Annotated in this window: 191 protein-coding genes, 5 tRNA genes and 1 pseudogene; 110 read left to right on the top strand and 87 right to left on the bottom strand. The window is 71.7% G+C overall.

Features of this window, described 5'->3' with window-relative positions:
- Positions 1 to 117: 117 nt before the first annotated feature.
- Positions 118 to 285 carry a DUF5679 domain-containing protein gene (locus tag AB0J06_RS00985; RefSeq protein WP_357423169.1) on the bottom strand — a complete coding sequence of 56 codons (168 nt, stop codon included), beginning with the start codon at positions 283 to 285 and terminating at the stop codon, positions 118 to 120.
- Between the two features lie 470 nt (positions 286 to 755).
- Here AB0J06_RS00985 and AB0J06_RS00980 point away from each other — a divergent pair, with 470 nt between their 5' ends.
- Positions 756 to 1,286 carry a M48 family metallopeptidase gene (locus AB0J06_RS00980; RefSeq protein WP_357423167.1) on the top strand — a complete coding sequence of 177 codons (531 nt, stop codon included), beginning with the start codon at positions 756 to 758 and terminating at the stop codon, positions 1,284 to 1,286.
- 43 nt (positions 1,287 to 1,329) lie between these two features.
- A complete protein-coding gene (locus tag AB0J06_RS00975) occupies positions 1,330 to 1,929 on the top strand; it encodes a hypothetical protein (protein WP_357423165.1) in 600 nt (199 codons plus the stop codon).
- 83 nt (positions 1,930 to 2,012) lie between these two features.
- On the opposite strand, the gene AB0J06_RS00970 is transcribed toward AB0J06_RS00975, so the two are convergent.
- Positions 2,013 to 3,269, bottom strand: a complete 1,257-nt coding sequence (locus tag AB0J06_RS00970) for a zinc-dependent metalloprotease (protein WP_357423163.1) — start codon at positions 3,267 to 3,269, stop codon at positions 2,013 to 2,015.
- Between the two features lie 112 nt (positions 3,270 to 3,381).
- Between AB0J06_RS00970 and AB0J06_RS00965 the strand changes: the two genes are divergently transcribed.
- From AB0J06_RS00965 to AB0J06_RS00950, 4 genes are all read left to right on the top strand, one after another.
- Positions 3,382 to 4,407 (top strand): PDZ domain-containing protein, encoded by a 1,026-nt coding sequence (locus AB0J06_RS00965; protein ID WP_357423161.1) that lies wholly within the window; start codon positions 3,382 to 3,384, stop codon positions 4,405 to 4,407.
- Positions 4,408 to 4,510: 103 nt separating this feature from the next.
- Positions 4,511 to 7,474: a UPF0182 family protein gene (locus AB0J06_RS00960; protein ID WP_357423159.1), complete on the top strand. Its 2,964-nt coding sequence runs from the start codon at positions 4,511 to 4,513 to the stop codon at positions 7,472 to 7,474.
- Positions 7,475 to 7,682: 208 nt separating this feature from the next.
- Positions 7,683 to 7,759: transfer RNA gene (locus AB0J06_RS00955), tRNA-Met, on the top strand.
- A 202-nt stretch (positions 7,760 to 7,961) separates the two neighbouring features.
- Positions 7,962 to 8,038 (top strand) — tRNA-Met (locus AB0J06_RS00950).
- A gap of 109 nt (positions 8,039 to 8,147) precedes the next feature.
- Here AB0J06_RS00950 and AB0J06_RS00945 read toward each other — a convergent pair.
- Positions 8,148 to 8,585, bottom strand: coding sequence for a hypothetical protein (locus AB0J06_RS00945; protein WP_357423157.1), 438 nt, complete (start codon positions 8,583 to 8,585; stop codon positions 8,148 to 8,150).
- Positions 8,586 to 8,750: 165 nt separating this feature from the next.
- On the opposite strand from AB0J06_RS00945, the gene AB0J06_RS00940 reads away from it, so the two are divergent.
- Positions 8,751 to 8,993, top strand: a complete 243-nt coding sequence (locus AB0J06_RS00940; protein WP_357423155.1) for a hypothetical protein — start codon at positions 8,751 to 8,753, stop codon at positions 8,991 to 8,993.
- A gap of 6 nt (positions 8,994 to 8,999) precedes the next feature.
- On the opposite strand, the gene AB0J06_RS00935 is transcribed toward AB0J06_RS00940, so the two are convergent.
- The gene (locus AB0J06_RS00935) at positions 9,000 to 10,322 is read right to left on the bottom strand and encodes an extracellular solute-binding protein (protein WP_357423153.1); all 1,323 of its coding nucleotides are present in this window, start codon (positions 10,320 to 10,322) and stop codon (positions 9,000 to 9,002) included.
- Positions 10,323 to 10,461: 139 nt separating this feature from the next.
- Between AB0J06_RS00935 and AB0J06_RS00930 the strand changes: the two genes are divergently transcribed.
- Both AB0J06_RS00930 and AB0J06_RS00925 read left to right on the top strand, forming a co-directional pair.
- Positions 10,462 to 11,292 (top strand): phosphoribosylaminoimidazolesuccinocarboxamide synthase, encoded by an 831-nt coding sequence (locus AB0J06_RS00930; RefSeq protein ID WP_357423151.1) that lies wholly within the window; start codon positions 10,462 to 10,464, stop codon positions 11,290 to 11,292.
- Positions 11,293 to 11,339: 47 nt separating this feature from the next.
- Positions 11,340 to 12,314, top strand: coding sequence for an alpha/beta fold hydrolase (locus tag AB0J06_RS00925; RefSeq protein WP_357423149.1), 975 nt, complete (start codon positions 11,340 to 11,342; stop codon positions 12,312 to 12,314).
- A gap of 56 nt (positions 12,315 to 12,370) precedes the next feature.
- On the opposite strand, the gene AB0J06_RS00920 is transcribed toward AB0J06_RS00925, so the two are convergent.
- On the bottom strand, positions 12,371 to 13,609 hold the full coding sequence (locus tag AB0J06_RS00920; protein ID WP_357423147.1) for a family 16 glycosylhydrolase: 1,239 nt from the start codon (positions 13,607 to 13,609) through the stop codon (positions 12,371 to 12,373).
- Positions 13,610 to 13,739: 130 nt separating this feature from the next.
- On the opposite strand from AB0J06_RS00920, the gene AB0J06_RS00915 reads away from it, so the two are divergent.
- Positions 13,740 to 14,678, top strand: a complete 939-nt coding sequence (locus AB0J06_RS00915; protein ID WP_357423145.1) for a ribose-phosphate pyrophosphokinase — start codon at positions 13,740 to 13,742, stop codon at positions 14,676 to 14,678.
- A 12-nt stretch (positions 14,679 to 14,690) separates the two neighbouring features.
- Here AB0J06_RS00915 and AB0J06_RS00910 read toward each other — a convergent pair whose 3' ends face one another.
- Positions 14,691 to 15,158, bottom strand: a complete 468-nt coding sequence (locus AB0J06_RS00910; RefSeq protein ID WP_357423143.1) for an ATP-binding protein — start codon at positions 15,156 to 15,158, stop codon at positions 14,691 to 14,693.
- Positions 15,159 to 15,294: 136 nt separating this feature from the next.
- On the opposite strand from AB0J06_RS00910, the gene AB0J06_RS00905 reads away from it, so the two are divergent.
- A complete protein-coding gene (locus AB0J06_RS00905; protein ID WP_357423141.1) occupies positions 15,295 to 16,434 on the top strand; it encodes a DUF5931 domain-containing protein in 1,140 nt (379 codons plus the stop codon).
- Positions 16,431 to 17,084 (top strand): response regulator transcription factor, encoded by a 654-nt coding sequence (locus tag AB0J06_RS00900; protein WP_357423139.1) that lies wholly within the window; start codon positions 16,431 to 16,433, stop codon positions 17,082 to 17,084. The genes AB0J06_RS00905 and AB0J06_RS00900 overlap by 4 nt, the downstream gene beginning before the upstream one ends.
- Positions 17,085 to 17,106: 22 nt before the next feature.
- Here the strand turns inward: AB0J06_RS00900 and AB0J06_RS00895 are convergent, their stop codons facing one another.
- The 3 genes from AB0J06_RS00895 to AB0J06_RS00885 form a co-directional block, all read right to left on the bottom strand.
- Positions 17,107 to 17,682, bottom strand: a complete 576-nt coding sequence (locus AB0J06_RS00895; protein WP_357423137.1) for a DUF5709 domain-containing protein — start codon at positions 17,680 to 17,682, stop codon at positions 17,107 to 17,109.
- A gap of 163 nt (positions 17,683 to 17,845) precedes the next feature.
- Positions 17,846 to 18,511 (bottom strand): hypothetical protein, encoded by a 666-nt coding sequence (locus AB0J06_RS00890; protein ID WP_357423135.1) that lies wholly within the window; start codon positions 18,509 to 18,511, stop codon positions 17,846 to 17,848.
- An 86-nt stretch (positions 18,512 to 18,597) separates the two neighbouring features.
- Complete coding sequence (locus AB0J06_RS00885) at positions 18,598 to 19,335, bottom strand: ATP-binding protein (RefSeq protein WP_357423133.1); 738 nt, start codon at positions 19,333 to 19,335, stop codon at positions 18,598 to 18,600.
- Between the two features lie 385 nt (positions 19,336 to 19,720).
- On the opposite strand from AB0J06_RS00885, the gene AB0J06_RS00880 reads away from it, so the two are divergent.
- Complete coding sequence (locus tag AB0J06_RS00880; protein ID WP_357423131.1) at positions 19,721 to 20,926, top strand: glycosyltransferase; 1,206 nt, start codon at positions 19,721 to 19,723, stop codon at positions 20,924 to 20,926.
- A 13-nt stretch (positions 20,927 to 20,939) separates the two neighbouring features.
- Here AB0J06_RS00880 and AB0J06_RS00875 read toward each other — a convergent pair whose 3' ends face one another.
- The 4 genes from AB0J06_RS00875 to aroA form a co-directional block, all read right to left on the bottom strand.
- Positions 20,940 to 21,800: a hypothetical protein gene (locus tag AB0J06_RS00875; protein ID WP_357423468.1), complete on the bottom strand. Its 861-nt coding sequence runs from the start codon at positions 21,798 to 21,800 to the stop codon at positions 20,940 to 20,942.
- 100 nt (positions 21,801 to 21,900) lie between these two features.
- Positions 21,901 to 22,692, bottom strand: a complete 792-nt coding sequence (gene hisN, locus AB0J06_RS00870; RefSeq protein ID WP_357423129.1) for a histidinol-phosphatase — start codon at positions 22,690 to 22,692, stop codon at positions 21,901 to 21,903.
- Between the two features lie 35 nt (positions 22,693 to 22,727).
- Positions 22,728 to 23,807 carry a ribosome small subunit-dependent GTPase A gene (gene rsgA, locus AB0J06_RS00865; protein ID WP_357423466.1) on the bottom strand — a complete coding sequence of 360 codons (1,080 nt, stop codon included), beginning with the start codon at positions 23,805 to 23,807 and terminating at the stop codon, positions 22,728 to 22,730.
- 10 nt (positions 23,808 to 23,817) lie between these two features.
- Positions 23,818 to 25,116 carry a 3-phosphoshikimate 1-carboxyvinyltransferase gene (gene aroA, locus AB0J06_RS00860; RefSeq protein ID WP_357423127.1) on the bottom strand — a complete coding sequence of 433 codons (1,299 nt, stop codon included), beginning with the start codon at positions 25,114 to 25,116 and terminating at the stop codon, positions 23,818 to 23,820.
- 111 nt (positions 25,117 to 25,227) lie between these two features.
- On the opposite strand from aroA, the gene AB0J06_RS00855 reads away from it, so the two are divergent.
- The 7 genes from AB0J06_RS00855 (at position 25,228) to AB0J06_RS00825 (ending at position 29,664) form a co-directional block, all read left to right on the top strand.
- Entirely contained in the window at positions 25,228 to 25,950 is a 723-nt protein-coding gene (locus AB0J06_RS00855; protein WP_357423125.1) for an SOS response-associated peptidase, read from the top strand.
- 187 nt (positions 25,951 to 26,137) lie between these two features.
- The gene (locus AB0J06_RS00850) at positions 26,138 to 26,530 is read left to right on the top strand and encodes a WhiB family transcriptional regulator (RefSeq protein WP_357423123.1); all 393 of its coding nucleotides are present in this window, start codon (positions 26,138 to 26,140) and stop codon (positions 26,528 to 26,530) included.
- Positions 26,531 to 26,560: 30 nt separating this feature from the next.
- Complete coding sequence (locus AB0J06_RS00845) at positions 26,561 to 27,175, top strand: alpha/beta family hydrolase (RefSeq protein WP_357423121.1); 615 nt, start codon at positions 26,561 to 26,563, stop codon at positions 27,173 to 27,175.
- Between the two features lie 239 nt (positions 27,176 to 27,414).
- The gene (locus AB0J06_RS00840; RefSeq protein ID WP_357423119.1) at positions 27,415 to 28,227 is read left to right on the top strand and encodes a sigma-70 family RNA polymerase sigma factor; all 813 of its coding nucleotides are present in this window, start codon (positions 27,415 to 27,417) and stop codon (positions 28,225 to 28,227) included.
- 2 nt (positions 28,228 to 28,229) lie between these two features.
- Positions 28,230 to 28,529 carry a mycothiol system anti-sigma-R factor gene (gene rsrA, locus AB0J06_RS00835; RefSeq protein ID WP_357423117.1) on the top strand — a complete coding sequence of 100 codons (300 nt, stop codon included), beginning with the start codon at positions 28,230 to 28,232 and terminating at the stop codon, positions 28,527 to 28,529.
- 407 nt (positions 28,530 to 28,936) lie between these two features.
- Complete coding sequence (locus tag AB0J06_RS00830) at positions 28,937 to 29,152, top strand: biotin/lipoyl-binding carrier protein (RefSeq protein WP_357423115.1); 216 nt, start codon at positions 28,937 to 28,939, stop codon at positions 29,150 to 29,152.
- On the top strand, positions 29,149 to 29,664 hold the full coding sequence (locus AB0J06_RS00825; RefSeq protein ID WP_357423113.1) for a GNAT family N-acetyltransferase: 516 nt from the start codon (positions 29,149 to 29,151) through the stop codon (positions 29,662 to 29,664). Before AB0J06_RS00830 ends, AB0J06_RS00825 begins: the two co-directional genes overlap by 4 nt.
- Positions 29,665 to 29,730: 66 nt before the next feature.
- On the opposite strand, the gene AB0J06_RS00820 is transcribed toward AB0J06_RS00825, so the two are convergent.
- Complete coding sequence (locus tag AB0J06_RS00820; RefSeq protein WP_357423111.1) at positions 29,731 to 31,566, bottom strand: tetratricopeptide repeat protein; 1,836 nt, start codon at positions 31,564 to 31,566, stop codon at positions 29,731 to 29,733.
- Positions 31,567 to 31,759: 193 nt separating this feature from the next.
- Between AB0J06_RS00820 and AB0J06_RS00815 the strand changes: the two genes are divergently transcribed.
- Together AB0J06_RS00815 and AB0J06_RS00810 are read left to right on the top strand one after the other, a co-directional pair.
- Entirely contained in the window at positions 31,760 to 32,797 is a 1,038-nt protein-coding gene (locus tag AB0J06_RS00815; protein ID WP_357423464.1) for an SIS domain-containing protein, read from the top strand.
- Between the two features lie 23 nt (positions 32,798 to 32,820).
- The gene (locus tag AB0J06_RS00810; RefSeq protein ID WP_357423109.1) at positions 32,821 to 34,335 is read left to right on the top strand and encodes a histidine kinase N-terminal domain-containing protein; all 1,515 of its coding nucleotides are present in this window, start codon (positions 32,821 to 32,823) and stop codon (positions 34,333 to 34,335) included.
- Positions 34,336 to 34,360: 25 nt separating this feature from the next.
- Here the strand turns inward: AB0J06_RS00810 and AB0J06_RS00805 are convergent, their stop codons facing one another.
- Complete coding sequence (locus AB0J06_RS00805; RefSeq protein ID WP_357423107.1) at positions 34,361 to 35,890, bottom strand: glycosyltransferase family 39 protein; 1,530 nt, start codon at positions 35,888 to 35,890, stop codon at positions 34,361 to 34,363.
- A gap of 381 nt (positions 35,891 to 36,271) precedes the next feature.
- On the opposite strand from AB0J06_RS00805, the gene AB0J06_RS00800 reads away from it, so the two are divergent.
- From AB0J06_RS00800 to AB0J06_RS00785, 4 genes are all read left to right on the top strand, one after another.
- Positions 36,272 to 37,954 (top strand): nitrite/sulfite reductase, encoded by a 1,683-nt coding sequence (locus AB0J06_RS00800; protein WP_357423105.1) that lies wholly within the window; start codon positions 36,272 to 36,274, stop codon positions 37,952 to 37,954.
- A gap of 76 nt (positions 37,955 to 38,030) precedes the next feature.
- The gene (locus AB0J06_RS00795; RefSeq protein ID WP_357423103.1) at positions 38,031 to 38,192 is read left to right on the top strand and encodes a hypothetical protein; all 162 of its coding nucleotides are present in this window, start codon (positions 38,031 to 38,033) and stop codon (positions 38,190 to 38,192) included.
- Between the two features lie 79 nt (positions 38,193 to 38,271).
- Complete coding sequence (locus tag AB0J06_RS00790; RefSeq protein ID WP_357423101.1) at positions 38,272 to 39,033, top strand: phosphoadenylyl-sulfate reductase; 762 nt, start codon at positions 38,272 to 38,274, stop codon at positions 39,031 to 39,033.
- Positions 39,030 to 39,836 (top strand): CbiX/SirB N-terminal domain-containing protein, encoded by an 807-nt coding sequence (locus AB0J06_RS00785; protein ID WP_357423099.1) that lies wholly within the window; start codon positions 39,030 to 39,032, stop codon positions 39,834 to 39,836. The genes AB0J06_RS00790 and AB0J06_RS00785 overlap by 4 nt, the downstream gene beginning before the upstream one ends.
- Positions 39,837 to 40,004: 168 nt before the next feature.
- Here the strand turns inward: AB0J06_RS00785 and AB0J06_RS00780 are convergent, their stop codons facing one another.
- Together AB0J06_RS00780 and AB0J06_RS00775 are read right to left on the bottom strand one after the other, a co-directional pair.
- Positions 40,005 to 40,262 carry a WhiB family transcriptional regulator gene (locus tag AB0J06_RS00780; protein ID WP_357423097.1) on the bottom strand — a complete coding sequence of 86 codons (258 nt, stop codon included), beginning with the start codon at positions 40,260 to 40,262 and terminating at the stop codon, positions 40,005 to 40,007.
- A gap of 409 nt (positions 40,263 to 40,671) precedes the next feature.
- Positions 40,672 to 41,622, bottom strand: a complete 951-nt coding sequence (locus AB0J06_RS00775) for a diacylglycerol kinase family protein (protein ID WP_357423095.1) — start codon at positions 41,620 to 41,622, stop codon at positions 40,672 to 40,674.
- A gap of 41 nt (positions 41,623 to 41,663) precedes the next feature.
- Between AB0J06_RS00775 and AB0J06_RS00770 the strand changes: the two genes are divergently transcribed.
- A complete protein-coding gene (locus AB0J06_RS00770; protein ID WP_357423092.1) occupies positions 41,664 to 42,053 on the top strand; it encodes a hypothetical protein in 390 nt (129 codons plus the stop codon).
- Between the two features lie 76 nt (positions 42,054 to 42,129).
- Positions 42,130 to 42,831 carry an FCD domain-containing protein gene (locus AB0J06_RS00765; RefSeq protein ID WP_357423090.1) on the top strand — a complete coding sequence of 234 codons (702 nt, stop codon included), beginning with the start codon at positions 42,130 to 42,132 and terminating at the stop codon, positions 42,829 to 42,831.
- A gap of 38 nt (positions 42,832 to 42,869) precedes the next feature.
- Here AB0J06_RS00765 and AB0J06_RS00760 read toward each other — a convergent pair whose 3' ends face one another.
- The 3 genes from AB0J06_RS00760 to sodN are packed head-to-tail and all read right to left on the bottom strand — an operon-like array spanning position 42,870 to position 44,234.
- Positions 42,870 to 43,283 carry an anti-sigma regulatory factor gene (locus AB0J06_RS00760; RefSeq protein ID WP_357423088.1) on the bottom strand — a complete coding sequence of 138 codons (414 nt, stop codon included), beginning with the start codon at positions 43,281 to 43,283 and terminating at the stop codon, positions 42,870 to 42,872.
- A gap of 25 nt (positions 43,284 to 43,308) precedes the next feature.
- Complete coding sequence (locus tag AB0J06_RS00755; RefSeq protein ID WP_357423462.1) at positions 43,309 to 43,806, bottom strand: GNAT family N-acetyltransferase; 498 nt, start codon at positions 43,804 to 43,806, stop codon at positions 43,309 to 43,311.
- 20 nt (positions 43,807 to 43,826) lie between these two features.
- Positions 43,827 to 44,234 carry a superoxide dismutase, Ni gene (gene sodN, locus AB0J06_RS00750; protein ID WP_357423086.1) on the bottom strand — a complete coding sequence of 136 codons (408 nt, stop codon included), beginning with the start codon at positions 44,232 to 44,234 and terminating at the stop codon, positions 43,827 to 43,829.
- Between the two features lie 118 nt (positions 44,235 to 44,352).
- On the opposite strand from sodN, the gene AB0J06_RS00745 reads away from it, so the two are divergent.
- From AB0J06_RS00745 to AB0J06_RS00735, 3 genes are all read left to right on the top strand, one after another.
- Positions 44,353 to 44,670 (top strand): S24/S26 family peptidase, encoded by a 318-nt coding sequence (locus tag AB0J06_RS00745; protein WP_357423083.1) that lies wholly within the window; start codon positions 44,353 to 44,355, stop codon positions 44,668 to 44,670.
- 138 nt (positions 44,671 to 44,808) lie between these two features.
- Positions 44,809 to 45,987: an NADP-dependent malic enzyme gene (locus AB0J06_RS00740; protein WP_357423081.1), complete on the top strand. Its 1,179-nt coding sequence runs from the start codon at positions 44,809 to 44,811 to the stop codon at positions 45,985 to 45,987.
- Between the two features lie 92 nt (positions 45,988 to 46,079).
- Complete coding sequence (locus tag AB0J06_RS00735) at positions 46,080 to 47,042, top strand: zinc-binding dehydrogenase (RefSeq protein ID WP_357423079.1); 963 nt, start codon at positions 46,080 to 46,082, stop codon at positions 47,040 to 47,042.
- Between the two features lie 6 nt (positions 47,043 to 47,048).
- Here AB0J06_RS00735 and AB0J06_RS00730 read toward each other — a convergent pair whose 3' ends face one another.
- From AB0J06_RS00730 to AB0J06_RS00720, 3 genes are read right to left on the bottom strand one after another with little or no spacing between them, the layout of a single operon-like run.
- Positions 47,049 to 48,035, bottom strand: coding sequence for a chlorophyllase (locus AB0J06_RS00730; RefSeq protein WP_357423077.1), 987 nt, complete (start codon positions 48,033 to 48,035; stop codon positions 47,049 to 47,051).
- Between the two features lie 51 nt (positions 48,036 to 48,086).
- Positions 48,087 to 48,611, bottom strand: a complete 525-nt coding sequence (locus AB0J06_RS00725) for an aminoglycoside adenylyltransferase (RefSeq protein WP_357423075.1) — start codon at positions 48,609 to 48,611, stop codon at positions 48,087 to 48,089.
- A 49-nt stretch (positions 48,612 to 48,660) separates the two neighbouring features.
- Positions 48,661 to 49,575, bottom strand: coding sequence for an alpha/beta hydrolase (locus AB0J06_RS00720; protein ID WP_357423460.1), 915 nt, complete (start codon positions 49,573 to 49,575; stop codon positions 48,661 to 48,663).
- Positions 49,576 to 49,782: 207 nt separating this feature from the next.
- On the opposite strand from AB0J06_RS00720, the gene AB0J06_RS00715 reads away from it, so the two are divergent.
- Positions 49,783 to 49,956, top strand: coding sequence for a hypothetical protein (locus AB0J06_RS00715; protein WP_357423073.1), 174 nt, complete (start codon positions 49,783 to 49,785; stop codon positions 49,954 to 49,956).
- A gap of 75 nt (positions 49,957 to 50,031) precedes the next feature.
- On the opposite strand, the gene AB0J06_RS00710 is transcribed toward AB0J06_RS00715, so the two are convergent.
- The 5 genes from AB0J06_RS00710 to AB0J06_RS00690 form a co-directional block, all read right to left on the bottom strand.
- On the bottom strand, positions 50,032 to 50,208 hold the full coding sequence (locus AB0J06_RS00710; protein WP_357423071.1) for a DUF6104 family protein: 177 nt from the start codon (positions 50,206 to 50,208) through the stop codon (positions 50,032 to 50,034).
- A 100-nt stretch (positions 50,209 to 50,308) separates the two neighbouring features.
- Positions 50,309 to 54,064, bottom strand: a complete 3,756-nt coding sequence (locus AB0J06_RS00705; RefSeq protein WP_357423069.1) for a multifunctional oxoglutarate decarboxylase/oxoglutarate dehydrogenase thiamine pyrophosphate-binding subunit/dihydrolipoyllysine-residue succinyltransferase subunit — start codon at positions 54,062 to 54,064, stop codon at positions 50,309 to 50,311.
- A gap of 273 nt (positions 54,065 to 54,337) precedes the next feature.
- On the bottom strand, positions 54,338 to 55,165 hold the full coding sequence (locus tag AB0J06_RS00700) for an ABC transporter permease (protein WP_357423067.1): 828 nt from the start codon (positions 55,163 to 55,165) through the stop codon (positions 54,338 to 54,340).
- Positions 55,162 to 56,073, bottom strand: a complete 912-nt coding sequence (locus AB0J06_RS00695; RefSeq protein WP_357423065.1) for an ABC transporter ATP-binding protein — start codon at positions 56,071 to 56,073, stop codon at positions 55,162 to 55,164. The genes AB0J06_RS00700 and AB0J06_RS00695 overlap by 4 nt, the downstream gene beginning before the upstream one ends.
- Positions 56,074 to 56,239: 166 nt before the next feature.
- Complete coding sequence (locus AB0J06_RS00690; RefSeq protein ID WP_357423063.1) at positions 56,240 to 56,899, bottom strand: hypothetical protein; 660 nt, start codon at positions 56,897 to 56,899, stop codon at positions 56,240 to 56,242.
- A 197-nt stretch (positions 56,900 to 57,096) separates the two neighbouring features.
- Here AB0J06_RS00690 and AB0J06_RS00685 point away from each other — a divergent pair, with 197 nt between their 5' ends.
- The 7 genes from AB0J06_RS00685 (at position 57,097) to AB0J06_RS00655 (ending at position 64,561) form a co-directional block, all read left to right on the top strand.
- On the top strand, positions 57,097 to 57,930 hold the full coding sequence (locus AB0J06_RS00685; protein ID WP_357423060.1) for a DUF4097 family beta strand repeat-containing protein: 834 nt from the start codon (positions 57,097 to 57,099) through the stop codon (positions 57,928 to 57,930).
- Positions 57,927 to 58,565 carry a PadR family transcriptional regulator gene (locus AB0J06_RS00680; RefSeq protein ID WP_357423058.1) on the top strand — a complete coding sequence of 213 codons (639 nt, stop codon included), beginning with the start codon at positions 57,927 to 57,929 and terminating at the stop codon, positions 58,563 to 58,565. The genes AB0J06_RS00685 and AB0J06_RS00680 overlap by 4 nt, the downstream gene beginning before the upstream one ends.
- A gap of 83 nt (positions 58,566 to 58,648) precedes the next feature.
- Positions 58,649 to 59,350, top strand: coding sequence for a response regulator transcription factor (locus AB0J06_RS00675; protein ID WP_357423056.1), 702 nt, complete (start codon positions 58,649 to 58,651; stop codon positions 59,348 to 59,350).
- Positions 59,347 to 60,909, top strand: coding sequence for a HAMP domain-containing sensor histidine kinase (locus AB0J06_RS00670; RefSeq protein WP_357423054.1), 1,563 nt, complete (start codon positions 59,347 to 59,349; stop codon positions 60,907 to 60,909). Before AB0J06_RS00675 ends, AB0J06_RS00670 begins: the two co-directional genes overlap by 4 nt.
- 63 nt (positions 60,910 to 60,972) lie before the next feature.
- Complete coding sequence (locus AB0J06_RS00665) at positions 60,973 to 62,499, top strand: trypsin-like peptidase domain-containing protein (RefSeq protein WP_357423052.1); 1,527 nt, start codon at positions 60,973 to 60,975, stop codon at positions 62,497 to 62,499.
- Positions 62,500 to 62,663: 164 nt separating this feature from the next.
- Complete coding sequence (locus AB0J06_RS00660; protein WP_357423050.1) at positions 62,664 to 63,128, top strand: SRPBCC family protein; 465 nt, start codon at positions 62,664 to 62,666, stop codon at positions 63,126 to 63,128.
- A 107-nt stretch (positions 63,129 to 63,235) separates the two neighbouring features.
- The gene (locus AB0J06_RS00655) at positions 63,236 to 64,561 is read left to right on the top strand and encodes an ABC transporter ATP-binding protein (RefSeq protein WP_357423048.1); all 1,326 of its coding nucleotides are present in this window, start codon (positions 63,236 to 63,238) and stop codon (positions 64,559 to 64,561) included.
- A gap of 152 nt (positions 64,562 to 64,713) precedes the next feature.
- Here the strand turns inward: AB0J06_RS00655 and AB0J06_RS00650 are convergent, their stop codons facing one another.
- On the bottom strand, positions 64,714 to 66,051 hold the full coding sequence (locus AB0J06_RS00650; protein WP_357423046.1) for a serine/threonine-protein kinase: 1,338 nt from the start codon (positions 66,049 to 66,051) through the stop codon (positions 64,714 to 64,716).
- A 138-nt stretch (positions 66,052 to 66,189) separates the two neighbouring features.
- On the opposite strand from AB0J06_RS00650, the gene AB0J06_RS00645 reads away from it, so the two are divergent.
- From AB0J06_RS00645 to AB0J06_RS00630, 4 genes are read left to right on the top strand one after another with little or no spacing between them, the layout of a single operon-like run.
- Positions 66,190 to 67,023 (top strand): patatin-like phospholipase family protein, encoded by an 834-nt coding sequence (locus AB0J06_RS00645; RefSeq protein WP_357423044.1) that lies wholly within the window; start codon positions 66,190 to 66,192, stop codon positions 67,021 to 67,023.
- Positions 67,023 to 68,045 (top strand): 1-acyl-sn-glycerol-3-phosphate acyltransferase, encoded by a 1,023-nt coding sequence (locus AB0J06_RS00640; RefSeq protein WP_357423042.1) that lies wholly within the window; start codon positions 67,023 to 67,025, stop codon positions 68,043 to 68,045. The genes AB0J06_RS00645 and AB0J06_RS00640 overlap by 1 nt, the downstream gene beginning before the upstream one ends.
- A gap of 6 nt (positions 68,046 to 68,051) precedes the next feature.
- A complete protein-coding gene (gene cutA / locus AB0J06_RS00635; RefSeq protein WP_357423040.1) occupies positions 68,052 to 68,372 on the top strand; it encodes a divalent-cation tolerance protein CutA in 321 nt (106 codons plus the stop codon).
- Positions 68,373 to 68,427: 55 nt separating this feature from the next.
- On the top strand, positions 68,428 to 71,856 hold the full coding sequence (locus AB0J06_RS00630) for a hypothetical protein (RefSeq protein ID WP_357423038.1): 3,429 nt from the start codon (positions 68,428 to 68,430) through the stop codon (positions 71,854 to 71,856).
- A 112-nt stretch (positions 71,857 to 71,968) separates the two neighbouring features.
- Here the strand turns inward: AB0J06_RS00630 and AB0J06_RS00625 are convergent, their stop codons facing one another.
- Entirely contained in the window at positions 71,969 to 72,760 is a 792-nt protein-coding gene (locus AB0J06_RS00625; protein WP_357423036.1) for a hypothetical protein, read from the bottom strand.
- 208 nt (positions 72,761 to 72,968) lie between these two features.
- Between AB0J06_RS00625 and AB0J06_RS00620 the strand changes: the two genes are divergently transcribed.
- Positions 72,969 to 73,262, top strand: a complete 294-nt coding sequence (locus tag AB0J06_RS00620) for a 4a-hydroxytetrahydrobiopterin dehydratase (protein WP_357423034.1) — start codon at positions 72,969 to 72,971, stop codon at positions 73,260 to 73,262.
- Between the two features lie 12 nt (positions 73,263 to 73,274).
- Positions 73,275 to 74,390, top strand: a complete 1,116-nt coding sequence (locus AB0J06_RS00615; RefSeq protein ID WP_357423032.1) for an FHA domain-containing protein — start codon at positions 73,275 to 73,277, stop codon at positions 74,388 to 74,390.
- Positions 74,391 to 74,465: 75 nt separating this feature from the next.
- Here the strand turns inward: AB0J06_RS00615 and rocD are convergent, their stop codons facing one another.
- The 3 genes from rocD to AB0J06_RS00600 all read right to left on the bottom strand — a co-directional run bounded on the left by rocD (position 74,466) and on the right by AB0J06_RS00600 (position 77,562).
- Positions 74,466 to 75,680 (bottom strand): ornithine--oxo-acid transaminase, encoded by a 1,215-nt coding sequence (gene rocD / locus AB0J06_RS00610; protein WP_357423030.1) that lies wholly within the window; start codon positions 75,678 to 75,680, stop codon positions 74,466 to 74,468.
- A 49-nt stretch (positions 75,681 to 75,729) separates the two neighbouring features.
- A complete protein-coding gene (gene ddaH, locus AB0J06_RS00605; RefSeq protein WP_357423029.1) occupies positions 75,730 to 76,539 on the bottom strand; it encodes a dimethylargininase in 810 nt (269 codons plus the stop codon).
- A 300-nt stretch (positions 76,540 to 76,839) separates the two neighbouring features.
- On the bottom strand, positions 76,840 to 77,562 hold the full coding sequence (locus AB0J06_RS00600; RefSeq protein ID WP_357423027.1) for a hypothetical protein: 723 nt from the start codon (positions 77,560 to 77,562) through the stop codon (positions 76,840 to 76,842).
- Positions 77,563 to 77,688: 126 nt separating this feature from the next.
- Here AB0J06_RS00600 and AB0J06_RS00595 point away from each other — a divergent pair, with 126 nt between their 5' ends.
- A complete protein-coding gene (locus AB0J06_RS00595; RefSeq protein ID WP_357423025.1) occupies positions 77,689 to 78,495 on the top strand; it encodes a DNA-formamidopyrimidine glycosylase family protein in 807 nt (268 codons plus the stop codon).
- A 4-nt stretch (positions 78,496 to 78,499) separates the two neighbouring features.
- On the opposite strand, the gene AB0J06_RS00590 is transcribed toward AB0J06_RS00595, so the two are convergent.
- A complete protein-coding gene (locus AB0J06_RS00590; protein WP_357423023.1) occupies positions 78,500 to 79,081 on the bottom strand; it encodes a DUF1707 domain-containing protein in 582 nt (193 codons plus the stop codon).
- 163 nt (positions 79,082 to 79,244) lie between these two features.
- Between AB0J06_RS00590 and AB0J06_RS00585 the strand changes: the two genes are divergently transcribed.
- Positions 79,245 to 79,706 (top strand): PPOX class F420-dependent oxidoreductase, encoded by a 462-nt coding sequence (locus tag AB0J06_RS00585; RefSeq protein WP_357423021.1) that lies wholly within the window; start codon positions 79,245 to 79,247, stop codon positions 79,704 to 79,706.
- A 143-nt stretch (positions 79,707 to 79,849) separates the two neighbouring features.
- On the opposite strand, the gene AB0J06_RS00580 is transcribed toward AB0J06_RS00585, so the two are convergent.
- The 3 genes from AB0J06_RS00580 to AB0J06_RS00570 form a co-directional block, all read right to left on the bottom strand.
- Positions 79,850 to 81,259 (bottom strand): FAD-dependent oxidoreductase, encoded by a 1,410-nt coding sequence (locus AB0J06_RS00580; protein ID WP_357423019.1) that lies wholly within the window; start codon positions 81,257 to 81,259, stop codon positions 79,850 to 79,852.
- Positions 81,260 to 81,266: 7 nt separating this feature from the next.
- Positions 81,267 to 82,406, bottom strand: coding sequence for a glutamate--cysteine ligase (locus AB0J06_RS00575; protein WP_357423017.1), 1,140 nt, complete (start codon positions 82,404 to 82,406; stop codon positions 81,267 to 81,269).
- A 140-nt stretch (positions 82,407 to 82,546) separates the two neighbouring features.
- Entirely contained in the window at positions 82,547 to 83,335 is a 789-nt protein-coding gene (locus tag AB0J06_RS00570) for a hypothetical protein (RefSeq protein WP_357423016.1), read from the bottom strand.
- Positions 83,336 to 83,493: 158 nt separating this feature from the next.
- On the opposite strand from AB0J06_RS00570, the gene AB0J06_RS00565 reads away from it, so the two are divergent.
- From AB0J06_RS00565 to fabG, 7 genes are all read left to right on the top strand, one after another.
- A complete protein-coding gene (locus AB0J06_RS00565; protein WP_357423014.1) occupies positions 83,494 to 83,790 on the top strand; it encodes a DUF6412 domain-containing protein in 297 nt (98 codons plus the stop codon).
- A gap of 155 nt (positions 83,791 to 83,945) precedes the next feature.
- Positions 83,946 to 84,716 (top strand): membrane protein insertase YidC, encoded by a 771-nt coding sequence (gene yidC / locus AB0J06_RS00560; RefSeq protein ID WP_357423012.1) that lies wholly within the window; start codon positions 83,946 to 83,948, stop codon positions 84,714 to 84,716.
- 130 nt (positions 84,717 to 84,846) lie between these two features.
- A complete protein-coding gene (locus tag AB0J06_RS00555) occupies positions 84,847 to 86,259 on the top strand; it encodes a carbohydrate-binding protein (RefSeq protein WP_357423010.1) in 1,413 nt (470 codons plus the stop codon).
- 204 nt (positions 86,260 to 86,463) lie between these two features.
- Positions 86,464 to 87,852 carry a cellulose binding domain-containing protein gene (locus AB0J06_RS00550; RefSeq protein WP_357423007.1) on the top strand — a complete coding sequence of 463 codons (1,389 nt, stop codon included), beginning with the start codon at positions 86,464 to 86,466 and terminating at the stop codon, positions 87,850 to 87,852.
- A gap of 63 nt (positions 87,853 to 87,915) precedes the next feature.
- Entirely contained in the window at positions 87,916 to 89,478 is a 1,563-nt protein-coding gene (locus AB0J06_RS00545; protein WP_357423005.1) for a cellulose binding domain-containing protein, read from the top strand.
- A gap of 169 nt (positions 89,479 to 89,647) precedes the next feature.
- Complete coding sequence (locus AB0J06_RS00540) at positions 89,648 to 91,300, top strand: alpha-amylase family protein (RefSeq protein WP_357423003.1); 1,653 nt, start codon at positions 89,648 to 89,650, stop codon at positions 91,298 to 91,300.
- Positions 91,301 to 91,370: 70 nt separating this feature from the next.
- Positions 91,371 to 92,132 carry a 3-oxoacyl-ACP reductase FabG gene (gene fabG, locus AB0J06_RS00535; RefSeq protein ID WP_357423001.1) on the top strand — a complete coding sequence of 254 codons (762 nt, stop codon included), beginning with the start codon at positions 91,371 to 91,373 and terminating at the stop codon, positions 92,130 to 92,132.
- 27 nt (positions 92,133 to 92,159) lie between these two features.
- On the opposite strand, the gene AB0J06_RS00530 is transcribed toward fabG, so the two are convergent.
- Together AB0J06_RS00530 and AB0J06_RS00525 are read right to left on the bottom strand one after the other, a co-directional pair.
- Positions 92,160 to 92,576, bottom strand: a complete 417-nt coding sequence (locus AB0J06_RS00530; protein WP_357422999.1) for a hypothetical protein — start codon at positions 92,574 to 92,576, stop codon at positions 92,160 to 92,162.
- Positions 92,569 to 92,955, bottom strand: coding sequence for a hypothetical protein (locus AB0J06_RS00525; protein ID WP_357422997.1), 387 nt, complete (start codon positions 92,953 to 92,955; stop codon positions 92,569 to 92,571). Before AB0J06_RS00525 ends, AB0J06_RS00530 begins: the two co-directional genes overlap by 8 nt.
- A gap of 154 nt (positions 92,956 to 93,109) precedes the next feature.
- On the opposite strand from AB0J06_RS00525, the gene AB0J06_RS00520 reads away from it, so the two are divergent.
- The gene (locus AB0J06_RS00520) at positions 93,110 to 94,006 is read left to right on the top strand and encodes a Gfo/Idh/MocA family oxidoreductase (protein ID WP_357423458.1); all 897 of its coding nucleotides are present in this window, start codon (positions 93,110 to 93,112) and stop codon (positions 94,004 to 94,006) included.
- Between the two features lie 18 nt (positions 94,007 to 94,024).
- Here the strand turns inward: AB0J06_RS00520 and AB0J06_RS00515 are convergent, their stop codons facing one another.
- Positions 94,025 to 96,004 carry a hypothetical protein gene (locus AB0J06_RS00515; RefSeq protein WP_357422995.1) on the bottom strand — a complete coding sequence of 660 codons (1,980 nt, stop codon included), beginning with the start codon at positions 96,002 to 96,004 and terminating at the stop codon, positions 94,025 to 94,027.
- 383 nt (positions 96,005 to 96,387) lie between these two features.
- Here AB0J06_RS00515 and erm point away from each other — a divergent pair, with 383 nt between their 5' ends.
- Positions 96,388 to 97,206, top strand: coding sequence for an ErmE/ErmH/ErmO/ErmR family 23S rRNA (adenine(2058)-N(6))-methyltransferase (gene erm / locus AB0J06_RS00510; RefSeq protein ID WP_357422993.1), 819 nt, complete (start codon positions 96,388 to 96,390; stop codon positions 97,204 to 97,206).
- A gap of 70 nt (positions 97,207 to 97,276) precedes the next feature.
- Here erm and AB0J06_RS00505 read toward each other — a convergent pair whose 3' ends face one another.
- Together AB0J06_RS00505 and AB0J06_RS00500 are read right to left on the bottom strand one after the other, a co-directional pair.
- Positions 97,277 to 98,734, bottom strand: a complete 1,458-nt coding sequence (locus tag AB0J06_RS00505; protein ID WP_357422991.1) for an Hsp70 family protein — start codon at positions 98,732 to 98,734, stop codon at positions 97,277 to 97,279.
- Positions 98,727 to 100,808 carry an Hsp70 family protein gene (locus AB0J06_RS00500; RefSeq protein ID WP_357422988.1) on the bottom strand — a complete coding sequence of 694 codons (2,082 nt, stop codon included), beginning with the start codon at positions 100,806 to 100,808 and terminating at the stop codon, positions 98,727 to 98,729. Before AB0J06_RS00500 ends, AB0J06_RS00505 begins: the two co-directional genes overlap by 8 nt.
- Before the next feature lie 225 nt (positions 100,809 to 101,033).
- Between AB0J06_RS00500 and sigK the strand changes: the two genes are divergently transcribed.
- The 6 genes from sigK to fxsT all read left to right on the top strand — a co-directional run bounded on the left by sigK (position 101,034) and on the right by fxsT (position 110,336).
- Complete coding sequence (gene sigK / locus AB0J06_RS00495; protein ID WP_357422986.1) at positions 101,034 to 101,663, top strand: ECF RNA polymerase sigma factor SigK; 630 nt, start codon at positions 101,034 to 101,036, stop codon at positions 101,661 to 101,663.
- Positions 101,660 to 102,400, top strand: a complete 741-nt coding sequence (locus tag AB0J06_RS00490; protein WP_357422984.1) for an anti-sigma factor — start codon at positions 101,660 to 101,662, stop codon at positions 102,398 to 102,400. Before sigK ends, AB0J06_RS00490 begins: the two co-directional genes overlap by 4 nt.
- A 112-nt stretch (positions 102,401 to 102,512) precedes the next feature.
- Positions 102,513 to 103,145, top strand: coding sequence for a fasciclin domain-containing protein (locus AB0J06_RS00485; protein WP_357422982.1), 633 nt, complete (start codon positions 102,513 to 102,515; stop codon positions 103,143 to 103,145).
- 110 nt (positions 103,146 to 103,255) lie between these two features.
- A complete protein-coding gene (locus AB0J06_RS00480; RefSeq protein ID WP_357422980.1) occupies positions 103,256 to 104,815 on the top strand; it encodes a molybdopterin-dependent oxidoreductase in 1,560 nt (519 codons plus the stop codon).
- A 344-nt stretch (positions 104,816 to 105,159) separates the two neighbouring features.
- Positions 105,160 to 106,374 carry a TIR-like protein FxsC gene (locus tag AB0J06_RS00475; RefSeq protein ID WP_357422978.1) on the top strand — a complete coding sequence of 405 codons (1,215 nt, stop codon included), beginning with the start codon at positions 105,160 to 105,162 and terminating at the stop codon, positions 106,372 to 106,374.
- 23 nt (positions 106,375 to 106,397) lie between these two features.
- Complete coding sequence (gene fxsT, locus AB0J06_RS00470; RefSeq protein ID WP_357422976.1) at positions 106,398 to 110,336, top strand: FxSxx-COOH system tetratricopeptide repeat protein; 3,939 nt, start codon at positions 106,398 to 106,400, stop codon at positions 110,334 to 110,336.
- 123 nt (positions 110,337 to 110,459) lie between these two features.
- Here the strand turns inward: fxsT and AB0J06_RS00465 are convergent, their stop codons facing one another.
- Genes AB0J06_RS00465 through AB0J06_RS00450 form a run of 4 tightly spaced genes read right to left on the bottom strand, consistent with a single transcriptional unit; the run spans position 110,460 to position 114,560 of the window.
- Entirely contained in the window at positions 110,460 to 112,268 is a 1,809-nt protein-coding gene (locus AB0J06_RS00465; protein ID WP_357422974.1) for an HEXXH motif domain-containing protein, read from the bottom strand.
- Positions 112,265 to 113,497, bottom strand: a complete 1,233-nt coding sequence (locus tag AB0J06_RS00460) for an FxsB family cyclophane-forming radical SAM/SPASM peptide maturase (protein WP_357422972.1) — start codon at positions 113,495 to 113,497, stop codon at positions 112,265 to 112,267. The genes AB0J06_RS00465 and AB0J06_RS00460 overlap by 4 nt, the downstream gene beginning before the upstream one ends.
- Positions 113,498 to 113,501: 4 nt before the next feature.
- Positions 113,502 to 113,678 carry a hypothetical protein gene (locus tag AB0J06_RS00455; RefSeq protein WP_357422970.1) on the bottom strand — a complete coding sequence of 59 codons (177 nt, stop codon included), beginning with the start codon at positions 113,676 to 113,678 and terminating at the stop codon, positions 113,502 to 113,504.
- 42 nt (positions 113,679 to 113,720) lie between these two features.
- A complete protein-coding gene (locus tag AB0J06_RS00450) occupies positions 113,721 to 114,560 on the bottom strand; it encodes an AAC(3) family N-acetyltransferase (RefSeq protein ID WP_357423456.1) in 840 nt (279 codons plus the stop codon).
- A gap of 150 nt (positions 114,561 to 114,710) precedes the next feature.
- On the opposite strand from AB0J06_RS00450, the pseudogene AB0J06_RS00445 reads away from it, so the two are divergent.
- Positions 114,711 to 114,959, top strand: a pseudogene (locus tag AB0J06_RS00445) (ABC transporter ATP-binding protein); the annotation flags it as partial.
- 192 nt (positions 114,960 to 115,151) lie between these two features.
- Here the strand turns inward: AB0J06_RS00445 and AB0J06_RS00440 are convergent.
- The 3 genes from AB0J06_RS00440 to AB0J06_RS00430 form a co-directional block, all read right to left on the bottom strand.
- Positions 115,152 to 116,201 (bottom strand): ABC transporter ATP-binding protein, encoded by a 1,050-nt coding sequence (locus AB0J06_RS00440; RefSeq protein WP_357422968.1) that lies wholly within the window; start codon positions 116,199 to 116,201, stop codon positions 115,152 to 115,154.
- Positions 116,198 to 117,736 carry an iron ABC transporter permease gene (locus tag AB0J06_RS00435; protein ID WP_357423455.1) on the bottom strand — a complete coding sequence of 513 codons (1,539 nt, stop codon included), beginning with the start codon at positions 117,734 to 117,736 and terminating at the stop codon, positions 116,198 to 116,200. Before AB0J06_RS00435 ends, AB0J06_RS00440 begins: the two co-directional genes overlap by 4 nt.
- A 68-nt stretch (positions 117,737 to 117,804) precedes the next feature.
- On the bottom strand, positions 117,805 to 118,866 hold the full coding sequence (locus AB0J06_RS00430; RefSeq protein WP_357422966.1) for an iron ABC transporter substrate-binding protein: 1,062 nt from the start codon (positions 118,864 to 118,866) through the stop codon (positions 117,805 to 117,807).
- A gap of 372 nt (positions 118,867 to 119,238) precedes the next feature.
- Here AB0J06_RS00430 and AB0J06_RS00425 point away from each other — a divergent pair, with 372 nt between their 5' ends.
- On the top strand, positions 119,239 to 119,829 hold the full coding sequence (locus tag AB0J06_RS00425; RefSeq protein WP_357422964.1) for a TMEM165/GDT1 family protein: 591 nt from the start codon (positions 119,239 to 119,241) through the stop codon (positions 119,827 to 119,829).
- Between the two features lie 27 nt (positions 119,830 to 119,856).
- On the opposite strand, the gene AB0J06_RS00420 is transcribed toward AB0J06_RS00425, so the two are convergent.
- A complete protein-coding gene (locus AB0J06_RS00420; protein WP_357422962.1) occupies positions 119,857 to 120,561 on the bottom strand; it encodes a biliverdin-producing heme oxygenase in 705 nt (234 codons plus the stop codon).
- 197 nt (positions 120,562 to 120,758) lie between these two features.
- Here AB0J06_RS00420 and AB0J06_RS00415 point away from each other — a divergent pair, with 197 nt between their 5' ends.
- The 8 genes from AB0J06_RS00415 (at position 120,759) to AB0J06_RS00380 (ending at position 129,129) form a co-directional block, all read left to right on the top strand.
- Positions 120,759 to 121,121, top strand: a complete 363-nt coding sequence (locus tag AB0J06_RS00415) for a cupin domain-containing protein (RefSeq protein ID WP_357422960.1) — start codon at positions 120,759 to 120,761, stop codon at positions 121,119 to 121,121.
- Positions 121,118 to 121,762 (top strand): maleylpyruvate isomerase N-terminal domain-containing protein, encoded by a 645-nt coding sequence (locus tag AB0J06_RS00410; RefSeq protein WP_357422958.1) that lies wholly within the window; start codon positions 121,118 to 121,120, stop codon positions 121,760 to 121,762. The genes AB0J06_RS00415 and AB0J06_RS00410 overlap by 4 nt, the downstream gene beginning before the upstream one ends.
- 222 nt (positions 121,763 to 121,984) lie before the next feature.
- Positions 121,985 to 122,704: a cyclase family protein gene (locus tag AB0J06_RS00405; RefSeq protein WP_357422956.1), complete on the top strand. Its 720-nt coding sequence runs from the start codon at positions 121,985 to 121,987 to the stop codon at positions 122,702 to 122,704.
- On the top strand, positions 122,637 to 122,963 hold the full coding sequence (locus tag AB0J06_RS00400; protein WP_357422954.1) for a hypothetical protein: 327 nt from the start codon (positions 122,637 to 122,639) through the stop codon (positions 122,961 to 122,963). The genes AB0J06_RS00405 and AB0J06_RS00400 overlap by 68 nt, the downstream gene beginning before the upstream one ends.
- Positions 122,964 to 123,039: 76 nt before the next feature.
- Positions 123,040 to 123,432 carry a cupin domain-containing protein gene (locus AB0J06_RS00395; protein ID WP_357422952.1) on the top strand — a complete coding sequence of 131 codons (393 nt, stop codon included), beginning with the start codon at positions 123,040 to 123,042 and terminating at the stop codon, positions 123,430 to 123,432.
- A 111-nt stretch (positions 123,433 to 123,543) separates the two neighbouring features.
- Entirely contained in the window at positions 123,544 to 125,349 is a 1,806-nt protein-coding gene (gene ggt, locus AB0J06_RS00390) for a gamma-glutamyltransferase (RefSeq protein WP_357422950.1), read from the top strand.
- A 41-nt stretch (positions 125,350 to 125,390) separates the two neighbouring features.
- Positions 125,391 to 127,988: a M14 family zinc carboxypeptidase gene (locus tag AB0J06_RS00385; RefSeq protein ID WP_357422948.1), complete on the top strand. Its 2,598-nt coding sequence runs from the start codon at positions 125,391 to 125,393 to the stop codon at positions 127,986 to 127,988.
- 55 nt (positions 127,989 to 128,043) lie between these two features.
- Complete coding sequence (locus AB0J06_RS00380) at positions 128,044 to 129,129, top strand: FAD-dependent oxidoreductase (protein WP_357422946.1); 1,086 nt, start codon at positions 128,044 to 128,046, stop codon at positions 129,127 to 129,129.
- Positions 129,130 to 129,224: 95 nt separating this feature from the next.
- Here AB0J06_RS00380 and AB0J06_RS00375 read toward each other — a convergent pair whose 3' ends face one another.
- From AB0J06_RS00375 to AB0J06_RS00365, 3 genes are all read right to left on the bottom strand, one after another.
- Positions 129,225 to 130,025, bottom strand: a complete 801-nt coding sequence (locus AB0J06_RS00375) for an SDR family NAD(P)-dependent oxidoreductase (protein ID WP_357422944.1) — start codon at positions 130,023 to 130,025, stop codon at positions 129,225 to 129,227.
- A 45-nt stretch (positions 130,026 to 130,070) separates the two neighbouring features.
- Positions 130,071 to 130,829, bottom strand: coding sequence for a hypothetical protein (locus tag AB0J06_RS00370; RefSeq protein ID WP_357422942.1), 759 nt, complete (start codon positions 130,827 to 130,829; stop codon positions 130,071 to 130,073).
- A 97-nt stretch (positions 130,830 to 130,926) separates the two neighbouring features.
- The gene (locus tag AB0J06_RS00365) at positions 130,927 to 133,038 is read right to left on the bottom strand and encodes a catalase (RefSeq protein ID WP_357422940.1); all 2,112 of its coding nucleotides are present in this window, start codon (positions 133,036 to 133,038) and stop codon (positions 130,927 to 130,929) included.
- A gap of 207 nt (positions 133,039 to 133,245) precedes the next feature.
- Between AB0J06_RS00365 and AB0J06_RS00360 the strand changes: the two genes are divergently transcribed.
- Positions 133,246 to 135,360 carry a bifunctional UDP-sugar hydrolase/5'-nucleotidase gene (locus AB0J06_RS00360; RefSeq protein ID WP_357422938.1) on the top strand — a complete coding sequence of 705 codons (2,115 nt, stop codon included), beginning with the start codon at positions 133,246 to 133,248 and terminating at the stop codon, positions 135,358 to 135,360.
- Positions 135,361 to 135,439: 79 nt separating this feature from the next.
- Here AB0J06_RS00360 and AB0J06_RS00355 read toward each other — a convergent pair whose 3' ends face one another.
- The gene (locus AB0J06_RS00355) at positions 135,440 to 136,438 is read right to left on the bottom strand and encodes a DNA polymerase ligase N-terminal domain-containing protein (RefSeq protein WP_357422936.1); all 999 of its coding nucleotides are present in this window, start codon (positions 136,436 to 136,438) and stop codon (positions 135,440 to 135,442) included.
- A gap of 74 nt (positions 136,439 to 136,512) precedes the next feature.
- Between AB0J06_RS00355 and AB0J06_RS00350 the strand changes: the two genes are divergently transcribed.
- Positions 136,513 to 137,298, top strand: a complete 786-nt coding sequence (locus AB0J06_RS00350; RefSeq protein ID WP_357422934.1) for an aldo/keto reductase — start codon at positions 136,513 to 136,515, stop codon at positions 137,296 to 137,298.
- Between the two features lie 533 nt (positions 137,299 to 137,831).
- Positions 137,832 to 138,806, top strand: a complete 975-nt coding sequence (locus AB0J06_RS00345) for a hypothetical protein (RefSeq protein ID WP_357422932.1) — start codon at positions 137,832 to 137,834, stop codon at positions 138,804 to 138,806.
- Positions 138,807 to 139,242: 436 nt separating this feature from the next.
- Here the strand turns inward: AB0J06_RS00345 and AB0J06_RS00340 are convergent, their stop codons facing one another.
- Complete coding sequence (locus tag AB0J06_RS00340) at positions 139,243 to 140,646, bottom strand: cellulose binding domain-containing protein (RefSeq protein ID WP_357422930.1); 1,404 nt, start codon at positions 140,644 to 140,646, stop codon at positions 139,243 to 139,245.
- A gap of 284 nt (positions 140,647 to 140,930) precedes the next feature.
- Entirely contained in the window at positions 140,931 to 141,707 is a 777-nt protein-coding gene (locus AB0J06_RS00335; RefSeq protein ID WP_357422928.1) for an IclR family transcriptional regulator, read from the bottom strand.
- Positions 141,708 to 141,773: 66 nt separating this feature from the next.
- On the opposite strand from AB0J06_RS00335, the gene eda reads away from it, so the two are divergent.
- From eda to ctaD, 4 genes are all read left to right on the top strand, one after another.
- On the top strand, positions 141,774 to 142,439 hold the full coding sequence (eda, locus tag AB0J06_RS00330) for a bifunctional 4-hydroxy-2-oxoglutarate aldolase/2-dehydro-3-deoxy-phosphogluconate aldolase (protein WP_357422926.1): 666 nt from the start codon (positions 141,774 to 141,776) through the stop codon (positions 142,437 to 142,439).
- 2 nt (positions 142,440 to 142,441) lie between these two features.
- Complete coding sequence (locus AB0J06_RS00325; RefSeq protein ID WP_357422924.1) at positions 142,442 to 143,536, top strand: sugar kinase; 1,095 nt, start codon at positions 142,442 to 142,444, stop codon at positions 143,534 to 143,536.
- A 217-nt stretch (positions 143,537 to 143,753) separates the two neighbouring features.
- Positions 143,754 to 144,869: an FAD-dependent monooxygenase gene (locus AB0J06_RS00320; protein WP_357422922.1), complete on the top strand. Its 1,116-nt coding sequence runs from the start codon at positions 143,754 to 143,756 to the stop codon at positions 144,867 to 144,869.
- A gap of 128 nt (positions 144,870 to 144,997) precedes the next feature.
- A complete protein-coding gene (gene ctaD, locus AB0J06_RS00315; protein WP_357422920.1) occupies positions 144,998 to 146,758 on the top strand; it encodes a cytochrome c oxidase subunit I in 1,761 nt (586 codons plus the stop codon).
- 240 nt (positions 146,759 to 146,998) lie between these two features.
- On the opposite strand, the gene AB0J06_RS00310 is transcribed toward ctaD, so the two are convergent.
- The 4 genes from AB0J06_RS00310 to AB0J06_RS00295 are packed head-to-tail and all read right to left on the bottom strand — an operon-like array spanning position 146,999 to position 152,904.
- A complete protein-coding gene (locus AB0J06_RS00310; RefSeq protein WP_357423453.1) occupies positions 146,999 to 148,291 on the bottom strand; it encodes an MFS transporter in 1,293 nt (430 codons plus the stop codon).
- Between the two features lie 51 nt (positions 148,292 to 148,342).
- The gene (locus tag AB0J06_RS00305) at positions 148,343 to 148,921 is read right to left on the bottom strand and encodes an isochorismatase family protein (RefSeq protein ID WP_357422918.1); all 579 of its coding nucleotides are present in this window, start codon (positions 148,919 to 148,921) and stop codon (positions 148,343 to 148,345) included.
- Between the two features lie 33 nt (positions 148,922 to 148,954).
- Positions 148,955 to 150,244: a nicotinate phosphoribosyltransferase gene (locus AB0J06_RS00300; protein ID WP_357422915.1), complete on the bottom strand. Its 1,290-nt coding sequence runs from the start codon at positions 150,242 to 150,244 to the stop codon at positions 148,955 to 148,957.
- A gap of 20 nt (positions 150,245 to 150,264) precedes the next feature.
- On the bottom strand, positions 150,265 to 152,904 hold the full coding sequence (locus AB0J06_RS00295; protein ID WP_357422913.1) for a LuxR C-terminal-related transcriptional regulator: 2,640 nt from the start codon (positions 152,902 to 152,904) through the stop codon (positions 150,265 to 150,267).
- A 232-nt stretch (positions 152,905 to 153,136) separates the two neighbouring features.
- Here AB0J06_RS00295 and AB0J06_RS00290 point away from each other — a divergent pair, with 232 nt between their 5' ends.
- The 6 genes from AB0J06_RS00290 (at position 153,137) to AB0J06_RS00265 (ending at position 157,601) form a co-directional block, all read left to right on the top strand.
- Positions 153,137 to 154,591: a hypothetical protein gene (locus tag AB0J06_RS00290; RefSeq protein WP_357422911.1), complete on the top strand. Its 1,455-nt coding sequence runs from the start codon at positions 153,137 to 153,139 to the stop codon at positions 154,589 to 154,591.
- A 148-nt stretch (positions 154,592 to 154,739) separates the two neighbouring features.
- Positions 154,740 to 155,030 carry an ATP-dependent Clp protease adapter ClpS gene (gene clpS / locus AB0J06_RS00285; protein ID WP_357422909.1) on the top strand — a complete coding sequence of 97 codons (291 nt, stop codon included), beginning with the start codon at positions 154,740 to 154,742 and terminating at the stop codon, positions 155,028 to 155,030.
- 39 nt (positions 155,031 to 155,069) lie between these two features.
- Positions 155,070 to 155,564 (top strand): DUF2017 domain-containing protein, encoded by a 495-nt coding sequence (locus AB0J06_RS00280; RefSeq protein WP_357423451.1) that lies wholly within the window; start codon positions 155,070 to 155,072, stop codon positions 155,562 to 155,564.
- A gap of 157 nt (positions 155,565 to 155,721) precedes the next feature.
- On the top strand, positions 155,722 to 156,213 hold the full coding sequence (locus tag AB0J06_RS00275) for a M67 family metallopeptidase (protein ID WP_357422907.1): 492 nt from the start codon (positions 155,722 to 155,724) through the stop codon (positions 156,211 to 156,213).
- Between the two features lie 65 nt (positions 156,214 to 156,278).
- Positions 156,279 to 156,623, top strand: coding sequence for a MoaD/ThiS family protein (locus AB0J06_RS00270; protein WP_357422905.1), 345 nt, complete (start codon positions 156,279 to 156,281; stop codon positions 156,621 to 156,623).
- Positions 156,624 to 156,635: 12 nt separating this feature from the next.
- A complete protein-coding gene (locus AB0J06_RS00265; protein ID WP_357422903.1) occupies positions 156,636 to 157,601 on the top strand; it encodes a pyridoxal-phosphate dependent enzyme in 966 nt (321 codons plus the stop codon).
- Between the two features lie 68 nt (positions 157,602 to 157,669).
- Here the strand turns inward: AB0J06_RS00265 and AB0J06_RS00260 are convergent, their stop codons facing one another.
- The gene (locus AB0J06_RS00260; protein ID WP_357422901.1) at positions 157,670 to 158,410 is read right to left on the bottom strand and encodes a hypothetical protein; all 741 of its coding nucleotides are present in this window, start codon (positions 158,408 to 158,410) and stop codon (positions 157,670 to 157,672) included.
- A gap of 24 nt (positions 158,411 to 158,434) precedes the next feature.
- Between AB0J06_RS00260 and AB0J06_RS00255 the strand changes: the two genes are divergently transcribed.
- From AB0J06_RS00255 to rdgB, 4 genes are all read left to right on the top strand, one after another.
- Positions 158,435 to 158,995: a hypothetical protein gene (locus AB0J06_RS00255; protein WP_357422899.1), complete on the top strand. Its 561-nt coding sequence runs from the start codon at positions 158,435 to 158,437 to the stop codon at positions 158,993 to 158,995.
- Between the two features lie 299 nt (positions 158,996 to 159,294).
- The gene (locus AB0J06_RS00250) at positions 159,295 to 160,041 is read left to right on the top strand and encodes an MBL fold metallo-hydrolase (RefSeq protein ID WP_357422897.1); all 747 of its coding nucleotides are present in this window, start codon (positions 159,295 to 159,297) and stop codon (positions 160,039 to 160,041) included.
- Between the two features lie 95 nt (positions 160,042 to 160,136).
- Entirely contained in the window at positions 160,137 to 160,865 is a 729-nt protein-coding gene (gene rph, locus AB0J06_RS00245) for a ribonuclease PH (protein WP_357422895.1), read from the top strand.
- A gap of 32 nt (positions 160,866 to 160,897) precedes the next feature.
- Positions 160,898 to 161,524, top strand: coding sequence for an RdgB/HAM1 family non-canonical purine NTP pyrophosphatase (gene rdgB, locus AB0J06_RS00240; protein WP_357423448.1), 627 nt, complete (start codon positions 160,898 to 160,900; stop codon positions 161,522 to 161,524).
- A gap of 24 nt (positions 161,525 to 161,548) precedes the next feature.
- Here rdgB and hutH read toward each other — a convergent pair whose 3' ends face one another.
- The 6 genes from hutH to AB0J06_RS00210 all read right to left on the bottom strand — a co-directional run bounded on the left by hutH (position 161,549) and on the right by AB0J06_RS00210 (position 169,451).
- The gene (hutH, locus tag AB0J06_RS00235) at positions 161,549 to 163,087 is read right to left on the bottom strand and encodes a histidine ammonia-lyase (protein WP_357422893.1); all 1,539 of its coding nucleotides are present in this window, start codon (positions 163,085 to 163,087) and stop codon (positions 161,549 to 161,551) included.
- Positions 163,075 to 164,286, bottom strand: coding sequence for an imidazolonepropionase (gene hutI / locus AB0J06_RS00230; RefSeq protein WP_357422891.1), 1,212 nt, complete (start codon positions 164,284 to 164,286; stop codon positions 163,075 to 163,077). The genes hutH and hutI overlap by 13 nt, the downstream gene beginning before the upstream one ends.
- Positions 164,283 to 165,626: a formimidoylglutamate deiminase gene (locus tag AB0J06_RS00225; RefSeq protein ID WP_357422889.1), complete on the bottom strand. Its 1,344-nt coding sequence runs from the start codon at positions 165,624 to 165,626 to the stop codon at positions 164,283 to 164,285. Before AB0J06_RS00225 ends, hutI begins: the two co-directional genes overlap by 4 nt.
- Positions 165,627 to 165,690: 64 nt before the next feature.
- Positions 165,691 to 166,911 (bottom strand): allantoate amidohydrolase, encoded by a 1,221-nt coding sequence (locus AB0J06_RS00220; protein WP_357422887.1) that lies wholly within the window; start codon positions 166,909 to 166,911, stop codon positions 165,691 to 165,693.
- Positions 166,908 to 168,560 (bottom strand): urocanate hydratase, encoded by a 1,653-nt coding sequence (gene hutU / locus AB0J06_RS00215; protein ID WP_357422885.1) that lies wholly within the window; start codon positions 168,558 to 168,560, stop codon positions 166,908 to 166,910. The genes AB0J06_RS00220 and hutU overlap by 4 nt, the downstream gene beginning before the upstream one ends.
- A gap of 9 nt (positions 168,561 to 168,569) precedes the next feature.
- Positions 168,570 to 169,451: a MurR/RpiR family transcriptional regulator gene (locus AB0J06_RS00210; protein ID WP_357423446.1), complete on the bottom strand. Its 882-nt coding sequence runs from the start codon at positions 169,449 to 169,451 to the stop codon at positions 168,570 to 168,572.
- Positions 169,452 to 169,536: 85 nt separating this feature from the next.
- Here AB0J06_RS00210 and AB0J06_RS00205 point away from each other — a divergent pair, with 85 nt between their 5' ends.
- Positions 169,537 to 170,370, top strand: coding sequence for a class I SAM-dependent methyltransferase (locus AB0J06_RS00205; protein WP_357422883.1), 834 nt, complete (start codon positions 169,537 to 169,539; stop codon positions 170,368 to 170,370).
- Between the two features lie 65 nt (positions 170,371 to 170,435).
- Complete coding sequence (locus AB0J06_RS00200) at positions 170,436 to 171,251, top strand: MOSC N-terminal beta barrel domain-containing protein (RefSeq protein ID WP_357422881.1); 816 nt, start codon at positions 170,436 to 170,438, stop codon at positions 171,249 to 171,251.
- 18 nt (positions 171,252 to 171,269) lie between these two features.
- On the opposite strand, the gene AB0J06_RS00195 is transcribed toward AB0J06_RS00200, so the two are convergent.
- The 3 genes from AB0J06_RS00195 to bcp form a co-directional block, all read right to left on the bottom strand.
- Positions 171,270 to 171,788, bottom strand: coding sequence for a GNAT family N-acetyltransferase (locus tag AB0J06_RS00195; protein ID WP_357422879.1), 519 nt, complete (start codon positions 171,786 to 171,788; stop codon positions 171,270 to 171,272).
- 126 nt (positions 171,789 to 171,914) lie between these two features.
- A tRNA-Leu gene (locus AB0J06_RS00190) sits at positions 171,915 to 171,996 on the bottom strand.
- A 128-nt stretch (positions 171,997 to 172,124) separates the two neighbouring features.
- Positions 172,125 to 172,601 (bottom strand): thioredoxin-dependent thiol peroxidase, encoded by a 477-nt coding sequence (bcp, locus tag AB0J06_RS00185; RefSeq protein WP_357422877.1) that lies wholly within the window; start codon positions 172,599 to 172,601, stop codon positions 172,125 to 172,127.
- A gap of 140 nt (positions 172,602 to 172,741) precedes the next feature.
- Here bcp and AB0J06_RS00180 point away from each other — a divergent pair, with 140 nt between their 5' ends.
- The 4 genes from AB0J06_RS00180 to AB0J06_RS00165 are packed head-to-tail and all read left to right on the top strand — an operon-like array spanning position 172,742 to position 175,401.
- Positions 172,742 to 173,476 carry an energy-coupling factor ABC transporter permease gene (locus tag AB0J06_RS00180; protein ID WP_357422875.1) on the top strand — a complete coding sequence of 245 codons (735 nt, stop codon included), beginning with the start codon at positions 172,742 to 172,744 and terminating at the stop codon, positions 173,474 to 173,476.
- Positions 173,473 to 173,820 (top strand): PDGLE domain-containing protein, encoded by a 348-nt coding sequence (locus tag AB0J06_RS00175; RefSeq protein WP_357422873.1) that lies wholly within the window; start codon positions 173,473 to 173,475, stop codon positions 173,818 to 173,820. The genes AB0J06_RS00180 and AB0J06_RS00175 overlap by 4 nt, the downstream gene beginning before the upstream one ends.
- Positions 173,821 to 173,824: 4 nt before the next feature.
- Entirely contained in the window at positions 173,825 to 174,595 is a 771-nt protein-coding gene (cbiQ, locus tag AB0J06_RS00170) for a cobalt ECF transporter T component CbiQ (protein WP_357422871.1), read from the top strand.
- A gap of 14 nt (positions 174,596 to 174,609) precedes the next feature.
- Complete coding sequence (locus AB0J06_RS00165; RefSeq protein ID WP_357422869.1) at positions 174,610 to 175,401, top strand: ABC transporter ATP-binding protein; 792 nt, start codon at positions 174,610 to 174,612, stop codon at positions 175,399 to 175,401.
- Between the two features lie 39 nt (positions 175,402 to 175,440).
- Here AB0J06_RS00165 and AB0J06_RS00160 read toward each other — a convergent pair whose 3' ends face one another.
- The 4 genes from AB0J06_RS00160 to AB0J06_RS00145 all read right to left on the bottom strand — a co-directional run bounded on the left by AB0J06_RS00160 (position 175,441) and on the right by AB0J06_RS00145 (position 178,394).
- Complete coding sequence (locus tag AB0J06_RS00160; RefSeq protein WP_357422867.1) at positions 175,441 to 176,601, bottom strand: hypothetical protein; 1,161 nt, start codon at positions 176,599 to 176,601, stop codon at positions 175,441 to 175,443.
- Positions 176,598 to 177,308 (bottom strand): thioredoxin domain-containing protein, encoded by a 711-nt coding sequence (locus tag AB0J06_RS00155; RefSeq protein ID WP_357422865.1) that lies wholly within the window; start codon positions 177,306 to 177,308, stop codon positions 176,598 to 176,600. The genes AB0J06_RS00160 and AB0J06_RS00155 overlap by 4 nt, the downstream gene beginning before the upstream one ends.
- A 7-nt stretch (positions 177,309 to 177,315) precedes the next feature.
- Positions 177,316 to 177,804, bottom strand: coding sequence for a MauE/DoxX family redox-associated membrane protein (locus tag AB0J06_RS00150; RefSeq protein ID WP_357423444.1), 489 nt, complete (start codon positions 177,802 to 177,804; stop codon positions 177,316 to 177,318).
- Between the two features lie 62 nt (positions 177,805 to 177,866).
- Positions 177,867 to 178,394: a sigma-70 family RNA polymerase sigma factor gene (locus tag AB0J06_RS00145; protein ID WP_357423442.1), complete on the bottom strand. Its 528-nt coding sequence runs from the start codon at positions 178,392 to 178,394 to the stop codon at positions 177,867 to 177,869.
- Positions 178,395 to 178,569: 175 nt separating this feature from the next.
- Here AB0J06_RS00145 and AB0J06_RS00140 point away from each other — a divergent pair, with 175 nt between their 5' ends.
- The 4 genes from AB0J06_RS00140 (at position 178,570) to AB0J06_RS00125 (ending at position 183,606) form a co-directional block, all read left to right on the top strand.
- A complete protein-coding gene (locus AB0J06_RS00140) occupies positions 178,570 to 179,223 on the top strand; it encodes a zf-HC2 domain-containing protein (protein WP_357422863.1) in 654 nt (217 codons plus the stop codon).
- Between the two features lie 34 nt (positions 179,224 to 179,257).
- A complete protein-coding gene (locus tag AB0J06_RS00135; protein ID WP_357422861.1) occupies positions 179,258 to 180,922 on the top strand; it encodes a copper resistance protein CopC in 1,665 nt (554 codons plus the stop codon).
- Between the two features lie 15 nt (positions 180,923 to 180,937).
- On the top strand, positions 180,938 to 181,678 hold the full coding sequence (locus AB0J06_RS00130; protein WP_357422859.1) for a YcnI family protein: 741 nt from the start codon (positions 180,938 to 180,940) through the stop codon (positions 181,676 to 181,678).
- 146 nt (positions 181,679 to 181,824) lie between these two features.
- A complete protein-coding gene (locus AB0J06_RS00125) occupies positions 181,825 to 183,606 on the top strand; it encodes a hypothetical protein (RefSeq protein ID WP_357422857.1) in 1,782 nt (593 codons plus the stop codon).
- Between the two features lie 240 nt (positions 183,607 to 183,846).
- Here AB0J06_RS00125 and AB0J06_RS00120 read toward each other — a convergent pair whose 3' ends face one another.
- Positions 183,847 to 185,058 (bottom strand): glycosyltransferase 87 family protein, encoded by a 1,212-nt coding sequence (locus AB0J06_RS00120; RefSeq protein WP_357422855.1) that lies wholly within the window; start codon positions 185,056 to 185,058, stop codon positions 183,847 to 183,849.
- A 146-nt stretch (positions 185,059 to 185,204) separates the two neighbouring features.
- Here AB0J06_RS00120 and orn point away from each other — a divergent pair, with 146 nt between their 5' ends.
- On the top strand, positions 185,205 to 185,801 hold the full coding sequence (gene orn, locus AB0J06_RS00115) for an oligoribonuclease (protein WP_357422853.1): 597 nt from the start codon (positions 185,205 to 185,207) through the stop codon (positions 185,799 to 185,801).
- Positions 185,802 to 185,908: 107 nt separating this feature from the next.
- Positions 185,909 to 185,984 (top strand) — tRNA-His (locus AB0J06_RS00110).
- A gap of 172 nt (positions 185,985 to 186,156) precedes the next feature.
- Here the strand turns inward: AB0J06_RS00110 and AB0J06_RS00105 are convergent.
- Both AB0J06_RS00105 and AB0J06_RS00100 read right to left on the bottom strand, forming a co-directional pair.
- Positions 186,157 to 187,464 (bottom strand): Ig-like domain-containing protein, encoded by a 1,308-nt coding sequence (locus AB0J06_RS00105; RefSeq protein WP_357422851.1) that lies wholly within the window; start codon positions 187,462 to 187,464, stop codon positions 186,157 to 186,159.
- Between the two features lie 169 nt (positions 187,465 to 187,633).
- Entirely contained in the window at positions 187,634 to 188,902 is a 1,269-nt protein-coding gene (locus tag AB0J06_RS00100) for an Ig-like domain-containing protein (protein WP_357422849.1), read from the bottom strand.
- Positions 188,903 to 189,088: 186 nt separating this feature from the next.
- Between AB0J06_RS00100 and AB0J06_RS00095 the strand changes: the two genes are divergently transcribed.
- Positions 189,089 to 189,164: transfer RNA gene (locus tag AB0J06_RS00095), tRNA-Lys, on the top strand.
- A gap of 274 nt (positions 189,165 to 189,438) precedes the next feature.
- Here AB0J06_RS00095 and ftrA read toward each other — a convergent pair.
- On the bottom strand, positions 189,439 to 190,422 hold the full coding sequence (ftrA, locus tag AB0J06_RS00090; protein ID WP_357422847.1) for a transcriptional regulator FtrA: 984 nt from the start codon (positions 190,420 to 190,422) through the stop codon (positions 189,439 to 189,441).
- Positions 190,423 to 190,493: 71 nt separating this feature from the next.
- Between ftrA and AB0J06_RS00085 the strand changes: the two genes are divergently transcribed.
- Positions 190,494 to 190,952, top strand: coding sequence for a rhodanese-like domain-containing protein (locus AB0J06_RS00085; protein WP_357422846.1), 459 nt, complete (start codon positions 190,494 to 190,496; stop codon positions 190,950 to 190,952).
- Between the two features lie 225 nt (positions 190,953 to 191,177).
- On the opposite strand, the gene AB0J06_RS00080 is transcribed toward AB0J06_RS00085, so the two are convergent.
- The 3 genes from AB0J06_RS00080 to AB0J06_RS00070 form a co-directional block, all read right to left on the bottom strand.
- On the bottom strand, positions 191,178 to 191,450 hold the full coding sequence (locus AB0J06_RS00080) for a DUF2283 domain-containing protein (protein ID WP_357422844.1): 273 nt from the start codon (positions 191,448 to 191,450) through the stop codon (positions 191,178 to 191,180).
- 214 nt (positions 191,451 to 191,664) lie between these two features.
- The gene (locus tag AB0J06_RS00075; protein ID WP_357422842.1) at positions 191,665 to 191,997 is read right to left on the bottom strand and encodes a hypothetical protein; all 333 of its coding nucleotides are present in this window, start codon (positions 191,995 to 191,997) and stop codon (positions 191,665 to 191,667) included.
- A gap of 274 nt (positions 191,998 to 192,271) precedes the next feature.
- Positions 192,272 to 192,739, bottom strand: a complete 468-nt coding sequence (locus tag AB0J06_RS00070) for a hypothetical protein (RefSeq protein WP_357422840.1) — start codon at positions 192,737 to 192,739, stop codon at positions 192,272 to 192,274.
- A 594-nt stretch (positions 192,740 to 193,333) separates the two neighbouring features.
- Between AB0J06_RS00070 and AB0J06_RS00065 the strand changes: the two genes are divergently transcribed.
- From AB0J06_RS00065 to AB0J06_RS00055, 3 genes are all read left to right on the top strand, one after another.
- Positions 193,334 to 193,741 (top strand): DUF805 domain-containing protein, encoded by a 408-nt coding sequence (locus tag AB0J06_RS00065; RefSeq protein ID WP_357422838.1) that lies wholly within the window; start codon positions 193,334 to 193,336, stop codon positions 193,739 to 193,741.
- Between the two features lie 341 nt (positions 193,742 to 194,082).
- A complete protein-coding gene (locus AB0J06_RS00060) occupies positions 194,083 to 194,718 on the top strand; it encodes an NUDIX domain-containing protein (RefSeq protein ID WP_357422836.1) in 636 nt (211 codons plus the stop codon).
- 233 nt (positions 194,719 to 194,951) lie between these two features.
- Positions 194,952 to 195,401, top strand: coding sequence for a VOC family protein (locus AB0J06_RS00055; protein WP_357422834.1), 450 nt, complete (start codon positions 194,952 to 194,954; stop codon positions 195,399 to 195,401).
- A gap of 91 nt (positions 195,402 to 195,492) precedes the next feature.
- Here the strand turns inward: AB0J06_RS00055 and AB0J06_RS00050 are convergent, their stop codons facing one another.
- The 4 genes from AB0J06_RS00050 to AB0J06_RS00035 form a co-directional block, all read right to left on the bottom strand.
- The gene (locus AB0J06_RS00050) at positions 195,493 to 195,654 is read right to left on the bottom strand and encodes a hypothetical protein (RefSeq protein WP_357422832.1); all 162 of its coding nucleotides are present in this window, start codon (positions 195,652 to 195,654) and stop codon (positions 195,493 to 195,495) included.
- 56 nt (positions 195,655 to 195,710) lie between these two features.
- Complete coding sequence (locus tag AB0J06_RS00045) at positions 195,711 to 196,187, bottom strand: OsmC family protein (RefSeq protein ID WP_357422830.1); 477 nt, start codon at positions 196,185 to 196,187, stop codon at positions 195,711 to 195,713.
- A gap of 139 nt (positions 196,188 to 196,326) precedes the next feature.
- Positions 196,327 to 197,067 (bottom strand): GH25 family lysozyme, encoded by a 741-nt coding sequence (locus AB0J06_RS00040; protein ID WP_357422828.1) that lies wholly within the window; start codon positions 197,065 to 197,067, stop codon positions 196,327 to 196,329.
- Between the two features lie 127 nt (positions 197,068 to 197,194).
- A complete protein-coding gene (locus AB0J06_RS00035; RefSeq protein WP_357422826.1) occupies positions 197,195 to 197,854 on the bottom strand; it encodes a peptidoglycan recognition family protein in 660 nt (219 codons plus the stop codon).
- Between the two features lie 171 nt (positions 197,855 to 198,025).
- Between AB0J06_RS00035 and AB0J06_RS00030 the strand changes: the two genes are divergently transcribed.
- Together AB0J06_RS00030 and AB0J06_RS00025 are read left to right on the top strand one after the other, a co-directional pair.
- A complete protein-coding gene (locus AB0J06_RS00030) occupies positions 198,026 to 199,303 on the top strand; it encodes an SGNH/GDSL hydrolase family protein (RefSeq protein ID WP_357422824.1) in 1,278 nt (425 codons plus the stop codon).
- A 250-nt stretch (positions 199,304 to 199,553) separates the two neighbouring features.
- Positions 199,554 to 201,335 (top strand): glycoside hydrolase family 6 protein, encoded by a 1,782-nt coding sequence (locus AB0J06_RS00025; protein ID WP_357422822.1) that lies wholly within the window; start codon positions 199,554 to 199,556, stop codon positions 201,333 to 201,335.
- 157 nt (positions 201,336 to 201,492) lie between these two features.
- Here the strand turns inward: AB0J06_RS00025 and AB0J06_RS00020 are convergent, their stop codons facing one another.
- Both AB0J06_RS00020 and AB0J06_RS00015 read right to left on the bottom strand, forming a co-directional pair.
- Positions 201,493 to 201,816, bottom strand: a complete 324-nt coding sequence (locus AB0J06_RS00020) for a hypothetical protein (protein WP_357422820.1) — start codon at positions 201,814 to 201,816, stop codon at positions 201,493 to 201,495.
- A gap of 148 nt (positions 201,817 to 201,964) precedes the next feature.
- The gene (locus AB0J06_RS00015) at positions 201,965 to 202,423 is read right to left on the bottom strand and encodes a hypothetical protein (protein WP_357422818.1); all 459 of its coding nucleotides are present in this window, start codon (positions 202,421 to 202,423) and stop codon (positions 201,965 to 201,967) included.
- Positions 202,424 to 202,756: 333 nt separating this feature from the next.
- Between AB0J06_RS00015 and AB0J06_RS00010 the strand changes: the two genes are divergently transcribed.
- Both AB0J06_RS00010 and AB0J06_RS00005 read left to right on the top strand, forming a co-directional pair.
- A complete protein-coding gene (locus AB0J06_RS00010) occupies positions 202,757 to 204,238 on the top strand; it encodes a catalase (RefSeq protein WP_357422816.1) in 1,482 nt (493 codons plus the stop codon).
- Positions 204,239 to 204,562: 324 nt separating this feature from the next.
- Positions 204,563 to 206,778, top strand: a 2,216-nt coding sequence (locus AB0J06_RS00005) for a nitrate- and nitrite sensing domain-containing protein (RefSeq protein ID WP_357422814.1), incomplete at its 3' end; no start/stop codon positions are given.

Here is a 206,778-nt window from a genome sequence, read left to right as displayed (position 1 = left end):
TGGTAGCATCACCCACTCACCCGCCCCGCGCACGGGCCCGCCCCCCCCCCCCCCCCTTCCCGCTGTCGTCTACTGAACCGTGCTGGTCCGGCCCGTTCCTCCGGGCCGAAGGGCACGTCAGGCCTTGGCCTTGCCCAGGATCCGGTTGACGGTCGTGCCGCAGACCGGGCACTTGCCCTTGGCCATGTTCATGCCCGTCTTCGAGACCGTGACCTCGCCCTCGAAGTCCCGCTTCTCCTTGCACTTAACGCAGTACCCGTTGTAGGTCTGGGCCGTTTCGGCCACGGTGCCCCTCCTCGTCTCGTTTGTCGGGCGGTACGTCGCCCAACGCCAGCCTCGCGACGGACGCCCTGGTAGGCGCCGGCGCTGCGGCTTCTCCACGGTCAATGATTGACCGCTGGTCCGCGGACCCTACCCAGCTCTGGGCAGTTCCATGTCAGCGATGCGTCGACACTGTGAGGAAGCCGACGACGAGAGTGTGCATGTCGTAATGCACCGGATTAGTCAGATTCGCAAGGACACGCCGGGTGAAGAGGTCCACACATCCCGTTCACGGCTCCCCGCCGGGCGCCGCGGGCCGTGATCGCTTACGGTGGTAGCCACCGACTCGGCCGCGACGCGGAGAAATTTTCCGGACGACACGCCGTCAACCAGCATTTTTCTGGCATCTCTCGGCGCGTCAACTCTTGCGGTCACCTGGCCAGTACGGATTAGCGTGCCATCGTGAACCAAACCCGAGGCTGCGCGGGCCGGTAATGGCGGGGACGCGGAAGCCTGTCGTCGAAGTACGGCGCAGTCAGCGTCGGCGACGAACGGTGTCCGCGTATCGGGACGGCGAGCGCGTCGTCGTGCTCATCCCCGACCAGTTCTCCCGCGCCGAGGAAACGGAGTGGGTGGACCGGATGCTCGCCCGTCTCGCCGCCCGGGAGGAACGGGCCTGCCGCTCGGACGCCGAGCTACTCGGTCGGGCGCAGCGCCTGATCGACCGCTACCTGAGCGAACACGGGCAGACCGCCGTCCCGGCGAGCGTCCGCTGGGTGACCAACCAGAACGGGCGCTGGGGCTCGTGCACCCCGGCCGACCGGACCATCCGGATCTCCCACCGCATCCAGGAGATGCCGGACTGGGTGATCGACTACGTGCTGCTGCACGAGCTGGCCCACCTCGTGGTGCCCAGCCACAACGCGCGGTTCTGGGAGCTGGTCGGGCGCTATCCGAAGGCGGAACGGGCGCGGGGCTACCTGGAGGGTGTCGCCGCGAGCACGGGCCTCGTGCTCACCGACTGAGCGCGGTCGCCCGGGGCGCCGCGGCCCCGGTTAGGGTTTGCCCGTGGCTCGACGTGTGGTGGTGGTGCTGCTGGGCGCGGTCCGTTGGGCTCCGCCCGGGACCGACCTGCCGACCTGGCGCGCGGCACTGGCCGAGGACGTGGTCGACCTGATCGCCACCTTGAACCATGTCGAGCCGGCGATCGCCGCCACCCCGGCCGACCGTCCGCTGGCCGACGCGGTCGCCTGGCCGGGCATGCCCGTCTACGAGATCCCCGCGCCCACCGTCACCGCCGCGTTCGCCGCGGCCACGGGGGACGGGTACGACCAGGCGGCCGTCATCGCCGCCGACGCGCCCGACGTGCCCGGGCTGATCCTCGGCAAGCTGCTGCGCCCATTGACGAGCCGTCCCCTGGCGATCGCCGCGGCGGGCCCGGACGGGACGCCCGGCCTGCTCGGTGTGGCCGCGCGGCTGCCCGTGCCGGACTGGCTGCCCGACCTGGACCTTGACGCTGACGTCGCGGAGATCCGGGTCGCGGCGCCGCGCCCCGCCGACGTCGTGGTGACGCCGGCGTGGCGGCGACTGCGCGGACCGGCCGACCTGGCCACCCTCGATCCGAGGGTGGAGGGGTGGGACACGACCCGCGCGCTGCTCGGCGGCTGACCCGCCGGCCCATGATCGCGACGATCGTGTGCCCGGCTGATCCAGGCGGACCGATACCCGCCATGAGCCCACGATCGTGCGGATCACGCGGAGGGGTCGGTCGGCTTCTCCGGCGTGGCCGACCCGTCGCCGAAGTCGATGTCGCCGAGGTCGAAGTCGAGCTGCGCCCGGGCGAACGCCGCCGGATCCGCGAAGTCGTCCTCCGACGGAAGCAGGTCCGGGTGACCCCAGAGCGCGTCGCGCCCGGCGACGCCCCGGTGCTCGGAGAGCGCGCTCCACAACGCGGCGGCCTCACGCAGCCGGCGCGGGCGTAGCTCCAGCCCCACCAGCGCCGCGAACGTCTGCTCCGCCGGCCCGCCCGCGGCCCGGCGGCGGCGGAACGCCTCACCGAGCTTGGCCACGTTGGGCAGCCGGTCGCCGGCCGCGCTGTCAACCACGTGGCATACCCAGCCCTCCACCAGCGCCAGGGCGGTTTCCAGCCGGGCCAGGGACGCCTTCTGGGCCGGGGTGTCCTCGGGGGTGAAGATGCCTTCGAGCGCGATCGCCTGCATCGACTCCGGGTTCATCGGGTCGACCCGGCTCATCGCCTCCTCGATCGCCTCCCGGTTGACGGTGATGCCGGCGGCGTACATCTCGACTGCCGAGAGCATGTGTCCGCGCAGCCACGGCACGTGCTGGAAGAGCCGCTGGTGTGCGGCTTCGCGCAGGGCGACATAGAGCCGTACCTCGTCTTCGGGCAGCTCCAGGCCCTGGCCGTAGGCGGCGATATTGGCCGGGATGAGCGCGGCGGTCCCGGGCGGTCCGAGTGGCAGACCGATCTCGCCGGCCGAGAGCACCTCGCCGGCGAGCGAGCCGAGCGCCTGGCCGAGCTGTCCGCCGAAGAGCGCGCCGCCGAGCGCCGCCACCATCGACTGCATCGGACCGAGCTGGGCCCGCGCCTCCGGCGGCACCAGGTCGCTCATCGCGCCCACCATGCGGCCGGCGACCGGGTCGCAGAGCTTCTTCCAGACGTCGAGCGTCTTGTAGATCCACTCGTTGCGGTTCCACGCGACGGAGGTCTGGATGCCGGAGGGGAGCGCCGAGGCCGGCTCCAGCCACAGGTCGGCCAGGCGCAGCGCCTCTTCGACGGCGTTGCGCTCGTACGGGGTCACCGCCGGATCACCGGCCGCGGCGAGCTGACCGGCCGCGACCTGACGGGCCAGGTCCCAGTTGACCGGACCGCTGCCCGGGGCCGCCAGCATCTGCTGCAGCTGCGCCATGAACTGCTGCAACTGCTGCGGGTCGTTGGGGTCGGGCGGTTGACCACCCGGGAGCGAGAAGCCGAACGGAATATCAGGCACGACATCCACGGTACGCGCGGCTGACACGCGTCCACGCCCCCAGGTTTCAGCTCAGGGCGAAGTCCGGGTTCGCCATCAGGGGTGCGGCGAAGCGCTCGGTACGCTCTGGCGCATGAGACGTCGCGGTGTCACTGTCCTCCTCGGCGCGCTGATCACCATGCTGCTCGCCTACGGCGTGTTCGCCGCGCCCGTGCCGTACGTGGTGCTCGGCCCCGGTCCGACGGTCGACACGCTCGGCAAGGACAACGGCAAGGAGGTCATCCAGATCTCCGGGACGCCGACCTCCACGTCGAAGGGGCAGCTCCGGCTCACCACCGTCGGCGTGCAGCCCGACGTGCGGCTCCGTGACGTGATCATCGGTTGGTTCAGCAGCGAAGAGGCCGTCGTCCCGCGCGAGCTGATCTACCCGCCGGACCAGACGCAGAAGCAGGTCGAGGAGCGCAACGCCGAGGACTTCTCGGCGTCGCAGACGAGTGCGGAGACCGCGGCCCTGCGTGAGCTCGGCTATCCCGTGCAGGTGACGGTGAAGGGCGTGACGCCCGGCGGTCCGTCGGAGGGAGTGCTCCGGTCCGGCGACGTGATCACCTCCGTCGACGGGCAACCGGTCACCGCCACGCAGACGCTCACCCAACTGGTGCGCGCCAAACCGGCCGGCACCGTCGTGACCGTCGGCTATCTCCGCGACGGACGCCCGGCGACGGTGAAGATCACCACCAGGGCCGACAACGGGCAGCCGCCTCGCATCGGCGTCGAGGTGGAGCCGAAGCAGCCGCATCCGTTCAACCTGAAGATCGAGCTCGGCGAGATCGGTGGCCCCAGCGCCGGCCTCATGTTCACGCTCGGCATCATCGACAAGGTGAAGCCGGAGGACCTGACCGGCGGCCGGATCATCGCGGGTACGGGGACCATCGACGACGCCGGCAACGTCGGGCCGATCGGCGGCATCCCGCAGAAGCTCGTGGGGGCGAAGAGCGCGGGCGCCTCCTTCTTCCTGGTGCCCGCGGACAACTGCGCCGAGGCGGTCAAGAACGCGCTGCCCGGGCTGCCGCTGATCAAGGTCGGCAACCTCGACGACGCGCTCAACGCACTCGAGACACTCCGAGACGGAGGCCAGCCGACACGCTGTGCGGCGGGCTGAACACGGCGAACTCACCGTGACAGGGTCGTTCGTAGACAGACCCCGTACTCTGGGTGCCTGATCCGAGCAGATCACACTCAAGCGTGCGGAGCCAACGGTGGTCATGCGTAGCAGTCCCATGCCGAGAATGAGTCGACGCGGCCGCGCCACAGTCGGCGTACTCATCGCGGTTTTCCTGCTTTTCACCCTGCTGGGCTGGGGTGTGCAGGCCTGGACAGACTGGCTGTGGTTCGACGAGGTCGACTACACGCAGGTGTTCACGAGCGTGCTGACCACCCGCGCGCTGCTCTTCCTCGCGATCGGCCTCGCGATGGGTGTGGTGGTCGGCGGAAACCTCTGGCTGGCCTACCGGCTCCGGCCGCTGCTGCGGCCGCATTCGCCGGAGCAGGTCACGCTGGAGCGCTACCGGATGGTGCTGACCCCGCGGATCGGCGCCTGGATCGCGGTGCTCGCGGTGATCGTCGGGCTCTTCGCCGGCCTGTCGGCGCAGAGCCGGTGGAGCCAGTGGCTGCTCTTCCGTAACGCGCAGCCCTTCGGTGTCGTCGACCCCGAATTCGGCGTCGACGTCGGCTTCTACGTCTTCGAATACCCGTTCTGGCGTTACCTGCTGGGGGTCGGCTTCACCGCCGTCGTGCTCTCCGTGCTCGCGGCGCTCGCCGTCCACTACCTCTTCGGCGGCGTGCGGCTGCAGGGCGTCGGGGACCGGATGACCAACGCCGCCCGCGCCCACCTGACCACGCTGGTCGCCGTCTTCGTGATGCTCAAGGCCGTGGCGTACGTGCTGGACCGGCGGGCGATGCTGCTGCAGTACAACGACGGCGCGAAGCTCTACGGGGCCGGCTACGCCGACATCAACGCGTTGCTGCCGGCGAAGGAGATCCTCGCCTACATCTCCATCGTCGTGGCCATCGCGATCATCGTCTTCTCCAACGCGTTCATGCGGAACCTGGTCTGGCCGGGCGTCTCGCTCGCCCTGCTCGGGATCTCGGCGGTCGCGATCGGCGGCATCTACCCCTGGGCCGTGCAGACCTTCGAGGTCAAGCCGAGCGCGCGGGACAAGGAAGCGCCCTACATCGAACGCAGCATCACGGCGACCCGCGCGGCGTTCGGGCTGGCCGACGCGGAGCCGCGGCCGTACGCCGCGGCCAACCTGACCCCGCCGGCCAAGCTCGCCACCGACACGTCGGTGGTGCCCAACATCCGGTTGCTCGACCCGCAGCTCGTCTCCGAGACGTACACCTTGCAGCAGCAGGTCCGTAGCTTCTACAACTTCGGATCCAAGCTCGACGTCGACCGCTACAACGTCGGGGGCAAACTGCAGGACTACGTCGTCGGCCTGCGTGAGATCAACTATGGCGAGCTGACCGAGCAGCAGAGCAACTGGATCAACCGGCACACCGTCTACACCCACGGGTACGGGTTGGTCGCGGCACCGGGCAACCAGGTCGTCTGCGGCGGGCAGCCCTACTTCGTCTCCGGCTTCCTCGGGGACCAAGCGCTGGAGCAGTGCTCGTCGAAGTCCGAGCAGATCCCGGTCACCCAACCGCGGATCTACTACGGCGAGCAGATGGGCGGCGGCGACTACGCGATCGTGGGCGCGCCCGGCAAGGGGAAGCCGGCCGAGTTCGACCGGCCGACGAGCAGCACCGAGCAGTACTACACATACACCGGCAAGGGCGGGGTCCCGATCGGTTCGTTCGCCCGCAAACTGCTCTACTCGATCAAGGAGCAGGAGAGCAACTTCCTGCTCTCCGCCGCGGTGAACGACAACTCGAAGCTGCTCTACGTGCGCAACCCGCGGGACCGTGTGGAGAAGGTGGCGCCGTTCCTGACCCTGGACGGCGACCCCTACCCGTCCGTGATCAACGGTCGGGTCCAGTGGATCATCGATGGCTACACCACGGCGGCCACCTACCCGTACGCCGAACGGGTCAACCTGCAGTCGGAGACGGCCGACGAGCTGACCGGGCGGGGCACCTTCCAGCTCGCCCGGGAGAACGTCAACTACATCCGCAACTCGGTCAAGGCCACCGTCGACGCGTACGACGGCACGGTGAAGCTCTACGAGTTCGACGAGACCGATCCGGTGTTGAAGGCGTGGAACAAGGCCTTCGGCGGCAAGCTGATCACCCCGAAGGCGCAGATCCCCACCGAGTTGGCCGACCACTTCCGCTACCCCGCGGACCTGTTCAAGGTGCAGCGCAACCTGCTGGCCAGGTTCCACGTCACCAATCCGGGCGAGTTCTTCTCCGGCCAGGACTTCTGGGCGGTCCCGAACGTCCCCGACGCGCCGGACAACGGCGTGAAGCAGCCGCCGTACTACCTGCTCACCCAGTTCCCGGGGCAGGAGAGCCCGCGCTTCCAGCTCACCTCGGCGGTCACCCCGGCCGGCCGGCAAAACCTCGCCGCGTTGATTTCGGGTTCCTACGTGGACGGTCGATTGCGGCTGGATGTGCTGGAGCTACCCGACCAGACGGCCGTCTCCGGCCCGGTCCAGGTACATCAGCGGATGACCAACGACGCGACGATCCGCCAGCAGCTCAACCTGCTCCAGTCCAATCAGGCCCAGGTGCAGTACGGCAACCTGCTGTCGCTCCCGTTCGGCGACGGGATGCTCTACGTCGAGCCCGTCTACGTGAAGAGCAACCAGCAGAAGGCGTATCCGCTGCTGCAGAAGGTGTTGCTCTCCTACGGCGACGGTGGCTCCTACGTCGTTCTCGCCAACACGTTGCAGGACGGCATCAAGCAGCTCGTCGAGAAGGGAAGCCAGGCGGGGGCGCAGCCGGGCGCCCAGCCCCCACCGCAGAACAACCCGCCGCCACAGGCCGCGCCGCCGGCGGCGCTGACCCCCGAGCTGGCCGCGGCGGCCGCGCGGGTCCAGACGGCGATCAGCGAGGTCAAGGCCGCGCAGACGTCCGGTGACTTCGAGCGGTACGGCCGGGCACTGAAGGCGCTTGACGAAGCGATCAGCGCGTTCCAGGCCGCCCAGCAGGCGGGGCGCCCGGCCGCCACGCCGACACCCGGCGCGACGCCGTCCGCGGCGACACCTTCGCCAACCGGCGGCTGACCGCCCGTCCTCCGTCCCGTCGATCAAGGGCTTGTGCACACGGTTTGATCTCCAATCGTGCGCATAAGCCCTTGATCGTGAGGAACTCCCTGCTCGGTCGGTAGGGCGGCCGCGGTGCCGGGATTCGCAGGTCAGCAGGGATATCGAGGCCGGGCTCCGGCGTCGTTTTGCGGGTACGGGGCCGGGTGCGCTAGTGTTAACGAGCCGACGCGGGGTGGAGCAGCTCGGTAGCTCGCTGGGCTCATAACCCAGAGGTCGCAGGTTCAAATCCTGTCCCCGCTACCACCGGAAACGGGCCCTCAGAGATCACTCTGAGGGCCCGTTTCGTCGTCCTGCCCCGGCTCGGCCGCTCTCGCTTCCGCTGGCACGGTGCGTGCTTTTTTGGGCTGGCGAGGTTCTGTGCCAGCCAGACGAACGCTCGATGAGCCACGGTTATCGGGTGCGGTGAGATGTGCCGCAAGCGCGTGCGCTAGTGTTAACGAGCCGACGCGGGGTGGAGCAGCTCGGTAGCTCGCTGGGCTCATAACCCAGAGGTCGCAGGTTCAAATCCTGTCCCCGCTACCACCGGAAACGGGCCCTCAGAGATCACTCTGAGGGCCCGTTTCGTCGTGCGATGCCGTGGCGCTCGCGCAAACCGCTGCTACGCCGCGTCCACAACGAACAGCCGCGACCGCTACTTCTTGCGCTTGCCGTTCTTCTTCCGGCCGTTCTTGCCGTTCATCAGCAGGCTCAGGCCGATCCCCAGCAGCCACGCGTCCTTCGCGAGGCCCATGCCCTGTTCGGTCGGCCAGACGCTCCCGGGCTGCCGCATCCCGGGCAACCGGGCGTACATCCCCATCAGGGCGGCGGCGAACGCGGTGAGCTTCGCCCCGGCGAGCCGGCTCGGCACCAGCGGGATCAGCAGCGCGGCGCCGACGACGATCTCGGCCGTCGACAGCAGCCGGGCGAACTGCTTCGGTGGGACGTCACGCAGGAACGGGTAGGCCGCGACCGCCATGCCGTGCATTCCGGCCGCCTGCTCATCGCCGACGTCCCGCTTGCCCAGCCCGGAATGCAGGATGAATGCCCCGGAGATGATCCGCTCTGGGAGATGTGCGGGCTTCGTGAACATCGCGCGCCTCCTCGTCGCCGTGCACCCCGGCGTCCTGCCCTGATGTGATGGACCGTGCGGGCGTACCCGCTGGGTGGGGGCGGAAACGACGAGGGGCTGGATTTGTCCGGCGCTCGTTCGCCGCACTAGTCGGCGGAGGTTGCGGAGAGCCCGCAGGATGGAGCCATGGCTTCTCGTGGAACATGGTGGGCTCGGTTGGGTGCGGTGCTCGGCGCGGTCGGGCTGGCCGTCTTCGTACCGGTGGCGGCGTGGGCCTCGTCCGGCACCGGCCAAATCGTGGTTGAGGTGGCCCGGCGGCGCCGCGGCATCGGTGGAATCTTCACGGGGCTCTGCTGCCTCGTGGTCGTCGTGATCGTGGTGCTCCTGGTGTTCATTCTGATGCGCCGGCGGTCCGGTCCGCGGCGCTGAGGCGGGTCAGCCGGCGAGCGCCGCGTTGGCCTGGGCGATGAACTGGGCCGCCGCGTCCCGGGGCTTCGCGCGGCCGAACTGCACGTTCTCCGCGGACGTGATCAGCAGCGCACGTACCTTGGGGTGGCCTCGGGGCGGCGGCACCGGCGCCGGTCCGAACCGCTCGACCATCGCGGTCTCGAACGCCACCGCCGCCTTCATCTTCTCGTCGGTCAGTGACGCCTGGACCAGTTCCCGCACCTCGATGTTCGAGCTCAGGCCACGCTCGGTGCCGAGAACGCGGCCGGCCTCCGGGTCGTTGACGAGGAAATTGATCACGTCGACCACGAGGTCCGGGTGCCGGGTGCCGCGAAACGCCGCCCAGTACATGGACGCCCGGGCCCACTGACCTTTCGGGTCGCCCGGGTAGGAGACGACCCCCAGGTCGTCCGTGGTGTATTTCTGCAGTTCGGTGAGTTGGTTGGACCACATGAACGAGGTCGCCGCCTTGCGGGTGGCGACCAGTTGGCGGCTGACGTCGCCATTGTTGGCGACCTGGAGCGTCGCGGCGTCCGGGGTGGCCCGCGCGGCGTGGGCGCGCCGCCACAGCTCGAACCACCGCGTGAGGTCCTCCTCGGTGAAGCCGATCTGCCGTCCCCGGTAGAGGTCCTTGCCCTGCCCCCGCAGCCACAACCAGAGCGCCTTGTAGTCCGCCGAGGGGTCCATGGTGCCGGCGATCTTGCCGCCGCTGCGTGCGGTCACCTGGCTGGCCCAGGCGATCAACTCGTCGTACGTCATGCCGATGTGGGGCTCGGCGATGCGGAAGCTCTGCAACAACGTCTTGTTGTAGACCATCGCCGGCGTGTTGGCGGCGCCGGCGATCGCCATCGTCCGTCCGCCGACCTGCCCGTACTGCGCGAGGCTGCTCGGAAACTTGCTGAGATCGACCCGGTTGTTGGCGACGTACCCGCTGAGGTCGAGGATGATCTTGCGATCGGCGTACTCGCCGAGGTAGTTGTCGTCGAGCTGGAACAGGTCCGGCGCGTTGCCGCCGGCGGCCTGGGTGGCGAGCTTGTCGTAGTAGCCGGTGTTGCCCTGCCAGGTGACCTTGAACGTGACATGGGGGTGGCGCGACGAGTAGAGCCTGAGCGCCTGCTCGGTGAGCTCGGCCCGCTTCTCCCCGCCCCACCAGAAGATGGACAGCTCGACGCGCTTGTCCGCCGGGCCGACGTCGTCGGCGTCGCCGCACGCGGCGGCGCCCCCGGTGAGGAGCAGAATGGCAGCGAGCGCCGGCGCGAGGACGAGCCGACGTCGGGTCGGCGACGTCGGTGAGACGGCGGTAGGCGGCACGGACATCTCCTGACGTACACCGGGCCCGAACAATGACCGGGACCATTTACACAAGTGGGCGCGGCGGGTGTCAACGGCCGTCCGGCCCGGTTGGGCCGCACGACCGGTGGCCGGTACGCCTCGTGATGTACTAGCCCCCGTGGAGCTGCTGCATTCGGGCAAGGTCAGGGACGTCTACGCCGACGGCGACGATCTGATCCTGGTCGCCTCCGACCGCCTGTCGATCTACGACGTGGTGCTGCCGACGCCGATCCCGGACAAGGGCAAGCTGCTCACCCAGCTCTCCCTCTGGTGGTTCGAGCAGCTCGCGGACGTCGTGCCCAACCACGTCATCTCCGCCACCGACGTGCCGCCCGAGTTCGCCGGCCGGGCGATCCGCTGCCGCCGCCTCGAGATGGTGCCGGTCGAGTGCATCGCCCGTGGCTATCTGACCGGCCTGGGGCTCAAGGAGTACGAGAAGACGGGCGCGATCAGCGGGCTCGCCATGCCGGCGGGCTTGATGGAGGCGTCGAAGCTGCCAATTCCGATCTTCACCCCGACCACGAAGGCACCGCCCGGGCAGCACGACGAGTTCATGACGTTCGACGAAGTGGTCGCCGTGGTCGGCGCGGACACCGCCGACGAGCTGCGTGACATCACGGTGCGGGTCTACCACCGGGGCGCGGAGCTGGCGGCCGAGCGCGGGATCATCGTGGCCGACACCAAGATTGAGATCGGGTGGGCGCCCGACGGCACCCTCATCCTCGCCGACGAGGTGCTCACGTCGGACTCCTCGCGCTTCTGGCCGGCCGACTCCTACCAGCCCGGGCGACCACAGTTCTCGTTCGACAAGCAGTACGTGCGGGACTGGGCGGTTACCACCGGCTGGAACAAGCAGGCCCCTGCGCCGGAGGTGCCGGCGGAGATCGTGGACGCGACGCGGGCTCGGTACGTCGAGGTCTACGAGCGGATCACCGGCAGGGCCTGGTAGCCCGGCTCCGCCCCCAGACCGCGTCGTGGCGCTGATAGCGTGCGACCATGACGCTCTTCGATCTCCCGCTCGACGAGCTGTGGCGGCACCGGCCTCGGGTCTCACGCCCGGCCGACCTCGACAGCTTCTGGGAGGAGACGCTCGCCGACGCGCGCGCCGCCGCCGCGCCCGCGGTGGCCACCCGGGTCGACACCGCGCTGCGCGGGGTCGCGACCTATGACGTGAGCTTCACGGGATACGCGGGCCACCAGGTGAAGGCCTGGCTCAATCTTCCCGCGGCGGCGTCCGGGCCGCTGCCGGTCGTCGTCGAGTTCATCGGGTACGGCGGGGGACGCGGCCGGCCGCACGAATGGTTGCTCTGGTCGGCCGCCGGCTACGCCCACCTGGTGATGGACACCCGTGGCCAGGGAGCGTCCTGGCGCGGTGGCGACACCCCCGACCCCGGCCCGGACGGCGCCGGCCCCTCGGTGCCCGGGTTCATGACCCGTGGCGTGCTCGACCCCGCGACCTACTACTACCGCCGCCTCATCACCGATGCGGTGCGGGCCGTCGAGGTCGCCGCCGAGCTTCCCGGAGTCGACGCCACCCGGCTGGCCGTGGTCGGCGCCAGTCAGGGGGGAGGGCTCGCGTTGGCCGCCGCGTCGCTCGCCGCCGGTCGGGTCGCCGCCGTCGTGTCGCAGGTGCCGTTCCTCTGCCATATCCGGCGGGCGGTCACCATCACCGACGCCGACCCGTACGCCGAACTGGTCCGTTTCTGCCGCGTGCATCCGGACCGCGCGGCGGCCGTCCTGGCGACCGTCGATTACGTCGACATGGTGCATCTGGTGCCGCGGGCCAGCGCCCCGGCGCTGTTCAGCGCCGCGCTGATGGATCAGATCTGCCCGCCGTCGACCGTCTTCGCTGCCTACCACGCCTACGCGGGGCCGAAGGAGATGGAGGTCTACGAGTGGGACGGTCACGAGGGGGGCCGGGCGCACTTCGCCCAGCGCGGGATGGAGTTCCTCGCCTCGGCGCTGAAATAGCCGGCGCTGACGCCGGAAAGGGGCTCCCGGCACGCCGGGAGCCCCTTCGCTTCCGGTTACCGGCTCCACTTCTGGTTCGGGCCACCCGTGCAGTCCCAGATCTGCAGTCGCGTTCCGTTCGCCGAGCTCGCGCCGCTGGCGTCCAGACACTTGTTGGACTGCGGGTTGACGATGTCGCCGGCCCCGGAGAAGACCCACTTCTGCGCGCCGCTGCCGTTGCAGTCGTAGAGCTGCACCTGGGCCCCGTTCGCGGTCGAACCGGCGGCCACGTCCATGCACTTGCCGAGCGCGCGCACCGAGCCGTCCGCCGGCCAGGTCCAGTTCTGCGCGGCGCTGCCGTTGCAGTCCCAGAGCTGGATCGCCGTGCCGTTGGCCGTGCCGGCGCTGGCCACGTCGACGCACTTGCCGCCGTACCCGGTGATCCGGCCACCGCCGCCGCCACCGCCCCCGCCGTCGTGCGCGGAGACCCGGACGTAGTCGATGACCATCTGCTGGGGGAACGTGGTGCTGCCGTCGGGGGAGCCGGGCCAGTTACCGCCGACCGCGACGTTGAGGATCATGAAGAACGGGTGGTCGAAGACCCAACGGTTGCCGCGCAGGTCCGCGGGGGTCTTACGGGAGTACTGGATGCCGTCGAGGTACCAGGTGACCGAGTCCGGCGCCCAGTCGACCGCGTAGGTGTGGAATTCGTCGGCGAGGGCGCGCCCGCCGGGCAGGGTGTAGCTGGCGGTGACCGGGTTGCCGCCGGAGTAACCCGGTCCGTGCAGCGTGCCGTGCACAGTGGACGGCTCCTTGCCGACGTTCTCCATGATGTCGATCTCGCCGCTGTTGGGCCAGCCGACCGAGCCGATGTCGTTGCCGAGCATCCAGAACGCCGGCCAGATCCCCTGACCGCGCGGGATCTTGATGCGCGCTTCGAAGCGGCCATACGTCTGGGTGAACGTGGCGGCGGTGAGCAGGCGGGCCGAGGTGTACTGGCAGGAGCCGTACCAGCAGCCGTAGCCGGCCGGGTTCTCGCGGCGGGCGGTGATCACGAGGTTGCCGCTGCCGTCGAGGGCGGCATTGCTGGTGCTGGAGGTGTAGTACTGGAGTTCGTTGTTGCCCCAGCCGCTGCCGCCGACGTCCCGTCGCCACTTGGCGGGATCGGGTGGGGTGCCGGCGGCACCGTTGAACTCGTCGGACCAGGTGACGGGTCCGGGGGCGGCGCTGGCGGGGGCGCTCATCGGCGCGGTCAGCGTGGTCGCGAGACCGGCCGCGACGACGGCGAGCGCGAGCAAAGTCCGGGCTCTGGGCATGGGGGACCACCTTGGAGCGGAGGGTTTAATGAACCGGTAACAAAGCTTGCATATTGATGGACATCACGTCAAGAGAGCGCTCTCTATCCCGCCACGCCGCCGCCGTCGCGCCGTCGCATACGATGCCGACGTGCGAGACATCGCGGTTTTCAGTGGCAGTGCCCATCCCGAACTCGCTGCCGAGATCTGTGCGCACCTCAACGTGCCGTTGCACCCCGTACGGGTCTCCCGATTCGCCAACGACTGCCTCGAGGTGCAGTTGCAGGCCAACTGCCGGGAGCGCGACGTCTTCCTGATCCAACCGCTGGTCCCGCCGGTGCAGGAAAATCTGGTCGAGCTGCTGTTGATGCTCGACGCCGCCCGCGGCGCCTCCGCCGGCCGGATCACCGTGGTGCTGCCGCACTACGCGTACGCCCGGTCCGACAAGAAGGACGCGCCGCGGATCTCGATCGGCGCCCGCCTCGTCGCGGACCTGCTCGTCTCCGCCGGCGCCGACCGGGTGCTCGCGATGACCCTGCACTCGCCGCAGGTGCACGGCTTCTTCAGCGTCCCGGTCGACCACCTGCACGCGCTGCGCGAGCTCGCCGCGCACTTCAAGGGATACGACCTGAGCGACACCGTCGTGGTCTCGCCCGATCTGGGCAATGCCAAAGAGGCGGCCGCCTTCGCGCGGATGCTCGGCACGCCCGTCGCGGCCGGCGCGAAGCAGCGCTACAGCGATGACCGGGTGCAGATCAGCGCCGTCATCGGCGACGTGGTCGACCGGGACGTGATCGTTCTCGACGACGAGATCGCCAAGGGCAGCACGGTGATGGAGCTCATCGAGCACCTGCGCGAGCTCAAGGTGCGGTCCATCCGGGTCGCCTGCACCCACGGCCTCTTCTCGAGCGGCGCCCTGGACCGGCTCACCGCGCAGGAGGGCGTCCTCGAGGTCGTCTGCACCAACACCGTGCCGATCCCGGCCGAAAAGCGGGTGCCGAAGCTGGCGGTGCTCTCCGTGGCGCCGGCGCTCGCTGAGGCGGTGCGGCGCATCCACAACGGCGAGTCGGTCAGCGCGCTCTTCGGGTAGCGGGGAAAACCGTCACTCCACCCGCTCGACCGCGGCGGGTTCCGTCCGCGTGATCGCCGTGCTGATCCGCACCGTGGTGCCGGCCGGGCCGCTCTCCATGACCATGCTGTCAGTGACCTGGCCGGCCAGCCACAGTCCCCAGCCCCCGGCCGTGTTCGCCGCCGGTCGCTCGCGGTTCGTCAGCCGTTCGACACCCATGCCGTGACCGGTGTCGGAGACCTCGCAGACGACGGAGTCGGCCTCCCGCCACAGCCGTAGCCACCCCTGCCCTCCGCCATGCCGGACAGCATTGGTGATCAGCTCGTTGACCGCGAGCACGAAATCCTCGAGGCGCTGCCCGGTCACGCCCGCGGTGGTCGCCGCGGCGGCCACCATATGTCGCAGCTGTGTCACTTGGGGGCGCTCGAAGGTTTCGACGAGCAGCAGGCGAGCGTCAGAGGGCGCGACGATAGGCGGTAAGGGGAAATCTGCATCGGTCATGATCCGTCCCGCCAGTGGATCGTGAGAGGCTTTCGCGGCTTTCTCACCCTACGTCGCTCTCTGTGGAGATGCACCTCGGCCTACCGACGGTGCGTCGCATCCATGACATCACTGTGTGATGTGCAATCGTCGCAGCATGCCCGAGAGTCCGTCCGTTCCGGGCAGCCTCCAGGTCCCGCTGTGGCGCGCCCTCGCTGTCTTCCGGTTCGCCTCGCTCGCCTACATCCTCCTGCTCGCCCTCCGCAACGCGCGCGACTACGCGCACCCGATCGCCGCGGCGCTCGTGCTCGCCGTGATGGTCGCGTGGACGGTGTTCACCGCGTACGCGTACGCCCGGCCCGAGCGGCGGCGGTGGCCCCTGCTCGCGGCGGACCTGGTCATCACGATGGCGGTGGTCCTGATCAGCCCAGTCGTGATCGGCCGCCCGGCCCTGGCCGCCGGCGTGCCGACGTTCGCCGTGGCCTGGTCCGGCGCGCCGGTGCTGGCCTGGGCCGTCTCCGGCGGACGTCGGCGCGGGGCGACCGCCGCCGTGCTCCTGGGCGCGGCCGATCTGGCGGTACGCGAGTCACTGACCCAGTCCTCCGTCACCGGCGGCATCCTGATGCTGCTGGCCGGGGTCGCCGTCGGACACGTCACCCGGCTGGGCGCGATCGCCGAGGAGCGGCTGCAGCGGGCCGTCGAACTGGAAGCCGCGACCCGGGAACGGGAACGGCTCGCCCGGGGCATCCATGATTCCGTCCTCCAGGTGCTGGCCCTCGTCCAACGCCGCGGGGCCCATCTCGATGGCGAGGCGGGGGAGTTGGCCCGACTCGCCGGGGAGCAGGAGGCGGCGCTGCGCGCCCTGATCGCCACGCGAGCGCCGGTCCACGGGGACGGCGGCGAGGAGGTCGACCTGCGCACCATCATCGGCCGGTACGCCACCGCCACCGTTTCGGTCGCCGCCCCGGCCACCCCGGTGCCACTCCCGGCGAGTGCGGCCCGCGAGGTCGGCGCGGCGGTCGGGGCGGCGTTGGACAACGTCGCGCGCCACGGCGGAGGGCAGGCACGGGCCTGGGTGCTGCTCGAAGACGAGGGGCAGGCGGTGATCGTCTCGGTCCGCGACGACGGTCCGGGCATCCCGCCCGGTCGCCTGACGGAGGCCGCGGCGCAGGGGCGGCTCGGCGTCGCGCAGTCCATCCGGGGCCGCGTCACCGATGCCGGTGGCTCGGTGGAGATCACCTCGGCTCCCGGGCAGGGCACCGAGGTGGAGCTGCGGGTACCTAGGGTGACGTCATGAGCGAGATTCGGGTCATGGTGGTCGATGACCACCCCATGTGGCGGGAGGGGGTCGCCCGCGACCTCACCGAGGCCGGGTACGCGGTGGTGGCCACGACCGGCGAGGGGCGACAGGCGGTGCGGATCTGCGCCGCCGCCCGGCCCGACGTGGTCGTGCTCGACCTGCAACTGCCCGACATCTCCGGCGTCGAGGTGATCCACGGCCTGCTGGCCGAACTGCCCGAGGTGCGGGTGCTGATGCTGTCCGCCAGCGGTGAACAGCAGAGCGTGCTCGACGTGGTGAAGGCCGGGGCCACGGGCTATCTGGTGAAGTCGGCCGCTCCGCAGGAGTTCCTCGACGCGGTCCGGCGTACGGCCGCGGGCGAGACCGTCTTCACGCCAGGGCTCGCCGGCCTGGTGCTCGGCGAGTACCGCCGGCTCGCCACCGAGCCCACGCCCGTCGGCGACGACGGCGCACCCCGGCTCACCGAGCGCGAGACCGAGGTGCTGCGGCTGGTCGCCAAGGGGCTGTCGTACAAGCAGATCGCCGAGCGCCTCGGTCTCTCGCACCGCACGGTGCAGAACCATGTCCAGAACACGCTGGGCAAGCTGCAGCTGCACAACCGGGTGGAGCTCACCCGGTACGCGATCGAGCGGGGACTGGACGGTTGACCTCGGGCGCGCTCGGCGACGGTCAGTGCATTGGTGGCGGTTCGGTTTCGTGGATTGCCAACTCCTCCGCGCTGGGCCCGCCGCCGGCCGCCCCGGCGTCCGAGGCGATCGAGTCCCGCTCGTAGTCGGTGTGCGCGCCTTCGTCCGGCTCCACCAGTCGGCCCACGCCGCCGTCGCTCGCGCCGCCGAGCATCCCATGGTCGTAGAGGGACACCGGCGACTTCGGATCGGACGTCGGGCCGTCGTTCATCACATCGGCGTCGAGCTGCGCCTGACGCGCCGCGTCCTCGCTGTCGGCCTCGTCGCCCAGCGCGCGGTCAACCGTGCCGGCCAGCGCGTCGTTGACCAGGGTGTCCCCCTGCTCGCGTGCGATCTTGTAGTCGAGTGACTCGCCGTGTCGTTGCTCGTCGGCGGTGTTGCCGAACCGGTCCACCGCCTGCGGTTGCTCGGTCGGGAGACTCTGCGGATCGATGCCGTCCGCCCACCGGCCCGTCTCCACCTCGTCATTGGCCGAGGAGTCATCGTCGGCGGTACGGGGAAAGCCTTCGGCCTCGGGGTCGGAAACCGGTCTGGGGAACTCTGAGTCGGGTTGGCGCATAGCCCTCCCCTTACCCCGTACGCAGACGGTCACACCCCGACCGATCGATCAAGGAAGACCCCGTCGATCAAGGAAGTACTCACGTGATTGGAGATCCAGCCGGATGAATACGTCCTTGATCGGCGGAGGCAGGGCGCGGCGGGGACGGCGACGGGGCGGGGGGTCAGTGGCCGCGGTCGGGTTTTCTGCGCAGTGGTTCGGTGGGGTAGCCGGCCTCCCGGCCGGCCGGGATCACCGGCTCGTCGACCGGGTTGACGGGGGACGCGGTCGTCCGCCCCGGTGGCACCTCGTACGCGTTTGACGGGGTGGTTGCCGACGGGCTGCGTACGGTCTCGTCGCTGAAGCCCGCCTTCCCCGCGTCGCGGCGACCGCCCGGCGCACCCAGGCCGCCGGGCCCGGGACGCCCTGCCGATGGACCGGGCCGACCGAGGCCGCCCGGGCCGGGCCGGGCGCTGCGCGGCCCCGCCCTCTCCGCGCGGTCGCCCTCGCCCGTTCGATGAGCCGGAGTTCCGCCGCGATAGGTGCCCCGCTCCAGCGCGGTGCGGGCGATGTGGCCGAGCGTCGGAGTGCTCCGGGCCAGTCGGCCGAGCAGGAATCCGGCCGCCGCGACGATGAGCAGAGCGCCGGCCGTGGTGGCGAGCATCAGCGCGCGGGGTTTCCCGGTCGATTCCGGCACCCGCTCAGCCACCTGTCGTACGCCCGAGGCGACCTCGCGGGCCCGTGTGCCGACCGCGCCGGTGAAGTCCCGCGCCGGTCGCCACATCCTGGCGCCTGCCGCCGGCTGCTTCGCCCCGCCACGCCGCATGCCGTGCCCGTCGTGGTTGTACACGTGGCCCCCTCCGCTCGTGCCGCGTACGGCCGCGTACCCGCGTGCGGGCCGTTCACGCGTCGCGGCCTGCCGTGGAGCGCGGGTGGCTATTCGGCTGCTTCGTCCTCGGGGTGCAGCACCGCCCAGACCACCTTGCCGTCGCGCAGCGGGGTACTGCCCCAGCGGCGCGCCACCGTATCGATCAGGAGCAGTCCGCGTCCGCCGCACGTCTTCGGCGATACGCGTCCGTCGTAACTGGGCTGCTGGCGCGAGAAATCGCGCACGGCGACATGCAGGGCGCCGTTGCGCAGCGCCAGCCGCACGGTCATCGGCGTCTGCGCGTGCGCCACCGCGTTGTTGACCATCTCCGTTATCGCGATGCACGCCGATCCGGCGAGCTCCGGCAGCCCCCACCGCGTGCAGCCCTCGGTGACCAGTTCGCGGGCGCGGCGGGCGGAGCCGGCCACGGGCGTCAACTCGACGCTGAGCCGCGTCGCCGACGCGGGGTCGGTGAGCTGCGCCAGCGCGGCCTGCCGGGTCGGCGTGACGGCGACCTCGGCCTGGGCCCACACGGCGTCGGCGTCGCTGGGTGGAGCGCAGAGCATGAGCTGACCGATCGGCCACTGCGCGGTCTCGCGGACCACCGCTGTGAAGATCGACAATGCCGCCGTCTCCTGCACCAGCAGTTGCGACACATCGACGACGACCGCGTCCGGCTGATCGGCCAAGCAGGTGAGGAGCGCGGACCGGACCGACTCCGCGGCGGGTAGGTCGAGCACTCCGATGAGCCGCACGAGCGCGTACCGCTCGTCGCTCTCAACGAGGCAGCGCACGTCGGTAGGCATGATCGCTCCAATGTGCCGGCCGGGCGCGGATGGTCCGATCGGCGGGTGAGTCAGGGTTGAGGCCAGGGGCGGTGGGCGTCGGAGGCCGAGGGCCGGGTCGTGCCGCGCTCTGCCGTGCTGTCGTTTCACAGGCGCTCGCGACCGCCGATTCGCGGATGCTGCCGTTGCGTGCCATGTGGTGCCCGTACCCCGTCCTGCCGAGGTCATGCCGTTTCAGTACCGGTTACCGCCCCGGTGCCCGCCGCCGCGACGGCGAATCTCCGCCGACAGTGGGCGGGGTTGCTCGTTTCGGCCCACGGCGGGGAGGTAAGGGGCATCCTCTGAGCTTGGCCCATCTCGGGCTTATCGCCCTGATTCGACCTCGACCTCGACGGAGGTGAGCCCTATGCGCGTCGGCCTGGTCTACGCCCATGCCGGCCCGTCCGGTCGGCGACCCCATCCGGGCATCGGCACCCATCAACACGTCGCACGGATCGCGGCCGAGCTGTCCAATCTCGGACACGACGTACGGGTCTACGAGCGGCGCGACGATCCCGACCTGCCGGCGACCACGGAGATGGCCGGCTACCGGGTGGTGCGGGTCCCGGTCGGCCCCTCGGCCCGCACGGGTACCGGAGGCCTCGTCCGGCACGTGCCCGCCTTCGGCCGCTGGCTCGCCGAGCGGTGGTCGCGGGACTGGCGACCGGACGTCGTGCACAGCCACTTCTGGATCGGTGGACTCGCCGCGGCGAGCGCCGTCGGACGCACCACCATCCCGGTCGTGCAGACCTTCCACTCGCTCGGCGTGGAGCAGTTGCGCCACCTCGGCCCGGGCTACTCGGGCCCCGGCGAGCGGATACCGCTCGAACGCGCCCTGAGCCGCGCCGTCGACCTGGCCGTCGCCCAGTCGAGCGAGGAGGTCGACGACCTCACCCGGATGGGGCTGGACCGGACCGCCGTGGCCTTCGTCCCGGCCGGTGTCGACACCGAACGCTTCACCCCGGAAGGCGAGGCCGCTCCCCGCGAGCCCCGCCGGCGCCGCATCCTCTCGGTCGGCGGGCTGGGGCCCGGCCACGGCCAGGAAGACCTGATCCGGGCGATGCGGCTCGTCGGTGACGCCGAGTTGGTGATCGCCGGCGGCCCGCCCAGAGCGGCGCTGGACAACCACGCCGAGGCGCGGCGCCTGCGCGAGCTGGCCCAGCAGACCGGGGTGGCGGAGCAGGTACGGCTGGTGGGGGCGGTGCCGCACGACCAGATGGCGAGTTGGTACCGCTCCGCCGACGTCGTCGCCTGCACGCCCCGCTACGCCCCGGCCGGGATGGTGCCCTTGGAGGCGATGGCCTGCGGGGTGCCGGTGGTGGGCTATTCGCGGGGCGGCGTGGCCGACACGGTGGTGGACACCGTCACCGGACGTCTCGTCCCGGCCGGTGACGTGCGCGCGCTGGGCATGACCGTGCGCCGGCTCCTGGCCGACGAGGCGGAGCGGTTCGCGTACGGCCACGCGGCGGTGGACCGGGTTCGCTGCCGCTACACCTGGGACCGGACGGCGGGGGCGCTGGAACGGCTCTACGAGCGGGTGCAGCGGCGCCGTCGAGGGTCGCTGGAGAACTGACCCGGGCAGCGCCTCAGCGGCGGTCTGCCGGGGTGGGGGCGGGGCGTGCGCCCGCACGGCGCGCGGCGACGGCGTGGTGGTGCTGCGGTTCGGCGTAGCGGGTCATCCCGATCACGGACGCGAGGGTGATCAGGAAACCGACCGCGGCCAACCACTCCCGCCCCGGCCAGATCTTGTCGTTGAGCAGCAGCAGCCCCACGATCGCCGCCGGGACCGCACCCGCCGCGTCCATCGCGGCCACCGCGGCGGTCGTCGAGCCACGCTGCATGGCCAGGCCGAGCAGCAGCTGACCCACGATCGAATGGATGATCAGCAGGTAGAGCAGCGGGTCGCGGAAGAACTCGGCGGTGGAGTGCACCGAAGCCAGCGGTCGGGCGGCCACCGCCGCCGCCGAGAAGGCCATGCCGGCGAGCGAGCCCAGCGCCACCGAGCCGGGGGCGCCGTGCAGCCGTACGGCGAAGAAACCCAGCACCGCGATCACGCCGAGCGCCACGATCAGGCCTACCAGGCCGGCCGGACCCAGTGGGCGCGAGGGGGCCGGTTGAGCGGAGATCACCAGCGCGGCGATCCCGGCGAAGAGGAGCACCAGCAGCGCCAGTTCGGCAAGGGGGAGCCGCCACTTGAGCAGCAGCACGCCGAGTACGGCCGTCACACCCAGTCCGGCCGCCACACTCGCCTGGACCAGGAACAGAGGCAGGTCACGCCGGGCCATGAAGGCGAGCACAAAGCCGAGCACCTGGCACGCCACCCCGACCAGATAGGTGCGGTGGCCGGCCAGCCGCAGCAGCAGCCCCGGGTCGAACGTGTGGTGCACGGTCGTGCGGGCGGCGGCAACGGATTGCAGCAGGTTGGCGACGCCGTAGGCGACGATCATCGTCGCCAGGAAACACCACCCCGTGGACATCACTCGGCGAGGATAGAGGTTGCCGGTTGCCGGCCGCTCACGCCCCGACCCGGCGCGCCGGATGGCACGGTCAGCCGAGCCGGTCCAGCAGGTCCTCGTGCAGCCGGCCGTTGCTCGCGACCGCGCTGCCGTTGCCCGGTCCCGGCCGCCCCGACAGGTCGGTGAAGGTCCCGCCGGCCTCGGTCACGATGGGGATCAGCGCCGCCAGGTCCCACAGCGACAACTCCGGTTCCACCATCGCGTCGACCGCTCCCTCGGCGACCAGCATGTAGCCGTAGAAGTCGCCGTAGGCGCGGCTGCGCCAACTGTGCCGGATGATGTCCAGCATGCCGTCGAGGCGGCCGGTCTCCTCCCACCCGTGCAGCGAGGAGTAGCAGAAGCTGGCGTCCGCGAGGCGGTGTACCCCGGAGACCTTGATCGGCGTGGCGGTCGCCGTGTGCCGGCCGGCGTACGCCCCGTGCCCGGCCGCCGCCCACCAACGGCGCCCCAGCGCCGGCGCGGACACCAACCCGACGACCGGCTGGTCCCCCTCCATCAGCGCGATCAGGGTGGCCCAGATCGGCACGCCGCGGATGAAGTTCTTGGTCCCGTCGATCGGGTCGATCACCCATTGCCGGTTCCCCGGTCCGGCCGCCGCCGCCGACGCGCCATATTCCTCGCCGAGCACCCCGTCGCGCGGCCTGGCCCGCGCCAGGGTGGCCCGCAGCGCCTTCTCGACCGCGGTGTCCGCGTCGGAGACCGGGGTCAGGTCGGGTTTCGACTCGACATGCAGATCGAGGGCCCGGAACCGGGCCATGGAGAGCGAGTCGGCGGTGTCGGCGAGCATGTGGGCGAGGGAGAGGTCGTCGGCGTACCGGGCCATGGCGGGAAACGTAGCGGATCGCGACGAGCGACCCGTCAGGGCATCCCCAGCTCCCGGTCGCGCCGCACCTCCGGGGATTCGTCGCCGGACCGGGAGGCGAGCAGCCGGCGGTACGACGCGAGCCGCCGCTCGTCGGCGTTGCCCGCCGTCACCCAGGCGTCCAACGCACACTCCGCCTCGGCGGGGGTGTGCTCACAGTTGGGCGGGCACGCCAGGGTGCCCTCGACCAGGTCGGGGAAGCCGTGCAGCAGGCTGTCGGCGGAGACGTGCGCGAGCCCGAAGCTGCGCACCCCCGGGGTGTCGACGATCCAGCCCGGGTCGTCGCGGGTCCGCACCACGTGCGGCAGGCGCAGGGCCACGGCACTGGTGGAGGTGTGCCGGCCCCGGCCGATCGCGCTCACTACGCCGACCGCCCGCAGCGCCGCCGGCACGAGGCGGTTGACCAGCGTCGATTTCCCGACGCCGGAGTGCCCGACCAGCACCGAGACCCGCTGGGCGAGGGCGGCCCGCACCTCGGTCAGATCGCTGTCCGGCCGGCACAGCACGTGCCGCAGGTCGAGCTCGCGGTAGTAGTCCAGCACCGCGTCGGGGGGCGCCAGGTCGGCCTTGGTGAGGCAGAGCAGCGGCTCGATGCCGGCGTCGTACGCGGCGACGAGGCACCGGTCGATGAATCCGGTCCGGGGTGGCGGGTCGGCGAGCGCGCTCACGATCACCAACTGTTCGGCGTTCGCCACGACGACCCGCTCCAGGCGGCCTTCGGCCGTGGTCTCGTCGTCGTCGGCCGTGCGACGCAGCACCGACGTTCGCTCGGCGATCCGGACGATCCGGGCCAGCGCGCCCGGCGCTCCGGAGGTGTCGCCGACCAGGGAAACCCGATCGCCCACCACCACCGACTTGCGACCCAGCTCGCGGGCGCGCATCGCGGTGACGGCCTCGGGCTGCTCCTGCGGCGTGCCCACGTCGAGCACACAGGTGTAGCGGCCCCGGTCGACGGCGATCACGAAGCCTTCGACCGCGTCCTCGTGCAGAGGGCGTGTGCGCGTGCGGGGGCGCGAGGAACGGCCCGGGCGGACCCGTACGTCCTCTTCGTCGTACTCTCGCCGCCTGCCTGGCAGGGTCGCCCCCTCAGCTCGTCCCGGTCACCATCGCTGACCATAGTGCCGGAAACTCGGGCAGTGTCTTCGAGGTGCACGCCACGTCGGTGAGTTCGACGCCGGGCACGGCGAGGCCGATGACCGCGGCGGCGTGCGCCATCCGGTGGTCGTCGTAGGTCTCGAAGACGGCGCCGCGCAGCGGACGCGGCCGGATCTCCAGCCCGTCGGCGCTCTCGGTCACGTCGGCGCCGAGCCCGGAGAGCTCGCGGGCGAGCGCGGCCAGCCGATCGGTCTCGTGGCCGCGGATGTGCGCCACGCCGCGCAGCCGGGACGGCGAGTCGGCCAGCGCGGCCAGTGCCGCCAGCGCGGGGGTGAGCTCGCTGACGTCGGAGAGGTCGGCGTCGAGCCCGTGTACGACGCCGGTGCCGCGTACGGTCAGCCCTTCGGTCGTCACGGTCATCTCGCCGCCCATCTGCTGCAGCAGGGCGCGGAGCCGGTCGACGGGCTGCGCGCTGCGGTGCGGCCAGCCGACGAGCGTCACCTGCCCGCCGGTGACGAGCGCCGCGGCGAAGAAGGGGACCGCCCCGGAGAGGTCGGGCTCGATCTCCCAGCCGCGGCCGGAGAGGCGACCGGGCTCGACGGTCCACACGTCGGGGGTGGCGTCGTCGACGGCGGCTCCGGCGGCGCGCAGCATCTGCACGGTCATCCGCAGGTGCGGGGCGGACGGAACCGGTGGTCCGACGTGCCGCACCACGATGCCGCGTTCGAACTCGGGCGCGGCGAGCAGCAGGCCGGAGACGAGCTGACTGGAGGCGGAGGCGTCGATCACGACCTCCCCGCCGGCGACCTTGCCCGTGCCGTGCACGGTCAGCGGCAGCCCGTCGGTGGGGGAGTCGATGCGGACGCCGATCGCGCGCAGCGCCCCGAGCAGCGGGCCGAGCGGGCGGGTGCGGGCCCGTGGGTCGCCGTCGAAGGTGACCGGGCCGTCCGCGAGGCCGGCGACCGGCGGTACGAAACGCATCACTGTGCCGGCGAGTCCCACATCGACGTGGGCCGGTCCCGCCAGCGGACGCGGCCGCACGACCCAACGTCCCTCGTTGACGGTCGACACGTGCGGGCCCATGCCGCGCAGCCCGGCCGCCATGAGCTCGGTGTCGCGCGCGGCCAGGGGCCGCAGCAGCGTCGACGGCCCGGACGCGATCGCGCTGAGCACGAGGGCGCGCGCGGTCATCGACTTGGATCCGGGCAACTCCACGGTCCAGCCGACCGGGTCGGTCGCGGTCGGCGCCGTCCACGGCAGGGGCGCGCGGGTCGCGGTCAGGTTCGCCACCGGTACAGTCTGCCCGCCCGCGTGCGCGGGGCGTGATCGCGACCCCCATCTCCCGCTTCGCGGGACGGTCGGGCGGGTCGGGTCGGCGGGCCGGGCGCTAGCGTGGTGGGCATGTGCGGGCGGTATGCGACCACACGCAGCGCGGGGGACCTGTCGGCGCTGTTCGAGTCGCTGGACGAGACGGGCGCGCCGCTGCCCGCGGACTACAACGTCGCGCCGACCGATCCGGTCCCGATCGTGCGGCTCTCCCGGCGGGCCGAGGGCCGTGTGCTGTCGGTGGCGCGCTGGGGACTGGTGCCCCCGTGGGCGGGCGATCCGCGCGGCGCCGCGCGGATGATCAACGCCCGGGCGGAGACCGTGGCGACGAGCAGGGCGTACGGCCCGTCGTTCGCGCGTCGGCGCTGCCTCGTCCCGGCGGACGGCTGGTACGAGTGGGTGCGCGGAGCGGGAGCGGGGCGCCGGGGCTCACAGCCGTACTTCATGACGCCGCGAGACGGCGGGGTGCTCGCGTTCGCCGGGCTCTGGTCGGTCTGGGGCGGCGGTCCGCAACCGCTGCTGACCTGCAGCGTCGTGACCACCGCCGCGCTCGGTGAGCTGGCGCGGGTGCACGACCGGATGCCGCTGGCGCTGCCGCGCGAGCGGTGGGGCGACTGGCTCGCCGGTGGGGGCGAGGCGGCGGAGTTGCTGGCCGTCCCGGCCGAGGAGTTCCTCGCCGGGGTGGAAATCCGGCCGGTCGGGTCGGCGGTCGGCGACGTGCGCAACAACGGGCCACGGCTCGTCGAGGCGGTGGCGGTGGAGCCGCCTGAGGAGCCCGTCGAATTGACGCTCTTCTGATCCTCTGTGTCGTACGGGTTTGCCTGAGTTGAGCCCGAATCGTCTCGCCATCTTTTGTGCAGAATCGATGAAGGCACTTGTCTCCACTGGGGCATGTGCGATAGAACACAGCGCCGGCAGTGGGAATCGATCGCACCGGGCGAACGACGTCCATCGATCTTGTCGGTCCCACGGGGGAGGTGGGTAGATGACACGGGCGCGAATGCCACGCCCGCATGAGGTTGCCGCAGCACGTCGGGATCCGAGGTTGCTCCGGGCCCTGACCGAACGGCGCCTCGACGAAGCCTGGCGCACAAGAGGCGCCTGCCAGAGCGTGGATCCGGAGACGTTCTTCCCGGCGCCGAGCGAGCCGGCCGACTCGGCCGTGGCGCTCTGCCGGACCTGTGACGTCCAGGGGTCCTGTCTGGCATGGGCGCTCGAGGTGGGCGACTGCCATGGTGTGTGGGGCGGCACCACCCCCCGCGAACGCCGGGCGATGCTCGTCGCGTGGCGCGGTCAGGTGGAGCGTGATCCCGACGCGGTCGACGACGGCGGCCCGCCGGTGCGGGACCGGCTGCTGACGCTGGTGCCGTTGAGCTAGGGTCGGCCTGCGCACGAGCAGAATGGGCGGATGGCCCAGCAGCAGGAGATCGACACCCCGCGCGGCCCCGCCCGCGTCGACCTGGACGTCCCGTCCGGCCCGCCGACGAGCCTGCTCGTCCTCGGGCACGGCGCGGGGGGCGGGGTCGACGCGCCGGACCTGGTCGCGCTGCGGGACGCGGCGGTGACCGCCGGGGTCCTGGTCGCCCGGCTGACCCAGCCCTACCGGGTGGCGGGGCGTCGGGCGCCGGCACCCGCGGGTCAGCTCGACGAGGCCTGGTCGGGTGTCGTCACGGAGCTGCGTGGGCGGTATCCCGCGGTGCCCGCGCTCATCGTCGGCGGGCGCTCCAGCGGCGCCCGGGTGGCCTGCCGCACCGCTGCGGAGTTGGGGGCCGACGCGGTCGTCGCGCTCGCCTTCCCGCTGCATCCGCCGGGCCGCCCCGAGCGGTCCCGGGCCGGTGAACTTCCCGTCGGCGTGCCGACCCTCGTGGTCAACGGCGACCGGGATCCGTTCGGGGTTCCGCCGGGCGCCCCCGGCGTACGGGTCGAGGTCCGCGCCGGCGAGCGGCACGACCTCCGCCGCGACCCGGCGGGGGTCGCCAACGTCGTGGTCGAATGGCTGCGTGTGCATGGTTGGGCACGCTGAGTCGCGATCCGGCCGTTTCTCGTCGCCCGGCTCGTCGTTTCATCCGGTGGACGAGAGGCGTCAGCTTCTCGACCGATGAGCGGACCCCCGGTCCGTGATCGCCCTCCCAGGCCCTTTCGGTCCCGGCGGTGGTGTACGCCACCGCCGGGACCGAGGTGGATGTGCCGTCAGACGGAATGCCCCGTTGGTTATGCAGCGTTAGAACCGGCGGAAGCTACCTATGGCGAGGGGGTTGACCGGTGCCAACCGAGATACGGGGCCCGGAGCAGGACGTCCGCGAAACGCGGCGAATCCGTGAGCTCCTTGCGGCGCCCGAATGGCCGGCCGCGCAGCCGCAGCCCGCCCGGACCCGCGTGAGTGCGGGCACAGCAGACGGATCCGAATCTACGGGCCGCGCTTTCCGCGTATCCTCGGCGGGACAGTCGAGGGGGGACGAGCGGTTGACCCGACCGGAGAGTACGGACGAGCGGCGCGCGCGCTTCGAGCGTGACGCGATGCCCTTCGTTGACCAGTTGTTCGCGGCCGGCATGCGGATGACCCGCAACCCGGCCGATGCCGAAGACCTGGTCCAGGAGACCTACCTCAAGGCATATTCGGCGTTTCACCAGTTCGAAGAGGGCACCAACCTCAAGGCCTGGCTCTACCGGATCCTCACCAACACCTACATCAACTCGTACCGTCGCCGGCAGCGCCAGCCGGTGCAGGCGCCGACCGAGGAGATCACCGACTGGCAGTTGGCCGAGGCGGAGTCGCACACCTCCAGCGGGCTGCGCTCGGCCGAGACCGAGGCGCTGGACCGGCTGGCGGACAGCGACGTCAAGGACGCGCTGCAGCAGCTCCCCGAGGAGTTCCGGCTCGCCGTCTACCTGGCCGACGTCGAGGGCTTCGCGTACAAGGAGATCGCCGACATCATGGGCACGCCGATCGGCACCGTCATGTCGCGGCTGCACCGTGGTCGTCGCAACCTACGCGGGATGCTCGAGCGCTACGCTGCGGAACGGGGCTTCGCCCCGTCGAAGAGTGACGCCGCCGCAGCAAGCCGGGAGGTGTGACCGTGAGTTGCGGTAACCACCACGAGACCGATTGCCGGGAAGTCCTCGCCGAGGTCTACCTCTACCTCGACCTGGAGTGCGCCGAGGGCCGGCGTGACCTGATCAAGCACCACCTCGAGGAGTGCCGTCCCTGCTTCCGGGAGTACGGCATCGAGCAGGAGGTCAAGGCGCTCGTCGCCCGCTGCTGCGGGAGCGAACGGGCCCCCGTCGAGCTGCGTGAACGGCTGCGGGTGAAGCTCAGGGAGCTGGTTCTGGAAACCGACTCCCGTGAATATCAGACCGACGGGAACCCGACCGACTGAGCCCGGGTCCGTCCCGCGCCTCCGGGTCGGGGCGTCCCGGAGTGACCGCCATAGCCGCCAGCTGGGCCGGGGGTCACCGCCGTCGCTGAGCGCGATGAGCGGTGACCCCCGGACCCGTGCCGGAGCGCATCGGAGTCTCCTCCGGTCCGCGTCAGGAGTTGGGGCGCTTGCCGTGGTTGGCGGCGTTCTTCTTGCGGGCCTTCTTCTTGCGCGACTTCTTCGCCATGGTGACCTCCCGTTCGAGCGTAGCTCCCGGTCATCGGGAGTGACCCGATGATGTTAGTGCCTCGGCTGGCACGGGTTCCCGCGCGGCGGCGCGTCCATCCCGTACGCCTTTGCCACGCGAACGGCGTGACCATGATTGGATACCGTTCGCAGGCACACTGGGCTGACGAGGGAGGGCCGTGATGGCCGAGGAGATCCGCGCCGAGATGGTGGCGAACGTCTGGAAGGTCGTCGCCTCCGCCGGCGACCCCGTCTCCGAGGGCGACACGCTGGTGATCCTGGAGTCCATGAAGATGGAGATCCCGGTCATCGCCGAGTCCGACGGTGTCCTGCGGCAGCTCGCCGTGAACGAGGGCGACGTCGTCCAGGAGGGCGACCTGATCGCCGTCATCGAATGACCGGGGTGGTCGTGCGGCCGGCGCGGCCGCACGAGTACCCCTCGATCGCCCGGCTTACCGTCGCCGCGTACGAGGCCGACGGTCAGCTCACGGACGAGCGGAGCTACGCGCGGGTCCTCGCCGACGTGCCGGCCCGCGCCGCGGCGGGTGAGCTGCTGGCCGCCGTCGACGAGACGACCGGTGACGTGCTCGGTTCCGTGACCTTCGTGCTGCCCGGAACGCCCTACGCCGAGCTCTCCGCGCCCGGCCAGGGAGAGTTCCGGATGCTCGCGGTCGACCCCGCCTGTCAGGGTCGGGGCGCCGGCGAGGCGTTGGTGCGGAGCTGCGTCGCCCGGGCGACGGAGCTCGGCTGCCGGAGCATCATGATCTGCGCCCGCAGCTTTTCCGCGCCGGCGCACCGCCTCTACGCCCGGCTGGGGTTCGTCCGCGTCCCGGAGCGGGACTGGTCGCCCGCGCCGGGCATCGAGCTGGTCGCGCTCCGGCTGGACCTGCCGGTCGTCGCACCCGCCTGACCGGGCTCAGCTCTCGTCGACCGGTCGAGGCATCGTCAACCGGATACGGCGTGAGCCTTACGATCGTCAGCCGCGGGTGCGGCGGGCGAGCCAGCGGCGCAGGCGACCGGGGCGGCCAGCCCGGCTCCGTTGCGCCGCATGCCGTCCGTGGGCCGCGATGACCCGACGCGCCGCGACGGTCGCGGCCGGACTCAGCGCGGGCGTGACGAGCGCCAACTGGGCGAGGGACCAGGCGATCGAGATCGGCCGCCGCTGACCGACCTCGACCGCGTCCGTCAGCCGCTCGGCGACGACTTCCGCGACGTCGGCGCGTACCGACGGGTCCACCCAGGCCGCCGTCACCAGGGCGAACAACGCCGCCTCCGTGATCCAGTCCTCGACGCCCCAGACGAGCTCCACCAGCACCTGCCGCCGGGTCGAGTCCGCCCACGGCTCGTCCGTGCGGTGGTGCAGCAGCCCCAGACAGGCCCACACCTGCACGCTGCGCACCCAGAGCGCCGGGTCATGCTCGGCGAGCGTCCGACCGAGTTCGGTCGCCGGCGGCGCGGGCGGATGCACCAGCAGGCCGAGCAGGTCGTCCAGCTCCAGCGTGGCGAGTCCGACCGCGGCGTCGTACACGGCCGGTGGATGTGGCCAGGCGGGGTGGCCGAGCTGGCGGATCCGTTCGGCCGCCGTTGGCGACGGCTCGGCGACGGCGGGCACGGCGACGGTTCCCTCGTAACGCCAGAGCGCGCGTACGGCGGGGCGGCGCGGCATCCGCAGGTCGGGTTGCGGCACCGCGTCGACGGTGACGCTGATGCCGGGAAACGCCGTCGTCAGGACGCGCATCGCGCTGGGCGACTCCAGCGCGCTGACCCGTACGTTGTCGGGGTTCAGGCCGTCGGCGAGCGTCTGGCGGACGAGGTTGACCACCGATTCGCCGGCGGCCGGCAGTTGGCCGAGCCAGGGCTCCCCGTGACAGCACTCCGACAGGTCGCTGTGCTCGTGGGAGTCGTCCGGGTTGTCGCGCTGAAAGTCGGCGAGCGCCAGCAGATGCCGCAGCTCCCCGTCGCGCCGGTACCGGAGGCGATGGCCGGTGTGGACGGCGCAGTCGAAGGACGGGTCCTTGTCGAGCGCCCGGTCGACCCATTCCAGCGCCTCGTCGAGGCGGCCGTGGTCGGCGAGGGTGCCGGCGAGGTCGGCGTAGACCGACAGGTCGTCGGAGTCGTGGTCGATCGCGCGGCGTAGCGCGGCGATCGCGTCGGCGGCGCGGCCGGCGCTGCGGTAGGCGTACCCCAGCCACACCTCGGCCAGCTTCGATGGCTGTGCCTGCGCGCCGCGCGTCGCCCACCCGACGGCGAGGTCGACCTCACCGATTCGGCGGGCGAGCGCGGAGGCTGCGCCGAGGAGCAGGCCGTGGCGCGGGTACGCCGGTACGGCGTGCCGGGCCAGCGCCAGGTACGGCAGCAGCGGAGCCCGGTCGGACTCGGGCACCGGGTCGGGAATGCCCGCGCAGATCTGCATGAGGACCAGGGCCAGCTGGTCGGGGTCGACCCGGGTGGGCAGTTCGGGCTCGGCGACCCACGGCACCCCGGCCCAGTCGGCGGTCGGCGCGTGGCCGGTCGCGGCGGCGAGCAGTTCGAGGCCTTCGCCGGGGCGTCCCGCCGCGGCGAGCAGGTGGGCGCGCGCGACGACCACTCCGATGTATACGTGGTCGTCGAGGGGGAAGAGCTCGAGGCCGCCGTCGGTGCGGGCGGCGAGCCGGGCGAGGACCTCGTGCACCTCGGGCATCGTGGGGGCGTACGTGATGGCGGCGGCGACGTGGTCGGCGGCGTGCGGGTGGTCGCCTTCGTCCAGCGCCAGCCGGGCCAGCCCCAGTTCGCCCTCGGCGGACAGGCGCGAATCGTCGATTCCCTCGGACACGTCCCAGATCCTCGTTCCGTGATCGTTTCCCCTGGGTTGGGGAGCCTAAGGCACACCACGGAGGATGGTGATCCACTGCGTATTAGTGATCGAAGAATTGGCCTGGCGCTCGATAAAATGCAAGACTGAGCATGAAACGCGCGGCAATCGCGCACGACGGGGAGGTTCTGACGTGGCGCAACCCGGAGCCGGGATGGCAGCCGACATCGCCGAACAGCCCGCCGGGTTCGCGCGGATGCTCGAACCGGCGCACGCCGACGCGATCGCCGGCGTCGCGGCGGCGATCGCCCGGCGCCGCCCACGGCACGTCGTCTTCACCGCGCGCGGCACCTCCGATCACGCGGCCCTCTACGCCGCGTACCTGACCGAGATCCGGCTCGGACTCCCCGCCGGACTCGCCTCGCCCAGCGCGATCACCGTTTACGGCGCCCGACCCGACCTCTCCGACGCGCTCGTCGTCGGCGTGAGCCAGAGCGGCGGCTCACCGGACCTGGCCGAGGTGCTCCGGGTGGCGCGGACGTCGGGCGCCCTCACCGTCGCGGTGACCAACAACCCGGAGTCACCCCTCGCCGCCGCGGCCGAGCTGTCGGTCGACGTCGCCGCCGGCCACGAGCGGGCCGTCGCGGCCACCAAGACCTACACCGCCGAGCTGCTCGCCCTGCTGATGCTCGTCGAGGGCGTACGCGCGGGCGACGGCGCGCTCCCCGCCGAAGAGCTCACCGCGCTCCGCGCGCTGCCGCAGCTCGCCGCCCGTACCCTGGACGATCCGACCGCGCGGGAACTCGCGCCCCGCTACCGGTTCGCGGCCCGGATGGTCACGACCGGGCGCGGGTACGCCTACCCGACCGCGCGCGAGGCGGCGCTCAAACTGATGGAGACCTCCTACCTGCCGGCGCTGGCGTTCTCCGGCGCCGATCTGCTGCACGGACCGCTGGCCATGGCCGACCCCGACGTGCCGGTGCTCGCGCTCGTCGGCAACGGACCCGGCGGTGCGTCGATGCGCGAGGTGGTCACGAGGCTGGGGGACCGGCGGGCGGACGTGCTCGCCGTCGGCGCGGCCGCCGGCGACGTGCCGGCCGCCGCGCGCATCGCCGTCCCGGAGGTCGATGAGCGGTACGCCCCGCTGCTGGACATCCTGCCCCTGCAGCAGCTCGCCATGGCGCTGGCGTTGGCGCGCGGGGAGGACCCCGACGCGCCGCGCGGCCTGAGCAAGGTCACCAGCACGCTCTGACCGGGGCGTGGCAGGCTAGCGCTGTGTCCACGCTGCGCGATCTCGTCGAGGAGCACACCGGCCTCGGGCCGGTCGACATCGACCACCTGCACCGGCTCGCCGGTGACTGGCAACTTCTCTCCGACCTCTCCTTCGCCGACCTGCTGCTCTGGGTGCCCGTGGAGGGGGAGGAGTCGTTCCTCTGCGTGGCCCAGGTACGGCCGACGACCGCGCCGACCGCCTATCAGGACGACCAGGTCGGCCGGATCGTCGGCGGGCCCGAGGTCGGCCACCTGACGATCGCCTACAGCCAGGGGCGGATCTGGCGGGAGGGCGACCCCGTCTGGTACGGCGACACCCCCGCCCGGCACGAGGCGATCCCGGTGCGGCTGCGCGCCGCCGACGGGGAGTCCGGCGCGGTGATCGCGGTCGTCGGGCGCGACACCAACCTCTCCACCGCGCGCACCCCCAGCCAGCTCGAACTCAACTACCTCACCACCGCCGACGACCTGGCCCAGATGGTCGCCGACGGCACGTTCCCGCCACCGCGCCACCCCGGCGAGACCACCTCCGCGCCCCGCGTCGGCGACGGCCTGGTGCGGCTCGACGCCGGCGGCAAGGTCACGTACGCGAGTCCCAACGCCCAGTCGGCGTTCCGCCGGCTCGGCTTCGCCTCGCACCTGGTCGGCGAGGACCTCCCGGAGCTGACCCGGCGGCTCGCCGACGACCCGCTCGAAGGCACCGACGCAGCCAACCGGGTGCTCGCCGCGCTGCGCGGTGAGGCGCCGGCCCGCAAGGAGGTCGAGGCCCGCGGCGCGATCATGCTGGCCAGGGCGCTGCCGCTGATGCCCGCCGGCGTGCCCATCGGCGCGCTGGTCCTGGTCCGCGACATCACCGAGGTACGCCGTCGGGACCGGGCCCTGATCACCAAGGACGCCACCATCCGGGAGATCCACCACCGGGTCAAGAACAACCTGCAGACCGTTGCCGCGCTGCTGCGCCTGCAGGCCCGCCGGGTCGGCCAGCCCGCGGCGAAGGCCGCGCTCGAGGAGTCCGTACGCCGGGTCGCCTCGATCGCGTTGGTGCACGAGACCCTCTCGATGTCCAGCGACGAGGCGGTGGAGTTCGACGGAATCGTGGATCGCGTCGCGACCGCCGCCATGGAGGTGGCGACCACCGAGTCGACCGTGACGGTGCGCCGGCAGGGGACGTTCGGGGTACTGCCGGCCGAGATAGCGACTTCGCTGGTGATGGTCCTCAATGAGCTCCTGCTCAACGCGGTCGAGCACGGCTTCCCATCCCCCGGTGAACCGGACGGTGCGGGTGCGCCGGCCGAGGTCGTCGTCTCGGTGCACCGCTTCCGCAAGCAACTGCACGTCACGGTCGCCGACAACGGGCAGGGGCTGCCGCCGGAGTTCGACGCGGAGAGCAACGGACGGCTCGGGTTGCAGATCGTCCGCGCGCTGGCCACCGGTGAGCTGCGGGGCACGATCGAGCTGCGCAACCGGGCCGAGGGGGGCACCGAAGCGGTGCTCGTCGTGCCGCTCGGCAAGCGGTGAGTCCGGCGCCGCGGCGTCGGGAAAGCTAGCGGCGGGTCAGCAGGGCCACGGTGAGGCCCGGCACGGGCCAGACCCGGTCCACGGTGAACGCGTCCCGCAGGGCGGTGAGCTTGGGCCGCGCCATCCCCTGCAGTGGGTCCCTCCTGTCTCCCACGGTCAACACCCAGACCCGGTCGGCCCCGGCCAGACAGCGCGCCGGCTCGGCGCACTCGCTGGCCCAGAGGCTGGCCCGCTGCGTCTGGCTCCGCGTGGCGAGCACGTCGCGCGGGCGGTCGTCGCCGAGGTGGTAGGCGACAGCGGTGTCGAGGAAGGCCCAGCCGGTGCGGGACCCGTAGACGATGGTGTCGCCCGGCCGCTGGTGGGCGCCGATGATGCGCGCCGCCGCCGAATACTCGCGCGGCGCCGACCGCGGCCACTCGTGCGTGCGTCGGAGTCCGGCCTGGGCCGGGGCGCCGAACACGCAGACCGCGAGCACGATCAGCATGGCTGCCCGGAGTTGGATGGTGGCGAGCGCGGCGGCGGCCAACAGACAGATCATCGGCACGGTGAAGACCAGATAGCGCGGCACGAAGATCTGCATCGCCATTCCGGCGAGGAAGAGCAGCGCCGTGGGGAGCAGAGCCGACATCCCCAGCAGGTGCGCCCAGCGGTTCCGCAGGGCCCAGCCGAGCGCGGCCAGTCCCAGCACCATGCCGCCGACCGCCGCGGACTGGAAGATGCCGCCGGGCAGGTCCGGCAGGGCCGAGAGCCGCGACCGCGACACCCATTCCAACTGCTGCCCCTGCTGCGTCACACCGAGCACCAGCAGCGGCGTCAGCGCCAGACCGGCCGTGGTCACGGCGGGCACCCAGCGCAGCACCCGCCGGTCCGCGTTTCGCCGCCACACGAGCAGCACGGCCACCGCGTGACCGGCGACGAGGGTGACCGCGACCAGGTGGGCGAGGCCCAGCGCGGTGACCGCCGCCCCGTAACCCAGCCACCGCCGCCACGACGGCCGGTCGAGGGCGCGGACGAGCAGCAGCGTGGCGACCACGGCGAGCAGCGTCGCGAAGGCGTACGACCGGGCCTCCTGCGCGTACCGGGAGGTGGTCGGGAGCACCGCGAAGAGCAGCCCCGCGATCAGTGCGACGCGGTTGCCGAAGAGCCGCGCGCCGAGCCGGGCGGTGAGGGCCGCGGCCGCGGTCATGCACAGGATCCCGGGCGCCCGAAGGGCGACGATCGAGTCACCGAAGAGTGCGGTCCACCCGTGCATGAAGAGGTAGTACGGCGCGGAGACGGCGTCGATGTTTCCGACCAGCCGCAGCAGTTCGTCGGCGGGGCGGCTCGCCGCACTCCACGTCGCCAACTCGTCCCGCCACAGCTCGGCGTCGTCCGCCCGGAACGCGGTGACCAGGAGGGTCAGCAGCGCCGGCCAGAGCCACACCGTCCGGCCGAGTCGGCGCGCGAGGTGGGCAGCGGTCGACCGCCGGGGAGTCGGCGGGCGCGTCGGGGTGGCCGCGGCGGGCACCGTCCGCACCGCGCGTCGACGCAGATTGATGGTCGATTTCAATGTCATGGCAGGTACTCGTCCCCGAGGTCGCGGCGTTGTGGGACCTGTCCCGCCGGCGCGACGTCGCCACGTGAAGCACACCACACACAGACCGCCTGATGGGACGTCATTCACGCATCGCTGGCCGCTCCTGCGACGGTATGGCAACATGCTGTTCATGACCGCTGCCGTTGACCGCCGCTTCGTGGTTCGCCGCCACGTCGACTACGGCCGCGTCCGCAGCGCGATCTGTCCGGCCTGCTGACGGCCGCCCGCCGAGCTTCTCGTTCCGGGCGCGCAGCGCGCCGGCCTTCCTTGACACAGTCGTCGCTGGCCCCGTATCCGGGGTGGCCGTAGCGCTCGCGCGTCGCCCCCGCCGCACCCAGCAGACATACGGAGGACGCCGACATGGCGGTCAACAGCACGCCGGCCACACCGGTACGTCGTCGCCGAGGTGAAGGGCAATGGGCGCTCGGGCACCGTGAGCCGCTCAACCCGAACGAGCGCAACAAGAAGGACGACGATCCGCTCAACGTCCGGGCGCGCATCGAGAACATCTACGCCAAGGGCGGCTTCGCCTCGATCGACCCCGCCGACCTGCGGGGTCGGTTCCGCTGGTGGGGCCTCTACACCCAGCGCAAGGCGGGCATCGACGGCGGACGCACGGCCGTGCTCGAGCCACACGAGCTCGAAGACGAATACTTCATGCTCCGCGTCCGGGTCGACGGCGGCCAGCTCAGCCTCGAGCAGTTGCGCACGATCGCCGAGATCTCCCGCCGCTACGCCCGCGACACCGCCGACATCACCGACCGGCAGAACATCCAACTTCACTGGGTTCGGGTCGAGGACATGCCCGAGATCTGGCGGCAGCTCGAGGCGGTCGGGCTGCAGACCACCGAGGCGTGCGGCGACTGCCCCCGGGTCGTGCTCGGCAGTCCGGTCGCCGGCATCGCCGCCGACGAGAAGCTCGATCCGACGCCGGCGATCGACGAGATCATCAACCGCTATGTGGGGAACAAGGAGTTCTCCAACCTGCCCCGCAAGTTCAAGACCTCGGTCTCCTGGCTCGCCGACACCCCGTACGAGGTGAACGACATCTCGTTCCTCGGGGTGGACCACCCCGATCACGGACCGGGCTTCGACCTGTGGGTCGGCGGCGGCCTCTCCACCAACCCGATGCTCGCCAAGCGGCTCGGCGTCTGGGTGCCGCTCCAGGAGATCCCCGACGTCTGGGCGGGCGTCGTCGGCATCTTCCGCGACTACGGCTACCGCCGGCTGCGGCACCGCGCGCGGCTGAAGTTCCTGCTGGCGGACTGGGGCGTGGAGAGGTTCCGCGAGGTCCTGGAGAAGGACTACCTGGGCCGGGCGCTCCTCGACGGTCCCGCGCCGCAGCTGCCGGAGAAGCCGGTCGACCACATCGGCGTGCACGAGCAGCGCGACGGGCGGTTCTACGTCGGGGCCGCGCCGGTCGTCGGGCGGGTCTCGGGCACGCAGCTCGCTCAGCTCGCCGACACCGTCGCCGCGCACGGCAGCAACCGGATCAGCCTCACGCCCTACCAGAAACTGCTCGTCCTCGACGTCGCCGGCGACCGGGTCGAGTCGCTGGTCACCGCCCTTCGCGGCATCGGCCTGGAGGCCCGGCCCTCGACCTGGCGGCGGTCGACGATGGCCTGCACCGGCATCGAATACTGCAAGCTCGCCATCGTCGAGACGAAGAAGCGCGGCGAGGAGCTGGTCGCCCGGCTGGAGGAGCGACTGCGCGACTTCGACGCCGACCTCTCCATCCACATCAACGGCTGCCCCAACGCCTGTGCCCGCACCCAGGTCGCCGACATCGGCCTGAAGGGTCAGCTCGTGGTCGGACCGGACGGCCGCCAGGTCGAGGGCTTCCAGGTGCACCTCGGCGGCGGGCTCGGCATGGCCCAAGGGCAGACCGCCGGCTTCGGCCGCAAGGTGCGCGGCCTCAAGACCACTGCGCAAGAGCTTCCCGACTACGTGGAACGGGTGGCCCGCCACTACCTGGCCGGGCGCACGGAGGGCGAGACGTTCGCCCAGTGGGTCATCAGAGTCGACGAGGAGGAACTGCGATGAGCGAGCGTAGCGAGCGAATCGGCAGGCTCAGCGCCTTAGCGCCTCATGGCGGCCGCGAGCGGAGCGAGGGGGCGTCATGAGCAGCGAGAACCGAGCGGCTCCTCTGTACTGCCCCTACTGCGGGGAGGAAGACCTGCGGCCGAACGAGGAGTCGCACGGCGCCTGGGAGTGCCACGCGTGCGCCCGGGTCTTCGTCGTGAAGTTCACCGGCCTGCTCAACCGGGCGGTGGGTCGGTGAGCGCGAGGAGTGAGCTTGCGGCAGTCCCGCCGCTTCCGGCCGCTGAGGCATGGGCAGTCGCGAACGTGGGGAGGCACGGATGAGTCCCGTCTCGGCCGTCAACCTGGGCCTGGTGACCCTCGGCGGACCGGCAGCCACCGATCCCGCGCGGCGTGACCCGCAGGAGCTCAAGGCGCTGGCCGACGAGGCCGGGCGTGAGCTGGAGGGCGCCCCGGCCGAGGAGATCGCGCGATGGGGTGCGCAGACGTTCGGCGACCGCTTCTGCGTGACCAGTTCGATGGCGGATGCCGTCCTCGCCCACATCGTGTCGCGGGTGGCGCCCGGCGTCGACGTCGTCTTCCTCGACACCGGCCTGCACTTCCCGGAGACGCTGAGGGTCCGCGACACGGTCGCGCGCACGCTGACGGTCAACGTCCGGTCGATCCGGCCGCGGCTCACCGTCGGGCAGCAGGACGGCGAGTACGGCCCGCGGCTGTTCAACAAGGCGCCCGACGAGTGCTGCGCGCTGCGTAAGGTCGAGCCGTTGGAGCGGGCCCTCGGCGACTACGACGCGTGGGCCGCGGGCCTGCGCCGCGACGAGTCGCCGACGCGGGCCAACACGCCCGTGGTGCAGTTCGACGCCCGGCGCGGCAAGGTGAAGGTCAATCCGATCGCGGCCTGGACCCAGGCCGACGTCGACGCCTACATCTCCCGCTGGAACGTGCCGGTCAACGAGCTGTTCAAGCAGGGCTACACCTCGATCGGCTGCTGGCCGTGCACCCGCCGCACGAAGGCCGGTGAGGACGCCCGGGCCGGCCGTTGGGCGATGTTCGAGAAGACCGAGTGTGGCCTGCACGTATGAGTGACAGGGACGGTGTCCGCGCCGGCTCGCCGCTCGGCGAGGCGGCGCGGGCGCGTACCCCGATCGTGCTCGTCGCGCATGGCAGCCGGGATCCCCGAGCCGCCGCCGCGACCCGTGCCCTGGTCCGGGCGGTCGCCGCGGCGCGCCCCGGCGTGGAGGTCCGTGCCTCGTACCTGGACCACACCCTGCCCCGTCCCGCCCAGGTGCTCGGAGCCCTCGAGTCGGCCGGTCACCAGCGGGCGACGCTGGTGCCGCTGCTGCTGACCGAGGCGTTTCACGGCCGGGTCGACATTCCGGGCGCGGTCGCCGCCGCGCGGGCGGACGGGCTGCGGATGCCGGTCGTGGTCAGTGACGTCCTGGGGCCGCGGGTCGGCGGCGAGGTTGACGCGCTGCTCCTGGCCGGGCTGCGCCGGCGGTTGTGCGCGGCGGGGGCGGGGTTCGACGCGGTGGTGCTGGCGGCGGCGGGGACGCGGGATCCGGCTGCCCGCCGTACGGTCGAACACGCTGCGGCGGCGCTCGGCGCGTCGCTCGGGCTGCCCTGCCGGGTCGCGTACGCATCCGCGGCCCCGCCGACCGCCGGTGAGGCGGTCGCTGAGTTGCGGAGGCGCGGTGCCCGGCGGGTCGGCATGGCGACCTACTTCCTGGCGCCCGGGCTGCTCTACGAGGCCGCCGCGGCCTCGGCCCGCGCGGCGGGCGCGGTCGCCGTCGCGGATCCGCTGGAGGGGGCGCCGGAAATCGCCGAACTGGTGCTCGCGCGGGTGGCGGCGACGGAACCCTGGGTGACCGTGTCCCGGGCCGCCTGACGCGCCCCGGCGGACCCCTGACGCGCCCCGTGCCGGTCACCGGCTCGGACACAGAGAGTGATCACCGATCGGGTGAACGAATTCGGTGATCGACGCGTCATTCTTCCGGTCCGGGAACGCAGAAACGCCCTGGAGAAACCCCAGGGCGTTCCGTGCGTGTGTGAATCGTCAGGCAGAGTGAGCGCGCAGGACCCGCAGGCCGCCGCGGCGCTTGACGGCGCGCCGCTCCTCTTCGCTCATCCCGCCCCAGACGCCGGCGTCCTGACCAGACTCCAGTGCCCACTGCAGGCACCCGTCGGTCACGGAGCAGCGCCGGCAGACATTCTTGGCCTGCTCGACCTGCAGGAGCGCGGGGCCGGAGGTCCCGATCGGGAAGAACAGCTCCGGGTCCTCGTCGCGGCAGGCAGCATCGTGGCGCCAGTCCATGGCGGCAACACTCCTCATTCTGGATCGGTGGCAGTGAATGCTTCGAACTTCTATATGCGTCCGCGACGCCAGTCGCGACGGTGTGCATCTGTCGCGTAGGCAGCGCGTGAGCAGGCTGGTGAAGCCAGTGGAAAACTGTCTGGAGCCCTTTACTAAAGAACTGTCCAGGCAGCATGCCGGTTACTCGGTTCGCTTGTGAATACTTTCACGAACTCACCCGATGTCAAGAGTGGTGCTGGGAAAAAATTCGCTCCGTGAGCAAGCTCACGACCTATTTGTCTGTTTTCTAGCGCTCGCTGGCACCCTGTGTACGACAGTCAAGAATCAATGTAGTACGGTCCCGCCGACATTGCTGCCTTTTCCGGCATGTGTCCCCCGAGTGGCTGGTCACTCTACGCAGTCTTGCGCGTCAGCAGATGACCCGCAACGCGTGGGACACGGAAGTGAACCGGACCTTCTGCCGCTCACCAAGGTAGTCACCATCGAGCTGAAACGCTTGCGGGCGGGACGCCACCAGCGTGAACTCCGCTACATCATGGAGCCGCAGCACCTGCCGTCCACGCGGGTTGGGACTGCCGGAAAGGATCTGCGTCACGGTGCGGGTGGTGCTCGGCACATGGAGCTGTCGCAGCCCCATCACATCGAGCCCGAGATCGAAGGACGCGTCGGGATTGGGGTTGACCGGCCGACTCCCGAGATAGGTCCACGGGGCGGTGTTCTGGATGATCACCGTCGCCAACTCGACCTCGTCGGGTTCGTCCGGCCGCTCCAACCTGATCGCCGGATGTCGCCGGTTCATGCCGACGAAGTAGTGGCTGACCGCCGAGCGGAGATAGAGGGCCGGCGTGGAGACGCGGCCCCGGAGCCGGGCGCGCTCCACCTCGCGGATCACCGCGGCGTCCAGGCCGAACCCCGCACAGAACGTGAAGTACCGCTCATCCGCGCGCCCCAGGCCGATCGTGCGGAACCGGCCGACCCGCAGACCCTCGAGGATCATGCTCGTTCCCTCGGCCCACTCCCGCGGCAGGCCGAGCGCGCGCGCGAAGACGTTGGTGGAGCCGCCGGGCACCACCGCCAGTGCCGGCAGTCGTTCGGCCGGCGGCTGCGCCAGGTCGACGGTGGGCGGCACGGACGTCATCAGGCCATTGACCGCCTCGTTGACCGTGCCGTCGCCGCCCAGCGTGACCACGAGGTCGATACCCGCCTCCGCGGCTTCGCGGGCCAGCGACACCGCGTGCCCGCGCCGCCGGGTGTACTCCACCGTCAGATCGACCTCGCTGCGCAGCGCCCGGACCAGGACGTCGCGGCTACGTTCGCTGGTGGTGGTGGCTTTGGGGTTGACCACCAGGAGGGCCCGCATGGCGGCACTGTACTCCGCGGCCGCAGGTATCGTTGTCGCCCGTGACCATCGACGCCGACGTTCCGCCCGCCCCGCTGCGCTGGGCGATCTGGCTGCTCACCGCGGAGGCGGCGGCTCTGGGAGTGGTCGCGGCCTTCCTGGTGTACGAGGACCTCACCGCCCGGGCGCACGATGTCGTGTCGGCGCTCTTCGTCACCGGATTCGCCGTCGGCGGCGCCGTCGTTCTCGCACTGCTTGCCCGCGCGCTAGGGCGGCGTCGGGCCGGGGCCCGCGCGCCGGCGATCGTGCTGCAGTTGATGCTGCTCCCCGTCGGCTACTACATGATCGTGGGCGGCCTGGCCTGGCTCGGCGCCCCTCTCATCGTGCTTGGCCTGGCGGTCTGCGCAATGCTGGTCAGTCCGCAGGCCACCAGGGCGCTCGGACTCGGCTGAGCGCGTCTGCGACAGGCGTTGCGCCGCGCCGGGCGCCTGGTGTGCTTCGTGCGTCGGCCGGCCTAGGCTGTGACGCGTGACTGTCCAGCAGGCGGTGCGCCCGCCGGCCTATCAGGTCCTCGCTGACGAGATCCGCGCTCAGATCACCTCCGGTCGTCTCAGACCGGGCGAGCGGTTGCCGACCGAGCCGCAGCTCTGCGCCCAGTCGGGCGTCAGCCGCAGCACGGTACGGGAAGCGCTTCGACTGCTGGCCAGCCAGCACCTCATCATCACCACCCGGGGAGTGACCGGCGGCAGCTTCGTGGCGCAACCGAGCGCCGACAAGCTCTCCGACTCGCTGACGACCGGCATGAGCCTGCTCCTCTCGACCGCGACCGTGGACATGTCGGAGATCGTGGAGGTGTGGGCGATGCTGGAAGGGCCGGCGGTCGCTCTCGCCGCGGCCCGCCGTACCGAGCACGACCTCAAGCAGTTGGGCGACGCGCTCTTCGACCCGGCGAGCGATTCGGTGGAGACGATGCTCGAGGCGCAGCGCGCCTTCCATCGGGCGCTCGCGGTGGCGACCAGCAATCCGCTCTACGAGCTGCTGACCCGACCGCTGTACCAGCTGTCGAACGAGTGGGAGCTCGGCGCGGTCGCGCCGGCGCGGTTCTGGCAGCGGGTCGACGCCGAGCACCGGGAGATGCTGCGGTGTGTGGCGGCGCGGGACAGCGCCGGCGCGGCCCGGGCCGCGCGGGTGCACGTGGATTTCATCGGCGAGACGCACGCCGCGCTCTGATCCGCAGGTGATGCCGGCGGGCGCGGCGGGCCGAGTCCTCAGCCGGCCGTGGCGCGCCGGGTGAGCAGCCGAATGGTAGCGCGGTCGCCGGTCGCCGTCGCGGACGCGGCGGTGGTCAACGCGGTCAGCACCTTCCAGGCGAACGAGGATTCGGCGGGGAGCCGCGCGCCCGACACGGTCGGCACGGTCACCTCGACCGTGAGCTCGGCATTGGTGACCGCGAACCGGCACTCGAGTTCGGCGCCGCGCGTGGTGATGGCGAGGAGCATCGCGCACGCCTCGTCAACGGCGATGCGGAGGTCCTCGATCTCGTCGAGCGCGAAGTGCAGGCGGGCCGCCAGGCCCGCGGTCGCCGTGCGCAGGACGCTGAGGTAGCCACCGTCCGCGGGCACGGTGAGGAGCACGACGTCGTCCTCGACCGTCGGTTGCGGCTGCGCTGTCAGCTGGCTCACCGGTGCCACCCCCCGTTCGGCGACTCTACCGGTCGGCGGCGGGCTGCGCGGAGCGGCGCAGCGCCAGGTCGTGCAGGGCGGGCCCGGTCAGTCGGTAGGGGACCCACTCGTCCATGGCTGTCGCCCCGATCGCATGGTAGAAGTCGCGGGCGGGATTCCAGTGCAGGACCCACCATTCGAGCCTCGGGTAGCCGCGCTCGACGCAGATCTCGGCCAGGGTGGAGAGGAGCAGCCGCCCCAGCCCGGTGCCGCGCGCCGCCGGGCGTACGTAGAGGTCTTCCAGGTAGATGCCGTGGACGCCTTCCCACGTGGAGAAGTTGAGGAACCACAGGGCGAAGCCCAGCGGCTCGTCGTCGGCGTCCACCCCGACATGGCCGAAGAGCGCCGGCTGCGCGCCGAAGAGGGCGGCCCGCAACTGCTCCTCGGTGAGGTGGCACTGCTCGGGCGCCCGCTCGTATTCGGCAAGCTCGTGCACCATCGCGACGATGGCCGGCACGTCCGAGGGACGCGCCGGCCGAATCATCGGTGCGGTTTGCGGAAGGCTCACGCCTGCTTGGTCTCCCAGAAGATCTTCGAGATCTCGTCGATCTTCTGCAGCAGCTCGTCGGCCTTGGCCGGGTCGGTCGACGCCTTGGCGCCGCCGCCACCGCCGGCGATCTTGGTCGCCTCGTTGAAGAGTTGGTGCAGGTGGGGGTACTTCTCGAAGTGCGGCGGCTTGAAGTAGTCGGTCCAGAGCACCCAGAGGTGGTGCTTGACCAACTCGGCGCGCTGCTCCTTGATGATCAGAGCGCGCGTCCGGAACTCTGGGTCGGTGTTGGCCTGGTACTTCTCGCAGATCGCCTTGACCGACTCGGCCTCGATCCGAGCCTGCGCCGGGTCGTAGACCCCACAGGGCAGGTCGCAGTGGGCGCTGACAACGGTGCGGGGAGTAAACATGCTGGGAAGTCGCATCAGGACCCTCCATGGGTTGCGATCTCGCCGGCGACAGGTGCCGACGCTCAAGGGTGGAATGATCCTCCCTGTCGACCTTATCGCGGATCGGTGTGTCTGGCCCGGGGGAGGTGGGAAAGTGCCGCGACCGGTGTTTGCCGTACTCGTCCGCGGCCCGTCCATGGCGCCGACGCTGCGTCACGGGGACGCGTTGCTGGTGCGACGCGGTGGCCGCCCGGTGCGGCCCGGCGACGTCGTGGTGGCGTCCTTCCGGTCGCGCCCGGAGTTGCTGGTGGTGAAACGCGCGGTCCGCGCGCAGGACGGCGGTTGGTGGGTACGCGGCGACAATGACCTGGTCACCGACGACTCCCGGGCGTACGGGGTGGCGGACGTGGTCGGGCGGGTCCTGGTCCGCTACTGGCCGCGCCCGCAACGCATCGGTTACCGTCCGGTATGACCCTGCTCACCGGCGCCCTTACGCACTGACACTATGCTCGGGCGTCGTACCCGGGTGACCCCCGTGCCGCACCGCCGACCGTCGCTCACCATGCGACCCGCTGGCGGGCCATCACTGCTCGATGTCCCTGGAGTCACCATGTCATCGTCTACTGTGGATCCCTCTGATCCGGTCTTCGCACTGCACCGTGGCGGCAAGATGGCGATTGCCTCGACCGTCCCGCTGACCAGTCGCGAGGATCTCTCCCTCGCCTACACGCCGGGCGTAGCCCGGGTCTGCGAAGCGATCGCGGCCGACCCGGCGCTGGTAGACGACTACACCTGGGTGTCGCACACGGTGGCCGTGGTCACCGATGGTTCGGCCGTGCTCGGCCTGGGCAACATCGGGCCGCGCGGCGCAATGCCGGTCATGGAGGGCAAGGCCGTCCTGTTCAAGCAGTTCGGCGGCGTCGACGCGGTCCCGATCTGCCTGGACACCCAGGACGTGGACGAGATCATCTCCGTGGTGACCGCGTTGGCGCCCTCGTTCGGTGGCATCAACCTGGAGGACATCAGCGCCCCCCGCTGCTTCGAGATCGAGCGGCGGCTCGACGAGGCGCTCCCCATCCCGGTCTTCCACGACGACCAGCACGGCACCGCGATCGTGGTGCTCGCCGCGCTGCGCAACGCCGCGACGCTGCTCGACCGCAAGCTCGCCGACCTGCGCGTGGTGGTCAGCGGGGCGGGCGCGGCCGGCATCGCGGTCACCAAGATGCTGATCGCCGGTGGCGTCAACCCCGGCGAGACATTGGTCTGCGACTCCCGCGGCGTGATCCACCGGGACCGCGCCGACCTGACCCCGACCAAGGCCGAGCTGGCGTCGGTCACCAACGCGGCCGGCCGTACGGGTGGGATCGAGGCCGCGCTGGTCGGCGCCGACGTGCTCATCGGGGTCTCCGGCGGCTCGATAAGCGAGGCGGCGGTCGCCGGCATGGCGCCGGGCGGCATCGTGTTCGCGCTGGCCAACCCGACCCCCGAGGTGCATCCGGACGTGGCCGTCCGGCACGCCGCGGTCGTGGCCACCGGGCGCAGCGACTTCCCCAACCAGATCAACAACGTGCTGGCGTTTCCCGGTGTCTTCCGGGGTGCGCTCGACGCACGGGCGACCCGGATCACCGAGGGGATGAAGGTGGCGGCGGCCGACGCGATCGCCGGCGTCGTCGCCGACGCGCTGCAGGCCGACGCCATCGTGCCGTCCCCGCTCGACCCGCGGGTGGCGCCCGCGGTGTCCGCCGCGGTCGCCGAAGCCGCGCGTCGCGACGGTGTGGCGCGAGCCTGACGTTCGATCGCTTCCGCGGGCTGCCCGGCGCCATCGGGCAGCCCGCGGACGTGAATTTTTCCACCGGGCCAGTCCGGCCGCGGACTGCTAGCGTGCGGATCATGCGTGCTGCCTTCGCCTCCGCGTTCAACGATGACAACCCGCTCGCCGCGCTGACCGTCGGTGACCGACCGGAGCCGGAGCGGCCCGACAGCGACTGGGTGACCGTCGACGTGCGGGCCAGCTCGCTCAACCACCACGATCTGTGGTCGCTGCGGGGCGTCGGTCTCACCCAGCAGCAGCTGCCGATGATCCTCGGCTGCGACGCGGCGGGCGTCGACCCCGCGGGCAACGAGGTCGTGGTCTACCCGATCGTGCTCGACCACGACGACCCGCGCGGCGCCTCGATCCTCTCCGAGCACTACCAGGGCACGCTCGCCGAACGCGTCGCCGTGCCGCGCGGCAACCTGCTGCCGAAGCCGGCCGAGCTGTCGTTCACGGACGCCGCCTGCCTGCCCACCGCCTGGCTGACCGCCTACCGGATGCTCACGACGAAGGGCCGGGTCCACGAGGGCGAGAGCGTGCTCGTCCAGGGCGCGGGCGGCGGGGTGGCCACCGCCGCGGTGGTGCTCGCCGTCGCACTCGGCAAGCGCGTCTACGCCACCAGCCGCGACGCCGCCAAGCGTGAGCGGATCGCCGAGCTGGGCGCGACCGCGCTGGAGCCCGGCGTCCGGCTGCCGGAACGGGTCGACGTGGTGATCGAGACCGTCGGTGCCGCCACCTTCGACCACTCGCTGAAGTCGTCCGCGCCGGGCGCCCGGATCGTCGTCTCCGGCGCCACCGCCGGCCACGAGCCGAAGGTCAACCTGCGCCGCGTCTTCGCCATGCAGCTGGAGATCGTCGGCACGTCGATGGGCACCCCCGTCGAGCTCGCCGCTCTGCTGCAGCTCTGCGCCGAACAGGACATCCGGCCCGTCGTCGACAGCGTCCACGGCTTCTCCGCGGTCGACCAGGCGTTCGCCCGGCTGCACTCCGGGGACGTCTTCGGCAAGGTGGTCGTCGACCACACCCGCTGACGCGCCCTACAGCCGGTTGTCGAGCACGGCGAGGCCGTCCCGGGTGGCCTCGCCGGGAAGACGCCGTTTCGCGGCCGGGTCGCCGTAGAGGGTCCAGCGCAGAAATTCGACCGTCGTGTCAGCCACGACGGTGAAGGCGCGGTCTCCGGAGCGGAGCAGGGATCCGCCGTGGTCGCCCTCCGGCAGGCTGAGCATCGCCTTGGGCCACGGAACCTTGTCGTACGCCGCCTTGCCCGCGGCGTACGACACGATGTCGTCGAGGCGACCGTGGACGAAGAGCTGCGGAGCGCTGGTGCCGCTGAAGGCCGTACCGACGCCGAGGGCGCTGCCGGCGAGCACGATGCCGGCGACCAGCCGCGGATCCCGCCCGGCGGTGAAGAGGCCGACGGTGGTGATCCCGCCGGCCGAGTGGCCGGCGGCGGCGACCCGCCCGACGTCGAGATGACCACGGAGGGGATCGCCCGCCCTGCCGTCGAGGGCGAGGAGCGCGGTGAGCACCTGCGACGCGTCGGCGGGTTGGTTGATCACGTCGAACACGTCGAACCGGGGAACGTCCCGGCTGGTGTGCGGGTACGCCGGAGCGGCGACGACGAACCCGGCGGCGGCCCAGGTGGCGAGCAGCGGCGCGTAATCCTGGGGGCGGCCGGAGAGACCGTGGCTGAAGAGAACGACCGGAAAACGGCCCGCCGCGACGCCCGCATCCGGCCGGGGAGCGCCGCCGGCGGTGCCACGCGCCGGATACCAGACGGTCACCGGCAGCGGCCGGTCCTCGCCCCGATGCAGAGCGAGCTGCCGGGTTCCGACGGCGGACCTGACCGTCGGCGCGGGCCGGGCGGGCGGTTGTGTCGGCGTCGCGCGGTCGGCACCGGCGACCGGGGACGTCACCGTCGGGGCGGCCGCCGGCCGTGATTCGTTCTGCCGGTCTGAGCAGGCTCCCAGGCCGCCGCTCAGCAGGACGGCGGCGAGCAGGGTGGCGAGGGGTGCGCGACGCATGGGCTCGATTGTGCCGCGCCCGCGGCGCGAGGACTCCCGTACCCCGTGTCGTCAGCCCGTGATGGCCGCCCGGAGCCGGGCGATGTCCACCCGGTCCTTGGTCCGTACGGGCCGCTCCGGCATCCAGACCGGGTACATCTCCTTCAGTTCGATCTGGACGTGCGGGCTGATGACGGGACACGTCACGTCCCCGAGCCGCCCGACCCAGCCGGAAAGCATCCCGGCGGGGTACGCCGTGCCGCGCCACGGTCCGCCGGCGACAACGGGTTCTCCCGTCGCGTCCCGGCTCAGCAGCGCGAAGCTGAGCTCGACGCCGTCCTTCACGAGGTCCCGTTGCTGCTCCGGCGGGGGTCCGGGATCGTCGGCGTAGCCGCGGCCGCGCAGGAGGGCGGTGAGCGCGTCGGCGTCGGCCGCCCAGCAGAACCAGTCCACGTCGCGGTGCGGTCGGGTCACCTCGCCGAGGAGCAAGTCCATCGCCCAGCCGCCGCGTAGCCACACCTCGATGTTGGATCCCGCAGCCAGTTGCGTCACCTCGACGATGATCCGCAGTTGCCGCGTGGTCGAGCCGTCCGTCATTGGACCGAGCGTAGGAGGCAGCGGGTACGGGGGCATCCGCTTTCGGCGCTCAGATCCGTCCCTCCCAGCGGGTGACGCCGGGGCGTTGCGCGTCGGCGGGGAGGCGCCCGCGGGCGGTGGCGTCGCCGTAGAGCGTCCAGCGCAGGAAGTCGGTCATGGTGGCCATGATCTGGTCGAAGCCGGGCTGCCCCGGGCCCATGTACTCGCCGTGCCGCTGCCCGGGCAGTGTGAGAAAGCCCTTCGGCCAGGGCGTCCGGTCGTACGCCGACCGCGCGGTCGCCAGCTTCACGGTCGGATCGGCCCCACCGTGCACGAACAACATGGCGGCCGGGGGTCCGCCGAAGGTGTCCCGCATGCCGCCGGCGATCACGATGCCGCCGCGCAGCCGGGCGGAGTGACCGCGGGTGAACATGCCGGCGGTGGTGTAGCCGCCCGCCGAATGGCCGGCCGCGGCGACCCGTGCCGTGTCGAGGCGCCCGGCGAACAGATCTCCGGGGACGTCGTTGAGGACCCTCACCTGGTTGATGACATGCCACGCGTCGGCGGGCTGATTGCGGACGTCGCCACGATCGAAGCGGGCGGTCCGCAGGTTGGTGTACGGGTAGGCGGGCGCCACCACGACGAATCCGGCCGCCGCCCAGCGCGTCGTCAACGCGGCGTGATGGGCGGGCATGCTGTGCAGACCGTGGCTGTAGAGCACGATGGGAAACCGGCCGTCCGCGAGGGGGACGTTGCGGCGCGGTGCGTCGCCGGCCGACCCGGAGGCGGCCGGGTACCAGGCGATGGTCGGCAGCGGGCGGGCGGTGCCGCGTCCGAAGGTGAGCGTACGCACGCCGACGGCGTACGCCTGCTGCGGCGCGGCTGCGGCGCGGGGCGCCGGAACCGGTGCGGCGATCGCCTGCCCGCATGCGGTGAGCGCGACCGGCATCAGCAGGGCGATCACCCCAGTTACCAGCCGCTTCATGCTCACTTGATCGACAGTAGACGGACAGCCGCCGTTCGAGGCCAGCTTTCCGGTCCTCCTGCGGCGACCGCGCGGTTGGTGTTATGTGCTCAAGCGGCCGAATTCGGCGCGCCCGCACCCGTCCAGCCTGACGGCCTGCGTGGCCGCCGCGCTGGGGTGGCCCCTGCGGGCGGGTACGGCCAACCCGACTTCGCTAGGGTCTTCGGCATGTCTGACGAGTATCTCGATCCGAGCGGCAGTACCGAAGCGTTCCGTGCGTTCCAGACGACGGAGCCGGCGGCAGTGGCGGAAGAGGCGGCGTCGAAGTTGCCTCTGGTCATCGGCGCGGGTGTCGTCGCGCTGGCCGTGATCGGGCTGGCCGCCTGGCTCGCGCTGGCCTGACCCACCCGTGATCACGACGATCTTGGAGCTATGGCCGACTGCCGAGCGGTAACTCCAAGATCGTCGTGATGGTCGCTATTCGTCCTCGTCGTCGAGGCGCGCGAGCCAGGTGGCGAAACGCTCGACCGGCGTCTCGAACTCGGGGTTGAGGTCGAGGAAGTCGCGGAGCCGTTCGGCGAGCCACTCGACGGAAACCGTCTCCTCGCCCCGCCGCTCGACGAGTTCCTCGATCCCGCGATCGGTGAAGTACATCTCTTCGCTCCAGTGTGCGCCGATCAAGGACTATGCCCGTCGATCAAGGACTTCCGGATCGGAAATCCTTGATCGACGGGACGGTGCCTTCGATGCGGGGTCAGTGCCGGGGGAGAGCCGCCTCGATCAGCGCGCTCTGCTCGGCTTCGTGCATCTTCATCGACCCGACCGCCGGAGCGGCCGCCGCCGGGCGGGAGATGCGACGCAGCCGCACACCCTCCAGGTGCTCCAGCAGGTTGAGCGCGACGAACGACCACGCGCCCTGGTTGGCCGGCTCCTCCTGCACCCACGCGAAGTCCTCCGCGTTGGGGTATGTGGCGAGCACGGCGCGCAGTTCCTCCACCGGCAGCGGGTAGAGCTGCTCCATCCGCACGATCGCGGTGTCGGTGATCTCCCGCTCGGCGCGCGCCTGCACCAGGTCGTAGTAGACCTTGCCCGTGCAGAACAGCACCCGCTTGACCGCCTCGGGCCGCAGCCCCGCCGTGTCCGGGATGACCGGCTGGAACGTCCCCGTCGTGAAGTCCTCGACGGAGGAGATGCAGAGCTTGTGCCGGAGCAGCGACTTGGGCGTGAAGACCACGAGCGGCTTGCGCTTGGTCGACAGCGCCTGACGACGCAGCAGGTGGAAGTAGTTGGCCGGGGTGGTCGGGATCGCCACCCGCATGTTGTCCTCGGCGCAGAGCTGCAGGTAGCGCTCCGGACGGCCCGATGTGTGGTCGGGACCCTGACCCTCGTGGCCGTGCGGCAGCAGCAGCGTCAACGCCGACTGCTGACCCCACTTGACCTCACCGGACGAGATGAACTCGTCGACGATGGACTGCGCGCCGTTGACGAAGTCGCCGAACTGCGCCTCCCACAGCACCAGCGCCTCGGGGTTCTCCACCGAGTAGCCGTACTCGAAGCCCATCGCCGCGTACTCGCTGAGCAGCGAGTCGTGCACGAAGAACCGTGCCGGCTGCTTGGCCAGCGACGAGAGCGGCAGGTAGTCGTTGCCGGTCTCGGCGTCGACCACCGAGGCGTGCCGCTGCACGAAGGTGCCGCGGCGCGAGTCCTGGCCCGCAAGGCGGACGGTGACGCCGTCGGCGAGCAGCGTGCCGAACGCGATGATCTCACCGAAGCCCCAGTCGATGTTGCCCTCGGTGGCCATCTTCGCCCGACGGTCCAGCAGTTGCTGGATGCGCTTGTGCGGAGTGAAGCCCTCGGGGAGCGCCACGTGCGCCTCGCCGACCGCGCGGACCGCCGCGGGGTCGGCCGCCGTCTCGACGGTGGGTTCCGGCTCCGGCTGCCGGCTGCGGTTCGGCCGGGCGCCGCTCGAGGCGGCGTCGCGGGTCGCCTTGAAGACCTGCTCCAGCTTCGCCTGGTAGTCGCGGAGCAGCTCCTCGGCGTCCTCGACCGTGATGTCGCCGCGCCCGATCAGCTCCTCGGTGTAGAGCTTCCGTACGCTGCGCTTCTGGTCGATGATCGCGTACATCAGCGGGTTGGTCATCGACGGGTCGTCGCCCTCGTTGTGCCCACGCCGCCGGTAGCAGACCAGGTCGATCACGACGTCCTTGTTGAACGCCTGACGGTATTCGAAGGCCAGCCGCGCGACCCGCACCACGGCCTCGGGGTCGTCGCCGTTGACGTGGAAGATCGGCGCCTGGATCATCCGGGCCACGTCGGTCGAGTAGAGCGACGAGCGGCTGTATTCCGGCGCGGTGGTGAAGCCGACCTGGTTGTTGACCACGACGTGCACGGAACCACCGGTGCGGTAACCGCGCAGCTGGGAGAGGTTGAGCGTCTCGGCGACCACACCCTGACCGGCGAACGCGGCGTCGCCGTGCACGAGCAACGGCAGGACGGTGTAGCCCTCCAGCTTGAGGTCGATCCGGTCCTGCTTGGCCCGGACGATGCCCTCCAGGACCGGGTCCACCGCCTCCAGGTGCGAGGGGTTGGCGGTCACCGAGACGGTGATCGCGTGCTCGCCGTCGGGAGTGGTGAACTTGCCGGTCTGCCCGAGGTGGTATTTCACGTCACCCGAGCCCTGCGTGGACCTCGGGTCCAGGTGCCCCTCGAACTCCGAGAAGATCTTCTCGTACGGCTTGCCCACGATGTTGGCCAGCACGTTGAGCCGGCCGCGGTGGGCCATGCCGATGACGACCTCGTCCAACCCGCCCTCGGCGGAGGCCTGGAGCACCTCGTCGAGGAGCGGGATCAGCGACTCGCCACCCTCCAGCGAGAAGCGCTTCTGGCCGACGTACTTGGTCTGCAGGAACGTCTCGAACGCCTCGGCGGCGTTGAGCCGGTTGAGGACGTGCTTGTGCTCGTCCGGAGACGGCTTCTCGTACTTCCGCTCGACCCGCTCCTGGATCCAGCGCCGCTCCTCCGGGTCCTGGATGTGCATGTACTCCACGCCGATGCGCCGGCAGTAGGAGTCGCGCAGGACGCCGAGGATGTTGCGGAGCTTCATCTTCTGCTTGCCGGCGAAGCCGCCGACGGGGAAGACGCGGTCCAGGTCCCACAGGGTCAGACCGTGCTGCAGGACGTCGAGGTCCGGGTGCTTGCGGATCTTGAACTCGAGCGGGTCGGTGTCGGCCATGAGATGGCCGCGCACCCGGTAGGCGTGGATCAGCTCGATGACCCGTGCGGTCTTGTTGATCTGCCCCTCGGAGCTGACCGCCACGTCGCGCATCCAGCGCACCGGCTCGTAGGGGATCCGCAGCGCGGTGAAGATCTCGTCGTAGAAGCCGTGCTCGCCGAGGACCAGCTCGTGCATGATCTTGAGGAACTCGCCGGACTGCGCGCCCTGGATGATCCGGTGGTCGTAGGTGCTGGTCAGCGTGATGATCTTGCTGACCGCGTGCTCGGCGAGCGTCTCCTCGGACATGCCGGCGTACGGCGCCGGGTACTCCATCGCGCCGACGCCGATGATCGTGCCCTGGCCGACCATGAGCCGCGGCTGCGAGTGGACCGTGCCGATACCGCCCGGGTTGGTCAACGAGATCGTCGTGCCGGCGTAGTCATCCATGGTCAGTTCGCCGCGGCGGGCGCGTCGGATCAGGTCCTCGTAGGCCTGCCAGAACTGCCGGAAGTCCATCTGCTCGCACGCCTTGATCGACGGCACGACCAGGTTGCGCGACCCGTCCGGTTTGACCAGGTCGATGGCGATGCCGAGGTTGACGTGCTCGGGCTGGACGACGGCCGGCTTGCCGTCCACCTCGGCGAACGAGTGGTTCATCTCCGGGTGCGCGGCGAGGCCCTTGACCATCGCCCACCCGAGCAGGTGAGTGAAGCTGACCTTGCCGCCGCGTCCGCGGGCGAGGTTGTTGTTGATCACGATGCGGTTGTCGACCAGGAGCTTCGCGGGGATCGCGCGCACGCTGGTCGCGGTCGGGACCGAGAGCGACGCGTCCATGTTCTGGACGATCTTCGCGGCGACACCGCGCAGGGTGGTCGTCTGCGCGCCACCCTTGGCCGGAGTCGCCTTGGCGGGGGCCGCCTTCGCGGCGGGCTTCGCCGGCGCCGCGGCCTTGCTCGTCGGCACGCTCGGCGCCGGCGGGGTCGCCGGAGTCGGGGACGGCGCCGGCTTGCTCGGCGCGGTCGCGGCGCGCTCGGCGGCCTTCGGCTCCGGGGAGGTCTTCGCGGCCGGGGCGCTGGTGCCGGCGCGCGCGGCGCCAGCGGCTCCAGCGGAGGCCGCGGCCTCGGTCGGCGTCGCCGTCTGGCCGGACTCGGGCCGGTAATCGGCGAAGAAGTCATGCCAGGCCGGGTCGACGCTGGAGGGATCAGCGAGGTACCGCTGGTACATCTCCTCGACGATCCACTCGTTAGGACCGAAACCCGCCAGCGGGTTCTCCTGCGAAGTCTGCTGGGTCGACACGGCCGGTAATCGCCTCTTTCACGCGGGATGGTTCACGCTGGTGCGCCGCCACACGGGGCTTGAGTGTGAAGACGCTCCCAGGCTACGCCGTGCGCGATCGGCGAGCATTGTCGCACGCGTGTCGTGTCGCGTGTCACAAGCGTGAAATTGCGCCGGCGGGCGCTGTCGGCCGCGCGCGCCCGGCCAGCCGACCAACGCCCCTTGCAATCCCGGTCGCAATTCACAGGGCCGCGTCGGGCGTGCGGAGCGTCACGCTCCGCACGCCCGTTCCGGTCAGGAGATATCCCGCCGGCGGGTGATCAGAGTGCCGATGATCCCGGTGACGGCCGCGTAGCCGATCAGCACGGCGGCGCCGGCCCAGCGGGGTGGGTTCCCCGGCAGATCCGTTCCGGAGACCATCAGCTGCGAGGCCAGGGGTGGCACGAAGAGTTGGACATTGTTGATCCAATCGCCGAACCGGTTGGCGAGGGTCGAGAAGAAGATGATCGCCCCGATGTAGCCCGCGAAGTACACGACGATCGCGGCGACCGTGGCCCCGATCTGGCTTCTGATCAGCACTCCGAAGCCGACCCCGATGATCGCCCACAGCAGGTAGGCGAGTCCGTTGAGCGCGATCGCCTGCCACACCCCGGGTGTACCCAGCTGCGGATCGACGTCCTGCCCCCGGAGGATCAGCATCCCGACCGGGATGTTGATCGCCGTGATGATCGCCCAGAAGAACAGGCCGAGGACGCACGCCGCGACGAACTTCGCCAGGATCACCGCGGTTCGGCGCGGTGAGGTGATGAACGTGGTGGTCGCCGTTTGATGGAAGAACTCGCTCGTCACCACGATGATGCCGAGGAGCATCACGATCAGCAGGCTGCTGAATTGACCGGTGGTGTACAGATTCGCGGCGATGTTCTTCACGTCCGCCGCCGCGGCCAGTTGCTCCGCCTGCTCCGGAGGCACCTCCCCGAGCCGCTCGGGGTGGAGCAGGGCGTCCGCCTGCAGGTAGTTGAAGAACAGGGCGAGTGCCCACAGCGGAAGGGTGATCAACGCGAACACCCACCACGTGCTGGTGGTCCGGATCTTGAGTAGTTCACTGCGTACGAGGTTCATCGGATGGCCGCCTTCCCCGCGGTGAGTTCCAGGAACACCCGCTCGAGGTCGGGACGATCGGTGGCGAGCTCGTGCAGCTCGACGCCCGCGGCGAGCGCCGCCCGGCCCACGGCCGGTGCGTCGACTCCGAGGACCAGCAGTGCACCGTCCTCAGCCGGTGTCACGGTGGCGTTCTGCGCGGTGAGGGCGGCGGTGAGCGCGTCGGCCTGCGGGGTGCGTACCCGCACGTGCGCGGCGCCGGACATCGAGCCCATCACCTGGTCGACCGGGCCCTGCGTGACGAGCTTGCCGGCCGCGATGATGACCAGGTCGTCGGCGAGGATCTGCATCTCCGAGAGCAGGTGGCTGGAGACCAGCACCGTGCGCCCCTGCGCGGCGAGCGACTTGAGCAGGTCGCGCATCCAGCGGATGCCCTCCGGATCCAGCCCGTTGGCGGGCTCGTCCAGGATCAGCACCTTCGGGTCGCCGAGCATCGCGGTGGCGATGCCGAGCCGCTGGCGCATGCCCAGCGAGTACCCCTTGAACTTGCGCTTCGCCGCCGGGGTCAGCCCGACCATCGCCAGGACGTCGTCGACCCGCTGGCGGGGCAGCCCCGCCGCTGCCGCGATCACCCGCAGGTGGTTCGCGCCGGTACGTCCCTTGTGTGCGCTCGACGCCTCCAGCACGGCGCCCACGTGGCGCAGCGGCTCGGCGAGGTCGCCGTAGCGCTGCCCACCGATCGTCGCGTTGCCGGCCGTCGGCGTGACCAGGTTCAGCACCATGCGCAGCGTCGTGGTCTTGCCGGCGCCGTTCGGGCCGAGGAAGCCGGTGACGCGACCGGGCTCCACGGTGAACGACAGGTTGTCGACCGCTCTGACGTTGCGGTACTGCTTAGTCAGACCGGAGACGACGATCTGTCCGTCGGACATGTCTCTCCTCCCGTGAGGGTGCCCACCGGGCACCGCCGCACAGCGTGGCCGCTCGGCGGGACAAGGTCAATCCGCAGGCAGACCCAGGCGTGTCTCCTTCGTGGGCATGAGTTGCTCGTCCTCGAGGGGAGGCCGCGGCCGGTGGGGCGCCGCCACGGAGCGCCGGCTACATCGCGATCCAGGTGGCCCGGGCGTACGCCAGCAGATCGCCGTCGGGTCCGTACAGCGTGGAGTGCACCAGCGCCTTGCGCCCCTCCACGCCCACCGACGCGCCCACCACCACGCACCGGGCCCCGGCCGGCGGCACTGCTCGGATGACCGTGGCCATCCGTCCCAGGACGTACGGACGTCCCGGCGCGATGACCGACCATCCGCCCGGACAGTCGAGCGCCGCCCAGACCGTCTCCGTGCCGGTCTCCGCCGGCAGCACGAGCGGCGCGGCGGTCCGTCCGTCCGGCAGCCTGCCGGGAAAGACGCGGAGGCCATCCTCCCGCCGCGGGCCGCAGACGTAGCAGGTGGGGAAGGGATGGTCGGTGAAGCCCGGATACGTCGCGGAGACCTCGACCGCGAGGTCGTACGGCACCGGCGGCACGACCGCGTCGAAGGCGTCAACCGGCACCGCCTCGGCGACCAGTCCGCCGTCCGGGTCGCGTACGGCGATCCCGGCGCCGTGCGGCGTCACCGCGAGAGTCCGGTCGAGCGGGGGCGGCAGGCGCAGGGTCACCTGCGCGGGAGCGTCGCCGCCGAGTTCGGCGCCGATCAGTCCTGCGGAGTATCCGCCGTTGCCGGAGCCGGGGGGTCCGTTGAACCGTCGCTCGATGATCACCGTTCGGCCTTCCGGTCGGATGCGCGCACAGGAGCGCGCCCACGATCGCACATCGACCAACGGCGTTCACCCGATCGACATCGAGTCCTTGGCATATCGCGATGTATCGCGTTACCGTACCGAGAGGGGGACCCGCGCATCGCCGGGTGGGCCGCGCCGCCGCGTAGGCTCACCCGGGCTCATCCCGAGGAGGCGTCATGGGCACGTGGACTGTGGACGGTCCGCAGCGGCTCACCTTCGACGAGCCCGTGAGCCGGCTCGACGTCTATCTGATCTCCGGGCGGCTCAATGTCGTCGCCACGGACGGCCCGGCGCGGGTCGAGATCACGCACGCGGGACGCAAACCGATCATCGTCGAGCAGCGCGACGGACGCCTCTCCCTGCGCCACGAGCGGATGCCGGGGTGGCCCGGTCTGCTGTGGTGGGTCTCCCAACTCGGCCGCCGGTTCCGCGTCGACGTCTCGATCGCGATTCCGCCCCACGTCCGGGCCGATCTCCACATGATCCACGGCTCGGTGATCGCCTCAGGGCTGCGCGAGGCGACCCACGTCGACGTCACCTCGGGCCAGGTGACCCTGATGGGGCTCGCCGGCCGCACCAGCGCCAAGCTCGTCTCCGGCCCGGTCGAGGCGCTCGGCGTCGCCGGCGACCTCACCCTGGAGACGGTTTCCGGCGAGTTGATCCTCGCCGACAGCTCCGCCGAGCGGGTGCACGCCCGCACGGTCTCCGGATCGATCACCTGCGACCTGGACAACCCCCGGGAGAGCGAGATCCGGCTCGCCACCACCTCGGGCAGCGTGACCGTACGGGTCCGGGAGGACAGCGACCTCACCGTGCGCCTGCACACCACCTCCGGCCGGATCACCAGCGCCTTCCCGCAGCTTCGCGCGGCGCAGGGGCCGAGCTGGTCCACGGAGAGCGCGGGTGTGATCGGCGACGGCGCGGGCAAACTCTGGGCGACCACGACCTCCGGCGGCATCACGCTGCTCTCCCGGCCGGTGGATGACGATCTCGACGAGGAGCCGGTGTGACCGCCGTCTTCAGCCACGGCCGGTTGCGGCTCTACCTGCTCAAGCTCCTCGACGACGGCCCGAAGCACGGGTACGAGCTGATCCGGCTGCTGGAAAACCGGTTCCTCGGCCTCTACGCGCCGAGCGCCGGCACCATCTATCCGCGGCTGCAGCGGATGGAGGTGGAAGGGTTGGTGACGCACACCGCCGCCGGGGGTCGCAAGGTCTACGAGATCACCGATGCCGGGCGGGCCGAGCTGCGCCAGCGGGCCGGCGAGCTGGCGGCGCTGGAATCGGACATCCGGGCCTCGGTCGAGGATCTGACGACCCTGGCCGGTGAGATCCAGAGCGAGGTGCGGGGTTCGGTACGGGACCTGAAGCGCGAACTGCGGGAGGCGACGCGGGAGACCCGCCGCGCTCGCTGGGAGCCGCCGCGGACGAGGTCGACGGCGCCGCCCCGGCCCGGCGCCGAGTACGGGCAGCCCGGGCCGACCACGCCGCCGGACCCGGCGGAGGAGCTGGACCGACACGTCGTGGCGTTCGGCGCCGAGCTGCGCGAGCTGATCCGGGACGCCCGGTTGACCGAGACGCAGGTGCGCATGGTGGTCACCGCGCTGCAGAGCACGCTCGCCGCGCTGCGACGGCTGCTGCGCTGAGCGTTCTCCGCGCTGGCGGCGCTTTCAGGTAGTTTTCAGCAACCCCTCAGCCGGGCCCCAGTCGCCGGGTCGAAGATGGGTGCATGGCCGCACCGCAGACCGAGGCGAGACTGCTCGTCGTCGAGGACGATCCCAACATCCTCGAATTGCTCTCCGCCAGCCTGCGGTTCGCCGGCTTCGACGTGGCGACCGCGACCAGCGGCAGCGCGGCGGTCGACGCGGCGAAGGAACGCCGCCCCGACCTCGTGGTGCTCGACGTCATGCTCCCCGACCTCGACGGGTTCGAGGTGCTGCGGATGATGCGCGAGTCGGGCACCCGTACCCCGGTGGTCTTCCTGACCGCGCGGGACGCGACCGACGACAAGATCCGGGGCCTCACGCTCGGCGGCGACGACTACGTGACCAAGCCGTTCAGCCTCGAGGAACTCACCGCCCGGATCCGGGCCGTGCTGCGGCGCACCGCCACCGGCGAACCGGCCACCGCCCGGCTCACCTTCGCCGACCTCGAGCTCGACGAGGAGACCCACGAGGTCTACCGCGGTGGCCAGCGGGTGCAGCTCTCGCCGACGGAGTTCAAGCTGCTGCGCTACCTGATGCTCAACGCCAACCGGGTGCTGTCGAAGGCGCAGATCCTCGACCACGTCTGGAACTACGACTTCCGCGGTGACGACAACATCGTCGAGTCCTACATCTCCTACCTGCGCCGCAAGATTGACAACACGCAGCCGCGGCTGATCCACACCCTGCGCGGTGTCGGGTACGTCCTGCGCAAACCCGCGGCGTGAACGGCGGGCGTCGGTGGGCGCGGCTCCGCGGCATCCCCCTGCGCGTCAAACTGGTCGCCTCGGTCCTCGCGCTGATGGCGGCCGGCCTCGTCGTGATCAGCGCCGGCAGCGCGGTCGCGCTCCGCAGCTATCTCGTCGGCCAGATCGACTCCGAACTCAAGTCGTACGTGGGCACGCTGCGCGCGGTCACCCTGACCGTTCCGCCCGGCTCGACCACCGAGGTCCGACCCCCCACCGATTACCTGATCGTCGTCATCGACGAGGTGGGCAACGTCGACGGACCGGTCTACGACCGGCGGCTGGCGTCGAACGACCTGCCGCCGCTGCCGACCGACCCGAACGGCTTCGAACAGCAGCGGGGTGAGTTCCATACGGAGCGGGCCCGCGACGGCGCGCTGCGGTGGCGGATGTACTACGCCAAACTCCCGAGCGGGCAGTTCATCGGGGTGGGGCAGAACCTGCGCGACGTCGACCGCGCGGTCGGTCAACTGATCTGGATCGACGTGCTGGTGGGCGGGGTCGCCCTGATCGTCCTGGCGTCGCTCGGCGCGGCCCTCGTCCGGACCAGCCTCAAGCCCCTCGTCGCGATCGAGCAGACGGCGGCGGCGATCGCCGCCGGCGACCTGAGTCGCCGGGTACCCGACCCCGAGCCCGGTCAGCCGGAGCCGCAGACCGAGCTGGGACGCCTCTCCCGCGCGCTCAACGCGATGCTCGCCCAGATCGAGGCGGCGTTCACCGCCCGGGCCGCGTCCGAGACGGCAGCCCGCACCGCGGAGGCGGCGGCCCGCGACGCGGCGATCGCCGCGCAGTCCTCCGAGGCACGGGCCCGCCGTTCCGAGGAGCGGATGCGGCAGTTCGTCGCCGACGCGTCGCACGAGCTGCGGACGCCCCTGACCACGATCCGCGGCTTCGCGGAGCTCTACCGGCAGGGAGCGGCCGGATCCCCGGAAGAGACCGCCCGGCTGGTCCGGCGGATCGAGGACGAGGCGGCGCGGATGGGACTCCTCGTCGAGGACCTGCTGCTGCTCGCCCGGTTGGACCGGGAGCGCCCCCTGGCGCTCGCCCCGGTCGAGTTGCGCGTGCTCGCCAGCGACGCCGTGCAGGCGGCCCGCGCGGTCGCACCCGAGCGGACGATCCGGCTCGAGGTCGCGCCGCAGGCCGGCCCGCTGGTGGTGCTCGCCGACGACGGTCGGCTCCGCCAGGTGCTCGGCAACCTGATGACCAACGCGATCACGCACACGCCGCCGGAGGCCTCGGTCACGCTGCGGTTGCGCACCGAGCCGGGCAGCCTGGCCGTGATCGAGGTCGTTGACACGGGCCAGGGACTCCCGCCCGAGCACGCCGAACGCGTCTTCGAACGCTTCTACCGCGCCGACGCCGCCCGTACTCGCCGCACGGGGGGCGCGACCGGGACGGGACTCGGCCTCGCCATCGTGGCCGCGTTGGTCTCCGCACAGGCGGGCAGCGTCGAGGTGGAAAGCACGCCGGGGCAGGGGACGACCTTCCGGGTGAAGCTGCCGCTGGCGTCGGAGTCCGACTCCGCCATCGATGAGCCCTGATTCACAGAGAACTTCCAGCCACGTACAAGGTGAGTCGCAGTAGCAGGGGGCAAGGTAGACACCATGAGCGAGCACGAGACGAACCCGCAGCGGCAGCCGGCGAATCCTGGTGATGCGCCGTCGCAGCCCACCACCGAGCTGCCCCGCGTGGAGCGGGAGCAGTCCGACTCGATCACCCAGCCGTTCGCGCAGCCCACCGGGGCGCCGGAGCCGTTCGCGCAGCCCGCCGGGGCGCCGGAGCAGCGAGCCGCGACACCGGAGCAGCCGGCGACCGCGTCGGCGCACCAGGCCGAGCAGCCCGCTCCGGCTCCGCACCAGCCGGCCGCTCCGTTCCCGCCGAACCCGTGGCACGGTCAGCACCCGCAGCCGTACGCGGGGCAGCCGTACCCCGGCGCGCAGCGGCCGGGTGGCTGGACGGGTTACCCCGGACCCGCCCCGCACGGCGGAGTACCCCCGCAGCCGCCGTACCTCGGTGGTGGCGGCCAGCCGCCGGTCTGGGCGCAGCAGCCCGGTGCGGGCGCAGCGGCCCCCGGCCCCGGCCGGGTTGCCAAGGTCGCCGCTGCCGGCGCCGCCGCTCTGGTGCTCATGATCGGTTCCGGCATCGCCGGCGGCGCCGCGGCGCTCGCGTTGACCGACAACATCGGCGTCTCCGCCGACAGAAGCGCCGCCTCCGCCCCGGTGATCAACCGCTCGTCGCTCGCCGAGATCGCCTCCAAGGTGCAGAACAGCGTGGTCTCGATCTCCACGGGCAGCGGCGAGGGCTCGGGCGTCGTGCTCTCCGCCGACGGCTACATCCTGAGCAACAACCACGTGGTGCAGAGCGCGCGGGGCAACAACGTCAGCGTGGTCTTCGCCAACGGGAAGAACGTCCCGGCCAAGGTCGTCGGTACGGACCCGAAGACGGACCTCGCCGTGGTGAAGGCCGAAGGGGTTTCCGACCTGACCGCGGCGAAGTTCGGTGACAGCAGCGCGATGCAGGTGGGCGACACCGTGCTGGCGCTCGGCAGCCCGCTGGGGCTGCAGGGGTCGGTGACCGCGGGCATCATCAGTGCGGAGAATCGGACCATCCAGGCTGGCGGAGAGCAGGAGACCCCCTTCTCGTCGGGTTCCCCGGGCACCTCGATGTCCGGTCTGCTGCAGACCGACGCGCCGATCAACCCGGGCAACTCCGGTGGCGCCCTGGTCAACACGAACGGTGAGGTGATCGGCATCAACACCGCGATCGCCACGTCCGGGCAGAGCCAGGGCAACATCGGTGTCGGCTTCGCGATCCCGAGCAACAAGGCCAAGGCGGTCTCGGAGGCGCTCCGCAAGGGTGAGAAGGTCAGCCACCCGTTCATCGGCGTGAGCGTTTCCCGCGGTCCGAACGGCGGCGCGGTGGTCGGCGCGGTCACTGCCGGCGGCCCGGCCGACAAGGCGGGCCTGCAGAAGGGGGACATCATCACGAAGTTCGACGGCAAGGCGGTCAACGACTCGGACGGCCTGGTTTCGGCGGTGCAGTCCGGCAAGGTCGGCGACCGCGCCACGGTGACGTACACCCGAAACGGCGCGGAGCGCACGGCAACCGTGACGCTGGCCGAAGCGTCCTAAGAAGGTACCCGGAGCATTCAGGGGCGAGCACTCGTCGCTCAACGGACTTTCACCTCCTCCCCACAAGCGGCGGGTGGTGTGACCAAGGGGGTTGGTCGCACCACCCGCCGTTCCTCTATGGAGTCAGACCCCTGCGTCCATGAGGTGCGCTCTATGTTTTCGGCATGCGCATCGAGACCTTCTCCGATCGTTTCGCGGTCCCCGCCCCGCCCGACCGGGTCTACGCACACCTCGCCGAACCGGCCAACCACATCGGCCTGTCACCGCTGATCGTCGCCGTCCGCGACGTGCTCCGGAAAACCGACGCCACGGGGCGCGAGGTCGTCCGGTATGTCGCGGTGGAGCGCTTCGCGATCCTCGGTCCGCTGCGGTACGACAACCTGCTGCGTGTGACGCAGACCGGCACCGTACCCGGGCGTCAGCTCGTGATGGAGGTGCTGAGCTCCGCCCGGGTGACGGTGCGCTTCGTCTTCGACATCGAGCCGGCTGAAGCCGGTTCACTCGTCACCGCCACGGTGACCTTGCGGATGCCGACGCTGTTGCGGGGATATGTTCTCCGCACGGCCGCGCGGGTGCAGGCGTTCCGGGCGCGGGCACTGGCCGACCGGATGGCGGGCCGTACCGCCTAGTGCGTCTGCCGGCATCGGGCCGTCCGGCGCTGCGCGGCCGCCATCGGGCGCTTCCCGGTGGCGGTGCCCGTCCGGACGCCGGACGATGGCGGCAGGAGGTGGTCGCCATGGTCGCCATCGCCACCGACCGGCTGACGAAGGTCTTCCACGACGGGACCGTCGCGGTCGACGACGTGAGCATCGAGGTCCGGTCGGGTGAGTTCATGGTCCTGCTGGGGCCGACCGGCTGCGGCAAGTCGACGATCCTGCGGCTCGTCGCCGGCCTGGAGGAGGCGACCAGCGGGCACGTCCTGCTCGATGGTGTGGTCGCCGACCGGGTCAGCGCCCGTGAGCGACGGGTCGCGATGGTGTTCCAGGACTACCCGCTCTATCCGCACCTCACGGTCGCCCAGAACATCGGCTTCCCGTTGCGGGCGGCACACGAGCCACCGGTCGACGTCGCCGGGCGGGTCGCCGAGGTCGCCGAGCATCTGGGCATCACGGAGCTGTTGCGACGACTCCCCGGTCATCTCTCCGGCGGTCAGCGCCAGCGCGTCGCCATGGCCCGAGCCATCATCCGCCGACCGCGGGCCTTCCTGCTCGACGAGCCGCTGTCCAACGTGGATGCCGGGTTACGCGCGGAACTCCGCGCCGACGTGGCGACGCTCGCACGGCGGTTGGCGGTCACCACGCTCTACGTCACGCACGACCAGTCCGAGGCGCTGGCCATGGCGGATCGGGTCGCGATCCTGCGCCGGGGCCGGCTCGAACAGTCCGGCCCGCCCGCGCAGGTGTACGCCGACCCCACGACCGTTTTCGTCGCGGCGTTCCTCGGCACGCCGCGGACCAGTCTCCTGCAGGCGGCGGTCTACGCCGACAGCGGACGCGTCGTGCTCGACCTGGGACCGCAGGTGATCGAACTGCCGCGCGACGACCCGCGGCTGGCGTCGTTGGCCCGGTGGCACACGGATCGGGTCACCGTGGCGCTGCGGGCCGACGCGCTCACTCCGGTCGCGGACGCCACGCCCGGACCGTTGCTGCGTGGCGCCGTACGGATGGTGGAGAACCTGGGACACGAGGCATTGGTGCACCTCGCGACCGGGATGCTCCCGACGTCGGGCGCCGAGACGCGGCTGGAGCTGCCGGACCCCGCACGACATCTGTCGCAGGTCCTTGCCGAGGAGCCGCCGTCCGGGCAGCCGCTGCGGCACACGCTCGCCCGGATGATCCCGAGACAGCGGCAGGATGAGCCGCCGGCGACGGCCCGTACCGAATTCGGGTTCTACCCGGCCTACGACCCGGCATTGCCCGGTGAGCCGCCCGCCGCGGGCGAGATCGTGGTCCGGGTTCCCGCGCCGGCGTTGCCGCGCGAGGGGGAGCAGATGACCCTCGCCGTCGATCTCGACCGGATGCTGCTCTTCGACCGCACGGGCGCCCGCATCCGCCTCCGCTAGCCCCCGCGCGCCCGCCCCCTGCGCCCGCGCCCGTCTCTCTGCGTCGATCAGGGGCGTATGCGCACGGAACGATCTCCCGCGGTGTGAATTTGACCTTGATCGACGGGAAAGTCCTTGATCGACGGTGCGGAGCCGGGGCTGGACAGCAACAGTTAACAGTCCACGCACGCGAGCCGGGCGAGCGCGGCGTCGAGCCCGTCCGCGTACGCGTCGGTGATGGCGCCCTCGGTGGCGCGGACCGCGACCTTCTCCCGAAGCTCGGCGATCGCCCGGGTCGGGTCGACCGCCCCGCGGGTGAGCGCGGACCGCAGGTTGCGGAGGAGGTTCTGCAGGTCCGTGCCGGCGTCCGGGCGGATCGCCCCGTCGGCCACCCCTTCGGTGATGAGGTCGCCCACCTGGTCCAGCGTCCCGCGCACGCTGGGCATGCCGGTGTGCGGCGCCGCCGGCCGGGAGCCTGCGGGACTCGGCGCCCCGGGCACAGCGGAGGCGGTCCCGGTGGGTGGCGGTGATGCCGGAGCCGCGGTCGACGGGTTGGGCCCCCGCGCGTCCGACGGCGGTCTGTGCACAGCGGAGCCGACGAGGAAGGCGGCGGCGAGCGCGAGGGCACCGGCCGCGACGAGCCCGGCGACCCGGCGGGGTGACGAAGGCGTTCCCTGGTCGGCCGGCCGGAGTTGTCCGCGCAGGGCCGCCCCGACCTGCCGCGCGGTGGGACGCTCGACCGGGTCGTGCGAGAGGCACCGCAGGCAGATCTCGGCGACCGGCGGCGGTAGCCCGGGCACCCCGGTCAGGGGCGGGATCTCGTTGCGCAGGGCCTCGGTGAGGTCGTCCCAGGTTTCGACGGGGTACGGCGGTCGGCCGGTCAGCGTCTCGTAGAGCAGCACGCCGAGCGAGTACGTGTCGGTGGCGGGTTGGGCCGGCCTGCCGTCGAGCCGTTCGGGGGCGACGTAGGCGGGGGTGCCGAAGCTGTCGCCCTCCTCGTCCTCGTCGGGGGCGCCGACGCGGGCGGCGATGCCGAAGTCCAGCACCTTCGCGCCGGTCGCGGTCATCATGATGTTCGCCGGTGTGACGTCGCGGTGCACGATGCCGATCCGGTGTGCGGCGGCGAGTCCTTGCGCGACCTGTGCGCAGATCTCGACCGCCTCGGCCCAGGGCAGCGGGCCGCCGGTGAGCCGCGCCTCCAGGGACTCCCCGTCGAGCAGTTCCATGACCACGAACGCGGTGACATCGCCGTCTCCGGCGATCGTCTCGCCGTAGTCGTGGACCGCCGTCACGTGCGGGTGGACGAGTTGCGCGGCGGCGCGCGCCTCGTCGCGGACCATCGCCCGGAACCGCGCGTCGGCCGCCAGTTCGGCGGCGAGCACCTTCACGGCGACGATGCGGCCGAGGGCCTCGTCATGGGCGCGCCAGATGACGGACATTCCACCGGCGCCGATCCGGTCGATGAGGCGGTACCTGCGGGCGAGCAGGTCACCCGCGTGCAGCGATGGCATCGTTCGTCGCACCTGCCCGGTGGATGGAGGTCGTATCAGGCTCCGTGAATCGGTACGTCATGTCAACGGCGGGTTGATCGGCCGGCGCCGGGCCCCGCCGTCGACCACCGGTAACACCTGCGTGACAGGATGAACGCCATGCTCAAGGGGCCGGTGGCGTTCGTACTCGGTGGTGGCGGCGTGCTCGGCGCGGTCGAGGTCGGCATGCTCCGCGCGCTGTTCCGGGCCGGCATCCGGCCGGACCTCGTCCTCGGCACCTCGATCGGCGCGGTCAACGGCGCACTGGTCGCCGCGGACCCCACCGAGGGCGTCACCGATCGGCTGGTGCGGCTCTGGGCGTCGCCGGAGGCGAGCGAGGTGTACGGCGACTCCGTCGCCCGTCAACTGCGCCGCTTCGCCGCCCGTACGCACCTGCACTCGCCTCGCCCGTTGCGGCGGTTGCTGGAGCGTGAGGTGGGGGAGGAGACCACCTTCGCCGATCTGTTGGTGCCGTTCCGCTGCTGCGCGGCGAGCATCGAGCGCGCCGCGGAGCACTGGTTCGACAGCGGACGGGTCGTGGACGCCGTGCTCGCCTCCGCGTCTGTGCCGGGGCTGCTGCCGCCCGCCGAGATCGACGGCGAGCACTTCGTCGATGGCGGCATCGTCAACTCGATCCCGATCGGAGAGGCGGTGCACGCCGGCGCGAAGGTGGTCTTCGTCCTCCAGGTCGGGCGGATCGAGCGTCCGCTGACTCCGGCCCGGCGGCCGTGGGAGGTGGCGCAGGTGGCGTTCGAGATCGCCCGACGGCACCGCTTCGCCCGGGAATTGGCGGCGCTCCCCGACGATGTAGCCGTGCACGTGTTGCCGACCGGCGGTGGCGAACCGCGTGACGACACCCCGTGGGCCTACCGGGACATGGCCGCGGTGGGCCGACGCATCAGCCGCGCGTACACCGCCTCCCGCCGCTACCTGTCCGAATTGGACGGTGCCTGATGCCGATGCCTCCGAGGTGGCTGCGGCGGTTGCTCCTCGGGCCCGCCGTGGTCTTCCTCGCCGGCCTCGTGCTGACGACCCTGCCGGTCTGGCTGCTGCTCGCCGCCGCGGTCTCGCCGTTGGTCCCCGGTCATCTACGTCCGCTGCGGCTGCTCTGGATCGCCGTGGTCTACCTGGTCTGGGACGCCGCCGCGCTGGTCGCCCTCTTCGTGCTCTGGCTCGCCTCCGGTTTCGGCCGGTGGGCGCGGAGCCAGGCGTTCCAGCGCGCCCACTACGTGCTCGCCGGCTGGTTCCTGACCGTGCTGTTCTGGCAGGCCCGGTGGACGCTGCGGCTGCGGATCGAGGTGGTCGGCACCGACCCGGACACCGCTCAGCCGGGCCGTCCCGAGCTGGTGGTCTGCCGGCACGCGGGGCCCGGCGACTCGTTCATCCTGATCCACGCCCTGGTCAACTGGTTCGACCGCGAGCCGAGGATCGTGCTCAAGGACTCGCTGCAGTGGGACCCGGCCGTGGACGTGCTGCTCAACCGGCTGCCCAACCGTTTCATCGCGCCCGGTGGCGAGGGTGGCCCGCCGCTGGAGGAGCACGTCGGGCAGTTGGCGACCGGGCTGGACGACAACGACGCCTTCGTGATCTTCCCCGAGGGCGGCAACTTCACGCCGGGGCGGCGCACGCGGGCGATCGACCGGCTGCGCGCGCTCGGCCTGGAAAAGATGGCGCAACGGGCTGAGGCGATGCGGCACGTGCTCGCGCCCCGGCCGGGCGGCCTGCTCGCCGCACTGGACGCGGCGCCGGACGCCGGGGTCGTCTTCGTGGCGCACACCGGGCTGGACCGGATGCTCACGGCGGCCGATGTGTGGCGCGAACTGCCGATGGATAAGCAGATCACGATGCGGTTCTGGTCCGTCCCACGCGAGGAGGTGCCGGCAGGGCGGCAGCAGCGCATCGACTGGCTGTATGACTGGTGGGCGCGGATCGACGAGTGGATCGAGGCCAACCGAACCCTGGTTCCGGGAAAGTAGGTGCCGATGGAACAGATCTCCGTGGTGACGACCGTGGTCGACGCCCGGTCCGTGGCGGACGTGCTCGCGGCGTCGGCGGTGGCCGGCCGACTGGCCGCCTGCGCGCAGATCGCCGGCGCGGTGGAGAGCACGTACTGGTGGGACGGGCGGATGGAGACCTCGCAGGAGTGGTCGTTGCAGTTCAAGACCGCGAACGACCGGGTCGACACGCTCGTCACCTACCTGCGCACCGCGCACCCGTACGACGTGCCCGAGATCCTGGTGATCCCGGTGAGCAGCGGCAACCCGGACTACACGGCCTGGGTCCACCAGCACACCCGGCCCTGACCGGCTGAGTACCCGCACTCTGTGCCGGCTGGCGCGGGGGCGACAGGATGCTGGCGTGACCAGTCCGACCAGCCCTTATCCCTGCGTGGTCTGCGGTGCTCCCGCGACCCTCGCCGCGCCCTGCCCGGGCTGCGGACGCGCGCCCGACCCCGCGGCCGCCGAGGTGATCCGCCTCGACGGCGAGATCCACGCGCTGAACGTCCGGGTCGAGCAGGCCCGGCAGGCGTACGCGACGCTCGCCGCCACCCTCCACGACCTGCGGCAGCGCCGCAACGACCTGGCCACCCGGGTGCGGGCGGCCGCGTTCGTCGCGGGTCCGGCGCCGGCGCGGCTCGGCCCGCCACCGACCACCGGGGTACGCCCCGAAGCCTCCACCCGGACCGTCCAGAACCTGCTGTTCATTCTCGGTGGGCTGCTGCTCGGCACAGCGGCGGTGGTCTTCACGGCGGTCGCGTGGGCGACCTTCGGGATCGCCGGGCGGGCCGTGATCCTCGCCGTTCTCACCGTGCTGACGCTGGCCGCACCGCCGCTCGCGCTGCGCCGGTCGCTGACCGCCACGGCCGAGACGTTCGCGGCGGTCGGGCTGCTGCTGGTGCTCCTCGACGGCTACGCGGCCTGGTATGTCGATCTGCTCGGGGTCGCCGGTTGGCCGGGCACCCGCTACGCCGCGCTGGTCTGCGCGGTGACCGCCGCGGTCGCCATGGGCTACACCCGGCTCACCGGCCTGGCCGCACCGCGCTTCGCCGCCCTCGTCGCGGCGCAACCCGTCCTCCCGCTGCTCGCCGTCGTTCCGATCACGCACGTCGCCGGCGCGTCGCTGGTGCTCGCCGCGACGGCGGCGCTGGACCTGGCGCTGATCCGGCGGGTACGCGGCGCCGGCGTCGCCCACGCGGTGCGGATCACCGCCTGGGTCGCGTACGCCGCCCTGCTGGTGGAGGCGACGCGGGCCGCCTTCGTCGCGCTGGCGGCGGTCCGGGGCGTCGGCGCGGGCGTACCGCTGGTCGTCGTCGCACTGCTGCTGGTGGCCGGCGGTGTGGTGGCCCGCAGCGCGATGTTCCAGGCCGTCGCCGGGGGCGCGCTGGTGATGGCGGTCGCCGCGGCGGCCCTGCGCCCGGTGGCCGAACTCCGCGGTTCGCTGCTGCTGGGCAGCGCCCTGGTCGTGGTGGGGCTCGTCGCAGCGGTCGCGGCGGCCGGGCGCTTCCTCCCGACCGCGGTACAGCCGGGTCCGCGCGTCGCCGGCCACGTCCTGGTCGGCGTGCTGGCCGGGGTGGTGACCGTGATGACGCTGGTGGTGGCCGCCGCGACCGTGCTCCGCACCGGTCTCCTCCGCGCCGACCTCTTCCCCGCCGACGTCTTCCGGCCCCATTTCGGGATCGGCGGGATCCCCTTCGACTGGCAACTGCCCGTGGCGGTGGTCCTGGCCGCGGTGGGGCGTGCCGTGCTGCTGCCGCGCGCCGCCCGTCCCGCCGTCCTGGTCAGCGGCGCCGCGTTCGCCGTACTCGCTCTGCCGGCCGCCGTCGATCTCCCCGGGTGGGCGGTGCCGGCGCTGGACCTGATCGCGGCCGCCGCGCTGCTGCTCGCCGCCGTCCGACAGCGCGCGGATGGGACAGCCCTGGTCTGCGCGGGCGCCGGATGGCTCCTGACCGGCCACGCCGTCCTGGCGGCGCTCACCCGGCCCGCGATCGCCGCGACCGTGTTCGCGGCGGTGGCACTGACCGGTCTTCTCGCCGCGCTCCCCGTACCCCGACCGTCCACATCAGGTGAGACGGCCCGGCATCGACGGGTCATCGCCGGCGTGGCGCTGACGGTCGCGCTCCTCGCCGTGCCGGCCGGCGTGACGGCCACCCTCGTCGCCGCGGGCGCCGCCCCCCAGTGGCAGGCCCGGGGTGCGATGGCGGCGGCGGCACTCCTGCTCGGCGCGTCGGTCGCGCTCCGGCGGCGCTACCTGTCGTACACCACCGTCGCGCTCGTCGTCGCGGCGCTCGTGCCCGCCATGTGGCCCAGGATCGCGTGGACCGGCGAGCCGCAGGACTGCTATGCGGCGCTCGGCGTACTCCTGCTCGCTGTCGGCCTGCTGCTCGGCCCCCCGGATGGGGTGCGGGTGGCGCTCCGGGTCGGCGCGGCCCTGCTGCTGCTCCGGGCCGCCCTGCCGGCGGTGCCGGCGCTCGGGGCCGTACTCGCCGCTCCGTACCGGTGGCTGGGCGCGATCTGGACGGGCGCGCCGCACGGGGTGGGGCTCGGTCCGGCCGGCGGGGAGGCGGTCGGCGCCACCACGCCCGCGGTGCTGATCCTGCTCACCGCGGCGGCCGCAGTCACCGGGTGGGCCCACGGACGGGCCCGTCGGGCGCTCATGACGGCGTTGCCCGTCGCCGCGGCGGCGCTGCCGGTGACCCTGACGGCGATCGGCGCAGCCTGGCCGACCGTGCCGGCGGTCGCGCTCGTCCTCGGGCTCGCCGCCCTGCTCGGCGCGGCGCTGGCCGCACCCCGGCTACGGATCGCGCCGATCGGCGTACCGCTGGGGGTGGTGCTGACCGGCGCCGGGCTGGCCGGGGCGCTCCCGCTGAAGGGCACCACGCTCGCCGCTCTGGGGCTGGCCATCGTCGCCGCCGGCGCGGCGGGGGCGGCCGGGCGTACCCGGCTCGCCCGGACCGCCGGGTGGCTCGCCGCGGTCGCGGTCGGCGTGACCCTCGCGGTGGTCGCGTCCCGCGCCGCCGATCTGCCGCTGCACGCCGCGGCCTTCGCGGTGCTGGCGGTGGCCGCGCTGGCGCTCGCCCTCGGCGCGACGCTCGCCGCGCGACGCCCGCTGGAGGCGGTGGCGATCGAGGCGGCGGGCCACGGCGGGGCGCTCGTCGCCCTGCTGCTGACCGGCGACGCGATCCGGCACGGCGCGGCCGTCTGCACCCTGTGGGGCGTCGCCCTCGGCACGCGGGCGCTGCGTTCGTGGCGTGCCGGCGCCGATCCGCGTTCGGACCTGCAGCGGCCGCGCGTCCTCGCGACGATGGCCGGCGGCGCCGAACTGTTCGGCTGGTGGCTGCTGCTCGCCGGCGCGCAGGTCGCGGTGCCCGAGGCCTACACGCTGCCGGCCGCGCTGGCCGCCCTGGTCGCCGGGGGGTTCGCCCTGCGGTCGCGGCCGCAGTTGACCAGCTGGATCGCGTACGGGCCGGGGCTCGCCGCGGCGCTGCTCCCCACGCTCGGCACGATCCTCGTCACCGACGGCCAGCCACTGCGTCGCCTGCTGCTCGGTGCGGGCGCCGTCCTCGTGGTCCTGGTCGGCGCGCAGCAGCGCCGCCAGGCCCCGGTGCTGCTCGGCGGGGCGGCCCTGGTCGTGCTCGCCCTGCACGAGTTGGCCGCCGTCTGGGACCTGCTGCCCCGCTGGATCTACCTCGCCGCCGGCGGGTTCGCGCTGATCGCGCTCGCGATGACGTACGAGCGACGCCGGCGCGACCTGCTGCGACTGCGCGGCGCGGTGGGCCGGATGACCTGAACGGGGGTACGGGAGGTAGGGCTGTCCCTACCTCCCGTACGGGGGTTCCCGGGGTTATCGACCGCGAGGATCCACCGGAGACTGTCCCTCAGTGGCGTCGCGGTGTCGTTGGTCAGTTCCCGAACAGACCGGGCAGCGAGTCGGGGGCCTCGACGGTCTCGGCCGCGGCCGGCTTGGTCGCGGTGACCGGCGCGCCGAAGTTGGAGTAGGTGGTGTTGAGGGTGCCGAGCGCCGGGGCGATCGTGGTGAGGTCGACGGTCAGCCGGGTCAGCCGCCCCTGTCCGTCGACGGCGGCGGTGAACGGCACGGCCTTGGCCTTGTCGCCGAGCGCGGCGATCGCCGCCGTGTTGATTGTCGGCGCCTTGGTCAGGTCGAGGGTGCCGCGGAAGCTGCCCTCGCCGGTTCGCTCGACGTCGGCCATACCCTTGATCATCTTGCTCGCGCCGGCCGGGTCGCCCTGCGGCATGATGTCGAAGTTGCCGCCCGCCAGCTTCGCCGCGTCGACGTGCATCCACTTGTTCTGCACGTTCGGCATGCCGGTGAGCTTGACGTAGGCGTCCTTGTCCACGGCGATGATCTCGGTCGTCACCGGCTTGCCGTTGGTGGCCAGGTTCATGGTCATCGTCGCCCTGTTGCGGACCGGGTCCAGGCTGCCGTTGGCCTTGAGGCCGGTCATCTCCATCGCCACCGTCACGGTGTCGTTGTTGAGCTTCTGCGCGGCGGCGGTCAGCTCGTCCGCGGCGCTGTTCGACGCGCTGTTCGACGCGGACGAGCTTGTGCTGGGGGTGGCGCTGCCACTGGCGCCCGCGCCCGGCGTGCCGGTCGGGGCGGCGCATCCGGCGACGCCGATGCTCAGGGCGGCGACGAGGCCGAGCCCGGTGGTGGTCAGCCGTCGAGTGTGCATCTGATCCTCATTCCGATCGGGGCGGGCGGTCCGGCGGTGGTCCGGGGACCCGGCGGGGGGTGCCGGCGGCTCCGAAGCAGCGATACCCGGTGTGGGCGAATTTGACACGCTCCGCCGCATCGAATCACATGCATGCACCGCGGAGGCCCTGCCGGGCGCGGAGCACCAGGCGCACGCCCCACACCAGCGCGGACGGTAAGGTCTGCGCATGGCACAGGTGCTCGACGCCGATGCGGTGCGCGTCGCACTCGCCGGCCTGGACGGTTGGACCGGCGATCCGGCGGGCATCAGCCGCACGGCCCAACTACGCACGTTTCCCGACGCGATCGCCGTGGTGGCCCGGGTGGCCGTGGTCGCCGAGGAGTTGGACCACCACCCCGATATCGACATCCGCTGGCGGACGCTCACCTTCCGGTGCGCCACACACTCCGCCGGAGGGGTCACCGACCGTGACATTGAGCTGGCCCGGCACATCGACCAGCTCGTCGCAGAGCAGGGCTGACCGGGAGAACGCGTGAGATTCGAAGTCAGCAAGGTGTTCGACGCGATCGAACAGCGCCTGAGCACCGACCCGGCGGCCGCCCGCGCCGTGATCGACCTCGCCGAGGTGGTCCGCTACGTCGACCTCGACGGGGGTCGGCCGGCGAGCATGCTGCGGCTCGGGATGGTGATCGACGCGCTCGGACGGACGGTCGCCGAGGAAAACGTCCCGGTCTACCTGGTCGTGCACAAGGGGCTGCTCTCCGACGCCGACCTGACCTCCAACGAGCGGATGGTGGCCCGACGCTGGGCCGACGACGGCCTGGCCGAGGTGCTGCCCAACCCCGCCGACCGGGTGCTCGAGGTCGCCGACCTGCTGGGACTGCCGGTGCTCAGCCGGAACCGTTTCGACGGGCTGGCCGGACGCTATCCGTGGCTGACCGCGCAGTCCGGCCGGCTCATGGCCCCGCTGCCGGGAGCCGGTGGCCCCGTTCTCGTCGCCCGGGTCGGCAACGCCCCGGCGCCAGCGGTCGCGGACCCGTCGCCGGTCGGCGCCAAGCTGCTGGCCCGACTCTGGCGCTGCCCGGACCCCGAGTGCTCCAGCTTCGGCTCGATGCGGATCGGACGCCCCGGCGGGCAACCGCCGCCGACCCTGCGCACCGGCTCCCCGACCTGCCCCCGCCACGACCAACGGCTCGCCGACGGTGGTCCGCGGCCGACGGCGGAGGTGCTCGCGGTCCGGATCGACGGGGCGGTGCGCCAGCGCTTCGTCGTCGCCGGCGACCAGCCCGTCTTCGTGGGACGGGCGCCGGAGCAGGGCGGCGGGATCACGCTGGGCCAGTGGTTGACCGAGGAGGCGCGGCGCTGGATCAGTCGTAGCCACGTCCGCTTCGAGCTGCGCGGCACCGAACTGGTCGCGCAGGACGTCAGCACGAACGGCACGGGCATCCGCCCCGGCGGTTCACTGAACGACGATGACCGGATCACGTTGAAGCGGCAGGCGCGCCCGCTCGCGCCGACGGATTTCGTGGAGCTCTATCCGGGAGTGCAGATCGGCCGGGCGCGGAACTGGACCTCCGGCGGCGTGGTCAACCCGGCGTCGGTGATGGCCGAAGCCCCCACCATGGCCATGCGCACCCTCGACCGCTGACCCTCGACCGCGCCCACGCATCAGGGACCTGTCCACCCCGCAAGGAGTGAACAGGTCCCTGATCGACGCGGCGGGTCAGCGCAGAACGGCGGTGAGCTGCTCGATCGCCCAGTCCACCTCGTCCGCCTCGATCATCAGCGGCGGAGCGAGCCGGATGGTCGAGCCGTGCGTGTCCTTGGCGAGCACCCCGCGCTCGGCGAGCCGCTCGCAGGCCTGGCGACCGGTCATCAGCGACGGGTCGATGTCGATGCCGGCCCAGAGCCCCCGACCGCGCACCGCGACCAGACCCTGACCGAGCAGGCCGCGCAGCGCCGAGTGCAGATGGGCGCCGAGCTCGGCCGAGCGGGTCTGGAATTCGCCGGTGCGCAGCAGGCGTACGACCTCGGTGCCGACCGCGCAGGCCAGCGGGTTGCCGCCGAAGGTCGAGCCGTGCTCGCCGGGGCGGAGCACCCCGAGCACGTTCTTGTCGGCCGCGACCGCCGACACCGGCACGATGCCGCCGCCCAGCGCCTTGCCGAGGAGGTACATGTCCGGGCGGACGCCCTCGTGGTCGCAGGCGAACGTCTCGCCGGTGCGGCCCAGCCCGGACTGGATCTCGTCGGCGACGAAGAGCACGTTCTGCTGCGTGCAGAGCTCCCGCACGCCCGGCAGGTAACCGGCCGGCGGCACGACCACGCCCTGCTCGCCCTGGATCGGCTCCAGCAGCACGGCGACGGTCGTGTCGTCGATCGCCGCGGCGATCGCCGCCAGGTCGCCGTAGGGCACGATCCGGAACCCCGGCGTGTACGGCCCGAAGTCGTTGCGCGCCTCCGGGTCGGTGGAGAAGCTGACGATCGTCGTGGTGCGGCCGTGGAAGTTACCCTCGGCCACGACGATGGTGGCCTGCTCCGCCGGAACGCCCTTGACCTGGTAACCCCACTTGCGGGCCACCTTGATCGCGGTCTCCACCGCCTCGGCGCCGGTGTTCATCGGCAGCACGAGCTCCTTGCCGCAGAGCTCGGCCAGCTCGTGGCAGAAGTCGGCGAACTGGTCGTGCACGAAGGCCCGGCTGGTCAGCGTGAGCCGGTCGAGCTGCGCGTGCGCGGCCGCGATCAGGCCGGGGTGGCGGTGTCCGAAGTTGAGCGCCGAGTAGCCGGAGAGACAGTCCAGGTAGCGGCGGCCGTCCACGTCGGTCACCCAGGCGCCTTCGGCCTCCGCGACGACGACCGGGAGCGGGTGGTAGTTGTGCGCGGTCCAGCGCTCGGCGTCACGCATCGCACCCGGGGTGCGGAGGCTCTCGACAGTGGTCATTCACGTGCCTTTCGTTCGCGACGGGAGTCGGTGCGCTCGTTGCTCGCGCTCACCGGTCCCGCACCTCCAGCGTGCAGCACTTGGGGCCGCCACCGGCCTTGCGCAGTTCGGACATATCAACACCGATGGGCTCGTAACCGCGCTCCGTGAGCGCGGCGGCGAAACCGGTCGCCTGGGCCGGGAGGACCACGTGCCGCCCGTCGCTGACCGCGTTCAGCCCGAGCACCTCGGCGTCCGCCGGACGCGCGATGATCGCGTCCGGGAAGAGCCGACGCAACACGGCCTGGCTGCCGGGGGAGAAGGCCTCCGGGAGGTACGCGACGGTCTGCGGGTCGAGTACGCAGAGCGCGGTGTCCAGGTGGTAGAAGCGCGGGTCGACCAGTTGGAGCGTCACCACGGGACGACCGAAGACCTCCTGCACCTGGGCGTGCGCCGCGTGCGCCGTACGGAAGCCGGTGCCGGCGAGGAGCAGGTCGCCGGCGAGCAGGATGTCACCCTCGCCCTCGTTGACGTGCTTGGGCTGGTGCACCTCGAAACCGGCCCGCTCGAACCAGGACGCGTAGGCCGGGCCCTCGTCCGCCCGCTCAGGGTTGAGGAACTGCACGGCGAGCGCGCGGCCGTCGACGACGGTGGCGCCGTTGGCCGCGAAGACCATGTCGGGCAGCCCGGGCAGCGGCTCGATCTCGTCGACCGTGTGTCCCAGGTCGAGGTAGACCTGCCGCAGCGTCGACCACTGCCGGATGGCGAGATCGGCGTCCACCGGGGCGCTCGGGTCCATCCACGGATTGATCGCGTAATCGACCGCGAAGTGGGTCGGCCGGCACATCAGGTACCGCCGGCTGCTCAGGTTCTGCGTCATCGCATCTGCTCCAGGGATCGGGCGCGCCCGGCCACGCTGGGGCCACGGGCTGGCGCCTAACCGCAACGCTATGCGGGGCAGGCGATGAAAACTACCGGCGACGGTTGCGTCTTACCGTCGATCGTTGCGTCATTGCGGCGTGCGACCAGCGAAACGTTGCGCCAGCGTGCCGGTCGGCGAACCTGGACATGCTTCGGGGGGTGGCGAACCGCCACCCCCCGATGAAGGGCGCCCGTGGTGAACCACCACGTCAGTGGGCGCTGGAGCGCTCCATCACTGCTCCGGCGTCAGAACTACCCGTCAGAACCGGTCAACAAACTGTGAGTCAAGCCACTCCCGCACCCGGACCACGTTGTCGCCGTCCGTCGAGAGCCACGAGAGCGAGCCGGTCAGCGCCAGAATGCCGAGCACCACGGCGCCCACGCCCAGCAGCAGACCGATCAGTGCTTCGGACTTCCCGGCGACGTGCCGCCGACTCGTCGCCGAGATGCCGCCGATGGCGAGCAGCAGCGCGAGCACACCCAACGCGATGCCGTACCCGGCGAGCGTGCCGGTCAGCACGGCGAGCGCGGCGACGACGCCGACGATCAGACTGAGCGTGGCGAGCACGCTCGCGCGGGGGCGGGGACCGGCGGGAACGGGCGGCGCCTCGCGCTCCGGGACGGCGACGCGCTCCGTCCCGGTTGTCGGCGCGACCACGGCGGTCCGGTCCGTGTCCGTGCGCGCCGCGGCCAGGCTCTCGGTTTCCGCGCGGTCCGCCGCACGTTCGGCGGCGGCCCGCTCGGCCGTCGCGTGCTCGGCCGCCCGGGCGGCGTCGCCGCGCTCGGGACTGGCCGGCACGGTCGACCTCCGGCCGTCGTAGACCGTGCTGTCGTCGAGCCGGTCGCGCACGGTCACCGGACCGGTTTCGGATGGTGGTACGGGTGCGGGGGCCACACCGACGCCGTCGGCGCGGCCGTCGCCGTCGTCGTCCCGCGTCGGCGCATCCGCCGAGCGGCGCGAGAGCGAGGGGATCCTGACCACAACACACCTCCTGATCAGTGCGCGGGCTCTGCGATGCGGCCTGCGCGGGGACGATATTGGCATACCCGGATGTATGCGCGGTCACACCTGGACGGAACGCGCGGACGCGGTGGATAGGGTCGACCGGTGCCAGAGGGACACACCATTCACCGGCTCGCCGCGGAGCACCAGGCCATGTTCGGCGGGGACAAAGTGACCGCGCTGAGCCCTCAGGGACGGTTCGCGGCGGGCGCGGCCCGGCTGTCCGGCGCGACGCTGCAGGAGACCGAGGCGTACGGCAAACACCTGCTGCACCATTACGACATCGGCGAGACCCTGCATGTGCATCTGGGGCTCTACGGGGCGTTCGCCGGCGGCGAGGGGGAACCGCCCGTCCCCGTCGGGCAGGTGCGGCTCCGGCTGACCAGCGACCGGCACTGGCTCGATCTGCGCGGCCCCACCGCGTGCGAACTGTTCAACCCCACGGACGTGGACGCGCTACGCGCGCGACTGGGCGCCGATCCGCTGCGCGACGACGCCGATCCGGCCGGGTCGTACGCGAAGATCCGGCGCAGCGCGAAGAGCGTCGCGTCGCTCCTGCTCGACCAGTCGATCGTCGCCGGCGCCGGGCTTGTCTACGTCTGCGAGGTGCTCTTCCGGGCCGGGATCCCGCCGACCCGACCCGGACGGGAGATCGATCCGGCGCAGTGGGAACCACTGTGGACGGACCTCCGCGAGTTGATGCGCGAGGGCGTACGGCGCGGTCGGATCGACACGGTCCGCGACCAGCACCTGCCCGAGGTGACCGGCCGACCGCCACGGGTCGACCGGCACGGCGGCGAGGTCTACGTCTACCGGCGGGCCGGGCAGCCCTGCCTCGTCTGCTCCACCGAGGTCAGTCGCGCCGACCTCGCCGGCCGGAACTCGTACTGGTGCCCCGCCTGCCAGCCGTAACCCGTCACCACCACCGTCGCTTCGGCGGCCGCACGGTGACCGAGCCGAACGCGATCTGGCAGCGGACCTCGATGACCGGGGCGCCGGTGCCGACGGGTGCGCGCAGCTTCGACTCCTTGCTACCGAAGATCGCCGTGCCGGTCAGTCGCACCTCGACACCATCGGGAACGTAGATCGTGACCGCGCCGAAGATGGCGGTCGCGTCGATCTGCGTGACCTGGTGCTGCAACTGGGCGTCCTGCAGCTCGATGTGACAGTCGCCGAAGACGGAGCGGGCCTCCAGCCGCTCCGGCACCAGCCAGCCACCCTTGCGCGACTCGTTGCTGAAGATGGCCACCAGACGCTCGGGTTCGGCCGTGGTCGCGGGGTGCGCGACCGCGGCACGGGGCATCCCGGTGGGGAGGTCCTCGGTGAGCCGGGCGAGCTCGCCGCGGGTGACCGCCGAATGTGCCGTTCCCGCGCGCTCGGTGTACTCGTCGAGCGTCAGCCGACCCTCCACAGCCGCCTGGCCGAGCAACTCGACCACCTGCTCACGTTCCCGGTCGGAGACCCGCAGGTGGTCCTCGCCGTGCCGCTCCAGCTCCACGCGCCAGAGCATAGCGGCAGTCCCGCCGCAGGCCACGTCCCCGGCGCCGGTGCATCGGAGCCGTCCCGGCGTCCTCCCCCTGCGCGTTCCGGTCCCCCGATAGGGTTGCCGCGAACGCCGCGGCAGCGGATGCCGGGCGCCACATCGACGTGGAGGGGGACCCATGGCCCGCACCATCGCGACGAATGAGCGCGTCGACCGCGAGCGCCTGATCGAGTTCATCACGCCCCGGCACCACGCCATCCTGATGACCACCCGGGCCGACGGCCGGCCTCAGGCCTCCCCGGTCGCCTGCGGTGTCGACGCCGAGGGACGCATCGTGATCGCGACCTACCCCGAACGCGTCAAGGTCCGCAACATCCGCCGCGACCCCCGCGTCTCGGTCTGCGTCATCTCCGACGACTGGAACGGCGCCTGGGTCCAGGTCGACGGCACCGGCGAGGTGCTCGACCTGCCCGAGGCGCTGGAGCCGCTCGTCGAATACTTCCGCCGCATCTCCGGCGAGCACCCGGACTGGGACGAATACCGGCAGGCGATGCGCGACCAGGGAAAGTCGCTGATCCGCGTGACCATCGAGAGTTGGAGCCCGGTCGCCACCGGCGGCTTCCCGCCCCGGCTCGCGTGACTCGGAAGTCGAACTCGCCGTCCTTCGCGTGACCGAGATGCACCGGGGCGGTCCGTCTTTCGTATTGATGCGCCGGCCGCATCGTGATGCGCGAGGCGCATCACGGTCTCGCGCCGTCGCCCATCCAGCGGCTGCCCGGACGGCTACGCCCGGCCGCCGTGGACGGCGTCAGTGGCCTTGCGGGCGGCGACCAGCACCGGGTCCCACACCGGGGCGTACGGCGGTGCGTAGCCGAGATCCAGCGCCGTCATGTCGGCCACCGTCATGCGGTTCCAGAGCGCCACGGCCAACGTGTCGATCCGCTTCGCGGCCTCCGACCGGCCGACGATCTGTGCCCCGAGGAGGAGTCCGGTGCGCTGTTCGGCGATCAGCTTGACGGTCATCGGAGCGGCGCCCGGGAAGTAGCCGGCGCGGTTGTTCGACTCGATGGTGGCGGTGACGTAGGCGTAGCCGGCCTGTGCGGCGTCGCGTTCGCGCAGCCCGGTGCGGGCCACTTCCAGGTCGCAGACCTTGGTCACGGCAGTGCCGACGACGCCGGGGAAGGTGGCGTACCCGCCGCCGATGTTGATGCCCGCCACCCGGCCCTGCTTGTTGGCGTGGGTGCCGAGCGGGATGTGCACCGGCTGCCCGGTGACCCGGTGGACGGTCTCGACGCAGTCGCCGGCCGCCCAGATCCCGGCCGTGCCCGGATCGTCCTCGGGACCGGGGAGCCCGACGACGCGCATCCGCAGGTCGGTGCGGATCCCGCCGGTGACCCCGATCGGCAGGCCGGCCTCCGCGGCGAGGCCGGTGTTCGGGCGTACGCCCAGACCCAGGACCACGACGTCGGCCGGGAGTTCCCCGGCGTCGGTGCCGACCGCGCGGACCCGTCCGTCACGTTCGGCGATCCCCGTGACGCTCACCCCGGTGCGTACGTCGATGCCGAGGCCGCAGAGCGCGTCGCGGACCATCGCCCCCATGTCCGGGTCCACCGTCGACATGGGCTGCGGCGCCCTCTCCACCAGCGTGACGGAGAGGCCACGCCGGATCAGCGCCTCGGCCATCTCCACCCCGATGTAGCCGCCGCCGACGACCACCGCCTGCCGCGGCCGCGGCTCGCTCTCCAGCCACGCGCGCAGGGCCGTGCCGTCGTCGAGGGTCTGCACGCCGAATACGCCGGCCACGTCGTCCTGCTCCCACGGCGGGACGATGGGGACGGCGCCGGCGGCGTACATCAGGGTGTCGAAGCGTTCGCGCACCTCGCGCCCGCCGTCGTCGAGTGCCCGAGCGACCACCTCGCGCCGGTCGAGGTCGATCGCGGTCACCTCGTGCCGCACCCGGGCGTCGATCGCGTGCTTGCGGCGGAAGGTCTCCGGGTCGCGGGCGATCAGGTCGTCGGGGCTGTCGACGAGACCGGAGATCCAGTACGGGATGCCGCAGGCGGAGTAGGACGTGAAGTGGCCACGTTCGAACGCGACGATTTCCAGCTCGTCGGGTCCGCGCAGCCGGCGCGCCTGGGACCCGGCGGACATGCCCGCCGCGTCACCCCCGACGATGATCATGCGTTCGGTCATCGGCAGCTCAGCCCCGCGTCTGCGCGGCCAGGTAGTCGACCACGTCGAGCAGGTCCCCGGTCCGGGCGTGCACGGCGCGCTGCCGCGCCGCCCCCGTACCGCGCGACCGCAGTTGTCCGAGGAGCGTAGTGACCAGCGACAGGTCGCCGTGGCGGGCCAACTCGGGGGAGATCCGGTCGACGAGTCGCCGCATCAGATGCCACGCCGGGTGGGTGCCGCCGCGCAGGACGTCGACCGCCAGGCCTTCCAACCCGTCGTGCGCCGCGCGCCAGTGCGCCGCCACGAGCATGTGATGGTCGACCGGCGGCGCCGGGCGGCCGGCGTCGATGTCCGCCAGCGCGGTCCCGACCAGCCCGCGGATCAGCGCGGCGATCAGGATCGTGTCGTCCAGGCTCGGGCAGACGTCGCCGATGCGGACCTCGACAGTCGGATAGTTGGCCGAGAGGCGGGCGTACCAGTAGAGCATCCCCTGGTCGAGCAGCATCCCCGACGAGATCAGCTCCTCGACCAGCCGCTCGTAGTGGGCGTGCGACTCCAGCCAGGGGGTCGGTGCGACCGCCGGCCAGCGCTCCCACATCACCGAGCGCCAGCTGGCGTAACCGGTGTCGACGCCTTCGTAGAACGGTGAGTTGGCGGTGGCGGCGTGCAGCACGGGCAGCCACGGCCGCAGGTGGTTGAGGACCTGGACGCCGGTCTCCGGGTCGGGGATCCCGACGTGGACGTGCATCCCGTTGTTGCCCGGGCCGTCCACCAGCAGCCGGTACCGCTCGATCATGCGGTGGAAACGCGGTCTGTCCACGACCGGGGGCTCCGCCCCGGCGATCGGACCGGTGCCGACGGCGAGCAGGCGGGCGCCGGCCCGCTCGGCCGCGTCGGAGAGACCGGTGCGCAGCAGTCCCAGCGAGTGCCGCACCGCGGCGAGTTCGACGCCGGGCGGGCTGCCGATCTCGATCTGGCTGGTCTGGAACTCCTGCTGCACCTGGCCGCGCAGCTCGGCGGGAACCTCGGCGAAGACCGCGTCGACGGCCGGCACCGCCGCGCCGGTCGCCGGGTCCACGAGCAGGAACTCCTCTTCCACCCCGACGGTGAGCAGCCCCGACGCCTCGTCCGGCGCGGGTCGTTCCTGGGTCATCACGCTGCCGGTCATTGGCCTCACCGTCCGTCGGTCGCGCCGCCATCGGGCGCTATCAGCCACCTCGATACCCACAATGCCCGCCGGGGGAAACCCGCATGTCGTGGGCACCACCATTCTGCGGGCTGGCCGGAGGCGGTGGGCTGGAATGCGGGTCAGCGGCGCGGCCGCCGGGGCAGGGGCACGTCGTGACGGCCGCCGATCAGCTCCTGCACCCAGATCTTCGCCGCGATGATCGGTTGTCGGAACCGCCGCTCCCGGAACGCCGCCAACGCCCGCTTTCGCTCGTTGCGCCGCCCCGGGCGGACGTATAACCAGTGCGCCCAGGGGGAGTGCGGCCGGGCGAGCCGGATCGCGCCGACGACGAGCAGCACCGGGATGAACAGGCCCAGCAGCCCGGTCCAGATCTTCCCCTTCAACAGGGTGATCGCCGCGAGCGCGAGGTTGGCGATGGCGAACAGCGCGGCGGCCAACCAGGGCTTGACACCGTCGGTGGGGGCCTGCAGGAAGTCGTTCAGGCTGACCGGCCGCATGCCGAGCAGCAGCAGTCCGGAGAGGGCGATCGCCACGAAGACGGCGTCGATGGAGGTGCGCCCCTTCTCCGACCAGTACACGTCGCTCAGGTGCAGCAGCAGGGCGAACTCGTCGAGGACGAGCGCCGATCCGATGCCGAACAGCGCGGCCGCCGCGGCCCGCCAGGGCGTCGGACTGGCCGGCATCATCAGCCCGGCGACGCCCGCGATCAGCATGAAGACGACGCCGAAGACGACGTGGTGGATGTGCAGTCCGCCCGGCGTGACGTTCCCCGGCCACCAACGCACCCGCGCCCGGATCATCCGTACGGAGGCGCGGATGAAGCCGAAGCCGACGATCACCCCGACGAAGAAGCAGAAGAGGGGGAGCCGGCCGGTCGAGACGATCGTCCGGTGGAACCACTCCGCCACGGGCCCGATCATCCTCCTGGTCCCGACGATCCGCCCCCTCGTGCGGTAATCCGTCGTGCCGGGCGCGGCGTGTCCGGCGGGTCGCGGCGGATTCCGGGCGGCGGCACGGAAACCGCGGAGCGGGCGGCCCTCTTGACGGGTGCTCCTAGGCTGCGCGTGTGCCGGGGTTCCTGACGAGCGTGGCGGGGGTGTGGGCGTACGCCTACGCGCAGATCGCCGCCGTCCCCAGCCACCCGGCCGAGCTGCTCGCCGTGGCCGCCACTCTGCTCGCGGTCGCGGTCACCCTCCGTCTCGTCGCCCGGCTCCGGTTGCCGGCCGACGATCCGGCGCGGCAGGGCACGACGATGCGGGAGCGGGCGCGCCGGGCCGGCGTGCCGCGGCAACTCGATCCCGACGCGGCCGGGCGGCCGCGTCCCCGGGCGCCGACGGCGCCGTTCCGGGCCGTCGCCACCTAGTCCCCGCTGGGACAGCGCGCGCGGCCGGTCCGGTTCCGCCGTCGGCCGCCCTGCGCCCGCTCTCCGCGGCGCCGCCATGCGGCCGATTCCACCCGTCACCGTCCAGCCGCCCGAGGGTCCGCTGGACGTCGCCGAATCGAGCCCAGGGGTTTACCGTGCTTGCCTTCGCACCACTCGACGGCGCCGTGGGCGCCGCATACACCGCCGTTTCCGCGCTCGCCGACGCGGTCGGCCCGATCGCCGGCGGCGGCGCCACGGCCGCCGCCATCGTCGGATTCACCATCGCCGTCCGGCTGCTGATCTCGCCGCTGAGCTGGGCGCAGGTCCGCGGGGAGCGACGCCGCGCTGCGCTCGCGCCGCAGCTTCGCGAGCTGCAGCAGCGGTACGGCAGGCAGCCGGAGCGGCTGCGCGCCGAGACCGTCGCCCTCTTCCGGGCGGAAGGGGCGACGACGCTCTCGGGCTGCCTGCCCGGCCTGCTGCAGGCGCCGTTCTTCTTCGTGATGTACCGGCTCTTCACCACTGCGGCCGGAGACGCTTCGCTGCTGACCGACCGGCTCTTCGGGGTGCCGCTCGGCCACCACGTCGCCGACGGGCTGGGCGGATCGGCGGGGCCCGTTTTCGCCGTACTCTTCGCGCTGTTGGCGGTGCTGGCCTGGTGGTCGTCGCGGCGGATGCGACGGATGGCGGCCGTGCAGCCGGTGGCCGACAGTGCTGCGCCCGGTGCGGCCGCACTGGCCCGGTTGCTGCCGCTGCTGCCGTACGGCACGCTGCTCGCCGCGGCGGTGGTGCCGCTGGCGGCGGCGCTCTACCTGCTGACGACGACGGCGTGGACGGCCCTGGAGCACGCGGTGCTGCGTCGCCCCCAGGTGGTCCGCGCGGACGGTGACCCATCGATGACGGTTGACAAGCCGAGGCGCGACCACTAAAACGTGAGAGAGCGCTCTCTCAGTTGTAACGCCAGCTTTACCCGCTCGTCGCACGGGGGTGTTCCGTCCTGTGGCGCTCGGGAGCGGCAATCGCTCTCCCGACTCCGCCGTCCCCGCAGAGAGGTCCGTAATGACAGTGACCGCCCAACCCGGCGCGCCGCTCCGGCGCCGCCTCCTTGCCGCGGTGGCCATCGCCGCCGTGGTCACCACCGTGCTCGCGGTCAGCATGACCGCGCGCGCCGCCGTCCCGCCCACCCCGCCCGGCTGGAGCCTGGTGTGGAGCGACGACTTCACGGGCGCCGCCAACACCCTTCCGTCGTCCGGCAACTGGATCATCGACACCGGCACGAGCTATCCCGGTGGTCCGGCCAACTGGGGCACGGGGGAGATCCAGACCTACACCAACAGCACCAGCAACGTCAGCCACGACGGTGGCGGCAACCTGCGCATCACTCCCATCCGCACCGCGTCCGGGCAGTGGACCTCCGCCCGCATCGAGACCGTCCGCACCAACTTCAAGCCGCCCGCGGGCGGGGTGCTGGCGATCGAGGGGCGGATCCAGATGCCGAACGTCACCGGCGCCGAGGCGGCCGGCTACTGGCCCGCCTTCTGGGCGCTCGGGTCGCCGTACCGCGGCAACTACCAGAACTGGCCGGGGATCGGCGAGTTCGACGTGATGGAGAACGTCAACGGGATCAACTCGGTCTGGGGGGTTCTGCACTGCGGCGTCGCACCCGGCGGGCCGTGCAACGAGTTCAACGGCATCGGCGCGTCCCGGGCCTGCCCCGGAGCCTCCTGCCAGTCGGCTTTCCACACCTACCGTTTCGAGTGGGACACCGCCGCCAACCCCGACCAACTGCGCTGGTACGTGGACGGCCAGCAGTTCCACACCGTGACCGAGGCGCAGGTCGGTCAGCCGCACTGGAACAACATGACCAGCCACGCCGGCTACTTCCTGCTGCTCAACGTCGCCATGGGTGGCGCGTTCCCGAACGGCGTCGCCGGCGGGGCCACGCCGACCGGGAGCACCGTCTCGGGGCGGCCGATGCTGGTCGACTACGTCGCGGTCTGGAGCCGGGGTGGCGGGTCGACCACCCCGCCGACCACGCCACCGACGACGCCGCCGCCGGGTGGCGGTGTGAGCGCGTACTCGACGATCCAGGCCGAGGCGTTCCAGGCGCAGAACGGTGTCGCGGTCGAGGCGTGCAGCGAGGGCGGGCAGAACATCGCCGCGCTGCGCAACGGTGACTGGGCACGGTTCGACAACGTCGACTTCGGGTCGACGTCGCCCCGCGATCTGCTGGCGCGGGTCGCGTCCGGCGCGGCGGGCGGCGTGAGCGGTCTGGTCGAGGTGCGGCTCGGCAGCCCGACCAGCGCTCCGATCGGCAGCTTCGCGATCGCGAACACGGGCGGCTGGCAGAGTTGGCGTTCCGTGCCGGCCAACGTCTCCGCGGTGACCGGGCGACAGACCGTCTATCTGACGTTCACCAGCGGCCAGCCGAACGACTTCGTCAACGTCAATTGGTTCACCTTCCGCCGCTGACGGCGCTGTCTCGACGCGCCCTACGGGCTGATCAAGGGATCGGCCGCATGGACACCGGCCCGTGTCCCGCGGTCGATCCCTTGATCACCGGGTCGGGTTGGAAACGGGTCGGGAAATGGGTCTGGACATTAACAGTTAACAGTCCTAATAATTAGCCAACTGTCGATGTGCGGGAAATCCCGCGACCGGTTGGGGGAGGACTGCGTGAGGCGTTCCCGATTCCTTGTCGCCACCGTGGCGACCGCACTCGCGGCCGCAGCGGCGGCCGTCTGGGTGGCCGCTCCGGCCCTGGCGGCGGGCCCCACCGCGACCTTCGTGAAGACCTCCGACTGGGGGTCCGGCTGGGAAGGCAAATACACGATCACCAACGGCGGCCCGACCGCCATCACCTCGTGGAACGTCCAGTTCGACCTCCCGGCCGGGACAACCCTGGGCAGTTACTGGGACGCGCTCGTCGTCACCTCCGGTCAGCACGTGACCGCGACCAACCGCGACTACAACGGCGCCGTCGCGCCCGGGGCGTCGGTCTCCTTCGGCTTCCTCGGCAACGGCTCCGGGTCCCCGATCAACTGCCGGCTCAACGGCGCCGCGTGCGGCGGCGCGCCTACCCCGACGACGCCCGCACCGACGGCCACGCCGCCGCCGACCGCCCCGCCCACCGCGCCGCCGCCGACGGCCCCGCCCGGCACGGGCAGCCTCCCCCGGCACTTCCTCACCGGCTACTGGCACAACTTCGACAACCCCGCCGTCGAGCTGCGACTGCGCGACGTGCCCGCCGAGTACGACCTGATCGCCGTGGCCTTCGCCGACGCGGCCGGCGCCCCCGGCGCGGTCGGCTTCGGCATCGACCCCGGACTCTCCGCCGCGCTCGGCGGTTACACCAACGCCACCTTCAAAGCCGACGTGCAGACCCTGCATTCGCGTGGCAAGAAGGTGATCCTCTCCGTCGGCGGCGAGACCGGCCGGGTGGCGGTCAACGACGCGGCGTCCGCGACCAACTTCAGCAACAGCGTGCACGCGCTGATCCAGGAGTACGGCTTCGACGGCGTCGACATCGACCTGGAGAACGGGCTCAACCCGACGTTCATGGCCCAGGCGCTGCGGTCACTGCGCGGCAGGGTCGGCGCCGGACTGATCATCACCATGGCCCCGCAGACCATCGACATGCAGTCGCCCGCGGCGTCCTACTTCAAGCTGGCGCTCGACATCCGGGACATCCTCACCGTCGTGCACACGCAGTTCTACAACTCCGGCTCGATGCTCGGCTGCGACCAGTCCTTCGCCTACGCCCAGGGCACGGTCAACTTCATGACCGCGCTCGCCTGCCTTCAGCTGGAGAACGGCCTGCGACCCGACCAGGTCGCGCTCGGTCTGCCCGCCGGACCGGGCGCCGCGGGCGGCGGCGTCGTCGCCCCGACCCTGGTCAACCAGGCGCTCGACTGCCTGGCCCGGGCGTCCAACTGCGGCAGCTTCCGACCCCCGCGCACCTACCCGGACATCCGCGGCGCGATGACCTGGTCGATCAACTGGGACGTCTCCAACGGCAACTCCTTCGCCCGCACCGTCAAGCCGCACCTCGCGACCCTGCCCTGACCAAGGCCCGACCCCGGTAGGCCCGACCCCCGGTAACCCCCGTACCCCCGCCCTGGAGGTCCCATGAAACTCAGATCGATCCGGACCGCGGCGCTCGCCGCCGGACTGGCCGCCGCGCTCGTCGCCGGCTCGCTCGGATTCGCGACCGCGGCGTCCGCGGCCACCGCGACCTTCGTCCGCACCTCCAGCTGGGGGAGCGGGTACGAGGCCAAGTTCACCGTCACCAACAACACCTCCTCGCCGATCACCTCGTGGAACGTGCAGTTCGACCTGCCCGGCGGAACCTCGATGGGCACCTACTGGGACGCGCTGGTGAGCACCGCGGGCCAGCACGTCACCGCCACCAACCGGGAGTACAACGGCGCGCTCGCGGCCGGCGCGAGCACCACCTTCGGGTTCGTGGTCAGCGGCAACGGTGACCCCACCAACTGCACGGTCAACGGGGCCGCGTGCAGTGGCGGCGGAGGCGGCACGCCGGGCGCGCCGAGTGTCCCCGGCAACCTCCGCGTCACCGGCACCACCAACTCGGCCATCTCGCTGGCCTGGAACGCCTCGTCCGGCACCGTCACCGGTTACCGCGTCTACGAGGGCAGCGCGGTGCGGGCCACCGTCACCGGCACCTCCGCGACCGTCTCCGGACTCGGCGCCTGCACGGGCCACAGCTACAGCGTCGCGGCGTACAACTCGTCGGGTGAGTCGGCGAAGTCGGCGGCCGTGTCGGCGACCACCACCGGCTGCACCGGCGGGGGGAGCGGCTCCATGGCCGCGGCCCCGTACCTCTACCCGGGCTGGGGGAATCCGCCCGCGCCGTCGACGGTGATGAGCGCGACCGGCGTCAAGTGGTTCACCATCGCGTTCGTCCTCTCCGCCGGTGGCTGCACGCCGGGCTGGGACGGCGGTCCGCTCACCGGCGGCGCGCACGCCAGCACGATCAGCGCCATCCGGGCCGCGGGCGGCGACGTGATCCCGTCGATCGGCGGCTGGAGCGGCAACAAGCTCGGCCCCAACTGCTCGACCCCCCAGGCGCTGGCCAACGCCTACCAGCAGGTCATCAACACGTTCAACCTGAAGGCGATCGACGTGGACATCGAGAACACCGACGAGTTCGAGAACACGGTCGTACAGGACCGGATCCTCGGCGCGTTGAAGATCGTCAAGCAGAACAACCCGGGCATCAAGACGATCCTGACCTTCGGCACCTCGACCACCGGCCCGACCTACTACGGCACCCGGCTGATCAACCAGGCGGCCGCGATGCAGGCCAACGTCGACGTCTTCACCATCATGCCGTTCGACTTCGGCGGCGGCGCCAACATGTACCAGAGCACGGTCAACGCCTCCGAAGGGCTGAAGAACGCGCTGAAGAGCGCCTTCGGCTGGTCCGACGCGACCGCGTACGCCCACATGGGCATCTCCGGCATGAACGGCCTCTCCGACCAGCAGGAGCTGACCTCGCCGGCGACGTGGACGCAGATCCGCGACTGGGCGAAGGCGCGCTCGCTCGCCCGCTTCACCTTCTGGGCCGTCAACCGCGACCGGCCGTGCCCCGGCGGCGGCGTCGTCTCCGACTGCAGCGGCATCGCCCAGAACACCTGGGAGTTCACCTCTATCACCGCCAGGTTCTGACCCACGCCGCGGCCCCGGCCCCCGTCGATGACATCTCATCGGCGGGGGTCGGGGTTTGCCGGGGACGCCTTTCGGAGAAGTTCAGCAGCCATCGATGGGCGGCGTTCATCGGTGGGCGGCGTTCATCGGTGAGCGGCGTTCGTTCGGCGGGCGGAGCAGGGGTGACGACATGAGCGACCGGTGGTACAGCAAGGCCGTGATCTACTGCCTCGACGTCGACACGTACGTCGATTCCGACGGTGACGGCGTGGGCGACTTTCGCGGGCTGATCGGACGGCTGGACTATCTGGTCCGGCTCGGGGTCACCTGCCTCTGGCTCAATCCGATCCACCCGACGCCGGACCGCGACGACGGATACGACGTCACCGACTTCTACGCCGTCGATCCCCGCTACGGCACGCTCGGCGACTTCGCGGAGCTGCTGCACCAGGCCGGTAACCGGGGCATCCGGGTCATCATCGACCTGGTCGTGAACCACACCTCCGACCAGCACCCGTGGTTCCAGTCCGCGCGCTCGTCACCCGACTCGCCGTACCGCGACTGGTACGTCTGGTCCGCCGAGGCGCCGCCCGACCGCCACCAGGGCATGGTCTTCCCCGGCGAACAGGACGAGACCTGGAGCTACGACCGGACCGCCAAGGCCTGGTACTACCACCGTTTCTACCGCTTCCAGCCGGATCTCAACGTCGCGAACCCGCGGGTGCGCGAGGAGATCAAGAAGATCACCGCCTTCTGGCTGCAGCTCGGCGTCTCCGGGTTCCGCATCGACGCGGCGCCGTTCATCATCGAGCTGACCGAGCCGGGCAACCCGAACTCCCCCAAGGACTTCGAGTTCCTCACCGAGCTGCGCCAGCACGTGCAGTGGCGGCGGGCCGACGCGGTGCTGCTCGCCGAGGCCAACGTGGAGCCCGACGGGCTCGTCGACTACTTCAGCGACGGGGGCGGCTCCAGCAACCGGCTGCACATGCTCTTCGACTTCATGCTCAACGGCCGGCTGATGCTCGCGCTGGCCCGCCGGGATCCCGAGCCGATCATCGAGGCGCTGCGGGACACCCCGGCGCTGCCGTCCGGCGCGTCCTGGGCCACGTTCCTGCGTAACCACGATGAGATCGACCTCTCCCGCCTCACCGCGGAACAGCGCAACGAGGTGTTCGAGGAGTTCGGTCCCGACGAGGAGATGCGCCTCTACGGACGGGGAATCCGGCGGCGGCTCGCGCCGATGCTCGGCAACGACCGGCGCCGCCTCGAGCTGGCGTACTCCCTGCAGTTCACCCTGCGCGGCACCCCCGTGCTCCGGTACGGCGAGGAGATCGGCATGGGCGAGGACCTGTCGCTCCCCGGCCGTGAGGCGATCCGCACCCCCATGCAGTGGTCGTACCTGCCCAACGGTGGCTTCTCCAGCGCCGAGGTCGAGCAGCTCGTCCGACCGGTGATCGCGGACGGCGAGTTCGGTTACGAGAAGCTCAACGTCACCGCGCAGCGCCACGATCCCGGCTCGCTGCTCGGCTGGTTCGAACGGATGATCCGTACGTTGCGGGAGGCGCCCGAGGTGGGCGCGGGCTCCTGCACGTACGTGGATGTCCTCGCGCCGCCCGGCGTGCTGGTGCACCGTGCCGACGACGCCTCCGGCGCCATGCTCTTCCTGCACAATCTCGGCACCGACCGGGTGACCGTGGATCTCCAATCGCTCGCCGGCGACGCGGAGTTCCCCAACGACGTCTTCGCCGACCAGGAGTACGACCCGGTGGGGAAGCTCGACGCGTTGGAGCTCGCCGGGTACGGCTACCGGTGGATCCGGCTGCACCGCAGTCCGGCCGGTTAAGAGGGGGCGGTCACCTCCCGCACGGCTGGGTTAAGCTCCGCCCGACGCCATAAGTTACCGGGAGGTAAGCATGTCCGACGAGTCCCAGCGGGTCGCCCTTGTCACCGGCGCGGCCCGCGGCATCGGCGCGGCAACCGCGCTGCGGCTGGCCGCCGACGGCCTGGCGGTCGCCGTGGTCGACCTGGACGAGGCGGCCTGCGCATCGACCGTGGAGCAGATCGTCGCGGCCGGCGGCCGGGCGCTCGCGGTCGGCGCCGACGTCGCCGACCAGGCGCAGGTGCAGGCAGCGGTCGAGCGGATCGCCGCCGAGCTCGGCGCGCCGACCGTGCTGGTCAACAACGCCGGCGTGCTCCGCGACAACCTGCTGTTCAAGATGAGCGTGTCCGACTGGGACACCGTGATGAACGTGCACCTGCGCGGCGCGTTCCTCGTCACCCAGGCCACCCAGAAGTACATGGTCGAGCAGAAGTGGGGCCGGATCGTCAACCTCTCCAGCACCTCCGCGCTGGGCAACCGGGGCCAGGCCAACTACGCCGCGGCAAAGGCCGGGATGCAGGGCTTCACCAAGACCCTCGCCATTGAGCTGGGCCCATTCGGGATCACCGCCAACGCGGTCGCCCCGGGCTTCATCGTCACCGACATGACCGCCGCCACGGCGGCGCGGGTCGGCGTGGACTTCGAGGAGTTCCAGAAGCACGCGACGGCGCAGATCCCGGTCCGCCGGGTCGGCACCCCCGACGATGTCGCGCACACCGTCTCGTTCCTCGCCAGCGAGGGCGCCGGGTTCGTCTCCGGCCAGGTCATCTACATCGCCGGCGGCCCCCGCGACTGACCGGGTGAACCGGCCCGCCTGAGTTGTTCAGGCGGGCCGGGCGGTGCGGCGTAGCCAGTAGAGGCCGATCACCGGCAGCACCAGGGGCACGTAGCCGTACCCCCGCCCGAAGCCGGACCAGACGGTCTCGTGCGGGAACGCGTCGGGCGCGAGGACACTCGCGGCGCCGACGGCGAGCACCCCGATCAGTTCGACCGTGCAACAGATCACGGCGAGCCGCCGGCCGAACGCGCCGTCACGGGCCAGCCCGACGGTGGCGACGATGTAGACCACCGCGGCGAGCGCGGAGAGCAGGTACGCCAGCGGCGCCTCGTGGAACTTCGTCGCGATCTGCACCCCGGCGCGCGACGTGGCGGCGACGGCGAAGAGCAGATACACGACGACCAGGACGCGCCCCGGCCCGGTGTTCGTCGTGCGCTCCGGCGCCGTGCGTTGCTCAGCCACTCGACACCGTCGACCAGGTCTGCTCCAGCCGCAGGACGAGCACCGGCACCACGAGGCAGACCACCGTGACGATCACCGAGCCCCACCGGGTCGGCTCCATCCGGGCCAGCACCGCGCCGAGCGGCGGCAGACAGACGATCGTGACGAGGTACCCGACGAAGGTGGCCATGCTCGCCGGCCGCTCGCCGCCCGCGATGGCCACCCCGGCCGCCACTGTCAGCGCCACCACGATCAGGCCGAGCACCGCCAGACCGACGAGGTGTGAGCGGTCCGGCGGCCGCTTGCGGACCGCTGCCACGAGAGCCCAGGCGGCGAGGACGAGGGAGGCGACGATCGTCAGGGTCGCCAGGGGACCGTTCACCGGCTCGTCCCGCTCCATGCATCGTTCACGACCACACTGTACTAACGAGCGTAGTAGCGACCCGGTCCGGCCGGCTGACCCCGCGCCCGCGGCGCCGCGCTCCGGGTGCGGCACACTGTCGCGGGAAACCGGAGGGACGTGGTCGCAGGTGGCGTTGCAGGCAGGGGCGGGGATGCGGGTCGGGCTGTTCGGCACGGGTTACTGGGCGGCGGAGACGCAGGGCGCCGCCCTCGCCGCGCACCCGAAGGTGAAGCTCGTCGGAGTCTGGGGGCGCGATCCGGCCAAGGCGGCGACGTTGGCGCAGCGGTACGGGACGCGCGCCTACACCGACGTCGACGAGTTGATCGCCGATGTGGACGCGATCGCGGTGGCGCTCCCGCCCGACGTGCAGGCCGGCATCGCGTTGCGCGCGGCGGAGGCCGGACGGCACCTGCTGCTGGACAAGCCGCTGGCGCTGACCGTCGAGGACGCCGACCGGGTCGTGGCCGCGGTTGAGCGGACCGGGGTGGCCTCGGTCGTCTTCTTCACCAACCGGTTCTACGGCAACGTCGCCGAGTTCCTCGACCGGACCGCCGTCACCGGCGGCTGGCACGGCTCACGCGCGACCATGTTCGCGTCGATCTTCCACCCGGGCAACCCGTACGGCGCCTCGCCGTGGCGGCGCGAGAAGGGCGGCCTGTGGGACATCGGTCCGCACGCGCTCTCGATCATCCTGCCGGTGCTCGGGCCGGTCACCGAGGTCGCCGCGGTCGACGGCCCGCGCGACGCGGTGCACCTGGTGCTCCGGCACGCGGGGGGCGCCTCGACCACGATGTCGCTGACCCTGGACGCGCCGCCCGAGGCCAGATCGTTCGACTTCGCGTTCTGGGGCGACACCGGCGTCGCGGTCGTCCCGCGCGGCGACGGCACCCAGGTGGCCGCCTTCACCGCGGCGATCGACCAGTTGCTGGTCGACCTGGGCGCCGGCGTGCCGGCCAACCCGTGCGACGTGCGTTTCGGCCGTGAGGTGGTCGCCGTGCTCGCCGCGGCCGAGAGCGCCCGGGCGCAACGACGTACGGTCACGATCTGACCGGCAGGCCGCGGTGCGTCAACCGAGCACCGGCACGGGCTTCCCGTCACGGGTGCTGGCCCGCACGGTGACCGGCGCCGACGCCGCCGGGTAGGGGCCGGAGGCGACGAGCCGGGTGCCGCGCCGCGTACCGCCGGCGACCGTCACCTCGATCGTCCGGACCTTCCCGCTGCCGACCGCGAGATGGTGCCAGCCGCCGCCCGGTGACCGCCACCACCAGCCCACCACGACGTCGCGGGCGAGACGGCTGCACAAGCGGGTGTCCGAGGCGGACGCGACCGTGGCATCGCGGGACGTCCCGCCGCCGGGAGCGAGCAGGACAGCCGAGACCCGGTTGCCGTCGCCTGGGAACGTCGCGCGCAGACACACCAGCCGGGAGGTCCCTGTCGTCTGCGGCAGCCGGCCGGACCAGACTTCCCAGGCGGTCACCGACCGCGGTGCGCGCCCGCGCAGGTCGCTGACCGGACAGCCCAGCCGGGCCCACGCGGCCGCGCCGTCGGCCCCGTCCAACCCGGGCGACGTCGCGCCCCCGGCGTCCACGGTAGACGGCAGATAGCGCAGCTCGGTGAGCGCGGCGCCGCCGCCCAGCTCGGCGAGGACGAACGGCGCGGAGGTCGCGACCTCCGCCGCGCGCAGCCGCAGCAGCGGCCCGGACCAGCATTCGCCGCTGCGCGCCGGCACCGGGTCGCTCACTCCGTCGGCCACCGCCAGCGGCCGCCAGTCGCGCCCGTCCAGCGCCCGCGTCTCGACCCGCGCCACCCAGGGCGCCACGAGATAACGGGAGGCGTCGCCGTCACGGCCGATCCGGATCGCGCTGGCGGTGTCCGCGGCCGTGCCCGGCGCGGGCTCGACGCGCAGGCCGCGCCGATCGCCGGTGACCGTGTACGTGCCGATCCGGGTCGGGTCGGCGAGCACCACGACGGCGCTGCCGTCCAGCTCGCCGGCGTAGAGCAGTTGGGGCGCCCCGATGGGCGGGTCCGCGGCCGCGCCGGCCGCGGTGGAGACCGTGACGCCGCCGATCGTGCCCGGCGTCGCCGTCGCTGCGCCGCCGCCGTCGCGCGTCGCGCCGCCGGGCGTCGACTCCGCGTGCGCACCCCCGCCGGAGCCCGCACCGGCGTCGTCGGTCGTGCCGTGCAGCCTCTGCCACGCGGTCACCGCCGCCCGGACCAGCTGGTCGTCGCCGGTCCGGGTACCGCGCGCCGGCCAACTCGCCAGGCTCAACTCGCTGGCGCCCGCCCACGCTTGCGCCGCGACCCGCCGGACGGTCAACGGGGCTGTCTCGGGAGCCGCCCACATGCCCACCGTCGCGGGGACCGTCGCCCCCTGCGGCGCGGCGCCGACCAGACTCGTCGTAACCAGCGCGGCCACGACGAGCATCGCCAGCGACACGGCGCCGAGCCGGGCGACCCGCAGCACCCGCAGCGTCTCCGGGTCCGGGGCGCGAAGCCGGACCACCGTCGGGTCGGCCGGCGCCCCGGCGAGCAGTTCCCGCTGCCGGTCGACGGAGATGCCCAGTTCGTCGCCGAGTCGTTGGCGCAGCCCGCTCGCCGCCGCCACGTGCGCGACCCCCTCGGCCCAGCCCGCCTCGTGCAGCAGGACGACGGCCTCGCGCGCCGGCAGCCGCTCCACCATGAGCAGGACGTACGCGGCGCGTACGGGCGCCGGTGCGGCGGCGAGCGCGCTGACGACCGCGCGGTGCTCGCGGCTGCCGTTGACCGGGGTGTGCCAGGCCCAGGTCACCAGCGCCGGCAGGGCGAGCCGGCGTGGCCGGGCGGCCCGCCGCAGCACCCGCGCCACCAGTTGCGGGTACGTCCGCACGACCCGGGACCGCCACGGGAGCGACCGCTGGACGAGCCGGTGCGCCCGGACGAGCTGCGACTGCCGGCGACGGGTGGCCGGTGCGACCAGGTAGGCGATCCGCACCAGCCGGTCGTAATGCTGCAGGAAGACACTCCCGGCGGGTGCGGGGACGGGTGATTCGTGGCGATCGGCTCCCATAGCGGGAACAACGTCGATTTCCGGACGGGGGACACGGGTGCGCACCGCTGGACGATCTTCACCGACGGCCGTGGAGGACGTACCGGAAATGCCTTTGCCCGGGTCGCGCGGACCCGGTTAGCGTCGGCCCATGTTCGTCACGCACGCCCTGATCCGCGCCGCCACCCCGGCCGCGTGGGGGCCGCTCCTGGTCTCCCGCCCGCGCCGGCTGCCCGCCCTGGCCCGCCAGGGCGCGGTCCGCGCCTGATCATCTTCTCCGCGCGCCGCGTCTGACGCGCACGCCCAGGGCCACCCGAGTCCCGATCCGCTCGGACAGGCCCCGATCCGGGCTGCCTGTCCGCACCGCTGTCCGGCCCCGCCGGGCGGCAGACAGGACACCGGCTGTGGCGCAGAGCCCATCGAACGCACCCGGAAAACGAACCGAACGCGACCGGTCCCGGCGCGTGCTGTCCCAGAACTTCCTCCGCGACCCGGCGGCGATCGAGCAGATCGTCCGGGCCGCCCGACCCGGACCCGGGGACCTGGTCGTCGAGATCGGAGCCGGACGCGGGCAGCTCACCCCGACGTTGGCCCGGCAGGCCGGCCGGGTGCTGGCGTACGAGGTCGACCCATCCCTCGCGGCAGCGCTCACCGCGGCCTGCGCGCCGCTGCGCAACGTCACCTGCCTGCCCCGCGACTTCCTGGCCGCCCCACCGCCACGGCAGCGGTTCGCGGTGGTCGGCAACATCCCGTACGCGCTGACCGCGCCCATCGTCGACTGGTGCCTCCGGGCGCCCCGGCTGACCTCGGCAACCCTCGTCACCCAACTCGAGTACGCGCGCAAACGCACCGGTGACTTCGGACGGTGGAGCCGGCTCACCGTACGGACGTGGCCGGAATTCGAGTGGCGGCTCGCCGGGCGGATTCCCCGTACCGCGTTCCGCCCGGTGCCCCGGATCGAGTCGGGCATCCTGCGGCTGACGCGCCGGCCAACCGCGCTCCTGCCGGCCGCTTCGATGCCGGCCTACCGGCGTTTCGTCGATCTGGGCTTCGGTGGGCTCGGCGGGTCGCTGCACGCGTCGTTGTCCGGGAGCTACCCGGCGCGGCGCGTCGACGCGGCGACGAGGGCTGTCCGGTTGGCCGTGGACACGCCGGTCGGCTACGTCTGGCCCGAGCAGTGGCTCACGCTCTTCCGGCTGCTCCAGGCCCCGGACCTGCGGTGACGCCGTCCTCCTGGCCCCGGCCCCGGCCCCGGCCGCGGCTTCGGCGCGAAGCCGGTCGAACCGGCCGGGGCTAGGAGGCCGGGGAAGCGTCGGCCGGCGAACCAGTCGTCGGGGAACCGCTGGCCGCGGAAGCGGTGGCCGCGGGGGAGGGGGCCGCGGGGGAGGGGGCCGCGGGGGAGGTGCCCGCACGGGCGAGCGCGAGCCAGTGCTGGGCGGCGATCTCCGTGCCGGGCGAGACGAGGAGACGTTCGACCGTGCCGGGCGTCGCGGCGGTCAGGTCCCAGAGCGCGCCGGTGTGCAGGCGCACCCGGGCCAGCCTCGCCCCCGCGTCGTACGCGTCGCCGGGCGCCACCAGCCAGCGCAGCAGCTGCGCACGGCCGCCGGGAACGGCGAACGACAGCGGATGGGTGCCGTCCGTCGCCGGTGACGTCGGGATCCGCCGTTGGCCGCTGTGCCCCAGCCAGCGCGCCGCGCCGCGCACGGTGGCGAGCTCCGGCTCGTCCACGTGGCGCAGCGGCCGCTCGAAGGCCCGCTGCACGGTGTCCACCACGGCGGGCATCCGCGCGCCACCCCCGACGAGAAGCACCGCGCCGATCTCGCTCACGCCGACAACGAGTTCGTCGAGGAGCCGCTGGCAGCAGGCGACCGTGCGGTCCAGCAGGGGCGCGGCGAGCGTGGCCAACTCGTCGCGGGTGAGCCGGTAGGCGGGGGTGTGCGGCATCAGGAAGTCCTCGACCGCTTCCACCTCGCTGAGCTGGTGCTTCATCCGCTGCGCGAAGTCGGTGACCGCCATGTTCAGCCGAAGCGCGGCCGCCCCCGCCGGGTCCGCCGCGCCGGCGGCGAGCAGCGGAGCCAGCCACTCCCGTCCCTCTTCGTGGATGCGGGCGGCCAGCAGCGCATCGATGTCGCGCCCGCCGCAATCGTCGATAGCGACGTGGCCGAGCACCTGGTGCCCGCGCTGATCGACCCGGACCAGCGCCGTGTCGAAGGTGCCGCCGCCCAGGTCGTAGACGAGGACCAGCTCGCCGGGGACCAGCGGCTCGCCGGCCACCGGGGCGAAGGCGGCGGCGACCGGCTCGGACAGCAGTTCCACGGTGTGGAACCCGGCCGCCTCGCCGGCCGCGATCATCTGGGCGCGGCGCGGATCCCCGAGGCCGTAGCTGGCCGGCACGGTCACCACGGCGCGGTCGATCGTCCCGCCGTGCAGGTGCTCCGCCTCCCCGCGCAGCGTCGCGAGCACGGCCACCACCTGCTCGACCGGCCGGAAGCGGCGGTCGCCGAGCGCCATCGGGATGTCCGCGGCGAGGCCCCGCTTGAACTCCGCGGCGTACGCGGTCGGCGCCGCGCGCTTGCGGCGTTCGGCGACGCTGCCGACGAACATGTGCTGCCCGTCCCAGTGCACCGCCGAGGGCCACGTGTACCCGCCACTGATCGGCTCCGGCACCAGCCGCATGGTGTCACCGGCCACGACGGCGGCCGCCGACGACGACGTGCCGAAGTCGATGACCAGCGTGGGGGTGTCAGACATCCCAGACATCGAGCAGGCTCCGCTCATCGGATTCCCAGTTGGCCAGCAGGTGCCGGCCGTCGCCGCTGAACGCCACCCGGGCCCGCTGTTGCGCTCCGCCCTGCGCCCGGAAGAGTTCGCGTTCGGTGGCGGCCTCGGTCACCAGCACCGACGGCGACCCGTCCGTGGCGTCCGTGATGATCGCACGGAGTTGCCCGTCCGGGCTGAGCGCGCTGCGGGCGAGCCCTTCGGTGAGGCTCGCGGAGGAGTAGCCGGGCTCGTGCAGGCGCCACTGCTCGTCCGTGACCTTCGCGATCTGGGCGCCGGTGCGCAGGTCCCAGAAGGTCGTCACCGGGCGCCCGAACCGACCGACGCCTTTGCCTCTGCCCTCCGCGGCCAGCCGCCAGTGCGCCTCGTTGACCAGCACCTTCCCCGGATTGCCCGGGTCGCGGAACCGGCTCATGAGCTTGCCGGTCTCGATGTCCCAGACGGAGAAGAAACCCTCCCCATCCCACGCGATCAGGCAGAGATGACCGCTGGAGTCGAGGAAGACGCGGCCGCGGGAGTCGGTCCCGCCGTGGTCGGGGTGGAACTCGGCGACCAGGGCGGCGTCGGTGATGGTCCGGATGTGCACGGCGTTGCCCGCCCGGTTGCACTCGACCAGATGCTGCCGGTCGGCGGTGAGCAGCCACGAGCCATCGGATTCGAGGTGGTGCCGGCGGGCCGGCGGCTGCGCGAGGAGGCTGGCCGCGTCCTTCGTGACGGCGGCGACCAGCGCCGCGCCGACGGGTTGGCCGGGGCCGACCGTCTGGGAGAGCAGCGTGCCGTGGCGGGCGGCGGTCAGGTCGAAGACCCGTTCGTCGGTGGTGCGGACCTGCGCCAGGACGGCTCCGGCGGCGTAGGGGCGCCCTTCGGTGACGGTCCAGCGCAGCAGCCGCCCCTCCCCGCCGGGGATCTCCCAGGAGACCGGCTGGATCCGCCAGCGTGGCGCCTCGGCCGCGATGACCCGGGTCGGGGCGCCGGCCGCGAAGCGGGCCGCGCCGCGTACGGCGGCGAGTTCCGGCTCGGCGGAGCGGCGCAGCGGGTGCCCCTGGACGCCACCGCCGTCGCGCAGTCCGAGTCCACGGTGGAGGGTCGAGGCGGTCATCGGCAGCCGGGCGCCGCCCCCGGCGAGCACGATGGCGCCGACGGTGGCGGGTGTTGCGCCCACCGTCGCCATGACGCGCTGGCAACTCGCCGCCAGCCACCGCAGGGCCGGTTCGGCGAACGCCTCGAGCCACACGCGGGTGAGCCGGTAGGGGGGTGTGACCGGGGTGAAATGGTCACTCACCTCGTCGCCGTCGCCGAGCTGGTGCTTGAGCCGGCGCATGAAGTCGATCGCCTCGTAGTACGCGCGCAGCCCGGCGTCGCCCGGCGCCGCGAGCAGCGGTTCCAGCCAGGTCCGCCCCTCGGTGCGCAGGTCGTTGATGAGCTGCGCGTCGAGGTCGCGCCCGGCGGCGCAGGTCTCCTGGGCGAGTTGGGTCGTGTGACTGCCGTAGACCTGGACCATGGCGGTGGTCCAGGTGGCGCCGAGGTCGCAGACCAGCACGAGGGCGCCGGCGGGCAGGTGGTCGGTGGTCTGCGGGTCGAGCGCCGCGGCGACCGCGTCGCTGATGAGCTCGACATCCGGAAAGCCGCACGCCTCGCCGATCGAGATCATGATGTCGCGGCGCGGGTCGCCGGGCGGGTAGTCGGCCGGAACGGTCAGCAGGAGCCGGGGAAGCTCCGCACCGTGCTGTTGGCGGGCCTCGGTGGCGAGCGCGGTCAGGTAGGCGGTCAGCGCCTCGGCGCCGGTGATCTCCCGGTGTTCCAGCCGCATCGCCGCCTGGGCGTCGACGGCGCGCCGCGGTCCATCGATGTAGCGCCCCGGAATCGCCCGCTTACGGATCTCCGCGGCGGTGCCGACGACGTAGCCCTCGTCCGCGACGCAGACCGAGGCCGGCCACGCCGTCGCGCCGCTGACCGGCTCTTTGACCAGGGTGACCTGGCCGTCGACGACCAGCGCCGCCCGGGCGGTCGATGTGCCCACATCGACCACCAGGATCGGTTCGGTCATCGTCTCGCCCCCCACCCGCTTGTGCGCCATCGTCTTCCTGGGCGCACAGTGTGCGCGAGCGTCGGCACCCGCGTCCACTCCCGATTTGTGGCGCGCCATGGCCGATGGCAGGTGGAGAACGTATCGGAAACGGCGGGGCAATAGGGGGCCCGGCCCATCCGGTGGGCACGCCGCACCGAACGCCTTACGTGCTGACTGCGCGAATGTTACGGAAGGTTGGTTCTCATGACCGACGGTGACCGTGGCGGGGGTGCTGAGCGTCGCGCGAAGCAACTCTCGGTAGTACCGCCTGAGCCCGACCCCGGCAGAGAGGCCGAGCGGCTGCTGCGCGCGGTGGCGCTCGGGGACGAGGCAGCCTTCTCCCGCCTGTACGAGCTGGTCGCCGCGCGCGTCTACGGGTTGGCACGGCGGGTGCTGCGCGACCCGGCCCAGGCGGAGGAGGTGGCTCAGGAGGTGCTGGTCGAGGTCTGGCGCAGCGCCGCCCGGTACGACCCCGCGCGCGGCTCCGTGACCGCGTGGATCTTCACGATCGCCCACCGCCGGGCCGTCGACCGGGTCCGCTCCGAGCAGGCCGGCGCGGAGCGGGTCCGCCGGCTGGCGGCGACGGAGACGAAGACGCCGTACGACGAGGTGGTGGATGAGGCCACCACCCGGCTGGAACAGCAGCAGGTGCGGCGTTGCCTGAAGAGCCTGACCGACCTGCAGCGTGAGTCGATCACCCTGGCGTACTACGGCGGCTACACCTACCGCGAGGTGTCCCAGCTCCTCGACACCGCGCTCCCGACGATCAAAACCCGGATGCGGGACGGCCTGATCCGGCTCCGCGACTGCCTGGGCGTGGAGGTGACGCCGTGACGTCCGATATTCACACCCTCGCCGGCGCGTACGTGTTGGACGCGGTGAGCGATATCGAGCGGGCCGCGTTCGCGCGGCATCTGTCGGCCTGCCAGTCCTGTGCGCGGGAGGTGGCCGAGCTGACCGAGAGCGTGGGCCGGCTCGCGGACTCCACCTGGTCGGTGCCGCCGCCGAGGCTGCGCGAGGACGTGCTGAACCGGGTTCGGCAGACCCGCCAGCTGGGGCCCGGCCGTGCGGAGCGCGACGGCCGGCCGACGCTGCCGCGCTGGCGCCGCGGCACGCTCGCGGCGGCGGCTGCCGTGGTCCTGGCCGCCGGGACCGGCGCGGTCACCTTCGTCGTTCAGGAGCAACGGGTACGGGACGAGCGGGCGGCGGCGGTCACGGCCCGGGCCGAGTCCGAGCGGATGAAGGCGGTGCTCTCCGCGCCGGACGCGGTCGTCCGATCCACCACTGTGGACGGCGGTGGCCGGGTGACCATCGTGATGTCGCCGAGTCTGGACGCGGGCGTGGCGACGCTCAGCGGGCTGGCCGGACCGGGCGGCGACCGCGCCTATCAGTTGTGGCTGATGTACGACGGTCGGCCGACGGATGCCGGGGTGATGGCCGCCGCGGCGTCGAGCGCGACGCGGCTGATCTCCGGGGTGCGCGGCGCGGAACTCCTCGCGGTGACGCGGGAGCCGGCCGGCGGTGCACGGCAACCGACCATGCCCACGGTCGCCCGGTTGCCGATGGCCTGACGGGAGGCGAGCGGGGCGGCGGAAATTATTGCGCGATCGGACCCATCCGGTCGGGCAGGCGGCACGAATCCCTAGTAACAGCAAAGAAACCGGTATGAAGGGATTACTCACGATGCGTGCCACCAAACTCGCGGCCCTCGCCGCCGTCGCCACGTTCACCCTCGCGGCCGCCGCCTGCGGCGACGACACCAAGACGACGAACGACTCCGCCCAGCCCGCCACCACCTCGCCCGCGATGGCGAGCCCGACGGGCGCCGCGATGGTGGACGGCGAGTTCGGCCCGGGTTGCGCGGCCGTGCCGACCGACGCCGCCAACGCCGGTAGCTTCGCCGCGATGGCGAAGGTGCCGGTCGCGACCGCCGCCTCCGGCAACCCGCTGCTCTCCACCCTCGTGACGGCCGTGAAGAAGGCCAACCTGGTGGACTCGCTCAACAGTGCCAACGGAGTGACCGTCTTCGCTCCGACCAATGACGCCTTCGGCAAGATTCCGAAGGCCGACCTGGACAAGGTGCTGACCGACAACGCCACCCTCACCAAGATCCTGACCTACCACGTGGTGCCCGGGAAGCTCACCCCGGAGCAGCTCGCGGGGACGCACAAGACCCTGCAGGGCGGTCAGGTCACGGTGAGCGGCGGCGGGACCGATTTCACGGTCAACAACAGCTCGGCCGTGGTCTGCGGCAACGTGCAGACGGCCAACGCGACCGTCTACATCGTCGACTCGGTCCTGATGCCGACCGTCTGATCCCACCCGCGAGTCCGCGTACCCGAGATCCGCGTGATCAGGGACTACGTGTCGCCGGCGTGTCGCCGTCGAACTCCCTGATCACGCGGATCTTCCTGGAGGGAGCCGTCATGCGTAACCTGCTCGCGCCCGCCGTCGCCGGGCTGCTCGCGGCGACCGCCGGGGTGGCCGGCGCGGAGTTCGTCGCCGCGCTCACCCGACCGCAGGCCGGTCCGCTCGTGGCGGTGGGCGGGACAATCATCGACGCAGCCCCGACGCCGGTAAAGGAGTTCGCGGTCCGCACCTTCGGCACGTACGACAAGCCACTGCTGCTGGCCGGCATCGGCCTCGCGCTGGCGGTCTTCGCCGCGGTCGTCGGGATTCTCGCCCGCCGCCGCCCCGTCGTGGCGGTGATCGGCGCCGGCGCGTTCGGCATGATCGGGGCGGCCACGGCGCTCACCCGCCCGGCCGCCCGGCCGCTCGACGTGCTGCCCTCACTCGCCGGTGCGGTGATCGCGGCCCTGCTGCTGCGCCGGCTGCTGAGCACGCACCCGGGAGCGACGCCGCACCCGGGACCGATCCCTCAGCCACCGCCCGGCGGGCCGGATCCGGAGCGCGCCACGAACCGGTTGATCCGCCCCTCCCGGCGCGGCTTCATCCGCACGGCCAGCACGGTGGCCGCCGGCACCGCACTCGCCGGCGGCGGCACCTTCGCGCTGCGCCGGGCGCAACTGCGCGACGCCGCCCGGTCGCGGGAGACCGTACGCCTGCCCGCCGCCGGGGACCCGGCGAAACCGCTGCCGCCCGGCGCCGCTGCGGGGTTCCACACCCGCAACGCGGACTTCTACCGGGTAGACACGGCGCTGACCGTGCCGCGGATCGACGTCGACGGTTGGCGGTTGCGCATTCACGGGATGGTCGGCAACCCGGTCGAGTTGAGCTTCGCGGACCTGCTCGACCGGGATCTGATCGAGCGCGACATCACCCTCAGTTGCGTCTCGAACGAGGTGGGCGGCCCGTACGTCGGCACTGCCCGGTGGTTGGGGGTGCCGCTCGCGCCGCTGCTGCGGTCAACGGGCATCAACTCCCGCGCGGACCAGGTGGTGGCGCGGTCGAGTGAGGGCATGACCATCGGCACCCCGCTGGAGACCGTGCTCGACGGCCGGGACGCGATGCTCGCCGTCGGCATGAACGGGGAGGCCCTGCCGCTCGACCACGGGTTTCCGGTGCGGATGTTGACGCCCGGCCTCTTCGGCTATGCCGGCGCCTGCAAATGGGTCGCCGAACTGGAACTCTCCACTTTCGACGCGTTCGACGCGTACTGGGTCCAGCGCGGCTGGGCGCGGCGCGGGCCCGTGAAGACCGCGTCCCGGATCGACCGGCCCGCCCCCTTCGCGCGGGTGCCCGCTGGGCGGGCCGCGGTGGCCGGCGTGGCATGGGCGCAGCACCGCGGCGTCAGCGCGGTCGAGGTTCAGGTCGACGGGGGACAGTGGCGTCCCGCGACGCTCCTGCCGGTCCCGTCGACCGATACGTGGACGCAGTGGCGTTACGACTGGGCGGCGACGTCCGGTGGGCACACCCTGCGGGTGCGCGCCACCGACGGCAACGGCGACCTGCAGACCGACCGCCGCGCCACCCCGTTCCCCGACGGCGCCACCGGCTGGCACACCGTCGCGGTCACCGTCATCTAGCCGTGATCTTGCAGTTGTGGTGCCTCACAAAAGCGCCGCGACAACCAGCGGTGCTGGCTGTGCTGGCCTACCTGAACGGCACGACAGCCCGCTGAGGGTCCCCGTTTGTGTCGGAAAGCCGGCTGACAAACGCCCCCGCACGTCCTCCGGATATGCCGTGCATTGCCAACCTTTGACGCCCGTGAATGGGGGTCTTCTCGGTACAGCGGCATACCTATACTGTGGAGCCCAGGTGACGAGGTCACCAATAGGGACTTCTCCCTCTGCCGGTGCAGACTCCGCGGCGGCGACGCCCGACGCCACTCGTCGGGCATGAGAACGGTCCCGGAGGCCGGGGAGGGTCGGTGCTGTATTTCTTCCTGAGCTACGCCCGCGGGGACGACGACGTCTACGTCAAGAAGTTCTTTGACGAGTTGTCCAAAGAGGTCCGCAACCTCACCGGTGACCCGAGCGACCATGACGTCGGCTTTCTTGACGTTCGGGGAATTCCGCTGGGCTCCTCGTGGTCCCCGCAATTGATCACGGCGTTGTCGACCTGCCGGGTCTTCATCTCGCTCTGCTCGCCGAGCTATTTCCGCCGTCCCGCGTGCGGCAAGGAGTGGCAGGTCTTCGCCAGCCGCCTCACTCTGCACCAGCGGGTCAGCGGCGTGCACGCCCCCGCCCTCATGCCGCTGGTCTGGACGCCGACCAGCCACATGCCGCAGCTCGCCTCGCGGCTGCAGTACCACACCGATTCGCTGGGCGAGGCATACCGCAAGGACGGGCTGCGCCAACTCGTCCGGCTCAACCGGCGGGTGCCGCTGCTCCGCCTCGTCTCCGACCTCGCCAAGAAGATCGTCGAGACCGCTCAGCAGTACCGGCTTCCCGGTCCCGGCCCGGTGCCGGCGTTCGACGAGATCATCAACGCTTTCACACCCGACGCCCGTGCCCCGCTGGAGCTCAGCCACAGCGCGGCCGGCTCGCGGTACGTGCACTTCGTCGTCGCCGCACCGACCCGGGCACAGGTCGGCACGGTACGGCGCAACCGCGTCTTCTACGGAGACACCTACGCCGACTGGGCGCCGTTCCGCCCCAGCCTCTACGACCCGATCGCGGCCTACGCCCGCGGCATCGCCGAGCGGCAGCGCTTCGGTTCCGAGGTGAGCGGCATCGAGGACCTGCCGGCGCGGATCGACCGGGCCAACGAGAACAACCAGATCGTGGTGCTGCTCGTCGACGCCTGGGCCACCCGGCTCACCGAGCACCGCGAGGTGCTGCGCAGTTACGACCAGCGCAACGAGCCGACCACCGGAGTGCTGATCCCGTTGCCCCGCGCCGACGAGGAGACCGACGCCCACCGGTCCGAACTCGTCCGCGAACTCCACCAGGCGCTGGCCAACAACAACATCCGGGGCGACACCCTCTTCCGGCCCGGCATCCAGACGCACGACGACTTCGACCTCGAGCTGCAGGACGTCCTCGAAGAGGCGCAGAACCGCATCTACCGACGGGGCCGCGTTCGCCGGCTCCCACCGGGCGACCCGCCTGGCGAGCGCCCGATCCTGGAGGGTCCCCAGTGACCCCGCAGCGAGGGGAATCCGAGATGGCCGAGGAGAGCGCGGCGCCGGGCCGCATCATCACGTTCTACTCGTACAAGGGCGGCACCGGCCGCACGATGGCGCTCGCCAACACGGCCTGGATCATCGCCAGCAACGGCCTGCGGGTGCTCGTCATCGACTGGGACCTGGAGTCACCCGGCCTGCACCGCTACCTGCATCCGTTCCTGCTCGACAAGCGGCTCCAGTACTCGCCGGGCGTCATCGACATGATCCGCGATTTCGCGGCGGCGACGATGGACCGGGGCGCCGACCCCGAGGACCGCAGCTGGTTCGAGCACCACGCCGACGTGCAGCAGTACGCCGTCGCCGTGGAGTGGCCGTTCGCCGACGGGGGACGCATCGACTTCCTCCCCGCCGGCCGCCAGGTCCCGTCCTACTCGACGGCCGTGAGCACCTTCGACTGGCCCAGCTTCTACGAGAACATCGGCGGCGGCGTTTTCCTCAACGCGCTGCGGGAGAACGCCCGGAGCAACTACGACTACGTCCTCATCGACAGCCGCACCGGCCTGAGCGACATCGCCGGCATCTGCACCGTACGCATGCCGGACGTGGTCGTCGACTGCTTCACGATGAGCACGCAGAGCATCGACGGCGCGGTCGCGGTCGCCAAGTCGATCCGCAACCAGCGGCCCGGGGTGCGCATCTTCCCCGTGCCGATGAAGGTCGAGGACGGCGAGCAGGTCAAGCTGGAGGCGGGGCGCGACCACGCGCGGGCCGCGTTCGCGCAGTTCCTGACCGGGCTCGGGCCGGTGGCGGCGGACACGTACTGGGGCAACGTGGAGATCCCCTACAAGCCCTTCTACGCGTACGAGGAGATCCTCGCCCCCTTCGGCGACCGGTCCCGTCAGGAGAACACGCTGCTCGCCGCGTTCGAGCGGCTGACCGGTGTGCTCACCGACGCAGTGGCGACCGAGCTGCGACCACCCTTCGAGGAGTCGGAGCGGCGCCGGTGGTTGCTGGAGTTCGAGCGGCCGCGACGCGCGATGCCGGCGGAGGTCGTGATCAGCTACGCCTCGATCGACCGGATGTGGGCCGAGTGGATCGCCGCGGAACTGGCCGACACGAACCTCACCGCCGTGCTGCAGGAGGTCGACGTCTCCAGCGAGCACGCCGCCGTGCAGGAGCTGGACCGGCGGCTGGCGGGATCGAGTCGCGCACTGGTGCTGCTGTCGCAGGAGTACGTGAAGGCCGACAACGCCGCGCACACCTGGAAGACGATCGCGGCCCGCGACGCCGCCGGCTCCCATCCCTTCCTCGTCGCGCTCCGCCTCGACGGGGTGCGGCTGGTCGGGCCGTTCGCCGAGCGGATGCCGGTGGACCTCGGCAACCTCTCCGAGGAGCGGGCCCGCGAGGCGTTGCTCACCGTCCTCGACCATCCCGTCCACGTCGGCGACGGCGGCTCCAGCGAGCCCGACCCGCACCGGCCGCGCCCGCGCTTCCCGGCGACGCTGCCGCCGTACTGGAACGTCCCGCAACGCAACGTGGTCTTCACCGGCCGCGCCCGGGCGCTCGAGGCGCTCCGCGACCGCCTGGCGGGGAGCGTCACCGCGGTCGTGCACCAGACCCTCTACGGACTGGGCGGGGTCGGCAAGACGCAGATCGCCCTGGAATACGCGCACCGGTTCGCGGCGAACTACGACATCGTCTGGTGGATCTCCGCCGAGCAGGTCAGCCTGGTCCGGTCCTCCCTCGCCGAGCTGGCGACGGCGCTGCACCTGCCGGCCGGCGACAGCGTGCGGGAGCGCGTCGACGCCGTCCTCGACGCGCTGCGCCGCGGTGTCCCGTCGCACCGCTGGCTGCTGATCCTGGACAACGCCGACGACCCTGACGAGCTGCGTGACCTGCTGCCGCAGGGTAGCGGGCACGTGCTGATCACCTCGCGCAACCAGGCCTGGGCGCGGCGGGTCGCCGCGGTCGAGGTGGGCGTCTTCCACCGCGACGAGAGCATCGCCTACCTGTGCCGGCGGGTGCGGGGGCTCAGCGAGGCTGACGCCGGTCTGGTCGCCGACAGCCTCGGTGACCTGCCGCTCGCCGTCGAGCAGGCGGCGGCCTGGCTCGCCGCGACGGCGATGCCGGTCGACCGCTATCTGGAGCTGCTCCGCACCCAGCTCTCCCGGGTCCTGGAGGAGAACCTCCCGCCCGGTTATCCGAGCAGCGCGACGGCCACCTGGCTGCTCTCCCTGCACCGGCTCCGCGAGGACACCCCGGCCGCGGCCCGGCTGCTGGAGCTCTGCGCCCTGCTCGGCCCGGAACCCATTCCGACCTGGCTGCTCTCCAGCCCCCGCTTCGTCGAGCAGTTGCTGCCGTTCGACGACAAGCTGCGCGACCCGATGCGGCATGGCCGGCTGATCCGTGAGATCGGCCGCTACGCCCTGGCCAGCATCGATTCCGGCCGCAGCAGCATTCAGATGCACCGTCTCGTCCAGCAGGTGATCAGGGACGAGATGACCACCGAGGGACGTAGGACCAACCGGGAGACGGTGCACACGATCCTCGCCGCGGCCAACCCCGGCGACACCGACGATCCGACCAAATGGCGGACGTACGCGGAGCTGCGTCCGCACATGGGCCCGTGCCGCGCGATGGAGTCCGTGGACCCGGAGATGCGGCAGCTGGTCTCCGACATGGTCCGGTTCCTCTGGAAGATCGCCGACTACACGGGCTGTCAGGAGTTGTCCGAGCTCGCCATCGACAGCTGGGCGGAGCAGTTCGGGCCGGACGACCCGACCACCCTGATGGTCCGCTACAACGTGGGCAACTCATTCCGGTCCGAGGCGCGCTTCGACGAGGCGTTCGAGACCAACCGCGATGTGGTCGACCGGTTGACCCGCACGGTCGGGGCGACGGACGCGTACGCGCTGGTCGCCGCCGGTGGGCTCGCCGCCGACTACCGCGCGCTCGGCAACTACCGGGCGGCGCGTGAGTTGGACGAGCAGACGCTGACGCGGTGGCGTGAGGCGTACGGCGAGGATCACCCGCGCACGCTGATGGCCGCCAACAACCTGGCGCTCTCGCTCCGTTTCGTCGGCGAGTTCGAGCCGGCCACGATGATCGACGAGGAGAACTACAACCGTCGGCGTCGGGTCCTCGGCGACCGTCACCCCTACACGCTCTTCTCGGCCAGCAACTACGGCCGCGATCTGCGTGACGCCGGCGACTTCCGTGGCTCGCACCGGCTGCTCGACGAGACCGTACGGGTCTACCGCGAGGTGCTCGGCGAGGACAACCCGGAGACCCTGCGAGCGGCCAAGAACCTCGCCGTCACGCTCCGCAAGCTCGGCGAGTTCGAGCAGGCGCGCGCGCTGAACGCGGACACACTCGCCCGCTACGACAAGCTGCACGGCCCGATGCACCCGGACACGCTGGCCTGCGAGCTCAACCTGGCCTGCGACGACTCCGCGCTCGGCGACGACGTGACGGCGCGGCGACACGCCGAGGACGTCTACGGCCGCTACCGGCAGGTGCTGGGGGAGACCCACCCGTTCACCCTCGCCTGCGCCAACAATCTGGCCATCTTCATGCGCAAGGTCGGTGACCACGAGCCGGCGCGCGGGGTGGCGCAGGAGACGGTCGGGCGGCTGCGCCGGATGCTCGGTGAGCGCCACCCGTACACGCTGGCCGCCGTGGTCAACCTCGCCAACGACATCCACGCGGTCGGCGACCATGGGGGCGCGCGGCAGCTCGACGAGGTCAACTTCGCGCAGATGCGGGAGGTGCGGGGCGAGGACCACCCGGACACCCTGGCGGCCGGCAGCAACCTGAGCATCAGCCTCGGCGACGACGGCGACCCGGCGGCGGCGGCGGAGTTGAAGGAGCAGATGGTCGAGCGCACCCGGCGCGCGCTCGGCGACGCACATCCCAACACGGTCGCCGTGATCGAGGAACGCCGTCTCGACTGCGACATCGAACTCCCCCCGATCTAACCCCCCATGGCCCCCCGTCCCGTCGATCAAGGACATATGCGCACGCTTCAATCTTCAATCGTGTGAATACGCCCTTGATCGACGACGGGGTCCTTGATCGACGAAAGCGGGGAACGTTCCCGGTCACGCGTCGGCAGTGAGTCCGGACGCGAGCCACCCCGCGACCTCTACCGGACCCGCCCCCTGCGCCGCGCCCGGCTGCGGCGTGGGAGCAGGCGCGGGCGGCCCGGTCTGCCGGATCCGGGCGTACAGCGCTCGAACCGTCGCCGGCATGGTCGACATGGCGCCTGCTCCGGCGTGTGCGGCGGCCGCCATGGCCAGGGCCAACCCCACCCAGGCGTCGTCGTCTCCGGGATCCCGTGCGATCCGTTCGGCGTACCCCTCGGTCGCCTTCGCGAATTCGCCCGCGAGGTACGCGGCGTCGGCCGGGTCCGGCTCCGTGTCGGGACGGCCGGCGCCGGGGTCGATCATGCGTTGCCGGATCAACGCGGCGAGACCCGTCGCGACGGCGGGGCCGGCCGTCGCCCCACCCGTCACGTCGGACGCCCTCGGGTCGGCCACCGGGTCGACGCGGCGGGACCAGGCGGCGTGCAGCCGGTCGGTCTCCGCATCCGTCGGCCGCAGATTGGTCAGCCGCCAGCGCACGGTCGCGGCGGCGATCAGTTCGGGTACGCCGTGCCGGACGGCGCCGTCCGTCGGCTCGTCCGCCCACCTCCGCAGCGTCTCGGACAGCCCTCCGACGAATTCCGCTCCCTCGACCGTGAGCTCGCCGGATTCGCCGAGGGTCCGCGCGGCGCGGGCGGACTGCGCACGCCAGTAGCCGAACTCGAACTCGGCGAGTCGTCGCTGCCGTCCGGTCGCCCGGTGCCGGTGTCGGCGCCAGAAGTCGGCGACCCCGAGATGGGCGTACGTTCCCTGCAACAGCGCCTCCGCCGGCCGCGGATCGGCGCGCCAGGGCGCGCAGTGCCGGGCCGTGCCGTCGCTGTGGTGCAGCGGGACGAGGTCGAGCAGCCCGCCGAGCTTCATGTGCTGGAATTCGTGAATCAGCAGGAGCGCCATAGCTGCCGGGTCCGCGGGGATCGACGTCGCGACCGAACCGTACGACGATCGGGCGGCCGCGCTGACCATGCCGCCGGCCTTCGCGGGGTTGACCGGGACCACGGATCGCAGCGCGTCCCGCATCGCCTGCGCGTGCGCCGGGTGATCCGCGACGATGAGCTGCCAGGCCTCGCCGAGCAGGTCGCCCAGCCGCCGCGCATCCTCAGTGGACAGTCGCCCTCGCGGCCGCCACGGATAGCAGTCGCGGTAGAAGTCGACGTCCTCGATCGCGAGGCTGAAGCCGTCCAGCGGCACGTCGCGCCGCGGCGCCCAGCCGGGGACCTCGACCGCCAGCGGTGCCGGGACCCGCACGCGGGCGGCCGGGCCGGTGAAGATCAGCGCTTCGTCGGCGCCCTGCACCCGCACGGGGCCCTTGCCGAGCCCGTGGGCCGTGCCGAGGGTAGGTAACCCGACCGCTCCGTCGCGGGCCGGCACGGTGAGCGTGAACTGCACCCCGGCCCGCGCCGCCGCCGCGGCGGCGATCGAGGTGAGGTGCGGCAGGTCCGCCCCGTCCGGGGCGGAACGGGTGAGGAGCCGGAGGCAACGCTGCGCCCAGACAGCGACGTACGGGTGCCCGATGACCGCGGTCGCCGCCGCCGGCGCGCGACGCTCGGCGGTGGCGAGGAGGCGCAGCGCGGCTTCGATCCCCGCCCGTTCGCCCAGTCCCCGGGCCCGGGCCTGATCGGCGACGGCGCGGATGAGAAGTCGTCGGCGGGAGAGTTGGCCGGCGGTGAGCACGGCGATGGTGCCGGGATCGCCGTAACCGGCGGCGACCCCGGCGAACTGGGGGACGGTCAGCCGGAGCGCGGGTGCGCGGAAGGGTGTGGTCGTCATGCGGGGCCGTCCGGCGGCGCCTGCCGCCGGCCGAGCTCATGCAGCCCCGCCCGCAGGCGCTGTCGGACGTGCCCGATGAGACGGTAGAGGTCGGGGCAGTAGACGGAGGGGTTGGCGAAGCCGTTCTCGGGGCGGAAGCGGTGCGCGTAGAGGCCACCCCCGCAGACCTCGACGATCGGGCAGCGGCGGCACTCGTCGGCGAGGCCGTCGAGCCCGCTCTGCCGGGCCAGCAGGCCCGGATGGCTCAGCGCGGCGTCGAACGGGTGTCGCCAGACGTCCAGACCCGTGGCCGCCATGCCGTCGGCCGCGGTCTTGAGGGTGTCGCTCTGCTCGATCGTGCCGTCCGTCTCGACGGTGATCAGGTCGATCGGGCTCAGCCCGATCGCCTCGGTCCGGCTGCGACCCCCCAGCAGCAGCCGGATGATGGATTCGAAGAACCGGATCCGGGTCTCCCGCCGCGGAGCGTCGAACCAGCGGTCGAACACGGCGATGAGCCACTCCGCGTACGCCGTCTCCGCATCGTCCACTCCGGACGGAGGCGGTGAGTTCCAGTTGCCGTGCGGCAGCAGGAGGTCGATCTCCGGTGGCCGGAAGTGCAGCAGGCTCTCGTAGACCTCGACGGGGTCGTTGCGCAGGTCGACGGTGCAGAGTACCCCCGCGTAGCTTTCCCGGTGCCGGTCGTCGGCGAGCATCAGCAGCCCTCGGCTCACCTGGCGATAGCTGCCCTGCCCGTTGGCGTAGCGGCGTTCCCGGTCGTGCGCCGCCTCGCCGCCGTCGACGCTGACCCCGACGCGGATGCCGTGACGCCGGAAGAGTGCGAGGAAATCCTCGTTGAGCATGATCCCGTTGGTGGTCAGCCGGAGGTCGACCGTGGTGTGCGGGGCCAGCGCGGTGCGGATCGCGGTCGCGGCGTGCTCGATGAGCGGAGCGCCGGCCAACAGCGGCTCGCCGCCGTGCATGATCACCCGTACCGACGGGAGGCGGTGGGTGCGGGCGTGCTCCGCGATCCGGGATGCCACCGTGTCCACGGTCTCGGCCGGCATCGCCCGCGGCCGGCCGCGCCAGCTCTGATCGGCGTGGTTGTAGACGTAGCAGTAGGAGCAGGCCAGGTTGCACCGGCTGTGGATCTTCAGCAGCACCTGCCGGAACGGCGCCGCCACCACTGCGCCCGGCGCGTTTCGGTCGCGGTGCTGGTGGCTCTCCGTCAGGCGGGCGATCGGGAGCCTCACCCGCTCAGAGGCTCGCGTTGAACGCGGCGACGGTCGATCCGTCGTCACCGCGCCGCGTCTCCTCGACCAGCTCGCGTAGCAGCTGGGACAGGGCCGTGTCCTCGCTCCACCACAGCTCGTCCGGTGGGATCTCGCTGAGATCGAGCACTGTGGTCTCGATGTGCGAGCCGCGTCGGTCCATGGGACTCATCCTTACCGATGTCGTATCGAATTCGCGGCGCGGTCAGCGTCGCCCGGGGGCGGCGGTGGCGTCGGCCCTCGGTCGGGTGCGGCGGGAGCGCTGCCGCAGCAGCGACTCGTAGGCGAACTGGACGCTCTCACGCAGCGGCAGCAGCCGCGACTCGGCGGCGGCGACCCGGCCGGTCCGGACCCAGCCGACCGAGGCCTCCAGCTCCTTGCCGATCAGCTCGAACTCGGCGGAGTCCAGGTCGACCGTGTCGAAATCCACCCACTCGCGGCCGCGGTCGGTCGCGACGAGACAGGACGCGGTGCGGATCGGGGGATCGGGCAGCCGGTATTCGGCGAGGTGGAAGGCCGTGCACCGGTCGTATCCGACGCCCAGCAGCAGGATCCGCGAACCGGCGGCCTCCAGCCGCGCCAGGGGAGACGCCTCGCCCAGCAGGGAGGACAGCTCGTGGCCCTCGAGGAGCCGCTCGGCCCCCGCCCCGATCGCGGCGAACGATGTCAGCGGGTGCGCGCTGCGGACAGCGCCGGGCCAGGTGCGGACCCGCTCGGCGATGACACCGACGGTGGTGGCCGGCGTGAGCGCGGGATCGAAGGGCGCCATCTGCTCGCGGATCGTCGGCCACCACTGCTCCGGGACGGAGATGTGCGACCACCGGGACGGGTCCTTGGTCTCCGGTGACTGGGCCGGCACGACCAGGGTGCCTTCCGGGCCCAGGACCTCCAACAGCGCGGCGACGACGGTGGTCGCGCCGCCGCAGACCCAGGACCCGAGTGAGCGCAGCGATGAGTGCAGGAGAAGGGTTTCACCGCTGGAGACGCCGAGCTGCTGGAAATCTTCTATCAAGGAAGCCAGCGTGACGGGCGTGGGCCCGAACATCGCACTCACGCGCTGATCCTGCCAGTAAAGTGCCCGCGCCGATACCCGCTCTCGCGATCCCGGCCCGCCGCTGTCGGCTAACCGTCCTCTCACGTTCGGTGCCGGTGTCCCTCGCGCTTGGAGGCCAATCAGGAGAGCGCACCGACGCGCCAGGGGCAGCGCGTGGCGGTGGCCCGGGCCCTGGTCACCGGGGCGCGGGTCGTCTTCGCAGACGAGCCGACCGGCGCGCTCGACTCGCTCAACGGTGAACGCGTGATGCGGCTGCTCGCCGGAGCGGCGCGGGAGACGGGCGCGGCCGTCGTGCTGGTGACGCACGAGATACACGTCGCCGCGTACTCCGACGGCGAGGTCGTGGTGCGCGACGGTCGGACGCGCGACCTGGAGCTGGTGCGACCATGAGCCGGCAGTGGGTGCGTGACCTGGCGATGGGGGCGCGCTTCGCCTTCGTTGGTGGCCGGGAGGGCTTGCTCCGGACGACCCTGACCGCGATCGGGGTCGGCCTCGGGGTGGCCCTGCTGCTGGTCGCGTCCGCGATGCTCTTCGCCGGGGTGCAGCACACCTACGCGCGGGATGGCGTGGCGCCGTACCCGGCTACGCCGCCGGCCAGGCCAGCACGGCGTCGCGGATGCGGACCGCGACCTCGGCGCCCGGGGAATGCTGGTCGTCCCCGTCGAGGGTGCGGGCGGCGAGTTCGGTGCCGTCGGCGAGCCGTACGACAGTCAGGGTGTCGTGACCGTGGAAGTCGCGGCGCAGCACGGTCGCGGTGACCGAGCCGGGCGGGGCCTGCCGCGGAACGGTCAGGTGCAGCTGCTCGGGGCGGATCAGCACGGTGACCGGGGTCGGCGAGTCGGCCACGGCGTCGGGAAGGATCGGCGCCGTCCCGGCGACGGTCTCCGCCTGTCCCTGGCGGGCGGTCCCCGGCAGTAGCACCGCCTCGCCCACGAACGCCGCCACCCACGGGTCGGCCGGGGTGCGGTAGACGGAGGTGGGGGTCCCCATCTGGACGACCCGGCCGTCGCGCATCACGGCGACCTCGTCGGCGAGGGAGAGCGCTTCCGCCTGGTCGTGGGTGACGAGGACCGCGGTCGCGCCGTCGGCCCGCAGCGCGGTCCGCACGTCGCGGCGCAACTCCGCCCGGAGACCGGCGTCGAGCGCGCTGAACGGCTCATCGAGCAGGATCAGCGAGGGGCGGGGGGCGAGGGCGCGGGCGAGCGCGACGCGTTGCTGCTGCCCGCCGGAGAGCTGGTGCGGCATGCGCCCGTGGTGCGCGTCGAGCCCGACGAGCGCGAGAACCTCGGCGACCCGCCCGCCGCGGCGCGCCGCCCGGTCCAGCCCGTAGCCGACGTTGTCCGCGACCGACAGGTGCGGGAAGAGCGCGCCCTCCTGCGGCACGAGCGCGATGCGGCGCCGGTGCGTGGGCACGTGGCTGCGCGGTCCCGCGACCTCACGGTCGTCGACCCTGATCCGCCCGCCGTCGAGCCGGTCGAGGCCGGCGATGCAGCGCAGGAGCGTGGTCTTGCCGCAGCCGGACGGCCCGAGGACGGCGACCAGCGCACCGGCCGGGACGGTGAGACTCACTCCGGCCAGCGCGCGGACCGAGCCCCACGCCTTCTCGGCGTCCTGAATGGAGAGCGCGCTCATCGGGTGCCTTCCTGCGCAAGAATGCCGGTGCGAGCGGCGAGGACCCAGGTGGGGATCGCGGAGAGGAGCACGAGCAGTGCCGCGTACGGCGCCGCACCGGCGTACGCGGCGACCGTGGTGTGCGTCCACAGTTCGGTGGCGAGAGTGTCCATGCCGGTGGGGCGCAGCAGCAGCGTCGCGGGGAGTTCCTTCATGCAGGTGAGGAAGACCATCGCGGCGCCCGCGGCGATGCCCGGGAGGGCCAGCGGCAGCGTCACGGTGGCGAAGACCGCGGCCGGGCGGCGTCCCAGCGACCGGGCCGCCTCCTCCAGCACGGGGGGCGCCTGCGCGGCGGCGGCGGCCACCGCCGCGACCGCGAGCGGCAGGAAGAGCGCCGCGTACGCCAGGGTGAGCAGCCACACGCTCTGGTAGAGCGGGTAGGCGACGTTGATCCCGAAGAAGACCAGCGACAGGCCGATCACGATCCCGGGCAGCGCGTGGGTCAGGTAGCTCAGTCGTTCCAGCCCGTTCGCCAGCACCCCGGGGGCGCGGGCGGTGAGCAGGCCGATCGGGAGCGCGAGCAGCATGGTCAGCGCGGCGCCGGCGAGCGACACGGTGAGCGAGTTGCCGGCGGCGGTGGCGATCTCGGTCAGAGAGCCGGGGCGCGACACCCCGGCGGCGAGCCGGCGCGCGAGATTGACCGCGGGGACGCCGAACGCGAGGGCGGCGACGGCGGTGAGCGCTGCGGCGGCCGGCCAGCGCAGTGCGGCCAGGCGCGCGGGGGTGTGCGGGCGGCGGGCCCCCGCCCCGACCCGGGCGTAGCGTGCGCCGCGTCGGCGGGTGAGCGTCTCGCCGGCGAGAAGCAGCACGGTCAACGCGACCAGGACGGTCGAGAGCACCAGCGCACCGGTCCGGTCGAAGCCGAGGTCGAAGGCGATGAAGACGGCCCGGGTGAAGGTGTCGGTCCGCAGGATGGCGACCGCGCCGAAGTCGGAGAGCACGTAGAGGGCGACGAGCAGCGCGCCGCCGGCGATGGCGGGTCGAATCTGCGGCAGGGTCACCGTGGTGAAGGTGTGCCACGCGCCGCGACCGAGGGAGCGGGCGACCTCTTCCTGGGCGGGGTCGGCGCGGTGCAGTGCCGCCGCGACCGGCAGGAACACGTACGGGTAGCTGCAGAGCGTCAGCACGAGCGCGGAGGCCCAGAAGCCCTCGAACCCGTCGACGGTGGAAACCCAGGTGAAGGCGGCGATGTAGGTGGGCACCGCGAGCGGCAGCGCGGCGAGAATCGTGAAGAGCCGGCGGGCGGGCAGGTCGGTGCGGGTGACCAGGAAGGCGGTGCCGACGCCGAGCGTCACGCACGCGGCGGTGACCACGGCGGCGAGCGCCAGGCTGCGCGCGCCGAGGTCGGCGACGCGCGGGCTGGTCAGCTCGGTCCTGATCGCCTCCCAGCCGGCCTCGCTGGTGCGGATCGTTAGATAGGCCAGGGGAAGAAGCGCGACGACGACCGCGACGGCGGCGGCGATCAGCAGCCACGGACGCGGGGCGAGCCGGTGCAGCCGCCGACGCAACGCCGATACGGCGGACGCCGTGGTGCGCGTCCGCCGTGCCGGGATCGTCTGGATGGTCAGGGGGTGAGCCCCGATTCCTTGATGAGGCCGATGGTGGCCTGCAGCCCGTCGAGGTCGTTGAGGTCGACCGGCGGGGCGGTCAGCTCGGCCAGCGGTGGGACGTTGGTCGGGCCGGCGACCCCGGCGACCACCGGGTATTCGTAGGTCTGCTCGGCGAAGTACTTCTGCGCCTCGGTGCCGAGCACGTAGTCGAGGAAGGTGCGCACGTCGGCGTCGTTGACGGCGCGGTTGAGCACGCCGACGCCGGCGACGTTGACCAGGGCGCCGGTGTCACCGTTCGGGAAGAAGTGCAGCTTCGCCTTGAGCGACTCGGGCGCGACGCCCCGCTCCTTGGCGATCTCGCCGGCGTAGTAGTGGTTGATCAGACCCACCGCGATCTTGCCCGCGTCCACCTCTTCGAGAATGGGACCGTTGCCGTCGCGGATCTGCGGCTCGTTCGCCTTGAGGCCCTTGAGGAACTCGCGCGCCTTGGCCTCGCCGTGCTGCACGGTGATCGCCGTGACGAACGCCTGGAAGGAGGCGTTGGTCGGTGCGACGCCGATCTTCCCCTTCCACTTCGGGTCGGTCAGCTCGAACACCGACTTCGGCAGGTCGGCGGCCGGCGCCAGCGCCGGGTTGTAGACCAGAACGCGGGAGCGGGCCGTGACGCCGATCCACTTTCCGTCCTTGGCCCGGTAGCTCTGCGGCACCTTGTTGAGCGTCTCGCTGGGCACGGCGGCGAAGAGGTTCTTCTTGTTCACCGCGCCGAGTGCCCCGGCGTCCTGGGCGAAGAAGAGGTCCGCGGGCGACTTGGCGCCCTCCTCCAGCAACTGCGCCGCCATCTGGGCGGTGTTGCCGTAGCGCGCCTCGACCGCGATCCCGGTCTGCTGGGTGAACTTCTCCAGCAGTGGCTTGATCAGCTTTTCGCTGCGCCCGCTGTAGAGCGTGATCTTCTTGTCCGAGGCCGAGCCGTCCGCGTCGGCGGCCGGCTTCGCGTCGTCGCCGCAGGCGGCGAGACCGAGCGTCAGAGCGGCCGCGGCGGTCAGCGCCAGCGCCCCCTTGAGGCGTGAGATGGGCACAGCGAACTCCTTGTCCAGGTGTCAGGGGGTGACGGCCGGCCGGGGCTCGTGCTCCAGCGGGATGAAGTTAGCAGAGGCTAACCTCATCTGTCATCGGCGGATTCGCCCACGTACAGGGGGGGGGACACCTGCGAGCCGAGCCGCTGGGTGTGATGCGTCACGTCCGGCCGACGCCATGGTCATCAAGGGGTTAGGGTTGGCCCGCGCGAGGGGGAGTAGCTCCCAACATCGTGGTCGACATACTGGCGCTCAGCGCCCGGCCACGGGGCCTTTTCCGGTTTCCGGCGAGGCGAGCGAGACCTTCGACTCAGGCTGAACAAGCCGGGTCGAGGTCTCTGTGCCCCGATCCGGCCCGACCGGATATGGGATGTGATGGACGGTTTTCTCGCGGCTCTCGTGATCAGCTTCGGCGTGATCTTCGTGGCCGAACTCGGCGACAAATCGCAGTTGATGGCGATGACCTTCGCAACGCGCTTCAAGCCGTGGCCGGTGCTGATCGGCATCACGATCGCCACCGCGGTGGTGCACCTCGTGTCGGTCGGCATCGGCTACGGACTGGGGGCGGCCCTGCCGACCGGCTGGATCTCGCTCGCCGGTGGCCTGGCGTTCCTCGCCTTCGGCGCGTGGACGCTGCGCGGCGATACCCTCACCGATGAGGAGAAGGCGAAGGCGGAGCGGACCACCGGTTCCGCGATCTTCGCCGTATCCGTGGCGTTCTTCCTCGCCGAACTCGGCGACAAGACGATGCTCGCCACGATCACGCTCGCCACCAACCACGGCTGGTTCGGCACCTGGCTCGGCTCGACCATCGGCATGGTCGCCGCGGACGCGTTGGCGATCCTGGTCGGGCGGATGCTCGGCAAGCGCCTGCCCGAAAAGGCCATCAAGTACGGAGCCGCCGCGCTCTTCGTGATCTTCGGAGTATGGCTGCTCGTGGAGGCGATCGCCGAACTGACCGGCTGACCTCCGCGGCCGCACGGTCCAGACGCCTCAGCGCGCGGTGAGTCGTCTGGACCGGGCGAACGCGGCGGCCGACGCGGGGCGGTCGTCGCCGGGTTCGCGGCCGAGCTCGGCGAGCACGGCGTAGGTGTGCCGGTGAGCGACCCCCACCTCGCCGACCAGCCCGGCCCGCGTCGTCTCGTCCAGCGGCAGCACGTCGAGCCGCTCCCGGTAGACGCTCTCGTAGCCGTGCGGGTCGCGGATCGCGTCGAAGCGGTAGAACGCCGTGCCGTCGCCGCCGGTCAGCCCGTACGCCTTCGTGACCGCCTCGCCGATCAGCAGGCCGTGGGAGAGGTCGCCGAGGTAGCGGGTGTAGTGGTGGGCGAGAAACCAGGCCGGCGTCCGCGAGCAGACCTCGCGGAGGCGGGCCCGGTAGTCGTCGGTGGCCCGGCGCGGCGTGATCTGCCGCGCCCAGCCAGGGCCGCGCAGGAACTCCAGGTCGGCCCGGAGCGCCGGCAGCCGGTTCAACGCGTCGTCGACGAATGGCCCGGCGACGGGGTCGGTGCGCATCGCGTCGGCCGCCTCCTCCAGCACCTCGTAGATGAGGTAATGCTGGGCGAGATGGTCGGCGTAGCCGTCCCGGCCGAGTTCACCGGCGACCAGGGCGGACCCGTACCGGTCGGCGGCCGCGGCCTGGTGGTCGAGCCAGGTGAACGTGCGCAGGCGGGTGGAGAACGAGGCGGTGGCCGTACTCATGATCCTCCGGAGGTGCGGTCGGTCGGTCCGTGTGGTGCGGCATGACCGGCAGCTTTCCTACCCCGCGGCTGCCCGGTCGACCCGTACCAGCGCCGCGGACCACCCTATCGGCGCAGCCGGGCGTTGGTCCGCCGACCGCTGTACGGCTCGCGTGCGGCGGAGTTGTTGGCGCTCGCGCGGTCGGCGAGACTGTCCGCATGGACGCGGTGAACATCGATGCCATGTTGGCCCGCTTCGCCGAGCACTGGTCGCCGAAGAAGGTCGCCGAACTCAACGACTACGACGTCAAGCTGGTGAAGGTGCAGGGTGAGTTCACCTGGCACCGGCACGACGAGACCGACGAGTTCTTCCTGGTCCTCGACGGCGAGCTGACGATCCAGCTCCGCGACGGTGACGTGCTGCTGCGTCCCCGCGAGCTGTACGTGGTGCCGCGTGGCGTCGAGCACTGCCCGCGCGCCGAGGTGGAAACGACGATCCTGCTGCTGGAGCCGCGCGGTGTGGTCAACACCGGCGACACCGGCGGCCCGCTGACCGCCGTCGCGCAGACCCTCGCGTCATGACGACGCCGATCAGAGTCGCCTACCTGCACGCCGCCGCGGCGGCGGCGGTGACGCTGCTGCGCGACCCGGCGGTCGCCCGGTCGTGGGAGACGCCGAGCGCCCTGCCGGAGTTCGCGGTGAGCGGACTCGCCGGTCACCTGGCCCAGCAGATCTTCCGGGTGCCGGAGGTGCTGGCCGGTGAGGTGCCCGCGAGCGCGCCCATCGCCCTCCTGGAGCACTACGCGCGGTCGCGGTGGCTGGACGCCGGCGTCGACGACGGGGCCAACGTCGCCATCCGGCGCGGTGGCGACGACGCGGCGGCCGATGGTGCGGCGGCGCTCGCCGGTCGCGCCGACGGGGCCGTCGAGAGACTCCGTGAGCTGCTCCCGGCCGAGCCGGTCGACCGCGTCGTCCACCTGCCGTGGGGGCCGTGGTCGCTCACGCTCGACGACTTCCTCACCACCCGGCTGATGGAGCTCGCAGTGCACGCCGACGACCTGGCCGTGAGCGTCGGTGTCGAGACGCCGGCGCTGCCGCCGGAGGTGATCGAACCGGTGATCGACCTGCTGTCGCGGCTCGCGCTGCGCCGGCACGGCGCGGCGGCCGTCCTGCGCGCCCTGAGTCGCAGCGAGCGCGCCCCGCGCACGATCTCCGCGTTGTAGCCCGCTGGAATTCGACGCCAGCCTTCCAACCCGGTGCAGCTCCGCCGTCGTGTACCCCGGTGACGGTCTGTTTCCGAGCCCGGGGTGATCGTGGACGATGATGACGGATTGCGGGACTTCGTACGGGCACGCCCGGCGGGGTTGTCGCGCGTGGCGACCTGCTGACCGGTGACCACCACGCGGCCGGGGATCTGGTCGAGCGGCATCGCCGACAATGAACCGATGACCTCTCCTGTAGCCGCTCGCCGGATCGTCGATCTGAGTCATCCGATCACCGATGGCCTCGTGACCTATCCGGGACTGGACGCTCCGAAGATCACCACGTTCACCAGCCGCGACGAGTCCGCCGCCCGACTGGGCACGGGCGTGTCGTTCCACATCGGTCGCATCGACATGGTCGCCAACACCGGCACATACCTCGACACGCCGCACCACTACCACGTCGGGGGCTACGACACGGCAGGACTCCCGCTTGAGCGCGTGGTGGACGTAACCGCGGTCGTCATCGACGCGACGCGGATCGCGGCAGTCGGGCCCGATCTGCTGGCCGATGCCGGCGAGCTGGCCGGGCACGCGGTGCTGTTCCACACGGGGTGGTCGCGGCACTGGGGCACGGACGCGTATTTCAGCGGTCACCCCTACCTCACGCGCGCCCTGGTGGCGGTGCTGATCGAGGCGGGCCCGGCGATCGTGGGCATCGACTCGCTCAACATCGACGACGCCACGGATCCCACCCGTCCGGCCCATCACGGCCTGCTCGGCGCGGGAATCCCGATCGTCGAGCACCTGACCAACCTGGCCGAGCTGCCGCCGCACGGCGCCCGCTTCACCGCTGTCCCCGCGCCGATCGCCGGCATGGCCACGCTGCCGGTCCGTGCGGTCGCCGTCACCGGGCAGCGTTCTCCCGTCCTACCCGGCACAGAGTCACCCGGACGAGGGTGACCAGTCCGAAGCCGCCCGTACCGGCCCGTTGGAAGGCGGCGATCTCGGCTGGATCGCACTCCTCGGTCGGGAATGCCCACCGGCCGGCATCGCCGCGGCCTGGGTGCTGCTCGGTGCGGAGATGATCGCGCCGCAACTGCTGGGCGGCGCGGTGGTGCTGGCGGGCGCCGTACTCCCGGTGACCGCGGGTCGTCCGCGCACGGCGCCGGTCCCGGTGGAGGTCGCGGCGCCGGCCGCGCGGGAGCAGCCCGTTCCCTGACCGGTACGGGGCACGGCGCACATCGACCGCGTGTCGGCATGAATGACGCGTCCGTCGTCGGGGTAAGAGCGGCGCCATGGAACACTTCACGATCGCGACCGTCGCCGAGCAAAGCTCCGATTTCCGCCGGGTTCTCTGGACCGGCGAGCACACCCAGTTGGTGATCATGACGATCCCGGTGGGTGGGGAGATCGGCGAGGAGGTCCACGAGGACATCGACCAGATTCTCACCTTCGTCAGCGGTACCGGCGAGGCGGTCGTCTCTGGACAGAAGCGCAAGGTCGCCCAGGGCGACCTCGTCGTCGTCCCGGCCGGCCGCAAGCACAACTTCGTCAACACCGGCCCCAACCCGCTGGTCCTCTACACCGTCTACGGCCCGCCGGAGCACGCCGACCAGGCCGTACACGCGACGAAGGAGGAAGCGGACCAGGCCGAGGAGTCGGGTCAGGACGAGCCACCGACGTCCTGAGCGGGTCGCGAGATGGAGCCGGCGGGGTGAACCCGCCGGCTCTCCTCTTGTCCTCGGAAAGCCCAGCCGGTAAGCAGATCACGGAGACGCATGCCGATCCGGGGAGGCCCGATGAGGTTCCGCCGCACGATCACGCTGACCGCGCTCGCCGCCCTGGCGTCCGTCACCGCGCCGCCCCTGCCGGCACAGGCACATCCGCGCGAACCCGCCACATCGCCGACCGCCGTGGGTTTCGGCGGGGCCGTGACGACCGTCGACCCGACGGCCACCGCGGTCGGGCTTGGGGTGCTGCGCCGCGGCGGCAACGCCGTCGACGCCGCGGTCGCGGCCGCCGCCACGCTCGGCGTGACCGAACCCTTCTCGGCCGGCATCGGCGGCGGGGGCTTCTTCGTCTACTACGACGCCCGGACCCGGACGGTGAAGACGCTCGACGGACGCGAGGCGGCGCCGGCGTCGATGCGCGCGGACTCGTTCGTCAACCCCGCCACCGGCGCGGCGTACGCCTTCGCGGAGGCCCGCGTCAGTGGTCTCTCGGCCGGCGTGCCCGGCACGCTGCTCACCTGGGACGAGGCGCTGCGGCGCTGGGGCAGCCGTCCACTGTCGATGCTGCTCGGGCCGGCCGTCGACGTCGCCGACCGGGGATTCGTGGTCGACGAGACGTTCCGGTCGCAGGTCAGCGAGAACGCGGCGGCCTTCGGGCAGTTCGGCTCGACCAGCGCCCTCTACCTGCCCGGCGGTCGGCCGCCGGCGGTCGGTTCGGTGCTGCGCAACCGCGACCTGGCCGACACCTACCAGCTCATCGCCCGCCGCGGCGTCGACGCGTTCTACCGGGGCCCGGTGGCCCGCGACATCGTCGCGACCGTGCAGCGGCCTCCGGTGGCCGCGACGCCGGTCGGCGCGTGGCCGCACCCGATCCGGCCCGGCGGGATGACCCTCGCGGATCTGGCGGGCTACCGCGTCGGGGATCCGGCACCGACCCGGTCGAGCTACCGGGGCCTGGAGATCTACGGCATGTCCACCCCCTCGAGCGGGGGCGTCGCCGTCGGTGAGGCGCTGAACATCCTGGAAGGTTTCGACCTGTCGCGGATGACCCCGACCCAGGCGCTGCACCACTATCTCGAGGCGAGCGCGCTCGCCTTCGCCGACCGCAACCGCTACGTCGCCGACGGCACCGCCCCGTCCGTCCTGCGCGAACTGCTCAGCGACCGGTTCGCGGCGGAACGGGCCTGCCGGATCGATCCGACGGTCGCGCTCCCGAAGCCGGTCGCCCCCGGCGTGCCCGACGGGTCGTACGGCGGGTGCGCCGCGGCGAGCGCGGGTTCGGTGGAGCAGCCGGAGCACGGGACCACGAACCTGACCGTCGCGGACCGGTGGGGCAACGTGGTGGAGTACACGCTCACCATCGAGCAGACCGGTGGGAACGCGATGGTCGTCCCCGGCCGCGGCTTCCTGCTCAACAACGAGCTGACCGACTTCAACTTCACCCCCACCCAGGGCGACGCGGTCGACCCGAACCTCCCCGCGCCGGGCAAGCGCCCACGCAGCTCGATGTCCCCGACGATCGTGCTGTCGCACGGCCGGCCGCTGCTCGCGGTCGGCACCCCCGGCGGCGCCACCATCATCACCACCGTGCTGCAGATCCTGGTCAACCGGATCGACCTCGGCATGACGCTGCCCGAAGCGCTCGCCGCGCCGCGGGCGTCGCAGCGCAACTCCGCCACTCCCCAGGCGGAGCCGGCTTTGCTGGCCGGCCCTGCCGCCCCCGGCCTCGACGCGTTGAAACACCGGTTCGTCAGCACGGCCGAGATCGGCTCCGCCACCGGTCTGGAGTTCCTGCCCGGTGGGCGGGTGCTCGCCGCCGCCGAGCCGGTCCGCCGTGGTGGCGGCGCCGCGGCGGTGGTTGACGCCGGTCGATGAGGGCAGCCAAGATCTGCGTACGTCCACTCTGGAGGTGCACCGTGGTGCTGCCCGCTCGCGTTGCGCGCGTACTCGCCGGGGCGATGGTCATGTCCGCGGCCCTGGCGGCGGGGCCCGCGATCGCCGCACCGCCGACGCCCGCTCCGGGCGGCGCGTCGCGAGAGCCGGGCAACGGACCCGACCGCAACGGGGTCGCGGCGACGGATCCGTCGCCGCGGACCCTGGCGCGGGCCGAGAACGTGCCGGGTACGCCGGGGCGGCCGCCGCTCACCGGAGCCGCACCCAGGCCCGGCCGCCCCGGGGCGCAGGAAGGCTACCCGCGTCAGACGTCGCTGCGGATCTTCCCGGCGATCCCCGACGACAAGGCGATCAAGCTGGGCCTGATGCCTTACCACGGGATCGCGCCCGCGCTCAACGCGCTGCAGGCGCGCAGTGACCGGGTCTCCGTCGAGGTCGTGGGGGAGTCCACGCTCGGGCGGGACCTCTACCTCGTGACCGTGACCGCCCCGGAGCGGCCGGCGGAGACGAAGTGGCAGGACCGGTGGCGCGGGCTCATCGAGGACGACCCGAAGGCCGCCGCGCGGGACCGGGCGCTGCTCGCCGGCTACAAGACGCCGATCTGGCTCAACGCCAACATCCACGGTGACGAGTGGGAAGGCACGGACGGCGCGCTGCGCCTGATCGAACAGCTCGCCACGGCGACCGACGCACCGACCGCCCGGCTGCTGGCCCGGACCCGCGTCTATTTCACCGTGACGAACAACCCGGACGGGCGGGTCGCCGGCACCCGCGCCAACGGCGCCGGCTTCGACGTCAACCGCGACCACATCACCTCCAGTCAGCCGGAGTCGCGGGCGGTGCGGGACGTCGTCATCGCCACCCAGCCGGTGCTCATGCTGGACGAGCACGGCTACACGGGCACGACGCTGATCGAGCCGTGCACGCCGCCGCACGGCCAGAACTACGACTACGACCTCTACATCAAGCACGCCTACCCCAACGCGCTCGGCATGGAGAAGGCGATCCAGGCGCTCGGCCACCCGGAGACCAGCCGCGCGGACATCCCGTTCCGCGACTACACCGACGGTTGGGACGACTGGCCCCCGATCTTCACTCCGATGTACGCGATCTACCAGGGCGCCGTCGGCCACACCGTCGAGATCCCGATGCAGGTCAACCGCGCCGCGTACACCACGCTGCCGGTCCAGGAGCTGCGCCGCCGATCGGGGATCAACACGGAGGTCGCCGAAGCCACGATGCGGGCCGCGATCACCTACGCCGACAGCAACCGGGTCGCTCTGCTCGCCGACCAGATTGAGCTCTTCCGCCGGGGGTGGGCCGGCGAGCCGCAGCGGACGATCCCGGACGGGTTCGTGCCGGGCTTCGGCCCCGAGGACCGCTACCGCACCGAATACCCCCGGGCGTACGTCATCCCCGCCGGCGCCGCCCAGCGGTCGGCGACCGCGGCCGCCCGGCTCGTGGACCACCTCGTCGCGCACGACGTGCGGGTCAGCCAGGCGAAGCTCCCGTTCTTCCTGAACGGGCGCTGGTACGCCGCCGGCTCGTACGTGGTGGACATGCGCCAGCCCAAGCGGGGTCTGGCCAACGTCATCCTGGAGACCGGCAGCGACATCTCGGCGAAGGTGCCGACGATGTACGACATCTCCGGGTGGAGTCACCGCCTGCTCTGGGGCGCCTCGGTCGACATCAGCCGGCAGACCGCCCCGCGGGTGCCCACCCGGCCGGTGGCCGTGGCCGCCCCGACCGGCGCGGTCCTCGCCCTGCCCGGGCAGGACCTCGCTCTCACGCTGACCGACGGCAAGGACGTACAGGCCGTCAACGCCCTGCTCGACCAGGGTGTCCGCCTGCACCGGCAGGGCGACGGCGCGGTGGTCGTGCCGGCGTCGGCCCGGCGCGCGGCGCTGGGCCTCGCCGACCGGTTGGGGGTGCGGTTCATCGCGGCTCCGCGCGGCCCCCGTGGCCCGGTGCTCATCCGGCCGGTGCTCGCCGCCGCCGTGAGCGCCGACGAGCTGTCGGTGCTGCGCGAGCTCGGTTTCGAGGTGCTACCGGTCTCCACGGCCGCGCTCAACGCCGGCTTCGACCTGTCCCGCGTCGACACGCTGCTGGTCTCGGCGGGCCTCTCCTACGCCGGGCTCACCCCGCCGGCCCGCGCCGAGTTGGACCGGTTCCTCGGGCGGGGCGGCGTGATCACCCGTGGGGCCACCGGCGTCCGGTTCAACATCGAGGCCGGTCTGCTGCCGGTCCGCGCGGTGAACGGGACGCTGGACGCCAACGGCGTGGTCTCGGTGGTCAATGGCGCCGGCGCGGTCGGCGCGAACGCGCTACCGCACTCGTTCGTCTACGCGCCGATCTGGTTCACCGGCCTCGGCACCGGCGTCACCGTGGAGCAGCGCTACGCGCCCACCGCTCCGCTGGTCGCCGGCCATTGGCGGGCGGACGACAGCGGCAGCGGTGGCCCGGAGCAGGCGGCCGGCCAGGCGGCGGTGGTCTCCGGCGTCGCCGGGCGTGGCACCCGGACCGTGCTCTTCGGCACCGAGCCGCTGTTCCGGGCCCACCCGAAGGGGCTCTACGCGCAGGTCGGCCGGGCGATCTTCTGGTCGTCCGGCCCGCGGGTGTGATCAAACAGACGGCGCGACCGGGAGGGAGCGCGGCGGGCCCGCGGTTGCATCGGAGGTGAAGAACCCGGCGCGCGAGGTGGACGTTGTCGTGATCGGGGCCGGCCAGGCCGGTCTCTCCGCGGCGTACTTCCTGCGTCGCTCGGGCCTCCGGCACATCGTGCTCGACGACGCGCCCGCACCGGGCGGCGCCTGGCAACATCGCTGGCCCACCCTGCGGCTCGGCACCGTGCACGGCATCCATGACCTGCCCGGCCTCGCGTTCGGCACGCCCGACGAGACGAGCCCCGCCGCCGAGGTGGTGCCCGGCTATTTCGCCGCGTACGAGCGCCATTTCGACCTGCCGGTGCGGCGTCCCGTGCGGGTGACCGCCGTACAGGACCATCCGGACGGTGACGGGCGGCTGCTGGTCCGGAGCGACGCCGGTGACTGGGGCGCCCGCGCGCTGATCAACGCCACCGGGACCTGGCGCCGCCCGTTCTGGCCCTCCTATCCGGGGCAGGAGAGCTTCCGTGGCCGTCAGCTGCACACGGCCGACTACCGGGGACCGGACGAATTCGCGGGTCAGCGCGTGGTGATCGTCGGTGGCGGCACGTCGGCCGTGCAGTTGCTCGCCGAGATCTCCCAGGTCGCGCAGACCACGTGGGTGACCCGCCGCCCGCCGGTCTTCCACGAACACGAGTTCACGCCGGAGCACGGCCGGGCCGCCGTCGCCCGGGTGGACGAAGCGGTGCGCGCCGGACGGCCGCCGGAGAGCGTGGTGAGTGTGACGGGGCTGACCCTCACCCCGCCGGTACGGCACGCACGCGCCCGGGGCGTCCTGAACCGCCTGCCCATCTTCGACCGGATCACCCCCGACGGCGTCGCCTGGCGCGACGGGCACCTCGTGCCGGCGGACGTCATCCTCTGGTGCACCGGCTTCCGGGCCGCCCTCGACCATCTCGCCCCGTTGAGGCTGCGCGCACCCGGTGGCGGCATCACCATGGACGGCACCCGCGTCGTCGCCGATCCCCGGATCCAGCTGGTCGGCTACGGGCCCTCCGCCAGCACGGTCGGCGCCAACCGAGCCGGTCGTGCCGCCGTCCGCGCACTGCGCCAGCTGCTCGCCCCGCCCGAGCCGACCCGGCCCGTGCCGACGCCGTAGCGGCGGCTGTTCACATGGGACGGCTTTGGCTTTGACGGCGCGGACGGTTCAGCTCCGTATGCGCGCGCTGCGCCGGCACCGCGCAACGAACGCGGCTACCGCCGCGCGGGTTCCGCGACGAGCGCGTCGGTGACGGTGCGCAGTCTCGCCCGGAACTCGGGGTCGTAGGCCTGGTCGTTCGCCCTGGACTCCTGCTCGCCGTCGAAATACCGGCCGGTGACCCCGGTCAGCTCCGGATCGACCACCAGCCGTGCCGTGGCCCGCAGTCCCTGCTCCAACGAGTCGAGCCGTTCCATTCCCGACTGACGCACCATCGTGGTGGGCATCAGCGTCGCGGGGTGCAGGCTGTTGACGGTGATCCCCGTCGCGGCGAGCTCGTCGGCGAGATCGAACGAGTGCGCGACCAACGCCAGCTTGGCCCGGCGGTAGGCGACGGTCCCGTCGTACCCGTGTTCCATCATCACGTCGTCGAGGTCGACCCGACGCTGTCCGACGGAGGCGACGTTGACGATCCGCGCCGCCGGTGCGCGACGCAGCAGGGGCAGCAGCAGGCGGGTCAGCAGCACCGGGGCCAGATAGTTGACCGCGAACCGCAGCTCGTGACCATCGGGGGAGAGCTGTCTCGGCTCGCCCGGCGCGCCGAACCCCACCCCGGCGTTGTTGACCAGCACATCGAGCCGGTCGAACCCCGCCGTGACCTGAGCCGCGAGCTGCCGTACCTCGGCGAGCGACGAGAGATCGGCCTGTACGGGGTGGCCGCCGGTCGCGGCGGCGGCCTGCGCCAGGCGAACCGGGTCGCGGCCATGCACGATCAGCTCGTGGCCGGCCGCGGCGAGCTCCTCGGCCAGCGCCCGTCCGAGCCCGTCGGATGCCCCCGTGATCAGAATTCGTGCCACCGCGCCAGCCTTCCACGCCCGGCCGCTCGGCGTCGCGTCGGGCCCTCAGCCCTCGCGCGGGTGTTCGAGCAGGGACGGGTCGCGGCGGACCAGCTCCGCCAGCCGCGCCTCGGGGCTGCCGGGCGCGGCCTCCGCCCGCAACGGCCATTCGGGAGGTGCGGCGGGCGGGAGCGCGGGCTGCCGGTCGATCGGGTCCGCGGCCGCGTGGGCCGGGAACGCCGTGTCGATGGGGGACACGGTGTCGGCCGGGCCCGCATCGGAGGTCGGGAAGGTCGCGTCGGCCGGGAACGGCTCGGAGTCCAGCGGTCGGGACGGTACCGGGTACGCGGAGAGCCGATCCGCCCGGCGGGGTCGCGGTGGCAGCGGGGAGCCCGTCATCGCGAACCCGTCCAACGGCTGCGGATCCAGCGGTTCCGCTTCGTGCGGGGATGGATCGCCCGGGGATGCATCGAGCGGGTGGGGGTCCAGCGGGGAAGACCGGAGCAGCGGCGAATCGAGCGGCGACGCGGCCAGCGGCGATGGGTCGAGTGGGGGCGCGCTCGTCGGGGACGGCGTCGACTCAAGGTCCGTGGTCGTCACCCGCACCGTGCCCGCCTCGCGCGAGACGCGGATCTCCGTGCTGGCGCCAACCCCGTCGAGCCGTACGACGGCGCTCAGGCCGGGGTGGCGCTCGATCACCTGTCGGAGCGCCTCGGCGACCTCGTCCACGGCGGGACGCGGCTCGTCATGGTGCCCGTTGCTGTTGCGTTTCTGCAGCTGGTCGCGGCGGGCCAGGCGGGCCAACGCATCGTCAAGGTCACGCATCGTCCTGTTTCCTCCCCCCACGCATCCGCTAAAGGATGACTCATGCCCTCCCGTCCGGTCCAGACCGGGTCATGGCGATCTTTGCGTCACCCGACGGTCACGCCGCGACCGCGTCGACGGCCCGGTCGAAGTGCCGGTGCCGGGCCAGCGCATCGGCGAATGCGGTGACGAACCCGGCGCTCACCGCGCCGCGCGCGGACTGCACGACAAGCCCGAGTTCCTCGCCCAGCCCGTTGTCGTCCAGCGCCGGCATGGGCAGCTGAGTCTGCGTGAGCAGCGTCGTCGCCTCCCCCAGCACTCCGACCGGTTTAGCATGCTTGTAGGCCTCCGCCACGAAATGCACCGTATACCCGTCAGCGACCAGCGCTATGGCGGCGTCGTTTCCGCCGGGCACCACAACCGCGTCGTAGAGCACCGAGCCCACGGTGGTGATCGCGCGGGTCACCGGGAGGGACGACCCGTCAGCGGCGGTGACCACCCCGTCGACCGGTCCCAGAAGCTCGACGATCGCGCCACGCTCGGTCAGCGCGGTCCGCAGGGTCGTGACGCTCTCCGCGTCGGTGCCGTCCGCCACGAGCAGCGCCACCTTGCGACTGAGGATCGTGTCCCGCGCCGCGTACGCCTGGCTGAGCGCGCGCGAGCTGCGCCCGTGGTTGTCGCCCTGCCGCGCCGGGGGGCGTACGCCGATCCCCGCCGCGACCATCACCGCAAGTTCGTGATCGATCCGGCCCAGGTGCTGCGCCATCAACTCGCGGATGTGCCGTTGCGACACCCGGCCGAGTTCGAAGCGGAACGCGGCGACGATGTGCTCCTTCTCCCACAGCGACATGCTGTTCCAGAAGAGGGTCGGCTGGCTGTAGTGGTCGGCGAAGGTCTGGCTGCGGCGCCGTTCCTTCGGGCCGTCGACCCGTTCGGGGAAGTGCGTGAACCCGCCACCCTGCCGCCCGGCGACCACCGGTCGGCCGTCCCCGAGGGAGTTGGGGTGGTAGTTGGCCCGCCCCTGCCGGATGGTCTGCTGGTGGAAGCCGTCCTGCTGGTGGTTGGTGACCGGCGCGACCGGCTGGTTGATCGGGATCTGTGCGAAGTTCGGCCCGCCGAGGCGGGTGAGCTGGGTGTCCAGGTATGAGAAGAGGCGGGCCTGCAGCAGCGGGTCGTCGGTGAAGTCGATGCCGGGCACCACGTTGCCGATGCAGAACGCGACCTGTTCGGTCTCGGCGAAGAAGTTGTCGGGGTTGCGGTTGAGGACCATCCGCCCGACGGGCGTCACCGGCACCAGCTCCTCCGGGATGATCTTGGTGGCGTCGAGCAGGTCGATGTCGTCGAGGTCGAACTCCCGATCCTCCGGGATGAGCTGCAACCCCAGTTCGTACTCCGGAAACTGGCCGGCCTCGATCGCCTCCCACAGGTCGCGGCGGTTGAAGTCCGGATCCTTGCCGGAGATCTTCTGGGCCTCGTCCCAGACCAGTGAGTGCGTGCCCAGCTTCGGCGTCCAGTGGAACTTGACGAACGTCGCCCGTCCCTCCCCGTTGACCAGCCGGAACGTGTGCACACCGAAACCCTGCATCGTGCGGTAGCTGCGCGGGATCGCCCGGTCCGACATCAGCCACATGACGTGGTGCAGCGTCTCGGGCTGCAGCGACACGAAATCCCAGAACGTGTCGTGCGCCGAGGCCGCGGTCGGGATCTCGTTGTGCGGCTCGGGCTTGAGCGCGTGCACCAGATCGGGGAACTTGATGCCGTCCTGGATGAAGAAGACCGGCATGTTGTTGCCGACGAGATCGAAGTTGCCCTGGCCGGTGTAGAACTTGGTGGCGAACCCGCGCACGTCACGCGGGGTGTCGGTGGAGCCGCGCGAGCCCTGCACCGTGGAGAAACGGACGAAGACCGGGGTACGCAGCGACGGGTCGTAGAGGAACTCGGCGGTGGTCTCCTCGGCCAGCGATCCGTCGTACACCTGGAAGTAGCCGTGGGCGCCCGCGCCGCGCGCGTGCACGACCCGCTCCGGGATCCGTTCGTGGTCGAACCGCATCACCTTCTCGCGGAGGTGGAAGTCCTCCAGCAGGCTGGGCCCGCGCGTGCCGGCCCGCAGCGAATTGTCGGTGTCCTCCACCCGGATGCCCTGGTCGGTCGTCAGGTAGCCGTCGCGGGGATCGGTCCGGTAGGCGTCCAGTTGTGCATTCTTGGCGGTCGGCTGCTGGTCGCTGCTCATCGCGATGCCCTCCATGGCGGGACGACTGGCGGATCTGCGGGAGTACCGCGAAGTCGGGGGTTCACTCCTCGGCGGTCGGAGAGATTCTGTCGATCACGGCCGTCCGGCCAGCCACTTCGCGCCGCGCGGGTAAGTTGCGACCGCCGCGTCAGGCCATACACTCCATCCCGTTCAGCTCCTGCGAGATCCCCATCGGAGGATCGCTACATGCGCCTGACCAGCAGCGCACCACGGATTGCGCTCGCCGCCGCACTCGTATCCGGGCTCGGGTTGACCGCGACCGCGCCCGCCGCCGCGGCGCCCGCGCAGACCGCCGCGCCGTCCGCCGCGGCCGGCGTCGACCTGCAGATCCTGACCATCAACGACTTCCACGGCCGGCTGCAGTCGCCGACCACCGTGGGCGGCCAGGCCGTCGGCGGCGCCGCCCAGCTCGTCGGCCTGATCGACCAGCTCCGGGCGGCCAACCCCAACACCGCGTTCGTCTCGGCGGGCGACAACATCGGCGCCTCGACCTTCATCTCCGCGATCGACGGCGACAACCCGACGATCGACGCGCTCAACGCCGGCGGCCTCGCGGCGTCGGCGGTGGGCAACCACGAGTTCGACAAGGGCCTCTCCGACCTGCTGGGGCGGGTCACCGACCGGGCGACCTTCCCGCTGCTCGGCGCCAACGTCTACCGCGACGGGACACGCGCCCTCCCCGCGTACTCGGTGCAGGAGCTGGGTGGGATCCGGGTCGGCTACGTCGGCGTGGTGACCCGGGAGACCGCCTCCCTGGTCAGCCCCTCCGGCATCGCCGGCGTGCAGTTCCGCGACCCGGTGGCGGAGGCCAATAGCGTGGCCGCGCAGCTTCGCGACGGCAACGCCGCCAACGGCGAGGCCGACGTCGTCGTGCTGCTCGCGCACGAGGGCGCGGCGCAGACCAGCGTCGGCTCGGCCGACCAGCTCGCCGCCGACCCGGTCTTCGGCCCGTTCACCCGGGTCAGCGCCGACATCGACGCGGTGATCGGCGGGCACACCCACCAGCCGTACGCCTTCCAGATGGCGGTGCCCGGCACGGACCGCACCCGGCCGGTGCTGCAGGCCCACGAGTACGGCAAGAAGCTCGGCCGGATCACGTTGAGCGTCGACCCGGCGACCCGTACGGTGACCGCGTCCAGCGCCGACCTCGTCGATGTCACCGGCGCGCCGCAGAACGCCGCGGTCGCCGACATCGTCAGCAAGGCGGCCGCCACCGCGAACGAGCTGGGCAAGCAGCCGCTCGGGTCGATCACCGCCGACATCAAGCGTGGCTACACCAACGGCACCGAGAACCGGGGCATCGAGTCCCCGCTCGGCAACCTCATCGCCGACGTGCAGCTCGCCGGCACCCAGGACGCCGGCCGGGGTGGCGCGCAGATCGCCTTCATGAACCCCGGTGGCCTCCGCGCGGACCTGCTGTACGGGACGAACGGGGTGGTGACCTACTCGCAGGCGTTCGCGGTGCAGCCGTTCGCGAACGACGTGGTCACGCAGACGCTGACCGGTGCTCAGATCAAGCAGGTCCTGGAGGAGCAGTGGCAGCCGGATGCCGCCTCCCGTCCGGTGCTCTGGCTCGGCGTCTCCAAGGGGTTCACCTACTCCTACGACGCCACGCAGCCGCGCGGCCAGCGCGTCATCGCCCGGTCGATCAAGCTCAACGGGGTGCGGGTGAGTCCGGCCACGCAGTACCGGGTCACCCAGAACTCGTTCCTCGCCTCCGGCGGGGACAACTTCAGCACGCTCGGCCGGGGCACCAACCGGGTGACGACCGGTGACAACGACCTGACCATGCTGACCGCGTACCTGGCGAAGAACTCGCCGGTCATCGCCGACCCGGCGCCGCGCGCCACGGTCGGCCGGGTGATCCCGCTGCCCGCGTGCACCCGGACCATCACCGGGCGCCACCTCGGCGCGCTGACGGTCGGCTCCGGCGCGACCTGCGTGGCCGACGCGACCGTGCAGGGGCCGGTGACGGTCTGGGGGAGCGGCTCGCTGATCGTGACCGGTGGCAAGATCTCCGGGCCGGTCACCGCGCTGGGCGCGGCGACCGTCAGCCTGACCGACGTGACCGTCGCCGGGCCGGTCAGCCTCGCCGCCGGCACCGCCGGCGTCTGGATCGACGAGGTGAGCGTGACCGGTCCGGTGACGCTCCTCTCCAACAAGGGCACGGAGGCGCCGGTCGTCGCCGGCAGCACCTTCCGCGGCCCGATCTTCTGCGCCGGCAACGTCCCGGCACCGGTCAACGACGGGCGGGCCAACACCGTCCGTGGACCGGCGACGGGGCAGTGCGCCCAACTCTGAGGTAGGAACCGCGCGGGCGGGGACGGGCGAAGCCCCTCCCCGCCCGCGCCGTCTCTCCCCGTCAACGGGCATCTCCCCGTCAGCGCGCGTCGATGCTCAGCCAGCGACGGGTGCGTCTGCCCGGCTCGTACGGGGAATCCAACCGCTTCGCGATCACGCCGGCCAGGTCCTGTTCGCGACTGGCGCTCAGCGCGTAGGAGCCGCCGCCGGGAAAATAGGGCGGGGTCTGCCAGTGCGCCCCGGCGAGACCGAGCCCGTCAAGCAGCTCACGCCGCTGCGCATAGGGCAGATCCGTGGTGGGCGTCCCCTCCAGCCAGAGCAGATCGAAGACCAGGTACTGCTCGGTCGCCTTCTTCTTCTGCCGCAACGTCACGACGACCCCGTCGAGCACCGCTTCCGTCGGCGCCAGCTCCTCGGCGAGCGCGCGAAGCTGCGGATAGCTCCCGGTGATCTCCTCGTCGTCGCCGGAGAGCAGCCGCAGCCGCCCGCCCGACACGAACGCCACCGCGCGTACGCCGTTCCAGCGCATCTCGTACGCCCAGGCGTCGTCCTGCGCCGGCAGCTTCACCGCGCGGCTGGCCTCCATCGGGCGGACCACCTCGGGCATCCCGCTCCAGCCCGCCGGCGGCGGATCCATCCGTCGGATCATCCAGTCCTTGCCCCGCGTCTGGAAGAGCACGTAGCGACCGGAGACGCGCTTACCGCGCAGTACCACCATCACCTCGTCGTCGCGCCACTTCTCGCACGTGTAGGTGCCACGATCGAAGATGGTCATCCGGCCGCCGCCGTACTCGCCGGCCGGGATCTCGCCGTGGAAGTCCAGGTATTCGAGGGGATGGTCCTCGGTATGCACCGCCAGGTGGTTGCGGGCGGCATCCCGGGGCAGGCCGCGCGGCACCGCCCAGGAGGCGAGGACGCCGTCGCGCTCCAGGCGCAGGTCCCAGTGCAGGCTGCGGGCATGGTGCTGCTGGATCACGAAGCGTTCCCCGCGTCGCTTCCGCGGGGTGCGCTCGGGCACCGGTTCCGGGGTACGGGCGGCGTCACGCTTGCGCCGGTATTCGTCCAGCCGGTCACCCATACGTCGCATTGTCCGGTAGTCGACCTGTCCCCGCATCCGGCATGAGGTGGCTGATCCGGGGTAGGAAGGCCCGCATGACCGCAGTGACTGAACAGCCCTCCGTCGTGCTGCCCCGCGACGTGCCGATGCCGATCCTCGGCTTCGGCACCTGGCAGGCGACCGGCAACGAGGGCTACGAATCCACGCTCTACGCGCTCCGCGCCGGCTACCGGCACGTCGACACCGCGACCATGTACGGCAACGAGGCCGGCGTAGGGCGGGCACTGCGCGACAGCGGGCTGCGCCGCGGGGACGTCTTCATCACCACGAAGCTCCCGCCGGAGCGGACCGGCCGGGAACGCGAGACGATCGAGGCGAGCCTGACGGCGCTCGGCACCGACCACGTCGACCTGTGGCTGATCCACTGGCCCCTCCGTGGCAGCGACGGCCTGGACACCTGGCGTCAGTTCGTGGCGATCCGCGACGAGGGGTTGGCGCGCGCGGTCGGGGTCAGCAACTACAGCATCGGGCAGCTCGACGCGCTGATCGAGGAGACGGGGGAGACGCCCGCGCTCAACCAGATCGAGTGGGCGCCGTCGCTGCACGATCCGCGGACGCTCGCCGCGCACCGGGAGCGCGGGATCGTGCTCGAGGGCTACAGCCCGTTCAAGAACACCGACCTGAACGACCCGGTGCTGGTCCGGATCGCCGACGCCCACGGGGTGACCGCGGCGCAGGTGGTGATCCGCTGGCACATCGAGCACGGCATCGTGGTGATCCCGAAGTCGGTGACGCCGGAGCGGATCGACCTCAACCGCGACGTCTTCGGCTTCACCCTGACCGAGGCAGAGGTCCGCGAAATCGACGCGCTGGTCCGCTAAGGTCGGTCCGCCGCGGGAGAGGAATCGCGCCGGACAACGCTCGGCCATTCATCGTGGCGGTGGAAAGCGCGTGCAGTCGATACCGGCGCGCGGCCGCGATTGCGTCGCCGGGCATGGTGCGATCGCACTCGCGGAGCAAGCCGCGCCCCGCTTTCCGGATATGAAGCGGCAATTCGAAGATGCTCATGGTTAACGGTTTTGCCGCGTTATACAAGACCCCCCGTCGCGCTTTCACGCCAGCTGCGCGCCGTAACGTCGCTGCTGCACCCGGTAAGCGGCCGGGGTGTGTGCGCATTGCGAACGCTGCGGTAGCTGGGATGCGTCGCCGCAACACATCGTGATGGGTTCGGAGCGGTGCGCTTTCGCCAATGAAGACGGGCAATATGCGATGTCGCTACGTCGCGGTCGGTGTACGCGGTGTGCACCCTTGGCCGATCACGAAAAATTCATATTCGCGGCGGGGCCTTACCCCGGTGTTTTTTTCGTGAGTTGCCGCTACGGTATCGGGTCCTGGGGTGTCGGAGGGGATGGCGATGAACGTGAACGACTACGGCGGTGGACTGACCATGCCGTCTTGGATGCAGGTCGACGAGCCGGAGCCGGAGCCGGATCTCGCGACTCTCGTGCTCTATGTCGACGGCGCCGGGCACGTGTCACACATCGCCCCGCTGCTGCAGTTGTGGCACGACGAGGCCTGCCGACTGCTCCTGCCGTTCGCGCAGCCGGCGGGCGCCCCCGAGCCGACGACCTCCTTCACGGCCTTCGACGAGCGCGCGGTGGGAAGGGGGCGGCGACGCCGGCCGCCGCGCTGGGCGGACGGGCTGACCGAAGAGCTGGGCCAGCTCTCCGCGCACTGGTACGACGTCGCGCCCGGCGCGGCCGAACTCGACCTGCACGTCACCCGGTTCGGCGGCGGACGGCACCTCAAGCTCCAGGCGTCCGTGGGGTTCGCGCAGCGGTCGCACCTGGTGCCGCGCGTCGTCTCCGCCCTGATCGAGCTCGCCCGGCGGATGGCGGAGGTCGCCGACCTGGCGTACGGCGAGATGCTGCGCAGCGCGGGGAACCCCGCGCCGGCGACGCTCCTGGATGCGGCGCTGCGTCGCGACCCGGACGAGTCGGCCGACGCCAGCCGGTGTTTCGTGCGCGGGTACGAGTGGGTGACGGTGTGTCCGAAGGAGCTGACGTGCCGGCTGGGCGGGGCGGACGCGTTGCGCGCCTCGGGCGCCTTCGCGGAGGTGCTGCCGTTGTCGCGCGGAGCCGTGCTGCTGCGCGCCACGGAACGCCCGGAGGACTACCGCGGCGAGCGGGTGGCGGCGGTGTTCCGGGCGCTGGCGCCGGTGCTCCCGGCCGGACAGCCCCGCCAGCTGCCGGAGCACGACTTCAGCCGCGTCGTCTTCGCCGACGCCCACCAGGTCGACACCCCGACCCTGACGGGTTCCGTCCCTGACCAGACCGTGCGCGCGGTCGCCTCGGTCCCCGTCGATCAAGGACTCGTCCACACACTGTGATCCCCCCCGCGCGGTTGGTCCGGTGAGGGGGGCTTTCGTGCATGACGGTCCCGCCGCGATCAGCGGGGAACACGTGCTCCTGCCGCCAGTGCCGGAACGGTCCCACCGTCTGCTCATCGACGAACCGGCGCGGTCGGTCGTACCGGGTTATCTCTGCGGCCATCCGCCAGCGCAGGCCGGGGTGGCGGGGCCTCCCAGGTCACGGTGTCCCCGGCGCCGAGCCGGCCGGTGGTGACGCCCGCGGAGGGTGATCCGTGACATGACCGCGACGCTACGCCCCGTCGATCAAGGACTTGTTGGTCGATCAAGGGCTTATTCACATATTTTGATCTCCGATCGTGTGAATAAGCCCTTGATCGACGCGACGCTGTGGTCGACGCGACGCTGTGGTCGACGCGACGCTGTGGTCGACGCGGCGCAGCGGTCGGTGAGGTGGTTACGCGGTGGTGCAGGCGGTGCCGTTCAGCGAGAACGCGGTGGGGGAGGAGTAGGTGCCGGAGTAGGTGGCCTGGTAGCCGAACGAGGTGTTCGCGCCCGGCGCCAGGCTGCCGTTGTGGGCGGCGTTCCGGGCCGTCACCGCCGACCCGCTCTGGGTCACCGTCGCGTTCCACGAACTGGTGATCGACTGGCCGGCCGGCAGGCTGTAGGTCAGCGTCCAGCCGGTGACCGCGCTCGACCCGGTGTTGGTGATCGTGACGTTCGCGGTGAAGCCGTTGTTCCAGGTGTTCGGCGTGTACGCGACCCGGCAGGCGCCGCTGCCCCCGCCCCCGCCGCCGGCCGAGGTGGTCACCGTCCGGGTGGGCGAGGCGGCCGACACGTTGCCGGCGGCGTCGCGGGCGCGGACAAAGAATCCGTACGACGTGGACGCGGAGAGCCCGGTCGCGGTGTACGAGGTGCCGGTCACGTTCCCGACCTGGGTTGCCGCGCCGCCGCCCTGCTGCCGGTAGACGTCGTAGCCGGTCACGCCGACGTTGTCGGTGGACGCCGGCCAGTTCAGCGCGACGCTGTTGGCGGTGACGTTGCTCGCCGAGGGCTGACCGGGTGTGCTCGGCGGCTGATTGTCACCGCCGCCTCCGCCACCGCCCCCGTTCACCGTGGCCGAGAAGGAGTTGACCGCGAGGCCGACGCCGCCGTTCCACGGTTCGAAGCCGGCCTGGACGCTGGTGAGGTACCACGAGTTGGTGATCGCGCCGCGGCTGCGGACGTCGTTGATGAAGTCCAGCACGCTGAAGTTCCAGCTGCTGATCGGGGAGGGCGCGACGTACGAGATGACGTTGTTGCCGCCGTTGTTGCCGCTCCACACCTCCCAGGTGCGACCGCCGACCGTGGCGCTGCCGGTGCGGGAGCCGATCGGTTGGATCGAGCCCTGGCGGTTGAACCAGATCATGATCTCCATCTGGTTGACCCCGGTGGTCTTCGGCGTCGGGTCGAGCCAGATGTCGTACGAGGCGTTGTAGGTGCCGCCCGCGTACGTGTAGCTGATGCTGCTGGTCGCGCTGCTGATCTGGCTCACCTGGATCGGCAGGTTGGTGCCGGGGGAGCAGTTGCCGTAGTGGCAGCCGAAGTAGACCGACGGGTACGACAGCGGCGCGCCGTTCGTGGCGGCGCTGCCCTGCTGACTCGTGATCGAGAACCCGGTGCCGGTGACGTTGATGCACTGCTCGGCGCTGCTGCCCCAGCGGTTGTTCTGGACGACGTAGCGGCTCTGGATGGTGGTGGCGCCGTACTGCTCGCAGATCAGGGTGTCGGCCCGGGCGGGGCCGCCGCCGGCGGCGACGGTGGCGAGTGTGCCGGCGATGAGCAGGCACGAAGCCGCTAGGGCGCGGGTGAGGCGACGCATGGATGCTCCTTGGCTGTGGGGGACCCGAGGGGACGGTTGGTCGAACGGGCGCGCTCCCATTGAAGCTAGGACACATTGACATCCATGAAAAGGGTTGGCAATGGCCGCGCGCCCGCGTCGATCAAGGAGTCTTGCGTCGATCAAGGACGTATTCCCACGATTGGAGATCAAACCGTGTGAATACGTCCTTGATCGACGAGGCGAGCGGGGCGTGGGACGGGCGGGGCATGGGGCGGGGCGGGGGCGGGGCGTGGGGGGCGTGGGGTGGGGCGTGAGCGTGGGAGTCAGATTGCGGAGAGCAGGCTGCGGGCGGCGCGGACCTGGTTGGCTGCCCGGCGCAGGGCGGCGACGATCTCGTCCTCGCTCCCCGGGCCGATCCGCGCGGCCGGCACGGAGAGGCTGATCGCGTCGGTCGCCGGGCTCTGCAGCGGCACCGCGATCGCGAAGCACACGATGCCCTCGGTGTTCTCCTCGCGGTCGATCGCGTAGCCCCGCTCGCGCGCGGTCGCGAGTTCGGCGTGGAGCGTGGCCGGATCCGTAATGGTGTGCCGGGTCAGCGCGGCCAGCGGCCAGTTCAGCAGCCGGTCCACCGCCTCGTCGCTGCGTTCGGCGAGGAGCACCTTGCCCAGCGCGGTGGCGTGTGCCGGCAGGTGCCGGCCGATCGCGCTGTAGAGCCGGAGCGGATGGATCGATTCCCGTTTCGCCATGTAGACGACGTGCGGCCCGTCGAGGCGCCCGAGGTGCACGGTCTCGCCGAACTGCCGGGACAGTTCATCGAGTACGGCCGACATCAGTCCGACCGCGTCGTCGGTCTCCAGGTATGCCGCCCCGACCTGCAGTGCCCGTACGCCGAGCCCGAAGCGCGTGCCGGTGCCGTCCGCCTCCACCCAGCCGCGCTGGATCATCGTGCGGAGGATTCCGTGCAGGCTGCTCTTGGGGATGTCCAGGGCGCGGGCGAGGTCGACCAGCGAGCGGCGGCCGGGAGACTCGGCGAGCGCCTCCAGTACCTCGAGTGTCCGGCCGGCCGACTTCACCGGCTGGAATCCTTCGCCCATGGTCATGGCGGCCACTCTAACGATGATCGCGTCGGGGTTGACAGCGCGAGCGGTGTCGGTATGGTCACGTAGGTGACCGCCGTTCATGATTCTGAACAAGCCCCCAACATTCTCGCCACTATCGCGGCTGGCCGGATCCTTCCCGTCGTCGTCCTCAACGACGCCAAGGACGCCGCTCCGCTCGCGTCCGCCCTCACCGCGGGCGGCCTGCGCAGCGCCGAGGTGACCTTCCGCACCGACGCCGCGGCCGACGCGATCCGTGTCATGTCGGAGAACCCGGAGCTCCTCGTCGGCGCCGGGACGGTGCTGACCCCGGCCCAGGTCGACCGGGCCGTCGAGGCGGGCGCCCGCTTCGTGGTCAGCCCCGGCTTCAGCCCCGCCGTCGTGCGGCACTGCCAGGAGCTCGGCATCCCGGTCTTCCCCGGCGTCTCCAGCGCGACCGAGATCCAGATGGCGCTCGACGCCGGCCTGGAGACCGTCAAGTTCTTCCCCGCCGAGCAGCTCGGCGGCGTCGCCATGATCAAGGCGCTGGCGGCGCCCTTCCGGTCGGTGCGCTTCATCCCGACCGGCGGCGTCAACACCCGCAACCTGCCCGACTATCTCGCCGTCCCGGCCGTCCTCGCCGTCGGCGGCACCTGGATGGTCGCCCCCGACCTGCTCGCCGCCGGCAAGTGGGACGAGGTCACCAGCCTGACCGCCGCGGCCGTCGCCGCCGCCCGACCCACTCCGGAGGCGTGACCATGCTGCAGCTCCGACCCGCCGACGAATGCCGCTACGACCTCGTGTCGCTCGGCGAGATCATGCTCCGCCTCGATCCCGGCGAGGGGCGGGTCCGCACCGCCCGCAGCTTCCGGGCGTGGGAGGGCGGTGGCGAGTACAACGTCGCGCGCGGGCTGCGCCGCTGCTTCGGGCTGCGCACCGGGATCGTGACCGCCTTCGCCGACAACGAGGTGGGACACCTGCTGGAGGACCTGGTCCTGCAGGGCGGCGTGGACACCTCGTTCATCACGTGGCTGCCGTACGACGGGATCGGCCGCGCGGTCCGCAACGGCCTCAACTTCACCGAGCGCGGCTTCGGCGTCCGCGGCGCGGTCGGCACCTCCGACCGCGGCCACACCGCCGCCAGTCAGCTCCGCGCCGAGGACGTCGACTGGGACCACCTCTTCGGCACCCTCGGTGTGCGGTGGCTGCACACCGGCGGCATCTACGCGGCCCTGTCGGAGACCACCCCGGACACGATCGAGGCGGCCATGTCCGCCGCGCGCCGGCACGGGACGATCATCTCGTACGACCTGAACTACCGCCCCAGCCTCTGGAAGGCGGTGGGTGGCCAGACCCGCGCGCAGGAGGTCAACCGGCGGCTGGCCCGGTACGTCGACGTGATGATCGGTAACGAGGAGGACTTCACCGCCTCGCTCGGCTTCGACGTGCCGGACACCGACGAGAACCTCTCCGAGCTGGAGGTGGCGAACTTCCAGCGGATGATCGAAGAGGTCACGAAGGAGTACGCCAACTTCAAGGTCGTCGCGACCACGCTCCGGACGGTACGGACCGCCACGGTCAACGACTGGGGCGCGATCGCCTGGGGCGACGGGCGGTTCGTCGAGGCCACGCACCGGACCGGGCTGGAGATCATGGACCGCGTCGGCGGGGGCGACAGCTTCGCCTCCGGCCTCATCTACGGCCTGCTGGAGAAGGGCGACCTGGCCACCGCGATCGAATACGGCGCGGCCCACGGCGCTCTCGCCATGACCACCCCCGGCGACACCTCGATGGCCAACCTGAAAGAGGTGGAGGCGCTCGTCCGCGGCGCCGGCGCCCGCGTCCAACGCTGACCCCCCTACCTCCCGTCGATCTTGCAGTTGTGGCCCCGGCAAAAGCGGATAAATTGCTCGTTATCGGAGGCCACAACTGCAAGATCGCGCGGGGCGGGGGAGGATCTGGACGGGGTGCGCGCCTGGCGCGCATCGGTGAGGGCCTATCGCCGCTCGTGTGGCCGGCAGTAGTCTCTTGGCTTCAACGCGTGTCCACCCCTTCGGAGGCGTCGCCGACATGGCCGGATCCACCGTGCGCATTCTCGTTGTCGGGGCGGGCATCGCCGGCCTGGCGGTGACCCGAGCGCTGCGCCTGAAGGGCTTCCGTCCCGAGGTGGTGGAGCAACTGCCGGCGTCCACCGTGCCGGGGGCCGGCATCTTCCTGCCCGGCAATGCCGCGCGGGCCCTGCGTGAACTGGGGCTGGACGCTCCGCTCCGCCCGCTCGGCGATGTCATCTCGACCCAACGCTTCCTCGACGTACGGGGCCGGCAACTCTGCGCCGTCGACCTCGGCAAACTGTGGGACGGCGTCGGCGAGTCGCGCGCCCTGCCCCGCGCGGACCTGCACCGGGTGCTGCTCACCGGCGCCGGCGGCGACGTCCGGCACCGCACCGGGGTGTCCGGGCTGGAGGTGGGCGACGAAACGACGAAGGTCGCCTTCGCCGACGGCTCCCACGCCGAGTACGACCTGGTCATCGGCGCCGACGGCCGACGATCCGCGGTCCGGGCGATGTCCGCCCTCGGCGGCGCCGCCCGGCCGGTCGGCCAGATCGTCTACCGCAGCGTGGTCACCGGCGGTCCGGAGGTGACCGCGTGGACGGGCGTGCTCGGCCGCCGCGCGGGCTTCGTGGTGATGCCGATGGGCAACGGGAGGCTCTACTGCTACGCCGACGAGGCGCTGCCGCCGGACGGCGCGCTGCCCCCCGATCCGGTCGCCCGGCTGCGCGAGGTCTTCGGCGGGTTCGCCGGCCCCGTGCCCCCCGTGCTCGAGGCGCTGGAGACGGTGCAGGTCGCGGCCGTCGACGAGGTCGAACTGGGCTGTTGGTCCCGTGGCGGCGTGGTGCTGGTGGGCGACGCGGCGCACGCCACCGCGCCGACCCTGTCCCAGGGGGCCGCGATGGCATTGGAGGACGCGCTGGTGCTCGCCGACGCGCTGCGCCGCTCCGGGACGGTCAGGGGCGCGCTCGCCGCGTACGAGAACCGGCGGCGTCCGCGTACGAAGTGGGTGCTGGACCGGACGCGCGATCGCGACCGCACGCGCGACGTGCCGCCGCCGCTGCGCGACCCGTTGCTGCGCGGACGTGGCGCCCGGATCTTCAGGGACCACTACCGCTTGCTCGTGGATCCCGTCTGATGACCTTCCGGCGCGTCCGACCACCCCACGCCTGACCCGCCGGTAGCGGGGACTATTCTGCGTCGGAGGTACGGCCCGCAGATCAAGAGCGCGCGCCGAGTGGGACTAACGAGAACCGGAGGCCACTCGTGACCACCGTTGCACCGAAACCGATCGTGACCCGGCCGTGGCCGGTCCGAGAGCCGGTTAAGGGCTCGGCCATCGCGCGGCTGCTGCGTACGACGGACGCGAAGCAGATCGGGATCATGTACATGATCACCGCGTTCGCGTTCTTCATGATCGGCGGCCTGATGGCGTTGATCATGCGCGCCGAGCTGGCCCGGCCGGGGCTGCAGTTCCTGTCGCCCGAGCAGTACAACCAGCTCTTCACCATGCACGGCACGATCATGCTGCTGTTCTTCGCGACGCCGATCGTCTTCGCGTTCGCGAACTACATCACGCCGATCCAGATCGGCGCGCCCGACGTGTCCTTCCCGCGGCTCAACAGCTTCGCGTACTGGCTCTACCTCTTCGGCGGCACGCTCGCCATGGGTGGCTTCCTCACCCCCGGTGGCGCCGCCGACTTCGGTTGGTTCGCCTACGCCCCGCTGAGCAGCATCGAGCACTCGCCCGGCATCGGCGCCAATATGTGGATCATGGGCCTGACCATCTCCGGTCTGGGCACGATCCTCGGCGCGGTCAACCTGATCACCACGATCCTGACGCTGCGCGCGCCCGGAATGACCATGTTCCGGATGCCGATCTTCACCTGGAACATGCTGGTCACCAGTCTGCTCGTGATCATGGTGTTCCCGCTGCTCGCCGCCGCGCTCATGGCGCTCGCCGCCGACCGCATGCTCGGCGCGCACGTCTACGACCCCGCCACCGGGGGTCCGATGCTCTGGCAGCACCTCTTCTGGTTCTTCGGCCACCCCGAGGTCTACATCGTCGCGCTGCCGTTCTTCGGCATCATCAGCGAGATCATCCCGGTCTTCTCCCGTAAGCCGATCTTCGGTTACAAGGGCCTGGTCGGCGCGACCCTCGCGATCGCGGCGCTGTCGATGAGCGTGTGGGCCCACCACATGTTCGCCACCGGCCAGGTGCTGATGCCGTTCTTCAGCTTCCTGAGCTTCCTCATCGCCGTGCCGACCGGTATGAAGTTCTTCAACTGGATCGGCACCATGTGGCGCGGCCAGATCAGCTTCGAGACTCCGATGCTCTGGTCGATCGGCTTCCTGGTGACGTTCCTCTTCGGTGGCCTCTCCGGCGTGCTGCTCGCCAGCCCGCCGATCGACTTCCAGGTCTCCGACTCGTATTTCGTGGTGGCCCACTTCCACTACGTGCTCTTCGGCACGATCGTCTTCGCGGTGTTCGCGGGCATCTACTTCTGGTTCCCGAAGTTCACCGGCCGGATGATGGACGAGCGGCTCGGGAAGATCCACTTCTGGCTGACCTTCGTCGGCTTCCACACCACGTTCCTGGTGCAGCACTGGCTCGGCAGCGAGGGCATGCCCCGCCGCTACGCCGACTATCAGGCCCGTGACGGCTTCACCGAGCTCAACATGATCTCCACGGTCGGGGCGTTCATCACCGGCATCTCGACGCTGCCCTTCATCTGGAACGTCTGGAAGTCGTACAAGACGGGTCCCGTCGTCGAGGTGGACGACCCGTGGGGTCACGGCAACTCGCTGGAGTGGGCGACCAGCTGCCCGCCGCCGCTGCGCAACTTCGACCGCATGCCGCGGATCCGCTCCGAGCGGCCGGCGTTCGACCTCAAGTTCCCGGAGCTCGCCGCCGGTGGTCAGTCGCTGGCCGGTCCGCCGGAGGGTGGGGCCAAGCCGCTGACGTCGGAGTCGGACGGTGGGGCGACCTACCGCGAGGACACGGCCGGCAACCTCGACCGGGTCTAGCGACACCCGACACGCGCGACGAAGGGCGCCGCTTCCGGTACGGGAGGCGGCGCCCTTCGTGTTACCCCGGCGCCCGCCACCCTTCGTCATCGATCTTGTACTTGTGGTGCCAGCCTTCTCCCCTTTCGGGGTTGATATGCACCAGCACAACTGAAAGATCGACGGGGTGTCCGGGCAACGACGGTGTCAGCCGGGGGATGGGCACGGACGTCCCCGATCACCGGCGGTCGACCGGGGCGGTCAGGGCGCGGGCGGGGCGACGGAGGCCGCGCTGACCGGCACCCGTGCGGCCGCCGACTCTGCGTCTCCCGCGGACCCGGTCGCCGCGGACCCGGCCGCTGTGGAGCGGCGCCGGCGTAGCTCGCTGGGGAGCACGGCGAGCGCAACGAGCGTGCCGAGCAGACCCGTCGCGGCGAAGCCCCACGCCGGAGTGGTCGCGTCCATCACCGCGCCGGCCAGGGGTGCGCCGAGCGCGACACCCACGGTGAGCGCGGAACCGTGCAGTCCCATCGCCTCCCCGCGTACCGACGCCGGCGCCAGGCGGCTGACCGCGTCCGCCGTCGCCGCCAGGGCGGGCGCGCAGAGCGCGCCGGCGGGGATGAGCGCGAGGCAGAGCAGCCACCACTGGCCGCCGCCGAGCCCCACCGGGATCGTGAAGATCCCCAGGAGGGCGACCAGGATCAACGGTGAGAGCGGCCGCGACATCGCCCCGTACGCGAAGCCGCCGACGAGCGAGTAGGCGCCCCAGACGGCGAGCACGGCACCGGTCCACGAGATCTGGCCGGCGTCGCGGAGTACGGCGACCACCGCCACGTCGGTGCCGCCGAGCGCCAGCGAGGTGGCCACCACGAGGGCGAGTACCCCGATCAGCTGCGGCGTCAGCCATTGGCGGCGCGGCACCGGGGCCGTCCGCGACGTGCTCTCGGCGCTGGTGCGGATCGGCGGGTTGAGCATGAAGAGGGCGAGGCCGGATAGGACGAGGCCGAGGCCGACGACGACCATCGTGGTCCGCGCCGACACAGCGGTGACCATCAGCACGGCGATCGCCGGCCCGGTCATGAACGACAGTTCGACCGACATGGAATCCAGCGCGTAGGCCTGGCGGCGGTGTTCCTCGGGCGCCAGGGCGGCGATCGACTGTCGGACCACGGAGAAGACCGGCAGCGTGAGCAGGCCGCCGAGGACGGACGCGACCAGCAGCGCGGGGTACGGCAGCGTCGGCGCCGCGGCCCAGAACAGCGCGGAGGCGATCGTGGTCAACACGATCATCGGGCGCAGGCCGCGCCGGTCGACCAGCCGGCCGAGGAGGGGGGCGCCGAACGCGGCGCCGACGGTCATCGCCGCGCCGACCAGGCCCGCCGCTGCGTAGCCCCGACCGAAGTCGAGCACCACGTGCAGGGTCAGTGTGACGCTTGCCGCCGTCACCGGCACGCGGGCGAGCATCGCGACGACCAGCAGTGAGCGGATGCCCGGCAGGGCGAGCGCCTGACGGTAAGGTGTGAGTGTCATTCGGGTCCGTACCTCCGGGAGGATCATCGCCCGGAGGTGCGACGTTTGGGTCACGAATTGACGGTGACGCCGGACTCACCCCGCGACGACCGGCTCCCCGACGAGCGTCACGCCGGCCGCCCGCAACTGGTCGAGAGCGACGATCGTGGTCGGGTGGGCGACCGCCGCGGTCAACTCGAGCAGGACGGTGGTCGCAAAGCCCTCCCGCGCGGCGTCCAGCGCCGTCGCGCGTACGCAGTGGTCCGTCGCGATGCCCACGACGTCGACGGCATCGACGTCGTGCCGGCGCAGCCACTCGGCGAGCCCCACGCCCCCCTCCGTGTGCCCCTCGAACCCGGAGTAGGCCGCCGCATGCGCGCCCTTGTGGAACACCGCCTCGATCCGGTCGGTCTCCAGCTCGGGGTGGAAGTCGGCGCCGCCGGTGCCGACGACGCAGTGCGCCGGCCACGAATCGCGGAAGTCCGGCGGATTGCCGAAGTGCGCGCCCGGATCGACGTGGTAGTCCTTTGTCGCCACGACGTGGTCCCACCGCCGGTCGCCGGTACGCAGCAGTCGGGAGACCTCGGCCGCGACGCCGGCGCCGCCGGCGACGGCGAGCGAACCTCCCTCGCAGAAGTCGTTCTGCACGTCCACGATGATCAACCCTCGGGTCACGGTCACTCCTTGCGGCAGGGAAAGAGCCAGGGGTCAGGGTGCGGGGATCACGGTCAGCGGGATCGCCGGATCACCGCCCGACAGCTTGAGCCCCTCCCACGGGATGGAGATCAGGCAGTGGCGCAGGTGGTCGCGGGACTCCGCGAGCGTCGGCAGCCCGTCGACCGGCTCCCCGCCGATCACGTACGGCCGTTGCAGCAGCCGGTCACCGTTCATCGGCTCCGGCACGCCCCGGGTGACCACGACCTCCTCGATCGCCGTTCCGGTCGGCTTGTGTCGACGGACCGCGGTCTTGCGCCCCCCGATCGTCGCCTTGTTCTCCGAGCGCTTCACGACCGGGCGCCCGTCCACCTCGACCAGTTTGTAGACCAGCCCGGCGGTGGGCGCCCCGGAACCGGTCACCACGGCGGTGCCGGCGCCGTACATGTCGACCGGCTCGGCGGCGAGCGCGGCGATCGCGTATTCGTCGAGGTCACCCGAGACGATGATCTTCGTCTCGGTGGCGCCGAGCGAGTCGAGCAGCTCGCGGGACTGCTGCGCCAGCACCGACAGGTCGCCGGAGTCGATCCGGATCGCCCGCAGGTCGGGGCCGGCGACCGCGATCGCGTTGCGGATCCCCTGGCTGATGTCGTAGGTGTCGACCAGCAGCGTCGTGTTCTTACCGAGCGCGGCCACCTGCGAGGCGAACGCCGCGGGCTCGTCGTCGTGCAGCAGCGTGAACGCGTGCGCGGCGGTGCCCGCGGTGGGGATCCCGTACCGCTGCCCCGCCGCGAGGCTCGACGTGTAGGCGAAACCGGCCAGGTAGGACGCGCGGGCGGCGGCGACCGCGGCTTCCTCGTGGGTGCGCCGCGCCCCCATTTCGATGACCGTGCGGCCGCGGGCCGCGGTGACCATCCGGGCCGCGGCCGCGGCGATCGCGCAGTCGTGGTTGAGCACCGACAGCACCAGCGTCTCCAGCAGCACGCACTCCGCGAAGGTGCCGGAGACGGTGAGGATGGGGGAGTTGGGGAAGAAGAGCTCGCCCTCCGCGTAGCCGTGGATCTCGCCGGTGAAGCGGTAGCGGGTCAACCACGCGGCCGTCTGGTCGTCGACCACCCCGGTGTCGCGCAGGAAGCGGACCTCCGCCTCGTCGAAGCGGAAGTCCCGCAGCGCATCGACGAGCCGACCGGTGCCCGCGACCACCCCGTATCGCCGGCCGGCGGGGAGCCGCCGCGCGAACACCTCGAAAACGCAGTGCCGGTCAGCCGTGCCGTCCTTCAGGGCGGCATTGACCATCGTCAGCTCGTAGTGGTCCGTCAGGAGTGCGGGGCGAAGGCTGGTCACGCTCACACCCTAACCAGGCCTCACCGACCGGCGGCGACCTCGAGGTCGGGCAACGCCCGGAGCGCGGGCGTGAGCTCCCCGCGGCACGTCACCCCGAGCTTGCTGTAGACCCGCTGCAGATGGTTTTCCACGGTCCGGGTCGAGATGAAGAGCTGCTCCGCGATGTCCCGGCTGGCCACACCCTTCGCCGCCAGCCGCGCGATCTGCCGCTCCCGCCCGGTCAGCGCCGGCTGCCCGGTCAGCAGCGCGGGGGTAGCGACGGCGTCGCAGCGCTGCAGCAGGTCGCCGAGGCGCGCGCTCGCCTCGACCGCCAGGGGCGAGCGGCCGGTCCGTAGCAGGGTCACCGCCATGGCGGCCGCCTCCGCCGCGAACAGGTCGAGCCCGAGTGCCGCGAAGTCGTCCGCCACCGCCAGCAGTTCGGTCGCGGACCCGGCGTTCGCGGCCCGTGCCTGCCGGGTGACCAGCGCCGGCAGGCACCCCTGGACCACGCCGGTGAGCTCGGTCAGGCGATCGACGACGAGGTCGTCGCGGCCGAGCCGGACCAGGTCGTGCAGAGCGACGATCTCGTGACCGGCGAACCCGTCGGCGCGCAGCCGGTCGACCAGGTCACGCAGCACCCGTACGCCGCCGGGCGTGTCCCCCGCGCACACCATGACCCAGCACCGGGCCTGCTCCTGCCACGGGTAGAGCACGCCCATCCCCGGCGGCCGCGTCGCGTCCGAGTCGGCCATCGCCGCGGTCGCCTCGGCTGCCTGGCCACGCAGGGCCGACGCGTGGGCGCGTTCGGCGTGGGCCAGTCCGGCGATGACGCTGCCGGGTCTGAGCACCGCGCACGCCTGCATGCTGCGGCGCAGCGCCTCGGCGGCCTGCCCGTGCAGCCGCGCCGCCTGGGCGCGGACGACGGAGAGGTAGCCGGGGCCGGGCCGGAAGTCGCCGGCATCGGCCAGATCGGCGAACTCGGCCGCGACGATCGCGTCGATGCCGCCGAGATCGCCGGCGAGGATCAACTGGGTGCCACGGGCCATTTCGAGCGCGAGCTGCAGGTCGGGTAGCTGGGTGCGCCACCGCGGGGCGGCGGCGACCACCTCGGCGATCGCCTGCGCGCTGCGCTGCAGGTCGCCCCCCGCGGCGTGCAGGTAGGCGGTCACGCACCGCGCCCGGGCGCGCGCCGGCAGCGTGGCCGCCGGTTCGTCCAGAACGGCCCGGGCGAGTCGCGTCGCCTCGGCACGGTCCAGCCGGTGCAGCCGCATGATCGCTTCGGCGGAGTGCAGGAACGCGCGGTCGCCCGGATCGGTCAGCGCCCTGGCGTCGGCGGCGAGGTCCTCCACCGCCTCCTCGCGCCCCCGGCCCCAATAACAGGCCAGGCCGCGTATCGCGGACCAGCGGCTACGCCGATGATCCGAGGTGATCTCGTCGCGGACCGATTCCAGCACCGACAGCGCCTCGTCCGGCTCGTCACGCAGCGCCAGAACCGTGGCGAGCAGCTCCGCGGCGTCGAAGCCGCCGCCGGCGGTGAGAGCCCCCCGGGCCAGCCGGGCGGCGAGCGCCATCTCGAACCGGCTCAACGCCTGTGAGCCGGCGGCGAGGAGCAGCCGCGGATCCCGGACGGTGTCGGACTCCAGCCGCCAGACCGCGAGCCGCAGCAGGTCCTCCCGCCGGTGCGCGCCGGCCTCCTCGACCAGCGCGGCGAGGCGCGCGTAGAGACGGCGGGAGCGGGTCACCGGACAGCGCCGGCGGATGACCTCGGCGTAGAGCGGGTGCGCCATCGTCACGTTGTGCCGCCGGTCGTCGTCGAGCACGCGGATGAGGCCGCGCTCCTCCGCGGCCTCCACGGGCGCATGGTCCGTCGCCCGGATCACCAGGTCGAGACCGATCGGCTCACCGAGCGCGACCAGCTCGACCACGGTGCGCACCTCGGTGCTCAGCTGCTCGACGCGGGTGTCGACGAGGTCGATCAGGCTCGACGCGAACTCGAGGCCCCCCGTCCAGCGCCACACCCCGTACGCCCGCGTCATCTCCTGACCGGCGTGGGCGGCGGTGACCAGCTCGCGCAGCAGCAGGGCGTGGCCGGCCGACAACCGCCACAGCCGCTCCGCGGAGGTCGTCTCGATCGGACCGCCGAGCATCTCGGTCAGCAGCGCGGTCGTCTCCGCGACACCGAGCGGCGCCAGCTCGATGTGGTCGACCAGATCGTCGGTCCACAGTCCGCGGATCGGGACCGGGAGCCGCATGCCGCTGCGGAATGTGCCCAGCACGGTGCCGTGTGCCGCGCGGGCGACCAGGTAGACCAGCGCGGCCGACGACGGGTCGAGGAGGTGGGCGTCGTCCACGGCGAGCACGATGGGGCGTCCGGCGGCCTGCTCGTGCAGCGACTCCACCGCCCACTGCAGCAGGGCGGTCGGGGAGAGCCCGGCCGGCTGCTCCGCGGGGAGGATCTCGGCGAGCCCACCGAGGGGCAGGCCGGCGGTGGCGATGGTGGACGAGGCGGTGAACACGGCGAACCGGTCGGTCGGGAGCGCCGAGACGGTCTCGCGCAGCAGTCGGCTCTTGCCGATGCCGGCGGTGCCGCTGACGATGAGGCCCCGGCCGGTCCCGCTGGTTGCCGCGGTGACCAGACGGTTGAGTTCATCCGTGCGGCCGACAAAGCTCCACGGGCCCATCGAGCGAGCATATCGATCGAAGCCCGTCAGCGCTTGCCTGGTCACGGTCTGAAGTTGAGTAACCGATCCGGCCCCTGTTGAGTAATGGCGCTCCTCGCTGCGTAAGTGATCGTTCACGTAGCGTTCCGATGCCCGGTCGCCGTCGGGCAAATCGTTCTCGAGGAGGCCGTGGATGGAGTCCGGAACGCTCCACCTGGTCGCCGGATCTCGCCCGGAAGGGGCAGGACCGGGAGTGCCCAGACAGCAGCGACACAAAATCCGACTGCGCGCCGACGTGGTCGACGCCGTACCCGACGAGCCCATCGCGGTCGTCGCGGTCGGGGCCGGGAGCGGCCGCAGCGAGGTCGTCGGCGCCCTGCTCGGAACGCCCGGCCGTCTGCTCGACCTCCCCGAGACCAGCTACCTGGTGGTCAAGCACGCCCCTCGACGTCAGAGCACCGCCCACCTGCCCGGCGCGCGCCAACCACAGCCCTACCCGCCCGCCGCCGCCGGCTCCGGCTCCCGGCCGACCCGGCCGCCACGCCGCGTCGAACTGGTCGCGCCCGACCCGCTGCTGCGGCACTTCACGCTCGTCGACACGCCGGACACCGCGACCCTCGGCGTGGCCGGCACCCGCATCCTTCTCGACGCCGTCGATCGTGGCGGCGCGATGCTCTTCGTGCTCGCCGCCGACCAGGCGCCCAGCCCGATCGAGCTGGAACTCCTCACCGAGGCGGCCCGCGGCGCCGCGGCGGTGTTCTTCGCGGTCACCCCGGCCGCCGACGGTGGCTGGGCGGCGCCCACCGCACCCGACCCGCTCTTCGATGCGGCCACCACGGCGGTGGAGGCGCACCGCGCCAACGTGACGGCCGCCGTGCCGGCGCTGGCCGGCGCGCCCTGGTTCGCGGTCGATCCGGCCGCCACCGACACCGCCTACCTGCGCCGCGCGCTCGTCGAATGGGCCGGCGCGGAAGGACTGCGCCGGGCCAGTCTCAACCCGCCGGTGCCGCCGGGCGCCGCGCGCACCGTCCGGGTCGCCCCCCGCGCACACGAGTCCGACTGGGCGCGGCGGCTCGACGAGGCCGTCCGCGCCGGCGACCACCTCGTCCGTCAGCGGCTCTCCGTGGAACTGGCGAACGTGCACCTCCGCGTCGTCGAGGAGATCGTCTTCGGCGCCGGATACGCCGGTCTGCCCGCGGCACTCGACCGGGAGCTGCACGCGCTGTCGCTGCGCGCGGCAGCCGAAGGGGATGCGGCGGTGGACCAGGTCATCCACGACACGCTCAGCCACGTGCTGGGCGGATCGCCGGACGAGGGCGTACGGCGACGGGTGGTCTCCGCCGTACGCCGGGGGTTCGCCGAGGACCCGGCGGCGCGTGACCTCGCCCGGGTGTTCCTCGTCACCGCGACCGGCGGGGTCGCCGTGCTGCCCGGCGCCGAGGCGGTCGCCGCGCTCGCCGCCTATCCCAGCGAGGTGGGGCCGCCGGTGCTGCCGGCGATCGGTGTCGGCCTCTCCGGAGGCTGCTACCTGCACTGGCGCAACCCCCGCACCGCCGATCCGGATGCCGCGCGTTCCTGGGCGCAGCGCGCCATCCGCGCCGTCGAGCTCGAACTGCTGCGCGAGACCACGCGTCGGTTCGACGCCGTCGCCCGCGGGCTGACCGCGCTTCTGGTGGAGGCTGTCGACCACGGCATCCTGCTGGCCTGACATGGGTGCACTCGATGTTGCCCGCACCACGGTCCAGAAGCCGGCGGGACGGCGGGGCACGCCCGTCGCGCTCGCCGAGGGGCGAGGCCGGAGGGTGCGTGACGTTCCGGTCGATCGTCCGCCGGGGGTCGGTGGCACGATGGGGGGCATGGCGGCTCCGCAGGTTGCACCGGTCGAGACGCCGGACACCGAAGAGGTGCCGGCGGAGGACCGACCATGGGTGACCATCGTCTGGGACGACCCGGTCAACCTCATGTCCTACGTGACGTGGGTGTTCCAGAAGCTGTTCGGATACAGCCGCGAGAGAGCCGAGCAGCTGATGCTCGACGTGCATCACAAGGGCCGTGCGGTGGTCTCGAGCGGCGCGCGGGAGCGGATGGAGCACGACGCGTCCCAACTGCACGCGTACGGTCTGTGGGCAACCGTTGATCAGGCATGACGGCCGGGGACGCTGAGTGACGCGGGGACGACTGTGACGATGTTCCGTCGGCAGGGTGGGTTCTGCGTGGCCACCTTCGCCGCTGACGAGGTGCGGGTGCTGCGCAAGGTGGCCTCGGAGGTGGTCGGGCTGCTCACCGAGGGCTTCGATCACGACGATCCGGTGGTGGGTCGCCTCTTCCCCGACACCTATCCCGAAGATCCGGCCGACTCCGCCGAGTTCCGCCGCTACACCGAGGGAGACCTGAAGACCTCCAAGATCGACCAAGCGGGGGCGATTCTGGCCGCGCTCCCGGACACGGCCGGGGGCGAGGTGCGGCTCGACGCCGAGGCCGCGGAGGCGTGGCTGCGCGCGCTGAACGACGCCCGGCTGGCGATGGGCGTACGACTCGACATCAAGAACGACACCGACCTCGGCGACGAGCTCGACGACGCGGTGCTGCACGACCCGACCTCGGCCCGGGTATTTCAGCTCTCCGTCTACGCCTACCTCGGCTACCTGCAGGAGTCGCTGCTCAACGCGTTGCTGGTCTGACGCCGGCCCGCCGACGCCACACCGCACCGGTTTTCCGGCGTCGGCCGCGTTCCGCGTCGTCGCCACCGCAAACCCGCGGCGCGTCGCCGGGAGGTGCCGGCCGGACGTGACACCTGCCACCGCGAGATGCCCGCACAGAGGCGGTAGGCTGGGCGTCGTGCTGAGTATCGACCGGTCGATCATGGACGCGATCGTGGCGCACGCGCGTCGGGACCACCCGGACGAAGCGTGCGGCGTCGTCGCGGGCCCGGCCGGCAGTGACACCCCGACCCGGCACATCCCGATGGACAACGCCGCGCGGTCGATGACGTTCTACGAGTTCGACTCCATGGAGCAGTTGCGGGTGTGGCGCGAGATGGACGATCTCGACGAGGAGCCGGTGGTGATCTACCACTCGCACACCGCGACCGAGGCCTACCCGTCCCGCACCGACATCTCGTTCGCCGGCGAGCCTGGGGCGCACTACCTGCTGGTCTCCACCCGCGATGAGCAGACGGAGGAGATCCGCTCGTTCCGCATCGTGGACGGGGTGGTGACCGAAGAGCCGGTCCACGTCGTCGATGCGAGCGTGGATCCGCACGCCGTTCAGTCGTACATGTTCGGGCAGAGCCCGGCGACGGTCGACTACGAGTGTTCGCCCGGCCGCTGACCCAGCCGCCGCGCACGTCACCGCAGTCCGCTTTCCATCACACCGTCGTTTTCTAGGAGCACGTCATGGCCATCGAAGTTCGTATCCCCACCATCCTGCGCAGCTACACCGGCGGCGCGAAGGTCGTCGAAGGCGTCGGCGAAACTCTCGGCGATCTCCTGATCGACCTCGACGGCAAGTTCTCCGGCCTGCGTGGCCGGCTGATCACCGACGAGGGCGCGCTGCACCGCTTCGTCAACATCTACGTCAACGACGAGGATGTCCGATTCCTCGGGTCGTTGGACGCCAAGCTCTCCGACGGTGACACCGTGACCATCCTGCCGGCCGTGGCCGGCGGAGCGCTCGGGTTCGCCGCCGCGGCAGCGATCATCCAGCACGGGACCGCGGCCGCTCCGGTCGCCGGCCGCTGAGGACGGGCCGCCATGGCCCGGTACGAGAGCCTGCTCGACGCCTGCGGCGGCACGCCCCTGGTGGGGCTGCCCCGCCTCTCCCCGGTGGTGCCCGAGGGGGCGCCACCGGTGCGACTGTGGGCGAAACTGGAGGACCGCAACCCCACCGGTTCGGTGAAGGACCGGGCGGCGTTGTTCATGGTGCGCGCGGCGGAGGAGGCCGGCCAGCTCCGGCCGGGTGACACGATCCTCGAGCCGACCAGCGGTAACACCGGCATCGCCCTGGCGATGGTGGCGAAGCTGCGCGGCTACCGCCTGGTCTGCGTGATGCCGGAGAACGTCTCATCCGAGCGGGTGCAGCTGCTCCGCATGTACGGCGCGGAGATCATCTTCTCGCCGGCCGCGGGCGGCTCCAACCAGGCGGTCGCGACCGCCAAGCAGATCGCCGCCGAACACCCGGACTGGGTGATGCTCTTCCAGTACGGCAACGAGGCGAACGCGCGCGCCCACTACGAGACAACCGCCCCCGAGCTGCTCCGCGACCTGCCCACGATCACCCATTTCGTGGCCGGGCTGGGCACCACGGGGACGCTCATGGGCACCGGGCGTTACCTCCGGGAAAAGGTCGAGGGCATCCAGATCATCGCCGCGGAACCCCGTTACGGCGAGCTGGTCTACGGGCTGCGCAACATCGACGAGGGCTATGTGCCCGAGTTGTACGACGCGAACGTGCTGACCCGGCGCTTCTCCGTCGGCACCCGTGACGCGGTGCTCCGCACCCGGCAACTCGTCGAGGTGGAAGGGCTCTTCGTCGGTTTCTCCACGGGGGCGGTGCTGCATGCGGCGCTCGCCGTCGCGCACGAGGCGGTGAAGGCGGGGCGAAGGGCGGACGTGGCCTTCCTGGTTGCCGACGGCGGCTGGAAATACCTCTCCACCGGCGCCTACGGAGGCACCCTCGCGGATGCCGAGGAGGCCCTCGAAGGTCAACTCTGGGCCTGAGCCCCGCCGCTCGCTGCTCCCCGCCTCCGCGAAGAGGCGGGGAGCAGCGAGCGGCGCGGCGGGGTGGGCTAGAGCGCGTCGACGGTCAGGCCGAGCGCCGCGATCAGCGGCACGGTCGCCAGCGCCAGCATGATCCACGGGAGGCGTGGCCGCTGCACCGAGCTGAAGCCGCCGACGGTCAGCACGATGCCGGCGAGTCCGGCGGCGATCAGGGCGGGCTCGTACCAGGTCGGGACCGCCTTCGCCAGGATCCCGACCATTCCCCGGAGTGCGACAGCGAGCCCGAGGATCCCGAGAGCCGTGGCCCACGCGCACATCGCCAGCAGTCGGCCGGACGCGGGGCTCGGGTCGGCCGGGGCCGGTAACCGGAACACCGTGGTGATCCGGCGACGGTGCTGCGCGGCTTCGGGAAACGTGGGCCGCGGCTCGTCGGGGGGCGGTGGCTCCATTGGACGCCGGGGTGCCCACAAGGGACGGTCTTCCGTCGCCGCCGACTTCTGCCAGCCTTTCGCCCGTTGCGTGGCGTCCCGCTCGACCGGCTCGGGCATCGCCCCCCGCTGTTCCGGTAGGGCCGGGGCCTCCTCCGCCCGCTGTTCCGGTAGGGCCGGTGCCTCCTCCGCCCGGTCGACTGGTTCCTCCGCTTCTTTTCGCTGCTCCGGTGTCGCGCCGGGCTCGTCCGCGGGTTGTTCGTCCGGTTCGAGCCGCTGCTCGGGCGCGGTGGGGGGCGGCTCGGCGGTGGCTGCGGCCTGTTCCGCCGCCGCCGTGCCCGGGTGCTCGGCCGGTTCCGCCGACCGCTCCCGGGTCCGCATCGGCTGGTCTTCCGCGGCGGTGCGTTGTTCCGGTACCGCGCCCCGTTCGCCTGCCGGTTCGTCATCCGGGCCGGTCCGCTGCTCGGGCACCGCCGCGAGTTGTTCCGATTCGACCGCGAGTTGCCCAGCTTCGGCCGGGATCCGTTCCGGCGGCTCCTCCGCGGGTTGACCCGCGTGCTCTTCCGCGTGTTCCGGCCGGTCTTCGGCCGCGGCGCGCTGTTCGGGTACCGCGACCGGCTCCTCTGCCGATGCGTCATTCGCGCCGGCCCGCTGCTCCGGCACGGCGGGCGGTCCTTCCGGCGCCGGCTGCGCTGCCACGGGTTGCGCTGCCACGGGTTGCTCTGCCACCGGTTGCTCTGCGACCGGCTGCTCCGACACCGGGACCGGCTGCTCCGACACCGGTTGTCCGGTCGCCGGCTGCCCGGCGGGCGCGCCCGGATCTTCCGTCGTCGGCTGTTCGTCGGCCGCCGGCGGTTGGTCGGGCCCGGGGCCGGGCTGCTCCGTGGGCTCAGCCGGGTGTCCGGGCAGGGCGTCGGAAGCGGGAGTTGGCGGGTCGACCGGCGCGGCGCCGGTACGGAGAGATGACTTGTCGCCTTGCGTGGACACGGCTCACCGTCCTGCTCTGCGTACCGCCCGCCGGAGCCCGGCGAGCCTTTACGCTGTGCAACGGATTCGTCTCACTACGCGTAACGGCGGTGCTGTCAGCGAAGTAGTTCGGTGGCTGGAGCAGGCCCGCTGTCACCTTGGCGACAAGTTCGATCAGACCTTTCTTGCCTGCACTGGTCACAGCGTAGGCTGCGCACCGTGACTGACTCGCCGGTACGGATCTTCGACGCGGTTGTCGGCGGGCTGTCCCTGTCCGCTCATAACTCCGGGACAGCCGGATGCGCTTGACCGTTCTCGGCTGTGCCGGCAGTTTTCCCGGTCCGGAGTCGGCCTGCTCGGCATACCTTGTGGAGGCCGAGGGATTCCGCCTCCTGATTGATTTCGGCTCCGGGTCACTCTCCGCCCTGCAGCGCTACGCCGGTCTGCACTCGATCGACGCGATCCTGCTCACGCACCTGCACTGCGACCACATGCTCGACGCGTGCACGTATGTGGTGGTGCGTCGGTACGCCCCGGACGGCCCCTATCCGCCGTTGCCGGTGTACGCCCCGGCCGGCGCGCCGGAGCGGATCGCCACCGCCTACAGCGCGGACGAGGGCTCGGTCGAGGACGTCTACACCTTCTACGGGCTGCAGCCCGGCAGCTTCCCGATCGGCCCGTTCACGGTGACGGTCGACCAGGTGAACCATCCGGTGGAGACCTACGGCGTACGGCTGGAACACGGTGGCCGCTCGCTGGTCTACTCGTCGGACACCGCCCCGTGCGAGGCGCTGCTGCGGTTGGCGCAGGGCGCCGATCTGTTCCTGTGCGAGGCGAGCTACCTCGACGCGGTGGAGAACCCGCCGGACCTGCACCTGACCGGTCGCGAGGCGGGCGAAATCGCGACGAAGGCCGGGGTCGGCAAGCTGCTGCTCACCCATCTGGTCGCGGCGTGGGGCAGCGAGTCGCTGACGCACGAGGAAGCAACCTCCACGTTCGCCGGACCGGTCGAGATCGTCCGGCCGGGCGCCCGCTACGACGTCTGACGGCGGCTGCCCCGACGGTGCCCGGCATTGCGCGGCGCGCGATCTTCTCCGACACCCCGGCTCACCGCGATCCGGCGAGCACATAGGCTTCCTGCATGGCGCGACCCGACGGGCGAGAGCCCGACCAGCTGCGGCCGGTGACGCTGACCCGGCACTGGAGCATCCATCCCGAAGGCTCCGTCCTCGTGGCGTTCGGCGACACCAGGGTGCTCTGCACCGCGAGCGTCACCGAGGGGGTGCCGCGCTGGCGCAAGGGCTCGGGCCTGGGCTGGGTGACCGCCGAATACTCGATGCTGCCCCGGGCGACCACCACCCGGTCGGACCGGGAGAGCGTCAAGGGGCGGGTCGGTGGCCGTACCCACGAGATCTCCCGACTGATCGGGCGGAGCCTGCGGGCCTGCGTCAACCTGAAGGCGCTGGGCGAGAACTCCATCGTGCTCGACTGCGACGTGCTGCAGGCGGACGGCGGCACCCGGACCGCCGCGATCACCGGCGCGTACGTGGCGCTGCACGACGCGGTGACCTGGATGGCGGGGCGCAAGCTGCTCGCCGGCAAGCCGGCCCAGGCGATCCATCGCGAGGTCGCCGCGGTGAGCGTCGGCATCATCGAGGGCGAGGCGCGGCTGGACCTCTGCTACCTGGAGGACGTCGCCGCCGAGGTGGACATGAACGTGGTCTGCACCGGCGAGGGTGACTTCGTGGAGGTGCAGGGGACGGGCGAGGCGAACGTCTTCGCCCGGGACCAGCTCAACGCGCTGCTCGACCTCGGGGTGGCCGGCTGCGCGGAGCTTGTCCAGGCGCAGCGCACGGCGCTGGCCCAGTGACCGGCGCGGACGGGGTGGCCGCCGGCGGCGTTCTGCCGACCCGGCTGCTGCTCGCCACCCGTAACAGCAAGAAGCTGGTGGAGCTGCAGCGCATCCTCGACGCGGCGCTCGGCGGGCACCGCATCGAACTGGTCGGGCTGAACGACGTACCGGAGTATCAGGAGGTGCCGGAGACCGGCCTGACCTTCGGTGAGAACGCGTTGCTGAAGGCCCGGGAGGGCGTCGCGTACACCGGCCTGCCGACCGTCGCCGACGATTCCGGGATCGCGGTCGACGCGCTCAACGGCATGCCGGGCGTCTTCAGCGCCCGATGGGCCGGGCGGCACGGCGATGACCGGGCCAACCTGGAGCTGGTGCTCGCCCAGACCGCCGACGTGCCGGACGAGCACCGCGGCGCGTCGTTCGTCTGCGCCGCGGCGCTCGTGTTGCCGGGCGGTAAGGAGCATCTGGTCGACGGCCGGCAGAGCGGTCGGCTGCTGCGCGCACCGCGCGGCACGGGCGGATTCGGGTACGACCCGGTCTTCCTCGCCGATGGCCAGACCCGGACCAACGCGGAGCTGTCGCCGGAGGAGAAGGACGCGATCAGCCACCGGGGCAAGGCGTTCCGCGCCCTCGCCCCGGTGATCGCCAAGGTGCTCCCGGCCGGCGCGACCGGGTAGCGCAGGCGTCGGGCGCGGCGCTTCCTACGCCAGGGGCCCGAGTTCGGACTCGATGGCCGTGCGCAGTTCACGGCCGCTCACCACAGCTCGCGCCGCCTCCATCACGGGGGCGAGGAAGATGTCGGGGCCCGGTTCGCCGGCGAACCGGGCCACCGCCTCGACGGCTGCCCGCCCGGCCGGTGACGGCGTGAGCGGCGCGCGGAGCTGCAGGCCACGGACCGCGGCGAGCAGCTCGACCGCCAGCAGGCTGGTGAGGTTGTCCAGGACGGTACGCAGCTTCTTCGTCGCCGCCCAGCCCATCGAGACGTGGTCCTCCTGCATGCCGGAGGTGGGCAGCGAGTCCACGGAGGCGGGGGAGGCGAGCCGGCGGTTCTCCGCGACGATGCCCGCCGCCGTGTACTGGGCGATCATCAGGCCGGAGTTGACCCCGGCGTCGGGGGAGAGGAACGCGGGCAGCTCGCGGGAGCGGGTGACGTCGAGCAGCCGGTCGACACGGCGTTCGGCGATCGCGCCGACCTCCGCGGCGGCGATGGCGAGGAAGTCGGCGGCGAAACCCAGCGGCGCGCCGTGGAAGTTGCCGGTCGACTCGACCCGTCCGTCCGGGAGGACGACGGGATTGTCCACCACCGAGACGAGTTCCCGTGCCGCCACGGTGTCCACGAAGGACAGGGTGTCGCGGGCCGCACCGGCGACCTGCGGGGCGCAGCGCATCGAATAGGCGTCCTGCACGGCGTGCGCCAGGTCGTCGCGGTGCGAATCCATGATGGCCGAGGCCTGCAGCAGCCGGTGGATGTTGGCCGCGGAGACGGCCTGGCCGGGGTGCGGGCGGATGCTGTGCAGCTCGGGCAGGAACGGCCGTTCGGAGCCGAGCATCGCCTCGATGGCGAGCGCCGCGGTGACGTCGGCCATCGCGAACAGGTGCGCCGCGTCGTGGCTGGCCAGCAGGAGCATGCCGAGCATCCCGTCGGTACCGTTGATCAACGCCAGCCCCTCCTTGGCGGCCAGCTCGATCGGCTGCAGCCCGGCCCGGCGCAGCGCCTCTCCGCCGTCGTGCCGTGCCCCGGACTTGTCCAGCACCCATCCCTCGCCGAGCAGCACCAGCGCGCAGTGCGCGAGCGGGGCGAGGTCGCCGGAGGCGCCGAGCGAGCCGTGCTCGGGCACCCACGGGGTGATGTCGTGGTTGAGGAGATCGACGAGGGCCTGCGCAACCAGGGGACGGACGCCGGAACGGCCGAGTGCCAGCGAGCGGACCCGCAGCAGCATCATCGCCCGGACCACCTCACGTGGCATGGGGGCGCCGACGCCGGCGGCGTGTGAGCGGATCAGCGCGTGCTGCAGTTCGGAGCGGCGCTCGGGGGCGATGGAGGTGTTGGCCAGGGCGCCGAATCCGGTCGAGACGCCGTAGACGGGTCGGCCGGCACGCTCGATTCCGTCGACGATCTCGCGGCTGGTCGCCATCGCCTCCATAGTGGATTCGGCGAGGAGGACGTGGGCGTCGCCGCGCGCGACGGCGAGGACGTCGGCGGGGGAGACCCCGGTGGGCTGAACGGTCACGGTTGGCATTGCGGCACTCCGCTGTGCAGGACTTGAGTTATCAGGGGAACACCCGGCCGGTAGGCCAGGTGCAGGTGGGATGGGGCATCGAGCAGGAGCAGGTCGGCGCGGGCGCCGGGGCGCAGCACCCCGATGTCGTCGCGGCGCAGCGCCCGCGCGCCCCCCGCCGTGGCGGCCCAGACCGCCTCGGCCGGGGTCATCCCCATCTCCCGCACGGCGAGCGCGATGCAGAAGGGCAGGGACGAGGTGTACGACGAACCGGGGTTGCAGTCCGTCGCCAGCGCCACGGTGACTCCCGCGTCGAGCAGCCGTCGCGCGTCCGGGTAGGGCGACCGGGTGGAGAATTCCGCCCCGGGCAGCAGCGTCGCCACCGTGGTCGGGTGTCCGCCGTCCGCGCACAGGCAGTCGGACCGGGTCGAGGCGAGCGCGTCGACGTCGGCGTCGCTCAGGTGGGTGCAGTGGTCGACGCTGGCCGCACCGAGCTCCACCCCGAGCTGCACGCCGGGGCCGGGACCGAGCTGGTTGGCGTGCACCCGTACCCCGAGTCCGGCGGCCTGCCCGACGGTGAGGATCGCCCGCGCGTGGTCGGCGTCGAAGGCGCCCCGTTCGCAGAAGACGTCGATCCAGCGGGCGTAGGGCAGTGCGGCCGCCAGCATCGGTCCGCAGACCAGCCCGACGTAGTCGTCGGGGCGGTCGGCGTACTCGGCCGGCACCATGTGGGCGCCGAGAAATGTGGTCTCGTCGGTGAACTCACGGGCGATCCGCAGCGAACGCGCCTCCTCGGCGACGCTGAGCCCGTACCCGCTCTTGATTTCGATCGTGGTGCTGCCCTGGAGGAGCGCCTCGCGGCGCAGGCGCGCGACGCCGCCGCGCAGCTCCGCGTCGCTCGCGGCGCGGGTCGCGGCGACGGTGGTGCGGATGCCGCCGCCGGTGTACGGCTGCCCGGACATCCGCGCGGCGAACTCGGCGGCGCGGTCCCCGGCGAAGACCAGATGGGCGTGGGTGTCGACGAATCCCGGCAGCACGGCGGCGCCCCCGGCGTCGAGGCGGTGGTCGGCGGCGGGTGCGTACCGCGCCGGTCCGATCCACGCGACCCGCCCCTCCTCGACCAGCAGCGCCGCCTTGCGTCGGATACCGAGCGGCCCGCCCTCGCCGCTGCCGGCCACGTTGGTGACCAGCTCGCCGATGTTGTCGATCAGCAGCGTCACGGCAGCACCTCCCGGATCGCGGCGCGGAGCGCGGCCGGCACGTCGACCGAGACGTGGCGGCCGTCGCGGACCACGAGCCGTCCGTCGACGATGACCTGTGTGATGTCCGCGGCGGTCGCCGCGAAGATGAGACCGGCCGGGTCGGTCCCGGCGGTGCGCGGGCTGTCCGATCGGACGGTGACCAGGTCGGCGCGCTGCCCGACCGCGATCCGCCCGGCATCGGCCCAGCCGAGCGCGGCGTGGCCGGCGGCGGTCGCGGCGCGCACCAGCTCGGCGGGGCTGAAATGGCCGCGCCGTTCGGTGCGCAGCCGTTCGTCCAGCTCGACCGCGCGCGACTCCTCGAAGAGGTCGATGACGGCGTGGCTGTCGCTGCCGAGGCTCAGCGGGCTGCCGGCGTCGGCCAGCGCGCGTGCCGGGCCGATCCCGTCGGCCAGGTCCCGCTCGGTGGTGGGGCAGAGGCAGGACCCCGTGCCGCTGCCGCCGAGCGCAGCGAGGTCACCGCCGACCAGGTGGGTGGCGTGGACCGCCGTCGTGCGCGGGCCGAGCGCGCCCGCGTCGGCGAGCAGTTGGGTCGGGGTCCGGCCGTGGTACGCCAGACACGCGTCGTTCTCGGCCCGCTGCTCCGACAGGTGCACGTGCAGGGGCGCGTCCCGCTGCTCCGCCCAGCGCACCACCTCGGGCAACTGCGCGGCGGGCACCGCACGCACGGAGTGGATCGCCGCCCCGAGCCGGGTGTGCGCGCCGGCGGGCGTGAAGTCACCGGCGCGCTCGGCCCAGCGTGCCGTGTCACCGTCGCCGAACCGTCGCTGGGCCGCGGTCAACGGCGCTCCGTCGACCGACGCCGTCAGGTAACAGGTGTCGAGCAGGGTGAGCCGGATGCCGGCGTGCGCCGCGGCCTCCACGAGTGCCACGCTCATCGCGTGTGGATCGGCGTAGCGGATGCCGCCCGGCGCGTGGTGCAGGTAGTGGAATTCGCCGACGCAGGTGATCCCGGCGAGCGCCATCTCCGCGTAGGTCGCGCGCGCCAGCGCCAGGTAGCTCTCCGGGGTGAGCCGGGCGGCGACCTCGTACATCCGGTCCCGCCAACTCCAGAAGGTGCCCGCGCCGGCGTGGGTGCGCCCGCGCAGCGCCCGATGGAACGCGTGCGAGTGGGCGTTGGCCAACCCCGGCAGGGTGACGCCGGGCAGCCGGGTGGCGTCCGGCGGGGGTGCGCTGACACCCGACTCGATGGCGGTGAAACGCCCGTCGGCGACTTCGATGAGCACGTCCGCGACCGGTCCCGCGTCGCCGCCGTCGTCGAGCCAGGCGTGCGCCGCGTGCCACCGCGCAGGTGTGGTCATGGTGTCGGCCCGCTGTCGAGCTGAACCGTCCGTGCTGTCACGGCGCTGTGCGAGCCTGCGTCGGTCACCGGCATGCCAGCTCCTCGAGCACGGTCGCCAGTGCGGCGATCCCGGCCTCGCAGTCGGCGTCGGTGGCCGCCTCGGCCGGTGAGTGGGAGACGCCGGTGGGATTGCGGACGAAGAGCATCGCGGTGGGCACGTGTCCCGACAGCACCCCGGCGTCGTGGCCGGCTCCGGTGGGGAGCACCGGGACCCGCACACCCGTCTGTGTCGCCAGCCTGGTGCAGATCCGGGCGGTGAGTCCCCCGTGGAACTCGACGATCGGGCTCATCGACTCCTCGGTCAGCCGGACCGCGGTGCCATCGCCCGCGGCGCGGTCCGCGGCGCGGGCCGCCACCGCCTCGATCAGTCCGTCGAGGGTCGCGGCGTCGGCGGCGCGGACGTCGAGCCAGCCGCGCACCAGCGACGGGATCGCGTTGGTCGCGTTCGGCTCCACCGCCACCCGTCCCATCGTGGCGTGACCGCCGCGCAGCCGCGCCTCCTTGTTCGCGGCCAGGACCGTGTACGCGTACGTGAGCATCGGATCGTGCCGGTCGGCCATCCGGGTGGTGCCCGCGTGGTTCCCCTCGCCGCTGAAGTCCAGCCGCCACCGCCCGTGCGGCCAGATCGCGCTCGCCACGCCGATCGGCGCCGCCAGCTCGGCCAGCGCGCGCCCCTGCTCGACGTGGAGCTCGACGAAGGTGCCGATCCGCGCCAGTAGTTCGGGATCGGCGCCGGCCGGCCGGGCGCCCAGCGCCTCGCCGAGGGTGATGCCGTCGCGGTCGGTCAGCGCGGCGGCGCGGCCCGGGTCGAGCGCCCCGGTCAACAACCGCGAGCCGAGGCACGGCACCCCGAAACGGGCCCCCTCCTCCTCGGCGAAGGCGACGACGCCGAGCGGCCGGCGCGGCTCGACGCCGCGCGCGCGTAGCTCGTCGACGGCGAGGAACGCGCTGACGATGCCGAGCGGGCCGTCGTAGCCGCCGCCCTGCGGCACCGAGTCGAAGTGGCTGCCGGTCAGGACCGCGTCGCCCCGCTCAGGATCGCCCCGCCCAGGATCGCCCAGCCAGGCGAACAGGTTGCCGTTGCCGTCCTCCCGCACCGACATGCCGCGCCGGTCCGCCTGTGTGTGGAACCACGCCCGTAGCTGTCGCTCCGGCTCGGTCCACGCGTACCGCAGGTAGCCGCCGCTGCCCGGGTCGCGGCCGATCGGCGCGATCTCGTCCCACAGGCTCCGGAACGACGTCATGCCCGCTCGGCCATCGGAACGCGGACGCCGTGCTCCCCGGCGACATCGCGGGCCAGGTCGTAGCCGGCGTCCACGTGACGGATGACGCCCATCCCGGGATCGTTGGTGAGGACCCGTTCGATCTTCTGCCCGGCCAGCGCGGTGCCGTCGGCCACGCAGACCTGCCCGGCGTGCAGCGACCGGCCGATGCCGACGCCGCCGCCGTGGTGGATCGACACCCACGAGGCGCCGCTCGCGGTGTTGACCAGCGCATTCAGCAGCGGCCAATCGGCGATCGCGTCCGAGCCGTCGGCCATCGCCTCGGTCTCCCGGTACGGCGAGGCGACCGACCCGGCGTCCAGGTGGTCGCGGCCGATCACGACCGGTGCGGAGAGTTCGCCGGAGGCGACCATCTCGTTGAACCGCACGCCGGCCTTGTCCCGTTCGCCGTACCCGAGCCAGCAGATGCGCGCCGGCAGCCCCTGGAAGGCGACCCGCTCGCCGGCCATCCGGATCCACCGGGCGAGCGACTCGTTCTCCGGGAAGAGGTCGAGCACGGCGCGGTCCGTCGCGGCGATGTCGGCCGGGTCACCGGAGAGCGCGGCCCAGCGGAACGGGCCCTTCCCCTCGCAGAAGAGCGGCCGGATGTACGCCGGCACGAAGCCGGGGAAATCGAACGCCCGCCCGTACCCGGCGAGCTGCGCCTCGCCGCGGATCGAGTTGCCGTAGTCGAAGACCTCGGCGCCGGCGTCGAGGAACCCGACCATCGCCGCGACGTGCCGGGCCATCGACGCGCGTGCCCGGTCGGTGAACTCCGCCGGCTTGGCGGCGGCGTACTCGGCGGCGTCGGCCGGTTCGATCCCCACCGGCAGGTAGGAGAGTGGATCGTGGGCGCTGGTCTGGTCGGTGACGATGTCGATTTCGACGCCCCTGACCAGCAGCTCGGGGAAGACGACCGCCGCGTTGCCGACCACGCCGACGGAGAGCGCGCGCCGCTCCCGCTTGGCCGCCATCGCCAACTCCACCGCGGCGTCGAGGGAGTCGGCCACCGTGTCCAGGTAGCGCGTCTCGACCCGGCGGGCCAGCCGGGCGGGGTCGACGTCGACGATGAGGCAGACGCCACCGTTCATGGTGACCGCCAACGGTTGGGCGCCGCCCATTCCGCCGCAGCCGGCGGTGAGGGTCAGCGTGCCGGCGAGGCTTCCGCCGAAGCGCTTTTCGGCCACCGCCGCGAACGTCTCGTACGTGCCCTGCAGGATGCCCTGCGTGCCGATGTAGATCCACGAGCCGGCGGTCATCTGCCCGTACATGGTCAGGCCGAGCTGCTCGAGCCGGCGGAACTCGGGCCAGGTGGCCCAGTCGCCGACCAGGTTCGAGTTGGCGAGCAGCACCCGCGGCGCCCACTCGTGCGTACGGAAGACCCCGACCGGACGTCCGGACTGGACGAGCATCGTCTCGTCGTCGGCGAGGGTGCTCAGCGTACGGACCATCGCGTGGTACGACGGCCAGTCCCGTGCCGCGCGCCCGGTGCCGCCGTAGACGACGAGGTCCTCGGGGCGCTCGGCCACCTCCGGGTCGAGGTTGTTCATGAGCATCCGCATGGCCGCCTCCTGGGGCCAGCCGGGGGCGGTGCGGGTGGTGCCGCGCGGAGCGCGCACGGGCTGGTACATCGGATCTCCCTAGCTGACGAACACGTGTCGCCGGTTGGCGGAGCGTTCGAACTCCTCGAGGCGGTGCTGCGCCTCGCTCGGCGCGGCGTCGCAGATGGCCTGCAGCAGCACCATCGACAGCGCCATCGGGGCGGTGTGCAGGTCGAAGACGAGCTGGGCGCCGACCGCGGCGGGAAGCGCGATGTCCGCCTGCTCGGCGGCGGGGCTGACCGCCGAGTCGGTGATGGCCACGATCGACATGCCCGCGGCGCGCGCCTCCCGCATGGCCTCGATCGACTCGCGCGGATAGCGGGGCAGCACGATGGCGAGCAGTGCGGTCGCCCCGGCCGCGCGGGCCTGATCGAGCCGGTCGGCGAGCAGGCTGCCGCCGGAGTCGAGCACCCGCACGTCCGGATGGACCTTCGCGGCGAAATACGCGAAGTACGCGGCCAGCGGCGCGGCGGCGCGGAGCCCGAGGACCGGCAGCGGTCGGCTCGCGGCGAGGAGAGCGCCGGCCGTGCGCACCCGTTCCCGGTCGGTGAGCTGATCGGCCAGGTGGTGCAGGTTTTCCATCTCGGCCCGGACCGCCCGCTGCAGCTCGTTGTCCGCGGGGCCTACCCCGGCCGACCCGGTCAGCGACCCGGCGGACCCGGCGCCGCCCGGTGCCCCGTGGTTGGCCGTGAGTGCGCGCAGTTGGCGGCGCAGCGCCGGAAAGCCGTCGTAGCCGAGCGCCATGGCGAACCGGGTGACCGACGGCTGGCTGACCCGGGCCAGCTCGGCGACCTCCGCGGCGGACATGAACGCGGCCGCGGCGGCGTGCCGGACCAGACTCTGCGCGATGCGGCGCTGCGTCGGGGTCAGGCGCACGCCCTGGAACAGGTCAAGGACACGCTCGGCCTGCTCACCCGCCATGACGCCGCTGTCATTCACGGCCTGACTCTATGCATGACTTCATTCAGGGTGCAATGAGTCACTCGGTTCGTGATAAAACCTGCGCGTGACTGCCACCAGTTTCCGGCGCGCCATCGCTCGCACCCCTCTCGCCCCCGTCGCCGCGTTCCCCAAGCGGCTGGTCCGGGTGGCCCGGCACGACGCCCGCGTGCTCGGCGCCTCGGCCCGGTGGCTCTTCACCTCCCGGGAGCACCACAACTACACCTACGACCTGACCCGGCTCAGCCGCGAGCACCTGGCCTGGTTCGTCAGCGTCACCTGCGACGTCAGCGTCAAGCAGGTGAAGGCGTACCTCGCCGAGATCGATTCCGACGCCGACCTGCGCCGGCACATCGAGCAGGCCACGGCGAACTCCGCCCGCCGCGGCCTCGCCGACCGCCAGGTGCGCTACGCCCGCCGCATCGGCTGGTACGCCATCGTGCGCGCGAAACGCCCCGCCCACATCGTCGAGACCGGTGTCGACAAGGGACTCGGCAGCTGTGTGCTCGCCGCGGCGCTGCTGCGTAACGCCGCCGAGGGCAACCCGGGACGCGTCACCTCGCTCGACATCAACCCCGAAGCGGGCTACCTCGCCAAAAAGCAGCCCTGGGCCGATGTGGTGGATCTGGTGATCGGCGACTCGATCGCCTCGATCGGCGCGCTGGACACCCCGGTCGACCTCTTCCTGCACGACAGCGACCACAGCGTCGCACACGAGCGCCGCGAGTTCGAGGCGATCGAGCCGCGGCTCGCGCCGGGCGCCCTGCTGCTCACCGACAACGTCACCGTCACCAACGTGCTCGCCGAGCACGCCGAGCGGACCGGCCGGCGATTCCTCGCCTACCGCGAAACCCCCGCCCGCCACTGGTTCCCCGGCGACGGCATCGGCCTCGCCTGGTAACCCATGCCCCGGCCCCGGCGCCAACCTCCTTGAATCGCGGCGCGGCACCGTGGAACGCTGGCGGCATGCGGATCGCATCGCTGCACACGTACCCGATCAAGGGTTGTCACCGGCTGGACCACGACGGCGCGGAGGTGGAGCCCTGGGGTCTGGCCGGCGACCGCCGGTGGCTGCTGACACAGCCCGACGGGCAGGCGCTGACACAGCGCGACACGCCGCTGCTGACCCAGCTCCAACCTCTGCCCGAGCCGGACGGCGGGCTGACCGTACGGGGCGCGGGCCGACCCGAGCTGCGGGTGCCCCGCCCGGGCGGCAAAGAACTGATCGACGTGACGGTCTGGAAGTCCACAATGGCGGCGTCGCGCGCCGGCGATGCCGCCGATGAGTGGTTCGGTGACGTCCTCGGCCGCCCGGTGCGCCTGGTCTGGCTCGACGACCCGACCCGGCGCCCCATCGACCCCGCCTACAGCACGCCCACCGACCGGGTCAGCTTCGCCGACGACTATCCGTTGCTGTTGGCCAACGCCGCTTCGCTCGACGCGCTCAACGGCTGGTTGCTGGAGTCCGGCGATGTCGAAGGGCCGCTGCCGATGACGCGCTTCCGCCCGAACGTCGTGGTCACCGGGGCGCAGCCGTGGGCCGAGGACGACTGGGTCGGCCGGCGCATCCGGATCGGCGACGTCGTCTTCCGGGCGGTCAAGCCGTGCGGCCGCTGCGTGGTGACCACCATCGACCAGGAGAGTGGCGAGAAGGGACGGCAGCCGCTGCACGTGCTGGGAAAGCACCGCAACGTCGACCAGGGGTTGCTCTTCGGCCTCAACCTCATCCCCGACGGCACTGGCAAGATCGCCGTCGGCGACCCGCTGGAGCCGCTGTCCTAGCTCGTCACGCCACGACGCTCAGTCCAGCGAGAGCCACATCAGGATCTCGTCGCGGTCGTCACCCGGCGCCACCCGCAGCGCCCCCGGCAGCCGACCGACCTCCTTGTAGCCGCAACGCTCGTAGAACGCCTCCAGGCCGAGCCCGCCGCGCGCCGTGATGTGCAGCGCGTCCCAGCCGACGGTGCGGCCGATGCGCTCGGCTTCGCGCATCAGCGCCACGCCGTAGCCGCGGCCCTGACAGTCGGGGTGGATCATCACCCGCTTCAGGACGCAGAAGTGGTCTTTGAGCACGAACCGGTTGCCGACGAAGAAGAGGAGCGCCACCAGGCGCCCGTCCTCGTATCCGACCAGCAGCCGGTCGTGTCCCTCGACGACCCCGGCGAAGGCGCCGTCGGCGGTCACCCGGACCTGTTCGCGGGTGACCGGCGCGACGAAGCCGACCGCGCCGCCGGCGTTGGTCACGTCGGTCCAGAGCGAGACGATCTGCTCCCGCAGATCCACGGTGAGTTCGGGATCGAGAACGAAGCGCAGCTCCATGCCCGCCATCCTTCACCGGACCGCAGGGGCGTCCCATGCGATTGCCGCCATCCGTGTCGCACGTAACAATGCGAAGAAACCCGGCCCGGGGATGGTGTGAATCCCCGGACCGGGCCGGTTGCGTCGTGCGGAAGAGGGGACTTGAACCCCTACGCCCGAAGGCACGGGAACCTAAATCCCGCGCGTCTGCCGATTCCGCCACTCCCGCGCGTCCGAGAAAGTCTAAAGCGTCCCGGCCGCCGCGGGCTCACCGCGGCGTCCCGCGGCGATGCGGGCGGCGATCGTGTTGAGGCCCGCCTCGCGCAGGATCGTGGAGACCGTCCCGTGGCTGACCGTTCAGTCGAGGCCCAGGTCCTTGCGGAGCTTGGCGACGTGGCCCGTGGCCCTGACGTTGTAGAGCGCCTTTTCGATCTTCCCGTCCTCGTCGATGACGAAGGTCGAGCGGATCACCCCGGTGACGGTCTTGCCGTACAGCTGCTTCTCGCCGTATGCGCCGTAGGCGGTCAGCACGGCCTTGTCGGGGTCGGAGACGAGCGGGAACGTGAGGGCGTCGCGCTCGCGGAACTGGGCGAGCTTCGCCGGCTTGTCGGGTGAGATGCCGACGACCTCGTACCCGGAGGTCTGCAGGGACGCGAGCGAGTCGCGGAAGTCGCAGGCCTGCTTGGTGCAGCCCGGGGTCATCGCGGCCGGGTAGGCGTAGAGCAGCACCTTGCGGCCGCGCAACTCCTTGAGGGAGAGCGTCTCGCCGGTGTCGGTGGGGAGCGCGAAGTCGGGCGCGAGATCGCCGGGGGCGAGGCGGGAGCCATCGGTCATGGGGCAAACCCTACCGGTCGGGGGGTGGGTCGGACGGTGGCCGGGAGTCGGCTTGTTGCAAGAACTTGGCAACAACGGACGTCCGGAAATAAGCTGAAGATCCGTCGGCGCGGTATTCGGACGGCCAGGGAGGGACCACGGTGCAGGAGCTCGCACTTCATATCCAGAACGGGGTGCTCGACGCCCCCGTCTCCGTCGCGTACCTGGTGCTGGCGGCGATCGCGTTCGCGTTCTGCGTGGTCCGTGGCCGCCGCGACCTCGACGACCGGCTCGCGCCGATGGCCGGCCTGGTCGCGGCTTTCATCTTCGCCGTCCAGATGCTCAACTTCCCGGTGCTCCCGGGCGTCAGCGGTCACCTGCTGGGCGGGGCGCTCGCCGCGCTCCTGGTCGGCCCGTGGGTCGGCGCGCTCTGCGTCTCGGTCGTGCTGGTCGTGCAGGCGCTGGTCTTCGCCGACGGTGGGATCACCGCGCTCGGCCCCAACATCGTCAACATGGCGCTGGTCGGCACCGCCGCGGCGTACGCGCTGATCGCGCTCCTGCTGCGGGTGCTGCCGCGCACCCCGACCGGCCTGGCGATCACCGCCTTCGCCGCCTCCGTCGTCAGCGTGGTCGCGGCGTCGCTGAGCTTCGTCGTCCAGTACGCCCTCGGCGGGACCACGAAGCTGGCCACGTACGGGTTGGGTGACATCGCCGCGGCGATGGCCGGCACCCACACGCTGATCGGCATCGGCGAGGGTCTGATCGCGGCCACCACCGTGGTCACCGTCGCGAAGACGCGTCCCGATCTGGTGTACGCGCTGCGCGGCCTGCGCCGCGCGCAAGCCGCGAAGCCCGCGACGACGCCGTCCGTATCCACCGCCGGAGGTGTCGCATGAAGCGCACGACGTGGTTCGTCCTGAGCGGTCTGCTGGTGGCGCTCTTCCTCGCCGGGGTGGTGAGCAACGTCGCCTCCGGTTCGCCCGACGGGCTCGACTCGGCTTCGACGAAGGGCTGCGCCCTCGACGCGGCGGGCGAGATCACCGGCGGAGCCTGCATGGCGCGGAACGCCAAGGCCCACGAGTGGGAGGAGAGCCCGTTCGCCGACTACGGCCTGCGCGGCGTCGACAACCCCTATCTGTCCACGGCGCTCTCCGGGGTCGCCGGAGTGCTGCTGACCTTCGCGGTCGGCGGCGGCATCTTCTGGTTGGCGCGCGGCCAGCGGACCGTGACCACGGAATAGCCGGATGGGAGCCGAGCACGCGCACGTGCTCCATCTCGACCGGACGAGCGCGCTGCACCGGCTCCCGCCCGAGGTGAAGATCGCCGCGATGGTGGCGTACACGCTCGTGGTGGTCGTCACCCCGCGCGAGGCGCTCTGGGCCTTCGCCGGCTACGCCGGGCTGATCGTTCTGGTCGCCGCCATCGGCCGGGTGCGGCCGGGATGGCTGTCCCGGCGGGCCCTGATCGAGGTGCCGTTCGTGGTCTTCGCGATCGCGCTGCCGTTCCTCGGTGGCGGCGAGCGGGTCACCTGGCTCGGGCTGGAGTTGTCGATCGACGGGCTCTACGGCGGCTGGAACATCGTGGCGAAGGGGACGCTCGGCGTACTCGCGTCGTTGATCCTGGCGGCGACCACGACGACGCGCGACCTGATCGTCGGCCTGGACCGGCTGCGGTGTCCGCAGATCCTCACGCAGATCGCCACCTTCATGCTGCGCTACCTTGACGTGCTCGCCGGCGAGGCCCGACGGATGCGCGTCGCCCGGGTTTCCCGTGGCGACGACCCGCGCTTCCTGTGGCAGCTTCGCGGCTTCGCCGCCGGGATCGGTGCGCTCTTCCTGCGCGCGTTCGAGCGCGGTGAGCGGGTCTACCTGGCGATGGTGTCGCGGGGGTACGAGGGGCGGATGCCGAACTCCTGGCACTCGACCGACGCGGCGACCGCGGGACAATGGGTGGTGGCGGCGACGATCCCGCTCGCCGCCGCCATCATCGCCGTCACGGCGACGGTCCTCATCTGACGGGAACAACAGCGATGACCGCCGAGCTCAGCCTGGATACGACCCCGTCGCTGGACGTGCGCGGCGTGTCCTACGCCTATCCCGACGGACACGTCGCCCTGGACGGCGTCGACCTGACCGTTGCCCGCGGCGAGCGGGTCGCGCTGCTCGGGCCGAACGGCGCCGGGAAGACCACCCTGGTGCTCCACCTCAACGGCATCCTGACCGGCGACGGCGGGACGGTCGCCGTGGGCGGCCTGGTCGTCGACCGCGACCGTCGCACGCTCGCCGAGATCCGCCGTCGGGTCGGCATCGTGTTCCAGGACCCCGACGATCAGCTCTTCCTGCCGACGGTGGGGGAGGACGTGGCGTTCGGCCCGGCCAACCTCGGCCTGCGCGGTGCGGAGCTGACCGCGCGGGTCGACGAGGCGCTGGCGGCGGTCGGCATGGCGGAGCACCGGGACCGCGCGCCGCATCACCTGTCGTTCGGTCAGCGCCGGCGGGTGGCGGTCGCCACGGTGCTGGCGATGCGCCCGGAGATCCTGGTGCTCGACGAGCCGTCGTCGAACCTCGATCCGGCGTCGCGTCGCGAGCTGGCCGAGATCCTGCGGGCCCTGCCGGTGACGCTGCTGATGGTCACCCACGATCTGCCGTACGCGCTGGAACTCTGTGACCGGTCGGTGGTGCTCGACGAGGGCCGCATCGTGGCGGACGCCCCGACGGTCGAGCTGCTCGCCGATTCCGCGCTGCTGGCGGGGCACCGCCTCGAGCTCCCGTACGGCTTCGACCCGACGCTCGCGGCCGCCCAGCTCTCACGATCCGCGTGATGAGGGAGTAGTTCGGCGGCAGGCGCCCGCGCGTCCGCGTCAGGCCGGGTCTGCTCCGGCGGACGCGGGACGCGGACCGGTCGCCGGGACATCCTCGCCATCAGCCGGTGCGTCGGGAGCGGCGGCATCAAGGGCGGGGGCGTGAGACGCCTGGAACGCCCGGGAGGCGGCGTGCATCCGCAGGGCGCCGGCGAGCGCCATGCCCGCGCCGGCCGCGACGACCACGGCGATCGCGGTCCGGGCCATCGCCGCCGGCCCGGGGACCGGGGCGATCGAGCGGACGAAGACGGCGGCGTTCGCGGCGCCGCCGAAGATGGCGAGACAGGCGCCGGCCAGGGCGAGGGCGAAATCGGTGGCCGTCCGCCGGGCCAGGGCGTACCCGGCGGCGGCGATCGCGCCGAGCCCGGCGAGGAGCGGCCAGACCTGCCCGACCAGCAGCCCCTGCAGGATCGGGCCGACGGTCGTGGCGCCGGCGTCGAGTTCGCGGGCGACCGCGTAGACGATGGCGAGGACCCCGCCCGAGGTGGCGAGCGTGGCGAGCCCGACCGTGGCGGCCCGCCCCGCACGGGATTCGGCGGCGAGCAGTCCGAGCGCGCCCACCGCGAGGGCGCCGAGCAGGCTTACCGCCCACCAGAGGCCGGGGCTGGGCGGCGGTACCCAGTCGAGCGTTCCCCGGATCTCGACAGGGGAGACGCCGTCGCGCAGCGGCACGACCCAGTCGCGGACGCGGTGGGTGCGGCTCGGGTCGGCCCGCACGTCGGGCGGCGGGGTGGCGCTCATCCAGTGGCTGCGGTGGTCGTGCCAGCGCGCCACGGGCTCGGTCGAGATCCGCTGCCAGGAGGGCGGAAGCGTCGGGTCGGCGCTGACCGGGGGCTGGGTGTCGCCGGCGAGGGTCTCGTTGAGGTAGGCCGCCGGGGAGCGCAGGTTCTGGTAGACGCCGTCCGGGCGTACCTCCAGGTAGGGCTCGCCTTCGTAGCCCAGCACCTCGATCGTGCGGTCGCCGCGGTTGACGAGTTCGATGCGGGCGCCGGCCTCGACCGCGCGGACGGTGAGACCGTCGACCGCGGGGGTGACGGTGGTCACCGCGGTGCGGTAGTTGGTGCCGTCGGGGGCGTCGCCGCCGTGCGCGGAGGCGGGGGCGGCGACGGCCAACGCGGCGACGATGCCGGCGGCCGCGGCCAGGAGCGCGCGGTGGATCATCTGCCCGCCGCCTCCACGGCGGCGACGATCGCCTGCGGGTTGGTCTCGGTGGGCTTGCCGTTGACGTACGCGCTGGGGGTGCCGGTCACGCCCCGCTTGCTGGCCACGTCCGTGACGTGTGCTGTCCATGCCGTGTACTTTCCGCTGCGTACGCACTGACCGAAGGTATCTCCGAGACCGAGGCCGGTGCCGACCGCGACCAGTTCGTCGTCGCTCAGCCCGGCGCCCCCTTCCGGCGGCTGCCGCTCGAAGAGCGCCTTGGCGTACTCCCGGTACTTGCCCCCCTCGGCGGCGCAGCCGGAGGCGGCGGAGGAGCGGGTCGAGTACCGGGTGCTGGAGAAGCGGTCGAGGTATGCGACCGGGTGGTAGATCAACGTCACCTTGTTGGCGGCGACGAGTTGGTCGAGCGTGGCGCCGCTCTCCTGCTCGAACCGCCGGCAGCTCGGGCAGATGAAGTCCTCGTACAGGTCGATCTTGACGGGGCCGCTGCCGACCGCCACGGCGGCGCCGCCGTCGGTCGCCCCCGGCGGGGCGGTGTAGCTGCTCGGCCGTTGGCTGGCGTAGACGCCGTACCCGATCGTTCCGGCGATGACCAGCGCGACGACCGCGATGACCGAGGTCCACAGGGTGCGGCGTCGCCGCCGTTCGCGCGCGATCTGGTCGCGCACCACGCGCGCCGACTGCTTCTGCTCCGCTCGTTTGCTCATCGGATGCTCACCGTCGATCGAGGAAGGAATCCAGGGACAGTCGGGTGCGGGGGTAGACCAGAAGGAAGGCGGCCAGCAGCAGGAAGCCGAGGTCACGCAGGATCTCCGGGCCGTAGCTGGGGCGCTGGCCGGCGGCGAGTTCGCCGCCGCTGCCGAAGCAGCCGCAGTCGATCGCCAGCCCGCGGGCCCAGGCCGAGGCGATGCCGGCGACGAAGACCGCCAGCAGGGCCGCGGAGACGCCGGCGGCGAGGCGGGTGGCGAGGCCGAGGAGCAGGAGTACGCCGAGCGCGATCTCCACGAACGGCAGCGCGGCGCCGATCACCTGGGCCAGGTCGTACGACATGATCCGGTAGGCGTTGACGGCGCGTCCCGAGGCGGCCAGGTCACCCACCTTCGTCGCGCCCGCGTAGAGCCACACGGCGGCCAGCCCCAGCCGGGCACCGGTGCCCAGCCAGGGCTGCGTCGTCCGCCAGCGGGACATGCGCTCGGTCACCATGGTCACGGTTGATTAGTCGTTCCGGTCCCGGCCAGGGTTCCGGCCTTTCGGCAGAAATAACCTCAGCTGGCGAGCGCGTTGCCGATCGCCGCGACGAGTTCGGCGCGGGCGCGGGCGACCCGGGACCGGATCGTGCCCACCGGCACCTGCTCGATAGCGGCCGCCTCCGCGTAGGAGAGGCCGAGCACCTGGGTGAGCACGAAGGCGCCGCGCCGCTCGTCGGGGAGGCGGCGCAGCAGGTCGGCGGCGCCGAGATGGTGCGCCGGGTCGGGGTGCGGGGCGTCGGTCCGGGCCTGGACGGCGAGGCGCTGGTCGAGTTGGCGCCGCCGGACGACGGTCCGCAGGTGGTCGGCGCAGGCGCGGCGGGCGATGCCGAGCAACCAGGTGCGGGCGGTGGAGCGGCCGGCGAACGACGGCAGCGCCCGGAACGCCCGCAGGTAGGTCTCCTGGGTCAGGTCGTCGGCGCTTCCCTGATCGACCAGCGCCGCGACGAAACGCCAGACCTCGGCCTGGGTGGAGCGGACGAACGCGGCCTGGGCGACGGGGTCGCCGTCGCGGGCGGCGAGCGCCCAGTGCGTCGACGCCTCCAGCGGGGAGGTGGCTGGATCGTCGGCGTGGCTGGGCACGCCGACCGACGCGTCGCGCTGGGCCGGGATCACGGCAAGCCAGCGTACGCGGAGCAGTCGGCCGGTGTGGACCCCGTCACGGTGCGTGTGATCCGACGGGCGCGGGAACTTTTACCGCCCGCGCACCGACTATCTCGGCATGAGGTGCGACGAGATACGGGTCGCGCTGTCGGCGCGGCTGGACGGCGAGGACCCGCAGACGCCGGTGGCGCTGATGGACGGGCACCTGCGGGGCTGCCCGGGCTGCCGGGTGTGGCTGGAGCGGGCCGAGCAGGTGACGCGGGCGGTGCGGGTGCAGGTGGCGGAGGTCCCCGATCTGACCGCCACGGTGCTCGCCGCCGTGGCGGCCGACCCGCGCGGGGCGGCGGGGGCCCGTCGGCGGGCGGCGGCGGTCGCGCGGGGGCGGCGGCAGATCCTGCGGGTCGCGGTGGCCGTCGCCGCCGTCGCACAGCTCGCCGTCGCGCTCCCCATTCTTCTCGCCGGCCTCGGCGTCGCCGTCGACGCGCACACCAGCCGGGAGATGGCCTCGTTCGACGTGGCGCTCGCGGTCGGCTTCGCCCTCGCCGCGTACCGACCGGAGCGGGCGCAGGCGTTCGTGCCGGTCGCTTTCGTGCTCGCGGTCTGCCTCGCCGGGACCAGCGCGGTCGACATCGCCAACTCGACGACCCTGCTGGTGCACGAGATCGGCCATCTGGCCGCGGTGGTGCAGGCGGTGCTGCTCTGGGCGTTGGGGCGGGTCAGCGGCCGACCGGCGGCGGCGGTCTCAACGGCGACCGCGGCGGGTCGCGGGTGACTCGGGTCGCGTCCGCCCGTGCGGGTCGGCGAGCATGTCGGACATGACTCCCGTGATGATCCGGTGGGCGCCGCGCTCGGCCGTGCTGGTCGGGTTCCTGTTGCCGCTCCTCGCCGCGCTGCTCGCGCCGGCCGCGCCGGCCAGCGCGCACGCCGTCCTGGTGAGCAGCAGCCCCAGGGCGGACCTTCTGCTGGCGGCCGCGCCCGGCCAGGTGGTGCTCACGTTCTCCGAGTCCGTCCGTCAGGTGCCCGGCAAGATCCGGGTGATCGGTCCGGACGGGAAGCGGGTCGACCGGGGCGAGCCGAGCTTCGACGGAACCGTCGTCACCATCACCGTCGACCCGGGCGGTCAGCGCGGCACCTACCTGGTCAGCTACCGCGTCATCTCGGCCGACAGCCACCCGGTCGCCGGCGGCTACACCTACTCGGTGGGGGCCCCATCGGCGGCGCCGAGCGATTCGGACACCGCCTCGAAGGTGGACACGGCGGTCACCGCGGCCATCCCGGTGGTCAAGTTCCTCGGCTACGCGGGGCTGGTCCTGCTGGTCGGACCGGTCCTCGTGCTGGCCCTGCTCTGGCCGCGGCGGCTCTCCCGCAACGGCCCGGCCCGGCTGGTCTGGACCGGGGTGGGGCTGATCATGCTCTCGACGCTGGCGGGCGTCTGGCTGCAGGTGCCGTACACGGCGGGCGGCGGGGTGCTCGACGTCGACGCCGCCGGACTGGGCACGGTGTTGAGCAGTCCGTTCGGCACCGCACAGCTGGTGCGGATCGGCATCCTGCTCGCCGCGTCGCTGCTGTTGCGTCCGGTGCTCGCCGGCACCGAGGGCCGCGCCGATCGGCCGCTGCTGGGCGTTCTCGCCGTGGCCGGGCTCGCCACCTGGCCGCTGGCCGGGCATCCGGCCGCCTCGCCGGTGCCCGCCGTCTCGGTGGTGGTCGACACCGTGCACCTGGCCAGCATGGCGGTCTGGCTGGGCGGGCTGCTGATGCTCGGCGGGTTCCTGCTGCGGTGGGCGAACGAGCGCGAGCTCGGCGCGATCCTGCCGATCTGGTCGCGCTGGGCGACGCTCGCGGTCACCGCGCTGCTGCTCGCCGGCACGGTCCAGGCGCTGATCGAGGTCGGCACGCCGACGGCGTTGATCTCCACCACGTACGGGCGGCTGATCAGCGCGAAGATCGCGCTCTTCGCGCTGGTGATCGCCGTGGCCGCGTACTCCCGGCAGCTCGTGGTGCGGCGGAGCGCGGCCGGGCAGCCGGGGCGGATGCGGCGCGCGGTCTGGATCGAGCTCGGCATCACCGCGGTCGTGCTCGCCGTCTCGTCGACGCTCGTGCAGGTCACGCCGGCCCGCACGGCGGCCGACAACGAGCAGCTGCAGGGAGCGGGCTATTTCTCCACGACGCTCACCAGCAACCTCTACTCGTTGCAGGTGGAGATCGACCCGGCGAAGCGGGGCAACAACTCCGTGCATCTCGACGCCTACGCCCCGGACAACAAACCGATGCCGGTGGTCGAGTGGAAGGCCACCGCGGCGCTGCCCGCCAGCGGGGTCGAGCCGATCGACGTCCCGCTGCTGCCCCTCACCGACAACCACGCCACCGGCGAGATCAGCCTGCCCACCGCGGGCGACTGGGAGCTCCGCTTCACCCTGCGGACCTCGGACATCGACCAGGCCACGGTGACCGTCACCGTGCCGATCACGTAGAGGAAAGGTCAGAACATGATGCGTCACCGGCGCTCCGCGACCACCGCGGCAGCCCTCGCCCTCGGAGCGCTCCTCGTCGGCGTCTTCGGCGTCGCCGCTCCCGCCTCCGCGCACGTCTCGGTCAACCCGAAGGAGGCGACGCAGGGCGGCTACGGCCGGCTGGCCTTCCGGGTGCCGACCGAGAGCGACACGGCGGCCACCACGAAGGTCGAGGTGGTGCTGCCGGAGAACGCGCCGGTCGCGTCGGTTTCGACGATGCCGGTGCCGGGCTGGACGGTGACGACGGAGAAGCGCAAGCTCGAGCCGCCGCTGGAGGTGCACGGCAGCCCGGTCACCGAGGCCGTCTCGAAGATCACCTGGACGGCGAGCGGTGACGCGGGGATCAAGGGGGGGCAGTTCCAGGAGTTCCCGGTCTCGATGGGCCCGCTGCCGAAGGTCGACACGATGGTGTTCAAGGCGCTGCAGACCTACTCCGACGGCAACGTCGTGCGCTGGATCGAGGAGCCTCCGGCGGCCGGCGGGCAGGAGCCGGAGCACCCGGCGCCGGTGCTGAAGCTCCTCCCGGCGGCGGCCGCGTCGGCCTCCCCGGCCGCCGGCGCGGCGAAGGGCGACTCGGCGGACGACGACGAGGACGAGGGGAACTCGGTCGCGCTCGGCTTGGGCGTCGCCGGTCTGGTCGCCGGTCTGGGTGGGCTGGCGTTGGGCGGGCTCGCGTTCGCCCGTACCCGTCGGCCGGCCGGCACGCCGGCGGCCTGAGCTGCCACTATTCGCCGGCCCGCCGGACGACCGGCGGGCCGGCGGCTTTTTTCCGCGTGGCCCGGCGCGGCGACCGCACGGCATCCCGTGCTCACCTCGTCACCGTCTGTATGGTGCTGCCCGTACGGTGATCAAGGGAGAACGGGATGCGGGTCGTTCGCACGATCGTCGGGATGCTGCTGCTGACCATCGGGGTGCCGGCGCTCTTCGTCGGTGGCGCGCTCTGGGTGGTGTCGCAGCATCGCGACGCCGGTGGCGCGTTCAGCGGGTCGATGCAGCCCGTCGACAACCCGGGTTCCGCGATCATCGTGGCCGACCTGGACGCGATGCTGAGCCGGGACGCCCCCTTCGCGAAGGCTGCTCGCACCACGCTGCGGATCACCGCCCAGACCGAGGCGGGGCCGGCGTTCGTCGGCATCGCGCCCGCCGCGGAGGCCGCCAGCTACCTTTCCGGGCTGCCGTACGCGCAGGTTGACGCGGTCGGTGTGGCCCGCGGTCCGTTGCCCGTGCTGCTGACCCGCGTTGCCGGCGCGCCCCGGACCAGCCCCGTCGCCAAGGTGGCGCCCGGCGCGCAGCCGTTCTGGCTGCGTCAGGGGATCGGGGCGGTCGACTGGAACCCCGGCGAGCTGCGTGGACAGCAGCTATCCATGATCATCATGCGACCCGACGGTCGGCCCGTCGCCAGCGCCGATCTGCGGGCCGAGGTGCGTCCCGGCTGGCTCGACGCGACCGGTTGGGGCCTGCTCACCCTCGGCACCCTCCTGCTCGGCTTCGGCATGGCGGTGCTGGCCTGGCCGATCCGCCCGCGCGAGGTGGTCTTCGTCGTCGAGCCCGACCAGTTGCCGGCGATCGCGGCCCGCCTCGGTGTGCGGACGTTGACCGGGATCGGCCTGTCGGACGACGTGGTCCCGGCGGACCGGCCCGCACCCGACGCGGTCCGCGACGATGCCGGCGCCGAGCGGCCCGCCCCGCCGGCCTGGCCGGTTCCGTCGGCGCGCCCCACGACCCTGGCGGACACCGCGCAGGCCCCGCTCGCCACCCCCGCCGCTGACGGCGCCGAGGCGGTGGCGCAGCGGGTCGCGCCCGGTCCCGCCCGGCCGCCGCTGACGCCGGGTCCGGCGCTGCCGATGCTGGCCTGGCCGCCGGCGCAGGGTCCGAACCCGCCTGCGCTGACGCCGCCGATCCCGCTGCCGCTCAACCCGCAGCCGCCGGCGTTGTTTCCGCAGGTCGAGCCGGATGTTCCGGCGGCCGCCGGTCCGCGGTCCACGGCCGTGCCGGCGGCCCTGCCGACGCCGCTGCCCCCGGTCGCGATGACGCTGACCGCGCCGCTGCCCGAGAAAGCACTGCCGCTGCCACCGTCCACGTGGCGCTCGGGTCCGCTGCCCGTGCCGGCCCGGGCCGACACCTTCGGCGATGACGCCCTCGAAATCGTCGCGCTCGGCGCCGACACCGAGGCCGGTTCCGCGCCTGGGCGCAGTCTCCGGCACGCCGGCGAGAACCGCTGGTCGGCGGCGCCGCGCGAGCGTCGCGGCGCGGACGCGGCCGCCGGACGGACGACCGGCCGCCACGGCGCGCGGGAGGAGACGCCCGACGAGGACGACTCGTGGGCGGCGCTGCTGCCGGTGGCGCGCGACAACGCCGAACTCCTGCCCGGGCTGACCCCGCCGACCCCCGGCCTGCCCGGTGCCGCCCCGGCCGTCCCCGGTCTGCCCGGCGCGGCCCCGGCCGTCCCCGGTCTGCCCGGCGCGACGCCGACGAAGCGGCGTCGCAAGACCGCTGGCGGACTTCCGGCCCCCGATGTGCTCCCGATCATCGTGCCACCGCTCAAGGTGCCACCGATGAACGTGATGACGCGTGGCGGCGGTGGTCAGAACCGGCGCAGGAGCGCGGCGAAGTCGACCAACAGCGATAAGAGCGCGGGCGAGTAGGGCGGGCGAACCGCTGCCGGGGGAGCCCCCCGGACGTTAGCCTCAACCGGTGCGTCCAGCCCGGCGTCCAGCGTCCAGCTGGAGAGTGCGGGTTGGCAAGTGGCCCTCCGCGCTGCCGACGCGGAGGGCCACTCTCACCGGGGGAACGGTGCAACTGAGAGAAGCTTGATCCGTTAGGGCCAGATTAGCGGCATCCGGGGGCCACTATCTAGATCTGTCCATTTAGCGCAACATCTGGTATTAACGGACAGTCGTCGCCGCATCGTCGCCGAGCGCCTTCCGCTGCCCGCGCACCGGCAGTGCGACCAGCAGCAGCACGGCGAGCAGCACATAGACGTTGCGCAGCACGAACTCCGTCGGCGAATCCGTCGGTTCCGGGGCGGCTCCCCAGTCGAAGAACGACACCACGCCGTACGCGATGCCCGCGTAGACCAGGGCCGCGACCCCGAGCAGTACGCGTCTGCGGCGGTGATCGACCGCCCCGTACGCCTCCGTCCGCGGGGGTAGCGCCACGTCCACCAGGATCACCAGGGCGGGCACGAACCAGTAGATGTGATGCGTCCAGGTGATCGGACTGACGAGCGCCCCGACCAGCCCGGTGAGCGTCAGCGCGGCGACCTCGTCGCCCGCGCGTGCGGCCCGCGCCGCCCGCCAGAGCCCGTACCCGGCCGCGAGCACCACCAGCAGCAGCCAGAGCAGCCGGTTCGGCTCGTGCGGCGCGACCAGCCGGCTCAACATCCCGAGCAGCGACTGGTTGCCCGTGTAGTCCGTGCGCCCCACCCGGTCCGTCGCCCACAGCGAGTGCGTCCAGAACTGCCACGAGTCGCGGGGGGCGAACGCCACCGCGAGCAGCGTGGCCGCCGCGGCCGCCACGCTGGCCCCCGCCGCGGCCCGCCAGCGCCGGGTCACCAGCAGGTAGACGATGAAGATGCCCGGGAACAGCTTCAACGCCGTCGCCAACCCGATGCCGAGGCCGGCCCAGCGCGAGTTCCGGGGTACGGCGAAGAGCAGGTCGGCCAGGATCAGCACGACCAGGAGCATGTTGATCTGCCCGAAGGTGATCGTCTCGCGGAACGGCTCGATCAGCAGCACCAGGGGAGCGGCGAGGGCGAGCGCGTGCCAGCGGGGGATGCCGCGTCGGTCGGCGAGCGGGGTGACCAGCCACCAGGTGGTGACGGCGGCCGCGATCACCGTGGCGAGCGTGAACAGGACGATCGTGACGCCCAGCGGCAGCGCCGCGAACGGCCGCAGCACCAGGGCGGCGAAGGGCGGATAGGTGAAGTAGAGCTCGCCCTGAACGCGGTCCGGCTGCGCATAGTCGTAGAGCGGATTGCCCTCCGCCCACCAGCGCAGCGCGCTGATGTAGATGCGCAGATCGAAAAAGTGGTGCTGGTTGCCGTACCAGTAGACGAGGGCATCGCCGGCGACGGCCAGGGCGGCGAGCACGGCCATCCGGCGCGTGGTCGATCGCGAAACGCGCGGGGGAGGGGCGGGGGCCGGCGTCGGGGGCCCGGCAGGCTCGGCTGACACGACGGCAACCCTAACGGTGTCGTGTCACAGCCGCGTTGAGACGTCTGCGGGCTGTTGGCGCGTACGCTGTGCGCGTGGCTGATCTTCTTGTCTGGATCGATTGTGAGATGACGGGCCTCGATCTTGGCAAGGACGCCCTGATCGAGGTCGCTGCCCTTGTCACCGACTCCAATCTCAACGTGCTCGGTGAGGGCGTCGACCTCGTTATCCATGCCGACGAGGAGACGCTCGCCGGCATGCCGGAGGTGGTCCGGGCGATGCACGAGAAGTCGGGGTTGACCGAGGAGGTGCGCCGCTCCGCGGTGAGCCTCGCCGAGGCCGAGGAGCGCGTGCTCGACTACGTCACGAGCCTGGTCAAGGATCCGCGTACCGCGCCGCTCTGCGGCAACTCGATCGCCACCGACCGCGGCTTCCTCGCCCGCGACATGCCCCGGCTGGACGGCTTCCTGCACTACCGCATGATCGACGTCTCGTCGATCAAGGAGCTCTGCCGTCGTTGGTACCCGCGGGTGTACTTCGGGCAGCCGACCAAGGGGCTGGCGCATCGCGCCCTGGCCGACATCCGGGAGAGCATCCGCGAGCTCGAGTACTACCGCCGGACCGTCTTCGTGCCGCTGCCCGGCCCCGATGTGGAAACGGCGAAGGGCATCGCGGCCGAGCTGTGACCGGGGTTACCGGCACCGCCGGGTAACCCCGTCGACGCCGGCCGCCGACATATGGCTATCATTGGTCGGCACAGCACACGGGCTTCGACCTGATGCTGGTTCGCATGGTGGCTGTAGCTCAGCTGGTAGAGCACCGGGTTGTGGTCCCGGGGGTCGCGGGTTCGAGTCCCGTCAGTCACCCCATGGAATGACGAAGCAGGCCCCCTCCGCGGAGGGGGCCTGCTTCGTCGTACGGCACCGGCACAGGCAGCGGCGCGCACTGATTCACCGGCCTCCCGGCAGGGTCGCCTGGAGCGAGTTGTCGGGGCACAGCAGGAAGGGCCGGTCAGCAATCCTGACCGGCCCTTCTCATCGGTCAGATGGCGGGTGAGGCGTCCGCGCTCGGGCTGGCCGAGTGGTCCGGGGTCGGCTTCGTCGTCGGCGGCGGCTCGTAGGGGATCGCGCTGCCCTTGACGTACTCGTCCCAGCTCAGGTTCCAGACGGTCCAGCCGTTGCCGTTCTGCAGCGCGCGTTCGGTGCCCTTCACCGTGATCGGGTCGCCGATGGTGGTCTGGTTGAAGAGCCACTGCGCGTTGGCCATCGACATGTTGACGCAGCCGTGCGACACGTTGGTGCGGCCCTGCTGGGCGACGGACCAGGGAGCGGCGTGGATGAACTCGCCGCCCCAGGTCAGGCGCTGGGCGTATTCGATGTCGGTGCGGTAGCCCTCTTTCGGGCCGAGTTCGGCGAAGGTGTCGAAGACCGTCTTCCGCAGCTTCTCCATCACGATCATCGTGCCGCTCGACGAGGGCGTCTTCGCCTTGCCGAGGCTGATCGGGATGGTCCTGACGACCTTGCCGTCCTTCCTGACCGTCATCGTCTTGTTCTTGTTGTCGACGATCATGACGGTCGACGAGCCGATCTTGAGGTCCACCGTCAGGTCCGAGCGGCCGTACCAGTTGCTCCCCATCGGCAGCCCACCGGTCTGCAGCTTGTACGTGATAGCGGTTCCGCCCTTCCAGTACTCCTTCGGGCGGTAGTGCACCTCAGTGCCGCTGATCCAGTGCCAGATCCCCTCCTGGGCCGGCGTGGACTTCACCGTCATGCGGCGCTGCACGTCGTCGCGGTAGTCCTGGGGGATGGCGCGACCGAACTTGACGATCAGTGGCATTCCGACGCCAACCACGGCGCCATCGCCGAGGAAGCTGCTCACCTGGACCAGGTTGCCCGGCCTCGCCATCGTCGTGAACGTGTTGCTGGTGGTGGCGGTCTTGCCCTCGTCGTCGGTGACCGTCACGGTCGCGGTGTAACCGGTGTTGTAGTCGAGCTGCCCGTCCGGGAGCCAACTGCCGCCGTCCTTGGTCAGCGCGCCCTCGACGGTCTTTCCGGCCGCGTCCTTGAGCTCGAACGTCGTCTTCGTCGCGTCCTTCGTGGTGAACGTGATCTCGGCGGAGGCGGGCACGTCCTTGGCGTCCGCGGCCGGGCCCGTGATGGTCGCTGAGGCCTTTGCTGGCGGTTCCGTCGGTGAGCTGCCGCCACCCTGCCATGATGATGAGTGGCCGCCGGTGCAGGCGCTGGTGAGCGCCAAGGCAGCGGCGAGCACGGATGCCGCGAGCACACGCCCAGCGGGGGTGCGTCGCAGCCCGGTGACATGCCGCGTCAGCTGATCTCGGCTTGCTCGCATGATCCCCTCACAATTCAGTCCCGATGCCCATCGTCCACGAAAGACGCCGGGCGGCAAGCCCCGGTTTCGTGGCGTGAAGAGAAACACCAGCATCGCTGTCCAGTAAGGCGGAAATATCTGGACTTTCGGTCACGATTTGCGACTGATCTATTCGTGGTGGGCGATTCAGCTATTCAGCCGGCGTTTGCGAGGTTGGCGTCGGACCGACGGTCGCCGCCGGCGATGTCGAGGCGGGTTGAACCGCTACGGGCAGCGCGCTGCCCTTGACGAACTCGTCCCACGGGATGTTCCAGGCCGTCCAGCCGTTGCCCGGCACGAGCTTGATCCCGGTGCCCTTGACGGTGATCGGGTCACCGACCTTCGTCTGGTTGAACAGCCACTGGGCGTTGGCGGGGGAGAGGTTGACGCAGCCGTGCGAGACGTTGGTGCGGCCCTGCTGGGGAACGGACCAGGGCGCCGAGTGGATGAACTCGCCACCCCAGGTCAGGCGCTGCGCGAATTCGATGTCCGTGCGGTAGCCCTCACGCGGCCCCAACTCCGCGAACGTGTCGAACACGGTCTTCGCCTTCTTCTCCATCACGACCATTGTCCCGCTCGACGAGGGGGTTTTCGGCTTACCCAGGCTGACCGGCATCGACCGCACCAGCTTGTCGTCCTTGAAGACGGACATCTTCTTCGTCGCGTTGTCGACCTGCATGACCAGCTTCTCGCCGATCTCGGCGCTCGCCGTGCGGTCGGTGTCGCCGTACTGTCCCCGCCCCGTCGGATGACCACCCACGCCGATCCGCACCGTCAGCTTCGTGCCCGGGCGCCAGAACTCTGGTGCGCGGTAATAGGCCTGCGTCCCGGTGGACACCCAGTGCCACGCGCCGGGCTGCGGCGGGTCGGTGTTGACGAAGAGCCGCTTCTGCACCGCCGCCCGATCCTTCGCGGGGATCCCCGGGCTGAACTCGACGACGATCGGCATCGCCACCCCGTAGGTCGCCCCGTCGTGCAGATACAGGCCCGTGCCGGTCTGCGACGCCGGCCTGCTCATGGTGCTGAACGTGGTGGTCTTCGTCACCGTCTCGCCGCTGGTGCTGCTCGCCACCACGCTCGCCGTGTACTTCTTGCCGTACTTCAACGGGGTGTCCGGCACCCACGACGACCCGTCCTCGCGCCAACGGCCGGTGACCGCGCCGCCTCCCGCCTCGGCCAGGCTCACCGAAGTGATCTTTCCGCCCCGGACCGTCGCGCCGATCTCCGTGCTCGCCGGGAGCTTCTTCGCGTCCATCGCCGGCGTGATTCCCAGCTCGAACGGTTCCGCGGGCTGACTCGGACTCGCCGGACTCGCGGTGATGAAGCGGGCCGGTGTGTTGCTCCCGCAGCCGACGAGCGCCAACGGCGCAACCACCACCAATGCGGCCAGCGCGGACCGGGTGTACCTGAGCCTGCCCATCCCCGTTACCCCGTTCGTGAGAACTCTGGACGACATCGTGCACTACGCGGGCGAGGTTCGTGCGCCGGTCGGATGGGTGCGGCCGAACCGGCCCATATGGGGTCGGGTGCTCGGCGCGGCGTGCCAGCCGGAACCAGTTGGAACCTTCCCTCAGGGGCGTGTTAGTGTTTCCCCCGTTGTCAGCGAGCGCCGCTAGCTCAACTGGCAGAGCAGCGGACTCTTAATCCGCGGGTTCGGGGTTCGAGTCCCTGGCGGCGCACCACGACTGAGCAGGGCGTTCACCGGAAGCGGTGGGCGCCCTTCACTCATTTGGGACGGGTTGACAGCAACGATGTCAGACGTCATCGCGCTCACCCGCCGCACTCGACATGCTCAGCGCTGCGTCGCCGGGACTCGTCCGGCTGTTCGGGCACCGGGAGCGCGATGACCGCACCCATTACGCGGCCTCCTCTTCCAGCGACGCCAAGAACTCGCGCAACGCGGCAACCGGGACCAGGCGACGGCGAGGGTCGGCCCGGCCACACGACAAGGCCTTGTCACGCGATGGCGTCGGCGCGGAACGACCGGCGGTATGCCGACGGTGACGTTTGCATCGCGCGGTGAAAGTGGTGTCGATATGTCACGGCAGTGTCGAATCCGACAGCCGTGGCGATCTCCTCGATCGGGTTGTCGGTGTCGGTCAGTAGGACGAGGCTGGCCTGTATCCGTTGGGTGATGAGCCACCGGATGGGGCTGGTGCCGGTACTGCGTGTGAAGTGGCGTAAGTATGTCCTGGGTGACGTGTGTGCCCTGCCCGCCAGGGTCTCTACCGTGATCGGTTCGTTGAGGTGCGTCAACGCCCACGCCATGCTCTGCGCGACCCGGTTGTCTTCGGGGTCCGCCGTGACCGGCGCTTCGATGAACTGTGCCTGGCCGCCGTCGCGGTGCGGCGGGATGACCAAGCGGCGCGCGACGGCGTTGGCGATAGCCGGGCCGAAGTCGGTGCGAATGAGGTGGACGCACAGGTCGAGGCCTGCCGCGCTACCGGCGCTGGTGAGCACGTCGTGGCCGTCGATATAGAGAACGTTCGGGTCGACCTGGACCCGTGGGTATCGGCGGCGCAGTAGATCGGCATAGCGCCAGTGGGTTGTCGCGCGGCGGCCGTCGAGTAAGCCGGCCGCCGCGAGCGCGAACGCGCCCGAGCAGATGGACATGATCCGCGCGCCGCGCTCGTGCGCCCGGCGCAGCGCCGCGATTACCTCCGGATCCGGGGTGGCGGAGACGTCGGAGACGCCGGGGACGATCAGGGTCTCCGCTTCGGCGAACGTGTCGAGCCCGTGTGGCGTGTGCAGAGCGGCACCGCCAATGACCCGGACCGGCCCCGGCCGGGACGCGCAGATCGTCAACTGGTACCAGGGCACCTCGAATTCCGGCCGGGGGAGCCCGAACACCTCGGTCACAATGCCGGTCTCGAAGACCGACATTCCCTCATAAGCGAGCACGGAGACGGTCGGCCCCCGGCGACGCACACGCGTACCCATGGCGGAATGTTAGCGATACGCGTCGTTCACGCCACTATCCGACCGTTGCGTTCCTGGTCATGATCGTTGTCATGTCCGCTGTACTGTCCGTGCCGCCGGCCCATCCGGCCCGCGCTGCCGCCCATTTCGCCGCCCGCCTGTCCTTCGAAACCGATGTCTCCGACGTTCACGCCGATCTGGAACGCGGTGTCGACGGCCTGGCCGTCGTCGACTCTCGCAGCCAGGAGGCGTGGTGGCAGGGCCATCTGCCCGGCGCGATCCATCTGCCGACCGCCGAGATCGGCGCACGGGTCTCGGGCCTGCTGCCGGCCGGCGTCGTCGTCGTCACGTACTGCTGGGGGCCAGGGTGCAACGGCGCGACCCGGGCCGCGCTGGAGTTCGCCAGGCTTGGCTTCCAGGTCAAGGAGATGATCGGAGGGTATGAGTACTGGGTCCGTGAAGGCCTCCCAGTGCAGACGGCCGAGGGCGTGATCGTGCGTCCGATCGACGACCTCACCGCGCCGATCGCCGAGGCAGCGTGCGGGTGTTGACGTGAGCGCTCATCTGACGGCGAGTACGCCAGCGGTCTACCCGCCGGTCAGGAACGCACTGACATGTCGCGAGTCGCGCGGACGTCGCGATCATGTAAAGCATCATCCGAGGCCGCGGAATCAACCATCACCCGGCGCAGGACAACCAGCTGCCGGCGATGTCGGGCTCCACTTGATGCGTGACGGATTGGTGTCAGATGTTGGGTGACACATCCGGCTAGACGATCATCTGTTCTTCTTCGTTCGACCTTGGTTGTGCTCCAGCATCGCCTGCAGGAGAGCGGGCGGTAGGTGTCTGCGGGCGCCGATGATTTCCAGGCCGAGGACGTGGCCCTCGGTGTTGAGGTCCAGGTTAAACATGCCGCGGCTGGTGTCGAACGGCATGACCTGCTGTGCCGCTGCAGCTGAGATGGGGTGTTCGAGATAGACGTATGCCGCGTCAGCGTCGCTGTCGTAGGTGCAGACCAGCGGGATGCGTGCCTCCGTGTACATGGTCATCAGGCTGGCATAGGACCGGTGTCGCTGGTGCCCTGCCGGGAGGGTTCTGGCTTGCGTACTTTGAACCGGGCCATGTTCTTGGTCGTGCTGCTGGCGACTTCGGTGAGGAGCTGGTCGCCGTCGTGGACGCGGAAGGTGGTGTCGGCGGCTTCGACGGTGAGGGTGCGACCGTCGTGGGGTGACGCTCCTATCTCTGTCAACGGAACGCGGCCGATCAGCCGAGACCGAGGACCGCGACGAGTTGGGTGAATGTGGGTGTCACCAGCCGCCATGAGCACTGGCTCGGGTTGGTCCAGAAGTCACTGGCCACAACGCTCGGATCGGTGAGGTCGGTGCGGTAGTCGAGCGCGAGGGCAACGTCGTCGCCGGGGTTGCGGTTGACTGCGATAAAGACTGCGCGCTCCGCGTCGAGCCACGGCAGGGCGACATGCCGGTCGACTTGACTGCCGCGGGCCACCCGGAACAGCAGCGATGACGGGGCGTCGTCGGCGAGGAGATCCAGGGAATCGCTCTCAAACCGAATATGGTCACGGTTGCCGATGAACATCAGGGGGGCTTGGAACCATGGCATGACGTCGTGGAGTACGTGGGCTCCTGGGTGCCGCCAAAGGCGCTGCTCCAGCAAAGCGACCAGCGTCGGGGGTAGGGGCAGCCCTCGGACCGTCCAATCCTGGGGACGGCACATTGCCTCGGCTTCGTGCACCGTCACCTACGGGACTATCTCGCGACCGGTGTTTCCCCTGGTCGCAGACTTCAACGCCCTGACCACTTGACCTCCGTACGAGCATCGGGATCGCGGCAGGCGAGGGCGAAGCGTGGCATCACGCCGACGGGCGGAGCCTCTGCACCACTGGGTTGCCCCCGATACCGGCGACATCTTCAACGAGCCGTTGATAGACCGACTCCGTGAACCGGGCAAGCTCGACAAGCAGCGTGCTCCTGTCCGCCTCGGCGCGGTGCGGCAACTCCGACGACTCGATGGAGACTATTGGCCCGGCTCCGCGAAGATGGATCACCTCGTGGTGCTCGGTGAAGCCGAAGGCCACATCCTCGCCGAGCGCAAGCCGCTTCTCGACCCACTTGAAGGACAAGCCAAGATCGATGATTGGCTCAGGCCCCGACGGCCGGATGAAGGGCACGTCGTTGACAGTCATCTCCACATTCGCCGCGAAATACTTGTAGCGCAGGTCCATCTCCGAGACCGTAATCGGATCACGGTTGACGGGCAGCGACCAAGTCTCGCGCCAGGCAGAGCCAACTGGCGGGAGAGTAAACGCCAGAACGATCACGTCCGTCCTCATCGCTCGTGGTGACTTCCGCAGCTGGTAGTCCTCATGAAGCCAGCGCGGTTCGGTTGGCGGGGACGAGCTTCCCATGATGAGTGACGAACTGGGTGAGGACGGGCGCGCGTACGGGTGGACACCCGGTGGACGCTGATGGACCGCTCGGGCAGCTCCGTCCCGATGTTTGCGCAGCTCGCCGACGAGTGATCGTCCTTTCGGGACGAAGGGGTCAAGCCCCGCCGGCGGGATGGCAGCCGACGGAGCTTGACATCCATAGGAGCATCGGGATGACCAGAAGGCAGGGGCGGGACGGTGGACCGGAGCGACGGCCCGGCAAGATCGTTGGGTACATGTCGGGCACAAATGACGCCGACAAAGGCTGTCAACCGATGTAAGGCAGCGGAAGAAACTCGCCGAGGTCAGGCGGCCGATCCGCCCGATTGGCGTTGATCAGCACCGCGCCGGAGGGGTTCAGGGTTTAAGTCCCAGGCCCCAACCGGCAGGGGCAGCCGAACGGCCATTGACCGCCCGCCGGCCGTCTGCTTGGCTGCGTCGCAGTTGACCTTGCAGGTCTGAATCTCTCATTGAGCTGGAGAATGCATGTCCCCCGTTGATGCCATCAAATCCGTCCTCTCCCAGTACGCCGGCTTCGGCGGTCGAGCTCGCCGGTCCGAGTACTGGTGGTTCTTCCTCTTCACCCTGATCCTCAGCATCGTCGCCGGAATTCTGGACGGCGCGCTGGGGACCGACATCGGGTCGGATCCCAGCTCTACCGGCGTCATCGGGATCATCGTCAGCTTGGCCCTGCTACTGCCGGGCCTGGCCGTTACCGTGCGGCGACTTCACGACACCGACCGCTCGGCCTGGTGGCTGTTGATCGGACTCGTGCCTCTCGTGGGCGGCATCGTCCTGCTCGTGTTCGCCCTGAAGGACGGCACGCGGGGAGGTAACCGGTACGGTGCCGACCCGAAGGACGCTCCGCAAGCCGCCGCCCCCAGCATGGCCTGACGGGGCCCATCGAGTGGCTGCTTGCTAGATCTAAGCCAGCCCAGGAAGCCCATGCCGGCGGTGACAGCGCATGACTGTCGCCGCCGGCGTCACTCATCGGTCTTTGGGGCAGCGCGAGCAACTGTGGCCACGCCAGTGCCAGAGGCAGCAACAAAACAAGCCCTTTGATGCAGGCCGCTACCGCGTCAGAGGACGCTTGGCGCCAGGTACGGATCAGCACCGCCCGGAATCCACTGACAGATAACGGGTCGCGCCACGGTCGCAGCGTCGAACTTGCGGGGTGTCGAGCCACCTACCAGGCCGAACGCCGTTCGGCAGCCCGCCGTCGCCGATGGGCGCGGATGAGCGCCGTGGTCTGCTCGCGGTTGCCGCTGTCGCACCCGGCTGGCAGCATCCGACCGGTGCGGATGGAGAGCGAGATCCGAGCGCTGGTCGAGACGCTGACGCCGGGGGACGAATTGGAGGCGCGGCACCGGGCGGAGTGCTTGGCCTGGCTGGCAGGGACCGAGGACATCTTTCGCCGGGAGAAGCCACGCACGCCATCACCGCATCTGGTGGCGTACTTTCTGGTGTACGACGAGACGGACGGCAGCGTGCTGCTGGTCGACCACCGCAAGGCGGGGAAGTGGCTGCCCAGCGGTGGCCACGTCGAGCCGGGCGAGCACCCCACGGAGACGGTACGCCGGGAGGTGATGGAGGAACTGGGCCTGCCGGCGGTGTTCTCTCCGCCCTTTGGCGAGCGCCCGGCCTTCGTCACCGTCACCGTCACGGTCGGGGCACCAAAGGACCGACATGTCGACGTGAGCCTCTGGTTCTTGCTGAGCGGCAGCCGTGACCAGAAAATCGTCCCCGACCTCTCGGAGTTCCGCAGCGTGCGGTGGTGGACGCCTCGGGAGGTGGCTGACGCCGACCCAGCGACCCTCGAACCGCACCTGGGCCGGATACTGACCAAGCTGAACGCTCTCAATGGACGGTGAGCGTCAGCGGTGGGAGGTCTCGGCGCGACAGAGCTTGGGACGTCAGCCCGGACTCTCGGTCGCCGGGGCGCACGTACCTGGTCAGCGAGCAAGGCCAGAAGCCGCTGTCTCTGGTGCTGACCGCCGGGCAGCGCGGGGAAGTCGTCGGCTGTGGTGCTTGATCTGGTCGGCTGTGTCGGGATGAGCGCCGCACTGGGGCTGTCGGATCGCCGCGGGTGGGTGAAAATCACGGCATGCCGAGCCGTCTTGCCGTCATCGCCGTCGACGCCATCCGACCACAACTGATCGCCGACTTTTGGTGCTCGGTTCTCGGCTGGCGGGTTGTTGAGGAGGATGCTGAGGTGATCACGATCGCAGCCTCCGACCGTTCCTGGCCGATGATCGACGTGGTGGCCGTGCCAGAGGGCAAGGTGGTCAAGAACCGGTTGCATTTCGACCTGCGTGCCGACGGCGTGTCCACCGCGGAGGAGCTTGACCGGTTGCTCACCCTCGGTGCACGACGCGTCGACGTGGGACAGCCCTCCGACGTGAGCTGGGTGGTGCTTGCTGATCCTGAAGGCAACGAGTTCTGCCTGCTATCACGTCCTGCCCAGCAGCGTCAGCTTGTCGAAGAACTCGGCGAGCAGGTGGACGAAGCGTTGGACGGCGTCCGGACGGTCAGCCGCGGAGGACGGGAGCGGTAGACCATCGCACGATCGTGCTACATCCCGGGACGAGCCGCTTCCGGTACGGGAAGGCGACTGCTCCCGGGATGTAGCACGTGACGGGTGCGTTCTAGCGGCGCGGCCCGGTCTTCCCGGTCACCCGTTGCGCCAGTTCCTTCAGCTTCTGCTGCGTGGCCGGCTTCGACATCTCGCTGCGTCCGCGCTGGATCATTTCCTTGCCGCGCGGGCTCTGCAGAAATCCTTTGATTCGGTCGGTCATCGCCATCTTCATCAACCCCCAATCATCGTCGGGTGCTACTTACCCACGGCGACCGATCGTCATACCCGTCAGACGTGCTGGATGCGGATGACCGGCTCGTGGCGTACCGGAAAGTTGACCGACCGCGCGATGAAGCAGAGCTTGTGCGCGGCCTCGTGCAGCGCGGTGGCCCGGTCGGTCATTTCCTGCCCGGCGACGGTGACCTCGGGTCGCAGCACGACCTCGGTGAAGTGTCCGCCGCCGTCGGCGGTCTCGGTCATGGTCCCGCGCGGGTTGTCGGTGTATGCCGTGACGACGATGCCGGCGTTGGCGCAGAGGCTCAGGTACCACAGCATGTGGCACTGCGCGAGTGAGGTCACGAGGAGTTGCTCCGGGTTCCACCGCTCCGGATCGCCGCGGAACGACGGGTCAGCGGAGCCCGGGAGCGGCGCGGGGCCGGTTGCCGTGATCTCGTGGGCGCGGCTGTACGCGCGGTAGCTCGTCGTGCCGGTGTCCCCGGCGCCGGTCCAGGTCACGCAGAGCTCATAGGTGTGGGTCTTCGGCACCTCAGTTCCTTCCGTCGCGACGGATCGGGTGGCGAGCACGTGTTCGCCGGCCAGGTATACAACGGGCTGTGGCGACCGGACAAAAAGCGACCGGGAGGGGCCCCGGCAAGGGCTCCTCCCGGTCGGCGGGGATGTGTGCTTACGGGGTGTTGTTGGCCAGCGCGATCAGGCGGTCGCGGGTGCCGTTCCAGTAATTGCGGTCGACGTTGCCGGAGATGCCGGGGACGCTGCCGGTGCTGGTGTACTGCCAGAAGCTCCAGGTGCCCCAGCCGGCGGGCAGGGCGCCGACCGTGCTCGACCAGCGGGCGACCCACATCGGATGGTTGGCCGCGAAGCCCGTGTAGCTGCCCGTGCAGGTGTTCCACCAGTTGGTGGTGGTGTAGATGACCGCGTAGCGACCGGTGCGGGCGCGGTAGGTGTTGAGGAAGTCGGCGATCCAGTTGCGCATCGCCGTCGTGCTCAGGCCGTAGCACTGGGCGCCGCTCGGGTTGTTCTCGATGTCGAGCGCGGCCGGCAGGGTGCGGCTGTCGGCGGACCAGGCGCCGCCGTTGCTGGCCAGGTAGTTGGCCTGAACGGCGCCGGACGAGGCGTTCGGGCGGGCGAAGTGATAGGCCCCGCGGATCACGCCGGCGTTGTAGGAGTTGACGTAGTTGGTGTTGAACTGCGGGTCCTTGTAGTTGTTGCTCTCGGTCGCCTTGATGTAGGCGAACTCGACGCCGCTGTTGCGGACACTGGTCCAGTTGATCGAGCCCTGCCAGTGCGAGATGTCGATGCCGGGCGTCGTCGCGGCCTGGGCCGGCGTGGCGCTGATCGCGACGATCGCGGTGGTCGCGGCGACGAGGCTGAGGCCGGCGGTCAGGATCCGGCGAAGAGGTCTCATGCGGGTCGTGCTGTTCATTGTTCCTCCCCAGGACAGCGGTGATTGAGCCTCATCTTTGAAGTTATGTGCCCAAGATCGCAATAGTTGTTAAAGATTTCTTCATACACGGATGGGTGACCGCGGCCGTTCAACCCATCGCGGCGGCGACCTTCTGCCGCAGTTCGGGCAGGCGGGCGTAGAGGACGTCGCCCGGACACTGGGTGTTGACGTAGTCGCGGTGGCCGACGATCGCCGCGAAGGGATCGAGGTCATACGTGGCGCAGAGCCAGGCGCAGGTCTGCACGAGTGAACCGAAGAGCTTCGCCGGCACCGGCGCCGAGACGTAGATCCCCTCGTTCTCGATGCCGATCGTGTGGTCGTTGTGGTTGGCCGTCTGCGCCCCGCTGACGTGCTGCCCCTCCGTGATCGCCCGCAGGCTCAGGCTGCGCCCCTCCATGACGTAGCCGCCGCGGCTGATCGTCAACTGCTGACCGGAGTCGATCCAGCCGTTGCGGTCCATGTGCAGGTCCTGGATCCAGTGCGAGTGGCGGAAAGCCGCGGCGAGCGAGTAGTCGGTGGTGTTCTCGCCAGCCGTGTGGTGTACGACGATGTGGTCCGGCTGCCGGTCCAGATAGCGGATGGCGCCGGTCGGTGGGCGCGCGTTCCACTCCGCGCGGGTGTAGACCCGCGGAGGCGTCGCGGCCGCGTGCGCGGGGTCGGGGCGCAACAGCCCGCCGATGAGCAGACCGCCGGTCAGGCCGGCGGCCCCGGTGAGCAGTCGGCGACGGGACGGGTCGGTTGGGTGCATGACGGAGCCTCCCTCGATCGATGACAACAAGTACCGTACGCATCGATCTATTTGAAGGAAAGCTTCGATCTGACTGTTCACTCAGTGTGGGGAGCGGCGTTGACGCGCCGTTGCAGTGGGGCTAGCGTATCGACCGCCGTGACTGTAGACGACGCCTGTCAGGTGGTGCCCATGCCCGGTCGTGCCAGGTCGAAGTGGTTCGCGCGCGCCGCCGTGGCGGCCGCGTCCTCGCTGCTCCTGGGCGCGCTCGGGGCGCCTCCGCACGCGGCGGCCGGCAGCGTGGGTCCGGGCGGTGGCTGGGTGACCACCTGGGGTGGCGCGCCGATGTCTCCGTCCCCATTGGTCTCCTCCGTGCAGACGCTGGAGCGGCAGACGGTGCGCAACATCGTGCACACCAGCGCCGGCGGCGGCGAGGTGCGGATCAGGGTGACGAACGCGTTCGGTGACCGGGCCGTGACGATCGGCGCCGCCACCGTCGCCCGGCAGCTTCGCGGCGCCGAGGTCGATGCCGCGACGCTGCGTCGGCTGACCTTCGGCGCCCGACCCGGCGTACGACTGCGGCCGGGCACCTTCGCGCTCAGCGATCCGATCCGGATGACGGTGCCGTCGCTGGCCAACCTCGCCGTGAGTCTCTATCTGCCGGACGCCACCGGGCCGGCCACCTATCACCAGTCCGCGCAGCAGACCAACTATCTGGCCTCCGGTGACCACGCGGCGGATCCCGCCGCCGGCGCGTACGCCACCACCGTCGGCACCTGGTTCTTCCTCGACGCGGTGCAGGTGAAGAAGGTCGCTCCGGTCGGCGGCATCGTCGCGGTCGGCGACTCCATCACCGACGGCTACATGAGTCAGCCCAACGCCAACACCCGCTGGCCGGACTTCCTCGCCCGCCGCCTCGCGCAACGGTACGGAGCCGCCGCTCCGGCCGTGGTGAACGAGGGGATCAGCGGTAACCGGGTCCTCTCCGATTCGGCCTGCTTCGGCGAGGATCTGCTGGCGCGATGGGACCGCGACGTGCTGGGCCAACCCGGCGTGCGCACCGTGGTGCTGCTGGAGGGGATCAACGACCTCGGGTTCAGCCAGCTGCCCGACTCGGACTGCAGTGCGCCGAACACCAACGTGGGTGTCGAGCGGTTGATTCACGCGTACGAGCGGCTGATCGAGCGGACGCACGCCCGCGGGCTGCGCATCTACGGCGGCACGCTGATGCCGGCGCAGGGATTCGCGTACTGGGACGCGACGGCGGAGCGGAAGCGGCAGGCGGTCAACGCCTGGATCCGCGAATCCGGCGCGTTCGACGGGGTGGTCGACTTCGCTGCGGTGATGTCCTATCCGGGGCGGCCGGAGCTGCTGGATCCGCGGTACGACAGCGGCGACAACCTGCACCCGAACGACGCCGGCTATCAGGCGATGGCGGAGGCGGTCGACCGGGCGTTGCGGCGGGGCTGAGCCGTTTCCGCGGCGTTTCCGCATGGTTACCGGACCGTTGCGGTGGGAGCGTTCCCATGCAATGATGACTATCAATTCGCGTAGCGGAGCCAGCGCGATGCAGCTGGGTCGCCGAGGGCAACCGGACACCGGAACCGGCGATCGCGACGTCCGAGCCGCCACCCGTGGCGCGCTCCGGAATCACCGATCCCCGCCACCGTCCCGGCATCTCCATGGCCGGTGACCAGAGATGTCCGAGGAGACACTCCGCATGAACCTGAACTCCCTACGCGGCGCCGGGCGTCCGCGCTGGCGTCGCGGCCTGACAGCCGGCGTCGCGGCCCTGCTCGGTTCCGGAATCATCGTTGTCGCGGCCACCCAGGCCAGCGCGGCGGCCGGTTGCAAGGTCGACTACACGGTCAACCAGTGGGCCACGGGCTTCACCGCCAATGTGAACATCACCAACCTCGGTGACCCCATCACGAACGGCTGGACGCTCGAGTGGGACTACGCCGGCAACCAGACGATCACCCAGTCCTGGAGCAGCGTCTACACCCAGACGGGTAAGCACGTGGCGTTGAAGAACGCGGCCTGGAACGGCTCTCTCGGCACCAACGCCACCGTCAACCCCGGCTTCAACGCCACATACTCGGGCACCAACACCGCCCCGACGTCGTTCAAGCTCAACGGCACCACCTGCACCGGCGGGACGACGCCGACGACACCCCCGACGACACCCCCGACGACACCCCCGACGGCACCGCCCACCACGCCGCCGACCACGCCACCGACGACCCCACCGCCCGGTGGCGCCCGCGTCGACAACCCGTTCGCCGGCGCCCGCGGGTATGTGAACCCGGAGTGGAAGGCCAAGGCCGAGGCCGAACCCGGCGGCAACCGGATCTCCAACAACCCGACCGGCGTGTGGCTGGACCGGATCGCCGCGATCAACGGCACGCCCGACAGCAGTTCGAACGGGAGCATGGGCCTGCGGGCTCACCTGGACGCGGCGCTCGCCCAGGGTGCCGGCTACGCCCAGTTCGTGATCTACAACCTGCCGGGCCGGGACTGCTCGGCGCTCGCGTCCAACGGTGAGCTCGGCGTCAACGAACTGCCGCGATACAAGAGCGAGTACATCGACCCGATCGCGGCGATCATGGGCGATGCGAAGTACCGCAACCTGCGGATCATCACGATCATCGAGATCGACTCGCTGCCCAACCTGATCACGAACACGAACGTCGCCACGTGCGCCACCATGAAGGCGAACAACGGCTACGTCGACGGTGTGGGCTACGCGCTGGCGAAGCTCGGCGCGATCCCCAACGTCTACAACTACATCGACGCCGCGCACCATGGCTGGATCGGCTGGGACACCAACTTCGGCCCCAGCGCCGACCTGATGGCCCAGGCGGCCAAGGCGTCGGGCAGCACGGTCAACAACGTGCACGGCTTCATCACCAACACGGCCAACTACTCCGCGCTGGTCGAGCCGCACTTCACCATCAACAGCACGGTCAACGGCACGTCGGTCCGCCAGTCGAAGTGGGTCGACTGGAACTTCTACGTCGACGAACTCTCGTTCGCGCAGGCGTTCCGGCAGCGGCTGGTCCAGGCCGGCTTCAACTCCGGCATCGGCATGCTCATCGACACCTCCCGCAACGGTTGGGGTGGCGCCAACCGGCCGACCGGCCCCGGCGCGACGACCAACGTGGACACGTTCGTCAACGGCGGCCGGATCGACCGCCGCATCCATGCCGGTAACTGGTGCAACCAGAGCGGTGCGGGCCTGGGTGAGCGGCCGAAGGCCGCACCCGCCGCCGGCATCGACGCGTACGTCTGGATCAAGCCGCCGGGCGAGTCGGACGGCTCGAGCTCGCTGATCCCGAACCCGGAGGGGAAGGGCTTCGACCGGATGTGCGACCCGACCTACACGGGAAATGAGCGCAACGGCAACAACATGACCGGCGCGCTGCCGAACGCCCCCATCTCCGGCGCGTGGTTCTCCGCGCAGTTCCGTGAGCTGATGGCGAACGCGTACCCCGCGCTGTAGGACGTGCCCCCCACGGCGCCTGGTGCGACCGGTCACGGTCGCCCGCCGTAGGGACCCTGCCCCGCTGCGGGGCCTGGGACGACCGGTCACCGGTCGTCCCAGGCCCCGTCTTCGCGCCGCACGCGTGCCCGCCGTACGCCGCGATGGCCCGGCGGCGTCAGGGCACGGTCTTCTCGATCGCCGCCGGTCCGTTCTGCTCGAGATCCCGCCGCGCCCGCTCGACGTTGTCCGGCGTCGGGTCGTGCCCGCGGGCCACCGCGAGATCCTCCGGCTCCCACTGCTGTTCGGCGCCGGTACGCCGGTCGGTGCGCAGGTCGCTGCGCGGTCCGCGGGTTTCGCCGGGGGAAATCAACGTCGGTGTTTCGGGCCCCGGTTCTCCGTCGGTCATCAACTGCGGCACCGTGGTCTCGTCCTCGGCGGCCGCGGCCGCCTCCGGCGTTTCCTCCAGCGGTCTGGCGACAGCCCGCTCGCGATCCGTCATGGCCTCCTCCTCGGTCCCGCGGTCCTGGCTGCCGGTCTACCCGGGATCGCTGCCACCATGCGCTCACCCGTCACGATCCTGACGATCTTGGCGCCATGGCGGCCGCCTGCGGCCATGAGCCCGACACCGTCAGGGTCATGGGCGGGGGTCAGGCGCGACGGTCGATCTGGCGTTCATCCGGCCCCGGCGCGCCGTGCGGCGGCTCGGCCACCGCGTGCCGGTCGATGGCGGGCACGTGCTCGCCGACCGGGCCGTCGCCCTCGGCCACCGTGTCCTCGTCGCGAGGATCTGGTCCGATCGGACGGCGCGGCCCGGCGAGCGCGGCGGCCGCCACCGCACCGCCCACCGTCGACGCGCCGAACGCGGTCGGTGGGCCGGGCGGCTCGTAGAAGGGGGGCTGCCGCCTCTCGCCGGGCTCGCCGGTGGGCGGTGCGGTGGCGGCGACCGGGCTCAGTTCCTCCGGGTCGTTCCGCTCGTCGGCGACGGTCGGATCGTCGAAGGTTCCCCGGTCGTTCAGTACGTCCTGCGGACCGCCCCCGCCCCGCCCTGCGGCCGGGTCGAGCGGCGGGGCCGACTCGTCGTGGCGGTGCTGATTCTGGTGATGCATGACGGGATCCCTCCTCATCGCCTCGTGGATCGTCCTCACCTCCTATGCCCCGCGCGGCGCCGATCCATGTTGGTCGTCCGGGCCCGACGGGCATCTCCTGACCGCCGGTCAGCCGCTCGCAAAGACTTGACCCATTCCAAAAAAACGGGTTGGCTGGGAGGGTGCCGGTCTCCGATGACGGTCGCTCGCCGGAGGTGGGGCCCGCGCCACGCCGCCGCGTCCCGCCTGCTGGCGGCCGTCCGTTGTGGCCCGCACCTCGCGGGTGGACGACGTCGAAATCGCGTTCCGGGGTGCGTTGCCCCGAGTGTCAGAAACATCGTCAGGAGGAGAAGGATGAGCAGCCCGGAGAGGCCGACGCTGACGACCCGTCAGGGTCACCCCGTTCACAACAACCAGCAGCAGCGCACCGTCGGCTCGCGCGGGCCGGCGACGCTGGAGAACTACCACTTCCTGGAGAAGATCAGCCACTTCGACCGGGAACGCATCCCGGAGCGCGTGGTGCACGCCCGTGGCTTCGTCGCGCACGGCGAGTTCGAGGCGTACGGCACGATCGGCGACGAACCGGCCTCGACGTACACCCGGGCGAAGCTTTTCCAGACCAGGGGCACGAAGACGCCGGTCTCGGTGCGCTTCTCCACCGTCATCGGCGGCCGTGACTCCTCCGAGGCGACCCGTGACCCGCGCGGCTTCGCGGTCAAGTTCCGCACCGAGGACGGCAACTGGGACCTGGTCGGCAACAACCTGCCGGTCTTCTTCATCCGCGACGCCATCAAGTTCCCGGACGTCATCCACGCGCTCAAGCCGGACCCCGTGACCTTCCGCCAGGAGCCCAACCGGATCTTCGACTTCATGTCGAACACCCCCGAGTCCATGCACATGTTGACCTGGTTGTTCAGCCCGCGGGGCATCCCGGCCAACTACCGCACCCAGGAGGGCTTCGGCGTCAACACCTACCGCATGGTCAACGCGGCCGGTGAGGGCGTGCTGGTCAAGTACCACTGGAAGTCGCAGCAGGGGATCGAGTCACTCACCGACGAGCAGGCGGCCGCCGTGCAGGCGACCGAGCTCGGCCACGCCTCCAAGGACCTCTACGAGGCGATCGAGCGCGGCGAGTACCCGCAGTGGGAGCTCAATGTTCAGATCATGAGCGACGACGAGCACCCGGAGCTGGACTTCGACCCGCTCGACGACACGAAGACCTGGCCGGAGGACGTCTTCCCGCTCCGGCCGGTCGGCATGATGACGCTCAACCGCAACGTCGCCAACTTCCACAACGAGAACGAGCAGATCGCTTTCGGCACCGGCGTGCTCGTCGACGGTCTGGACTTCAGCGACGACAAGATGCTCGTCGGCCGCACCTTCTCCTACTCGGACACCCAGCGTTACCGGGTCGGCCCCAACTACCTCCAGTTGCCGGTCAACCGCCCGCGCGAGGACGTGCTGGTGCGCACGAACCAGGAGGGTGGCCAGATGTCGTACGGGGTGGACGACCGGGGCGCGAATCCGCACATCAACTTCGAGCCGTCGTCCGTGGCCGGGCTGCGCGAGGCCGACGCGTCGTACCGCGAATACCGTCCGTTCGTGTCGGGTCACCTGATCAAGGCTCCGATCGAGCGGGAGAACAATTACGGCCAGGCCGGTGAGCGGTTCCGCACGATGCCGGAGTGGGAGCGCGACGACCTGGTGAAGAACATGATCAATCTGCTGTCGCAGTGCGACAAGCACATCCAGCAGAAGATGGTGTACCACTTCACGCAGTGCGACGAGCAGTACGGCCGTCGGGTCGCGGAGGGGCTCAGCCTAACCGTCGCCTGACGTGTCACGCCGCTGACCGGAGCCCCCCTCCCGCCGCATCGAGCCGCGGGAGGGGGCGCCCCATTGCCCGCCCCGCACCCGGCGTGATCCCCGCGTCCGGTTCCGCCGGTTCCGTCACGCCCGTGCCCGGAACAGCCGGCCCGAGATCTCTGGTAGTGCATGGGCCGCTGATTACGTATCCTGCCGGAGGCGCTGACGCCCAGCCGCCGCGAGCTCTGGCGGGAGCCGTGTAAGCGGTGGGGCTCGGTGTCAGTCCTGCCTCAATCCCCCCGGCGAGGTCTGATGAATACCCGCAACTGGTCGATCCGTTCGAAGATCGTTGCGATGGTCGCTGTCCCGATCGCCGCGTTGCTGGCGCTCTGGATCTTCGCCACCAGCCTCACCGTCGGGCCCGCGCTGGGCCTGCTCGCCACCCAGACCATGGTCGACGAGCTGATCCGCCCCGGTGAGCTCGTCGTCGCCGAACTGCAGAAGGAGCGGCGCCTCGCCGTCATCTACCTCGCCGGTCATGGTGAGCTTCCCGCGTTGGCCGACCAGCACGCCCGGACCGACGAGGCGATCGTCGCCTTCCGTCGGCGCGCCTCCGCCGAGGACCTGCGCGACACCGCGAGCACGCTGGCCAACACCCACGTCGACCAGATGCTGACCGCGCTGGACGTGCTCGCCTCCGGGCGCGGCTTCATCGACCGCCGCGAGATGGACCGCGCCGGCGCCCTCGGCCTCTACAACGGCATGGTGGACGTCAGTTTCCGGATGTTCTCGGCGGTCGCCGCGCTCCCTGACGAGACGCTGAGCCGCGAAGCCCGTGCGCTGATCGATCTCAGCCTCGCCGGCGAGGTCCTCGGGCGCACCGACGCGCTGCTCGGCGGGGCCTTCACCGCCGGCCGGTTCGGTCCTGGCGAGTACAACGAGCTGCTCCAGGTCATCGGCACGCACCGCTTCCTCTACGGCGTCGCCATCGCCGAACTGCCGCCCGCCGGCCGCACGAGTTATCAGCGGCTGACCGAAGGCGAGGACTTCGTCCGGCTGCAAGCGATGGAGGAGGAGCTGCTCACCAAGGGGCGCAACAGCGCGGCGCCGCCGATCAGCCAGGGCGAGTGGCAGCCCGCCTACGACTCCGTCCACGAGCAGTTGCGCCAGTTCGAGCTCGGGATGGCCGACGGGCTGGCCGAGCGGAGCCAGCCGGTCGCCGTCACCGTCCTGATCCGGCTCGCCCTCGCCGGTCTGGTCGGGTTCGCCGCCGTCATCGCCGCCATCGTGATCTCCGTACGCGTCGGCCGGTCCCTGATCCGGCGCCTGACCGGCCTCCGCGCCGCCGCCCTCGACCTGGCCGGCGCGCGGCTGCCCGGTGTCGTCGGTCGGCTGCGCCGCGGGGAGGACGTCGACGTCGCCGCCGAGGCGCCGCCGCTGGAGTACGGCACCGACGAGATCGGTCAGCTCGGGCACGCGTTCAGCGAGGTGCAGCGGACCGCCGTGCAGTCCGCGGTTGACGAGTCGGCGCTGCGCCACGGGCTCAAGGAGGTCTTCCTCAACATCGCCCGACGGAGCCAGACGCTGCTGCACCGCCAGCTCGCGCTGCTCGACCGGATGGAGCGGCGGACGAGCGACCCGGAGGAGCTGCAGGACCTCTTCCTGGTCGACCACATGGCGACCCGGATGCGCCGCCACGCCGAGGACCTGGTGATCCTCGCCGGTGCGGCGCCCGGACGCGGCTGGCGCAACCCGGTGCCGATGGTCGACGTGATCCGTGGCGCGATCTCCGAAGTCGAGGACTACGCGCGGGTCGACCTGGTCACGGTGGAGTCGGTGTCCGTCGCCGGGCGTGCCGTCGGCGACGTCATCCACCTACTGGCGGAGCTGATCGAAAACGCCACGTCGTTTTCGCCACCGCAGACCCGGGTGCAGGTGACCGGGCAGCTCGTGCCGAAGGGCTACGCGATCGAGATCGAGGACCGTGGCCTGGGCATGACGCCCGAAGCGATCGACGAGGCCAACCGCCGTCTCGCCGAGCCCCCGGACTTCGACCCGGCCAACAGCGCACGTCTCGGTCTCTTCGTGGTCGCGCAACTCGGCGTCCGCCACGGGGTGCAGGTGACGCTCCGCGTCTCCCCGTACGGCGGGGTCACCGCGGTCGCCCTGGTGCCAGCGGACCTCGTGGTCTCCAGCGCGACGCCGGCCCTGCCCGGCCGGCCCGGTGCGGCCCACTCCGACGCGATGGCCCTGCGACCCGCGCGGGGCGGCGCGGACGCCGCACCCGAGCGGCCGACCCCGCTCGACGACGGCGCCACGCAGGAGATTCCGCGGGTCACCCGCACGCCGGCCCGGCGCGAGCCGGAGGAGCGCCCCGCGAGCGAGCCGCAGCGCCGGCTCAGGACCGCGTCCCGGCTCGGCTCGTTGCCGTTGCGGGGCGCCGTCCCGCCGGGGACGTCGGACGCGACGGCGCCGACGGCCCAGGGCGACCCCCCGCCCCTGGCAGGCCCGGGCGGGGGGCGGGGGGGGGGGCCGCCGCGCCGGCGGCCCGCGGCGGCGGCGGGGCGGGG

Origin of the sequence: Micromonospora sp. NPDC049679, from assembly GCF_040659735.1 — a bacterium.
In the GTDB taxonomy this organism is placed as follows: domain Bacteria; phylum Actinomycetota; class Actinomycetes; order Mycobacteriales; family Micromonosporaceae; genus Micromonospora_I.
Note: the sequence above shows the minus strand (reverse complement) of the source record. Positions and strands in the feature narration are given on the sequence as shown.

What these genes read in the sequence shown, in the direction of transcription:
- AB0J06_RS00250 (WP_357422897.1), top strand. Translation starts at nt 159,295, where the DNA reads ATGCGCTTGACCGTTCTCGGCTGTGCCGGCAGTTTTCCCGGTCCGGAG.
- AB0J06_RS00040 (WP_357422828.1), bottom strand. Translation starts at nt 197,067, where the DNA reads ATGAGACCTCTTCGCCGGATCCTGACCGCCGGCCTCAGCCTCGTCGCC.
- hutU (WP_357422885.1), bottom strand. Translation starts at nt 168,560, where the DNA reads ATGTACCAGCCCGTGCGCGCTCCGCGCGGCACCACCCGCACCGCCCCC.
- AB0J06_RS00225 (WP_357422889.1), bottom strand. Translation starts at nt 165,626, where the DNA reads ATGACCACACCTGCGCGGTGGCACGCGGCGCACGCCTGGCTCGACGAC.
- AB0J06_RS00340 (WP_357422930.1), bottom strand. Translation starts at nt 140,646, where the DNA reads ATGCGTCGCCTCACCCGCGCCCTAGCGGCTTCGTGCCTGCTCATCGCC.
- AB0J06_RS00555 (WP_357423010.1), top strand. Translation starts at nt 84,847, where the DNA reads ATGACAGTGACCGCCCAACCCGGCGCGCCGCTCCGGCGCCGCCTCCTT.
- AB0J06_RS00150 (WP_357423444.1), bottom strand. Translation starts at nt 177,804, where the DNA reads ATGGTGACCGAGCGCATGTCCCGCTGGCGGACGACGCAGCCCTGGCTG.
- AB0J06_RS00780 (WP_357423097.1), bottom strand. Translation starts at nt 40,262, where the DNA reads ATGGACTGGCGCCACGATGCTGCCTGCCGCGACGAGGACCCGGAGCTG.
- AB0J06_RS00325 (WP_357422924.1), top strand. Translation starts at nt 142,442, where the DNA reads ATGCTGCAGCTCCGACCCGCCGACGAATGCCGCTACGACCTCGTGTCG.
- AB0J06_RS00140 (WP_357422863.1), top strand. Translation starts at nt 178,570, where the DNA reads ATGAGGTGCGACGAGATACGGGTCGCGCTGTCGGCGCGGCTGGACGGC.
- AB0J06_RS00525 (WP_357422997.1), bottom strand. Translation starts at nt 92,955, where the DNA reads ATGGAGCGGGACGAGCCGGTGAACGGTCCCCTGGCGACCCTGACGATC.
- AB0J06_RS00260 (WP_357422901.1), bottom strand. Translation starts at nt 158,410, where the DNA reads ATGCGGACCCGGGAGCGGTCGGCGGAACCGGCCGAGCACCCGGGCACG.
- AB0J06_RS00945 (WP_357423157.1), bottom strand. Translation starts at nt 8,585, where the DNA reads ATGTTCACGAAGCCCGCACATCTCCCAGAGCGGATCATCTCCGGGGCA.
- AB0J06_RS00015 (WP_357422818.1), bottom strand. Translation starts at nt 202,423, where the DNA reads ATGCATCACCAGAATCAGCACCGCCACGACGAGTCGGCCCCGCCGCTC.
- AB0J06_RS00080 (WP_357422844.1), bottom strand. Translation starts at nt 191,450, where the DNA reads ATGACCATGTACACGGAGGCACGCATCCCGCTGGTCTGCACCTACGAC.
- AB0J06_RS00105 (WP_357422851.1), bottom strand. Translation starts at nt 187,464, where the DNA reads ATGCGAGCAAGCCGAGATCAGCTGACGCGGCATGTCACCGGGCTGCGA.
- AB0J06_RS00815 (WP_357423464.1), top strand. Translation starts at nt 31,760, where the DNA reads ATGGCAGCCGACATCGCCGAACAGCCCGCCGGGTTCGCGCGGATGCTC.
- AB0J06_RS00695 (WP_357423065.1), bottom strand. Translation starts at nt 56,073, where the DNA reads ATGTCCGACGGACAGATCGTCGTCTCCGGTCTGACTAAGCAGTACCGC.
- AB0J06_RS00345 (WP_357422932.1), top strand. Translation starts at nt 137,832, where the DNA reads ATGAACGTGAACGACTACGGCGGTGGACTGACCATGCCGTCTTGGATG.
- AB0J06_RS00720 (WP_357423460.1), bottom strand. Translation starts at nt 49,575, where the DNA reads ATGAAGCGGCTGGTAACTGGGGTGATCGCCCTGCTGATGCCGGTCGCG.
- AB0J06_RS00370 (WP_357422942.1), bottom strand. Translation starts at nt 130,829, where the DNA reads ATGCGTGACCTTGACGATGCGTTGGCCCGCCTGGCCCGCCGCGACCAG.
- AB0J06_RS00320 (WP_357422922.1), top strand. Translation starts at nt 143,754, where the DNA reads ATGGCCGGATCCACCGTGCGCATTCTCGTTGTCGGGGCGGGCATCGCC.
- AB0J06_RS00715 (WP_357423073.1), top strand. Translation starts at nt 49,783, where the DNA reads ATGTCTGACGAGTATCTCGATCCGAGCGGCAGTACCGAAGCGTTCCGT.
- AB0J06_RS00545 (WP_357423005.1), top strand. Translation starts at nt 87,916, where the DNA reads ATGAAACTCAGATCGATCCGGACCGCGGCGCTCGCCGCCGGACTGGCC.
- AB0J06_RS00265 (WP_357422903.1), top strand. Translation starts at nt 156,636, where the DNA reads ATGGCCCGGTACGAGAGCCTGCTCGACGCCTGCGGCGGCACGCCCCTG.
- AB0J06_RS00295 (WP_357422913.1), bottom strand. Translation starts at nt 152,904, where the DNA reads ATGGGCCCGTGGAGCTTTGTCGGCCGCACGGATGAACTCAACCGTCTG.
- AB0J06_RS00465 (WP_357422974.1), bottom strand. Translation starts at nt 112,268, where the DNA reads ATGACGACCACACCCTTCCGCGCACCCGCGCTCCGGCTGACCGTCCCC.
- AB0J06_RS00200 (WP_357422881.1), top strand. Translation starts at nt 170,436, where the DNA reads ATGCGGATCGCATCGCTGCACACGTACCCGATCAAGGGTTGTCACCGG.
- AB0J06_RS00580 (WP_357423019.1), bottom strand. Translation starts at nt 81,259, where the DNA reads ATGACCGAACGCATGATCATCGTCGGGGGTGACGCGGCGGGCATGTCC.
- ddaH (WP_357423029.1), bottom strand. Translation starts at nt 76,539, where the DNA reads ATGACGCAGAACCTGAGCAGCCGGCGGTACCTGATGTGCCGGCCGACC.
- AB0J06_RS00505 (WP_357422991.1), bottom strand. Translation starts at nt 98,734, where the DNA reads ATGTCTGACACCCCCACGCTGGTCATCGACTTCGGCACGTCGTCGTCG.
- AB0J06_RS00175 (WP_357422873.1), top strand. Translation starts at nt 173,473, where the DNA reads ATGAAGCGCACGACGTGGTTCGTCCTGAGCGGTCTGCTGGTGGCGCTC.
- AB0J06_RS00660 (WP_357423050.1), top strand. Translation starts at nt 62,664, where the DNA reads ATGCGCATCGAGACCTTCTCCGATCGTTTCGCGGTCCCCGCCCCGCCC.
- AB0J06_RS00655 (WP_357423048.1), top strand. Translation starts at nt 63,236, where the DNA reads ATGGTCGCCATCGCCACCGACCGGCTGACGAAGGTCTTCCACGACGGG.
- AB0J06_RS00685 (WP_357423060.1), top strand. Translation starts at nt 57,097, where the DNA reads ATGGGCACGTGGACTGTGGACGGTCCGCAGCGGCTCACCTTCGACGAG.
- AB0J06_RS00790 (WP_357423101.1), top strand. Translation starts at nt 38,272, where the DNA reads ATGAGTCCCGTCTCGGCCGTCAACCTGGGCCTGGTGACCCTCGGCGGA.
- AB0J06_RS00035 (WP_357422826.1), bottom strand. Translation starts at nt 197,854, where the DNA reads ATGCACCCAACCGACCCGTCCCGTCGCCGACTGCTCACCGGGGCCGCC.
- AB0J06_RS00220 (WP_357422887.1), bottom strand. Translation starts at nt 166,911, where the DNA reads ATGACGTCGTTCCGGAGCCTGTGGGACGAGATCGCGCCGATCGGCCGC.
- AB0J06_RS00155 (WP_357422865.1), bottom strand. Translation starts at nt 177,308, where the DNA reads ATGAGCAAACGAGCGGAGCAGAAGCAGTCGGCGCGCGTGGTGCGCGAC.
- AB0J06_RS00130 (WP_357422859.1), top strand. Translation starts at nt 180,938, where the DNA reads ATGATGCGTCACCGGCGCTCCGCGACCACCGCGGCAGCCCTCGCCCTC.
- AB0J06_RS00885 (WP_357423133.1), bottom strand. Translation starts at nt 19,335, where the DNA reads ATGCCTACCGACGTGCGCTGCCTCGTTGAGAGCGACGAGCGGTACGCG.
- clpS (WP_357422909.1), top strand. Translation starts at nt 154,740, where the DNA reads ATGGCGGCTCCGCAGGTTGCACCGGTCGAGACGCCGGACACCGAAGAG.
- AB0J06_RS00405 (WP_357422956.1), top strand. Translation starts at nt 121,985, where the DNA reads ATGACCTCTCCTGTAGCCGCTCGCCGGATCGTCGATCTGAGTCATCCG.
- AB0J06_RS00010 (WP_357422816.1), top strand. Translation starts at nt 202,757, where the DNA reads ATGAGCAGCCCGGAGAGGCCGACGCTGACGACCCGTCAGGGTCACCCC.
- AB0J06_RS00785 (WP_357423099.1), top strand. Translation starts at nt 39,030, where the DNA reads ATGAGTGACAGGGACGGTGTCCGCGCCGGCTCGCCGCTCGGCGAGGCG.
- AB0J06_RS00965 (WP_357423161.1), top strand. Translation starts at nt 3,382, where the DNA reads ATGAGACGTCGCGGTGTCACTGTCCTCCTCGGCGCGCTGATCACCATG.
- cutA (WP_357423040.1), top strand. Translation starts at nt 68,052, where the DNA reads ATGGAACAGATCTCCGTGGTGACGACCGTGGTCGACGCCCGGTCCGTG.
- AB0J06_RS00280 (WP_357423451.1), top strand. Translation starts at nt 155,070, where the DNA reads ATGTTCCGTCGGCAGGGTGGGTTCTGCGTGGCCACCTTCGCCGCTGAC.
- AB0J06_RS00100 (WP_357422849.1), bottom strand. Translation starts at nt 188,902, where the DNA reads ATGGGCAGGCTCAGGTACACCCGGTCCGCGCTGGCCGCATTGGTGGTG.
- AB0J06_RS00420 (WP_357422962.1), bottom strand. Translation starts at nt 120,561, where the DNA reads ATGAGTACGGCCACCGCCTCGTTCTCCACCCGCCTGCGCACGTTCACC.
- AB0J06_RS00730 (WP_357423077.1), bottom strand. Translation starts at nt 48,035, where the DNA reads ATGCGTCGCGCACCCCTCGCCACCCTGCTCGCCGCCGTCCTGCTGAGC.
- AB0J06_RS00360 (WP_357422938.1), top strand. Translation starts at nt 133,246, where the DNA reads ATGCGCCTGACCAGCAGCGCACCACGGATTGCGCTCGCCGCCGCACTC.
- AB0J06_RS00710 (WP_357423071.1), bottom strand. Translation starts at nt 50,208, where the DNA reads ATGTACTTCACCGATCGCGGGATCGAGGAACTCGTCGAGCGGCGGGGC.
- AB0J06_RS00900 (WP_357423139.1), top strand. Translation starts at nt 16,431, where the DNA reads ATGAGCGAGATTCGGGTCATGGTGGTCGATGACCACCCCATGTGGCGG.
- AB0J06_RS00500 (WP_357422988.1), bottom strand. Translation starts at nt 100,808, where the DNA reads ATGACCGAACCGATCCTGGTGGTCGATGTGGGCACATCGACCGCCCGG.
- AB0J06_RS00850 (WP_357423123.1), top strand. Translation starts at nt 26,138, where the DNA reads ATGACACGGGCGCGAATGCCACGCCCGCATGAGGTTGCCGCAGCACGT.
- AB0J06_RS00775 (WP_357423095.1), bottom strand. Translation starts at nt 41,622, where the DNA reads ATGCGGGCCCTCCTGGTGGTCAACCCCAAAGCCACCACCACCAGCGAA.
- AB0J06_RS00455 (WP_357422970.1), bottom strand. Translation starts at nt 113,678, where the DNA reads ATGGACCGACGCGGCTCGCACATCGAGACCACAGTGCTCGATCTCAGC.
- AB0J06_RS00625 (WP_357423036.1), bottom strand. Translation starts at nt 72,760, where the DNA reads ATGCACACTCGACGGCTGACCACCACCGGGCTCGGCCTCGTCGCCGCC.
- AB0J06_RS00195 (WP_357422879.1), bottom strand. Translation starts at nt 171,788, where the DNA reads ATGGAGCTGCGCTTCGTTCTCGATCCCGAACTCACCGTGGATCTGCGG.
- AB0J06_RS00335 (WP_357422928.1), bottom strand. Translation starts at nt 141,707, where the DNA reads ATGACCATGGGCGAAGGATTCCAGCCGGTGAAGTCGGCCGGCCGGACA.
- cbiQ (WP_357422871.1), top strand. Translation starts at nt 173,825, where the DNA reads ATGGGAGCCGAGCACGCGCACGTGCTCCATCTCGACCGGACGAGCGCG.
- AB0J06_RS00165 (WP_357422869.1), top strand. Translation starts at nt 174,610, where the DNA reads ATGACCGCCGAGCTCAGCCTGGATACGACCCCGTCGCTGGACGTGCGC.
- AB0J06_RS00575 (WP_357423017.1), bottom strand. Translation starts at nt 82,406, where the DNA reads ATGACCGGCAGCGTGATGACCCAGGAACGACCCGCGCCGGACGAGGCG.
- AB0J06_RS00060 (WP_357422836.1), top strand. Translation starts at nt 194,083, where the DNA reads ATGAGCGCCGTGGTCTGCTCGCGGTTGCCGCTGTCGCACCCGGCTGGC.
- AB0J06_RS00485 (WP_357422982.1), top strand. Translation starts at nt 102,513, where the DNA reads ATGCGTGCCACCAAACTCGCGGCCCTCGCCGCCGTCGCCACGTTCACC.
- AB0J06_RS00415 (WP_357422960.1), top strand. Translation starts at nt 120,759, where the DNA reads ATGGACGCGGTGAACATCGATGCCATGTTGGCCCGCTTCGCCGAGCAC.
- sigK (WP_357422986.1), top strand. Translation starts at nt 101,034, where the DNA reads ATGACCGACGGTGACCGTGGCGGGGGTGCTGAGCGTCGCGCGAAGCAA.
- AB0J06_RS00960 (WP_357423159.1), top strand. Translation starts at nt 4,511, where the DNA reads ATGCGTAGCAGTCCCATGCCGAGAATGAGTCGACGCGGCCGCGCCACA.
- AB0J06_RS00585 (WP_357423021.1), top strand. Translation starts at nt 79,245, where the DNA reads ATGGCCCGCACCATCGCGACGAATGAGCGCGTCGACCGCGAGCGCCTG.
- AB0J06_RS00365 (WP_357422940.1), bottom strand. Translation starts at nt 133,038, where the DNA reads ATGAGCAGCGACCAGCAGCCGACCGCCAAGAATGCACAACTGGACGCC.
- AB0J06_RS00050 (WP_357422832.1), bottom strand. Translation starts at nt 195,654, where the DNA reads ATGAAGATGGCGATGACCGACCGAATCAAAGGATTTCTGCAGAGCCCG.
- AB0J06_RS00645 (WP_357423044.1), top strand. Translation starts at nt 66,190, where the DNA reads ATGCTCAAGGGGCCGGTGGCGTTCGTACTCGGTGGTGGCGGCGTGCTC.
- AB0J06_RS00160 (WP_357422867.1), bottom strand. Translation starts at nt 176,601, where the DNA reads ATGATCCACCGCGCGCTCCTGGCCGCGGCCGCCGGCATCGTCGCCGCG.
- bcp (WP_357422877.1), bottom strand. Translation starts at nt 172,601, where the DNA reads ATGACCGATGGCTCCCGCCTCGCCCCCGGCGATCTCGCGCCCGACTTC.
- AB0J06_RS00940 (WP_357423155.1), top strand. Translation starts at nt 8,751, where the DNA reads ATGGCTTCTCGTGGAACATGGTGGGCTCGGTTGGGTGCGGTGCTCGGC.
- AB0J06_RS00855 (WP_357423125.1), top strand. Translation starts at nt 25,228, where the DNA reads ATGTGCGGGCGGTATGCGACCACACGCAGCGCGGGGGACCTGTCGGCG.
- AB0J06_RS00740 (WP_357423081.1), top strand. Translation starts at nt 44,809, where the DNA reads ATGTCATCGTCTACTGTGGATCCCTCTGATCCGGTCTTCGCACTGCAC.
- AB0J06_RS00135 (WP_357422861.1), top strand. Translation starts at nt 179,258, where the DNA reads ATGTCGGACATGACTCCCGTGATGATCCGGTGGGCGCCGCGCTCGGCC.
- AB0J06_RS00075 (WP_357422842.1), bottom strand. Translation starts at nt 191,997, where the DNA reads ATGTTCATCGGCAACCGTGACCATATTCGGTTTGAGAGCGATTCCCTG.
- AB0J06_RS00980 (WP_357423167.1), top strand. Translation starts at nt 756, where the DNA reads ATGGCGGGGACGCGGAAGCCTGTCGTCGAAGTACGGCGCAGTCAGCGT.
- AB0J06_RS00875 (WP_357423468.1), bottom strand. Translation starts at nt 21,800, where the DNA reads ATGATCGTCGCCTACGGCGTCGCCAACCTGCTGCAATCCGTTGCCGCC.
- AB0J06_RS00425 (WP_357422964.1), top strand. Translation starts at nt 119,239, where the DNA reads ATGGACGGTTTTCTCGCGGCTCTCGTGATCAGCTTCGGCGTGATCTTC.
- AB0J06_RS00830 (WP_357423115.1), top strand. Translation starts at nt 28,937, where the DNA reads ATGGCCGAGGAGATCCGCGCCGAGATGGTGGCGAACGTCTGGAAGGTC.
- AB0J06_RS00880 (WP_357423131.1), top strand. Translation starts at nt 19,721, where the DNA reads ATGCGCGTCGGCCTGGTCTACGCCCATGCCGGCCCGTCCGGTCGGCGA.
- AB0J06_RS00030 (WP_357422824.1), top strand. Translation starts at nt 198,026, where the DNA reads ATGCCCGGTCGTGCCAGGTCGAAGTGGTTCGCGCGCGCCGCCGTGGCG.
- AB0J06_RS00825 (WP_357423113.1), top strand. Translation starts at nt 29,149, where the DNA reads ATGACCGGGGTGGTCGTGCGGCCGGCGCGGCCGCACGAGTACCCCTCG.
- AB0J06_RS00450 (WP_357423456.1), bottom strand. Translation starts at nt 114,560, where the DNA reads ATGTTCGGGCCCACGCCCGTCACGCTGGCTTCCTTGATAGAAGATTTC.
- AB0J06_RS00895 (WP_357423137.1), bottom strand. Translation starts at nt 17,682, where the DNA reads ATGCGCCAACCCGACTCAGAGTTCCCCAGACCGGTTTCCGACCCCGAG.
- rph (WP_357422895.1), top strand. Translation starts at nt 160,137, where the DNA reads ATGGCGCGACCCGACGGGCGAGAGCCCGACCAGCTGCGGCCGGTGACG.
- ftrA (WP_357422847.1), bottom strand. Translation starts at nt 190,422, where the DNA reads ATGGGTACGCGTGTGCGTCGCCGGGGGCCGACCGTCTCCGTGCTCGCT.
- AB0J06_RS00440 (WP_357422968.1), bottom strand. Translation starts at nt 116,201, where the DNA reads ATGAGCGCGCTCTCCATTCAGGACGCCGAGAAGGCGTGGGGCTCGGTC.
- AB0J06_RS00395 (WP_357422952.1), top strand. Translation starts at nt 123,040, where the DNA reads ATGGAACACTTCACGATCGCGACCGTCGCCGAGCAAAGCTCCGATTTC.
- AB0J06_RS00540 (WP_357423003.1), top strand. Translation starts at nt 89,648, where the DNA reads ATGAGCGACCGGTGGTACAGCAAGGCCGTGATCTACTGCCTCGACGTC.
- AB0J06_RS00025 (WP_357422822.1), top strand. Translation starts at nt 199,554, where the DNA reads ATGAACCTGAACTCCCTACGCGGCGCCGGGCGTCCGCGCTGGCGTCGC.
- AB0J06_RS00065 (WP_357422838.1), top strand. Translation starts at nt 193,334, where the DNA reads ATGTCCCCCGTTGATGCCATCAAATCCGTCCTCTCCCAGTACGCCGGC.
- AB0J06_RS00905 (WP_357423141.1), top strand. Translation starts at nt 15,295, where the DNA reads ATGCCCGAGAGTCCGTCCGTTCCGGGCAGCCTCCAGGTCCCGCTGTGG.
- AB0J06_RS00125 (WP_357422857.1), top strand. Translation starts at nt 181,825, where the DNA reads ATGCGGGTCGTTCGCACGATCGTCGGGATGCTGCTGCTGACCATCGGG.
- AB0J06_RS00725 (WP_357423075.1), bottom strand. Translation starts at nt 48,611, where the DNA reads ATGACGGACGGCTCGACCACGCGGCAACTGCGGATCATCGTCGAGGTG.
- AB0J06_RS00845 (WP_357423121.1), top strand. Translation starts at nt 26,561, where the DNA reads ATGGCCCAGCAGCAGGAGATCGACACCCCGCGCGGCCCCGCCCGCGTC.
- fxsT (WP_357422976.1), top strand. Translation starts at nt 106,398, where the DNA reads ATGGCCGAGGAGAGCGCGGCGCCGGGCCGCATCATCACGTTCTACTCG.
- AB0J06_RS00795 (WP_357423103.1), top strand. Translation starts at nt 38,031, where the DNA reads ATGAGCAGCGAGAACCGAGCGGCTCCTCTGTACTGCCCCTACTGCGGG.
- AB0J06_RS00755 (WP_357423462.1), bottom strand. Translation starts at nt 43,806, where the DNA reads ATGATTCGGCCGGCGCGTCCCTCGGACGTGCCGGCCATCGTCGCGATG.
- AB0J06_RS00120 (WP_357422855.1), bottom strand. Translation starts at nt 185,058, where the DNA reads ATGGCCGTGCTCGCCGCCCTGGCCGTCGCCGGCGATGCCCTCGTCTAC.
- AB0J06_RS00355 (WP_357422936.1), bottom strand. Translation starts at nt 136,438, where the DNA reads ATGGGTGACCGGCTGGACGAATACCGGCGCAAGCGTGACGCCGCCCGT.
- AB0J06_RS00910 (WP_357423143.1), bottom strand. Translation starts at nt 15,158, where the DNA reads ATGACCGATGCAGATTTCCCCTTACCGCCTATCGTCGCGCCCTCTGAC.
- AB0J06_RS00650 (WP_357423046.1), bottom strand. Translation starts at nt 66,051, where the DNA reads ATGCCATCGCTGCACGCGGGTGACCTGCTCGCCCGCAGGTACCGCCTC.
- sodN (WP_357423086.1), bottom strand. Translation starts at nt 44,234, where the DNA reads ATGCGACTTCCCAGCATGTTTACTCCCCGCACCGTTGTCAGCGCCCAC.
- AB0J06_RS00085 (WP_357422846.1), top strand. Translation starts at nt 190,494, where the DNA reads ATGTCCGCTGTACTGTCCGTGCCGCCGGCCCATCCGGCCCGCGCTGCC.
- AB0J06_RS00410 (WP_357422958.1), top strand. Translation starts at nt 121,118, where the DNA reads ATGACGACGCCGATCAGAGTCGCCTACCTGCACGCCGCCGCGGCGGCG.
- AB0J06_RS00620 (WP_357423034.1), top strand. Translation starts at nt 72,969, where the DNA reads ATGGCACAGGTGCTCGACGCCGATGCGGTGCGCGTCGCACTCGCCGGC.
- hisN (WP_357423129.1), bottom strand. Translation starts at nt 22,692, where the DNA reads ATGGCCCGGTACGCCGACGACCTCTCCCTCGCCCACATGCTCGCCGAC.
- AB0J06_RS00665 (WP_357423052.1), top strand. Translation starts at nt 60,973, where the DNA reads ATGAGCGAGCACGAGACGAACCCGCAGCGGCAGCCGGCGAATCCTGGT.
- AB0J06_RS00020 (WP_357422820.1), bottom strand. Translation starts at nt 201,816, where the DNA reads ATGACGGATCGCGAGCGGGCTGTCGCCAGACCGCTGGAGGAAACGCCG.
- AB0J06_RS00055 (WP_357422834.1), top strand. Translation starts at nt 194,952, where the DNA reads ATGCCGAGCCGTCTTGCCGTCATCGCCGTCGACGCCATCCGACCACAA.
- AB0J06_RS00805 (WP_357423107.1), bottom strand. Translation starts at nt 35,890, where the DNA reads ATGACATTGAAATCGACCATCAATCTGCGTCGACGCGCGGTGCGGACG.
- AB0J06_RS00920 (WP_357423147.1), bottom strand. Translation starts at nt 13,609, where the DNA reads ATGCCCAGAGCCCGGACTTTGCTCGCGCTCGCCGTCGTCGCGGCCGGT.
- fabG (WP_357423001.1), top strand. Translation starts at nt 91,371, where the DNA reads ATGTCCGACGAGTCCCAGCGGGTCGCCCTTGTCACCGGCGCGGCCCGC.
- AB0J06_RS00515 (WP_357422995.1), bottom strand. Translation starts at nt 96,004, where the DNA reads ATGGGAGCCGATCGCCACGAATCACCCGTCCCCGCACCCGCCGGGAGT.
- AB0J06_RS00480 (WP_357422980.1), top strand. Translation starts at nt 103,256, where the DNA reads ATGCGTAACCTGCTCGCGCCCGCCGTCGCCGGGCTGCTCGCGGCGACC.
- AB0J06_RS00520 (WP_357423458.1), top strand. Translation starts at nt 93,110, where the DNA reads ATGCGGGTCGGGCTGTTCGGCACGGGTTACTGGGCGGCGGAGACGCAG.
- AB0J06_RS00350 (WP_357422934.1), top strand. Translation starts at nt 136,513, where the DNA reads ATGACCGCAGTGACTGAACAGCCCTCCGTCGTGCTGCCCCGCGACGTG.
- AB0J06_RS00800 (WP_357423105.1), top strand. Translation starts at nt 36,272, where the DNA reads ATGGCGGTCAACAGCACGCCGGCCACACCGGTACGTCGTCGCCGAGGT.
- AB0J06_RS00925 (WP_357423149.1), top strand. Translation starts at nt 11,340, where the DNA reads ATGACGCTCTTCGATCTCCCGCTCGACGAGCTGTGGCGGCACCGGCCT.
- AB0J06_RS00700 (WP_357423067.1), bottom strand. Translation starts at nt 55,165, where the DNA reads ATGAACCTCGTACGCAGTGAACTACTCAAGATCCGGACCACCAGCACG.
- AB0J06_RS00640 (WP_357423042.1), top strand. Translation starts at nt 67,023, where the DNA reads ATGCCGATGCCTCCGAGGTGGCTGCGGCGGTTGCTCCTCGGGCCCGCC.
- AB0J06_RS00210 (WP_357423446.1), bottom strand. Translation starts at nt 169,451, where the DNA reads ATGGCGGGTGAGCAGGCCGAGCGTGTCCTTGACCTGTTCCAGGGCGTG.
- AB0J06_RS00270 (WP_357422905.1), top strand. Translation starts at nt 156,279, where the DNA reads ATGGCCATCGAAGTTCGTATCCCCACCATCCTGCGCAGCTACACCGGC.
- ggt (WP_357422950.1), top strand. Translation starts at nt 123,544, where the DNA reads ATGAGGTTCCGCCGCACGATCACGCTGACCGCGCTCGCCGCCCTGGCG.
- AB0J06_RS00675 (WP_357423056.1), top strand. Translation starts at nt 58,649, where the DNA reads ATGGCCGCACCGCAGACCGAGGCGAGACTGCTCGTCGTCGAGGACGAT.
- rocD (WP_357423030.1), bottom strand. Translation starts at nt 75,680, where the DNA reads ATGACCACTGTCGAGAGCCTCCGCACCCCGGGTGCGATGCGTGACGCC.
- hutH (WP_357422893.1), bottom strand. Translation starts at nt 163,087, where the DNA reads ATGCCAACCGTGACCGTTCAGCCCACCGGGGTCTCCCCCGCCGACGTC.